Origin of the sequence: Hydrogenovibrio sp. SC-1 (assembly GCF_002848135.1) — a bacterium.
Taxonomy (GTDB): domain Bacteria; phylum Pseudomonadota; class Gammaproteobacteria; order Thiomicrospirales; family Thiomicrospiraceae; genus Hydrogenovibrio.
Window position 1 is genome coordinate 1 of record NZ_PKGB01000002.1, and the last position, 203,384, is coordinate 203,384.

At 42.8% G+C, this 203,384-nt stretch carries 176 protein-coding genes, 1 pseudogene and 1 riboswitch; of the genes and pseudogenes, 85 read left to right on the forward strand and 92 right to left on the reverse strand.

Annotated features, from left to right (window positions below; all coding sequences use genetic code 11):
• Positions 1-93: 93 nt before the first annotated feature.
• The 5 genes from CYQ88_RS01205 to CYQ88_RS01225 all read right to left on the reverse strand — a co-directional run bounded on the left by CYQ88_RS01205 (position 94) and on the right by CYQ88_RS01225 (position 4,900).
• Positions 94-324, reverse strand: a complete 231-nt coding sequence (locus CYQ88_RS01205; protein WP_101839518.1) for a DUF2188 domain-containing protein — start codon at positions 322-324, stop codon at positions 94-96.
• 147 nt (positions 325-471) lie between these two features.
• A complete protein-coding gene (locus CYQ88_RS01210; protein ID WP_101839519.1) occupies positions 472-1,557 on the reverse strand; it encodes a RelA/SpoT domain-containing protein in 1,086 nt (361 codons plus the stop codon).
• A 12-nt stretch (positions 1,558-1,569) separates the two neighbouring features.
• Positions 1,570-3,390, reverse strand: coding sequence for a hypothetical protein (locus tag CYQ88_RS01215; RefSeq protein WP_101839520.1), 1,821 nt, complete (start codon positions 3,388-3,390; stop codon positions 1,570-1,572).
• A complete protein-coding gene (locus CYQ88_RS01220; RefSeq protein WP_101839521.1) occupies positions 3,365-4,633 on the reverse strand; it encodes a YifB family Mg chelatase-like AAA ATPase in 1,269 nt (422 codons plus the stop codon). The genes CYQ88_RS01215 and CYQ88_RS01220 overlap by 26 nt, the downstream gene beginning before the upstream one ends.
• A gap of 12 nt (positions 4,634-4,645) precedes the next feature.
• Entirely contained in the window at positions 4,646-4,900 is a 255-nt protein-coding gene (locus CYQ88_RS01225) for an accessory factor UbiK family protein (RefSeq protein WP_101839522.1), read from the reverse strand.
• Positions 4,901-5,033: 133 nt separating this feature from the next.
• Between CYQ88_RS01225 and CYQ88_RS01230 the strand changes: the two genes are divergently transcribed.
• Positions 5,034-6,095 (forward strand): GGDEF domain-containing protein, encoded by a 1,062-nt coding sequence (locus tag CYQ88_RS01230; RefSeq protein WP_101839523.1) that lies wholly within the window; start codon positions 5,034-5,036, stop codon positions 6,093-6,095.
• 10 nt (positions 6,096-6,105) lie between these two features.
• Here the strand turns inward: CYQ88_RS01230 and CYQ88_RS01235 are convergent, their stop codons facing one another.
• From CYQ88_RS01235 to dprA, 4 genes are all read right to left on the reverse strand, one after another.
• Positions 6,106-6,765, reverse strand: a complete 660-nt coding sequence (locus CYQ88_RS01235) for an SPOR domain-containing protein (RefSeq protein ID WP_101839524.1) — start codon at positions 6,763-6,765, stop codon at positions 6,106-6,108.
• Positions 6,766-6,781: 16 nt separating this feature from the next.
• The gene (gene argS, locus CYQ88_RS01240) at positions 6,782-8,560 is read right to left on the reverse strand and encodes an arginine--tRNA ligase (protein ID WP_101839525.1); all 1,779 of its coding nucleotides are present in this window, start codon (positions 8,558-8,560) and stop codon (positions 6,782-6,784) included.
• A gap of 41 nt (positions 8,561-8,601) precedes the next feature.
• Positions 8,602-11,091, reverse strand: a complete 2,490-nt coding sequence (gene topA, locus CYQ88_RS01245; protein WP_101839526.1) for a type I DNA topoisomerase — start codon at positions 11,089-11,091, stop codon at positions 8,602-8,604.
• 186 nt (positions 11,092-11,277) lie between these two features.
• The gene (gene dprA / locus CYQ88_RS01250) at positions 11,278-12,405 is read right to left on the reverse strand and encodes a DNA-processing protein DprA (RefSeq protein WP_101839527.1); all 1,128 of its coding nucleotides are present in this window, start codon (positions 12,403-12,405) and stop codon (positions 11,278-11,280) included.
• 133 nt (positions 12,406-12,538) lie between these two features.
• On the opposite strand from dprA, the gene def reads away from it, so the two are divergent.
• The 12 genes from def to CYQ88_RS01310 all read left to right on the forward strand — a co-directional run bounded on the left by def (position 12,539) and on the right by CYQ88_RS01310 (position 27,558).
• Complete coding sequence (gene def, locus CYQ88_RS01255) at positions 12,539-13,045, forward strand: peptide deformylase (RefSeq protein ID WP_101839528.1); 507 nt, start codon at positions 12,539-12,541, stop codon at positions 13,043-13,045.
• Positions 13,035-14,012, forward strand: a complete 978-nt coding sequence (gene fmt / locus CYQ88_RS01260) for a methionyl-tRNA formyltransferase (RefSeq protein ID WP_101839529.1) — start codon at positions 13,035-13,037, stop codon at positions 14,010-14,012. The genes def and fmt overlap by 11 nt, the downstream gene beginning before the upstream one ends.
• Entirely contained in the window at positions 13,999-15,330 is a 1,332-nt protein-coding gene (gene rsmB / locus CYQ88_RS01265) for a 16S rRNA (cytosine(967)-C(5))-methyltransferase RsmB (protein ID WP_101839530.1), read from the forward strand. The genes fmt and rsmB overlap by 14 nt, the downstream gene beginning before the upstream one ends.
• Positions 15,331-15,333: 3 nt before the next feature.
• The gene (locus CYQ88_RS01270) at positions 15,334-15,918 is read left to right on the forward strand and encodes a DUF4390 domain-containing protein (protein ID WP_101839531.1); all 585 of its coding nucleotides are present in this window, start codon (positions 15,334-15,336) and stop codon (positions 15,916-15,918) included.
• Positions 15,919-15,921: 3 nt separating this feature from the next.
• Positions 15,922-18,096 carry an ATP-binding protein gene (locus CYQ88_RS01275; RefSeq protein ID WP_101839532.1) on the forward strand — a complete coding sequence of 725 codons (2,175 nt, stop codon included), beginning with the start codon at positions 15,922-15,924 and terminating at the stop codon, positions 18,094-18,096.
• A gap of 27 nt (positions 18,097-18,123) precedes the next feature.
• Positions 18,124-19,482, forward strand: coding sequence for a sigma-54 dependent transcriptional regulator (locus CYQ88_RS01280; RefSeq protein ID WP_233188778.1), 1,359 nt, complete (start codon positions 18,124-18,126; stop codon positions 19,480-19,482).
• Positions 19,483-19,546: 64 nt separating this feature from the next.
• The gene (gene trkA, locus CYQ88_RS01285; RefSeq protein WP_101839533.1) at positions 19,547-20,944 is read left to right on the forward strand and encodes a Trk system potassium transporter TrkA; all 1,398 of its coding nucleotides are present in this window, start codon (positions 19,547-19,549) and stop codon (positions 20,942-20,944) included.
• A gap of 20 nt (positions 20,945-20,964) precedes the next feature.
• Positions 20,965-22,416: a TrkH family potassium uptake protein gene (locus tag CYQ88_RS01290; RefSeq protein WP_101839534.1), complete on the forward strand. Its 1,452-nt coding sequence runs from the start codon at positions 20,965-20,967 to the stop codon at positions 22,414-22,416.
• A gap of 3 nt (positions 22,417-22,419) precedes the next feature.
• Positions 22,420-23,022, forward strand: coding sequence for a bifunctional 2-polyprenyl-6-hydroxyphenol methylase/3-demethylubiquinol 3-O-methyltransferase UbiG (locus CYQ88_RS01295; RefSeq protein ID WP_101839535.1), 603 nt, complete (start codon positions 22,420-22,422; stop codon positions 23,020-23,022).
• The gene (locus tag CYQ88_RS01300; protein ID WP_233188779.1) at positions 22,997-23,935 is read left to right on the forward strand and encodes a DMT family transporter; all 939 of its coding nucleotides are present in this window, start codon (positions 22,997-22,999) and stop codon (positions 23,933-23,935) included. The genes CYQ88_RS01295 and CYQ88_RS01300 overlap by 26 nt, the downstream gene beginning before the upstream one ends.
• A gap of 137 nt (positions 23,936-24,072) precedes the next feature.
• A complete protein-coding gene (locus CYQ88_RS01305) occupies positions 24,073-26,169 on the forward strand; it encodes a TonB-dependent receptor (protein ID WP_101839537.1) in 2,097 nt (698 codons plus the stop codon).
• A gap of 9 nt (positions 26,170-26,178) precedes the next feature.
• A complete protein-coding gene (locus tag CYQ88_RS01310) occupies positions 26,179-27,558 on the forward strand; it encodes a 4Fe-4S binding protein (protein WP_101839538.1) in 1,380 nt (459 codons plus the stop codon).
• A 114-nt stretch (positions 27,559-27,672) separates the two neighbouring features.
• Here CYQ88_RS01310 and CYQ88_RS01315 read toward each other — a convergent pair whose 3' ends face one another.
• Together CYQ88_RS01315 and CYQ88_RS01320 are read right to left on the reverse strand one after the other, a co-directional pair.
• Positions 27,673-29,220, reverse strand: coding sequence for a phosphomannomutase/phosphoglucomutase (locus tag CYQ88_RS01315; RefSeq protein WP_101839539.1), 1,548 nt, complete (start codon positions 29,218-29,220; stop codon positions 27,673-27,675).
• A 51-nt stretch (positions 29,221-29,271) separates the two neighbouring features.
• Entirely contained in the window at positions 29,272-29,745 is a 474-nt protein-coding gene (locus tag CYQ88_RS01320; protein WP_101839540.1) for a CopD family protein, read from the reverse strand.
• Between the two features lie 257 nt (positions 29,746-30,002).
• On the opposite strand from CYQ88_RS01320, the gene CYQ88_RS01325 reads away from it, so the two are divergent.
• The 4 genes from CYQ88_RS01325 (at position 30,003) to CYQ88_RS01340 (ending at position 32,838) form a co-directional block, all read left to right on the forward strand.
• Positions 30,003-30,965, forward strand: a complete 963-nt coding sequence (locus CYQ88_RS01325; RefSeq protein ID WP_101839541.1) for a permease — start codon at positions 30,003-30,005, stop codon at positions 30,963-30,965.
• A gap of 20 nt (positions 30,966-30,985) precedes the next feature.
• Positions 30,986-31,648 (forward strand): thioredoxin family protein, encoded by a 663-nt coding sequence (locus CYQ88_RS01330; RefSeq protein ID WP_101839542.1) that lies wholly within the window; start codon positions 30,986-30,988, stop codon positions 31,646-31,648.
• 72 nt (positions 31,649-31,720) lie between these two features.
• Positions 31,721-32,137 carry a co-chaperone YbbN gene (locus tag CYQ88_RS01335; protein WP_101839543.1) on the forward strand — a complete coding sequence of 139 codons (417 nt, stop codon included), beginning with the start codon at positions 31,721-31,723 and terminating at the stop codon, positions 32,135-32,137.
• A complete protein-coding gene (locus CYQ88_RS01340) occupies positions 32,134-32,838 on the forward strand; it encodes a cytochrome c biogenesis CcdA family protein (RefSeq protein WP_101839544.1) in 705 nt (234 codons plus the stop codon). Before CYQ88_RS01335 ends, CYQ88_RS01340 begins: the two co-directional genes overlap by 4 nt.
• 25 nt (positions 32,839-32,863) lie before the next feature.
• Here the strand turns inward: CYQ88_RS01340 and arsJ are convergent, their stop codons facing one another.
• Both arsJ and CYQ88_RS01350 read right to left on the reverse strand, forming a co-directional pair.
• Entirely contained in the window at positions 32,864-34,039 is a 1,176-nt protein-coding gene (gene arsJ / locus CYQ88_RS01345) for an organoarsenical effux MFS transporter ArsJ (RefSeq protein ID WP_101839545.1), read from the reverse strand.
• A 34-nt stretch (positions 34,040-34,073) separates the two neighbouring features.
• Positions 34,074-35,090: an ArsJ-associated glyceraldehyde-3-phosphate dehydrogenase gene (locus CYQ88_RS01350; protein WP_101839546.1), complete on the reverse strand. Its 1,017-nt coding sequence runs from the start codon at positions 35,088-35,090 to the stop codon at positions 34,074-34,076.
• A 111-nt stretch (positions 35,091-35,201) separates the two neighbouring features.
• On the opposite strand from CYQ88_RS01350, the gene CYQ88_RS01355 reads away from it, so the two are divergent.
• The 7 genes from CYQ88_RS01355 to thiD all read left to right on the forward strand — a co-directional run bounded on the left by CYQ88_RS01355 (position 35,202) and on the right by thiD (position 41,493).
• Positions 35,202-35,552: a helix-turn-helix transcriptional regulator gene (locus CYQ88_RS01355; protein ID WP_101839547.1), complete on the forward strand. Its 351-nt coding sequence runs from the start codon at positions 35,202-35,204 to the stop codon at positions 35,550-35,552.
• Positions 35,553-35,593: 41 nt separating this feature from the next.
• Positions 35,594-35,715: riboswitch (TPP riboswitch) on the forward strand.
• 211 nt (positions 35,716-35,926) lie between these two features.
• The gene (thiC, locus tag CYQ88_RS01360) at positions 35,927-37,819 is read left to right on the forward strand and encodes a phosphomethylpyrimidine synthase ThiC (protein WP_101839548.1); all 1,893 of its coding nucleotides are present in this window, start codon (positions 35,927-35,929) and stop codon (positions 37,817-37,819) included.
• 49 nt (positions 37,820-37,868) lie between these two features.
• The gene (gene thiO, locus CYQ88_RS01365) at positions 37,869-38,948 is read left to right on the forward strand and encodes a glycine oxidase ThiO (RefSeq protein ID WP_101839549.1); all 1,080 of its coding nucleotides are present in this window, start codon (positions 37,869-37,871) and stop codon (positions 38,946-38,948) included.
• On the forward strand, positions 38,945-39,154 hold the full coding sequence (gene thiS / locus CYQ88_RS01370; protein WP_101839550.1) for a sulfur carrier protein ThiS: 210 nt from the start codon (positions 38,945-38,947) through the stop codon (positions 39,152-39,154). Before thiO ends, thiS begins: the two co-directional genes overlap by 4 nt.
• Entirely contained in the window at positions 39,155-39,967 is an 813-nt protein-coding gene (locus tag CYQ88_RS01375) for a thiazole synthase (protein WP_199170142.1), read from the forward strand.
• 52 nt (positions 39,968-40,019) lie between these two features.
• Complete coding sequence (gene thiE, locus CYQ88_RS01380; RefSeq protein ID WP_101839551.1) at positions 40,020-40,676, forward strand: thiamine phosphate synthase; 657 nt, start codon at positions 40,020-40,022, stop codon at positions 40,674-40,676.
• Positions 40,669-41,493, forward strand: a complete 825-nt coding sequence (gene thiD / locus CYQ88_RS01385) for a bifunctional hydroxymethylpyrimidine kinase/phosphomethylpyrimidine kinase (protein WP_101839552.1) — start codon at positions 40,669-40,671, stop codon at positions 41,491-41,493. The genes thiE and thiD overlap by 8 nt, the downstream gene beginning before the upstream one ends.
• Positions 41,494-41,547: 54 nt before the next feature.
• On the opposite strand, the gene CYQ88_RS01390 is transcribed toward thiD, so the two are convergent.
• From CYQ88_RS01390 to CYQ88_RS01430, 9 genes are all read right to left on the reverse strand, one after another.
• Positions 41,548-41,901, reverse strand: a complete 354-nt coding sequence (locus tag CYQ88_RS01390; protein WP_101839553.1) for a VOC family protein — start codon at positions 41,899-41,901, stop codon at positions 41,548-41,550.
• A 15-nt stretch (positions 41,902-41,916) separates the two neighbouring features.
• A complete protein-coding gene (locus CYQ88_RS01395; RefSeq protein ID WP_101839554.1) occupies positions 41,917-42,936 on the reverse strand; it encodes a sodium:calcium antiporter in 1,020 nt (339 codons plus the stop codon).
• 61 nt (positions 42,937-42,997) lie between these two features.
• Positions 42,998-44,410, reverse strand: coding sequence for a PilZ domain-containing protein (locus CYQ88_RS01400; protein ID WP_101839555.1), 1,413 nt, complete (start codon positions 44,408-44,410; stop codon positions 42,998-43,000).
• A gap of 168 nt (positions 44,411-44,578) precedes the next feature.
• On the reverse strand, positions 44,579-45,949 hold the full coding sequence (gene gorA, locus CYQ88_RS01405; RefSeq protein ID WP_101839556.1) for a glutathione-disulfide reductase: 1,371 nt from the start codon (positions 45,947-45,949) through the stop codon (positions 44,579-44,581).
• 87 nt (positions 45,950-46,036) lie between these two features.
• Positions 46,037-46,765 carry a glutathione peroxidase gene (locus CYQ88_RS01410; protein ID WP_199170143.1) on the reverse strand — a complete coding sequence of 243 codons (729 nt, stop codon included), beginning with the start codon at positions 46,763-46,765 and terminating at the stop codon, positions 46,037-46,039.
• A 119-nt stretch (positions 46,766-46,884) separates the two neighbouring features.
• A complete protein-coding gene (locus CYQ88_RS01415) occupies positions 46,885-47,334 on the reverse strand; it encodes a hypothetical protein (RefSeq protein ID WP_101839558.1) in 450 nt (149 codons plus the stop codon).
• A 31-nt stretch (positions 47,335-47,365) separates the two neighbouring features.
• Complete coding sequence (locus CYQ88_RS01420; RefSeq protein ID WP_101839559.1) at positions 47,366-48,577, reverse strand: NAD(P)/FAD-dependent oxidoreductase; 1,212 nt, start codon at positions 48,575-48,577, stop codon at positions 47,366-47,368.
• A gap of 9 nt (positions 48,578-48,586) precedes the next feature.
• Positions 48,587-49,333 (reverse strand): molybdopterin-binding protein, encoded by a 747-nt coding sequence (locus tag CYQ88_RS01425; protein WP_101839560.1) that lies wholly within the window; start codon positions 49,331-49,333, stop codon positions 48,587-48,589.
• A gap of 13 nt (positions 49,334-49,346) precedes the next feature.
• Positions 49,347-50,159 (reverse strand): 3',5'-cyclic-nucleotide phosphodiesterase, encoded by an 813-nt coding sequence (locus CYQ88_RS01430; RefSeq protein ID WP_101839561.1) that lies wholly within the window; start codon positions 50,157-50,159, stop codon positions 49,347-49,349.
• Positions 50,160-50,256: 97 nt separating this feature from the next.
• Between CYQ88_RS01430 and CYQ88_RS01435 the strand changes: the two genes are divergently transcribed.
• Complete coding sequence (locus tag CYQ88_RS01435) at positions 50,257-51,828, forward strand: HD family phosphohydrolase (protein ID WP_101839562.1); 1,572 nt, start codon at positions 50,257-50,259, stop codon at positions 51,826-51,828.
• Positions 51,829-51,900: 72 nt separating this feature from the next.
• Here CYQ88_RS01435 and CYQ88_RS01440 read toward each other — a convergent pair whose 3' ends face one another.
• From CYQ88_RS01440 to uvrD, 5 genes are all read right to left on the reverse strand, one after another.
• Positions 51,901-52,506: a YfaZ family outer membrane protein gene (locus CYQ88_RS01440; protein WP_101839563.1), complete on the reverse strand. Its 606-nt coding sequence runs from the start codon at positions 52,504-52,506 to the stop codon at positions 51,901-51,903.
• Entirely contained in the window at positions 52,506-52,703 is a 198-nt protein-coding gene (locus tag CYQ88_RS01445) for a hypothetical protein (protein ID WP_101839564.1), read from the reverse strand. The genes CYQ88_RS01440 and CYQ88_RS01445 overlap by 1 nt, the downstream gene beginning before the upstream one ends.
• An 11-nt stretch (positions 52,704-52,714) precedes the next feature.
• Complete coding sequence (locus CYQ88_RS01450) at positions 52,715-53,719, reverse strand: hypothetical protein (RefSeq protein ID WP_101839565.1); 1,005 nt, start codon at positions 53,717-53,719, stop codon at positions 52,715-52,717.
• Positions 53,720-53,857: 138 nt separating this feature from the next.
• On the reverse strand, positions 53,858-55,189 hold the full coding sequence (gene mnmC / locus CYQ88_RS01455) for an FAD-dependent 5-carboxymethylaminomethyl-2-thiouridine(34) oxidoreductase MnmC (RefSeq protein ID WP_143483746.1): 1,332 nt from the start codon (positions 55,187-55,189) through the stop codon (positions 53,858-53,860).
• A 40-nt stretch (positions 55,190-55,229) separates the two neighbouring features.
• Positions 55,230-57,446, reverse strand: coding sequence for a DNA helicase II (gene uvrD, locus CYQ88_RS01460; protein ID WP_101839567.1), 2,217 nt, complete (start codon positions 57,444-57,446; stop codon positions 55,230-55,232).
• A gap of 315 nt (positions 57,447-57,761) precedes the next feature.
• Here uvrD and trxA point away from each other — a divergent pair, with 315 nt between their 5' ends.
• The 5 genes from trxA to hemE all read left to right on the forward strand — a co-directional run bounded on the left by trxA (position 57,762) and on the right by hemE (position 62,034).
• A complete protein-coding gene (gene trxA, locus CYQ88_RS01465; protein WP_101839568.1) occupies positions 57,762-58,088 on the forward strand; it encodes a thioredoxin TrxA in 327 nt (108 codons plus the stop codon).
• A gap of 131 nt (positions 58,089-58,219) precedes the next feature.
• Positions 58,220-59,479, forward strand: a complete 1,260-nt coding sequence (rho, locus tag CYQ88_RS01470; RefSeq protein ID WP_101839569.1) for a transcription termination factor Rho — start codon at positions 58,220-58,222, stop codon at positions 59,477-59,479.
• Between the two features lie 195 nt (positions 59,480-59,674).
• A complete protein-coding gene (locus CYQ88_RS01475) occupies positions 59,675-59,926 on the forward strand; it encodes a type B 50S ribosomal protein L31 (RefSeq protein WP_101839570.1) in 252 nt (83 codons plus the stop codon).
• 96 nt (positions 59,927-60,022) lie between these two features.
• On the forward strand, positions 60,023-60,847 hold the full coding sequence (locus CYQ88_RS01480; RefSeq protein WP_101839688.1) for a thermonuclease family protein: 825 nt from the start codon (positions 60,023-60,025) through the stop codon (positions 60,845-60,847).
• Between the two features lie 119 nt (positions 60,848-60,966).
• A complete protein-coding gene (hemE, locus tag CYQ88_RS01485) occupies positions 60,967-62,034 on the forward strand; it encodes a uroporphyrinogen decarboxylase (RefSeq protein ID WP_101839571.1) in 1,068 nt (355 codons plus the stop codon).
• A 40-nt stretch (positions 62,035-62,074) separates the two neighbouring features.
• Here the strand turns inward: hemE and CYQ88_RS01490 are convergent, their stop codons facing one another.
• From CYQ88_RS01490 to mutY, 3 genes are all read right to left on the reverse strand, one after another.
• Entirely contained in the window at positions 62,075-63,280 is a 1,206-nt protein-coding gene (locus tag CYQ88_RS01490) for an EAL and HDOD domain-containing protein (protein WP_101839572.1), read from the reverse strand.
• 108 nt (positions 63,281-63,388) lie between these two features.
• Complete coding sequence (locus tag CYQ88_RS01495; protein ID WP_101839573.1) at positions 63,389-63,661, reverse strand: oxidative damage protection protein; 273 nt, start codon at positions 63,659-63,661, stop codon at positions 63,389-63,391.
• Between the two features lie 2 nt (positions 63,662-63,663).
• A complete protein-coding gene (gene mutY / locus CYQ88_RS01500) occupies positions 63,664-64,722 on the reverse strand; it encodes an A/G-specific adenine glycosylase (RefSeq protein WP_101839574.1) in 1,059 nt (352 codons plus the stop codon).
• Between the two features lie 90 nt (positions 64,723-64,812).
• On the opposite strand from mutY, the gene trmB reads away from it, so the two are divergent.
• The gene (gene trmB / locus CYQ88_RS01505) at positions 64,813-65,514 is read left to right on the forward strand and encodes a tRNA (guanosine(46)-N7)-methyltransferase TrmB (RefSeq protein WP_101839575.1); all 702 of its coding nucleotides are present in this window, start codon (positions 64,813-64,815) and stop codon (positions 65,512-65,514) included.
• A 35-nt stretch (positions 65,515-65,549) separates the two neighbouring features.
• On the opposite strand, the gene CYQ88_RS01510 is transcribed toward trmB, so the two are convergent.
• Complete coding sequence (locus CYQ88_RS01510; protein WP_101839576.1) at positions 65,550-67,775, reverse strand: AsmA family protein; 2,226 nt, start codon at positions 67,773-67,775, stop codon at positions 65,550-65,552.
• 42 nt (positions 67,776-67,817) lie between these two features.
• Positions 67,818-69,014 carry a radical SAM family heme chaperone HemW gene (gene hemW, locus CYQ88_RS01515; RefSeq protein WP_199170145.1) on the reverse strand — a complete coding sequence of 399 codons (1,197 nt, stop codon included), beginning with the start codon at positions 69,012-69,014 and terminating at the stop codon, positions 67,818-67,820.
• Positions 69,015-69,198: 184 nt separating this feature from the next.
• Between hemW and pta the strand changes: the two genes are divergently transcribed.
• Both pta and CYQ88_RS01525 read left to right on the forward strand, forming a co-directional pair.
• Entirely contained in the window at positions 69,199-71,289 is a 2,091-nt protein-coding gene (gene pta / locus CYQ88_RS01520; protein WP_101839578.1) for a phosphate acetyltransferase, read from the forward strand.
• A complete protein-coding gene (locus CYQ88_RS01525; protein WP_101839579.1) occupies positions 71,286-72,452 on the forward strand; it encodes an acetate/propionate family kinase in 1,167 nt (388 codons plus the stop codon). Before pta ends, CYQ88_RS01525 begins: the two co-directional genes overlap by 4 nt.
• Positions 72,453-72,502: 50 nt before the next feature.
• Here the strand turns inward: CYQ88_RS01525 and CYQ88_RS01530 are convergent, their stop codons facing one another.
• The 4 genes from CYQ88_RS01530 to hemC are packed head-to-tail and all read right to left on the reverse strand — an operon-like array spanning position 72,503 to position 76,743.
• Positions 72,503-73,699: a heme biosynthesis HemY N-terminal domain-containing protein gene (locus tag CYQ88_RS01530; protein WP_101839580.1), complete on the reverse strand. Its 1,197-nt coding sequence runs from the start codon at positions 73,697-73,699 to the stop codon at positions 72,503-72,505.
• Positions 73,699-75,042 (reverse strand): hypothetical protein, encoded by a 1,344-nt coding sequence (locus tag CYQ88_RS01535; protein ID WP_101839581.1) that lies wholly within the window; start codon positions 75,040-75,042, stop codon positions 73,699-73,701. The genes CYQ88_RS01530 and CYQ88_RS01535 overlap by 1 nt, the downstream gene beginning before the upstream one ends.
• A complete protein-coding gene (locus tag CYQ88_RS01540) occupies positions 75,039-75,827 on the reverse strand; it encodes a uroporphyrinogen-III synthase (protein ID WP_101839582.1) in 789 nt (262 codons plus the stop codon). The genes CYQ88_RS01535 and CYQ88_RS01540 overlap by 4 nt, the downstream gene beginning before the upstream one ends.
• Positions 75,814-76,743 carry a hydroxymethylbilane synthase gene (gene hemC, locus CYQ88_RS01545; protein WP_101839689.1) on the reverse strand — a complete coding sequence of 310 codons (930 nt, stop codon included), beginning with the start codon at positions 76,741-76,743 and terminating at the stop codon, positions 75,814-75,816. The genes CYQ88_RS01540 and hemC overlap by 14 nt, the downstream gene beginning before the upstream one ends.
• A 215-nt stretch (positions 76,744-76,958) precedes the next feature.
• Between hemC and CYQ88_RS01550 the strand changes: the two genes are divergently transcribed.
• A complete protein-coding gene (locus CYQ88_RS01550; protein ID WP_101839583.1) occupies positions 76,959-77,501 on the forward strand; it encodes a thioredoxin fold domain-containing protein in 543 nt (180 codons plus the stop codon).
• A 101-nt stretch (positions 77,502-77,602) separates the two neighbouring features.
• Positions 77,603-78,991 carry an argininosuccinate lyase gene (gene argH, locus CYQ88_RS01555; RefSeq protein WP_101839584.1) on the forward strand — a complete coding sequence of 463 codons (1,389 nt, stop codon included), beginning with the start codon at positions 77,603-77,605 and terminating at the stop codon, positions 78,989-78,991.
• 51 nt (positions 78,992-79,042) lie between these two features.
• Here the strand turns inward: argH and CYQ88_RS01560 are convergent, their stop codons facing one another.
• On the reverse strand, positions 79,043-79,558 hold the full coding sequence (locus CYQ88_RS01560; protein ID WP_101839585.1) for an adenine phosphoribosyltransferase: 516 nt from the start codon (positions 79,556-79,558) through the stop codon (positions 79,043-79,045).
• 99 nt (positions 79,559-79,657) lie between these two features.
• Here CYQ88_RS01560 and CYQ88_RS01565 point away from each other — a divergent pair, with 99 nt between their 5' ends.
• Complete coding sequence (locus CYQ88_RS01565) at positions 79,658-80,077, forward strand: hypothetical protein (protein WP_101839586.1); 420 nt, start codon at positions 79,658-79,660, stop codon at positions 80,075-80,077.
• A gap of 22 nt (positions 80,078-80,099) precedes the next feature.
• Here CYQ88_RS01565 and CYQ88_RS01570 read toward each other — a convergent pair whose 3' ends face one another.
• Together CYQ88_RS01570 and CYQ88_RS01575 are read right to left on the reverse strand one after the other, a co-directional pair.
• Positions 80,100-81,482: a Sel1-like repeat-containing protein kinase family protein gene (locus CYQ88_RS01570; protein WP_101839587.1), complete on the reverse strand. Its 1,383-nt coding sequence runs from the start codon at positions 81,480-81,482 to the stop codon at positions 80,100-80,102.
• Between the two features lie 100 nt (positions 81,483-81,582).
• On the reverse strand, positions 81,583-84,345 hold the full coding sequence (locus tag CYQ88_RS01575) for a retention module-containing protein (RefSeq protein WP_101839588.1): 2,763 nt from the start codon (positions 84,343-84,345) through the stop codon (positions 81,583-81,585).
• A gap of 214 nt (positions 84,346-84,559) precedes the next feature.
• Between CYQ88_RS01575 and CYQ88_RS01580 the strand changes: the two genes are divergently transcribed.
• From CYQ88_RS01580 to CYQ88_RS01605, 6 genes are all read left to right on the forward strand, one after another.
• Positions 84,560-84,931, forward strand: coding sequence for a hypothetical protein (locus CYQ88_RS01580; RefSeq protein ID WP_101839589.1), 372 nt, complete (start codon positions 84,560-84,562; stop codon positions 84,929-84,931).
• A 335-nt stretch (positions 84,932-85,266) separates the two neighbouring features.
• Complete coding sequence (locus tag CYQ88_RS01585; RefSeq protein WP_101839590.1) at positions 85,267-85,716, forward strand: hypothetical protein; 450 nt, start codon at positions 85,267-85,269, stop codon at positions 85,714-85,716.
• Between the two features lie 69 nt (positions 85,717-85,785).
• Complete coding sequence (gene trxC, locus CYQ88_RS01590) at positions 85,786-86,208, forward strand: thioredoxin TrxC (protein ID WP_101839591.1); 423 nt, start codon at positions 85,786-85,788, stop codon at positions 86,206-86,208.
• Between the two features lie 122 nt (positions 86,209-86,330).
• Positions 86,331-88,418 (forward strand): EAL domain-containing protein, encoded by a 2,088-nt coding sequence (locus tag CYQ88_RS01595; protein WP_101839592.1) that lies wholly within the window; start codon positions 86,331-86,333, stop codon positions 88,416-88,418.
• Positions 88,419-88,546: 128 nt separating this feature from the next.
• Positions 88,547-89,131 carry a hypothetical protein gene (locus CYQ88_RS01600; RefSeq protein WP_101839593.1) on the forward strand — a complete coding sequence of 195 codons (585 nt, stop codon included), beginning with the start codon at positions 88,547-88,549 and terminating at the stop codon, positions 89,129-89,131.
• Positions 89,128-89,787, forward strand: coding sequence for a hypothetical protein (locus tag CYQ88_RS01605; RefSeq protein ID WP_101839594.1), 660 nt, complete (start codon positions 89,128-89,130; stop codon positions 89,785-89,787). Before CYQ88_RS01600 ends, CYQ88_RS01605 begins: the two co-directional genes overlap by 4 nt.
• Positions 89,788-89,800: 13 nt before the next feature.
• Here CYQ88_RS01605 and moaC read toward each other — a convergent pair whose 3' ends face one another.
• From moaC to CYQ88_RS01665, 12 genes are all read right to left on the reverse strand, one after another.
• The gene (gene moaC, locus CYQ88_RS01610; RefSeq protein ID WP_101839690.1) at positions 89,801-90,307 is read right to left on the reverse strand and encodes a cyclic pyranopterin monophosphate synthase MoaC; all 507 of its coding nucleotides are present in this window, start codon (positions 90,305-90,307) and stop codon (positions 89,801-89,803) included.
• An 11-nt stretch (positions 90,308-90,318) separates the two neighbouring features.
• Positions 90,319-91,524, reverse strand: a complete 1,206-nt coding sequence (gene glp / locus CYQ88_RS01615) for a gephyrin-like molybdotransferase Glp (RefSeq protein ID WP_101839595.1) — start codon at positions 91,522-91,524, stop codon at positions 90,319-90,321.
• 37 nt (positions 91,525-91,561) lie between these two features.
• On the reverse strand, positions 91,562-92,038 hold the full coding sequence (gene moaE / locus CYQ88_RS01620; protein ID WP_101839596.1) for a molybdopterin synthase catalytic subunit MoaE: 477 nt from the start codon (positions 92,036-92,038) through the stop codon (positions 91,562-91,564).
• A gap of 3 nt (positions 92,039-92,041) precedes the next feature.
• Positions 92,042-92,293 (reverse strand): molybdopterin converting factor subunit 1, encoded by a 252-nt coding sequence (gene moaD / locus CYQ88_RS01625; RefSeq protein ID WP_101839597.1) that lies wholly within the window; start codon positions 92,291-92,293, stop codon positions 92,042-92,044.
• 40 nt (positions 92,294-92,333) lie between these two features.
• Positions 92,334-93,329, reverse strand: coding sequence for a GTP 3',8-cyclase MoaA (gene moaA / locus CYQ88_RS01630; RefSeq protein WP_101839598.1), 996 nt, complete (start codon positions 93,327-93,329; stop codon positions 92,334-92,336).
• 138 nt (positions 93,330-93,467) lie between these two features.
• Positions 93,468-95,000, reverse strand: coding sequence for a BatD family protein (locus CYQ88_RS01635; protein ID WP_101839599.1), 1,533 nt, complete (start codon positions 94,998-95,000; stop codon positions 93,468-93,470).
• Entirely contained in the window at positions 94,994-96,943 is a 1,950-nt protein-coding gene (locus CYQ88_RS01640) for a VWA domain-containing protein (RefSeq protein WP_101839600.1), read from the reverse strand. Before CYQ88_RS01640 ends, CYQ88_RS01635 begins: the two co-directional genes overlap by 7 nt.
• Positions 96,907-98,001 (reverse strand): VWA domain-containing protein, encoded by a 1,095-nt coding sequence (locus CYQ88_RS01645; protein WP_101839601.1) that lies wholly within the window; start codon positions 97,999-98,001, stop codon positions 96,907-96,909. The genes CYQ88_RS01640 and CYQ88_RS01645 overlap by 37 nt, the downstream gene beginning before the upstream one ends.
• Complete coding sequence (locus CYQ88_RS01650) at positions 97,994-98,506, reverse strand: hypothetical protein (RefSeq protein ID WP_101839602.1); 513 nt, start codon at positions 98,504-98,506, stop codon at positions 97,994-97,996. The genes CYQ88_RS01645 and CYQ88_RS01650 overlap by 8 nt, the downstream gene beginning before the upstream one ends.
• A complete protein-coding gene (locus CYQ88_RS01655) occupies positions 98,496-99,476 on the reverse strand; it encodes a DUF58 domain-containing protein (protein ID WP_101839603.1) in 981 nt (326 codons plus the stop codon). Before CYQ88_RS01655 ends, CYQ88_RS01650 begins: the two co-directional genes overlap by 11 nt.
• Before the next feature lie 3 nt (positions 99,477-99,479).
• A complete protein-coding gene (locus tag CYQ88_RS01660; protein ID WP_101839604.1) occupies positions 99,480-100,481 on the reverse strand; it encodes a MoxR family ATPase in 1,002 nt (333 codons plus the stop codon).
• A gap of 118 nt (positions 100,482-100,599) precedes the next feature.
• On the reverse strand, positions 100,600-101,157 hold the full coding sequence (locus CYQ88_RS01665; RefSeq protein ID WP_101839605.1) for a mechanosensitive ion channel family protein: 558 nt from the start codon (positions 101,155-101,157) through the stop codon (positions 100,600-100,602).
• A 184-nt stretch (positions 101,158-101,341) separates the two neighbouring features.
• Between CYQ88_RS01665 and selD the strand changes: the two genes are divergently transcribed.
• Both selD and mnmH read left to right on the forward strand, forming a co-directional pair.
• Positions 101,342-102,403, forward strand: coding sequence for a selenide, water dikinase SelD (gene selD, locus CYQ88_RS01670; protein ID WP_101839606.1), 1,062 nt, complete (start codon positions 101,342-101,344; stop codon positions 102,401-102,403).
• Positions 102,403-103,533, forward strand: coding sequence for a tRNA 2-selenouridine(34) synthase MnmH (gene mnmH, locus CYQ88_RS01675; protein ID WP_101839607.1), 1,131 nt, complete (start codon positions 102,403-102,405; stop codon positions 103,531-103,533). The genes selD and mnmH overlap by 1 nt, the downstream gene beginning before the upstream one ends.
• Positions 103,534-103,537: 4 nt before the next feature.
• Here mnmH and CYQ88_RS01680 read toward each other — a convergent pair whose 3' ends face one another.
• Positions 103,538-104,773: a sensor domain-containing diguanylate cyclase gene (locus tag CYQ88_RS01680; protein WP_233188780.1), complete on the reverse strand. Its 1,236-nt coding sequence runs from the start codon at positions 104,771-104,773 to the stop codon at positions 103,538-103,540.
• 220 nt (positions 104,774-104,993) lie between these two features.
• Between CYQ88_RS01680 and CYQ88_RS01685 the strand changes: the two genes are divergently transcribed.
• The 11 genes from CYQ88_RS01685 to CYQ88_RS01735 all read left to right on the forward strand — a co-directional run bounded on the left by CYQ88_RS01685 (position 104,994) and on the right by CYQ88_RS01735 (position 118,977).
• A complete protein-coding gene (locus tag CYQ88_RS01685; RefSeq protein ID WP_233188781.1) occupies positions 104,994-105,929 on the forward strand; it encodes a DNA/RNA non-specific endonuclease in 936 nt (311 codons plus the stop codon).
• A 20-nt stretch (positions 105,930-105,949) separates the two neighbouring features.
• Positions 105,950-107,086, forward strand: a complete 1,137-nt coding sequence (locus CYQ88_RS01690) for a murein transglycosylase domain-containing protein (RefSeq protein WP_101839609.1) — start codon at positions 105,950-105,952, stop codon at positions 107,084-107,086.
• Positions 107,087-107,138: 52 nt separating this feature from the next.
• Positions 107,139-107,876, forward strand: coding sequence for a carboxy-S-adenosyl-L-methionine synthase CmoA (cmoA, locus tag CYQ88_RS01695; RefSeq protein WP_101839610.1), 738 nt, complete (start codon positions 107,139-107,141; stop codon positions 107,874-107,876).
• 9 nt (positions 107,877-107,885) lie between these two features.
• A complete protein-coding gene (cmoB, locus tag CYQ88_RS01700) occupies positions 107,886-108,884 on the forward strand; it encodes a tRNA 5-methoxyuridine(34)/uridine 5-oxyacetic acid(34) synthase CmoB (protein WP_101839611.1) in 999 nt (332 codons plus the stop codon).
• Positions 108,885-109,027: 143 nt separating this feature from the next.
• On the forward strand, positions 109,028-111,853 hold the full coding sequence (locus tag CYQ88_RS01705) for a methyl-accepting chemotaxis protein (protein ID WP_101839612.1): 2,826 nt from the start codon (positions 109,028-109,030) through the stop codon (positions 111,851-111,853).
• 161 nt (positions 111,854-112,014) lie between these two features.
• Positions 112,015-112,986, forward strand: a complete 972-nt coding sequence (locus CYQ88_RS01710; protein ID WP_101839613.1) for a MoxR family ATPase — start codon at positions 112,015-112,017, stop codon at positions 112,984-112,986.
• Positions 112,986-113,903: a DUF58 domain-containing protein gene (locus tag CYQ88_RS01715; protein ID WP_101839614.1), complete on the forward strand. Its 918-nt coding sequence runs from the start codon at positions 112,986-112,988 to the stop codon at positions 113,901-113,903. The genes CYQ88_RS01710 and CYQ88_RS01715 overlap by 1 nt, the downstream gene beginning before the upstream one ends.
• Positions 113,900-114,370: a DUF4381 domain-containing protein gene (locus CYQ88_RS01720; RefSeq protein ID WP_101839615.1), complete on the forward strand. Its 471-nt coding sequence runs from the start codon at positions 113,900-113,902 to the stop codon at positions 114,368-114,370. The genes CYQ88_RS01715 and CYQ88_RS01720 overlap by 4 nt, the downstream gene beginning before the upstream one ends.
• A complete protein-coding gene (locus tag CYQ88_RS01725; protein WP_233188782.1) occupies positions 114,367-115,392 on the forward strand; it encodes a VWA domain-containing protein in 1,026 nt (341 codons plus the stop codon). The genes CYQ88_RS01720 and CYQ88_RS01725 overlap by 4 nt, the downstream gene beginning before the upstream one ends.
• Complete coding sequence (locus tag CYQ88_RS01730; RefSeq protein WP_101839616.1) at positions 115,385-117,262, forward strand: VWA domain-containing protein; 1,878 nt, start codon at positions 115,385-115,387, stop codon at positions 117,260-117,262. Before CYQ88_RS01725 ends, CYQ88_RS01730 begins: the two co-directional genes overlap by 8 nt.
• Before the next feature lie 5 nt (positions 117,263-117,267).
• Positions 117,268-118,977: a BatD family protein gene (locus CYQ88_RS01735; RefSeq protein WP_158235988.1), complete on the forward strand. Its 1,710-nt coding sequence runs from the start codon at positions 117,268-117,270 to the stop codon at positions 118,975-118,977.
• On the opposite strand, the gene CYQ88_RS01740 is transcribed toward CYQ88_RS01735, so the two are convergent.
• From CYQ88_RS01740 to CYQ88_RS01755, 4 genes are all read right to left on the reverse strand, one after another.
• Positions 118,974-121,124, reverse strand: coding sequence for an AMP-binding protein (locus CYQ88_RS01740; RefSeq protein ID WP_101839618.1), 2,151 nt, complete (start codon positions 121,122-121,124; stop codon positions 118,974-118,976). The genes CYQ88_RS01735 and CYQ88_RS01740 overlap by 4 nt on opposite strands.
• Entirely contained in the window at positions 121,108-122,424 is a 1,317-nt protein-coding gene (locus tag CYQ88_RS01745) for an MFS transporter (RefSeq protein ID WP_101839619.1), read from the reverse strand. The genes CYQ88_RS01740 and CYQ88_RS01745 overlap by 17 nt, the downstream gene beginning before the upstream one ends.
• A gap of 17 nt (positions 122,425-122,441) precedes the next feature.
• The gene (locus tag CYQ88_RS01750; RefSeq protein WP_101839620.1) at positions 122,442-123,713 is read right to left on the reverse strand and encodes an OmpP1/FadL family transporter; all 1,272 of its coding nucleotides are present in this window, start codon (positions 123,711-123,713) and stop codon (positions 122,442-122,444) included.
• A gap of 251 nt (positions 123,714-123,964) precedes the next feature.
• On the reverse strand, positions 123,965-126,187 hold the full coding sequence (locus CYQ88_RS01755; RefSeq protein ID WP_101839621.1) for a methyl-accepting chemotaxis protein: 2,223 nt from the start codon (positions 126,185-126,187) through the stop codon (positions 123,965-123,967).
• A 179-nt stretch (positions 126,188-126,366) separates the two neighbouring features.
• On the opposite strand from CYQ88_RS01755, the gene CYQ88_RS01760 reads away from it, so the two are divergent.
• Positions 126,367-127,482, forward strand: a complete 1,116-nt coding sequence (locus CYQ88_RS01760; RefSeq protein WP_101839622.1) for a hypothetical protein — start codon at positions 126,367-126,369, stop codon at positions 127,480-127,482.
• 95 nt (positions 127,483-127,577) lie between these two features.
• Here the strand turns inward: CYQ88_RS01760 and CYQ88_RS01765 are convergent, their stop codons facing one another.
• Both CYQ88_RS01765 and CYQ88_RS01770 read right to left on the reverse strand, forming a co-directional pair.
• Positions 127,578-129,620, reverse strand: a complete 2,043-nt coding sequence (locus tag CYQ88_RS01765) for a M3 family metallopeptidase (protein WP_101839623.1) — start codon at positions 129,618-129,620, stop codon at positions 127,578-127,580.
• 91 nt (positions 129,621-129,711) lie between these two features.
• Positions 129,712-131,553, reverse strand: a complete 1,842-nt coding sequence (locus tag CYQ88_RS01770) for a diguanylate cyclase (RefSeq protein WP_101839624.1) — start codon at positions 131,551-131,553, stop codon at positions 129,712-129,714.
• Positions 131,554-131,681: 128 nt separating this feature from the next.
• Here CYQ88_RS01770 and CYQ88_RS01775 point away from each other — a divergent pair, with 128 nt between their 5' ends.
• Genes CYQ88_RS01775 through CYQ88_RS01785 form a run of 3 tightly spaced genes read left to right on the forward strand, consistent with a single transcriptional unit; the run spans position 131,682 to position 132,932 of the window.
• The gene (locus tag CYQ88_RS01775) at positions 131,682-132,266 is read left to right on the forward strand and encodes a DNA-3-methyladenine glycosylase I (RefSeq protein WP_101839625.1); all 585 of its coding nucleotides are present in this window, start codon (positions 131,682-131,684) and stop codon (positions 132,264-132,266) included.
• Positions 132,267-132,273: 7 nt separating this feature from the next.
• The gene (locus CYQ88_RS01780) at positions 132,274-132,693 is read left to right on the forward strand and encodes a secondary thiamine-phosphate synthase enzyme YjbQ (RefSeq protein ID WP_101839626.1); all 420 of its coding nucleotides are present in this window, start codon (positions 132,274-132,276) and stop codon (positions 132,691-132,693) included.
• Positions 132,694-132,695: 2 nt separating this feature from the next.
• Complete coding sequence (locus tag CYQ88_RS01785; protein ID WP_101839627.1) at positions 132,696-132,932, forward strand: hypothetical protein; 237 nt, start codon at positions 132,696-132,698, stop codon at positions 132,930-132,932.
• On the opposite strand, the gene CYQ88_RS01790 is transcribed toward CYQ88_RS01785, so the two are convergent.
• Genes CYQ88_RS01790 through CYQ88_RS01800 form a run of 3 tightly spaced genes read right to left on the reverse strand, consistent with a single transcriptional unit; the run spans position 132,929 to position 138,586 of the window.
• Positions 132,929-135,079, reverse strand: coding sequence for a response regulator (locus tag CYQ88_RS01790; RefSeq protein ID WP_101839628.1), 2,151 nt, complete (start codon positions 135,077-135,079; stop codon positions 132,929-132,931). The two genes, CYQ88_RS01785 and CYQ88_RS01790, sit on opposite strands and share 4 nt — an antisense overlap.
• Before the next feature lie 41 nt (positions 135,080-135,120).
• Positions 135,121-136,824 carry a diguanylate cyclase gene (locus CYQ88_RS01795; protein ID WP_101839629.1) on the reverse strand — a complete coding sequence of 568 codons (1,704 nt, stop codon included), beginning with the start codon at positions 136,822-136,824 and terminating at the stop codon, positions 135,121-135,123.
• A 7-nt stretch (positions 136,825-136,831) separates the two neighbouring features.
• On the reverse strand, positions 136,832-138,586 hold the full coding sequence (locus tag CYQ88_RS01800; RefSeq protein ID WP_101839630.1) for a Na/Pi cotransporter family protein: 1,755 nt from the start codon (positions 138,584-138,586) through the stop codon (positions 136,832-136,834).
• 161 nt (positions 138,587-138,747) lie between these two features.
• Here CYQ88_RS01800 and CYQ88_RS01805 point away from each other — a divergent pair, with 161 nt between their 5' ends.
• Genes CYQ88_RS01805 through CYQ88_RS01830 form a run of 6 tightly spaced genes read left to right on the forward strand, consistent with a single transcriptional unit; the run spans position 138,748 to position 144,580 of the window.
• A complete protein-coding gene (locus CYQ88_RS01805) occupies positions 138,748-141,567 on the forward strand; it encodes a monovalent cation/H+ antiporter subunit A (protein WP_101839631.1) in 2,820 nt (939 codons plus the stop codon).
• Positions 141,567-141,965 carry a Na+/H+ antiporter subunit C gene (locus tag CYQ88_RS01810; RefSeq protein ID WP_101839632.1) on the forward strand — a complete coding sequence of 133 codons (399 nt, stop codon included), beginning with the start codon at positions 141,567-141,569 and terminating at the stop codon, positions 141,963-141,965. The genes CYQ88_RS01805 and CYQ88_RS01810 overlap by 1 nt, the downstream gene beginning before the upstream one ends.
• The gene (locus CYQ88_RS01815; RefSeq protein WP_101839633.1) at positions 141,962-143,488 is read left to right on the forward strand and encodes a monovalent cation/H+ antiporter subunit D; all 1,527 of its coding nucleotides are present in this window, start codon (positions 141,962-141,964) and stop codon (positions 143,486-143,488) included. Before CYQ88_RS01810 ends, CYQ88_RS01815 begins: the two co-directional genes overlap by 4 nt.
• On the forward strand, positions 143,485-144,000 hold the full coding sequence (locus tag CYQ88_RS01820; RefSeq protein ID WP_101839634.1) for a Na+/H+ antiporter subunit E: 516 nt from the start codon (positions 143,485-143,487) through the stop codon (positions 143,998-144,000). The genes CYQ88_RS01815 and CYQ88_RS01820 overlap by 4 nt, the downstream gene beginning before the upstream one ends.
• Positions 143,994-144,263 (forward strand): K+/H+ antiporter subunit F, encoded by a 270-nt coding sequence (locus tag CYQ88_RS01825; RefSeq protein WP_101839635.1) that lies wholly within the window; start codon positions 143,994-143,996, stop codon positions 144,261-144,263. Before CYQ88_RS01820 ends, CYQ88_RS01825 begins: the two co-directional genes overlap by 7 nt.
• A 5-nt stretch (positions 144,264-144,268) precedes the next feature.
• Positions 144,269-144,580, forward strand: coding sequence for a Na+/H+ antiporter subunit G (locus CYQ88_RS01830; protein WP_101839636.1), 312 nt, complete (start codon positions 144,269-144,271; stop codon positions 144,578-144,580).
• A gap of 16 nt (positions 144,581-144,596) precedes the next feature.
• Here CYQ88_RS01830 and CYQ88_RS01835 read toward each other — a convergent pair whose 3' ends face one another.
• From CYQ88_RS01835 to CYQ88_RS01865, 7 genes are all read right to left on the reverse strand, one after another.
• On the reverse strand, positions 144,597-145,322 hold the full coding sequence (locus CYQ88_RS01835) for a VacJ family lipoprotein (protein ID WP_101839637.1): 726 nt from the start codon (positions 145,320-145,322) through the stop codon (positions 144,597-144,599).
• 22 nt (positions 145,323-145,344) lie between these two features.
• Positions 145,345-146,259 (reverse strand): hydrogen peroxide-inducible genes activator, encoded by a 915-nt coding sequence (locus CYQ88_RS01840; protein ID WP_101839638.1) that lies wholly within the window; start codon positions 146,257-146,259, stop codon positions 145,345-145,347.
• 297 nt (positions 146,260-146,556) lie between these two features.
• A complete protein-coding gene (locus CYQ88_RS01845; protein ID WP_101839639.1) occupies positions 146,557-146,895 on the reverse strand; it encodes a hypothetical protein in 339 nt (112 codons plus the stop codon).
• A 12-nt stretch (positions 146,896-146,907) separates the two neighbouring features.
• Positions 146,908-148,551: an acetolactate synthase large subunit gene (locus CYQ88_RS01850; RefSeq protein WP_101839640.1), complete on the reverse strand. Its 1,644-nt coding sequence runs from the start codon at positions 148,549-148,551 to the stop codon at positions 146,908-146,910.
• A gap of 167 nt (positions 148,552-148,718) precedes the next feature.
• Positions 148,719-149,342, reverse strand: a complete 624-nt coding sequence (locus CYQ88_RS01855; RefSeq protein WP_101839641.1) for a thiol:disulfide interchange protein DsbA/DsbL — start codon at positions 149,340-149,342, stop codon at positions 148,719-148,721.
• Between the two features lie 14 nt (positions 149,343-149,356).
• On the reverse strand, positions 149,357-150,532 hold the full coding sequence (ccsB, locus tag CYQ88_RS01860) for a c-type cytochrome biogenesis protein CcsB (RefSeq protein ID WP_101839642.1): 1,176 nt from the start codon (positions 150,530-150,532) through the stop codon (positions 149,357-149,359).
• Positions 150,533-150,540: 8 nt separating this feature from the next.
• Entirely contained in the window at positions 150,541-152,526 is a 1,986-nt protein-coding gene (locus CYQ88_RS01865) for a cytochrome c biogenesis protein ResB (protein WP_101839643.1), read from the reverse strand.
• A gap of 137 nt (positions 152,527-152,663) precedes the next feature.
• On the opposite strand from CYQ88_RS01865, the gene yihA reads away from it, so the two are divergent.
• The 4 genes from yihA to CYQ88_RS01885 are packed head-to-tail and all read left to right on the forward strand — an operon-like array spanning position 152,664 to position 157,682.
• Positions 152,664-153,287, forward strand: coding sequence for a ribosome biogenesis GTP-binding protein YihA/YsxC (gene yihA, locus CYQ88_RS01870; RefSeq protein WP_101839644.1), 624 nt, complete (start codon positions 152,664-152,666; stop codon positions 153,285-153,287).
• 48 nt (positions 153,288-153,335) lie between these two features.
• Complete coding sequence (locus tag CYQ88_RS01875) at positions 153,336-154,253, forward strand: phosphate/phosphite/phosphonate ABC transporter substrate-binding protein (protein WP_101839645.1); 918 nt, start codon at positions 153,336-153,338, stop codon at positions 154,251-154,253.
• Entirely contained in the window at positions 154,250-156,583 is a 2,334-nt protein-coding gene (locus CYQ88_RS01880; RefSeq protein WP_101839646.1) for an ATP-binding protein, read from the forward strand. The genes CYQ88_RS01875 and CYQ88_RS01880 overlap by 4 nt, the downstream gene beginning before the upstream one ends.
• A gap of 43 nt (positions 156,584-156,626) precedes the next feature.
• Entirely contained in the window at positions 156,627-157,682 is a 1,056-nt protein-coding gene (locus CYQ88_RS01885) for a response regulator (RefSeq protein ID WP_101839647.1), read from the forward strand.
• Positions 157,683-157,694: 12 nt separating this feature from the next.
• Here the strand turns inward: CYQ88_RS01885 and CYQ88_RS01890 are convergent, their stop codons facing one another.
• The 10 genes from CYQ88_RS01890 to polA all read right to left on the reverse strand — a co-directional run bounded on the left by CYQ88_RS01890 (position 157,695) and on the right by polA (position 171,785).
• Positions 157,695-158,423 carry a hypothetical protein gene (locus CYQ88_RS01890; RefSeq protein ID WP_101839648.1) on the reverse strand — a complete coding sequence of 243 codons (729 nt, stop codon included), beginning with the start codon at positions 158,421-158,423 and terminating at the stop codon, positions 157,695-157,697.
• Between the two features lie 211 nt (positions 158,424-158,634).
• Positions 158,635-160,209: a hypothetical protein gene (locus tag CYQ88_RS01895; protein ID WP_101839649.1), complete on the reverse strand. Its 1,575-nt coding sequence runs from the start codon at positions 160,207-160,209 to the stop codon at positions 158,635-158,637.
• 431 nt (positions 160,210-160,640) lie between these two features.
• Positions 160,641-163,832: a TonB-dependent receptor domain-containing protein gene (locus CYQ88_RS01900; protein WP_158235989.1), complete on the reverse strand. Its 3,192-nt coding sequence runs from the start codon at positions 163,830-163,832 to the stop codon at positions 160,641-160,643.
• The gene (locus CYQ88_RS01905) at positions 163,829-164,977 is read right to left on the reverse strand and encodes a lipopolysaccharide assembly protein LapB (RefSeq protein WP_101839651.1); all 1,149 of its coding nucleotides are present in this window, start codon (positions 164,975-164,977) and stop codon (positions 163,829-163,831) included. Before CYQ88_RS01905 ends, CYQ88_RS01900 begins: the two co-directional genes overlap by 4 nt.
• A 16-nt stretch (positions 164,978-164,993) precedes the next feature.
• The gene (locus tag CYQ88_RS01910; protein WP_101839652.1) at positions 164,994-165,659 is read right to left on the reverse strand and encodes an energy transducer TonB; all 666 of its coding nucleotides are present in this window, start codon (positions 165,657-165,659) and stop codon (positions 164,994-164,996) included.
• Positions 165,659-166,066, reverse strand: a complete 408-nt coding sequence (locus tag CYQ88_RS01915; RefSeq protein WP_199170144.1) for a biopolymer transporter ExbD — start codon at positions 166,064-166,066, stop codon at positions 165,659-165,661. The genes CYQ88_RS01910 and CYQ88_RS01915 overlap by 1 nt, the downstream gene beginning before the upstream one ends.
• A complete protein-coding gene (locus CYQ88_RS01920) occupies positions 166,066-166,692 on the reverse strand; it encodes a MotA/TolQ/ExbB proton channel family protein (protein WP_101839653.1) in 627 nt (208 codons plus the stop codon). Before CYQ88_RS01920 ends, CYQ88_RS01915 begins: the two co-directional genes overlap by 1 nt.
• Positions 166,689-168,008 (reverse strand): MotA/TolQ/ExbB proton channel family protein, encoded by a 1,320-nt coding sequence (locus CYQ88_RS01925; RefSeq protein ID WP_101839654.1) that lies wholly within the window; start codon positions 168,006-168,008, stop codon positions 166,689-166,691. Before CYQ88_RS01925 ends, CYQ88_RS01920 begins: the two co-directional genes overlap by 4 nt.
• A 3-nt stretch (positions 168,009-168,011) precedes the next feature.
• A complete protein-coding gene (locus CYQ88_RS01930; RefSeq protein ID WP_101839655.1) occupies positions 168,012-168,779 on the reverse strand; it encodes a DUF3450 family protein in 768 nt (255 codons plus the stop codon).
• 183 nt (positions 168,780-168,962) lie between these two features.
• Positions 168,963-171,785, reverse strand: coding sequence for a DNA polymerase I (polA, locus tag CYQ88_RS01935; protein WP_101839656.1), 2,823 nt, complete (start codon positions 171,783-171,785; stop codon positions 168,963-168,965).
• A gap of 119 nt (positions 171,786-171,904) precedes the next feature.
• On the opposite strand from polA, the gene CYQ88_RS01940 reads away from it, so the two are divergent.
• Positions 171,905-172,831: a homoserine kinase gene (locus CYQ88_RS01940; RefSeq protein ID WP_101839657.1), complete on the forward strand. Its 927-nt coding sequence runs from the start codon at positions 171,905-171,907 to the stop codon at positions 172,829-172,831.
• A 152-nt stretch (positions 172,832-172,983) separates the two neighbouring features.
• Positions 172,984-173,733, forward strand: a complete 750-nt coding sequence (locus tag CYQ88_RS01945) for a DUF4395 domain-containing protein (RefSeq protein WP_101839658.1) — start codon at positions 172,984-172,986, stop codon at positions 173,731-173,733.
• A gap of 121 nt (positions 173,734-173,854) precedes the next feature.
• Here the strand turns inward: CYQ88_RS01945 and CYQ88_RS01950 are convergent, their stop codons facing one another.
• The 3 genes from CYQ88_RS01950 to CYQ88_RS01960 all read right to left on the reverse strand — a co-directional run bounded on the left by CYQ88_RS01950 (position 173,855) and on the right by CYQ88_RS01960 (position 175,567).
• On the reverse strand, positions 173,855-174,181 hold the full coding sequence (locus tag CYQ88_RS01950) for a twin-arginine translocation signal domain-containing protein (protein WP_101839659.1): 327 nt from the start codon (positions 174,179-174,181) through the stop codon (positions 173,855-173,857).
• 44 nt (positions 174,182-174,225) lie between these two features.
• Positions 174,226-174,822 (reverse strand): DoxX family protein, encoded by a 597-nt coding sequence (locus CYQ88_RS01955; protein WP_101839660.1) that lies wholly within the window; start codon positions 174,820-174,822, stop codon positions 174,226-174,228.
• Between the two features lie 100 nt (positions 174,823-174,922).
• On the reverse strand, positions 174,923-175,567 hold the full coding sequence (locus CYQ88_RS01960) for a 2OG-Fe(II) oxygenase (RefSeq protein WP_101839661.1): 645 nt from the start codon (positions 175,565-175,567) through the stop codon (positions 174,923-174,925).
• Between the two features lie 151 nt (positions 175,568-175,718).
• Between CYQ88_RS01960 and CYQ88_RS01965 the strand changes: the two genes are divergently transcribed.
• A complete protein-coding gene (locus tag CYQ88_RS01965; RefSeq protein WP_101839662.1) occupies positions 175,719-177,425 on the forward strand; it encodes an HD-GYP domain-containing protein in 1,707 nt (568 codons plus the stop codon).
• A gap of 66 nt (positions 177,426-177,491) precedes the next feature.
• On the opposite strand, the gene cynS is transcribed toward CYQ88_RS01965, so the two are convergent.
• Entirely contained in the window at positions 177,492-177,935 is a 444-nt protein-coding gene (gene cynS, locus CYQ88_RS01970) for a cyanase (protein WP_101839663.1), read from the reverse strand.
• A gap of 332 nt (positions 177,936-178,267) precedes the next feature.
• Here cynS and CYQ88_RS01975 point away from each other — a divergent pair, with 332 nt between their 5' ends.
• The 4 genes from CYQ88_RS01975 to rsgA all read left to right on the forward strand — a co-directional run bounded on the left by CYQ88_RS01975 (position 178,268) and on the right by rsgA (position 182,664).
• Positions 178,268-178,807, forward strand: coding sequence for an OsmC family protein (locus CYQ88_RS01975; protein ID WP_101839664.1), 540 nt, complete (start codon positions 178,268-178,270; stop codon positions 178,805-178,807).
• Positions 178,808-178,864: 57 nt separating this feature from the next.
• On the forward strand, positions 178,865-179,947 hold the full coding sequence (locus CYQ88_RS01980; protein ID WP_101839665.1) for an acyl-CoA dehydrogenase family protein: 1,083 nt from the start codon (positions 178,865-178,867) through the stop codon (positions 179,945-179,947).
• A 9-nt stretch (positions 179,948-179,956) separates the two neighbouring features.
• Positions 179,957-181,324: an FAD-dependent oxidoreductase gene (locus CYQ88_RS01985; protein ID WP_101839666.1), complete on the forward strand. Its 1,368-nt coding sequence runs from the start codon at positions 179,957-179,959 to the stop codon at positions 181,322-181,324.
• A gap of 305 nt (positions 181,325-181,629) precedes the next feature.
• A complete protein-coding gene (gene rsgA / locus CYQ88_RS01990; RefSeq protein ID WP_101839667.1) occupies positions 181,630-182,664 on the forward strand; it encodes a ribosome small subunit-dependent GTPase A in 1,035 nt (344 codons plus the stop codon).
• 64 nt (positions 182,665-182,728) lie between these two features.
• Here rsgA and CYQ88_RS01995 read toward each other — a convergent pair whose 3' ends face one another.
• Positions 182,729-184,411, reverse strand: a complete 1,683-nt coding sequence (locus tag CYQ88_RS01995; protein WP_101839668.1) for a sigma-54-dependent Fis family transcriptional regulator — start codon at positions 184,409-184,411, stop codon at positions 182,729-182,731.
• 92 nt (positions 184,412-184,503) lie between these two features.
• Here CYQ88_RS01995 and CYQ88_RS02000 point away from each other — a divergent pair, with 92 nt between their 5' ends.
• Positions 184,504-184,722, forward strand: coding sequence for a hypothetical protein (locus CYQ88_RS02000; protein WP_158235990.1), 219 nt, complete (start codon positions 184,504-184,506; stop codon positions 184,720-184,722).
• Between the two features lie 40 nt (positions 184,723-184,762).
• On the opposite strand, the gene CYQ88_RS02005 is transcribed toward CYQ88_RS02000, so the two are convergent.
• The 4 genes from CYQ88_RS02005 to CYQ88_RS02020 all read right to left on the reverse strand — a co-directional run bounded on the left by CYQ88_RS02005 (position 184,763) and on the right by CYQ88_RS02020 (position 189,135).
• Complete coding sequence (locus tag CYQ88_RS02005; RefSeq protein ID WP_101839670.1) at positions 184,763-185,593, reverse strand: ABC transporter permease; 831 nt, start codon at positions 185,591-185,593, stop codon at positions 184,763-184,765.
• Positions 185,590-186,846, reverse strand: coding sequence for an ABC transporter substrate-binding protein (locus tag CYQ88_RS02010; RefSeq protein WP_101839671.1), 1,257 nt, complete (start codon positions 186,844-186,846; stop codon positions 185,590-185,592). Before CYQ88_RS02010 ends, CYQ88_RS02005 begins: the two co-directional genes overlap by 4 nt.
• Positions 186,847-186,887: 41 nt before the next feature.
• A complete protein-coding gene (locus CYQ88_RS02015) occupies positions 186,888-187,676 on the reverse strand; it encodes an ABC transporter ATP-binding protein (protein ID WP_101839672.1) in 789 nt (262 codons plus the stop codon).
• 232 nt (positions 187,677-187,908) lie between these two features.
• Positions 187,909-189,135 (reverse strand): hypothetical protein, encoded by a 1,227-nt coding sequence (locus tag CYQ88_RS02020; protein ID WP_101839673.1) that lies wholly within the window; start codon positions 189,133-189,135, stop codon positions 187,909-187,911.
• A gap of 239 nt (positions 189,136-189,374) precedes the next feature.
• Here CYQ88_RS02020 and CYQ88_RS02025 point away from each other — a divergent pair, with 239 nt between their 5' ends.
• Positions 189,375-190,589, forward strand: coding sequence for a cation:proton antiporter (locus CYQ88_RS02025; protein WP_101839674.1), 1,215 nt, complete (start codon positions 189,375-189,377; stop codon positions 190,587-190,589).
• Between the two features lie 3 nt (positions 190,590-190,592).
• Here the strand turns inward: CYQ88_RS02025 and CYQ88_RS02030 are convergent, their stop codons facing one another.
• Positions 190,593-191,945, reverse strand: coding sequence for a DASS family sodium-coupled anion symporter (locus CYQ88_RS02030; protein WP_101839675.1), 1,353 nt, complete (start codon positions 191,943-191,945; stop codon positions 190,593-190,595).
• A gap of 139 nt (positions 191,946-192,084) precedes the next feature.
• Between CYQ88_RS02030 and CYQ88_RS02035 the strand changes: the two genes are divergently transcribed.
• A complete protein-coding gene (locus CYQ88_RS02035) occupies positions 192,085-192,843 on the forward strand; it encodes an EAL domain-containing protein (protein ID WP_101839676.1) in 759 nt (252 codons plus the stop codon).
• Positions 192,844-192,906: 63 nt separating this feature from the next.
• Here CYQ88_RS02035 and CYQ88_RS02040 read toward each other — a convergent pair whose 3' ends face one another.
• Positions 192,907-193,626: a VIT family protein gene (locus tag CYQ88_RS02040; RefSeq protein ID WP_101839677.1), complete on the reverse strand. Its 720-nt coding sequence runs from the start codon at positions 193,624-193,626 to the stop codon at positions 192,907-192,909.
• 96 nt (positions 193,627-193,722) lie between these two features.
• Positions 193,723-194,826, reverse strand: coding sequence for a polysaccharide deacetylase family protein (locus CYQ88_RS02045; protein ID WP_101839678.1), 1,104 nt, complete (start codon positions 194,824-194,826; stop codon positions 193,723-193,725).
• A 148-nt stretch (positions 194,827-194,974) separates the two neighbouring features.
• Here CYQ88_RS02045 and CYQ88_RS02050 point away from each other — a divergent pair, with 148 nt between their 5' ends.
• Positions 194,975-195,538 carry an L-threonylcarbamoyladenylate synthase gene (locus CYQ88_RS02050; protein ID WP_101839679.1) on the forward strand — a complete coding sequence of 188 codons (564 nt, stop codon included), beginning with the start codon at positions 194,975-194,977 and terminating at the stop codon, positions 195,536-195,538.
• Positions 195,539-195,566: 28 nt separating this feature from the next.
• Here CYQ88_RS02050 and CYQ88_RS02055 read toward each other — a convergent pair whose 3' ends face one another.
• Both CYQ88_RS02055 and CYQ88_RS02060 read right to left on the reverse strand, forming a co-directional pair.
• A complete protein-coding gene (locus CYQ88_RS02055; protein WP_101839680.1) occupies positions 195,567-196,118 on the reverse strand; it encodes an outer membrane beta-barrel protein in 552 nt (183 codons plus the stop codon).
• Positions 196,119-196,185: 67 nt separating this feature from the next.
• Positions 196,186-197,022, reverse strand: coding sequence for a M48 family metallopeptidase (locus CYQ88_RS02060; protein WP_101839681.1), 837 nt, complete (start codon positions 197,020-197,022; stop codon positions 196,186-196,188).
• Between the two features lie 104 nt (positions 197,023-197,126).
• Between CYQ88_RS02060 and hemF the strand changes: the two genes are divergently transcribed.
• From hemF to CYQ88_RS02085, 5 genes and pseudogenes are all read left to right on the forward strand, one after another.
• Entirely contained in the window at positions 197,127-198,086 is a 960-nt protein-coding gene (gene hemF, locus CYQ88_RS02065; protein WP_101839682.1) for an oxygen-dependent coproporphyrinogen oxidase, read from the forward strand.
• Positions 198,087-198,104: 18 nt separating this feature from the next.
• The gene (locus CYQ88_RS02070) at positions 198,105-198,497 is read left to right on the forward strand and encodes an RNA-binding S4 domain-containing protein (RefSeq protein WP_101839683.1); all 393 of its coding nucleotides are present in this window, start codon (positions 198,105-198,107) and stop codon (positions 198,495-198,497) included.
• Positions 198,498-198,590: 93 nt separating this feature from the next.
• Positions 198,591-201,374: a hypothetical protein gene (locus tag CYQ88_RS02075; protein WP_101839684.1), complete on the forward strand. Its 2,784-nt coding sequence runs from the start codon at positions 198,591-198,593 to the stop codon at positions 201,372-201,374.
• A gap of 50 nt (positions 201,375-201,424) precedes the next feature.
• On the forward strand, positions 201,425-202,300 hold the full coding sequence (locus CYQ88_RS02080) for a hypothetical protein (RefSeq protein ID WP_101839685.1): 876 nt from the start codon (positions 201,425-201,427) through the stop codon (positions 202,298-202,300).
• A 67-nt stretch (positions 202,301-202,367) separates the two neighbouring features.
• Positions 202,368-203,384, forward strand: a pseudogene (locus tag CYQ88_RS02085) (DUF389 domain-containing protein); the annotation flags it as partial.

The following is a 203,384-nucleotide window of genomic DNA, read 5'->3' on the forward strand; positions in this document are numbered from 1 at the left end:
CACCTGTTAATTGGAGTTCGATGCAATAGAAATTCGACTTTCTAAAACTTGAAGGCAGCATTTTTCCGATGTCTGTAATATTTAACAAAACATTTAGCCTTTTGGTGGATGAGGATCATTCCCATGACTATCCTTTCGGGCAATCTTCCCATCTTTGTTATGAATAACTAGCTCTGTTTCTTGCTTCTTGCTGAGTTGCCGTCCACGACTCTCAGCTTCTTTCTTCGTATCAAAATGACCCGATGACCTTTCTGAACCAGATTGACGAATATCCCAGCCACCACGTTCACTATTTGGTACCACATGAGTGCTTTTCTTTGACATAAACTACAACTCCTTACAAGTTAATGATTTTAATCAGCTTAATTAACGTTCTCATCAGATCAGTGTACTCATGATTAGCACCCTTTGTCTCATAATAATCATCTATTGTCATTTTCAAAATCTGGCTATTTCAATAATTGGCGAATTCTACCCTTTGGAACTTCCACTCGCGAGGTCGTTCGGCCAAATAGCCAGTCTACTCGCCCTTAAAGCTTCCTCTTCTCGACAATAATCAGCGGCACTTTTACTAAAAACACTATCCAAAGCCTCTCTCGCTGAAGTAATTTTATCCAAATATGCTGTATCTATCGTAGGATCATTAATAGATCCCAAAATTGACATAGGATCACGATTACTTTTTTTCAACTTATTAAGTTCATCCCTAACTTCTGATAGTTTTTCTTTAGTGGCCTGAGATTGCGATTGCTCACTTTCCAGTTTACTCATCAGATCTTCGATTTTTTCAAGGTGTTCCTGTCTCTCCTTGTCCACGCTTTCTCGTAATTGTTCATGAATCTGAATTTGAGTTGTTAAAGTTTTCACAAATGAACCCATTTCATCAGCGCTCCCTGCCATGCGATTAAAAACTCTCAAAAAGTAAGCCAGCACCTCATTGTCTGAAAAGTTTGGATACCTTACCTGGTGGTCAATCTCACTCCAAGCTTCTTCAAATAGCGTTCTTACCTGTATTTCGCACACAAACCTGTTTTTTGTGGGTGATGATTCAACTATATAGTGAATCGAGCGATATCCAGCATCGTGTTTTTTTATTTCACAGCCCTTCCTCTCATAGACAGTTTCATCATCTCCATCTCTTACAAACGCAACGGTAGGTTCGTCGGTTGACCAGTTACTATTAACGAACAAATCAATTGTTTCCCAATCGTCTTTAAATAGGTGGAGCACTCTTACACCGATCAAATCCGTCACTTTTTCATGGTAATTTTCAACCGAAACATCCTGATACTTAACTGAACCATCAAGCTTTTTACGAACAAGCTTTGCCATCAAGTGATCTGTATCTTTTACTCGCCACCTCACTGAGTGTACTTTGCTACAGGCTCTCAGGGATTTAGCAATAAACTCAGCGGAATCATTCAATGCCGAAAGACGAGAGTCATGGTGGGTGCCAATCTCTTTTAAATCATCCCAATCCAGCTCAGAAGCCTCCCACTTATCACGTGAAAGATGACTCTTATCTAGAAATTTATCCAAATTCGTTTCAAATCCCATATATGACCTCACTCAATCCCTTAACTCATTAATATCTTCAAAAATCCCACAAATAGCCCTATGCAATCGCTCCTCAAAGCTATCATTGTCACTTCCAGTATGCTTCATACTGGTCACCACAAAATCTTCAAGGATCTCATCTTTAATCTTGGAGCCGGAAGAATTAGCTATCTCAAACATCAATGATCGAGCACCATCAGAATGATCTAAGTAACCATGCTGACCACCTCTGAAAAGAAACAACGAGTAACTGACCTCACCTTTGCCTTCGATTTCCAGCAAATAAATCGTTTGTCCGCTTTGGTTCGAGATAGCTAAAAACAAGGCTCTTCGACTTCTATCACCGACCATATCCCATTCATAGCGTCCACTTTTTTCAGTAGGCCGTTCAAAGCTATACAAGCCAAATGGAAGAGTGGAATCCACCCGATTAACCGGTAACGCCTCAACAAACCATCCGCTCTCTTTTTCAAGCGCCGCAACCACAGCATTTGACACAGTAACCAACCTTTCCGAAATCGGTATTGGTTCGGAATCCATAATGCGATTATTCCAAGCCTGTAAGTCATTGTCCTTTTTGTGATCACCCGGTAAAGTGCTTCCCTCATCAGAATCAGAGTCTTTTTCTTGCTGGTAGTGACGTTGCTTCTCTTTTTCAGATACTTTCTCAACTTTTTCAACCTCAACATCTTTTAAATGGCTAAACCGTTGCATCATAAACTTCAGCTCTTCTGGTGCTATGTTATTTGTCGGTCTTTCACCTTCTTTTAAATTTGGAGCATTAGACTTACCGTCATCACCTTCATCTTTTCTTTTTGGCTTGGAAGGCTTCGGGTCAGAATCTTCATCGACTGTACCACTGGACTTGAAGGAATCAACAGATTCAATTTTGATTTTTTTGAAAGGTAAAGGGTGATCGCAATCCTCGATTGTTCTGACCATATAGGTTGTAAATTCTTCTTCGCCATCTCTTGGTGGCAACCACTGTCCGAAAACTTCCAAACTGGTATCACCAGAAAACGGCAAATAGGTTCTTGGGCAAAATTCAGAAATCATACGGCCATCTTTGGTTTTAAACTTTTTCTTTGCATTCACTAGTGAAGCATAGATATAACTCATGGCACCCATTGCAGCTTTATCAGTCAAGGCACGGGCAATCATAAAAGCATCTGAGTCGTAACAGTTCCTTTTTAGCCAAATATAGGCACTCTTATCCGTTTCATCAAACTCATATTTAAAGAACAGTCTGTTGGCTTGTTGGGAGTTCTTAAAGTCACTAAGCGCTCCATTGAAAAGCTCTTTTGTAAAGTAAGTAGAACCAGAAAAATAATAACGAATCACCTCGGTTGTAGGAATCAATACGGTGATAATTTTGCCATTGACTTTTGAGTTCGGGAACTTCAGAAACTGCACACCATAACCTTGGTAAATGAATGGTATTTTGGTACCAAGCTTTTCTTCATTGTAAAAAGAGATTACATCCGCTTCTGCTTGATTGATAGAAACATTGGTTAATTCAGAGGATTCCCATACTGGAGAACTATTTCTCCAAACGGTACCGGGCTTTAAGAAGATAAGATTAGTTACATCGACTTTTATGGATAGGTTGGCTGTTTTGTCGATTTGTTTTGACTTGAAAATATCTTTTGCGGGAATGGACTTTATTTTTTCGAGAGATTGATACTCATCTGAGTAGCGTGAGAAGTTAACGATTAAGGTTTTAAAGGGCATTGATGAGTCATGTGCATTTTCGAATGAAACACTTCTGACTATATCGAGGCGGTAAAAAGTATCGGGCTGAGCTTTTTCAATGAGGGCGTTTAGCGTGAACATTGGTATTCAGCCTCCTTTGATTAAGTTGACTGAATCTCAGCAAAAGTAAAAAGAAACTAAACCAGAACCCTATTCTCAAATAATTCTGTAGATTCTCATTTAATTTTGGAATTATCAAATAATTTTGGAGTTGACAACAGCGACCTTGCGGGTCATCCGCAAAAAAACCACTGGGTGTGGGGTTCATTGCACAAATTAATTGAACTCTAGCGGGATATCGAACCTTTTGATTTACCCGGGTAATATCAACGTGACCCGTTTCTAAAGGTTCACGTAAAGCCTCTAACACAGATCGACTAAATTCAGGGAGTTCATCTAAAAAAAGGATGGAGTGATGCGCCATTGAAATCGCACCCGGCTTGGGTTGAGAGCCACTGCCACCCCCAACCATTGCAGCCGCAGTTGCGGTGTGATGAGGCTGCACTAACTCACGGTGGAAAAACGCATCAGCAGCAACTTGCTCGCCGGCAACGGATCGAATGGAAGCAACTTCGATGGCTTGCTTCAACGACAAATCCGGTAAGATGGTTAATAGTCGAGAGGCTAACATGCTCTTTCCCGCACCCGGCGGTCCAACCATCAACAAAGAATGTCCACCGGAAGCGCAGATTTCCAATACACGTTTCGCTTGCTGTTGTCCACGAATATCCGCTAGGTCTTCTTCATAACGCGGTGGCGAAGGCGGGGTAGCGCTTGGCGGGACCAATGATTTCCCTGCCATAAAGAATTGACACACGTCTAATAAATGCTCAGCCGCCAATACTGGGGCAGTATCAATTAAACTGGCCTCTGCCAAGTTTGCTTTTGGGATAATCAAAATACGCTTTTGTGACTTAGCTTGTATCACAGCAGGCAAAATTCCCGGAACCGCTCTTAAACTGCCATCTAAAGACAATTCACCCAAAAATTCATACCCGTTAAATGAGACCTCTGCTTCGGGAAGTTGCCCCGTGGCTTGTAATATCCCTAACGCAATCGGCAAATCGTAACGCCCACCTTGTTTGGGTGTGTCCGCAGGTGCTAAATTAATGGTGATACGTTTGGGCGGCAACGTAAAGCCACTATTCAATAGCGCACTGCGTACGCGGTCACGACTTTCTTTTACCGACGCTTCTGGCAAGCCCACCAAAGACAAGCTAGGAAGTCCATTCGTACTATGAACCTCAACTTGTACCTCTGGTGCTTGTATCCCCAGTACGGCTCTTGAATAAAGCGTTGCATAGTGACCCGTGTTTTGATTCATAACAAGGAGACGTTACTCCGAATCGCTTTGACGGGCTTCAAGCTCAGCAACTTGCCTTTCAAGCGCCTCTAATTTAGAACGCGTTTTTGCTAAAACTGCTTTCTGAATATCAAATTCCTGTCGTGAAACCAAATCCAGTTTCTCAAACTGCACACTCATGGTTTGTTTTAAATTCTGTTGAACATTCTCAGGGATTTTACCGAGGCCAGGCGGAAAGACCTGAGTGATTGCTTCAACAAAAGATTCAAGCTGCTGCGCGTTAACCATCACTCGCTCCTAATTAATGAAATGGGCATTCAATATACCCGATTAGAGCCATTTTTTCTATTGTAACTCTAGGGTTTAGCTTTAAAGACGTGTAGAATAATTGTAAATTTTAGAAACCTGAACAGGAAACCCTATGCTTATTGATGTAAAAGATGCACCGGATAAAGCGCAACGCATTTTTGTTCAGCTGGTCGATGTATTTGAAGATCAGGAAATTAACCCCACACCGCTTAACTATTATATTTGGTATCAATACTACAAAGGCAGTAACCCTAAATTTCGACAAGAAATGGACGCCGCCCTTCAAGACCCATTTGGCTACAATGATCGCCTTGGCCGTCGACTATACGATGAATATTTTGCCGAGGATGAAGGCACCAATGACTTTGACCGCGCCTTGAAACGACTCGTTGGTTCAGTCGTTAAGCGAATGAACGTTTGGAGTGCAAAACTCGAAAAACACACACAAGAACTGGATCAAAACTTACATACGCTATCCGAAGAATCACTCGATGCTGAAAAGTTAAAACAATTAACGAGTCACATGTTGAACACGGCGACTTCCATGAAGCAATCCAGCGAAGAATTTCAACATGAAATGAACGAAAGTAACGCTGAAATCAACCGATTGCGGCAGGAATTAATCGAGGCTAAGGCTGAAACCCTGACAGATGAATTAACCGAACTAGGCAATCGAAAAGCCTTTAATAATACCCTTCAAGACTTAGTTGAACAAACGCCCGACAACCCTGAAAGCTTAATTCTGATACTGACCGACATCGATCACTTTAAGCGGTTTAACGATACTTTTGGTCACTTGGTTGGCGACAGTGTTTTACGCTACTTTTCGAATATTATGAAAAAATCCAAACAGGAAAATGATTCTATTTGTCGCTATGGGGGAGAGGAATTTGCCATTATTCTCTCTCATAGCAGCCTTGAAAAAGGGCTTCAACGAGCTGAAAAAATTCGGCATTCACTGGAACACGCCGTACTGAAACGGAAAGATTCAGATAAAACCTTGGGAACCATCACTGCTTCATTTGGGGTTGCTAGCTATAAAGGTATTGACACTGAAAGTATTGATGACTGGATTAAGCGAGCTGACGATGCCCTCTACAAAGCCAAGAGCAACGGCAGAAATCAAGTTGTGAGTGAAACTGAACTCAGTCGTGTAACGGATGCCCCAAAATAACCAGGCCTGGTTATTTTTGGACGCGCATCAATAGCGTATCGGCTCCAAGAGACCTTAATACATTACGTTTTTTGTTAAGCTCTAACCGATCTTCAAAAGGCCCTGCTCTTAACCGATAATAGCGTTCTGTTTTGAAAAGTCTTAAGCTGACATCTTCCTGAGCTGAACTCAAACGCTCAAGCTCTTGACGTGCCATGGCTTCTGAACCAAAGGTTCCTGCAACAATATAATAAGGGTCGGCCAATTTCACCGGAATCGGTTCAGCATCGACCACCACTTCGGTCTCTGCCAATCCTTCATAAAAGGTATACTGAATCGATTTTGGCTGCTCAACAGTCGGCATAGGTAAGCTCTCAACCACGATTGGCGCTACTTGTGCCGCCAGTTGTGGGGATTGAGACATGGTCACTTTAGGAGCTTTCGCCACCTCTGATGTCAAAATCTTTGAAGCTGGTTTTTCAGAATCTGATTTCAAACCCTGAGTAGCAAAATGCTGCGCGATCCAATACCCCAACAACAGCAATACCGTTAATAGCACCACTAAGCTCATTAACCGTTTAAAACCCAATTTTGACTCGACCGCTACCGGCTGAGGAGCAACCTGAGAACGACGCTGATATGGCTTACGCTTAGAAGGGCCATGCCGATAATCTCGTGTTGCATGTTTCATTCAATCGTTCCTAATTTCACATTTTTTCTGGCGCAGACACGCCCAACACTTGTAACCCATTTTGTAAAACTTGACGAACGGCTAACACCAAGGTTAATCGAGCATGGCGTAATCCAGCCTCTTCGACAATAAACTGGCTGGCATTATAGTAGCTGTGAAGCCCTTGTGCTAAAGCCTTTAAATAATAGGCAATCTGATGAGGTTCATACGCCAAAGCGGCACGCGAGACAATATCAGGGTACTGGGCCAATAATGTTGCCAAATCAGTCTCCACCTCATCCGTCAAGAGGGACAAATTGGCCAACCCTTGTTGAATATCAACCGCCGCGCCTTTTTCCTCTGCCATAGACAACACCTGACAAATCCTCGCATGCGCATATTGAATGTAATAAACGGGGTTTTCATTGGATTTTGATTTCGCCAAATCCAGATCAAAGTCCATATGTTGCTCAGATTTACGTTGCACGTAGAAAAAGCGTGCCGCATCTTTACCCACTTCATCCCGTAACTCTCGCAAGGTGACAAATTGGCCAGAACGCGTTGACATCGCCAGCTTTTCACCGCCTCGATACAAAATCGCAAACTGAACCAATAACACTTCTAACGCATCGGCATTGGTATCCAGTGCTTGCATCGCGGCTTTTACTCGCGGCACATAGCCATGATGATCCGAACCCCAAATATCGATGAGCAGATCAAACCCTCTTTCGAGTTTATTAAAATGGTAAGCAATATCCGAGGCGAAATAAGTCTTGATACCATTATCACGCACCACGACTCGGTCTTTTTCATCACCATAGTCGGTGGACCTAAACCACAGAGCGCCGTTTTTTTCATAAATTTTGCCAGATGCCTGCAGTTTTTCAATCGCAGCGTCAATAACTCCGCTGTCCATGAGTGATCTTTCAGAAAACCAGTTTTCAAACTCGACGCCAAAGCCGGCTAAATCTTCTCGAATGTCAGCCAAAATGGTCTCTAAGGCCAAATCAAAAATATAACGATAAGCCGCTTCCCCTAACAAGGATTTTGCGCGTGCAATCAAGGCATCAATATGGGCTTCTTTATCCCCCGTCTTTTCGCCAGAAGGTAGTTGTTTTTCATCTTCACAGATGCCGGTAAAAATCACATCGCTGGCATGCCGTAAGGCCTCACCTTTATCTTCGTAAATCGTTTTGGCAATATCGAAGATGTAATCGCCTTTATAACCATTGCTCGGAAACACCAAGTCTTCACCACAATGTTGGCAATAACGTAACCAAGTCGAAGTGGCCAGTATATCCATTTGCCGACCTGCATCATTAACATAGTATTCCCGTGCGACCTCGAACCCAGCAGTTTCCAGTAGGTTGGCAACACTGGCACCATAAGCGGCTCCGCGGCCATGTCCAACATGCAAAGGACCGGTTGGGTTAGCCGATACATATTCAACCAATACCGACTTACCTTGACCCACATTACACCGACCAAACTCTGTTGTTTCAGCGAGCACTGTCTCCACTATGTCCAGTTTGGCAGCTTCGTTCATAAAGAAATTAATAAAACCTGGCCCAGCAATTTCCACTTTCACCACAGCACGATTTTGAGGCAAACGTGTCACGATCATTTCAGCAATTTCACGCGGTGGTTTTCCGACCAGTTTTGTTAACATCATGGCCAGATTGGTTGCAAAATCTCCATGCGCCTTATCTCGAGTATTTTCTACATTCACCCTCGGACTGGCCTCTTCAGGCAAAATGCTTTCTTGCTTCAAAATGGCGATAACGTCTACTAATAACTCTGCAACCTGCTGCTTCATGCTAATGGTGTCTCTTTAATATATTTTGGAATGGAACTATTTTACTCTTTAACAGCCTTTTTGGCGGGCGCTTTTTTAGAGGGTGTTTTTTTTGCGGGTGCCTTTTTCTTGGCTGGCTTTTTCGCTGCTGCCTTCGTTTTTGTCGTCTTTTTGGCTGGCGCTTTTTTGGCTCCTGCACGACCGCGTTTTTTCGGTTCGGGCGCCTCTTCTAAACGCTTGACACATTCATCAAAACTCAGGGTTAGCGCATCTTCATCTTTTTTGATTTTGGCATTCTTTTTGGTTTCAATATCGGTAATATAAGGTCCCCAACGGCCTTTTAAAATTTTAACATTGGTGCCTTCAAACACTTTAATGATTTTTTCAGCTTCCGTCACAATCTTCGCCTCAATTAACGCGACTGCTTCCTCTAAGGTAATACTTAAAGGATCTGTACCTTTGATCGGCGCATATTTTTTGGTGCCATATTCCAAATAAGGGCCAAAAGGGCCCTGTTTGGCAATAATCACTTGACCCTTCTCAACAGAAAACACCGTGCCATCAACCGCTTCAGCAGAAAAGGATTCCGGCATTTCACCCACTTCACGCGGTAGCTTAAACAACTCCACCGCATCTTCAAGCTTTAAGGTATCCATTTTTTGGCCGGGCATTAAACTGGCAAAGGTCGGCTTTTCTTCATTTTCACCATCCCCCAATTGGACATAAGGACCAAATCGCCCAATCTTGACAAACATCGGCTTTCCGGTTTTGGGGTCTGTTCCCAATAGTCTGGCTTGTCCAGCTTCTTCTCGAGAAACATCTTCTGCGGCGACCACCTTTGGATGAAATTGACTGTAAAACTTCGTCAACATTTGCTGCCAAGACTCTTTACCTTGCGCAATCACATCAAATTCAGACTCAACCATTGCCGTAAACTGATAATCTAAAACATCGCCAAAATGCTTGACCAAAAAGCTGGTCACAATGCCGGCAATGTCCGTTGGAAACAGTTTGTTTTTCTCGGTTCCAGTCATTTCCGTCAAGGTTTCTTCAGCGATGTCGGTTGCCGACAAAGTCAATTGACGATAATCACGCGGCGTACCTTCACGATCCTCCTTAACGACATAGCCTCTTTGTTGAATGGTATCAATGGTCGGTGCGTAAGTTGACGGTCTACCAATTCCCATTTCTTCAAGTGTTCTGACTAAGCTGGCCTCATTATAGCGAGCTGGTGGACGAGAGAAGCTTTGACGCGAAGTGAGTTCACCTAACTTTAGGCTTTGTCCAACCGTCATCGGTGGCAGTTGGCTAGATTTAGCGTCATCGTCTAAGTCATACACTTTCAAAAACCCTTCAAAAGTGATGACCTCACCTTTTGCCGACAGCTTTTCTTTCGGTAAGCCGCTAATTGCAATATCCGCCGAAGTGCGTAAAAGTTTCGCATCGGCCATTTGCGAAGCGATAGCGCGACGCCAAATTAATTGATACAGACGCTGCTCATTCCGTTCACCTTCAACGGAATTGACCGAAAATTCCGTAGGACGAATGGCTTCATGCGCTTCTTGGGCATCGGCATTCTTGGTTTTATAACGACGCGACTGCGCAAAAGATTCACCATAGTTACTGACAATCGTTTGATTGGCTTTTTGAATAGCTTCATCAGACAGATTCAATGAATCGGTACGCATATAGGTGATTTTCCCAGATTCATAAAGTCGTTGAGCAATCATCATGGTTTGTTTAACGGAAAACCCTAATTTCGCAGCGGCTTCCTGTTGCAAGGTTGAAGTGGTGAAAGGCGGTTTCGGTGACTTTTTAGCGGGTTTTTCTTGCAGATCCGCGACAGATAAGTCGCTAGACTGGACCGCTTGCAAATATTGCATGGCCTCTGCTTCTGTCTGAAAAGTCGCATTGCGTTTAACATCAACCGTGCCGACCTGCTTTTGCTGAGAATCCAATATCGCCAACTGGCCCTGTAACCGATAAACAGTTTCAGGCGTAAACGCATCAATCTCTCTTTCCCGCTCCACAATCAGACGCACGGCAACGGACTGAACGCGCCCTGCTGACAGGCCTGTGCGGATTTTTTTCCAAAGAATGGGGGACAATTCAAAGCCGACAATTCGGTCTAAAATACGGCGCGCTTGCTGTGCTTCCACTAAATCCATATCAACCAAGCGTGGTTCTGCAATGGCCTTTTGAATAGCCGATTTGGTAATTTCATGAAACACTATGCGCTTGGTATCATTCACATTCAATTTTAAGGCTTCTGCAAGATGCCAAGCAATGGCTTCTCCTTCGCGGTCCTCATCCGTTGCCAGCCAGACAGTCTCGGCGGTTTTGGTTAATTTTCGCAATTCGGCAACGGTTTTTTTCTTATCTGCAGAGATTTCATAGTTTGGCAAAAATCCATTTTCGATTTCTATGCCCATCCCTTTTTTTTGAATATCGCGAATATGTCCATAGCTCGAGCGTACGGTAAATCCCTTGCCCAAATATTTTTCAATGGTTTTTGCTTTTGCAGGCGACTCTACTATTACCAAATTCGTCATAATCGTTGTCTCTTAAATGTGCATTGCTAAGGAGAATGCCCGTCCTTAATATTCGTGTCGATGACCCCAAATCATTTTTAGGGTGCAAAAAAAATGGATCAATTGCAACTCTTTTTGTAAAGCTGCCTAAATGCGGCGCATTCTACCGCTAAATTTGAATAATTACCAAACAAACCTATGATTTCCTTAACGCAAGCGCCGCCAACGACCTGCCGAAAGTGCTTCCAGTTCACCCCGCAATTCCAACATTAACAGCTCTGATTGCAGTTGCGCGACGCTCCAGCCCGTCAAACTCACCAGTTCATCTAAACCGATTGGTTCAAAATCCAAATAGGCCATTAATGCGTTATCTGACAGTGCCGGTTCTTGATTCACACTTGGTTTTTTTGCAGATACCTTCAACTGCGATTGCAGTATCGCCGATAACTCTTCTAATATGTCTTCACCGGATTCAACCAGCTTTGCGCCCTGACGAATCAATTGATGACACCCTTTAACTTGAGGGTTATGAATCGAACCAGGAACCGCAAACACTTCTCTATCCTGCTCTAATGCTGTTCTGGCCGTGATTAAAGAGCCGCTCTTCAATGCAGCCTCAACCACCAGTGTCCCTAAACTCAACCCGGAAATAATTCGATTCCGTTGTGGAAAGTGATACGCCATCGGTTTAACCCCTAATGGATATTCCGAAACCATGGCGCCTGTCTCGGCGATCTGTCGCGCCAAATCTCGATTCGTTGCCGGATAAACCCGATCCAGTCCCGTCGCCACCACCGCAATAGTGGTGCCGCTAGACTGATTCGCATCGGCTTTCAAGGCATTTAAAGCCCCTTCATGCGCCGCCTTATCTATGCCAGATGCCAACCCGCTAGTTACGACTAAGCCCACACTGGCTAAATATTGTGCAAAATCGCTAGCAATCAACCGGCCTGTTTTCGAGGCATTACGACTGCCGACCATTGCCAGTTGCGGCTGAGACAATAGCTGAATATCGCCTCTGACATAGAGTAAAAGCGGTGGATCAGCAATTTGTTTCAACAGCGGCGGATAGGCGCTATCCTGCCAAGTGACAATTCCCTGCCCTGATTGTTGAGCCCACTCAATAGCCTCATCGATTCTTTTCGGTTTATCGGCATCCAGCCACTTTTCAAATTGCTTAGGGGTTAGAATTTGTGCCTGTTGCCAAGCCGAACCTGACGCAACCATGGCTTGTTCAAGACTACCAAAATAACCTTCAATTTGGGCTATTTGCTTAAACCTGACCTGAGCAAAATGCAGATTCAATCCCTGTTTTAAGGTGTCTATATCAGACATAAGCCACTCAATCCGTTATAATTCTTTTAAGCAAAATCAGATGCAATCCCTTTGCTGTCAAGATGATGGGCTTAGTTTACCGTTACATTGCAGACAAAGGTCTTTTAAACCATCAAAAAGTATACTCGTTATTATGGACAAACTCGACATCGTTCTCTACCCAGATAGTGGTCTAAGAGAAACTTGCCAACCGATTCCCGAAATGACCGATGCGCTTGATAAGCTCATTGATGATATGTTTTACACCATGTACGATGCGCCAGGCATTGGCTTAGCCGCCCCACAGGTCGCAGTACAACAACGCCTTATCGTCGTGGATATTTCCGAATCAAAAGACCAACCCATTGCGCTATTAAATCCAGAAATTGTCAACAGCGCAGGTAAAATTACCTGGGAAGAAGGTTGTCTCTCCATTCCAGGCGTCTATGCCAAAGTCAATCGACCTTCAGAAATTCTGGTTCGAGGTATGGACCGAGATGGCAAATCCATTGAATTTGAAGCCAGCGATCTACTTGCTGTCTGCATTCAGCATGAAATTGATCACCTTAATGGCAAATTATTCATTGACCATTTATCGGGATTAAAACGCACACGTGCCATTCAAAAATTTAAAAAGGAAATGGCTCAAGATGCCCATTAATGCACCATCGCCATCTCAACCGCTCAAGATTATTTTTGCCGGCACACCCGAATTTTCGGTGGCGCCATTACAGGCTTTATTAGATTCACCCCATCAAGTGATTGGCGTCTATACCCAGCCAGATCGTCCAGCCGGACGCGGCCGAAAATTGACAGCTAGCCCCGTCAAACAACTTGCTCAACAGCACGACCTGCCGGTTTACCAACCAGAATCACTCAAGGATTCAGACGCACAAGCAGAGCTCAAGGCCTTAAATGCTGATGTCATGGTGGTCGTGGCCTATGGCTTAATTCTGCCAAAAGCGGTATTGGAGATGCCAACCTACGGTTGCTACAATATCCATGCCTCACTACTGCCACGCTGGCGGGGTGCAGCACCGATTCAAAGGGCCATTCAAATGGGAGATGCCGAAACCGGCGTCACCATTATGCAAATGGACGAAGGACTGGATACTGGCGATATGCTAACGACCTTAACCACCGCCATTCAAGCGGATGATACGGCTCAAACCTTACACGATCGGCTCAGCCAGATGGGTTCAACCGCGCTCATGAAAACCTTAGCAGATTTACAAGCTGATAATCTTTCGCCTATTGCGCAAAATGCTGATTCGGCGACCTATGCCCAAAAACTGACTAAAGCAGAAGCCCAGGTTCATTGGCAAAGCCCAGCGTCCACGTTAGTTCGGCAAATTCAGGCCTTTAACCCTTGGCCAGTTGCGTTTACGCAACTACAAGGTCAACCGCTCAGACTTTGGCAAGCCACCCAAGGACAAAAGAGCACCCAAGAACCACCAGGCCTGGTTGTTTCTGTAGACAAACAAGGCATGGAAGTGGCAACTGGCGAAGGGACTCTATGGATTACGCAACTCCAACCTGCCGGTAAAAAACCCATGTCAGCCTATGATTTTGCCCAAGCGCGCCAGTTAGTCGGACAAACGTTGGGGCTCGACAATGACAACCACTGATACTCGGTTTATTGCATTAAAAATCTGTCTAACCGTCATTGAACAGGGCCGGTCATTGAGCCAATCGTTAAACGAAGGATTAGCGCAGTTTGATGATCGACGCGAGCGTGCCTTTGCCCAGAATTTGGTGCTTGGCACCTTACGCTGGCAACTGCGACTCGAAGCCATCCGAGAACAGCTTTTAAAAAAACCGCTCAAAGCCAAAGATGCCGACCTGAACCAACTGATTTGTTTAGGACTCTACCAAATTCTGTATATGGACACCCCCGAACATGCCGCGGTGTCGGAAACGGTGCAACTCACCAAGCGTCTTAAAAAACCTTGGGCTAAAGCGCTGGTCAATGGCGTGTTAAGAAATTTTTTACGCGACAAAGATCGCATTTGTGGGGAAGTTGATAAAAAACCTGCCTATTGCTACTCACACCCTCAGTGGTTTACCAAGACCATGCGCCAAGCTTACCCAGATGACTGGCAAGCGATTTTAACGGCCAATAACCAACCCGCCCCCTTAACCCTCAGAGTAAATGGCCTGCAACAAACCCGAGACCAACTGATAACACGGCTGTCTGAAGCCGGTGTGAGGGCCAGCCCTCATTCGTTTGCACCGCAAGGCATCTTGTTGGAACACAGCACCGATGTCAGCCAATTACCGACTTATGAATCTGGCGGCTTCAGTGTTCAAGATGGGGCAGCGCAAATGGCAGCATGTCTGCTCGACCCAAAACCCCATGAAAGTATCCTTGATGCTTGCGCCGCGCCAGGCGGCAAAACGGGACACTTGTTAGAATTGAGTCAAAATCAAGCTCAAGTGTTTGCGCTGGAAAAAGACCCTAGCCGCATTGACCGTTTATCAGAAAACCTACACCGTTTATCCTTAACACCGAGTGCGATCAACCAAGGCGATGCTGCTGATTTAGCAGAGCTTTGGCCAGAGATTCAATTTGATAAAATCTTACTGGATGCGCCCTGCTCGGCTACCGGAATCATTCGACGTCACCCAGACATCAAGTGGCATCGAACCCCTGAAGACATCACTGCGCTAACCGAATTGCAATCGCAAATTTTGAAATCGGTTTGGTCACGTCTAAAGCCAGGCGGCTTACTGTTATATGCGACCTGTTCCGTTTTGCCCCAGGAGAACCGTTTGCAAATGACACAGTTCTTAGAAGACACTCAGGATGCTGCCGAGATGCCTTATCTGATTAACCAACAACCCGTTGAGTGGGGGCGTTCATTTGACGGGCCTGGATTACAAATCCTACCAGGCCTGGCCAATATGGACGGTTTCTACTATTGTTTACTCCGTAAAAAGGACTGATGCATGCGACTGACTCTGCTCAAATGGTTACAGCTCAGTCTGATCATGACTTTTGTTGGGACACCTATTGCGCAGGCCGATATTCACATTCGTTATTTAAATGACTACCAAATAGATCAACAGCTGGTACTAGATGCCCAAGTTGACTTTAAACTGGACCCCATCATTACCAAAGCTGTCAACCATGAAATCCCCTTGAACTTTATCACTGAAATTGAGTTGAATGAAAGTTACTCATTAATGGGATTTAGCCTCTCCCGCAATCGGGTAAAAATCGTTTACGAATCACAACTGAACTATTTTGGTTTTAATCAAATTTACGTCATCACCAATAAGCGCAACCAAAAAGTACAATCCTTTTCCAGCCTATCGGAAGCCTTGCGAACCATGGGCACCTTATCCAATTTTAATCTAGCAAATCTGTCTGACTTACACCCAAATACGCTTTACACCATTAAAATACGGGTCTCACTCAATCAATGGAAACTACCGACACCGCTCATTTTAGATGCGTTGTGGAATTCAGCTTGGCAACTGGACAGTGGCTGGCATCAAATCCAAATCCAATCCCCTAAAAGTTGGCTATAAACCATGAAAAAACGCATCAAACTTTTTCTATCAAGTCAGTACGGTTGGTTAAGCGTTATTTCGAGCATCTTGCTGGTCATACTCATGGTGATGAGTCAAATTTTGCAGAATGCTTCTCAGTTTGCAGAGAGCTATTCAACGTTACTGTTTATTGCTTTTTTTGGGATTATTCTACTGGTTATTATTTTAGTCAAAACCCTGCTCAAACTCCGCCAACAGTATCGTCAAAAAGTGGCCGGGATCAAACTCACAACCCGCCTTACCCTCATTATCAGTGCCTTGCTGGGCATTCCGCTCACCATCGTCTTTTACTTCTCGATGAGTTTTGTCCATCAAGGTATCGACCAATGGTTTGATGTCAAAACCGAAACGGCACTCAGCAATGCGGTTAAGTTGGTACAAACCTCTTTAGACGACCAAACACGGCGCAAACTCAACAGTACCCAACAAGCGCTAAAACGCTACCAGCAAGACCTCATCAACTCCCCTATCCTCACCCTCAATAAAATTGGCGAACAACTGAATGCGCGTGAACTGTCACTCTATAACTCGGATGGACAACTGATTGCTTATAACAGCCAAGAAAACATTGGTATCTTGCCGACGGCCCCAGCTCCTAGACTCTTTCAACAAATTCGAAAACGGCTAAGCTACGCCGCTATTGAAACCCAACCCGGTGCCAATTCTCAACATCAATTCATTCACGTCATTCTGCCGGTCAACGACCTGTTGAACAATAAACTCTATGCTCTTCAAGTCATTTTTCCGATTCCGGACCAACTCAGTAATCTGGCCAACACAGTTCAAGTCGCTTCAGGTCAGTATCAAGAACTCTCCTATTTACGAGCCCCCCTCAAAACCAGCTTCACCGTAATATTAACCATGGTATTACTGCTGACCTTAATCAGTGCCTTGCTATTTACCATTCGCACCATTGAAAACATTACTCGTCCGATTAGAACCTTAGCAGAAGGGACAGAGGAAGTTTCCAAGGGGAATTACTCACTGACAATGCCGATTGATCGACAAGATGAGATGGGGCAGTTGATTCAGTCTTTTAATGACATGATTCAGCAAATCGCAAAGGCTCGAAATGAAATCAAATTTGGTCAGCAGCAGGCCGAAATGCAAAAACTTTATCTGCAAGCCATTATCAAAAACCTCAATAGTGGCGTGCTGACTTTTGATAATCACATGCGCCTAAAAACACTCAATGACGCCACCAACCTGATTCTAAATACCGACTTGTTTTCTCAGGTTGGCAATGAAATCGGCGACATTCTAAACCAACCCGATTACCAAGCCTTAAACGGCTTCTTTGAACAGGTTTTTCCATTGTTTCGAGAGGATGCCAAGCCTTGGAGTCAACAATTGAGTTATGATGATTTTCATGGTCGAAAAATGCTGTTGGTTCATGGATCAACCTTACCCAGTCTTGACCAAAAATTTAATGGTTACGTTATCGTGATTGAGGACATTACCAAACTCATCAAAGCTCAATTGCATGCGGCTTGGAGTGACGTCGCCCAGCGGCTTGCCCATGAAATTAAAAACCCTTTGACGCCCATTCAGCTTTCTGCTGAGCGACTTAATTTCAAGCTATCGAGTAAGTTGGAAGATTCCGATCAAAAACTCCTTGCGCGTATGACCGATACCATTATTGAGCAGGTATTGGCCATGCAAAACCTAGTGGATGCCTTTACCGAATATGCGGATACCCCTGAGTTGGAATTAACTCAACTTGATTTGAATGGTCTTGTTAAAGATGTCGTAAACATGTATAAAGACCCTAAAGCCAATTGGCGTGTCAGCTATGAGATTGACCCTCAGTGCCCAACACTTTCGGCCGATCCCGCTAAGCTCAGACAACTGCTTCACAATCTCATTAAAAACGGTCTTGAAGCTTGTGAAACCATTCCTCAAGGGCGGGTAAGAGTCATGACGCAAAGCCTGGACGAACACCATATTCAATTGCGTGTCTGTGACAATGGCAATGGCATACCAGAAACCATTAAAAACTGGATTTTTGAACCCTATGCTACCGGTAAACCCAAGGGGACAGGACTGGGGCTTTCAATCGTGAAAAAAATTGTCGATGAACATCATGGGCAAATTCAGGTAGAATCTTCACCTGATACAGGAACCTGTTTTATCATCAAACTTCCACAAACCCAATAAATGACAATCGCAAGGATATAGGCTTTAATGATAAAACCCAGCAAAATTCTCATTGTTGATGATGAAAAAGACATCCGAAACCTCATGCAGGAAATCTTTACTGAGGAAGGTTACCAAGTCATGCTGGCGGCTAATGGGCAACAAGCACAAGCAATCTGGCGGGATAAATCGCCTGACATCATCTTTTTAGATATCTGGATGCCAGATATTGATGGCATTAGCTTGCTAAAGAAAATGAAAACCGAAAAAATTCTTGATCACAGCTGTGTCATTATGATGTCTGGGCATGGCACGATTGAAACTGCGATTGAAGCAACCAAGCTCGGTGCTTACGACTTTTTAGAGAAACCCTTATCTCTGGCCAAACTGTTAATTACTGCAGAAAGGGCCATGACGCATTTCCAGCTACACCACGAAAACCGTCATTTAAAACAAAAGCTACCAGAACAAATTTTGCCGATTGGCAAAAGCAAACTGATTGGCGACCTGAGCGACACCATTAAACGATTATCGCAGTACACCATGCCTATTTTAATTGAAGGGGAACCAGGGACTGGCAAAAAACGAATTGCCAATGCCATTCACAAACTGAGCGCACGCAAAGATCACCCGCTCTTTACCATTAATGGCGCAGATTTTGCCGATCAGGAAAAGCGAATTCTTGGCGAGAAGTCACCGGAAACCACCATTACCGGCGAACTCATTCATGCCACTGGCGGAACCTTGGTGATCGAAAATGCCGAACAGCTCGACACCAAAGGGCAAGCCTTTTTAAGTCAACTGATTTTTGAAAACGGTTTTATTCGCCCTGGCAGCCACCAAAAAACCACGGTGGATTTGCGCATTATTGTGCTATCACAAGGTGGATTGGCACAACTGGTGGAACAAAATAAATTTCGTGAAGACCTATTACACCGTTTACAAGTAATGCCGATTCAAGTGCCGTCCCTGCGTCAACATACTGAGGATATTCCTGAATTAGTGGACCACTTCTTGGATTATTTCTTAACACATGAAGGGTTAGAATACCGCGAATTTACCGTTGCCGCTCAAAATGTACTACGCCAATATAGCTGGCCTGGAAACTATCGAGAGCTGCAAAACCTCATTCAACGGCTACTCATTTTAGGAGATGGAGATGTCGGCGCAGATGAAGTCCGTTATGCGCTGGAAAGGCGACGCAGTGAGGCAGGTGCCTTCAATGCAGTGGATACCTCTACCAATTTAAAACAAGCCAAAGAACAATTTGAGGCCGCTTATCTCAGTCAATTACTCAGAGAAACGGGGGGCAATGTCACAGAAACAGCACGATTGTCAGGGGTTGAGCGTACCAATTTATACCGCAAACTCAAGGCCTTGAACATTGACCCGAAAAACCCAAAATAGCGCCATATAGTCAGCTTATGCAAGTTAAAATATTGCTTATTACACGAATGCAAAGTGATTCATTATGAACATTCTTATCCTCGGAGCAGGTCAAGTCGGCAGCTCGCTGGCAGAGCTTTTAGCCCATTCAAATAACGATGTAACGGTCGTGGATTTAGATCAAACCAGTTTACAGCGACTCCAGGATCGGTTGGATATTCGCACCGTAAATGGCCATGCGTCTGACCCTGACATTCTGAATCAAGCCGGCATAGAAGATGCCGACATGTTAATTGCGGCAACCCATGAAGATGACACCAATATCGTAGCCTGCCAATTAGCGCACATTATGCATAAGACCCAAACTAAAATTGCACGTGTTCGGAGTCCCAGCTATCTGAATCATCCAGAATTATTTGACCGAAATCAAAACTCAGATGCCATTCCCATTAATGTTTTAATCAGTCCTGAAACCTTAGTAAAAGACTACATCCTACAATTAATTGACTACCCTGGCTCCTTGCAAGTGGTTGACTTCGCCGATGGTAAAGTTCGGCTGGTTGCCATTCGAGCCTATGAAGGGGGCTTACTGGTCGGTAAAAAGATTCGTGAAATCAAGCATCACTTGCCAGATGGCGTCATGCACCGTATTGTGGCCATTTACCGTCAAAATGAGATCGTGATTCCAACCGGGGAAGTCACCATTCAAGTTGGGGATGAGGTCTTTTTCTTGGCAGAGCCCTCTCATATTCCCAAAATCGTGCAAGAACTACGACGGGATAAACTGCGACCTTCCCGTAATATTATGATTGCAGGGGGCGGTAATATTGGCTTTAACCTAGCCAAAGAACTTGAAAAACAACACAACGTTAAAATCATTGACCGTAGCATTACCCAAGCCCGTAAAATTTCCGAAACGCTTGAAGAAGCCATTGTTATTCATGGCGACGTGGCAGATCGTTCCCTACTAATTGAAGAAAATATTGATGAAATTGATTTGTTTGTCGGCCTAACCAATTCCGACGAAGCCAATATTATCTCGGGCATGTTGGCTAAAAAGCTGGGCGTACGCCGTGTTATTGCATTGGTCAACAATCAATCTTATGTCGACTTAATTCAATTAAACAGTATTGATATTGCCTTGTCGGCAGACCAAATTACCACCAGTCGCCTATTACATTACATGCGACAAGGGGATACGGTGAAAGCCTTTACACTCAGACGCGGAACCGCAGAAGCAATGGAAGTCATCGTTCATGGCAGTGAAAACTCTTCCCGTATTATCGGTAAGCGCATAGGTGAAATCGCTTGGCCCAGCAGCATTACCATCGGCTGCATCATCCGAGAAGAAGAGGTCCTTTTCTCGCACCGTGATCTCACCATTGAAGCCGAAGATCATGTCATTCTATTTTTGAATGACCCTTCACAAGCAACCGAAATAACCGAGTTGTTCACCCCACAAGAAGTTAAGAGTTGGTTTTAGAACTACAATAGGCTGATGCAATGCATACCAATATCATTTTAAAAGTTCTGGGATTGCTGCTGATGGTCTTCAGCGTATCATTGATCCCGCCCGTGCTAATCTCTTTCTACTATCAAGATGGTGGCACCCAAGATTTTCTGCTGTCTGCACTCGCCTTATTGAGCTTAGGATCATTACTATGGTTTCCATCCCGCCATGTGCAGCGCGACCTTAAAATCCGAGATGGCTTTATTATCGTGGTCATGTTCTGGGTGGTGCTGGGATTCGCTGGGTCTGTGCCCATGTATTTCACCTCTAATCTCTCCATTTCACTAACCGATGCCATCTTTGAATCCTTTTCTGGCTTAACCACCACCGGTGCAACCGTGATGAGCGGTATTGAAAACCTGCCCCATTCTATGCTGTGGTATCGTCAGCAACTGCAATGGCTAGGCGGTATGGGAATCATTGTCTTGGCGGTCGCCATCCTGCCGATGCTGGGCATTGGGGGCATGCAGCTTTACCGCGCCGAAAGCCCTGGCCCGGTCAAAGATAACAAACTGGCACCTCGAATTTCTGAAACCGCCAAAGCGCTTTGGTATATTTATCTCGGTATCACTTTAGCCTGTGCATTCAGTTTTAAAATAGCGGGCATGAACTGGTTTGATGCCTTTGCCCATAGTTTTTCTACCGTTGCGATTGGCGGTTTTTCTACTTATGATGCCAGTATTGGTCACTTTGACAGTGTTGAGATCGAAATCATTGCCATGCTGTTTATGTATATTGCCGGCATCAATTTTGCGCTCCATTTTACCGCTTTTCGTCACCTCACCTTTAAACGCTATTTGTCTGATCCGGAATACAAAGGCTACACGATGATTCTGTTTACCAGCATTGTGATTGTCTCCAGCTACCTCTATTTCAATGAGATTACCACCAGCTGGCAAGAAGCATTACGTTACGGCAGCTTTCAAGTCATCTCAATTGGCAGCACGGCAGGATTTGCCAGCACCGACTTTACTGTTTGGCCAGCCTTCCTACCCATTTTCTTAATCCTGATGAGTTATATAGGTGGTTCCGCCTACTCCACAGGGGGCGGCATGAAAGTAATTCGAGTCATGCTACTGTTTAAGCAGGGCATGCGTGAGATCCATCAACTGCTCCACCCCAATGCATTGATGCCGGTTAAGCTTAATGGTAAACCCATTTCAGAAAAGATTATGACGGCTGTGTGGGGCTTCTTCTCGCTATATGTGTTTATCGTCGTGATCCTCACCTTAGTGTTGTTGGCGATGGGGCTGGATGGGTTAACTGCCTTTTCGGCTGTGACCGCCACCATTACCAACCTTGGCCCTGGCCTAGGAGATGTCTCTTCCAATTTTTCAGCATTAAGTGACCCGGTCAAATGGGTACTGACCTTTACCATGCTGCTTGGACGGCTAGAACTGTTTACCCTCTTAGTCCTCTTTACCGCAGCTTTCTGGCGTAAATAAATCATGAATCAGCCATCACTGTCTGAAAAATGGGATCAACATTATGCTGAACAACCGGCGAATAAACCGGTAGCAGCCGCTTGGGTCTTAAAACAACATTTATCCGAACTGCCCTTACGTGGCAAGGCTCTTGACCTTGCTTGTGGCCTGGGCGGCAATGCTCGTTTATTGGCCCAATGTGGCTTTAAAGTCGACGCTTGGGATATATCCGATACCGCGCTCACCCAACTGAATAACTGGGCTGCGGTCAATCGACTGCCCATCAACCCTATGCTCTGTGACTTTGAACAAATGCTATTTCCCTATCAACAATACGATGTCATTGTCATTAGCCGTTACCTCAATCGTGATCTTTGGCCGCAAATCTGCCAAGCACTCAAACCAAACGGTAAACTTTTTTTCCAAACTTTCTTGGCACCTGTTCAAATCCATGCACCTAAGAATCCAGCCTATTATTTACAAGCAGGTGAGCTGCAAAAATGGGTTGATTCTGACCAGGCCTGGTCAGAATTTCGCCTGAACATCTATGGTGAGGGTTGGTTAACAGAGTCAAAATCCACCCATCGTTATGCGTGGATGATTGCGCAAAAACGACCTTCTCAGTAACGCCATGCTTGCCCAACGACTAAAACTTTCGCCGATTCATCTCGGCATGTTATTGGCTACCTTTGGTACAGCACTCTTCTCGCTCAAGTCCATTTTCATTAAACTGGCCTACCTAGAAGGGCTCAATACCGACAGTGTGCTGGTATTGCGCATGGCGATTTCATTACCGATTTATCTGGGCATTTTGATTTGGCTTATTCGCCGACAAGCCCATACTGACGTCCGATTAAACCAATTTCCAATGATTTTATTGCTCGGTTTTTTAGGCTATTTTTTATCCTCCTGGCTGGATTTGAAAGGCCTGGAAACCATTACTGCGCAACTAGAGCGTCTCACCCTATTCACCTACCCCATTTTGGTGGCCTTACTCGGCACGTTATTTTTTAAAACGCCAATTACTGCTAAAATTGGCTGGTCGCTGCTCATTACCTATGGTGGTCTCTGGGTGGTGTTTTATCAAGAATTGCAATTGATTGGCGATGGCACCGTTTTTGGTACCTTAATGGTCTTTTTGGCTGCGCTTAGCTTTTCGGTCTATGTGCTGTTAGGTAAACGTGTTATTCATCAAGTCGGCAGCTTAATGTTCACCTCGCTGGCCATGTCCTCATCCAGCATTATTACACTCATTTACTTCAATACCTGGGTAGGGTTTGGTGGGTTAGAAGTCACCCAGATGGCTTGGCTATGGCTGTTTCTACTGGCCATTTTCAGTACCGTTATTCCCAGCTTTATGATTGCCGAAGCCATTGCCCTAATCGGCCCGACTCAAACAGGCATCGTCGGCACTTTAGGCCCTATATTCACCATTCTGTTAGCCGTTTGGTGGCTGAATGAACCTTTTGGTTTAGCCCATCTAATTGGTCTGGCACTTGTCGTCAGCGGGGTGCTCTTACTGACATTCAAGCGAGCATAATCATTTAAATCTATTTTTAATCTCTCAACATCTTCCTTAAAAAACAAAACCTTAGTTTTTGTGCGACAATTTGTCGCATTGTCATGCACTGTTCCCTCTCCTAAAATCTATTTATTTTTTAAATTGAGAGTACAAACATGAAGAAACAACCACTCTATCTAGCGATAGCCGCTGTCCTGTTGAATCCGACCTACACCCAAGCCGAATCGGTGCACCAGCTGGATAGCATTAGTGTTACAGCAACCAAAATTGAACGTGAATCGAAAACTGTTCCGCAAAGTGTGTATGTGGTAGATGAAAAGCAAATCGAAAGCGAAAACGCCACCAGTGTCAATGAACTTATTAGTAAAATCCCAGGCGTCACGGCAGTCAGCAAAAACAATGGCTATGATTCACGCTTGATTATTCGTGGTGCCGGCTTAAAAGCGCCGTATGGCGTTCGTGAAATCATGGTGATTCGTGACGGCGTACCGATGACCGACCCAGACAGTTTTACCCGTTTTGATGTGATTGATATTGATGATATTGAATCAGTCGAAGTTTATAAAGGACCGGGTTCAATTTTCGCTAGCAACGCCAGCGGCGGCGTGGTGTTTATTCAATCAAAATCCGTGTTTGACGACCAACAGGACCGAGTTAAAGTCGGTTACGGCAGTTTTGGCACTGCAAAGTTAAATGTAAAAAAATCGATTCAAGCGTCCGAGACTGACAACTTAGCGATTAACTTTTCCCGTCGTCAATCAGACAATAGCTGGCGCGACTGGAACCAGTTTGATACCACACAGTTAAGTCTCAAACACGGTCATTTTTTCAACGATGACTCGGTGCTTGAAACCGAAATTGCCTATACCCAAGCCAATTTGCAACTGCCGCAATCTTTAAGTGCTGCCGAGTTCGATGCCTATAAAGATACCGGCGAAACCACAAATACCAGCAGTGCTTGGCAAAAAAGTGGCCGTTACTCCAACACCCTGTTTATTAACAGCCGTTATGAAACCTCCATGGGTGAATTTGACTTTAAACCGCAAGTTTATATGACACGCTGGGACCATTTTCACCCAGTAACCGGCATGATTAACGACTCTCAAGATAATGCCGTCATTGGTACCGACCTAGCTTGGAGTCGTAGTCACGAGTTCTTGAATATGCCGTCGGAACAAATTTTTGGTATTGGCTTACGTGCAGATATTCAAAACAGTGCAAAAAAGTACCAGTATGCCGATGTGACGACCATCCCGAGTGGACGAATTGTTCAAGTGAATTCGGATGAAAAAGGTGCTTTAGCCAATACCGAAGACAGCGACAGTCAAATCTATAGCGCTTATTTCCAAGAGTCCTTTTCGCCCAATTCAAAATGGGTAATCGACTTGGGGGCTCGCGCCGACCTGCTTAATATGCGCATTAAAGGCACCGAATACTCAAGTTATGACTTTGCAACTGGCGTATACCAATCCGGAACTGGTGATTTTAAATACCAAGAAACCTACCAGCTTTTCTCTCCGAAAATTGGCGCCAGTTATGCCCTGACAGATACACTCAATATTTTTGCAATGGCAGTTTCCGCCAATCAAGCACCAACTGTCAGTGAGATGCAAGCCAACCAAACCTACAACAAAGCGGACTTAAAAGGCTCAACCTCAAGTAATATTGAATTTGGTTTAAAACAGCGCGGCTCAAAACTGAGTGCGGATATTAATATCTATTACACTCAGCTCACTGACGAAATTGTTTCAGTAAAAGGAGGCAGCTATCCAAACCTTTATACCTATTATGAAAATGCTGGGCGGTCCGAACGCAAAGGCATTGAGCTCAGTGCGCAGTATAAACTAACATCTGCTTTAAGCGTTGGCGCCAATGCCAGTGCCACCGACTATCAATATCTTGACTATGTCAGCTCTGGCAGTGATTACTCCGGCAATCGTCCGCGCTTTATTCCCGACTATCAATATGCGTTATTTGCAAATTTGCAAAAACAAGCCTATTCCGCTCGTTTAGAAGCAATTGGTTTCGGTTCTTACTATATTGATGACGCCAATACCGAACGCAATGGCGGCTATGACGGCGTATTTAACCTAATGCTTGGCTATAGTAAGCAAGCACACCTATTTAACCTAAGTATTCGCAATCTATTGGACAAACGTTATGCGCAAGAAGTCTCTGCTTCCTATGGCGGAAACCTGTATACACCGGGCACACCAAGAAGCGTAATGTTGACCTATCAATATAAATACTAGGAGCCAGATATGAAAATTGTTGAACGCCAATCTAGTCGTTTAAATCTGTTACGTTGGCCAGTTATTGGTTGGTTTTTCAACCATACTCCAACCATGCAAGTGATGCGAGTGATTGTATTAGCAATGTTGGTTAGCGCCATTTATTTCGGCTTAGTGTATCCCACCGAAGAAACCAACCCATACACTGGTGCAATTTTTTGGTCGCTATTTTGGCCGTTTTTCTTAATTGTGAGTATGGCGACATTAGGCCCTATTTTTTGCGGTATTTGCCCCCATAGTTTTATTGGTAAATATCTCAATAGAATGGGGCCAAAAAAACCAATCCCTAGTTGGCTAAAGAACCGTTGGATTGGTTTTGGCTTATTATTGACCGCTTACTGGGTGCCGATTTACGCCTTTCCGGATTTATTAAAAACCCCGTGGATTACCGCGCTGTTTTTTTTGGTGTTAACGATTTTTGCCTGGACAAGTTTTTATTTATTTAGAAACATGGCCTACTGCTCAAACCTGTGCCCAATTGGTTCGGTCACCAGCGCGTTTGGTAAAGTCGGATTTGCCAAACTCACCACAGATCAAGACCACTGCCGCTCGTGCCGTAGTTTTGATTGTATGAAAGCCTGCCAATGGAACCTAAAGCCCTATTTGTTTGAACCCAAAAACTCGATTGGTGACTGCACCCTTTGCATGGACTGTTCAAAGGCCTGCAATGCGGTGGAATTCAAGTTAACCAAGCCATCAATACAACTATGGCAACCCTCAAAAGCCAAAGAGCCGATGAACGTGTGGGTGTATGTATGGCTGTTGGCCGTGATTTCGATTACCATGCGCTTTCATCATTCACTGGGTCATTCTTCGATTAAGGAACAATTGCCATGGGTGCAGGCGGGAACTTGGATGGATCAGCTTTGGCCGGTGCCACTTTTTGATTGGGTTGGCGCGATTGCCCTCGGCATGGCGGTTGCGATCACATTTGCCATCTTCTACGCCAGCTTTGCAATCAGCGCCAAACTGACCAATAAACCTTTTAAAGAATACGCCCAATCAGTCGGTCAAATGTTAGCGCCATTGATGTTGATTGGCGGTTTAAGCCATGTCGGCAGTTTCTTTTTCCTGCATTATGCATCAGATCTCGCCAACGCGTGGTATTGGCTCACTGGCTCTGTTAACCAAATGCAACCTCTAGCGAGCTTCCGCGATGGCTGGGTTCATCTGTTCAATTTATTTAATTATGTAGCCGTGATCTGGGCCATGTTTATTTTGCACAAACGCTTAGGATTATTGGCATTAAATGGGCCAAAACGTTTCGCGATGTTTATGATCAGTGGCTCCATGATTTGGTTCTATTTATATCTGATTATATTGCGCGCTATGATTCCAAGTGGCCATTAAACTCAAGCTAGACCACTGAGCCTAATTACCCAAGCTGATTTGCAGCCAGCGGTAATTAGGCATCATGCCGCTCCAAACATTGGAGACAGTTATCCTGCCTAAAAACATTTAGGGCTATGTCGTCGCAGAGGTTTCGATTGAACGGCTATATTTTGGGGATTTGAGTTGTTCGAATTGGTTCAGAAAGCTTTTGGCTTGGGTGGCGATTTGGGCGACACCACCCGTTTGTTCGCTTTCGATATTGATGGGTAACACTGGGTCGTGTAACGATTTTCGAATCAGAAACCAGCCATGGCCATGTGCCGCATCCACGGTCACATGAACGCCTTCAACATTATTGGGGGTGAGCGACCAGCCAGGTTGCTTTGCCGCAAACAGCTCGAACTGTTTGAGCACCTTATCGGCCTCTGCGCCAAAACCCTCCGTAGTGATTTTTACACGATATTCTTTGGCTTCAACTGGCTCAGGTAATCCGGCAATCAGTTCGTCCACACTGCCTTTGCCCTCGGCATGCAGCTGTGCGGCCTTAATAAGGATTTTGGCAATTTGATAAGCGCCGTCATCAAGAAAGTAGTTTTCTTTTAGAGCGCCATGTCCCGAGGTTTCCATCGCCAGCCAACTGGCTTGGCCTTCTCGATTTAAGCGAATGGATTCGTTAATCACATTTTTATAGCCGCGTTTAAATCGATAATGAACGCCACCCAAGGTGTTTTCAATCCATTGCTTTAGCCCCGTAGAGGTCACCGAGTCGGTGACGATGACCGTGCCGGGATGCTGTTCGAGCACGATGGCAGCCATCAGCGCAATAAAACGATTACGGTTTATAGGGTGGCCGTTTTTATCCACTGCGCCAGCACGGTCGACATCGGTATCGAAAATAATCCCTAGGTCGGCCTGATGATGATTGACTGCAGCCATAATCGCATCCATTGCTGCCGAATCTTCAGGATTGGGAATGTGATTTGGAAAAGCCCCATCGGGTTGCAGAAACTGGCTACCGTGGGTGTCGGCGCCCAACGGTTTCAATACCTTTTCCACAAAAAAACCGCCTGCACCATTGCCCGCATCTACCACAATTTTCAACCCTGACAAGGGCTTGTTACCCTGCCCCGCACCTTGGCGAATGGTCGCTACCAGCGAAGCGGCGTAATCGTCCATTAACGGAATTTTTTGAATTTTTGAAGTTGGGGGAGCTTCAAATGTCCCGATTTCAGTGGCAAGCGTGAGTAGCGCGGTGATCTCATCTTTCTCTAACCCGCCGTTGCGGGTAAAAAACTTGAGCCCGTTTCGATTAAATGGCAGATGGCTTGCAGTGAGCATAATGGTGCCATCGTAGGCATGGTTTTCAAACACCGTTGCCATAAACATCGCTGGGGTGGAGGAAAGTCCGCTGTCGGCAATGAACCGACAACCCGCTTTTGCCAACCCTTGAAAAACAGCGGTCTTCAGCGTGTCTGATGATAAACGAGAATCATGGCCTACGGCCACTTTCAATTCAGTAATGGGCTTACCGATTTGCTGTGAAAGCCATTGCGCAAACGCCAAACCAATGGAGCGCACAATCTCTGGCGTTAGATTGACTGTTTCGCCAACAACGCCATCTAACGCGACACCCCGTATATCGCTGCCATTCTGTAATTTCAGCCAAGCCTGGTTCATCATTTTCTCGTTCCATTAAAGGTTTAAAATGCCCAGGCCTGGTCAATATTTGGGCTAAATTGGCCAATAAGCGCCGGTAGCGCCGATAATAAATTCAATCGTGCCGAGCATGAGGTTCAGTGCGATTAAGGGGCGCATCTGACCATTCATGATTTGCCCCGCTTCTGCCAGTTCGTATTGCTCAATGCGAATGTTAAATTTTGCATAAGGACCAAAAAACAGCCAAGCAAAAACAATAACCATTAACCAGCCAATTCCACTCATTACTTTAAGGTATAAGGGGGTTTGTTCCAATCCGCCAAAGTCTTTCATGATCAGCCAATAACCGCTAATCACAATTAAGCCGATAAACAGCCAAACCCAAACGAAAAAGCGGCGAAAGACTTTTTGCCAAAGCTGAACCCTATCAGTGGGCTCAAGCATCATTGCAGAGGGTCGAAGTACGCGATAAGCAAAGAAGATTCCGCCCACCCATAACATGGCGGCAACAGCGTGAAGGGAGATTGCGATTTGGCTTTCAACAGACATGGGATTCCTTTTATTTAAGTCTTTGGATAATTCATTAAACTGATTAAACCTTAACCGCTGCTTAAAATCAAACTAATCCAACCCCTTTGATTTTCACAACGAAAGTTAACCTGATCATCCGTGACGGTGATTGCGTGTTTGAGTTCTCAATTTTGAGTGGATAACACCCTTTTTTGATAAGACTCGTTTTTTCATTGAATATATCCGCCTACACGGATATACTATTTTTTTAGCGAAATTTCTCCGTGGGGTAAAGGATGTTTGAGCAACTGGCAAATTGGATCGCTTACGATTTGTTACAACTGAGTGCCGAGTCACAAACCGGAAGTGCCGTGCAATTCTTTGTCATGGATAGCGTCAAGATTTTCGTGATGCTGGTAGTGATTATTTATGTGATGGGATTGTTGCGAGCCTATGTTTCGACCGAACGTATTCGCGAGATCGTTACGGGCAAACCTAAGTGGATGGGACGCTCATTAGCGATCAGCTTAGGCTCAGTGACGCCTTTTTGCTCTTGTTCTTCTGTGCCACTATTTATTGGATTTGTTGAAGCGCGTATTCCGCTAGGCATTACCTTCGCATTTTTAATTGCCAGCCCCATGATTAACGAAGTCGCCGTGGTCTTGCTAATTAGCATTCTAGGCTGGGAAATTGCGGCGTTGTATGTCCTTGCGGGCGTAGTGGTTGCCTATATTGGCTCCATCGTCATGGAATGGTTCAAACCAGAACGGTGGGTAGAGTCTTATGTTTGGGATATTAAAATGCGCCATCAGCAGGAACTAGAAGCCCAAACCGGAGGGCTGAGCGCTCGCCACGAATTTGCTTGGAACGAAGTCAAGGTCATTGTAAAACGTATTTGGCATTGGGTGTTTATCGGTATTGGATTGGGAGCCTTATTTCATGGTTATGTACCTGAAGCTTGGGTGAGCACCTATTTAGCAGATGCCTCCAATTGGTGGAGTGTACCAGCAGCCGTCGCTTTAGGGGTGCCTTTATATTCAAATGCCACCGGCGTAATTCCAGTGATTGAAGCCATGCTGGGCAAAGGGGTTCCGATTGGAACCAGTTTGGCTTTAATGATGAGTATTGCAGCGCTGTCCTTACCGGAACTACTCATCCTGCGCAAAGTCATTCGCTGGCCTGCGTTAATGGTGTTTGCGTCGGTATTAGTAGTTGCATTTATTTTCGTGGGTTATCTGTTTAATTTTTTGTATGCATAAAATAGTAAAGGAAGTTCAGAATGAAAAATAATTTAATGGTGCGTTTAATGACGCTGTTTATTTTAGTGGGCATCGCTTTAGCGCATTTCTCCGGACAAACGGATTTGTGGTCGGCTAACTGGCTTTGGTTGGCAATTATGCCCGCATTTATGGGCTTTCAAGCGACCTTTACTGGATTTTGTCCAGCAGGATTTATTGGTAAGTTATCCAAATCCGGCGAATGTTGTCCGGGCGGAAGTTGTGGAACTGACAAGGCTTCTACACCAGAAAAAGCCACAACTAAAAAATCCGACAACGCCTGTTGTATCGGTTCTTCGGAAAGCCAAGCAGACCAAAACACGGGCTGCTGTGGTTCAAATGCTAGCGAAAAGACACCGACTACATCCAGTTGTTGCGGCTCAGATGATCAGTCTAAATCAACTGACTGTTGTAGCGGTTCAACTGAGGGATTGGAAATCAAAGTATTGGGCACTGGCTGCGCAAACTGTAATAACACCGTTAAAGTGATTCAGGCAACAGCAGATGAGCTTGGCGTGAGCGTCAAGGTCATTAAAATTGAAGACATTGCCGAAATCGCCGCCTATGGCGTGATGACAACCCCGGCCGTCGTGATTAACGAACAAGTAGTTCATTCAGGGGGTATTCCATCGAAAAAAGTCATTACCGAGTGGTTATCGGCTTAAGCTAGGGCAAACTGTAAACCCCCAGCTATTTGACCTGAAGGTACCAAAACATGGATTCTATAGGAGGGCGATATGACAATCAGGACGATAGGCACCGCTAAACTTTTCCATGTTTTTATGATGTTTGTGCTTGCAGGACTATTATCGGTTGCATCGGCAGAAGACTGGATGGATTATGGCGATGCCATGGTGCCAGAGGGCACTCAAAAAGTCACCTTTATTGAATTGGGTGCCAATCGCTGTCTTCCTTGTCGGATGATGCAGCCCATTTTAAAAACCCTTGAAGAACGCTATCCTCAAGACCTTAAAGTGGTGTTTATTGATGTTTGGAAAGAGAACGGCGAAATAGCTGGCAAGAAATACCAACTTAGATCAATTCCCACTCAAATATTCTACAATGCCCAAGGCGAAGAAATATTTCGTCATGAGGGCTTTTTCGCGCAAAAACAAATTGAAGACCTGCTGAAAAAACAGGGGGTCACTCAATGATTTTAGACATCTTAACAACCCTCTCCAATGCACTGACAGAGGCTCCTCATTGGGCGTTAATCGCTGCATTTTTCTGGGGCGTGATCAGCGTATTGTTTTCCCCTTGTCACTTAGCCAGCATTCCTTTGGTCATGAGTTTTGTGGGCGCACAAAGTGATTGCAACGCCCGCCGCGCTTTTTGGCTTTCCTCACTATTTGCTTTGGGCATTTTAATCATTATTGCAATACTGGGTGTGATTACCAGTAGTTTGGGTCGCATGTTAGGCGATGTGGGACCATGGATTGATTGGGGAGCAGCCCTCATTTTTATCTTGGCAGGACTACTGTTTTTGGACTGGATTCGACTACCCAACTTTTCTAATGCTGTCTTAAAGGGCGTAACATCCAAAGGCTATTCTGCTGCGTTGGGTCTAGGTATGTTATTTGGAACCATCTTAGGCCCTTGTGCGTTCGGCTTTATGATGCCAGTGCTCGCCCTGTCACTCAGTGTTGCTTCCCAAGACTTTGGCTTTGCCATTTCACTGATGCTACTTTATGGTCTCGGGCACTCCGCCCCCATTATGGCACTGGGAACCTCAACTGCAAAAATACAGAAAGTGCTGAATGCCTTACCCAATGATCAACTATTACAACGTCTTAAAAAAGGGTTTGGTTGGCTGATGATTGCCATCGGCATTTGGTGGTTATTTAAAGTCTTCTGACCAGTTCAAATAACTTCAATCGTCGCTAGGCGTGATTAATTTTTAGTGTCAGTCCTCCGGCCATTAGAATCATCGCAGCAGATGCGATTAAGCACCCCTCCAGCCCAACCGTTTGATATAGATACCCTGATAAGACCGTTCCAGCCAAGCGCCCACCGGCATTGGCCATATAATAGAAGCCGACTTGTTTGGAGGTGCCATCCTGATCGGCATAAGCAACGATTAAGTAAGAATGAACAGCAGAATTCAGTGCAAATAAAACACCAAATAAACCTAAGCCAATCATGATGATCCATTGTGGGTTCAGCTCAAGCGAATAGGCAATTGCTAGGGGCACACCCGCCAAAACAATCGCCAACCCAAAGGCGGTACGATGGGTTGGATTACGATTTTTACCAATGAATTTAGGCGAAACTGCCTGCACAATGCCATAACCGATAATCCAAAGCGCCATAAAGGTTCCAATTTGTAGATGCGTCCAGTCCAGCACGCTGGCTGCGAAAACGGGGAGTGCGACCACAAACCAAACATCACGAGCGCCAAACAGAAAGAATCGAGCGAAAGATAGCCAATTGATCGCTTGAGAATGCGAAAACATCTGGGAAAATTTGGGGGCATTTTTAGATTTGCCCAAAGCTCCCTCCAACTTTATCCAAGAAATCATTAACGCAACAGACAGCAGCGCCGCCATAATCCACATGGCATTAACAAACCCAAACACTTCAAGCAGCAGCGCCCCCAAAAAGAAACCCACCCCTTTAAGGGCATTTTTAGAGCCGGTTAACCCCGAAACCCAGCGATACAACTTACCATCGCCATCACTGGCTAAGGATTTGACGGCGCTTTTGGCACTCATTTTATTCAGGTCTTTGGCAATCCCCGAAAGGGCTTGAGCCACCATCACATAAAGCACACTGAGCCATTCGGCAGGAACCGTCAGCATCACCAATGCCAATATTTGTATCGACAAACCAATATTCATGGTGACATTGAGACCCGCTCGAGCACCCAGCCAACCACCCAATAGATTCGTGACAATACCAAAAAATTCATAAAACAAGAACAACATGGCGAGTTCTAACGGACTGTAACCCAGTTGGTAGAAATACAATAAAACCAACATTCTTAAAGCGCCATCTGTTAGGGTAAACGCCCAGTAATTTCCGGTCACGATTGCATATTGTTTTTGGCTGTTCGTCATAGATTTCTCATTCCGTTCTTTTAAGGCGACAGTTTTACGACAAATCTCGATTGGCTGAACCCACCTTTAATGCCAGTTCCATCATCCGTTGCACATAACCAATTTCATTGTCATACCAAGCCAAAACTTTTACATGAGTGCCATTAATAACACGGGTTGAAAGAGCATCTATCACCGAAGAACAGGTCTCCCCTTCAAAATCAACTGAGACTAAAGGCAAGTCCTCATAGCCTAAGATATTTTTTAAATCACCTTCAGAGGCTTCTTTAAAAAAGTGATTCACTTCATCAACCGAGGTAGGGCGCTTCATTTCCATCACTAAGTCGGTCAAAGAGGCATTCATAAAAGGAACCCGAACCGCAATGCCATCCAATCGTCCATTTAATTCAGGAAAGATGGTGCCAATGGCGGTGGCGGAACCAGTGGAAGTTGGAATAAGCGATTCAAAACTGGAGCGTGCACGTCGCCAATCTTTATGGCCATGATCGACCACTTTTTGGGTATTGGTACGATCATGCATCGTCGTGATAGACCCATGAGAAATGCCTATTTTTTCATGCAAAACCTTTATCACAGGAGCGATACAGTTGGTGGTACAAGAAGCTGCGGTGATCAGCTTGTCTTCACCCGCAACAAAAATATCATCGTTTATCCCCATGACAATATTTTTAACATCTTCCTTTAAAGGCGCGGCCACAATTACCTGTTTGACCCCTTGATCAAAATACGGTTGTAACTGCGCTCGCGTACGAAAAGCACCCGTGCACTCCAATACCACATCAACCTTTAGCGCACCCCAGTCAAAGTCTTCAATCGCTTGCTGAGAACTGTATCCAATGGGATGGTGATTAATCAAAATCTGGCCTTTCTCTTCTGTGGCTTTGTGTTGCCAACGACCATGTGCCGAATCATAATTCAACAAATGGGCTGAGCCTGCCGCATCGGTGGCAATCTCATTAATATGTACAAATTCAACATCTTTCCAACCAAAAGCTTGACGCAAGCCCAGCCGACCCATACGACCAAAACCATTTATTGCTATACGAATCACGGAAAGCTCCTTATAATTAAAATCTGTTTAAACGGCTTTTGATAACTTTCATATTCGCCTATACGGATATAGAATTATAGCAATAACCCCAAAAGATCAACTGAAACTTTTATGACAACCCCTTTATTAGAAGACTATGCACTCTTTCACAAAGCGCTAGCTGAACCGATTCGCTTACGCATATTGGCTTTATTGAATTCAAGAGATTTTTTGTGTGTTTGCGACCTTGTCTCTGTTTTGGATATATCACAAAGCACCGTTTCAAGACACCTTGCCTACCTAAAGAACAAACAGCTATTAAACTCTTGGAGGGAAGGCACCTGGATTCATTACGCCATCAATGAAAATCATACTGCTTACGCCATCTTACAAACCATCCTGATCGAGCTAGCGACGCTAGATGAGATTATCAATGACGAGCAAAAACTCAACACCTACGAACAAACGCCCAGACAGTGCTAACCAAAAATAGCTAATCTTAAAATCAGCTATGCTAGAATAGCTTCCATCTCTCGGGGTGCACACCTAAGTGCTGAGACGACAAAGTGAAATCTATTTTCCGGCAGTCGGGCCCGTTGAACTTGATCTGGTTAAAGCCAGCGTAGGGAAGAGAAGATTCTTTGGGTACCCATTTCTTTGGGTGCCTTCTGATTGCTTTTAAATACCTTTGAACTTGTATCAAGTCGAGACAGGAACTTTAAAAGCCATCGCCTTCCTGTTTTGTCTTTTTTTTACATTTCAGCGGATAACTAGTGCACGGTCTTTTAATTTTGACCTTTGCCCATCTTTTTACGCGGTTTTTTTCATCCTTTTAACACCTAAAAAGTGAGAAAAACATGACTTCATTTAAACATGCCCTCCCCGCATCCAATGACATTCTAACCCGTGATCCCTTGCCGGCTTCATACAAGACGTATGTTGCTGGTGAAATTCATCCTGACATCCGAGTGCCAATGCGCGCCATTTCTTTAACCAATGGAGAAACCGTCACGGTTTACGATACGTCGGGACCTTATACCGATCCCAACATTGATATTGATGTGGCACAAGGCATTCCCGCGCTGCGTAAAGATTGGATTCTGAGTCGCAACGATGTCGAACCTTATACAGGCCGAACCATCGACCCGCAAGATAATGGTTACCATTCACGCACTCAAATGGAAACCGCCATTGCGGGTGCTTCCAGCTTAATGCGCCAGCCTCTGCGCGCCAGGCCTGGTCAAAATGTAACCCAATTACACTATGCGCGCCGAGGCATTATCACCCCTGAAATGGAATTTATCGCCATTCGTGAAAATCAACGCCGTGAAATGACCCGACGCTACTTGCAGGATGCTGAACGAGAGGCCCGTTTAAAAGGCGAGACCTTTGGCGCCAACCTACCGGAAGACATTACTGCCGAATTTGTTCGCAAAGAAGTGGCAGAAGGCCGTGCGGTGATTCCGGCCAATATTAACCATCCTGAATCCGAACCCATGATCATCGGCCGCAATTTTTTGGTGAAAGTGAATGCGAATATTGGTAACTCGGCCACTACCTCTTCTATTGCAGAAGAAGTCGAAAAAATGGTTTGGGCAACCCGTTGGGGGGCAGACACGGTCATGGATTTATCAACAGGGCGAAATATCCACACCACCCGTGATTGGATCTTGCGCAATGCACCGGTTCCGATTGGCACAGTGCCAATTTATCAAGCACTCGAAAAGGTCAACGGCGTGGCAGAAGACCTGACTTGGGAAATTTTCCGCGATACGTTGATAGAGCAAGCGGAACAAGGCGTGGACTATTTCACCATTCACGCGGGCGTGTTATTGCGCTATGTGCCGATGACGGCTAAACGGGTCACAGGGATTGTTTCTCGGGGCGGATCGATTATGGCGAAGTGGTGTATTGCTCACCACCAGGAAAACTTCCTATACACCCACTTTGAAGACATGTGCGAACTCCTCAAACAATATGATGTTGCCTTTTCATTAGGCGATGGACTGCGCCCAGGATCAGTGGCGGATGCCAATGATGAAGCGCAGATTTCTGAACTCAAAACGCTGGGAGAGCTGACTCAAATCGCATGGAAACATGATGTTCAGGTGATTATTGAAGGCCCTGGTCATGTGCCGATGCATATGATTAAAGAAAACATGGACAAGCAACTGGAATACTGTCATGAAGCGCCTTTTTACACCCTTGGCCCGCTCACAACGGATATTGCTCCTGGCTATGATCACATTACTTCAGGGATTGGGGCGGCGATGATTGGTTGGTTTGGCACAGCGATGTTGTGCTATGTCACCCCCAAGGAACATCTGGGCTTGCCCAATCGACATGATGTGAAGGAAGGCTTGATTACTTACAAACTGGCCGCGCATGCAGCTGATATTGCCAAGGGTCATCCCGGAGCTCGCTCACGAGATGATGCGTTGAGCCAAGCGCGATTTGAATTCCGCTGGGAAGATCAATTTAACCTCGGTCTCGACCCTGAAAAAGCACGTGCCTTCCATGATGAAACGCTCCCTCGCGATTCGGCTAAAGTCGCACACTTTTGTTCGATGTGTGGTCCCAAGTTCTGCTCGATGAAAATCTCTCAGGAAGTGCGTGACTATGCTGATCAGCAAGGCTTGACCACCGATGATGCGGTGGAAAAAGGCATGGCTGAAATGTCTGAAACCTTTCGCAATCAAGGTAGCGAAGTTTATGTCAATGTTGAAGACATCACCCAAACCGGCTCTTAAACGACTTTGCGATCAGCTTGCGGCCATGCCGCAACACTAGGAGAAAATAATGACTCAATTAACCATTGGCATTGCCGGGGCGGGGTTGGTGGGGCGCGTGCTCGCACTGAAGCTGCTCGAACTTGGACATTCCGTGACCCTGTTTGAAAAAGACTCCCCTGAAGCCGAAAATGCCGCAGGGCAAGTGGCGGCTGGGATGTTAGCGCCCTTTGCAGAATTGGAAACCGCTGAATCGGCGATTTTCGATACCGGATTGCGCTCAATTCAACTTTGGCCGAAGCTACTGGCACAATTGTCCATTCCACAGGCATTTCAAAATCAAGGCAGTTTGGTTACCGCCCACACCGCCGATATGCCTGAACTCAACCATTTTATGCAGCAACTGAAATGCAAGATGACTGCCGCCTCAGAGATTCAATCGCTCAATCAGGCGCAAATTCAAGTCTTGGAGCCGGATTTGACCCACCTAACCCACGGCTACTTTTTACCCTTAGAAGCCCAAGTCAATGCACAGCAGTTTATGGACGTGAGCACACGCTTTCTACAAAACCACCCTGACGTAGAATGGAAACCCCATCAAACGGTCACGGAAATTGCGAAAGGTCACATTAAAACCGCCAAAGAAACCGTCGGTTTTGATTGGGTGTTTGACACCAGAGGACTGGGAGCAAAAGCCGATATGAGTGACTTACGCGGTGTGCGTGGTGAAGTCTTTTGGTTGGATGCACCGGATGTGTCTCTTTCTCGTCCTATCCGTTTAATGCATCCACGCTACCGGATTTATATTGTGCCACGCCCCAATCATCGTTATGTAGTGGGCGCAACCGAAATCGAGAGTGAAGATTTAAGCCCAATGTCGGTTCGCTCCAGTTTGGAACTGCTTTCGGCCGTTTACAGCGTCCATTCCGGGTTTGGTGAAGCGCGCATTGTTAAAATGCTCACCCAGTGCCGCCCCGCATTAAAAGACAACTTGCCACGCATTGAACATGCCACTCAGACCACGCGGATTAACGGACTCTATCGACACGGATATTTATTAGCCCCCGCCGTAGTCGAGCAGGCGTTAAACGAATTATCCATATTTACCCCTTCTGCAACCGAATCTGATTTAAAAAGGAAAGCGATATGACAACGATTTCTGTGCGAATCAACGATGAAATAATGACCCTTCCCTGCGGTTTATCCATATCTGAGTTATTAACCCAGTTGGATTATCAGCAACAAAATTTTGCGGTTGCACTAAACGAAACCTTTGTACCCCGCAGTCAACATGCAACCACACCCATTCAGGCCGACGATTCCATTGAAATTGTCGCCCCCATGCAAGGAGGCTAAATGAACCCTTTATCAGAATTATCGAATCCAATGCAATGGGATATTGGCGGGAAACGTCTTAACAGTCGTTTACTGATCGGCTCTGCGCTTTATCCATCTCCGCAAGCAATGCAAGGTGCTATTGAAGCTTCTGGTGCTGAAATTGTAACCGTCTCCTTGCGCCGGCAATCTGCTGGTGATCAAGCTGGCAAAACTTTTTGGAACATGATTAAGACTTTAGAGTGCCATATCTTGCCAAATACGGCAGGCTGTCATTCCGCCAAAGAGGCCATTACCACTGCGCACATGGCACGAGAGGTTTTTGAAACCAATTGGATTAAGCTCGAGGTGATTGGCGACCAATATAATTTACAGCCTGATCCGTTTGAATTGGTAAAAGCCACTGAAGTGTTGGTCAATGATGGGTTTGAGGTTTTTCCATACACCACGGATGATTTGGTGCTCGCCCAACGATTAGTGGATGCTGGTTGTCGTATTTTAATGCCGTGGGGGTCTCCGATTGGTTCGGGCAAAGGGCTCATGAATCCCTATAATTTAAAGACCATCCGCAAACGCTTTCCCGAGTTGACACTGATTGTCGATGCTGGCATTGGCAAACCCTCTCATGCTGTTCAAGCCCTAGAAATGGGCTATGATGGCGTATTGCTCAATTCGGCCGTTGCTCTATCACCCAACCCGATTGCCATGGCAAAGGCCTTTCAATCCGCTGTAAAAGCAGGCGTTTATGGCTATCAAGCCGGCACCATGCCCGAAAGAGACTTAGCGACCCCCTCAACACCGGTCATTGGCACCCCATTTTGGCACCAAAAATGACCAGGACTGGTTATTTTTGCGCGCCAAAGATCAACTTAAACAGGAATAATGAATGCAATTTTTAGCTTGCCAAACGCCGGAAAAACCCTTGGGAATTTACCCTTTAGTAGACCGTGCAGACAAACTCCGCCCGCTGTTTGAAGCGGGCATTACCACCGCGCAAATTCGCATTAAAGATTTGACAGGCGCGACACTAGAGCAGGAGCTCGCGGATGCGGATGCACTCGCTAAAGCCCATCAAGCTCGATTGTTTATCAATGATTATTGGCAAATTGCATTAAAACTCGACAGCTATGGGGTTCACTTGGGACAAGAAGATTTGGCCATCGCCGATTTACACGCTTTATCTCATGCCGGCATACGACTCGGCATTAGCAGCCATAACCCATCAGAATTACGTCGCGCTTTAGCCATACAACCGTCATATATCGCCATCGGCCCCATTTTTGAGACCAGTAGCAAGCACTTGACCTACCATCCTGTTGGCCTAGCGAATTTTCGCCAATGGACACAAGGTCTTGATCTACCTGTGGTGGCAATTGGCGGCATTCCACAACAACACCTTGCCGAAACGGTGCAAGCAGGAGCCGATGGCATCGCCATGATTAATGGCCTTCATCTGAATCAAACCAACCAACAGAAGTCGCTTAAAACAGTGATTGAAACCTTCAACCAAGCCTATCAAAACTGGAGCTTTGGAAATGCCTAAACCAACCGTATTATGCATCGCTGGATCAGATCCTTATGGCGGCGCGGGCATTCAAGCCGACTTAAAGAGTGTTCACGCACTTGGCGGCTATGCGCTGACCTGTGTTACCGCTTTAACCGCTCAAAATAGCCAAGGAGTTTTCTGTAGTCAAGCGACATCTGCGACCTTGTTACGCTCGCAGGTGACCACCTTATTAGACGATATGGTAGTGGATGCGGTCAAAATTGGCATGCTTGCCAATGCTGAATTAATTGAAGTGGTTGCAGAGATTATTTGCAATTATCAACTCTCCAATGTGGCTTTGGATACACCCATTATCAGTTCCAGTGGCCATCCACTTTTAGAAAAGGATGCCATTGAAACACTTAAACAGCGCCTTTTACCCTTAGCTACGGTCATCACCCCCAACCTGCCGGAGGTCAATTCTCTGCTTGGTAAAGACGTTAATGATGGCTATCAAGGCACCGACGATGAAATGCCGACGATTGGCAAAGAATTTTTTGAATTAGGTGTTCAAGCGGTAGTCGTGAAAGGTGGTCATATCCAAAGCCAAGATCTCGTAACGGATACATTGCTTCAAGCGGATGCTGACGCCATCCGCTTTTCCAGTCCACGCATCCTGACTCAACATACGCATGGCACGGGATGCAGCTTTTCATCCGCCATGGCTTGCTTGTTAGCAAAAGGCATCCCGCTGGATTTAGCAGTAAAACAGACCAAACAACAAATGCAGCAATGGCTTTCTCAAAGTGACCAGCTTCATCTGCGCTACCTCGACAATCAAAAACCCCGCAAAGAGCCCCTTCTTCATCTCTAGTCGTTAGTCAATTTCGTCAAGATCGATTCTGCGAGACTAACAGTCCACTGATGGTTATAGCTCTGACCAAACGGCATATTCATTGCCATTTGGATCGGTAAAATGAAAGCGACGTCCCCCTGGAAAAGTAAAAATGGCTTGAACAATGGTTCCGCCTGCCGCTTCAACCTGGTCAACGGAGGCCTCTAAATCCGCACTGTACAGAACCACCAGTACACTTCCATTGTTGGGTGTTGCAACTTTGTCTGACTGATAGAAGCCGCCATCTAGTCCGGCATTTTCAATGGCGATATAATCTGGGCCATAATCAACAAAAGACCAGTCAAAAGCAGTTTTAAAAAACTTTTTCGTGACTTCAAGGTTCCGTGAAGGCATTTCAATATAGTTAATTTTTCCAGTTTCTTTCATTCCTTCCTCCAATTGTTACCCCATCATAACAACAATACTGATTGCTGTTGCGTAGACGCCTAAAATGAGAGTGCTCTCGAAACCAATCCGACCAAGACCATAGGTTTCGCGTCGTACTAAGCCAAGTAGCAGAATCGCCGTCATTAAAATACTGACCAATCCCCAGGTCATTTGTATTGACGCCATATCCTGATAGATGGAGCCATTCGGATAGCCCACATCAGCGGCGGCCACCACCAGCATATTAAAACAGTTGGTCCCAAAAATATTACTGACACTCAAGGTTAGGGCACCATAGCGGATGGCAGCAATTGTCGTCACCAATTCTGGCGTGGAGGTTGCCAAGGCGGTAAAAATCCCTCCAACTAACGTATCGGACAAGTCTGCTTGGTCAGCAATGACCTTAGCGGCTTCCATTAACACCCAACCGGCAATACAGGTAACGATGGCTAGAACACTAAAGCGCCCCCATGCTTCAGGCAAACTCCCATGATATTTTTGTGAGGGTGTATCAGCAACCGTTTGACGTGTTAAGCGGGGAAACCACATGGGCTTGGCTTGTGTTTTGAGAACCAGGTGCAGCCCAAATAAATAAGCAACCACGATCACTGGGGTAATGGGGTGAATTCGCCAGCCAGAGACGTTTGGCGTGACGATCGCCAGTAAGGGCAGAGTTAATAATACGATTAATAGTCCTGCTAACATCAAATTGACCGACGATGCAGCAGCATGTTCTAAATTGGCTTTTCGATAAAAAATGTCTGCAATGCCGAGAAACAATAAATTAACGGCCATGCTTCCCATCACATTACTCATTGCCAAATCAGGACGCAAGTCGATTGCCGCACTCAGAGTGGCCGCAAAGTCGGGTAAGGAAGTGACGCCTGCGAGCAATAAGACACCAAACAGTGCTTCACCCATGCCAGTCCGATCTGCCAATTCATCTGCCAAATGCGCTAACCGGCTACCCGCCACAACAATGACCAGTGCAGCCATTGTAAAACTGATAATACCGAGGGTCAGCGATGACAACATTTAAGGCCCCACTATTTGCACATTGTGTTTGGAAACGTCAAATGCCTAGGCAAAAAACCTTTTAAAACTCACCCGCTTCGTCCAGTAAGTCTGCAGAATTGAACGCATCAATAATCTCTTGCCCTTGCAGCGCATTATTGATGACCATGCGAGTTTCTTCATCCGCCATTAAGAAGTGGCAAGCAATTAAATAACACTCCATTTCCGGTTTTTCTTCAATACGAACCACTTTCACCCGTTGTTGAATAATCTCCAACTTTTCCACTTTAGGATCGGGAGACACATTCACTTGCATAAAGATTTCCAAAATATCATTCACGTCAACCAAGAACTCGGTGTAAAAGGCAAAGCCTCCAGGCGATAAGTCCTTGTATGGTTCCAGCCAATATTCTGGGAAAATGATGATGTAGTTACTACTCGAAATGCTGTTATAAATTTTTTCGATTAATAAAATGTAATGATACAAGTTAATGAAAGCCGATAGCAGTTCTGAGGGAGACGCCTTATTCTTGTCGACATAACCGCGGATATCCTGATCGATTTTGAGTTTTTTTAGGACAGGGCCTTCGTATAGGGTATGCGGTGTGGATTTTTCAACCAATTCTAATGTGTGTCTATTAATTTGATTTAGCTTTTCTTCAAAATCGCGTAATATCGATTCAGTTCGCGCATTCCTTGCCAGTGAAGCATAATCTAAATGATGGTCCAAATTCTCTGCTAAAAAACGTTTTGCATTAGCGATGTCCAATTGCCCTACTGAAACCCCATTAATCACTTCTCTGAGATATTCCAGCTTATCCAATACATCCATAAATAGATCATAGGCTTCGGGAAAGCGTTCTTGTAACGCCGTTTTAATATTTCCCAAGTATTCCATCACCAAGCCATCAAGCTTGTTATTGACGATTTTCGAAAAATGCTGGATACCGGTCGTAAATATATTGCCCTGGATAACCTTATTGCTATCATGACTGCCTATACGAATAAAATGATATCGAATTTTCACTTTATAACGAAAGTAGCGTCGCGTGTTTTCTCGTCGACTACGTATCGCTAATGAGTGCTTCCCGTTATCATGTTTGTCTTTCGTCAACCAATGATGGGTCTTGGGCGCTTCCTGAGACAAGATATCAAATACGGCTTTTCTAGGTAACCCATCAATGTCTAGTAAATTATGAAGCGCTTTGAATAAAGCTTCTTCAACAAAGCGAAACTCTACCGGAGAAACATAGCTTTCTTTTGAAAAAGACGTAATCTTAGCTACGATGCAAGCGCTAATCGTGCGCGTTACCAATTTGGAATTGATGGATTGCGGATCAGGAAAAATATTAAAGTGTTCAGAGTAACCCGCGTCCAAGTCTCTCAACAATATCTGAAAAGGATCCTGCCTCAGAATACGAAAGGCCACCCTTTTATATTGAAAGGGTAATAACTCAATAAAAAAATGATCGCTATCGTAATGAGTACCGGGCATGAAGTCACCTTATTTCTATGCGGTTTTTTAGCTAAACAACCTTGCTTCGCGTTTTGTTGACACTAATAATGTGGTTATCATAACACCGAACACCTTATCCGTACCTTAACGAAGCAGAGGTCATAAATAAAAATTGCAAGGGATGTGCCGACTGCCCATCGCCAAGGATTATTTCAAAATCATCGGTCGCATCGTCACTAATTCTTCTGAAGAGGTCGGATGAATTGCGATAGTCGCATCAAAATCGGCTTTAGTGGCTCCCATTTGAATGGCAACGGCAAACCCTTGCAACATTTCATCGGCACCCTCTCCAATAATATGAATCCCGACAATTTTTTGGTCATCACCCACACAAACCAACTTCATTGCCGTTTTGATTTGGTGCTTGGTAAAGGCATAACGCATAGGTGTAAAGTCTGTTTGATATATGCGAACAGCGTCACGACCATACTGCTGATAGGCTTCATGCTCAGCCAAGCCCATCACCCCAATAGGTGGATGAGAAAATACCACTGTGGGCACTTTCGACAAGTCCATCTTTAGGTCGGGTTGATGATTGTATAGCCTTTCTGCCAGATAACGCCCCGCACGAATGGCGACAGGGGTTAGTTGAGCTTGCCCAGTAACATCGCCCAGTGCGTATACATTAGGAACTTGCGTTTGGTGAGAGTCATCTACTTCAATAAACCCCTTTCCATTGGTTTGAATACCAATATTTTCCAGCGCAAGCGGCTCCGCCACCGTTTCTCGACCAACGGCCCAAATGACTTGGTCAAACCCATCCAATTGCTGACCATCTTCAGATTCAATAGAAAGTGTTCCAGATTCAGTACGCATCAACTTTTTAACTTTAAAGTGATATTCCTTGGTAATACCACTTTCAATCATTGCATCGGTTAATGTTTGTCGAATTAAATCATCAAAGCCTCGTAACACCAAATCTTTACGACTGATTAAAGTAGTTTGAGTCCCTAAAGCTTGTAGAACACCGGCAATTTCCACAGCAATATAGCCACTGCCAATTACCGCCACGTTTTTGGGTTGCTCAGTGAGTGCAAAAAAACCATCTGAAGATATGCCCAAATCGGCGTTTTCTGTTTCACTTGGGATGAGTGGGCGCCCGCCAGGTGCAATTACGATTGTTTCTGCCGTGAACAATTTCCCGTCAACGGAAACCGTATGCTCGTCTACAAAACTGCCCCATCCTTGCAGCAGATCAATGCCGAGATCCTTTATGTAACCTCTGTACCAGGTATTGATATTGCTAATGAACGTTTCACGTCGTTTGACCAATTCTGACCAATCAAAGCCCTTGCGTTCCACGTGAAACCCAAAATCGGGTGCATCACGCAACGCTTCGGCGATATGTGCGCCAAACCACATCACCTTCTTGGGAACACAGCCGATATTGACACAAGTTCCACCGAGTTTTTGAGCTTCGACCACCGCACATTTCTTGCCATATTCTACAGCACGCTCAACGACGGATAAGCCGCCACTTCCGGCTCCAATTGCAATCAAGTCATAATCGTATTGCATCTGTTTTCTCCCATCCATTTTTGGTTATTGTGATAACAAAAAACCACCAGGCCTGGTGGTTTTTTAATGTCGATTGTGAACGATTTATTAACCCAAGAAAGCGGCTAAATCATCTGACCCACCAACCAACTTGCCTTCAATAAACACCTGTGGAACGGTATCAGCATTGGCAACGGCTCTTAAAGTCCGCGAAGTGACATCTGAATGTGAAATCGTAATTTCTTCATACTCAATCCCCGCATCTTCCAGCGCCGCTTTGGCTTTTGCACAGAATGGACATCCTGGCTTAGTGAAAATGGTCGCAACTTTCTTCGGTTTTGCATTCGGGTTGATATAGTTCAACATAGTATCGGCATCGGACACTTCAAATGGATCACCAGGCACATTCGGCTCGATAAACATTTTTTCAACCACGCCGTCCTTAACCAGCATCGAATAGCGCCATGAGCGCTTTCCAAACCCTAAGTCGGCTTTATCAACCAGCATCCCCATGCCTTCGGTAAATTCCCCATTGCCATCCGGAATTAAAGTGACATTCTTAGATTCTTGATCTTGTGCCCACTCATTCATAACAAAGGTATCATTCACTGATAAGCAAACAATTTCATCTACGCCATTTTCAAAGAAAACGGGCGCAAGCTCGTTATATCTCGGTAAGTGACTGGAAGAGCAGGTAGGTGTGAACGCGCCTGGCAATGAAAAGACCACAACCGTGCGGCCCTTAAAAATATCATCACTATTCACGTTAACCCATTCATTGTTTTGACGGGTTGGCCAGATAACACTGGGAACTTTTTGACCTTCTTTATTATCCATTTTCAACTCCTATTGGTGTGCGTTTACGTTTAATTCAGAGTCTATTCTACAAGGCTTTATTGATAAGTAAATTTAATTGTTACTAACGACATGATAGCCTAAAACTATCAGGGTCCTCGCTATTGAATCGGTGCCGACTGTAGTTCTCGCATAAAGGTTTCAAGCCCACCAACTTCCTGAGCATACTTCATCATGACCCCCAACAAACCTTGGTCTTCTTGTTTGGAGGCAATGCGCGCGGCCAACTGAAATTCTCGATCACACACATCTCCTTGGAAAGCATGTGACTCTAGCAGAGCGGCCAGCGCTCCCACGTTTCCCAACAAGCATGCTGCTTGCATGGGTTTCACAGTTTCGCCAGCTGCATCCTTTGCCACTTCCTGTTGAGGCGAAACAAAATGCTCTTGAATTAAGACTTTCATCATCCAATAATTCATTTCAGGGGCTTCTTGGCTTTCCAACACATTCATAAAGATTTCTTGTGGATCCAAGCCATGCTTTTGAATTAAGGTTTGCACAGTCTTTGAAAAGGGTGACCGTGTCTCTGGCTCTAATGCTAATAAATTCATTATGCTATTTTCCTTTAACAATAACAGTTAGTTAAACCACTTGCCCTGCGGCCACTGCTGAGGCCCAAGCCCATTGAAAATTGTAACCGCCAAGCTGCCCAGTCACATCGAGAACCTCGCCAATAAAATACAAATGCGGTTGTTGGAGGCATTCCATGGTTTTTGAAGAGATGGCGTCCGTATCAACGCCACCCAAGGTAACCTCAGCCTTATCATAACCCGCCGTTTTGGCAGGATAGAGCTGCCAATTTTGAATTTGCTTTGCCATTGCAATCAGCTGTTCATTGGGCACTTCTGCCAGTTTATCAGGCTGGGGATAAGAATTCAGCCAGGCCTGGGTAAATTTCTTAGGCCATCGTTGATTAAGCCAGGTTTTCAAACGTCCATTTTCGGCTTTTAACGTCTCTAGTTCAGCCAATACCGGACAGTTGGGCATCAAGTTAATGGCTATGGGCGCCCCTGTTTGCCAATAATTAGAAATTTTTAACACCGCTGGACCGCTAATGCCGAAATGCGTAAAGAGCATAGCCTCGTTGACACTTTGAACACCGTTAGGGGTTTCAATGGAAAGCGAGACATCTAAAGACAAACCACTTAAACTTTGACAAAGAACCAAGGCCTTATCCGCCATCACTAACGGAACCAAGCCAGGTCGTTGCGGAATGACCGAAATCCCAAATTGTTGGGCAATGTCATAGCCGAAACGGCTGGCTTTTAATTTTGGGAATGATAAACCGCCAGTGGCAATCACCAAAGAGTGGCATTGGATGACATCCGTGTCGGTTTGAACCTGATAGCGATAGGGAGATGCTTGTTGCGAACCGAGAAGAGCTTCCACTCGCTGAATGGTTTGCTTAAGCTTGATTTCGACACCAGCCCAATCGCACTCGGTTAATAGCAAGTGAATTAAGTCACCGGCACGATTGGTACAAAAATATTTTCCTGCATCACGAACTTCATAGTCTATGCCATGACGTTCAACCAGCTCAATAAAATCTTGAGGCTGATATCGGGCTAGTGCACTTTTAACAAAGTGGGGATTCTGACAAAGATAATCTTCAGGCGTTACATTTTGGTTCGTGAAATTACAGTTACCGCCGCCAGAAATACGAATTTTAGCAGCCGCTTTCGGCGCATGATCCAAAACCCAAACCGAGCGTCCTCGATAACCAGCAGTCGCCGCACACATCAGTCCGGCTGCGCCCGCGCCGATGATCAATACATCCAGCTGTTTTAAAGCCACAGAACGCCTTTATAACAGTTCATACGGGTGCTGACGGCGTTCGGCTTCTTCAATAAGCGCTTTCAACCCTCTTTCAGCCACTTCTGACAAACCTTCAACGCCCATTTCGATGGTTCTATCCCCATTTTTGGCAATGCTAGGCAAGCTAAATAATCTCAGTTGAGGGAACTGCTGCTCAAAGTGTTCCATAAAGGCCACCCACTCCGATTCCTGACCATTGATTAAGCGAAGCGTCTTCTCGACAGTCGGGGTTGAGGTCATGTCAGCATAATAGTGACTCAGCACCCATTCCATCATTGGTTTTGCCATCATCGGAAACCCAGGCATAAAGTGATGACCACAAATACTAAAGCCGGGAACACGGTTATAAGCATTCGGAATAATGTCAGCACCTTGCGGGTACTCAGCCATGTGAATACGTTGCGGATAGGCATCTTCGCCAAACTGAGCTTCGATTTCTTTGACTGCATCAGGATGACGTTCAATCGGCACACCCAATGCCTTGGCAGCTGCTTGCCGAGTGCGGTCATCCGGCGTGGCGCCAATCCCGCCAAAACAAAAAACGATATCGCCGCTGCGAAAACTATTTGACAACACCTCCGTTAGAAAAGACGGTTCATCCCCAACGATTTGTACCCAGCTCAACGCCAAGCCTCTTGGCTTTAAAAGGGCATTGGCTTGCTGTAAGTGTTTGTCTTGACGCTTACCCGAGAGGACTTCATCTCCAATAATAATCAATCCAATTTTGGGAATCATCCGTCAAAACACCTCAGAGTGGTTGTGCAACTGTTTCAGAGTCAGGCTGATCAACTTTTGCAGCAAGTTGGTAACGGTGCCCCGTCATCAATACCTTCGGAGACCAGCTAGCCAGATCACAGTTTATTTCCGTAATCACAGCATCGGTATTGACTGTCGGTAAGTGAGAGATATAGACAGGGGGGTAATAGGTCAGTTTTCGTAAATCTTCAGCCAAAGAAGCTGGATAATAATGTTTCGCCAAGGCACTAATGCCCTTTTCTTCATCTGTGTATTGATTATCGACAATCAACATATCCACTGGCGGTAAATTATTGAGCGCCTCCCAAAACACATCATTTTGAGAACAATCCCCGCTGAAGGCAAAGGCCGCTTGCTCATTCCCCACCCAATAGCCGACAGCCGGTACCGAATGAAAGGCGGGTAAAACCACTACCTGCTTGTCCCCAACCGTTATGGTCTGACCGATTTCAATCGTGTTGAGCCTGACTGATGGAGCGGCCTTTGAAGGCAGTTGAGTAAAGTCAGGCCAGATAATGTTATTAAAGATATGATCTTGTAACGCTTCAAGCGTTTCTCTCAAGGCATAAACTTCAATTGTTGGGTGACCAAGTCCAATTAAGGTATTGAGTAAAAAGGGCAAATGGGAAATATGATCCAAGTGGCTATGAGTCAATAGAATGGAATCAATTTTCGACATTTCATGAGGCTGTAAAGAGCCAACACCCGTTCCAGCATCGACTAGAAGCGTATGATCGACTAAAAATGCCGTCGTGGCTTGCCCTGATGCAATGCCACCGCTACACCCCAAAACCCTTAGTTCCATATTCTCAAAACCCTTTCAGCCGCGCAAAAATTCATAATAATTTACAGTATAAACAAAATATGTCAAACTAGAGTTTACTTTTTAAGGTTAAATCGCTATGAGTGCATCCCTTTTTAATAAAATTGAACAACTAAATCAAGTCGGTATTGCACTTTCCGCACAAAGCGATACCGCAAAGTTATTAGAGCAAATTTTAACGAGTGCACAACAATTAACCAATGCCGATGGCGGAACCTTATATCGACTGGTAAACAATAGTCAGCTTCACTTTGATGTGATTCAAAATGACAGCCTAAAAATTCAACTGGGGGGCACCCACCCAGATCCCGTTACTCTCCCACCGATATCTCTTCGGAATCCAGATGACTCCGACAATTTGTCAACCGTTGCCAGCTATGCGGCCATTCGAAAACAAACGGTCAATATTTCAGACATTTATGCGGATGAAAAATTTGATTTTACTGGCGCTCTAAACTTTGATCAGGCCATGCATTACCGCACCCAATCCATGCTAGCAATTCCTCTCAAGAACTTTGAAAACGATACCATCGGCGTGTTACAGCTTATTAATGCGAAGGATGAAGAAAACCAAACCATTCCTTTTTCAGAAGAATCAGAAAGTTTAGCGCGTTCACTTGCCTCTCAGGCTTCTGTAGCCTTAACCAATCGTCAGCTCATCAATGAGCATAAACAATTGTTTGCAGCCTTCAGCCACTTGGTTGCTGATGCCATCGATAAAAAATCGCCTTATACGGGGTTACATTGTAAGCGAGTACCGATTTTAACCATGCTTTTGGCACAAGCGGCTAGTCGTTCACAGCACCCAGACTTTCAAGACTTTTCGCTCAATGAAGCACAGCTATTTGAAATCAAAACCGCAGCGTTACTTCACGACTGCGGCAAGCTGGCCACCCCTGAATACATCATGGATAAGTCCACGAAACTGGAAACCATTTTTGACCGCATTGATGAAATTGAAACCCGCTTCAACCTAAAAGCCTTCCAAGACTTGGCTGCCAAATATGACATCCCCGAAGCAGAAATCAATTCGGTTCAACAGTACTACGTTGAACAGTATCAACATATGAACCAAATTAATTTAGGCGGCGAGTTCTTAGATCAAAAAGACCATGCGTTCATTGAGCACTGGCAACAGCAGCGCATTCGAAACCTAAAAGGCGAAGAGGTTGCTTTCTTAAGTGATGAAGAAGCCACCAACCTTAAAATTGAACGCGGCACCTTGAATGATGAGGAGCGCGAAATCATGCAAGACCATGCCGCCATGTCAATTCACATGCTGAGCATTCTACCCTTTCCAAAAGAGTTGGCTCGTGTTGCTGAAATCGCAGGGGGGCACCATGAACGTATGGATGGTCAGGGTTATCCAAACCACCTAACCGAAGCCCAGCTTTCGATTCCTGCTAGAATGATGGGCATTGCCGATATTTTTGAAGCACTTTCGGCAGGGGATCGCCCCTATAAAAAAGCCAAAACTTTATCGGAAAGTTTACGAATTTTAGGGTTTATGAAAAAGGAAGGTCACATCAACGGCAAACTCTTTAACCTCTTTGTTCGAGATAAAATCTACCTTGACTATGCCAAAGCCCACTTAAAACCGGAACAAATCGATGACGTCGACCACGACAAGATTCCAGGGTTTGACGGTTAAAAGCGCCGTAACCGGCTAGAACCCCCGCCCAGGCCTGGTCGCTTTGTCGACCAGAAAGCCCTATATTAGCCATTAATAGCCATCAAAAGAAATGGTCACCCCTACGTGCGGATTGCCATCGACTTTGTAACTGCCTGGCAAACCAAAATCCGCAAGAATTTTGCGATAGCCAACATAGGCGATCGCACTCGGTAAAATTCTCAACTCAGCTCGAAACCCGTATTCCATTGTCGATTGGCCATCACCCGCAGTGACGATATTGGGCGAATAAAGGTAGTCTGCAGCAATCGATGTGGGCACACTGGTTGGCAACCAATAACGCGCAATCCCACCAATCATCAATCCATAAGAGTTACGCCCAGTCGAGTTTTGGTCTAAGTAATATAGTTTTGCTTTTAAACCCAACTCTAAATTATTGTTAGACAGCATCCCCTTTCGAGTCAAAGTGCCCATCACGTCGATCATGCGATCATCATTACTGGTAAACAATAAGTTGGAGCTCAAATTGGTAATTTCGGTTGGTGTTTCTCTTAATGAATAGAGACCGACCTTGCCGACATTATTTGCTAAGGACAAGTCCAATCCAGCATGCCCCTCAATCGCATGGGCAGGAAGTAGACTCGCCCCCAACCCGATTGCCAAAATCTGCGAAAACAACTTTGTTCCCTTGTTTATCATTATTCATTCCCTTCTTTAAGATTCTTGAGTGTTTGTAAAGAGTCTTTGAGGTCATCCCCTGTTTGTTGAACCTGATCAACAACCGACTGCGCTTCATTCATCTTTTCGTCTAGCCAGCCTCGACTGCCAAACCAGTCAAACATAATGGCTAAGGCACCAAACCCCATTAACAGTATTAACAGTAATAATTTATTCATTTTCAGAACTCTCAGACCTTTTCAAAATAAGAATCTTTTAACAACTCTGTGTGACGTACTTTAATGATTCGGTTCATCGATTTGATCATGGAGATCACCAGTTGCTTCAAAGATTCTTCTGCCAAAGCTTCCATCGCATGTTCTTGGTATTGACCTGAAACGGTCGCATAGGTTTCACTCGAAGCATTTAGCATTTCAATATCGCCGATAACCTCTGTACCTTCAAGCTCAATAAAATACTTAAAGGTCAAATCGGGCTTTCTGGCCGACATGTTAAACCCCTTTTCCGCCAGAGCTTTTTTGAACCCTGACTCAAAAGCCGCTGATTCAGGTGTCATCGCATCTAAGCTAACCACCAACTGCCCCATCAATCGTTCAATCTGGTTTTCCATCATAGATGCCAAACGCTCATTGGGTAAAGACACCTTCTCTCCACTAATGCTTTCCATATCCGCTATCAGTAAACGTCTTTCCATCAGCACGGGGGCGGTCGGCAACAAGGCGATTAACTGCTTCAACTTAAAGCCTTTTCCGGTCGCATGTAAATGTTGCCTTAGCTTGCCATCCAGTGCATACAAACGACTCATTTGTGACTTCATCACATCCGCTCGTGTCACTTTCACCACCGCTGAGACATCGCCCGTTTCAACGTCTTGTACCGGCTCTTCAATGAGCACTTTCGGTAGACGGGGTTTGGGAATTTCCGCAAAAATCGCTTTGGTTAAGGCTCGCTCAAATTCGGTTGCACCTTCACTGTTCATCACAACATCAGGATTTTGATAGTGTCGAAATATCTTTGCGTTGAGTTTCTGCTTAGCAAGCTCAATCGCTTTTTCCTTTGATTCTGGTGTTTTTGGTTGTGCCTTTAAGTTGACTTCGCCATAAATCATCGCTGGCAAATCAACCTTTTCAATTTTGACAACTTTTTTTTCTTTTTCTCCAAACGAAAATAAAGAGGACATGGAAGCACATCCAGCCAGGGCCACACTCAACCCTAAAATCAATATTGTCTTCATTTGACCTCCTTACTGAGAACGTTAAATCTAGGAAAATAAAACACTTTCGTCCGTTTTCCCTGAATTGATTGGTATTTTATTATAAATAGCTTTAATAAATAAAAAGAATCCGCACTAGGTTATCAATCTATTGGCAAGTCATCGGTTTTCAAGATTCTCGACAGACTCACCCTTGCGCCACTGGCGAATTAAAAATCTAGCTGGGTGCACTGCATGGCGTAACTTTGCAGACAAGATCGGAGGGGCCCCTGCCACACTGTTAGCAATCGTATCTGCTGCTAAAAATGCCGACATTAAGCCCCTTGCCCCATGACCATTTGAAACGTATAAACCCGCTTGATACCGTTGATTCGGGTAAAAGCGTACCGCATGGGTATGTTTCCTTTGTAAATAGGCTTCTGTCACCCAGCTCCAATCTGGCACCGCACCAAAAATTGGCAAATGATCTGGCGTGGTGGGGCGAAACCCGACCTTACCCAGTAAGATCTCTGTGCTGTCGAAATCTGTAAGCCAATTTGGCATCGCTTTGGCTGCCAAGGCTTCATTATGATGCTGTGAAGCCAGTGACAAACTGGCAGTCATATCCGGTGCTTCAAAAGTCGCGCCACTGATCGCGACCACCTCGTCCCCCAAACCAAAGTCTCCTGAGACACTGTATCCTTCATGGGTTACTGTGGTTTTTAACGGCGTCTTAACCTTATCTTTAGCAAGGTGTGTTACTTGGCCTTTGACTGGCCGAATGGGTAACTGCAGCTGGCTGTTGAATGGTTCATCCAGTGCGCCAGTCGCCACCACCACGACGGATGCATCATAATGATGGTTTGCTGTCGAAACCCGCCAGGCCTGGTCATTTTTTTTGCTGGAATTCACTTGAAAAGCCGCGATATCCTCAACCTTTTGTTGCCGCATCACTTCGATATTGTCATGACTTATACACGTTTCAACCACCGATTTGGGTTGTACCCAGCCGCCTTGCGGAAAAAAAAGGCCACCATAGTCGGTCTGCACGCCAATACGCTCACTGGCTTGTTTTGGTGTTTGCCAAATAGCAAAGTTTTCCGGCATCACCCTAAGGCTCGATTGTAAACGCTTTTCCATGGACGGCGACATGGCCAATTGCATTAAGCCATTGTGTTCACCCTTTATTAAACCGGCGTGCCACCAAGGTTTCAGCCAACGCAATGTGGCTTGCAACCCTTCAAGATAAAATTGACTTCGTAAATTCCAGTCAGCAGTGACCAATGGATGAATTGCACCCGCCAAATTACCTGAGGCTTGTTGAGACACCTCGTCTTCAGCTTCGAGCAAAGTCACCTTAAATCCCAATTGTGCCAACCGATAAGCCGCCGTGGCACCCGCTAAGCCGCCACCAACCACCACCGCCGTTTTAGACTGGGAGCTTGCCATAGGCAAGGCGCCTTCCAATGAGAACCAAGGGGGCGCGGATGAAGGTTGGGCCGAGTCTGTCACTCACGCCATCCAGTTAAGGTGCAATAAAACATATTTAAAATCAACACTTTTCCAGTTTAGCAAAAGCCGTTACTAACCATTTAGTACCCGCATGTTTAAAATTCACCTGTACTCGAGCATGCTCACCTGCGCCTTCAGTTGCCATAATGGTGCCTTGACCAAACTTTTGATGAAGAACATTTTCACCCACCGCAAAACCGGTTTCATTGAACTTGACCGATTGACCGATTGACTGATGATGATTGGCTTGGCCATAGGTCTGAACTGACCCTGTCAGCCTGACTGCTTGCACACAATGAGTCGGTAACTCTTTAATAAACCGCGATGGCATTGGATAAAACTCAGAGCCATGCAATCGGCGCCGGTTGGCATAACAAATCACCAATTTTTGCTCTGCCCGGGTAATACCAACATAGGCCAAACGCCGCTCTTCTTCCAAACGATAGGCATCTTCCTGCGATTGTTGCGAAGGGAACAAACCTTCTTCCAAGCCAATCATAAACACCAGTGGAAACTCCAAGCCTTTTGCAGCATGCAGCGTCATCAATTGCACACACTCGTCCCACTTATCAGCTTGCTGTTCACCGGCTTCTAACGCAGCCTGCGCTAAAAACTCCGCCAAAGGCGAGTCGTACTGATTCACCTCAAATGCAGCCATTGTTTCAGCTTGTTCCTCTGAGACATCAGAAGGTGTGGCCGGCTTAAAGCCAGTCACAGCATTAATTAATTCATCAATATTTTCTAAACGACTCTGCCCTTGTTCAGAGGTATCCTTTTCAAAATGCAACTGTAAACCGGAACGCCCAATGACTTGAATCATCAGGTCTTGCAAAGTGGCACCGGTCGTTTGTTCGTCTAGAGCCTCTATCAACGAGACGAACCCTTTCACTGCCGTTTTTGCCCTTGCAGTTAACCCATTGTCTGCTAAATGGTTAGCCGCCTGCCACAGAGACACCTGCTCCGCTCTGGCATAAACACGAACCTGTTCTATGGTTTTATTACCAATACCGCGTGGCGGATGGTTGTAAACTCGCTCGAAAGCCGCATCATCAGTTCGATTCACCAAGAGTCGACAATAGGCTAATACATCTTTTATTTCTGCACGATCATAAAACCGCAAGCCACCATAGACTCGATAGGGAATTTGCGCTTGAATCAGTGCTTGTTCCATATTTCGAGATTGTGCATTAGAGCGGTACAACACTGCCACATCAGAACGCTTACCACCCTGCTCGCACCAGGTTTCAATTCGATTACAGACATACCGTACCTCATCAATCTCATTAAAGGCTTCATACAGTTGAATCGGCTCACCGGTTTCTCCTGCACTCCACAAGTGCTTGCCCATACGATCCTGGTTATGCGCAATTAAATGGTTCGCAGCTTCCAAAATGATGCCCGTTGAGCGATAGTTTTGCTCTAATCGAACCGTTTTAACATCCATAAAGTCTTCAGAAAAACGGCGGATATTTTCAATTTTAGCACCACGCCAACCGTAGATAGATTGGTCATCATCGCCCACAATAAACAGCTTGCCGGTTCCACCTGCCAACACTCTTAACCAAGCGTATTGCAAGCTATTGGTATCTTGAAACTCATCCACTAAAATATGCTTAAACCGTGCTTGATAATGCGCTAAAACCTGGGGATTCTTTAACCACAGTTCATGCGCCCGTAATAATAGCTCAGCAAAATCGACCAGGCCTGATCGCTGACATTGAGTTTCATAAGCCTCATACAAAGCTACCATTTGCCTGACATAGGGATTGTGGCCGGGGTCAATGTGGTGCGGACGCCGCCCTTCTTCTTTTTCGCCATTGATAAAGGCCTGAACCTGACGATGCGGCCATTGCGCCTCATCCAATTCATGCGACTTTAATAGCCTTTTGATGACACGTTTTTGGTCATCTGCATCCAGAATTTGAAACGACTGGGGAAGCCCGACATCTTGATAGTGAGCACGCAATAAACGATATGCAATGCCATGAAAGGTGCCCAAGGTGATACCTTGTGACTCCGTGCCTACCAAAGCCTCAACCCGACCTCGCATCTCACTCGCCGCTTTATTGGTGAAGGTCACGGCTAAAATATGATAAGCGGACACCTTGAGCACCTCAGTTAACCATGCAATGCGATGCACCAATACTCGCGTTTTACCGCTGCCTGCACCCGCCAAGATCAGACCATGCTGATCGTCCAGGGTAACTGCCTCACGCTGCGCATCATTCAAATCATCTAATATATGAGAAATGTCCATTACTGTCGCCGTTCCTTTTTGCTATGCTGCATATCCTAAGGGATTTAACCCCAACTCGCTGATGAAATTAAAAACCTCTAAAAAATATTTCAAATATTTCTTGCAATCTTTCTCGGGAGAATGTAATAATTATCAAAATTAAAAAATTTAACCTTCACCCTACTATTTGAATACAGTCATTTTCGACTCAGTTAGGTTTCTGTTGGTGAATTCTTACCTTCAATTCTGGCACCCCCTCTTAATTAAGGCATAACTTATCCAGTTTATGGGTTCGTATCGGTTCCAGAAATTATTTTATTTTAAGGAGAAAATTCTATGAGTGACAACATGATCGCAACCTCTGATGCAAGTTTTGACAGCGAAGTACTACAATCTGATACACCCGTATTAGTGGATTTTTGGGCAGAATGGTGTGGTCCATGTAAAATGATTTCACCAATCTTAGATGAAGTTGCTGGCGAGTATGCTGGTAAAGTGAAAGTCGCAAAACTGAACATCGATGAAAACCCTGCAACCCCACCAAAATATGGTGTGAGAGGCATTCCAACACTGGTTCTCTTCAAGAATGGTGAAGTCGATGCTACCCAAGTCGGTGCACTTTCAAAATCGCAGTTAACTGCCTTTTTGGATGACAATCTTTAAGCCACACTCTGTCAAGATCAGCGCCCAATGTATTGGGCGTTGCACAAACCGAATCAACAGCCATACACATTCCCTTTTAGCCACCAATTCCAACCCTTTTCCAAGCCATAAAATTCAAAGAAGTTAATCCTATGAACTTAAATGATCTAAAAAAAATGTCAGCCGCCGCACTGTTAGAGACAGCTGCTGAAAAAGGACTAGATAACCTAGCTCGATTAAAAAAACAAGACATTATCTTTGCCATTTTGAAAGCGCATGCTAAAAGTGGTGAGGACATCTATGGCGAAGGCGTTTTGGAAATTCTACCAGATGGTTTTGGTTTCTTACGCGCTGGAGATGGTTCTTATCTAGCAGGACCAGATGACCTTTATGTGTCTCCAAGCCAAATTAGACGCTTTGGACTACGCAAAGGGGATACCATCCAAGGCAAAATCCGCCCACCTAAAGAAGGCGAACGTTATTTCGCTTTATTAAAGGTTGAAAAAATCAACTTTGAAGATCCGGATGTTGCTCGTAAGAAAATCGCTTTTGAAAACCTAACGCCGCTCCATGCACAAGATCGTTTAAAAATGGAATTGGGAAATGGTAGCACAGAAGACATTACCACCCGTATCATTGATATCGCTGCCCCCTTTGGTAAAGGACAGCGTGGTTTGATTGTCGCTCCGCCAAAATCGGGTAAAACCGTTATTTTGCAGCAAATCGCACAATCCATCGCTGAGAATTACCCAAACGCCTATTTAATCGTTTTGTTAATCGATGAACGCCCAGAAGAAGTGACTGAAATGCAACGTACCGTCAAAGGTGAAGTCATTTCCTCAACCTTTGATGAGCCAGCGACACGTCATGTACAAGTTGCAGAAATGGTCATTGAAAAAGCAAAACGCTTGGTAGAACACAAAACAGACGTGGTCATTTTGCTAGACTCTATTACTCGTCTTGCTCGAGCTTACAATACCGTGGTTCCTTCTTCAGGTAAGATCTTAACGGGTGGTGTTGATGCTAATGCTCTACACCGACCAAAGCGCTTTTTCGGTGCGGCTCGCAATATTGAAGAAGGTGGTTCCTTGACGATCATTGCTACCGCATTAGTGGATACTGGTTCAAAAATGGATGAAGTCATTTTTGAAGAATTTAAGGGTACTGGAAATATGGAACTGCATTTATCTCGCTCTATTGCTGAGAGACGCATTTTCCCTGCCATTAATATTGAAAAATCCGGCACGCGTAAAGAAGAATTGTTGACAACACAAGATGAGTTGCAAAATATTTGGATTTTGCGCCGCTTCCTTCAAGGCCTCAATAATGAAGTCGAAGCCATTGAAACTTTAATTGACCAACTGAAAGTCACTAAAACCAATGAAGAACTCTTTACAGCGATGAAACGCTAATTTTCAAGCAAAATCGTTAATTTAGATCGGATTTTCCTTGCAATTTTATTTTTTAGCTCTATAATTTCGCTTTCTTTTTTAAACAACTGTAGTTAACTTTTGTTTGGCAGGCTCAAAATTAGCCGATAGCTCCCTTTCAAATTCGTTTGAAAGTAGAGTCAACCGAAGAAACTACTAAAACAATGGACCGTCATCATGCAAGCAGGCATTCATCCAGAATATAAAGACGTCGTTTTCCAGGACATTTCAACTGGTGAAACTTTTCTAACGCGTTCTACGATTGAAAAAACATCTGGCGAGACCATTACTTTAGACGGCAATGAATATCCTGTCGTTCGTATCGAAGTCTCCAGTGCATCTCACCCATTCTTTACTGGGAAGCAATCATTGGTTGATACCGAAGGACGCGTTGAAAAATTCCGTCAGAAATACGGGTTACGCAAATAAACGATTTCACAAATTTCTTTGTGCAATTATTTCAAAAGGCCTATTTAGGCCTTTTTTCGTTTTCCAATCGACTCAAAAGTCGTTACAATGTTTTTTATGAAACACGTACCGACGACCTACCTCAAAGCTGTATTGTTACTTTTTCTCAGCACCACAACTTTTTTAGTAAAAGCAGATGATTGTGCGCCCAAGAAAATTGATGTTTGGGTTAATGCGTCTTTTGCTCTCAGTGGCGACTCAATCAACATTCAGAACCAGAAATACCGTTTAATTGGTGTTGAAGCCCCACAAATAGAAATTAAAACCAAATTTAATACCAATGGCCAACCGTTGGCCAAAGCCGCTCAGAAGAACTTAAACCGATTACTGGCTAATCACAACACCTACGTCGGCGTTGAATACGATTTATCACGTGTCGACAATTTTAATCGCCCTTATGCCCACCTATTTGTCAAACAAGGTGAGAAGATTGTCAATTTGCAAAAACTGGTGCTCGAAAGTGGTTATGCGCTCGCTAAATCAACTCCTCCAAATAATCTACACCAAAAATGCTATTACCAAGCCGAAGCGAAAGCGCGCCGTAACCAATTGGGTATTTGGTCTTTGCAAGAAAACAACCCACTGCTCAATTATCCCATTGCCGAATCTTCAAAATTGAATACGGAAACAGTGGGGTATCATATTTACCGTGGCAAAATTTTAAAGGTCATGAAAACAGGCAGTAATTACATTCTCAATATGGATACCACAGGCGTGCGTATTCGAAAAGAAGATTGGGATAAATTTGACTATGATGCCATTAAGGCATTAGAGGGACAAGTCATTGAAGCACGGGGGTTTGGTTTTATCTATCAACGTGCCATGTATGTCAAAGTACACTCTCCATTTGCCATTGACCGGTTAAACCCAATCAATCAATAAGCTTTTCATTTTACAATTCCGCATTAAGTTCCTGTCTTAACACGATTTACTAACACATCTTCTGTCGCAACCGTTAAAATACTCGTTATTTTTAAAATTGGAACTGAAAGGACTTCCCTATGGCGGAACTACAAAATGATCGTTTTTTGCGTGCCCTACTAAGAGAACCAGTAGATCGCACGCCAGTATGGATGATGCGTCAAGCAGGGCGATATCTGCCAGAGTATCGTGCAACCCGTCAGCAAGCGGGCTCATTTATGGATCTCTGCCGCAATAAAGAGTTAGCCTGTGAAGTAACACTGCAACCCTTAGAGCGCTTTCCTTTAGATGCCGCTATCTTATTTTCCGACATTCTTACTATTCCAGATGCCATGGGCTTAGGGCTTCGATTTGAAACGGGTGAAGGCCCTGTTTTCGACAAGCCTGTCAGAACCCTAGCGGATGCAAAAAAACTGTTTGTACCCGATATGGCTTCAGAACTTGGCTATGTCATGGATGCGGTTAGCACCATCCGTAAAGAACTGAATGGTCGCGTGCCGTTAATCGGTTTTTCGGGTAGCCCATGGACCTTGGCGACCTATATGGTTGAGGGAGGGTCAAGTAAGACCTATTCTAAGATTAAAGCGATGATGTACGATGAACCCGCAACACTTCACCATATTTTGGATGTGCTCGCCGATTCAGTCATTGCTTATTTAAACGCTCAAATCGAAGCTGGCGCCCAAGCGGTACAAATCTTCGACACATGGGGTGGCGTTTTAACCCCTCGAGACTACAAAGCTTTCTCTTTGCACTATATGGCAAAAATCGTTAATGGCTTAAAGCGTGAATATGATGGCCGAAAAGTCCCCGTTATTCTCTTTACCAAGGGCGGTGGTCAATGGCTGGAAAGTTTAGCGCAAACCGGTTGTGATGCATTAGGCTTAGACTGGACCACCGATATTGATGATGCAAGAGTGCGCGTGGGCCATCAAGTTGCTTTGCAAGGTAATATGGATCCGTGTATTTTGTATGCATCACCTGAGCGCATTCGTGAAGAAGTGGCAGTGATTTTAGAAAAATATGGTCAAGGTTCTGGTCATGTTTTCAATTTAGGACACGGTATTCATCCTGAAGTTGATCCTGAACACGCGGGCGCCTTTATTAAAGCGGTTACCGAGTTAAGCCCAGCTTACCACACCAAATAAAGACCTACCTGAAGCTAAAAATGACCAGGCCTGGTCATTTTTAGCCGTCTAAATCAATACTCTGACTAAATTCCATCGCCATTAAATACAACCTAGACAATTCAGATGGCGTCAGGTTCTTAGGTAATTCAAAATCCGTTTGCCCCTGCTCTATCGCCTTAACTGCATTCAAGGCTACCCCTAAAGAACCATGATCTTCCAGTAACGCTCGTTTAATAGACTCTTCAAAGTTCAACTCTTTTAACAAATCATCCAACGATGAATCCATGACTGCATCTAAGCAAGAAAACAGCCCAACCGTAAAGTAACTATCTTTAGAAAAATCATTGACTCGACCACCAACCAACTCACAGAATTTTGCTCGGGCCAATGCCGTTCGAAATAACTCAGACGGCTTATCCTTGGCACCGGATAACATCAACAAACTTGTCCAGCTTTGCAAACGATTCAAACCAAATCGAAGCACAACATCATGAATAGAACTTATCTGATGAGCGGATCCTTGAGCAGATGCAAACTTTAACAATTTTTGGCTTAAACTCACATCCCGACTAATGGTTTCAGCGAGGGACTTCATATCAATATTGGGATCATAAACCTGCCCCATCAGTTGCATCATCGCTAACTTACTTGGTGGCAATGAGTGACCTTTGATAATCACTGGCTTGGCAAAGAAATAGCCCTGAAAAAAGTCAAAACCAAGCTGATGGCAGAAATCATATTGTTGTTGCGTTTCGACCTTCTCAGCTAACAAGCGGATTCCTTGTGATTTTAGACGAGGAATATGCCTAGCAAGTTGGGAAGGCGGGACATCCAGTATTTCAACTTTAATCAAATCGGCATACTGTTCTAATACAGCTAAATCTGGATTAAAAATGTAATCATCTAATGCAATCCGATACCCCTGTTTACGTAAGGCCTTTAAAGACTCAATCAGACTGGGGGAAACCTTAACATCTTCTAATACTTCAATCACAACCTGATTGCGAGGAAAAAACGGCTCGTTTTCACTCAACAACATGGCCTCGGTAAAGTTAATAAAAGCTTTGTGATCCCCGACCACATTTTTAAGGCCGAGGTCGCCGAATAGATTCATCATTACCTGAGCGGTAGCTGCATCCGGCTCAAGAATAATGGCTTCATTATGATCAGTATTGGCACGGAACAAAAGTTCGTAGGCATAAACCTGTTTTTTGCGATCAAAAATCGGTTGACGCCCAATAAAGATGTCTACAAGCTCAGCCATTTAACACTCTCATTTTAAGTCCGCACCAGATAAAAGGTATTTTTATATAAGAATTATAACGGTTTTCAACAACTTATGAGCCTAATGTCTGAATTATTTCAAACCGGGCTACTCAACAGATTGATAGGCTTCAGGCAGATCAATCTCTTCGCCACCGAATAAGAATTTTTGCATTTCTTCTTTTAAGAAATTTTGAGCTTTTTGGTCTAAACTGGATAAACGGTATTCATTAATCAGAATCGTTTGTTGAGCCAACCACTGCTTCCAAGCCTCCTTAGATATGGTCTCAAACACTTTTTTTCCTAAAGGCCCAGGAAAAGGTTGGAAATCCAATCCTTCTAGTTCTTGCCCCAATTTTGCGCAATTAACAGTTCTAGACATAATTATTCTCCAAGTTTTTCAATTAGTTTGCGTATCGGTGCCGGCAACCCTCGTTTAAGTGCCGACGGCAAAGAAACCCACTCCCCTTCAAGCGAAACGCTTAGTGCATTTGTTACTACCAGTGGCTGAATCAATAAATGATAGTGGGTAAATGTATGTTTGAATTCAGGCCATTTTATCAGATTGTTAGGATTCAAAACTGGGCTTTCCACCGCCGATAGGATTTGATCCAGGTCACGATCGCCGGTAAATTCTGGAAGACTCCACAACCCGCCCCAAATCCCGCTTTGTGGGCGTTGCTGCAACCAGACATCTCCCTGCTCATTACAACACAGCAACACCATCGCCGAGCGAACAGGCTTGATGGTTTTGGGTTTACTGACAGGGTATTTCGAGACAACGCCTTTTTGCCAAGCTTGGCAGTTTTCCGCTACCGGACACTGTTCACACAAGGGATTGGCTCGACGGCAAAGGGTTGCGCCTAAGTCCATAATGGCCTGTGTATAATCCGCAACGCGGTCATAAGGCGTTAACTGATCTGCTCTTCGCCACAATTGTTCTTGAGTGGCTTTTTCACCCGACCACCGATCAATTGCATCATAACGGCATAATACCCGCTTCACATTACCATCCAAGATAGGGTGACGCTGTTGGTTAGCAATTGCCAAAATCGCTCCCGCAGTTGAGCGCCCAATGCCTGGCAAAGCCATCACTTCTTCCAAAGTTTTGGGGAAGTGCCCTTGATAATCTTTAACAACAATTCCAGCCGTTTTCCATAAATTTCGCCCCCTTGCGTAATAACCTAATCCAGACCAATGGGCTAAAACGCTTTCCTGTGAAGCTTCTGCTAAATCTTCAACTGACGGAAAGCGCGCCATAAAGCGTTGATAATAAGGAATCACTGTCTGTACTTGGGTTTGTTGCAACATGACTTCCGACACCCAAACACGATAAGCAGACGTTTGCTGCTGCCAAGGTAAGTCATGACGACCAAACTGGTCATACCAATTCAGTAAAGCCTGAGTAAAATCGAGCTGAGATTCAGTGGTGGATATGGACATAAAGTGAGGTTAACGATATTTTGATGATGCAAATGGTTATCATACACGTTTAAGCTATAATAACCACCATTTGGCAAAAGGTCATCTATTATGACAGAAGAAAACACCCCAACACCCCCAGAAAAACGACGCATCAAGAGTTTTGTTCTCAGGCAAGGCCGACTATCGGCTTCCCAGCAAAATGCCATTGATAGTCTCTGGCCCAGTGTCGGCTTGGAGCTTGATGAACAGCAATTAAACTTTGAAACGCTCTTTGATCGCACAGCACCGACCATTCTTGAGATTGGTTTTGGTATGGGCGCGAGCTTGGCTGAAATGGCCGAACGCCACCCAGAAAACAACTATATTGGCATCGAGGTACACCGCCCAGGGGTGGGTGCTTTATTAAAATTGATTGAAGCAAAACAGTTAACCAATATTCGCGTATTCAATGCTGATGCCATCGATGTGTTGAATCAGAAAATTCCAAAAAACAGTCTTGACGCCGTTTATTTATTCTTCCCCGACCCTTGGCACAAGAGTAAACATAAGAAACGCCGCATTGTTCAGGCCGAATTTGCAAGCAAGATTGCCGAACACCTGAAACCTGGTGGACAATTTCATATGGCAACTGACTGGGAAGATTACGCCGAACACATGATGAGCGTAATGACAGCCTGTACAGACTTCAAGAACCTGAGTGGTGAAGGGCAATTTACCCCTCGCCCTAACCATCGCCCCCTAACCAAGTTTGAACAACGCGGTCAGCGACTAGGGCATGGGGTATGGGATTTAGTTTTTATTAAGACCTAATCGATTTAAGATGGGCTAGGCACCAATACAGGCGCCTAGCCTCCCATAAAGTTTTTTAAACTCTCAAATAACTTTTTCTGATTTCTGGGACTGTTCATTAACTTATCAAGCTCGACTGACCATCGGAGCCGATCAATTGGCCCTTTTACCTGAATGGGGATTTCCAGTCCAGAAAAGGTTTCTAGTGATTCTGGTGGATTGTGATAAGTGGTAAATAACTTACCCTTATAAAACCCTTTTAACATCGACAATTGCCCGGTGCCAATCGCAGAAAATCGTTCACTTTCAACATTCAGACGATCCACAATCAGCTTACCCTGCTGCAAATGACTCTTGAGCTTTAATTCTGAAAAGGCTGTTTTATCGGTCGATTTTGTTGTCTGCCCCGCAAGAACCTTATTGAGATCTAAGCCTTTTAAGGAGCCTTGGCTCACATTTGCTGTTAAGTTTCCCTGTAAATTCTGCGTCAACAACTTTCCATTCACACCGCGAGACATAAAGTCAAAGTGCCCGTTCAGCTGGCCCTCCAGCTGATTCATTTGCCATGCTGTTGATAAAAAGGGTAGAAGGTCTAAATCCATTAATTTCACTGAACCTTTATAGGCAGGTGTTTTTCCCGATACATCAATTTGTAGCTTCGAACGCAATTCTCCACCATATAACTGAACATCAAAAGGTGCTAGCGTCAAATGTCCTTTGCTCGCGGTTAAAGAAATTTCCATAGCATCCAGTTCAATTTGCCACAGCTTTAATTGTTTTACATGGAGTTGCCCTTGTGAATTCAAGGCTTGCAAAGTGGCAATGGGCAGACCAATCGGCAAATAGGTTTTATCATCCGATGCCATCGCTTCTAATGGTTTCTTATCTGTAGAGCCTGTTTTGGGTTTGGCTGGTGATGATAACTTTGCCTGAACGCGTGCCCGATATGTCTCTAAATCTAGGTTATCCAACGTTAAATCAAATTGAAGTTGCGGAGACTGTCCTTCTTTTTCAGCCGATTTGCGCCAAAAATGCCCTTGCAAAAGGGTATCGTCCAACGTCAACTTTAAAGACTCAATACTGAGTTGGTCTGCAGACTGAGACCAATCTAACGATACCGAAAAATCAGTTAATGCTTTTTCATTTAGAAAATCTGGCAAAGTAACGCCTGCATGCCGAAACCAATGTCGTAAATTAATTTTGGATGCCATCAAACTTCCTTGGTGGCTCACACCCCTTGCCTCAAAAGCACCTGTAAAATCTGCTAAGACTGTAGATTCCAAAGAGCTGAATTGAGCTTGTTTCACGTGAAACTGACCCTTTTCCCAAAATAGGTTTGCCGAGTCGCCAGACAACTCAACTCGGGTTTCAGGAATACCCGCAGCCACTGGCAATATCAACCGAACATTACCCACCCAATCCGATAATTGCCATTCAGACAGGTTGTTATTCAGCATCAGTTTTGAGGTTAAATGCGCTGAAGCATCAGCTGCCATTAATGACGTTGCTAAATCAAAATTGGTTAATAATTTAAACGGTTGATTGGGTGCAAGATCAAACGCCATCAAATCGAACTTTTCTAACGTCAGGTGCGTTAGGTTTTGTTGATTGACCCACTCCACACGACTATTTTGCCAAATCAAACTATCCAACTGCCATGAAAAAGAAATCGGTTCGGCCGCTGAGTCAGTTGAGCCAATTTCATTCGCAACCGTTTGAAACCCAGATTGACTGGTCTGAAATTGAGTCGAGTGTAATAATCTTTTTTTAAGCGCTTGCCAATTTTTCTCTCCGTTTGGAGAGACTTCTAGATAGAGCGAAGGAGAATCAAATTCAACGCCAAGAAAATCGAGTCGTCGCTGTAGAAATAAACTCACCAACGATAGACTGGCTCGCATCGATTTAATTTGAGCAATATTTTCTCGACTATAGCCGGGAGGGTTCTTCAAGATGATCTGATGAACTTGCAATGAGAAAGGTAACGGCGAAACCTCAATGGCACCTTCAATTTTTAAATCATACCCAACACGTTGTTGAAATTCGGCTTCAATTTGCGGCTTATATTGATTAAAGTCGATTAAAGAAATCGCTCCTACAAAGCCCAATAACACGATAATGGGAACCCCAATAAACACCAAAATCAAACGATTTAACCACTTTCTAAAACGCGATTGAGGGCGCCCTTTTAACTTGGCAACTCTGGCTTCTTTTATCGGACATTTATGATCATTGTCGTATACTTTTTTCTGGGGGGTTGCGGCTGACCCAGCTTGTTCAGTCATAATATTCTCATTTTGGTTAAATTTGGCGGTTTAAACATTCAATCACGAGCTGGCGGGGAGCAATTGTTCGAGTAAATGGTTTAAATAGGCTTTACCCGAATCCGTTAACCTTAGATAATCTGGGTTCTGAGTCAATTTCACCCATCCTGATGCGACCCAATGGGTCAAGATAGGTTCAAGCGGTTGCATCGACAGTCCCGTTCTTTCTTCAAATAATGACAATTCAAACCCCTGCTGTAAACGTAATGCATTGAGCATAAATTCAAAACGCGCATCCTCAGCGGTTAAACCTGTTTGGCGCCCCATTTTACCACGCTCTATCATTTCCATATAGCCTCCAGGAGAGGCTGGCATTTGCGTTCGCCAAATCTGGCCATTCGGTGCATCAGTTATTTTGCCATGCGCCCCCGCACCCAACCCAATGTAATCGCCAAACTGCCAATAATTCAGGTTATGACGGCAGGCCTGATTATTTTTTGCATAGGCTGAAACTTCATAATGTTCAAATCCCGCTTCAGCCAATTGCGACTGGCAAGCCAGCTGCATATCCCAAGCCAGATCATCATCCGGTAGCGGCGGTGGCTGCTTGTAAAAAGGCGTATTAGGCTCCAAGGTCAGTTGGTAATGTGAAATATGCGTGGGCGCCAATTCCAGTGCTTGCACGATATCTTGCTGTGCCTGAACCAAGGTTTGTTGAGGAAGTGCAAACATCAAATCAACGTTAACGTTATCAAATCCGGCCGACTTGGCCGCCTCGATTGCTCGAATAGCTTCTGCTGCTGAGTGAATCCGCCCTAAAGCAACTAATTTTTGATCATCAAAACTTTGCACGCCAATCGATAATCGGTTGATACCCGCTTGCCGAAACCCGGCAAATTTTTCTAAATCCACAGTGCCAGGGTTAGCTTCTAGCGTAATTTCCACATCAGCCCCGAACCCTAGCAAAGCTCTAAGCTGCGACAAAAACTGGTTCAACCCTTCTTCACTGATTAAGCTGGGAGTACCACCACCGAAAAAAATGGAGTGTATTGGCCGACCCCAAATTTGCGGCAAGGTCTGCTCCAATTGGCGAATCATCGCCGCCAAATAACGCTGCTCTTCAGCTCGCTGAGTCGAGACAGACACTGGCTTGTCTGAGGATTTTAAGCTATGTGAATTGAAGTCACAGTATGGGCATTTGCGCTCACACCAAGGATAGTGCACATACAATGATAATGGAAGCGGGGAATGAAACTGCAACACGAAACTCCTAGACTCGAATAAACGGCTATTTTAGTTGAATTATCCATTTAATGGGTTAATCAACTATTAATCAGCTATGCTTTTTTTAAAATGGATTCCTTGAAAGCTCAATATTAAAATCAGCCTATTTTACGCTGGGGTTTTCCCTTAAAATGAGTCCATCATATTAGGGTAATGACAAATGGAATCAAACAGTTTATTTATTGCACCACGTGAACGTCATGCTGGCAGCTTACTGATTTCTTTAGGGATGATGTCACTGCTAAGACAGCGGTTTGAAAAAATTGCATTTTTTAAACCCTTGGTCGCGACGGATGACGACCTCGATACCCAATTTATTCAAAATGTTTTTCAACTTTCCATGCCAATCGAACAAACGCATGGGATGCTACTTTCAGACGCGACTGAACTGATTAGTGAAAATAAAAAACATGCCTTATTTGAAACGCTGGTTGCCCAATTTAAACAGTTACAACAGTCTTATGACTTTGTATTGGTCCAAGGCATGGAACTTTCTCGCCATGCCAGTGGCATCGATTTTGACATTAATCTCGCTTTATCAAAGCATTTTAATAGTGCCTATTTACCCGTATTGAATGGTCAAGCAAAATCCAAACATGAGATTGACAAAGAAATTGAGCTAGAAAGTCACTCTAGCAGCCATACAGAGCCATTTGCCATTTTTGTCAACCGAATCGACCCTATGGTCTTTAAACAACTCAATGAGCACCCTGCACCAACCGAATTACCGATATTTTTTCTACCGGAAGTCGCGGATTTAAATACCCCATCAATCCAAGAAGTCTGTGATGCTTTAGATGGCAAGGTCATTTGGGGCCAAGAAACAACGGCTAATCGCTTGGTTAAAGCCCCTATTGTTGCGGCCATGACCGTTGAGCATTTTTTACCGCGTGTCCGTGAGGGCGATTTAATTATCGTACCGGGTGATCGTAGTGATATCTTAATGGCCTCGATTATGAGTCTGTCTGCTCGCAACTTACCCAATATTGCCGGTATTTTATTAACAGGGGGACTGCTGCCCTGTGACATTATTCAAAATATTATTACTGGAATTGAATTCAGCAACTGCCCGATTTTAAGCGTGGCAACTGACACCTACCCGAGTGCAATGCATGTTGGACAGGTTAAAGCAAAACTCAATGCCAATAACCCTAGAAAAACCAACCTCGCACTCGGTGTATTTGATCAATATGTTGCACGACAAACCCTCTCGGACAAAATTGTTGAACGCTGCCAGGATCATAGCAAAGATATTATGACACCGATTATGTTTGAATACGGTTTGTTTGAAAAAGCACGCAAATCCCTTAAAACGATCGTATTGCCTGAAGCAGATGATGATCGCATTTTGCAAGCCTGTGACATTCTCTGTCAGCGAAAAGTGGTTAAACCAATCTTATTGGGAAATCGTGAGGAAATCCTTTATCGTGCCAGCTTGCTAGGCTTATCCCTAACCCAGGTAGAGATTATTGACCCCAATACCAGTGCTTGGAAAGCGGAATTTACCGATGCCCTCTATCAACTACGTCGTCACAAAGGATTACCCTACGATGTCGCCAAGGATGCGATGTCACACGTCAGCTATTTTGCTACCATGATGGTGCATCTCGGCTATGCAGACGGTATGGTTTCAGGTGCCACTCACACGACCGCTGACACCATTCGGCCTGCCTTACAGGTTATCAAAACACAGCCTGGATTAACGCGGGTTTCCAGTGTATTTTTTATGTGTTTTGAAACACGCGTTTTGGTGTTTGGTGATTGCGCAGTCAATCAATCTCCTAATGCCCAACAGTTGGCAGAGATTGCTATCAGTTCGGCACAAACGGCCTCACAGTTTGGTATAGAGCCACGTATCGCTATGCTCTCCTATGCCAGCGGTGAATCGGGGAACGGCTCAGAAGTTGACAAAGTACGTCAAGCCACTCTTCTGGTCAAACAATCGCACCCTCATTTGAAAATCGAAGGTCCCATTCAGTATGATGCGGCAATTGATCCGGGGGTGGCAAAACAAAAACTGCCGTTTTCTGAAGTGGCTGGACAGGCCACGGTCTTTATTTTTCCAGATTTAAATACCGGCAATAATACCTATAAGGCCGTGCAAAGGGCTTCCAATGGCGTAGCAATTGGCCCCGTATTACAAGGACTGCGCAAACCCATTAATGACCTGAGTCGAGGCTGCACGGTTGCCGATATTATTAACACGGTTGCCATTACCGCTATTCAAGCACAGCACTTGGAGTCACAATGAAAATCCTGGTTCTCAATGCCGGCAGCTCCTCATTAAAATACAGTTTGTTTTGTGGCAAAGACTCGGAGCTGGCTTCACATGGCATTATTGAAAATCTAACGACTGACCCTAGCGACAACCGCCAACCCTGCAGAGATTATTCTTGGGCTCTGCAACAGGTTGAAATACAGTTAAAACAGCAAGGACTAGCGACTCATTTGGCAGATTGTGATGTGGTCACCCACCGGGTCGTCCATGGTGGCGAACAGTTCCATCAAGCAGTGATGATTGATGACCAAGTCATTACCCAAATTAAGGCTTTGGCCAAGCTCGCACCCTTGCATAACCCTATCAACTTAATACCCATTCAAACACTTCGCCAAACTCACCCAGAACTCTGCCAGGTTGCAATATTCGATACCGCTTTTCATCAAACCCTGCCTGAAAAAGCCTATCGATACGCACTGCCCAAATCGCTTTATCAACAACATCAAATACGCCGTTATGGCTTTCATGGCAGCTCTCACCAAGTCATTTGCAGACGCTATGCAGACCTTAACCAAATTGCATCCAACGAAACCCATGTCATTTCAATCCATCTGGGCAATGGCGCCAGTATTTGTGCCATTGAAGCGGGAAAAAGTATTGATACCAGTATGGGATTTACCCCTTTAGCCGGACTGATTATGGGCACCCGCAGTGGCGATTTGGATCCTGCCATTCCAATGTATTTGATCAATCATCTTGACTATTCGGCAGAAGCCGTTGATCAATTACTGAATAAACAAAGTGGGCTATTAGGACTTTCCGGGCATCAAGATATGCGGGAATTACTGGCGTTAGCCGAAACTGGGAATAACGATGCCAGCCTAGCTATCGATTGTTTTGTCTATCGCATACAACAACAATTGGGGAGTTATCTTGCCATTATGGATAAGGTACAAGCTGTGGTATTTACCGGCGGCATTGGCGAACATTCCGCGCAAATACGAGCCAAGGTATTGCAAGGCCTATCCACGCGAATGGGCATAAAACTCGATGTGCAAGCCAATGAGGCCGTGAGGCCCAATAAAGAAGTTAAAATCAGTCAAGCTAACAGCCCTATCGCCTGCTGGGTCATTCCGACCCAGGAAGAATGGGAAATGGCTCAACAAACTCTCGCCCTGCTACACAAGGCTCAATAAATGTCATAAAGCATCCAGGCCTGGGCATTTTTATATGGATTTAGAGTCCTTTAGGGCGTTTTTAAACTAGAAGGTGCTTTATCTTCTAATTGCAGAATGGCTTCTTTATAAGTTAATGCGGCTTCAGATTCCAAACCTTCCGCCTCATAACATTTTGCCATTGCATGAAAGGTTTCCAACTCAGGTCGCAATTTTAAACTTTCGGTAAAATAGTGCCGAGCTTGCCCCCACAGCTGACCTCGACAAGCCAGTCGCCCCAAAGTCAAAAACAATACCGGGTTATGAGGCTGCGACTTTAACCACTTCTCAGCGCGCTTTAAATGGGTAAAGGCTGGGCCAAACTCTATTCGGCCATATTGATAGGCTAAACGATCATCCCACTGTTTTGACAAGCTTTTTTCAATTATTTCTGACAAGCCCTGCCAATCTGTAAAATGAATTTTCTGTTCAATATATTCAGCCAAAATCACCGAGTTGAGTTTCTGCGCCTGGGTTAAAGGCTGCCATAATGCTTCTAAGCTCTCCAACTCCGTGGCATGTGCAAGCTTGCCAGCAATTAAACGGGACTCAAGCGCCAACAGCGCGGGCTTATCCAGCGCTTTGGTTTTTCTCAACTCAGGTAAGAGTTGTGCCAGCGTTTCCCAGTGTGCTTGAGCTTCTAGCAATTGAGCATATTCATTCAGAATCACAGTATTTTTGGGTGCCTGCTGATGAATTTCAGCCAGAACCACCAATGCCATTTCTGGATCTGACGCTTTGATCAAACGCGATTCGACTAAACCAATGGTCACACTTTCTTCTGGAAAAGCTTGCCGTGCTTGATCTAAATACTTGGCTTGCCGATCACTTGCACCCTGATTATGTGCCATTTTTGCCGCATTTAAATAATGAACCAGTCCCGCATGAGACGTCTTCGCCATTTTAACTAACTGCTTCTCCGCTTGATGCCAATCACCGTATTCTAGTGCGATTAACCCTTTTGAAAGCGAGGCTTCGGTCTGGTTAAAACGTTTTAATTCTCGTCGATTTCGCCAATAAGCAGGCAGATGCCAAATGCCAATAATGAGTCGAATCATGACATAAACTGCAAAGAAACCACCCAAGATCAAGGCTATGCCAAACGTCAGACTGGTTTCTATCACCCAATCATGCCACACCATCGAAACTTGGCCGGTATCCATTAAGGCTAACGAGGTTAACCCCGTTGCCAAAATTAACCCTAATGACCATTTAATGAGCCCAGACATTACGGCGCTCCTGTAATTTGCAGAGGTTGACGCGTTGAAAGGCTATCGGATTCAATCTGTGCCAATAAATCGGTAATGGATTTATTTTGAGGAAAATACTGAGTCATAAATGCGGATAACGCCTGTTTGGCCGTCATTAATTGGGTTTTGGATCCCATCTCAAGCGCCCAATCAATCCGATCCAAATGCAATAACGCTCTTTGAATTAATACATCTCGTTGAATCAGCTGTTGAACTTCACTCAATTGCTGCTGTGAATCCCGTTTTTGAATGCTAAATAAGGCCTGAATCTTCTGAAGTAACTGCTGCCATGCTGTTATCTGTTGAGCGGGTGTCTCTGTGGATTCAGAAGCTTTGATAGCAGGTTGAGATGTCTCCGATCTTGCCAAGGCTTGTATCTGGCGAGACAGTTGGTCAATGATCTGTTTTGCTTGCACAACTTTGGCATCTTGCGTTTGTATTCGCTTCAGCTGCGCCATATCCTCACCTATTAGGCGCAAAAGGGTATTTTTTTGTGACCAATCACTCAGTGCCGCCGCTTGCTCAAGCGCATTGAGTTGTTGCGCAATTGAGGCTGCATCTGCACCCAAAATCCATTGAGTGTTAATTTGAACAATCCACTGTTGACGCTGAAGCTCACTCAAGGCTGGACTCGTTTGTGATTTTGGCTCGGCTTTAGTTGCATCCACTGTCTGTTCTGTAGATTGCGCCGCTTTAAAATCTAGCAATTCACCAAGCTGCTGCTTTAGGCCAGATACTTCCTGATTGAATTTTGAGGCCAAAGCATCAACAGTTTGTTGGACATCTTGCTGTTGCTGCTCACTGGGAAGCACGGCTTTAACAGTGTCTTCAGAAGACTTCAAAAAACGCTCTGACAAGCTGGAAAGCGATTCAGACATTTGAGAGACCCGTTCTTTAAGCTGGGTTTCAACAAGCACAATGTCACTTTTTATCTGATCTAAATCGGCTTGGCTAAATGCGGGGGTTTGTTCAGAAGAACTTAACTGGGCAAGCTGTTGAGCTTGTTTATCAAGTTGTTCTTGAAGCGCTTTCGTAGTATTTTTCAGGTTTTGTTGTTGAATTTGAAGCTGATTGATATGCTCAATCTGCCAATCTTGTTGACTGGTTTGCCACACCCAATAGCTGCCTAACCCCAATAATGCCAACAGTGAAACTGCAACCAGTTTTTGCATAAACGTCTTGGGAAGCCATTGCGAAGATGTTTTAAGTTTTGACGCCTTGGTTGATGCAGACGCCTTGGTATCAGGCTGACCATCATCAACAACTTCACCATCAATCACTCGTTGAGAGGCTTTGGGGGTAATTGGCTCATCTGATTTCATGCGCTTAGTTCCTGTTGAATCTGCTTCATTGCACTTAAAATTCCCTGATTACTTTGCTCAGCCACCACATAAATAGAGCCTCTCCAACCCTTGTATTGTAGCTGGGTTTTGATACGATCACTAAACACAATCAGAGTTTGTAAAACCAACCAGGCCTGTCCATTTTTGAGCCTTGACAAGGCTTGTTGAAGTGCTTCGATACTGCTTAAGCTAGTCGCCAATATCACAGGATGTTTTGCCTTTTCAAACGCCTGCCACGGTTCAACACAAAGTGGCATGGGCTGACGCTTGTATAACACCCATTCAGTGACATTAGCACCCGCTTGGCGTAGTCCTGAAGCTAAGTCTTCTCGCCCGGCTTCGCCTTTAATAATTAAGCAGTTTTGCGCACTTAAATCTTGTAGTTCCGGTCTTTCTAATAATGATTCGGTAATAAAGGCTTTACCTGGCATCATCGGCTGCACAGGCCAGTGTTGCAATCGCATGGCTTTAAACGTCGCTTGACCAATCGCATAGGCGGCTTGATGGACGTCAAAAAAAGTTTTACGCCCCTTTAACGACTGCCACTGCTCAATCAAATGGTTAACTGCATTTTGACTGATAAAAAAGACCTTATCAAATTGTGTCCACTCATCCAAAGCCGATGGTGGTAACGGCACGGACACAATGCTCAATGCCGGACAATTCAAAACCTGAAACCCATGCTGCTGTAATAAGTCGTTTAAGGCGAGCGCTTGATGACTGGGTCGGGTATTGAGTAATGTCAGTGCATTAGGGGGTGTCATACACTTCTTTTAAGATATCCCAAGCACCTTTTTCTAGTAAGGCTTCTGCAACCTGAATACCCAGTGACTCAGGATCGTCAATAGCGCCCGTCGCTTCTGAACGCAAAATCGTTGAACCATCCAAAGAACCCACTAAACCTCTTAAGAAGATGCCGTTCTCTTTAAGCTCTGCATAAACCCCAATCGGAACCTGACAGCCACCTTCCAAGCGGTGGTTCATAGCCCTTTCTGCACGTGTCCGGATTTCAGTTTCGGAATGATTGAGCACTTTGATTAAATCGAGCACTTCCTGGTCTTTTGAAAAATATTCAATCCCTAAAGTTCCCTGAGACACGGCAGGCAAGCATACTTCAGGAGACAATTCATGGCGAATACGCTCTTCCAACTCCAATCTTTTTAAACCAGAAGTTGCCAACACGATGGCATCATATTCTCCGGCATCCAATTTGCCCAAACGCGTGCCAACATTACCACGTAAGTCCTTTACCACTAAATCTGGACGTTCTGCCATAAGTTGCGCTTTACGTCGCAAACTGGAGGTTCCTAAAACCGCTCCTTTTGGTAAATCCGAGAACTGGCTATATTGATTGGAAACAAACGCATCCGTGGGGGCATGACGTTCTAAAATGGCGCCAAGCGCAAACCCTTCTGGCAATTCCATCGGCACATCTTTCATCGAATGTACCGCTATATCCGCTTCGCCTGCCATCATACGATCTTCAAGCTCTTTGGTGAAAAGTCCCTTGCCACCAATTTTGGCTAAAGGTACATCTAAAATTTTATCGCCTTTCGTGGACATCGGCAGTAATTCAACACTTAGGCCAGGATGAAGTCTTTCCAATTCTGCTTTTACAAATTCAGCCTGCCACATTGCTAATGGACTTTTACGGGTTGCGATTCTAAGTGTTTTTCTCATATTGCCTTCCATTATTGGGAACCCCATTCGGTTCAATTAGGTCTCAATGCTGCCTAATCATTTTTTAGTGGGTTCCACTTATTTTTCATTAGTTTGATCTGTGGCACCATTTTACTGAAAACCCCTGCCTTTTTCGATAAAATAAGCAATTCGTTTCTGAAAACGCTGAATGTTTGCTTTTTTTAGATTAATTTCATCTCGAGTTTGGAGGTCACATGCGATTTTATTTGAGCATTTTTTTGCTTGCATTATTTGCGCTCACTGCATGCGATCAACCTGCAAAAGCCAATTCGAATGCGTATCCGACCTCCAATTTAAAAGAATTAACGAACCTTGAACAATTAGCAAAACAGGCACGTCAACACAACCTGCCAATTTTATTATCTGTTGGGGCGCAATGGTGCGAGTTCTGCCATCAACTCCGAGATGAAGTGTTGTCGCCAATGGCGTTAGGGGGCGATTATGAAGGCCATTATATGTTTATGCGGTATTTGAGTATTGATGATCACCAGCCCATTGCCGGCGTTAACGGAAAACCGATCATTAAGCACCGGTTGGCAGAATCTTATGGCGCAGACTTGACGCCCACCGTCATATTTATTGATGGTCATGGCAAAGAAGTCGCAGATAAAATCGTCGGTATTGCCAATATTGAGTTATTCAGTGCGTTAATTCACAACCGACTGAACCAGGCTTATAAAAACATGGGAAACGCCTTGCGTATTAATGTAATGCCAGGTCAGGATTTATCCCATTAATCGACAAAAACCCAACAAGAGTTTTTCCAAAATTCGGTAATGAACCCAGTGAAAATCACTTTTAAAAATTTGCCAATCAACCCAAGAGAGCTAATGATTGTATGAGTAACCAACATAACCAAGAAAAACTGTCTAGCGCGCGCTTTAGTGAAGCCACTGATGCATTCGTTGAGGCTTTTACCGCCTCAATCCAATTTGATCAACGTCTATACCGTCAAGATATCCAGGGTTCTTTAGCACATGCCAAGATGTTACAGGCGGTTGGCATTTTAAATGAAACTGAACTGGAACTGATTCAAACCGGGTTGGCGCAAGTTCAATCTGAAATTGAGTCTGGCAAAATGCAGTGGTCAATTAAGCAAGAAGATATTCATATGAATATTGAAGCACGTTTGACAGACTTGATTGGGATCACTGGTAAAAAATTGCATACCGGCCGATCACGTAATGATCAGGTCGCAACCGATATTCGTCTATATTTACGCGATGAGATAGATGGAATTCTGCCGGAAATGAAACGTTTGCAACAAGGCATTTTGCTTTTGGCTGAAAAAGAAGCTGAAACCATTATGCCGGGCTTTACGCACCTGCAAACGGCCCAACCCGTTACCTTTGGCCACCATATGATGGCCTGGTTTGAAATGATTAAACGCGATGTTGAACGCCTAAAAGATTGCCGTAAAAGAGTGAATACCTCTCCACTGGGTTCGGCTGCTTTGGCAGGAACAACCTATCCCATTGAACGGGAAATGACCGCTGAATTACTGAGGTTTGAACGCATCTCTGAAAACTCGTTAGATGGTGTCTCTGATCGTGACTTCGCAATCGAGTTCACCAGCTTTGCTGCAACCTTCTTAATGCACCTTTCTCGATTCTCTGAAGAATTGGTGTTATGGTCTTCTGCCCAGTTTCAATTTATTGATTTACCGGATCGGTTTTGCACTGGCTCTTCGATTATGCCGCAAAAGAAAAACCCAGATGTGCCGGAGTTGGTCAGAGGTAAAACCGGACGGGTTTATGGACATTTAATGAGCTTACTGACGCTGATGAAATCTCAGCCACTGGCCTACAACAAGGACAACCAGGAAGATAAAGAGCCGTTATTTGACACCATCGATACCGTTAAAGGCTGTTTAAGAGCTTTCGCCGATATGGTGCCCGCCATTATTGTCAATCAGGATGCGACTTATGAAGCTGCTAAACGAGGCTATGCAACCGCGACTGACTTGGCCGATTACTTGGTTAAAAAAGGTCTGGCTTTCCGAGATGCCCATGAAGTGGTTGGCTTGGCGGTCGCTTATGGCTTAAAAAACGGGTTAGATTTATCGGAAATGTCCTTAACCACTTTGCAAGGCTTTCATGACACTATCACCGAAGATGTATTTGACGTTTTAACACTGGAAGGCTCGGTTGCTGCCAGAAACCATTTAGGTGGCACGGCACCGAACCAAGTGAAACAAGCCATTGAAAGAGCCAAAAAATCACTCTAAATAGATAAAGATTTTAGATAAAATGCCCAGGCCTGGGCATTTTTAATACCTTTAATCGTCAAATTGAATCACTGATCGAACGGTCATCTCATTATATTGAAAGCTGTTGAGCGCTTTCAGATCGACTAAACAAGCCATCCCTACAACATCGTAACCCACTTTTTCGCATAAAGCCGCGGCAGCGCCCATTGAACCACCCGTTGCAATTAAATCATCTAAAACCAGAACTCGATTGCCATTGCCTTTTTGCATTTCCAGTTTATCCGATCCATATTCAAGACCATATTCCATTGAAGAATGAATGTTCGGAAGTTTTCCCGGCTTGCGAACTTTTATAAACCCTTTGTTATGCTTGAAGGCAAGCGCCGAGGCGAAAATAAAGCCTCTGGATTCAATGCCCACGCAATCATCGATAGATTCCCATTCCGACTCACTAAAAAGCGCTGACAGTGCGTCTATGGTTTCTACAAAGTGTGTTTTTAGCAGAGGGGAGATGTCCTGAAACAAAATACCCGGTTTTGGGAAATCAGGAACGGCTTCTAAATATTGTGCAAGAGGATGACTCATTAATTTTTCCTTTTTAAATTCGTTGTAAAGATTATGACTGATAATCACAAATAGGTAAAATGAAATTTGACATTATAATGTGTGATGGAGATGACGAAAATGCAGTTGATGGAAAATAATTATGAACAAAAATTAATGCAAGCCCTGCCGCCTCATGCACGGGATGTCGCTGATGATTTATTAAATGCTACGTCACTTAAATCATTGCTATCAATGCTTGCAACAAACGCACCGGATAAAACCTTACTTTCTCCTAAGAATGTTCCTGGCAGTTTGTGGCTTCCGATCTTAAAAGCGACACTTTTGGCCAAATGTACTTACTTTTTACCAAATGAGCGTTTTACATCTGAAGAGATATTGTTTTTAATGAAGACCGCTTGCATGAGTGCAGGCTATCCACTTGGTGAATATCAGTTGCGCGAGATCATGGCGCTGACCAAAAATGATATGCCCGTTTTTAATCACTGGCTGATTCAATTTACCCAAAGATTACAAGCCAATAAAACAACGAAAGCTTAATTTTGCTGTCAGCGTGTCTAAACTAAGCACTGACTCCTTTTTGAATTGATGCACTCAGTAACCGTTTAATATTGAGTTGCGCAACTTCGTAGCCCACATTAGCTGCAAGTCCAAACCAAGCACGTGCCTTTGCATAATTCTTAACCGTGCCAATTCCTGCCAAGTAAAGCTCACCTAATTTATTCTGTGCCGGTAAATGCCCTCGCATCGCGGCAAAACGATAAAGTTTAAAGGCTTGTGATAAATTTTGGCTAACCCCTAGCCCTTTCTCAAACAACCGAGCCAAGTTAAAGGCGGCATAAGGATTACCTTTTTCAAAGGCATGATGGTAGAGATTCATTGCTTTTATATAGGATTGACGCACCACGATTCCTTTCTCGTACATTAACCCTAGGTTATTTTCTGATCGAGTATAGCCTTGAAAAGCGCCACTTTCATATAAATTAAATGCCGTTTCTAAGTCCCCAGAAGCTTCATATAAACTGGCTTTCTTAAAAATAGCATACAGATAATGTGCATCTGCTAGCGCAGTTAAACTGTCTTGAGGAAACCCTTTATCAATCTCTAACTTTTGTTTCCGGATTTTTTTAGGAACCGTTTCATCCTTTAACCACTGTTGTAATTCAGCCAGGTCTGGTCGTTTTTCAGGTACTTTTTGGGTCATCCAGATAATGAGCTGTCGCCAGAAGATGGATAATCGATTTATTTTGCTCGGTGAGTGATTAGCATGGGCGTAAAGTTGGTCAAATAGATGGGTCGTTTTTTTAAGTCGATAGATGTGTTTTCCGGTCAGCATAAAATATAAACAACAACCGAGCTGATAAATATCACTAGCATCAATAACTTGGCCATTTAATCTTTCTGGCGCCGTATAAGCTTGATCGCCGACTAAAAGCTCCGTCTCAAACGAAACTAAAGATGGCATTGCTGACTTCCAGTTAGTTAAATAATAATGATCCTTGCCAACAATAATATTCTCAGGACGAATATTACTATGAACAAAGCCAACAGAGTGCACCTGTGCTAGGATAGAAATCATATTCGCTAAAAAAGTTTTGGCTTCTTCAGTTGATAGACCTTTAGATTTTTTAACTTTTTTTGCTAATGTTTGCTTGCCAACATAATCAAAAAACTTTAAATAACATCCCTTTTGCTTACGTATTTCATTAAATCTCGGAAAATCTTCATGAAATTGATTCAAGTAATGCATTAAATCTTTTTCACGTTGCAACTCAAAATGATTATGAATATCCGTCACAACTCTGACCGATTGTTTTCGATACTGACCCTCATGTAACTGGATCACTTTATAAACGAAAACAGATCCTTCTTCGTTTATCAACTGAACATCAGACAAATCGGGCTGCTGGTTCAACAATTCAGTTATTGCTTCTGTTTGTGACATATCTGATCACCAATGCATTTTGTATTAAACACTACAACTTTAGGAGTTCTCGCCAAAAACGTCAACCAAAATGAACATTAATAACAAGAACCCTCCCTGATTATTGATCTTGGAAGTCAATATTTAAATCATCAATATTGTTATCCGTAAAATCATTATCTTGAATGAATACTTCAGTAATTGTGCCACCGTCAACATCATTACCGTTTGAATCAATCGTTAATAATGTATCATCCGATTCGCCATCCCCATCAGCATCCACTAACGATAGGTTGAGATAATTAGACAATGTATCTTCTGTTGCTTCGGAACTAATTACATCACTAATATCTAACACATCTTCATCAGCATCAAAGCCTGATATATAGGTTTGATTACTAATCGATTCATCTTCCGCATAATCATTATCAATGGCAAATATATCTGCATCATCTGTTCCCTGTAAGAAATTATCATCCACTATCGTGGTTTCAACTTCTCCGGTTTCACTGTTAGTGACACTGACTTCTGCATGAATATTACCCAACTCTTCTTCAGAGAGCTCTCGCCCTGAAGCTGTCGTGATTTTTACATCATCCGTAATTTCACCATCAGTTATTGTAAGTTGATAATTGCCATTATCATCAGCTGTTTGGGCTTCATCATTCACCATTAGCTGTGAATCTTCTGGTAAACCAGTTACTGTCACTGTATCAGATAAGTCTCCAGAAATATTGAATCCATATCCCTCCAAGATTTCAGAAGAAACCATGGCAGCTGAAACATCTCCAATGGCATCGTGGCTTCCTAGGAAATAAATACCATCAGCATTTTTGATGTCATAATCTCCTTGGTCGTAATCTTCTTTACTAATTGGAAGAACCACAACATTATTGCCATGTTTGTCGAATTTAATCTCACAATTTGTTGGAGTGTGACTTGTGAAGATCAAGACATTGTTTCCACCTTCACCCATATCAATTTCAGCTTTATTGGTATTTCCGGTTACAACAACCACTTTGTCTGATGCGTCATCACCAAAATCAATATCTGCATTATTGATATTTTTAAAGATCAAATTATCTGCTTGATGATTCTCACCATTTTGAGCAGCAAGTGCTTCTTCATAAGTTGATGTCTCATGACGATTTGCATTGCGACCCCCATCTGACTCATAATCGATTAATACTTCTTCATTGCTCATGACAGGAAGAATATCCATTGCCAGAACCGATGCAGGATCAATAAATTCTGCAGTCGCTGTCGACGTTCCTAATACCGCATCTGAACTTGGACTAGAAATACTGCCACTAAAGGCTTCAACCCCCTCAACCAAATTATCTGCTGCTGGGGTAATTTCAATTGTTGCCGTATCCGATCCAGATAACGATATTGATCTACCAGAACTCACAAAGTCATTAATATCAGATTGGCTATGTAAAGTAACCGAACCAGATGAATCTGTAATCACAATAGAAGCGATATCAACTGCCTCAATGGCTGAACCTGCTGTAGACCCAAGGGTAAACTGTACGCTACTCGTGCTTCCATTATCGGCACTACGGCTGATTTCAAACATGACACTATCTGATTGACCTGAATGGTTACCATTGCCATTATGTCCGTCACGGTCATCACGGTCATCACGGTCATCACGGTCATCGTCAATTGATGGTTCAACTGCAGATGGATCGGTTGCTGAAATATTAATTTCAATTAACGGAGCACTAATTGTTGTACTAACGCTAGATGCATCTGGATTAACAATTAAGTTTTCAAATCCACCACCCACTGGGTTACTGATGCTCACAGCATACACTTCATCGCCTTCTACAATCGCGTCATCAACTGCTGCTACTGTGAATGAATTGGTAGTTTCACCCGGAGCGAAACTAACTTGTGTTGTATTAGTAGTGATATCACCAGTTTCGGCTGAGGTGAAACTGTAGGTCACATCAACCGTCATGTCAGATACCGGTGCGTTATCAAGTGTAACTGTGTAAGAGGCAATTTCACCTTCTGTTACAGAAGTATCACCTGTTAGGCTCACTGTGGTGGTGTTCAAGGTGTCTGCTACATTGGCTGTCGCATTCGCTGTACTGTAGTCGACCGCTTCGAAGTTGCCGCCCACGAGTCCTGTTACTGTCGCACTCACTTGGCTGGCGTCTGTGTAGACGTCTTCTCCATTGGTGTTGGCTACCGTTAAGGTTCCTGTGGTTTGTCCTGCAGGAATCAAGATGTCGCCTTGGTCGGTGCTTACCGTTACATCTGTTTGACCAGCATTGCTCAAGGTCGCTGTAAAGGTGACGCTTGCATCGCCTTCGTTGATGTCATTGGTGCTCAACGTGACTGTGGTGGTAGATAAAGCTGTTTGAGAGCCGCTAGACGCAGCAGAGTTTCTCTGCTGATCAACGCCAGTATCACGGTTATTATTTATTTCACCCGCAAATGTTGTTGTATCAAAACCACTTGTGACTTCCCCTTCAGCACCAGAACCACCAAGAGCACTAGCAGCCTGCAAGCTTGAGCTTGTAGGTTCCTGCTCACCTGCTGCAGTTTCATCTAACTCATCAAGGTTACCAGCCAAAACAGCTTTAATAGCTTCCTGTACTGACTCACTAGTCGACTGTCCTTCTTCTTCACTTCCATCATCAACCAATTCTTGACTCAACGCGGCCTGAGAGCTTCGTCCAAGGGTAAATATTTGACCATTTGAAAGTTCGATTAACAAAGAACCATCTGAACCCGTTTGAACAATTTGGCCAGGAGCAACACTCATTCCTTCAACCAGCGCTACAATTTCTCCAGATGACTCCTTAATAAAGACCTCGCCTTCTACAGTAATGACTTTACCAATTGATACTTCATTTTTTTGCTCGGCCATGGCTTCCACCTCAATTAAGAATTTTTGTATATAATAATTAGATATCCTCTAATTTTAAGGAAAGCAACAATAGAATGATATTGACCTTAGGGTCATAATTTGCTGTTTTTTTGTGTTAAAGAATGGCGCCCGATGTAACAAATTGAGATTACTAGACTTTTAAAATACAATTCTATATACTTTAATTAAGAATTAATAAAAGGGGGAACAAATTATGAATACAATTGGTCCTGCACTTGCATCCGCTTCTCAAGCGCTATTTACTCAAGCAAATGGTTTAAGTGATACGCTTTCAAAAGCGCCAAAACTGACAGAAAGCACAACAGCGGTTTCCTCTTCAGCTCAAAATACGACTGTAACATTATCTGATCAGTCAAAAATTGATGCCTCAAGCTATAATGGCTTAAAAGCTTATCAAACGGTTAATGAAAGAAACTCAGTTGAAAACCCAAGCGTTGAACGTAATGAGTCGAGCCAAACGCAGCAAGCGGAAAGAACCCAAGGTGAAACGCACCAGACAGCTCAATACGCTAACCAATTACAAATGCAAGCTAATTACCTTAGTGCTCAAAAGGCTGAAATTTAATCCTTCTAACGCTCACTAGCCTGTTAATTAATTAACAGGCTTTCATAGTTTCTTCATACTTAATTAACATCCTCAACACTCTTTCAAGTCTAATCCATTGAAGATTAACAGACGGACTTTTATACTAAACTCAAGTTAAGTGAGATCACTTTCCTTTTTGATTTTAAGTTGTTATTCCTTCATTTTCACTTAATTCAAATTAATCAGAAAAGAATTCAAATTGGCCTCCTCAGCTCTTTGAATTCACTCCTCAAAAGATAAGCGTAATGAATTCATTTACATTACGCTTTTTTTTTATCTAAAATGAATGGAAATTGAATTTAGAGTTGCAATGAATGGAAAATAAACGGATATATAGACATGGTCATGGCTTTGACGAGCAACACAAAAAAAACCAAGCTTTGTTCTCAAAATTAATGGAACACCATCATGAAATTTTCCGAGAGACTGAGTTACTTGAAATGGGTATCCGCCCTAAAACGACTAGTCCAAACCCCCATATAGCTTCCATTCTACAAGAACATGTTTCTGGCATGGAAAAACGCTTTGCCATGGGACGTGCTATTCGATCATGGGACCCTCTTTTTGCAGCTTTATTTGAATATCGTGACAATATTTTATTAGAGTACTACTCAATTCAGAACGGTGTAGAAGCAAAATTAACCACAAATGACCCCAAAATTTTAGAGATTCTTCATTGCCACAATGAAACGATTCACGGTTTCATTCAAGAAGGTGCTAATGCGGGAAAACGACAGAGTCCAAAACCAGAGTGGCTTGAATAAGCTAAAACTGCCTATAAAATTAAATTGAAATGGCGTTTGAAACTTAAACATTAACAAAGGAATAAAACCATGATTACAATGTGCCCTCATTGCGGTGGACTTAATCGTGTTGGCGATGAAAACCTAACAAAATCTCCTACTTGTGGAAAATGTAAAGCTGGTTTATTTACAGGAACTCCTGTCGAAATGACAGGTGAACAGTTTATGCGCGCCCTACAAAAAACCGACCAGCCTCTAGTTGTCGATTTTTGGGCAAGTTGGTGTGGACCCTGCAAAATGTTTGCGCCAACTTTTGCACAAGCCGCACCACAAATAGAGCCCAAAGCTCGACTCATCAAAATTAATACCGAAACGGAACAGCAGTTGGCCGCGCAATTTAATATCCGCTCAATTCCTACATTAGCCATTTTTAAACAAGGCCACGAAATTGACAGAATTTCAGGCGCCCTGAACTTGTCAGACTTCATAACTTGGGTAAATGGTAAAATTTAGGTCATAAATTTGTAAATCTCTACTTATGGCTTTGATAGGTTTCAGAAACTGGGTCAAATATTTTTTTACTCTATAAAATGAATTAAACTTTCATATATTGATACTAACTGCGTAGGATTATAATGCCACTTTCTGAACCCCTTCAATATCGCCAAAAAATTCTCATTGCAGATAGCGATGAAGACTCTCGATCAACGCTTAAAAATATTTTACAAAAGCAACACTTTCAGGTTCTAGAAGCCAACAATGGAAAAGAGGCTTTAAAACAATTTTCACAACAATCACCGAACTTGATCATTCTAGACGCCTTTTTACCCGAAATGGATGGGTATTCAACAACCAAAGCCATTCGACGACTTGAACGAATCACCACAGCGCCCATCTTCATCATTACTGACAAAGACAGTCATCATAGTGCAGAGAATGCTTACCAATGCGGCGCAACAGATGTGATTTCCAAACCCATTAATTGGCTATGGCTAATGAGACGAATTCAACAAGCTTTAAAAGTCAGCCATATTGAAGACCAATTACGAATCAGCCAATCCCAGCTGGAATATGCACAACGTCTTGCACGATTAGGCTATTGGGAATGGAATGCTAAGTCCAATAGGATTATCGCTTCAGACTCTGCATTTGAGTTGTTTGATGTGCCCAGGCAAGAAACGCTAACTCTAAATCAGTTTTTTCGGAACATCATACCCAAAGATCTACCTATGGTTCTTGGCGCAATTGAAGATGCTAAACCCGAACTGAAAACCCTTCAAATTAGTTTTCGCGTTTTTAATCATAATAATCAGTTGACTTACATTGATTGTCTTGGCGAAGCCAGTTTTGATTCAAAAGGCCAAATAACTAAAATTACCGGATCTGTTCAGGATATTTCTAGGCTACATCGAGCAGAAAACTTAATTGATTATCAAGCAAGCCATGACAAACTGACTGACTTAGCAAATCGATCTCATTTTAATCTACACCTCACCGACTTTTTTGAACAAACCAATGCCGATAAAAATACAATCAGTGCCATTATCATTCTCGACATTGATCGTTTTAAGAAGATTAACGACCATTTAGGTCAGGAAGATGGTGATGCGTTGCTTAGAACAGTTGCCAACCGGCTAAAAACGGTTACTAGAGAAGATGACTTTGTCGCTCGATTGGGAAGTGATGAGTTTGCCATTCTAATCAAAAGTGCAAAATCAACCCAAGAGCTTAACTTATCACTAAACCGGATCTTTAAAGAAATATCGAGTGTCATATCCATCCAAGATCAAGAAATCTATATTACCTTTTCGATGGGTGTCAGCCTCCTTAGACAGGATGGGAACAGTGCCAGTGAACTGATTGCCCATGCCAATATTGCCCGCAACGAGGCCAAGAAAGCTGGCGGAAATCAGTTTATGTTTTATCAATCTGACATGAATGCCGAATCAAAAGCGCAAGTCTTATTGGAAAATGATTTACAGAAAGCGCTTTCAAACCATGAAATCGAAGTCTTTTTTCAACCCAAAATTGATGCTCAAACACTTCAACCCAGTGGAGCAGAAGCGCTTGTTAGATGGCGACATCCTGTACATGGCATGATCATGCCCTATAAATTCATTCCCATTGCAGAAAGTAATGGACTGATTATTCAAATTGGGCAATTTGTACTTGAGCAAGCCATCGAACAAACAGAAAAATGGCACAAAATGGGTTTTTCAGACTTACAAATGAGTGTTAACTTATCGAGTCGACAATTTTCAAACCCAACCTTGACAGAGGACATAACTAACTTATTACTCAATTCTTCATTAGAAGCAAAAGACTTGGATCTAGAAATTACAGAAAGTCTAGCCATGAAACGAGCAGATGAAAATATTCGCATCCTTAAAAACCTAAAAAAAATTGGGGTTTCACTTTCTATTGATGACTTCGGTACGGGCTACTCTTCGCTTGCCTATTTACAAAGTTTTCCTATTGACACCATTAAAATTGATCGCTCCTTTATTAAAAATATGGAAACCACTGAAGGACAGGCCATTGTAAACACGATTCTGGCAATGGCAGAAAGCCTTAACTTAAATGTAGTTGCGGAAGGTATTGAGAAAAAGTTTCATGTCGACTTCTTTCAAAAAAGACGATGCCAGACCTTTCAAGGTTTTAAATTTGGAAAGCCCATGCCAGCGGATGAATTCACTGAGTTTTTAATGCCTTTTATGCGTTAGAGGAACAAGCCAATACTCAAATTTTAAGAAATAGGAAATTAAGGTATAATCCTTAGCGCTGATAATAATTTAGTCATTAAGATGCAAAATAACCCCTAAACCTCCACTAACTAACGTAGAGAGTATTTATGCACTATCAAGTAACCGACCAAGAAAAACACCTCGCAAAAAACCCTCATCATATTTTCAATATCAATGTCATTGTCACACACTTAGCCATTTCACAAGCGGCTTTAGAAATGGGACACGGAAATCCTTATTACTTTATTTTGGTACCCCTCATCTCTTCAATGGTCATCGCCTATCTTTATTTTCATCGAAAAGCGGTCGCTGAAAGGGACAGTTGGTTTGTAAGCGCGCACTGGACACTGGCTTGGCGAAGAGGTCGTAACCTGTTAATTTCTTATCTGATTGCAATTGTTGTTATTGGTGTTTCAGGAATCTTAGGCGATATCGTCGGTGGTGGCATGATGATGAATGACTTTTCAGAAAGCGACTCCTCAACCTCCATTATCGAGAAAATTGGCACCTTCTTTGGCGCACTTGTGGTTTTTTTCACCGTCCTTTATAACTTCCTACAAACTGGAATCTCCGTTTATGACGCTGGTAAAGGGATTATCGATAACAAAATCGAACAGTTCTGCCCTAGAGATACAAATAGCAATGCAGAATTAGACGAACCCCCTGCCAAACAGGAACATACATCTTCATGACACCTTCAGCCCCAAACTCGACTAAAAAAGGCACTTCCCCTTTTTTTATTGCACTGTTTATTGCTGTGGGACTTACAGCGATTCTGATGTTTATGCCGCCCAGTCCAATAGACCTTCCTGAAACGGCATTGCCCTGGAAAAGTCAGTACAATGCTCAAAATCAACTGGAAGCACTAGGCTTGACTATCAATAAAAGTACCGCCTTGGATGCCAAAGCATATTTTGGAAATGATATTGAAGTCAAAATTTTTTCACAAAAGGATGAATCCCAAAAAAGCGCCGAAATTTATTTTGGCAATGTGACCTTTAGCAATATTCGAGGCACTGTTGCCTTGGGTATTGCGGTTGATCCTGAAAAACTTGAGCAGATTTATGACAGGGGAATCAAAACAACGGTGACAGCCTTAGGAAACCGAGAAGTGACGCCTCAAACAGCGGATGCTAATGAACTGATGAACCAACCCATACGCTTGATCACCTTGATTCCCAAGAAACAGTTAACCGAAAGAGCCATCAAAATGCGTTTTGGCGACCCTCAACGCATTGAAACCCAATCAGATGGCCTTGATCACTGGTTTTATCCAGAAAAAGGGCTTGAAATCTTACTTGATCACGAAGGACCAGAGGCTCTACAGTACAGCCCAAAGATTCAATAAATCTCTCTAAGAATTATTGTTTAAGGGTATTGGCTCTTTGCCAGTGCCCACTTTTACCACCCTTCTTTTCTAATAGCTGTAAATCATGAATGACCATCGCTTTATCAACCGCTTTACACATATCATACAGTGTCAACGCAGCCGTTGAAGCCGCCGTCAAAGCTTCCATTTCCACGCCAGTTTGGCCGACCAGCTTACAAATCGCAGTAATTTCAATCGTGTTATTGTCAACATTGGGCAACAATTCAACCTTAACGGAAGTGAGCATCAGCGGGTGACACATTGGAATTAAATCTGGCGTGCGTTTTGCAGCCATAATGCCGGCAATGCGCGCTGTCGCCAGAACGTCGCCCTTTTTATGCTTGCCATCCAGAATCATTTGCAAGGTGGCTGGTTGCATTGAAATGACGGCCATGGCTCTCGCTTCACGATGAGTATGAGATTTATCACTGACATCAACCATCCGCGCCTGACCCTTCTCATCTAGATGGGTCAATGTTTGTTGTTTGTTATTTTCCATAGTATCACCCATTAGATCATGTCATTAAACGGATAAAATGCGAGCAGATCGCCTTTTCTAACCACTGAGTCTTCCGGAATCACCGCCAACCCTTCCGCCCAAACCGTTGACGTTAAAACGCCCGATCCTTGATGCGAAAATAACGCTAATCGAGTTTGTTTGGCATCTGAGTCATTCACCCGTTTAACACGAACAAATTCCCTTCTAAAGTTTGGCTTTGTCCAATCAAAGTCTGTCGGCAACCAATAGGGCTGCAAGCAGTAGTTCTCCATCCCCTGCATTTTAAGCAGAAAAGGTCGCGCAAATAAATAAAACACTGAGAAGGCAGAGACGGGGTTGCCTGGCAACCCAATAAATGGCTTTTCATTAATTTTGCCAAAGGCAAGCGGCTTACCTGGCTTCATTTTCACTTGCCACATGGTTAGGGACCCTAATGCCTCAACCGCGGCTTTAACATGATCTTCTTCACCCACAGAAACGCCACCCGTGGTCATCACCACATCTGCCTGTTTTTCTGCCTCTTTAAGGGCGGCCAAGGTCGCTTCATAATCATCTTCTACACGCCCCATATCCATTAACTCAAAGCCGAGCTGCGGAATTGCACCCGAGAGCACATAACGATTCGAATTAAATATCTTTCCTGGCTCAGGCGTTTCCCCCGGTTCTAGTAACTCATCTCCCGTTGAAAAAATCGCAATTTTCAACGGACGATAGACTTCAACTGCTTTAACACCTATGGAACTGATATAGCCTAAGTCTTGCGCTCTTAATCGGTGACCCTTTGCCAAGATCTCATCTCCTTTGGCAATGTCTTCTCCCATACGGCGAATATTTTGCCCAGGCCTGGCCATTTCAGCGTCAATTTTGACCTTATCCCCTAAGGTTTCTGTTTGTTCCTGCATAATAACGGCATTGGCCGACTCAGGAATAGGCGCTCCGGTAAATATGCGTGCCACGGTGCCAATTTTTAATGGCGAAGGCATACTTCCCGCGGGGATGCGTTGACTGACTTCAAACACCTCTTCATGCGTTAAATCCATTACATCAATAGCATAGCCATCCATTTGACTATTATCATAAGGCGGCACATTAACCGATGACACAACGGGCGCAGCCAATATTCGGCCTTGAGCTTGCGCACAGCTAACCTTTTCAGTATGCGGGGTAATCGTGGCTTGTTCTAATAAAAAGGATAAGGCTTCATCAAATGACTTCATAATAACTCTCTAAACACGGTTAATGGGTTAATATTGTTCAAGGGTTTTTCGGCAACCACTTGGCTTCGGCTTCCTTGTCCGATATGCGCGCATCAACCCATTTTTCTTCACCATCTGGTAAAGTTTCTTTCTTCCAAAAGGGCGCATTGGTCTTTAAATAATCCATAATAAAATGTGCCGCTTCAAAAGCCGCTTCACGATGACGTGACGCCACCGCAACCAATACAATTTGGTCACAGGGTTGCATTTGTCCGATACGGTGAATGATCAAACTACTCTGTAGAGGCCAGCGCTCATGCGCTTGCAAACGAATTGATTCTAACGCCTTTTCGGTCATTCCCGGATAATGTTCTAATTCCAAAGCACAAATGTCTTCGCCTTCATTAATATCACGCACCGTGCCGACAAAAGCCACTACCGCGCCAATATCTTTATGGCCTTCACGCAACCCTTTAACTTCCGTTGTCAGATCGAAATCGTCTGCTTGTACCTTGATAAACGGAAAATCCGCCATTAACTAGCCCCCTGTCACCGGTGGGAAAAACGCTACTTCGTCTCCCGCATTTAATTGGGTTGAACGATCGGCAATAGTTTGATTCACGGCTATCTGTAAATTAGGGTTGGCACTCAATGCATGCTGCCAAGCATCGCCGCGCGTTGCTAAATCATCCAACAAACAAGAAACCGTCTTATAAGAAGCCAAAGGCAATTGTTCTTGGCTTTGTCCTAATGCTTCCCGAAAACTTGCAAAATACAAAATATCTAACATTTTCTTCTCTCCAAAACTAACAGACTTGATACATCCAAGCTTATCCGCCCAATGACACCATTTGACGAAATTCAATATTATGAACATTCTCTTTAAAAAAATGTCTTTCCGGTTTTTTTAACATGGCATCAATAATCAGCTGTTGCAAGCCATCATCCGAGATACCTTGTCGTAAGGGTTGACGTAAATCCACTGAATCCTCTTGACCCAAACATAAAGCTAATACCCCTCTCGCCGTTAATCTCACCCGATTACAGCTCTCACAAAAATGTTGTGAAACCGCCGATATCACACCAATTTTGGCGTCTGTACCGGCAATTTGAAAGTTTTTCGATGGGCCATCATGAGACTTGCCTGTTGCAGGAATTAGATTCGTTCCACAGTGCGCTCGAACACGCGCTAAAATTTTTTCCATCGGATAATGCTGATCCATCATGCTCATCCCTGCTGGCCCAATGGGCATGGTTTCAATAAACCGAACTTCAACCCCTTTTTCAATGCCATAATCCACCATGGCTTCGATTTCATCGTCATTGGTACCTTGCATCACCACCATATTAAATTTGATTGGATTAAGGCCCGTTTCCAGCGCAGCGTCCACACCCTGCAACACTTTTTTTAAATCGCCACCACGGGTGATTTGATTAAACTTATGTGGTTGTAAAGAATCAATCGAAATATTGGCTCGATGAAGACCCGCCTGCTTTAACGGTTGAGCATGTTTAGCCAAATGATGCGCATTGGTTGACAGAGCGATTTCTTGCAAGCCATCCAAAGGACTAATGGACCCAACAAAGTCGGTTAATCCTTTTCTAACTAAAGGCTCACCCCCCGTAATCCGAACCTTTGTTACCCCGAGAGCGACAAACGCTTCAACAATTCGCGCCAACTCATCGAAGTCTAAATACTCCGTATGACGCCCTTCGGGATGCACGCCTTGTTCAGGCATACAGTAACCGCACCGATAATTACAGCGGTCTGTCACAGAAACTCTTAAATAGTTAATGGTTCGATTAAAGGGATCGATCAAAGGCATAAAGCGTTATCTCTTTTTGAATATAACGCTATTTTACAAACTTTTTGATCTGTCTCAATGCTATTTGAAACAGACATTTTAATGGGGTCATTAAAATAAATATTAGAGAACCCTAATACTTGTAATTCCAATCAGAATTTAGCGGTGCGAATTTAGTAAAGCTTGCTTCAATCGATGACTTAAACCGCAGAGATGACGCTTGCTGAGACGGGTCATATCCAAATTCGGCAATTGTTGTGCCCAATCCAAAGCCGGTTGCTGAATCTGGTCATCCCCGTGACCATAAAAACTGGCATTAAGCCTGGTTACTAGCAGACGCGCTGCTTCGCTCTTGCCATACCGTTGTTCATACCAAGCTAACCAAGCCCCCAAACTGAAATCACTGAAATCACTGAAAGCGAATTCAACTCTATTCTGACGGGAACTTTCGTTTAAAAACCCCCAGGCCTGGTTCGTTTGGGTCCACTGTTGAATCGCCCCCCAGGTTGCCTGCGCATCAGGCGCCAATTGCAATTGGCGGATTAAATGCCATTTTAAATAGACCGCGCGAGCTAACTGCCAGACCAACATCAGCCCAACCAAAACCAACCCAGCCCAAAGACCCTTGAGCAACCAAATAATCCAATTGGGTACTGATATCACCCAAGGTGGGTCCATAAGCTGATTCATCAATTTACCGGTTTTAACGTCGAAGTAAGTCACCCTTAATGGTGGCAAACTCACCCACCCATATTGATTCACCCGAAAAGGCTGTTCTACAGTCATTTTTGAACGCAACCCATCCAGCGTCATTTCAGTACTGTCCTGTTTCGAAGGAGTTATCCACTCCACGTCGGTATCTGAGGTGAGCATTTCAGATACGTCGGGAAAGTCGTCTAGCTGCAAATCCTGTCCGAGCCACTGCCAGCGCCAGTTTTGTAAAGCACCCTTTTCAATCAGATGCATCGGCATTTTTGCTGTTAAATGAAACTCGCCAACGGGAATATTTCTAGGAATAAAGCTTGGCAGGGGTTGCACCTTGATTTGACTGGGAGGGGCGATAAAAAGCCATCGTTGCTGTGTTGAATTTTGAACCCATAATCTCGGCGAACCAATGGAGTAGCTACCTGAACGGGTTAATTGTAAGCCACTGGTGAAACGCCACTGATGACCAAAAGCCCCTTGGCGACCATCTTCTTTAGCAGTCCCAAGCCACTGATAGGTCTCACCTGAATCGGTTACCAACTCGGTAGTCACCGAAAAATCAGCGTTCTCCGCAAATAACTTTGCCCGCCAATAAATGACCTGATTTTGATAAGCCATTGGATAAACAGGTGGCTGCCAGACCACTTCGACATCTGGATTTTCAGATACATCAATTGTGGGGGGATTGAACTGTATTTGACCTAACGGAATGGGCTGTAATGTGATCTTCCCCGCTTGATAAGGATAAAGCTTGACCCGCAACCGATCCTCATCACCAGTCACCCGCTCAATATAAAAGGATTGCTTTAATTCCGTCAAATCTGACTTTACAAAGTGCTGGGCAATATTTTTACCCTCTAGCACCCAAGTCACAGCCTGACCCAACATCACCTGCTGTGGCGACATTCGACCTGAATTGGCATTGACGGATACACTCAGCAACAGTCCCGTTAACAACAGTGCTTTGCTTAACCATCTCACTACCATGGTTCCACTCCAGGTAAAGGGTGCGCTTGCGTTTGCGTCGCTTGAAAGCCTTCCTCACGTTCAAACAAATGTTTTAACAGTTGCCGCTGATTGTCCTGTATAGCACTTAATTGTTTTTCAAATTGTTCAATGCGATGTCTTCGTTGTTGCTGATCCAATATCGCATTGGCTGTGCTATTTAATCGCAGTGATTCTGCTGTGTTTAAGGTAAAATCCATTTGCTCTGGCGCTTCCGGCAACACAAACTCCTTACCATCCTTATCCCCCTCGGGAGCATCTCCAGAAGCCCCCTCGCCAGCTTCTGGATCCGGTCTTTGCCCACCATAAAAAGCGCCTTCATTATCACGGCTACTTTCACCCCGCCCTTGGCCTTCACCCGTTTCTTCATTCTGTTGTTGGCCTGACTCACGCTGACGCGCCTTTTCAGCCAAGGCTAAATTATGCTTGGCTTTAAGATAATTGGGGTCATACAATAATGCTTGTTGATAAGACTCAATCGCCTGCGCGAATAATCCCGCTTGGTAAAAGCTGTTGCCTAAATTCAATAGGGCATAAGCGCGCTGCTGTTCGCTTAGCGCCTCGACGGCCGCCTGTTGAAAGTACACCACTGAGGATTCGTAATCTTTTTTGCGATAAGCTGCAGCCCCCGCACCCATGGTACCATTGAAGTGAGGCAATTTTTGATACCCTTGCTCCGCCTCGTCATAATGATGTGCTTGCAAGGCCTGATAGGCCTGCTGCTCCTTTTCAACCACTGTCTCGGCGACCCACTGTGCAAAAGCGGGTTCACTCGTCCCGAGTCCCAAACTGAAAACCCCCACCAACAGTAATAGTGTCAATTGCGAGTGGTTCTTTCTTTGCCAAATAACGATTGGATAAAAAGCCCATAATAAGGCGAAAAATGCCAAGGCAATAAAGGGCTTGCTATGGTCTTTCCACACAGGCTGCGTTGACAGCTCGGTTCTGGGTTGCGCTTGCGCACTTACATCGGCTAACAGCGTTTCTAGAAAACTTAATGAGTCACTGGCTTTAAAATATTGGCCTTGCCAACGGTTTGCTAACTGCTCAAGTGTCGCTTGTTGCAATTGCGTCATGATTTTCTTGCCATTCCGATGCAAGGCGCCAGTTGGATGTTCTTGACTGGGAATCACCGCTGGCGTTGTTTTTCCGACCCCAATCAACCGCACCTTACCGATCAAGGGTTCACTCAATACTGTTGTCAGCGACTGTCCATCAATTGAATCAGGTAAAGACCCCCCATCACTAAACAGCAGTAAAATTTGCGTTTGACCCGCCGTTTGCTGTAGATGAGTGAACCCAAATTGAATGGCCGCCTCGGTCTGAGACCCCAGTGTCGGCAACATTCCCGGACGAACGAGATTCAAATAATATTGAAATAAATCCCGATCATAGCTCAATGGAGAAACTAAATGCGGCTTACCAGCATAGATCATTAAACCAACCCGGTCATTTTGCTCTAAACGATTAACAAGCGATTCAATCAACGCCTTCGCATGTAAAAACCGGCTGGGTGCAACGTCCTGTGCCATCATTGAACGGGAAGCATCAATCGCCACCAAAATATCTACCCCCGACCGACTGGTTTGCTCTGGGGATGGCACCAAAGTTCTCGGTCCAGCTAATGCAATGACCAAGCCTATCCAAGCCAGTGCCAGGAACAAGCGTGGCTGCCATAAACTGGCCCAAAAACGCCCAGGCCTGGTTATTTTTAGCGCATTTTGACTGGCCAATTTTGAAATCTGAACCCAGGGTAACAAATGGCTTTGCGCATATTGATGGGTGCGACGCCGACGCCATAGCATGACCAATGCCCCCCAAAATAGTGGAGCAAGTAACAGCCACAATAACTCAGGTTGACGCCACTGCCAGGCTAAAACCGAATCCATCACGTCGTCTCCCGCTGCACATTGCTCGCCAACCATTGCATCCCAATAAAATACAACACAAACAAACCCATGCCCAGCATTAATAATTCTTTTACAAACGACCGTAATTGAAATTTTGGCGTGGTCACCTCGATCTCAACCCCTTCGGTCTGATCAATCTGCTGCAATACCGTCTGTAAATCATCTTTGCCACCGACACGATAATAACGTCCATCCGTTTGATCGGCGATGGACTGTAATGGACTGGCGTCAAGCGTTTGATAAATCAGTCCGCTATAGGTTCTTTGGTCTGCCGATGCATCTTCTGCACCGACGCCTATGGTATAAATCGGCACATTGAGTCCTTGAGCATAATTCACTGCTTCACTGAGTGGTAAGCGACTATTAGCATTGAGTCCATCTGAAATTAAAACCACCACTCTATTGCGAGTCGTTTCAGTAGCCTGTTCGGTTTGTTGAAGTGCCAAACCAAGCGCTTCGCCCGTCGCTTCATCAGTTCGACCAGCTAAATAAGGCATCAATCGTTTTAACATTAATCGTGCGGTGGTGCCGTCGGCCGTTAAAGGCATTAGGGTATATGCCGATTCCGCATACAAAATCAGACTAAATCGATTCCCTTTCATTCCGGCTATAAAGCTATCTAATACCGACTTGATGGCATCCAACCTAGAAGCCGGTTCAGCTGACACCTGATAATCTTCCAAACCCATACTGACTGAGGTTTCAACCACAAACACAATATCTCTCACCGTTTTCGTTTGCGGTTCTGGCGGCAACTCAATTTTGTATACCGGCTCGGCTAACGCCAAAATGATCACCGTCAATAACAACCAACGTAATGCGTGTAACAACCATCGACTCCAAGCGCGTTTGGTCGCCGGAGGTGTCTGAAAAGACAAGTGGTTAATTAGGGAGTGGCGAAATACCAACGCACGAGCTTGAGACGTTTGCTGCCAATCGGTCTGAGCGGGTCGAAATCGATGCCATAACGACAATCCCACTAACAGCATCCAGCCCCAAAACCAGTCAGGGGAGACGAAAATCACCTGATCCCAATGCTTAACCAGTTCCATTAATGCGGATAGGTCATTCATTTGAAAGACCTTTATTCAAACCGATAAAACTGACAAACTGATTGAATCCTTGTCTTAAAACACTTGTCAATCTGGGACGATTGGCTGACAAAGCGAAACGAAATGCTTGCATAAAATCTATGAGCGTTTCACGTGAAACCTGTGGTTTTGAAAAGCAAGCCTGGTTAATTTTGACGGCCAATGCATCTGTCTCTGCAGCTGAAATCAACTGATGACGTTGCGCCATCGCAAATACCGAATAAATTCGATAACTGATTCGTCGAATCTCAACCGTTTCATCCAAAGCCTTTAACCGTCGACCATAATGGCGAAGCTGTAGTTGCAACCGAATTCTGAACCAATAATGAGTGAGTGCCCAAAAAACGATGATCAGACCCAATATGATTAATATTGCTATTCCAGCCCACTGCAACAATCCAATCCAGTCAATTCCCGGTGCCATGGGCAGCTCAATATCCATTAATTGATTCTCATCCATACTGGCCAGCTCTGAATTATCCGCCATAAGAAGCCTCTGCCATTAAACGCAAATTAAATTGCGATAAACTTTCTGTGGTGGAAAGCGTCACCACCCAAACCCCGGTATTGGCTAAATTCTGTTGTTTTTCAGCATAATACTTTTCTGCCCAGACTTGATACGCCTGTTGCTGTTGGGCTGTCAGACTATCAAATTTAACGCCACCATTGAGTGATTGCAGAGCAATCCCGGATAAGGCAGGCAATTTCTTTTCCACCGGATCGTAGATAATAACGGCCTTGACCATCACTTTTGACTGCAAAGCCGCTAATAGCTGTAATGCCCGCTGCGTTAAATCCTGGAAATCACTGATGATTAACAACCGGTCACCCGCTTTAAGTCGATGTTGGCAATCCAATAGCTCATCTTCTAATTGCGGTAAGTCCTTATCCTCAATAGGTGGACAAGGCACAGAGGCAAACGCCATAAACTGAGCATAGGTTGACTGCCCCTCAAATATGGCTGAGGTTCGAACCGTGTCACCCAGCGCAATGGCCGCCAAGGGTAAATGAGCTTGAGCAGCCTGCCATGCAAAAAAACCTGCGACACGCATTGCTTGTGTCACCTTTAATTGGGATTGGGTGCCAAATCGCATTGAGGCACGTTGATCCAAAATTACCGTCCAGCTCTCTTGGCGTTCTTCTTGAAACAACTTGGTATAGGCTTGACCGGTACGCGCCATTAAACGCCAATTCAAGCGACGAACTTCATCTCCAGGTTGGTAACGGCGGCTTTCTTCATATTCCATGCCGGACCCCAAATAACGACTGGCTTGCTCACCTTGCTTTTGTGCTTCACTGGCTTTGGGGTTTGTAATAGGTCGAGATGCGACAGCGGCAATTTCATCGGCCAATTGATGAATCGCCTGCTCTGATAAAATTGGCAAATTCACTGGATCTGCGAAAGCGGCATCGGCGGTGTTTGCAACCCTTTTTTTCAGCCATTGGGTCAACTTCATAAACTAATCAGCCGCTTTTAACTTGACCACTTCATCGCCAGAAAAAGGCACTGGCACCAACTCCATAATCTTGTTAATCACCTTGGTTTCAGTCCATTGTTTTGCGCGACCTGAAAAACTGACCCGAATTCGATGCCGTAATACATCGGGTAACAAGGCAAGCACATCATCCGGCGTCACATAATCCCGCCCCATTAACCACGCTTTGGCACTAGCAGCATGTAATAGCGACAGTGAAGCTCTTGGCGAAGCGCCAATTTCCAACACATTGGCCAAACGTTCATCTAATTCTGCTAAGCGACGTGTGGCACCCGTTAAGGCCACAATATACTGCTCAACCGCTTCTGATACATATTGTTCCGAAATTTGATGTCGTGCTTCCAACACGGCTTTTGGCGTAATCAACGCCTCCCAACTGGTCACATCCTCGCCAAAATGACGTGCTCGATCTCGACGTAGAATGGTCAATTCTTCTGCTTCAGATGGGTAATCCAACTCCACATGTAACATAAATCGATCCAATTGAGCTTCTGGCAAGGGATAGGTGCCACTTTGCTCTAACGGGTTTTGGGTTGCCATGACGATAAATAAATCAGGCAATCCTCGGGTCACCCCCCCTGCAGTCACTTGCTTTTCAGCCATGGCTTCTAGCAAAGCCGATTGCACTTTCGGTGGTGCACGATTAATTTCATCCGCTAAAACGATCTCATGAAAGATGGGACCTTTAACAAAGGTCAGTCGCCCTGTCTGCGTTTCGAGTATATCCGAACCCGTGACATCGCCTGGCATCAAATCTGGGGTAAACTGAATCCGTTGAAAACTGGCCTTTACCCCTTCAGAAAGAGTTTTTACGGCGGTTGTTTTAGCCAGGCCTGGTGGTCCTTCCAGCAATAAATGCCCCCCAGTAAGCAGCGCAATAATCATTCGATCTAATAAGGCTTCCTGACCAACAATCACCTGTTGCAAGTGCGACTTGAGCTGTTGAAATTTTTCGTGCGCAACCATGACGTCTCCATTTTCTATGGGTCAAAATAGGGTATCTGAACCTATTTAAAATGATGCTAATATAACACTTAACCTTTTTCTTATATAATTAATAAATTATTTAATGTCATATAAAGGGTTAATCCTGTCGATGTAATTTGACACGTGTTTGCCAACTGCTTCGACCATTTGGCTGTCTTGATTCAGATGACACTTTGACTACTGGTCTTTGCAAAATTAAATTGTTTGGATAGGCTACAGATTGACCCTTTTCATCTTGTAAGATGACTTGAAACAAATTAATTTCGGTAATGGTACCTTTCATTTTCGTGGCTCCATCGACAATTTCAATGGTATCGCCAATGCGCGCTGGAAAAGAAAAAAATACAATCACCCCTGCGGTAATATTACTCAAGATGGACCACTGAGCAACAAGAGCGACACCAATCACGGCCAACGCAGATGAGGCAAAAACCAGCAAGCCTTTATAATCAATACCCCACACCATCATCATCAACACGATCAGTGTTAGAAATAACACCAGGTGAAAATAGCGTGTGATATTCTTAACCCGAATCTCTGGCACCTTCTTGGTAATGCCAAGGCGTCTGAGCAGCTTAGTGAGACTCCATTTCGTCAAAAGATACCCAACCAGCAATATTGCGGTTAATACAAATTGAAAATAATAGCTTTCCATAAATTGAACCTCGATTGAAAATCCTTAAAGACGCTTGGTTAATTAAACACCTAAAACCGCTTCTTTAAAAGAACCGCGTACAAAATATCAGCGCCATCTTCCAAACAGAGTTATGGCATTGACTTTAACCCGATTATGTTAATATTACTCACCTTATATATTTTCAAATACAATGGGATTTTTCATGTCGGCAACCCCGTCTTCTACACCACAAATCAAATTAACCGAATATAGCCACGGTGCAGGATGCGGTTGCAAAATTTCACCAGAATTACTCGACAATATCCTCAAAACGCAATTAGCGCTTTCCTCCTTTCCCAATCTATTGGTTGGGAATAATACCAAGGATGATGCAGCAGCCTACGACCTAGGAAATGGGACTTCCGTATTAAGTACCACTGATTTTTTTATGCCCATTGTGGATGACCCTTTTACCTTTGGTCAAATTGCTGCCACCAATGCTATCAGTGATATTTACGCCATGGGCGGCAAACCACTCATGGCCATTGCCATCTTGGGCTGGCCGATTGATACCTTATCTGCCGACATTGCCCAACAGGTCATTGACGGCGGCCGAGCCACCTGCGAAGCGGCCGGCATTCCATTGGCGGGTGGGCACTCTATTGATGCGCCAGAACCGATATTTGGGCTGGCCGTCACTGGTTTAGTGGAAAATCAACATCTTAAGCGCAATGCATCTGCCGAAGCTGACTGTACGTTATTTCTCACAAAACCCCTTGGAATAGGCATTTTAACCACCGCCCAAAAACAAAAAAAACTCCAACTCGATCATCTGAATACCGCCATAGAAGCCATGACCATCCTCAATACGGTTGGGCATGAGTTTGCCAAACTCGAAGGGGTCACCGCTTTAACCGATATCACTGGCTTTGGTTTGCTCGGGCATTTAATAGAACTCTGTGAAGGCAGTGACATTACGGCTGAAATTGATTATGACAAATTGCCGATTCTACCCCATGTCCCTCATTATTTAGCACAAGGGTGTACGCCTGGTGGAAGCGAGCGAAACTTTGCGAGTTATGGTCATAAGGTCGCGCCACTGAATAACGACACCCAAAAAATGATTTTATGTGACCCTCAAACGTCTGGCGGCTTACTGGCAGCGGTTCGTAATGATGCGTTAGAACCCTTTTTAAACTGCGCCTCAGCGAATGGCTTCCATTTAGAACCGATCGGCCGCACCCGTTCTAAATCAACACATGCATACTGCGTTGAGGTTATTTAATGCAGATCACCGCTTTTGACGACAATTTACCGCAAGATAATAATTTCAAATCAATCATATTGAATCAAACCCCATTAATCGATGTGCGTGCACCCATTGAATTTCAACAAGGTGCCTTCGAAACCGCCACCAACCTTCCGTTAATGAATGATGCAGAACGTCAGCAAGTGGGACTGTGTTATAAACAACAAGGGCACAATCAAGCCGTTCATCTCGGCCACCAATTACTCACGCCCACGCTCAGAGACGAAAGGATTTCATCTTGGCAACTTTTTATGGAAGCCAATCCCCGTGCACTTTTGTATTGTTTCCGGGGCGGGATGCGCTCAAAGATAGCGCAACAATGGTTAAAAGATCGAGGCTATGACATTACTCGCCTTAAAGGTGGCTATAAGGCTTTTCGACGTTATCTCATTGACCAATTAGAGCATGTGGCTCTACAACTCAACACCAATGCTCATACCAATCAATCCCTATCTTCTACCATTATTTCTGGACGAACAGGAGCTGGAAAAACCCTGGTCATTGCACAACTCAATAATGCGATTGATTTAGAAGGCCTAGCCCATCATCGGGGCTCAGCATTTGGTGGCTACCCAACCCCGCAACCAACACAAATTAACTTTGAAAATCAACTGGCCATGGCTTTGATCCGTCAACTTGAACAGGGTGTCCACAACTTGGTCTTTGAGGATGAATCCGCTCATATCGGCTCGGTTAATATCCCGATGCCACTCCACAACGCGATAAAGAAAGGCAACTATGTAGAACTAGAAACGCCGCTTGAACAACGGTTACAGATTACTCTCCAAGAATATGTGATATCTGCTCAACCGCAATATACAACTCTGTCATCATGGCAACAGTTTATGCAAGCGGCCATTAATCGAATACGTAAACGCTTAGGTGGCGAACGCCATCATCGAGTCGCAACCCAATTTCAACAAGCTTGTGATCATCAACAAAAGACGGGCAAAACCGACCAACACCTCGCTTGGATTAGCACCTTATTGGTTGAATACTATGACCCCATGTACGACTATCAAAAACAAAAAACACCCAAGACTCAGTGTTTTAAAGGGAATTTAGCCGAAGTGACTCAATATCTAAAAGCGCTGGGAACCGCTTAGGGTATTACATCAATTCAACTCGATCTCGACCATTATTTTTGGCGAGATATAACGCTTCATCAGCTCGTTTTAACAAGGCATTTACCGGCTCATGTTGCACGTAGGCCGTGATACCAATACTCATTGATACCTGACCGACCTTTGAAAACTCATAACCGCGAACTTTGGTTCGGAGTTTCTCAGCTAACCGTGCCATTCCTATCGCATCAACCCCCCTGACCAGCAAAAGAAATTCTTCCCCACCCCAGCGCCCAATGATATCTGTCGATCGTATGGTCTTGCTTAGCAATTTAGCAACGCAAATTAAACAGTCATCGCCAACATCGTGACCAAATTGATCATTAATCGCTTTAAAACGATCGACATCAAGCATCATCACGCCGAATTCGCTTGGTTCACGATCTAGTATTTTAATTTCTGTTTCAATCGCCTCCGTCATATAACGGCGATTCCATAAATTAGTCAGAGGATCCTTCATGGCCAAATCATTTAAGGTCTGTTGCAATTTTACCTGGTCAGTGACATCTTTCCCCGTTGATACATAATATTCGATCTCTCCATCTCGGTTAAAAATTGGGCTAATGGTCATCTCTTCACAATAGGTTGTGCCATCTTTACATCGATTCACCAATCGATGCCGATAAATCTTACCCGCTGAAATGGTTTGCCACATTTCAGCAATAATATTAGAATCTCGTTGCTCTGATTTTAAAATCGCCGGATTTTTTCCCAATAATTCTGCTTCGGTATAACCTGTTTTGTCCAGCAATGCCTGATTAACAAAGATTAATTTTCCTGCCTTATCGGTAATTTTGATTAAATCGGCGGTTTGATGGATCACCTGTGCAAAGAGTTGTAATTTTTCCTCGGCTTCAACCGTCCGAGTGACATCAACAATTTTACCCAATAAATGGGAGACTTGACCTGAGGTATCACGTTCAAAGGTAATGCGAATATCTACCCAAACATAGGTTTCATCGGCTTTTTTTAATCGCACCCATTTCGATAGGAAAGCCATATCTGACATTGCAGCATCAGTCACCTGCGCTTCTAATTCACTAAAGTCTTGAGGGTGGATAATATCTGGGTAAGAAATTTGTTGCGCTAAAAGCAATGACGGTGAATAACCGAAATAATTAAAGTTTTCGGTTAAAAATAACACAGGCCAATTTGGTGCATATTTACAATAAAAAACGATGGTCTCACTATCATTAATCAAATTAAGGATTTTTTGATTCATTGACCATCCCATTCATCATGCGCTTAGTTATTAAAAATATATCATAAGCATTTAATCGCAAGATATGTAATTAATTTTCATAGAATTTATTTATCAGAATCAAATTTAATTAACTAAAATCGTTAAGGTTTTTCTGAATCCCGTATAAAACAGCCAGGCCTGGGCATTCTTTGAAAAGAAGTGGATGTTTGGCATGAACCGCTCAAATTAAGCTAAAATAATGCCCATCATTATCGACTCAAAAGAAACTATGCGGCGAATCCCCAACTCATCAAAATCGGCTATATTTATTTTGTTTAAGGCACTGAGTCAGCAGCCTAAGCTGCTTCAACTCAGCTTCTTTTGGTTGCCGATGATTTCCGGTTTTTTGCTGCTCATTGCCGGTGCCGTTTATGGCTATGAAACGCAAATAGCTCGTCCGGCTATGAGCTATATGGGCGTTCCCAAGACCAGCCATAATCTTGAGAACTTAACCCACATTCTCCGTAATGACGGATTTATGTTGGCCTATTCTGAAAAACTCGCCAACCCACTTTGGGTGACCTACCAAGTGACACAAGCCAAACAATCGTTTGGGAAACGACCGCGTTTTCAAACCGACTGGCGTTCTATTCGACGTGTTCAGCACCAAGACTATACAGGTAGTGGCTATAGCCGAGGCCATCATGCTCCCAACTACGTCATTGCCAGTCGTTATGGCCGCAAAGCACAACAGCAAACCTTTTTAATGACCAATATTTCTCCCCAGTTAGTCAAATTCAATGGCAAGATTTGGCAGCGCCTTGAAGAAGTCAGCGCCGACTATTTTTCGAAATGGTATCCTAAGTTTTGGGTAATTACCGGCCCCATTTTTGATGCCAATCCACAATGGATGAAAACCGCCAAAATAGCCATTCCAAAGGCATTTTATAAAATCTTCATTCGGCCAACAGATTCTGGCATAGCGCCTGAAGCTCTTGCCTTTGTTATGCCGCAAAGTGCCCCCGAAGATGGTAATTTGCTAAACTATGTCACCAGTATTGATGAGATCGAATCCTTGACCGGAATTGATTTTTTTTGGCAGCTAGATGATCAGATTGAAAATACGGTAGAGGCCTCACAAAACCACCAGGCCTGGCGACTTTCTGAAGTGGCACAGTTGACTAGCCGCTATTAATTAACGCACTTTGGAGACTTATGCATCGCCGAACCTTTATAAGCTTATTCACGGTGAGTCTGACTGGACTAGCAGGCTGCCAACCCAGTCAGATTCGTCAAAGTATCCATTCAGCCAAACAACTTTCAAAAGGCAATCTACCTGGCGCGGTCGCCGCCCACATCCCGGTCACCGGTATTGCTCAAATTGATCAATTAGTCAAACGTCAAATTGAATCTCTGGTTGCTGAATTAGCCAAAACCTGGGGCGATAAAAAAGTCGCATCGCCCAAAGAATATGTCAAATATACAGAACAGTATCAGAGTCGCGCTTTAGTCAACTTTAATAGCGGTCAAATCCGCGTTGAAACCCTGATCGACCAATTCCCTAAAGCCGCATTAAAGGCAGCGATAGTCAGCACCCTACTAACGCCGGATAACCCTGCCCAAGTTGATTTATTGTCAGACAAGACCATTGTCACTGGGCAACAACCCTTTTTGCATGGCCTCGTACTTGATCAAGATAATAAAGCGATTGCCACCGAATGGCGAGCCAAACGTTATGCAGACTTCTTAATTAAAGCCGCCTACCAATCGGATCGCTATAACCAAAAGCCTCGCCACTTCGTTACCTTTTCAATGGTCAAAAACCATACTCAATCACAACAGCGCCATTATGCCGCTCAGGTTAAACGTCAAAGCCAGCGCTTCAAACTGGAACCCGCGTTGATTTATGCCATTATCGAAACTGAAAGTGCTTTTAATCCTTATGCAATGAGTCATATTCCAGCCTATGGTTTAATGCAAATCGTACCCCAATCCGCAGGCAGAGATGCCTATCGATTTTTGTACAAAAAAGACGGCACCCCCAGCAAAAACTATTTATTCCAAGCTGACAATAATATCGAAATGGGGGCCGTCTACCTACACCTACTCTTTAGTCGTTATTTAGCGGCCATTCAAAACCCACAATCGCAAGAATATTGTTGTATCGCCGCCTATAACACCGGCAGCGGCAATGTTTTAAGGGCCTTCCATTCTGACCGCCAACAGGCTGTGACCAAAATCAATGCACTGAGTGCCGATCAAGTGTATCGACATTTGCGCAACCATTTAAAGTATCAAGAAGCACGTCACTATTTAGAAAAAGTAACCCATAAAAAACAAGCTTATCTTTAAGCAGTGGGTTGCTTATAATAGACGCCTTAATGATGGCTGAAAAGAACAAACCATGAAAGATACTCTTTACGCACAGCAATATGAAGCCGTAGGCGCATTTCAATTTGATGACTCAGTGGTAGCCGTTTTTCCGGATATGATTCAACGCTCTGTCCCGGGTTATCAAACCATCCTCACTGGAATCGGTGAGCTGACGGCGCAATATGCCCGACCCAATAGTCACCTGTACGATCTAGGCTGTTCCCTTGGGGCAGCGACCCTAACCATGCGCCGTAAAGCCCCTTTTGCAAATTGTAAAGTGATCGGCATCGATACGTCTCAACCCATGATTGAGCGCGCGCAAGAACACCTTGATGGTTTTCATTCCGATGTGGCTGTTGAACTCATTTGTGGCGATATGACGACCTTACCGATTGAAAATGCATCAGTGATCGTATTGAATTTTACGTTACAGTTTATCGAACCCAGTCTTCGTCAAACACTCCTTACTCGCCTCTATGAAGGCCTTAATCCCGGTGGTATCCTCATTTTGTCGGAAAAAGTGCATTTTGAATCGCCCGATCTACAAAATGCGATTGAACACCTTCACCTTCAATTTAAACGTGCCAATGGCTATTCCGAGCTGGAAATCGCTCAAAAACGGGCTGCCTTAGAAAACGTCCTCCAAAGCGATACCGCAGAAACCCATCTACAACGATTTGCAAAAGCGGGCTTTCAGACCGCCGGTTGTTGGTTTCAGGCCTATAACTTTATGTCATTTTTAGCGATAAAAGCGCCGCTTTCAAAATAAAGGTTCCATGTGAAACATTACCATCAACACCTACAAGACTTCCTTCAAACGCTCCCCAGCTTAGGCCTTAGCCACTGGCAATCTGAATTGGAAGCCACTGGGAAAATTGCACTTGATCCAAGGGGCAATGGAAATCTCAGTCGTTGGCTGCCTGCTTTAAATGCATTAACCCAATACCCGAATGCCAGCGACATCCAACTCAATCAATCAGCCATTAGCGCGAAAACGCCCAACCTGTCTGAAAAAGATCAAACCGATCTCAAATCCCATTTCAAAAAATTAATGCCTTGGCGAAAAGGACCTTACAACATCAACCATGTTTATATCGATACCGAATGGCGTTCAGACTGGAAATGGGATCGTGTTGTACCGCATCTAAGCTCTCTCGACGGAAGAAAAGTTTTGGATATTGGTTGTGGAAGCGGCTATCACCTATGGCGAATGCTTGGCGAGGGGGCCGTAATGGCAGTCGGTGTTGATCCCAGTCTATTATTTATGACACAGTTCTTAGCCGTAAAACATTTTATCGGTACTGAAGCGCCCGCCTACTTCTTACCGCTAACACTGGAACAACTTCCCAAAACGGAGCCCACCGGTGTTTTTGACACCGTTTTTTCGATGGGCGTTTTATATCATCGCCGTTCACCGATGGATCATTTGATTGATTTAAAACGCACGCTAAAACCGGGTGGTGAATTGGTATTGGAAACCCTTGTTATTCCCGAAGACCAAGGGCAATTACTGGTGCCTAAAAACCGTTATGCGCAAATGAACAATGTCTGGTTTATTCCGTCAGTTGACGAATTAAGCCACTGGCTTGAAAAATGTGGCTATAGAAACGTGCGCTGCGTTGATATTGATCAAACCTCAACATCAGAACAACGTTCAACCGAATGGATGGAATGGAATTCGCTTTCAGATTTCCTAGACCCTCAAGACCCCAATAAAACCATTGAAGGATACCCCGCCCCGATCCGTGCTGTACTACTGGCAAACAAACCCACCTAAACGACTCGGCCTGTTAAAGATAATTTCTATTTATTTTATACCGACATCAAAAACTTAAGCTATTAAAAAGCTTGGTATTTTTACCCCTTTGCAATACACTGAATTGTTAATAGACTCTTAAACTCATTAAAGGGAACCATTTTATGTTTAAGCGACTGGGGTTACAGCCAAAAATCATTTTTTTATCGCTATTGATCACCTTGCTCGTTGTTGTTGCTTTAGCTGTAATTGGTTTGATCACCTACCAAACACAGTTTGAACACATCGCGCGAAACACTGCAGATAAATTGATTCAAGATGTAGAACGCAGTCTCGATAAAAAACTGGATATCGGCGTAACCAATGCCGTCAGTTTTGCTTCAAACCGTGAATTAATTCAAGCCATTTCCGATAATGACAAACCACTGGTTAACCACATTTTGGGCGATATTAGCCAAACATACAAAGAACACACCCAATATAAAAACGTCAAAATACATATCCATACCCCTGACAATCACTCTTTTCTGAGAAGCTGGCGTGATAAAAACGGCGATGACTTATCTAGCTTCCGTTTTGGGGTACAAAAAGTGATTAATGAAAGAGCACCCATTCGAGTTTTAGAACTTGGACGCGCTGGATTGGCCGTCAGAGGGATTGCGCCTTTGTTCAAAAATGGCCAGTACATCGGTTCCCTTGAATTTATCCAGGGACTTCGGTCGATGGCAAAAGCCTACCAAGAACGAAACATGAACTATCTCATGCTACTCAACCAAGAAGCATTAAAAATTAGTGTGAAGGCCAGTAAAAATACAGTTGTCGGGGATTATGTCGTCGCCAGCAATGACTGGTTTTCTAGTGACAGTATTGATATGGCCAAAAAAATTGACTGGTCGCTACTGAATAAGCAAGGCTGGACAATTCAAAACGAACACCTGATCACTCAAATTCCAGTTAATGACATGCGTGGTAAATTGGTCGGTATCCAGATTATTGCAGAACCCACAACTCACTTTAATGCAGAAATGGCTAGTATTCTGAATGAAACCATTAAACAGATACTTTTAATCGTATTGATCGTTGTCTTAATGGTGATTACCATTATCGTCAGCTTAAACAAATTGGTTATTCGGCCAGTTAAAGCGCTTCAAAACACCATCTCAAACGTGCTCACTCAAGGTGATTTTTCAGTCAGAGTCAAAACGGATAACAACGGCAATGAAGTTAACTTAATGGCAAAGGACTTCAATGAACTCTTACAGATGCTGCAAAATGTCATTACCTCTATCACCCACAGTATGCAATCAATTGAACAGGGTGATTTGTCGACTCGTGTCACAGCAGAGGCCGTTGGTGAATTGGATGACCTTAAACAGGCGGTGAACCAAACCGCACAAATTCTGGACAGTACCATGTCAGAAATTGAGCGCGTCTTAGGTGAAATGCAATTGGCAAACTTCTCGGTCGAAGTAAAAGACGTTCCAGCAGAAGGGGCTTTTAAGAAGTCAATTGACAGTATTCATGAAACCGTCACCAGCTTAAAATCGGCAATCACCGAAATCAACCAAACCATGCAAGCGATGTCTCAGGCCAACTTTACCCACCCTATCACCACCCCATTAAGTGGTGATTTGGATCATCTAAAAACCAATATCAATACCACTTTGACAGATTTAGAAAATGGGTTTAATGGCTTCACCCACAGCTTAACCCAATTAACTTCCGGAGACCTGACAACCCGAGTCAATGGTCAATTTTCTGGACAACTCGCGAAGTTGCAGGACATTATCAATAACTCTTTAAACAATATTGGTAGTATGTTTACTGAAATAAAATTCATGTCTGACGGCTCCAGCCAAAATGTCACTCAAGTCAGCCGTGGCAATATGGATTTAAATGAAAGAACACAAAATCAAGCGGCTTCCATAGAAGAAACAGCCGCTTCCATGGAAGAAATCACCTCAACGGTACAGAATTCACTTTCAAATGCAAAAGAGGCCAACCATTTGTCGCATCAAGCGAAAGAGGATGCCGACAAGGGTGCTGAAATCATGGATCAAACCCGTTCTGCCATGCATGGAATAGAAGAAGCCAGCAGTAAGATTTCTGAAATCACCAGCTTGATTGACAGCATCGCCTTTCAGACCAATTTGCTGGCATTAAATGCCGCTGTGGAAGCCGCTCGCGCAGGTGATCATGGCCGAGGATTTGCTGTTGTGGCAGGAGAAGTTCGTAGCCTAGCCCAAAAATCAGCCGATGCAGCAAAAGACATTGCCCGATTGGTACAAGATACAACGGAACAAATTGCAAATGGCACAGAACTTACCGAACAATCTTCTACGATGCTGTCTCAAATCAACCAGCGAATTACCTCCGTTTCGGAAATGGTGGATGCCATTACCCAATCAGCCGAGGAGCAATCGCTTGGTATTGGCCAGATCAACCAAGCCGTATCCTCAATGGATGAAATCACCCAACAAAATGCGGCCTTAGTGGAATCCGTTGCTGAAGACACTCAAAGCATGGATCAAAAAATTTCACGCTTAGTGGAGCTCACTGACGCTTTTAAAATTGATATTCCACAGCTGTCTTTAACCACAACCCTCTCAACAGGCAACTTTGATTTTGCTCAGGCACGCCGAGCAGTCAAAGCCAGTCGTGCTCACATTAGTGGTCTACTACATACCGGATCCAAAGATTTTGACGACGAGATGGTCATCAATCCGGAAAACAGCGAAATTGGAAAATGGCTAACGACAACGGGTCAACAATATCAGCAACACGAGGATTACCAACGATTGGTCACCCTAAGTAACGACTACCATCAATACTTGAAAGAGGCTGTCGCGTTACTGAATACCGAGACACGGCTCACACCGGATAAGGTTACACAAATTAAACAAGCTTCTGACGCATTGATTGAAGCTATTAATCAACTTGAAAATGTGGTTGCGGGTGTGTCTAATCATCAAGTACTACCGCACCAATAAACCTCGCTTCTCGCATCAAAAATGGCCAGGCCTGGCCATTTTGATCTCTTTTCTAGCCACCATTCTCAAGCTTCTTTTACGGGTTTATCCATTGAGAATTGTGTCAAACCTCTTATAATGTTCGGTTCATCATGCCCACGTTTATCGAAACAGGAACACCGATGTCATCACTTTCAGCATTACACAATAAAGTTCAAACCTTATTAGCCCACTTAGACCAGCAGATTATTGGTCAATCACATTTAACCCAACGGATGCTGATTGCACTCCTCGCAGAAGGCCATATTTTGGTGGAAGGCCCACCAGGCCTGGCCAAAACTAAAGCGATTAAAACCTTGGCGGGATTGATTGAAGGAGACTATCATCGCATTCAATTTACCCCGGACTTGTTACCTTCTGACATTACCGGTACCGAGATTTATCGCCAACAAACAGGCGAGTTTAGTCTGCAAAAAGGGCCCATTTTTCACAACCTGATTCTCGCAGATGAAATCAATCGTGCCCCTGCTAAAGTACAATCGGCGCTGCTTGAGGCCATGGCCGAACATCAAGTTACGGTGGGTCAAAAAACCTTAGCAATGGCCAAACTCTTTATGGTGATGGCCACCCAAAACCCCATAGAACAGGAAGGCACCTATCCTTTACCAGAAGCGCAATTGGATCGATTTATGATGCATATTCAAATTGATTATCCCGATAGTGCCGCTGAAAAACGTATTCTCGATCTGGTAGAGTCTGAAGCCAAAACGACCCACCCCGTCACAGCAGAAATGCTTTCACAACAAGAGCTATTCCAAATTCGTCAGGAGGTTTTAAGCCTTTATCTCTCTGAAGAAACCAAAACCTATTTGGTGGAATTGGTTATGGCAACCCGTCAGGCAGAAAAATATAATCCAGAATTAGGCAAAGCCATTGAATATGGCGTTAGCCCCAGAGCCACTGCTGCCTTATCTCGTGCCGCGAGAGCCTTAGCTTGGCTCAAAGGGCAAAGTTTTGTCACGCCCGCTGAAGTTCAAGCAGTGGTTCATGATGTGTTCCGGCACCGGTTATTGTTGAGTTTTGAAGCCGAAGCCACTGGCAAAACGGTTGACCATATTATTGATGAACTGATTGAAGTGGTACCCGTTATCTAATGTCTGACTCAGTGCAGCTTTATAGTCAGCTTGAAGCCTTACTGGCTTGGCGATTCCAGCTCAAGCGCTTCCGGCTGACCGCACAACAGAAGTTGGTTGCCAGTAAAGGTGGTTATCAACAAGCTTTGCGTAAAGGACGCGGCATGGCGTTTTTGGAAGTACGCGAATATGCACCTGGCGATGAAATCCGTCATATTGATTGGAAAGTCAGTGCACGGACTCAAAAAGCCCATACCAAAGTGTTTACTGAAGAATTGGAAACACCAGTGGTCTGTTTCTTGGAACAAACACCGCCATTATTTTTTGGTTCTCGTCAGCGGTTTAAAGCCGACCAAGCGCTTCATATCATGTCAATCCTCGGTTGGATTAGCCTACACCAGGGAGACCGTTTTGGAGGCGCTGTTTTTAACCACCAAAACCACCAGTGGCTTGACCCCAAACACCAGTTAAAAACTCTAATGCATTTTTTACAACAAGCCCTAGAGCTCCAGTCTCAGCTGCAAAGCCCCTCACAACCGCAAACGCTGGAATGGACAGATCAAATTGCCCATTATCAAAAACGGCTACGCCCTGGAACACGCATTATTTTAATTGGCGATTTTATTCACCAGCCTGCAAATTTCTTACAACAGCTCAGTCAACTGAAAAGGCATAATGACATCACCTTGATTCATATCAGTGACCCGATTGAAAAACAGTTGCCCGATCAAGGTGTTTTAACCTTAACCAATGGACAAACACAAACCCATTTAAATAGCAGTGATCCCAAGCAACGCCAAGCTTATGCGCAGTCTTATCAAAATGCTTGGCATGCATTGCAACAACAACTCAGACCATTCCATATCCCGCTAATCGATATTTCTACCGATCAAGACCCGTTAGAAGCGTTACTCGCGCAAGGAGTGATTGGCCGATGAATCCAGATTTACTTAGCCAACTCAATGATATTTATATTCCTGATGCCGTCGGCTGGTGGCCGCCATCACAAACACTCATCGGGCTATTCGTCGGTCTCAGTGGCATTATCATTGGCCTCAGCTGGTACTGGTGGAAACAGCGTCGTCTCAATCGATATCGTAGCCAGGCGATGGACATCTTTCATGAAGCTTTGGCAGAGGCAACCAACCCGCATCAACAAGTACAAGCCACCAACGCCCTGTTAAAACAAGTCGCCATTACCCACTATGGACGCCATCTAGTTGCGGCTTTAAATGGCCAAGCCTGGTTAAGTTTTTTGCAAAAAACGGCCAGCTATATTGAACAGCCAGACGCAATGGAACGCTTTATATCAGCACACTATCACCCTCAAATCGATTTGGACGATGCGGAAATTCAAGCCTGTCTCGATTATGCAGCTAAATGGATTAAGGGACATCACAAATGATGATGGACGCGTTACACTATTTTTGGCAGCAACTCACTTTCTTGACACCATGGATGTTAGCCTTTTTGCCGTTGCCTTGGCTTATTCGACGATTTTGGCAACCCGCTCCTCAGCAGCAAGTTCCTCTAATGGCGCCTCACCTGCAACAAAGGTTAGAAAATGCAACTCAATATCCACTTACCACTTCATCCAAACCGCCAATGGCATTGCCATTGCTCGGATTGCTGATTTGGCTGCTCGTTTTGCTGGCTGCCATGCGCCCCGTTTGGTATTGGCAAACCGAGCCTTTTCAAGTCACTGGCAAAAACTTAATGTTGGCTGTTGATTTGTCAGGCAGTATGGAACAAACCGATATGCGAATCGGTGGTCAAGAGGTCGATCGCTTAACGGCTGTCAAAAAAGTGGTTAAAGACTTTATCCAAAAACGCCAAGGGGATCGTATGGGGCTGGTAGTATTTGGCTCTCAAGCTTTTTTACAAAGCCCGCTCAGTTTCGATTTAAACACGGTGCAAACACTATTGAACGAAACTGAAATTGGCATGGCGGGTAATAATACAGCAATTGGGGATGCGATTGGCGTAACCCTCCAACATCTTACCCAAGCAAACCAATCCAATACCATACTGATCCTACTGACCGATGGCTCTAATACAGCAGGTGCCGTCCAGCCTTTAGAGGCAGCACGCCATGCACAAAGCATGGGCGTTAAAATTTACACCATAGGCGTCGGTGTTGCGGAAAGTCGTGGACTGGATCAGTTTTTATTCGGCCAAAGCCGTTCGGTTGATACTGCCACTTTAAAAACCATTGCGGAACTGTCTGGCGGACAATTTTATACAGCCGCCAATCTACAACAACTCAATGATATTTATAATGAAATTAACCAATTAGAATCAACACAACAAGATCGAACACCTTATCGACCCAGAACGGAACTCTATCCTTGGCCTTTGGCTATCGCACTGGGTTTAAGTTTTTTATTGGCAATTTATCGACTCATAACGCAAAGACAATATGACTGAAGAAACGCTCCATTTTTTACGTCCCCTCTGGTTATGGACCCTGATTCCGATTGCATTGATCGGTTGGCTGCTGTGGCGCCAACACCAACAACAAGGTGGTTGGCAGAGACTGATTGCCGAGCCATTTAAACCGGTATTATTATCCAAACAATCCCAACAGAAAAACGCTTTACCCTTAATTGGACTCCTACTGATTTGGTTGATAACGGTTATTGCACTCAGCGGCCCTACTTGGCAAAAAGTCGAGGTGCCTGCCGAAAAAAACCGCCAGGCCTGTGTCATTCTGCTGGATCTTTCGCTCTCTATGTTGTCAGATGACCTGAAACCCAACCGCTTAAATCGTGCCCGTTTCCAACTAATGGATTTATTAAAATCCCATCCGGAACAACAATTTGGTATGGTGGTTTATGCTGGCTCAGCTCATACCATCACCCCCATCTCAGAAGACCCCCAAACCCTGATTAATCTCACACCCAGTCTTAGCCCTTTGATAATGCCCAGTATGGGAGCGAATGCGATAACGGGCTTGCAGCAAGCACAGCAGCTTTTAAAAGGATCTCATATTAATCAAGGCCATCTAATTTGGATTACCGATTCGGTCGAAGCGGATGAGGTCAATTCCATCAAAACCTTTTTAGACACACATAACTTAACACTCAGTATCATCACGGTCGGTACTGAAGCCGGTGCGCCGATTCCAGTCCCCAATTTTGGCCTACTAAAACAAGATAATGGCCAATTGATTTTAGCGAAACTACCTGTGACCCAATTCCAACGCCTTGCCGAACATCCCAGTGTTGAGTGGCACCCACTGACACAGCAACCGATTGACACCGATCGGCTGTTACCGGCACCGTTTTTGCAAAACCCGGCCAGTGCCAATAAAAACGCTGATGAGCCCAAAACCCTTACCAGTTGGCTTGATCAAGGCATTTATTTGCTTTGGATACTGATCCCTATGATCGCATTAAGCTTTCGTCGAGGCTGGATTTTTAGTCAAATCGGCGTTAGCCTAATCCCGTTATGTTTATTGGCAAGCTTTTACCCAGTCAACAGTTATAGTAATGACAAAACGACCAATTCAGTTTCTTTGCTCGATGTCCTTAAATCCAATGACCAACAAGGCTATGAAAACTGGCAGCGCCAAAACTATGAGGCCGCACTCAATCAATTTGAATCGCCTTTGTGGAAAGGAGCCAGTTATTATCGTATGCAACAATATGCTGAGGCTGCCGAGCAATTTAAGCGCAGTGAGTCGGCAGAATCACAATATAGCCTAGGCAATGCACTTGCCCAACTAGGCCAATTACAACCGGCAAAAGAAGCCTATCAAAAGGCACTCGAAGCTCGACCCAACTGGCAGGCAGCCAAACAAAACCTACAACTCATTGAAAAACTGTTGCAACAACAAGACAAACAAGCCTCTAATTCAAATTCAAACAACACGCGTGATGCACAATCCAACCAGACTCAAAATCATCCGAATGAGAAAAACGAGCAGTCAAATCAAAGCAGCGATCCACAGGATTCAAATAATCAGGACCAAAAATCCGGTCAAGAAAGCCAACCCGCCGATAAAGAAGGACAACCCCAAGCAGAGGGTGAAAGCCAAGCCGATTCCAAAACAGATCAACAAAAAGCCACCGAAATGGATTCTTCAACTGAAGAAAAAAACGGCACAAAGGCGGTCACTTCAGAACCACTAGAAAAGGATTCGTCTCAGTCAGAACCCCAAACAGAAGCAGAACGTGCCCAACAAAATTGGTTAAACCAAATCCCCCATGAACCAGGGTTGTTTTTAAAACGCAAATTTGAATATCAATTTCAACAAAAGCGCGATCCTTCAACAGACAACACAAAAATTTGGTAATGCTTATGACCCAATCCGTATCGCATCATCGTCATCGTAAGTGGCTCAAAAAAGTGATTTTTATTTGCCTCGCACTGATTTTATTGTCATTGCTCAGCAGTCCGTTATTGGCCAAACAAGTTCGGGTTCACACCGATCACCAACAGGTTCAAATGGGCGATATTATTACACTGATCGTGGAAACCGATTTTACTGCCCAAGGAGAACCCGACTTTAATCAAATGCAGGATCAATTTGACTTACTGGGCACCCAACGCAGTAACCAGATCCAGATTATCAACGGTAACTATCAATCATTTTCCCGATGGATATTGCATATCAGTCCCAAGCAAGTTGGCGAACTGGTGGTTCCGCCTTTAGAGGTGGATGGCATTCTCAGTCAACCTCTTATTATTCAGGTTACCGAAGCACAACACCTCGGCAACGGTTATCGTGGCAGCAGTTTCTTAGAGTCCACGCTCAGTCTCGATCAAGCGTATGTCCAACAACAAGTGCTGTTTACACTGCGGTTTTACCATCAAGGGCGTTTTATTGATGGCAATATCCGCCCGCCAGTTTTTGAGGATGCCCTCAGTGAACCCTTGCAAAGTCAATTTCATTATCAAACCCAAATTAATGGGCAACGCTATGATGTTTATCAATGGACATGGGCCTTCTTCCCACAGAAAAGTGGGGAACTGACAATCCCGCCTCAAGCTTTCTACGGCCGCATTCAATATCAAGGGCGTTTAAAACAAGTTAAAGAACATACACAACCTTTACAATTAACCGTTAACCCCAAACCGAACACCTACCCAGCGCAATCAAGCTGGCTACCGGCGCAATCGCTCACATTATCGGAGGATTGGCAAATCAACCAGCCCATCCGCGTTGGTGATGCCATTACCCGAACCATCAAACTGGATGCGCAAGGGCTATTGCACTCACAACTCCCTGAGTGGCAATGGTCGAATCATGCTGACTATCACCTATATCCCGAGCCTTCTCAGCAAAAAAACCAGGTGATGTCACAAGGCATTCACAGCCAAAAATCGGTGGAAGTTGCCATAGTGCCAACCGAAGCCGGCAGCATGACGCTACCGGAAATCACGTTCAATTGGTGGAACACCGAAACCAATCAATTGCAAACAGCCCGGTTACCTGCCAAAACCCTCACCATCTTACCCGCGACTTCAACCCCGCCAGTTGAAAAACCAGCATCAAAAGAAAAAGTTCCACATGAAACATCGACTTCGAAAACCACACCTCAAACCGAAACCATTGGCTGGCAAATAGCGGTTGCGACACTGATGGGGTTGTGGTTTTTAACAGTAATGGGCTTTAGTATTTGGATTGTCAAATTACAAAACCGCCTCAAACAACAAGCGCATGAAACCAGCGGAACGAACCCACAAAACGACCAGGCCTGGTCGAATTTAACGCCCGATATGATGTCATTGTGCGAAAAACCCTTACAACCGTCAGATGCAAAAGCCTTATTTTCAGCCCTATTACACTGGCAGAACCGTCACCCTAATAAAACCAGTGAATTCTTAGAAACACAATTGACAGCACTCAAAGCCCATCTTTATGGGCAAACACCACTTGCGCCAGCGATATTGTCAGACATTTGTAAAGAAGTGAAACGGCTCAGCCAAACACAAGACGAAAATACGGTTGAGCAGAACCGTTTAGCGCCGATTTACCCGACGCATCAAAGTGAAATGAAATCTTAAGACTTAAAATGCCCGTCTGCAATGGTTTGGACGGCCGGATAGTTCGTTTTGCCCGTACCCAGTACCGGAATTTCTTCCACCAGAATGACAGTTTTTGGCACCATAATTTCCGAAACTTGCGCTAATTTCGCCGCTTCTTTTACCGTTTGACGACTTAATCCATCGTCATTGGTGACCAAAATCAACTGTTCACCTTTTCGTTCATCTGCGACAGACACCACCACATGATGCCCCTCTGGGCTATATTGATTAATATAACTTTCCACCGCGGTTAATGAAATCATTTCCCCGCCAATTTTAGCGAATCGTTTTGCACGGCCTTTAATGATAATAAAACCTTCGGCATCCACATCAACCACATCTCCAGTATCATACCATCCGTCTTCTGGTGGCTGTAATACACCCGGCTGATTCGGCATTAGATAGCCCAGCATCACATTTGGCCCCTTCACCATTAAGCTACCGCCCTCGGCAATCCCATCAATAGGCCGAATTTGATAATCGACACCCGGCACCAACTGACCCACCGTGCCATTTTTAAAACTCAATGGCATATTAACGGCCAAAACAGGAGACGTTTCAGTGACACCATAGCCTTCCAAAATCGGCGTATGAAACCGATCGGCATAAAGCCGGCGCGTTTCAGGGCGTAATTTTTCAGCGCCGGCCACCATATAGCGCACACTGTAAAAGTCATACGGATCGGCTTTTTTGGCATAGCCAGAAAAAAAGGTATCAGTACCAAATAAGAGTTTGACATTGAGGTTGTAAATCATCTCGGGGATAACGGCATAATGCAACGGTGAAGGATACAGAAACACCTTTCCGCCTTTTAAGATCGGCCATAGCAATCCGGCGGTTAAGCCAAAGCTGTGAAAAGTCGGCAACGCATTAAACAGTTGCTCTCCTGGCAACAGGGTCAACATCGCTGATATTTGATTGACATTACTGGTGAGGTTTTTATGAGACAACACCACGCCTTTAGGCGTGCCTTCTGATCCGGATGTAAATAACACCACTGCCGGTGAATTCTCATCCACACCATAGCCCTTGAGCGCAGAATGCGGTGTGAAGATAGCACGAATTTTATCAAATGCACTCACTTGACTCCGAACGTCCTCCAAATAAATAAATCGAACTTGATCTGATAACGCTTCAACCACGGCATCCAGTTGATAGACCTCAACAAATTTTCTTGAGGTAAGAATACTTTTCAATTCAGCCGTTTCACAAGCTGACCGCATGGGTCCTAAACCTGCGGTAAAATTCAGCATGGCAGGCACGATACCAAAGGCTTGCAAGCCAAAAAAGGCGATCGGTAAGCCGCTCACATTGGGCAGTAACACACCAACTCGCTGTTCTCCGTGACAAAGGGCTGCCAGCTTTCGGCCTAAAATCATCGCCCCTAATCGCAACTTCTTACGAGAAACACTCACGCCATTAATATCTTCAACACAGACCTGCTTATCGTTATAAGCCTTACCCGAATCACATAGGGCTTTAAACAAGCTTTTGGGGGTCTGTTGACTCTCAAAAATGGCATCCCGCAATATCGTAAAAATCCGGTTTTTAAAAAACTGATGTTTTTGACGGCCTTTTAAATCGCCTAGCATACCCAAAGATTGCGCTGGTAAAACCTGTAAGGTTATGCTCGGGAACCAACGACGTTTGGTAAAGGCAAAACGTTCACCATCCAAGTAAGAAAACGAACTTTGCTGAGCACCCTGAATACAAATCGGTAGAATCTTCGCGTTGGCCTGATGGGCTACCATACCCGTGCCCTCATACACCTTCATCAAGCTACCGGTCGTGGTAATACGGCCCTCTGGAAAAATCATACAATGCTGACCCGATTTGAGTGCTTTAATCACTTGCTTAGTCGCATAAGGGTTATGGAATTCAACTTTAAAGTGTTTTACAAAACTCAATAGAAATTTTTCGTACCATCGGTGAGTATGACTTTCGTCAATCATAAACGCGGTATCACCCGGCAAGAACGCACGAATCAATACGCCATCAAGTAAGGAGGTATGATTGGCAATAATCAGCATTGGCTCACCCGACTGATCCAGATCGTGATAATGCTCTAATCCTCGAATCCTGACTTTAAAAAAGACTTTTAATAATGCTTTAATCACCCACTTCATTCACTGTTTTCCTATTCTTTATCAAACCGTTTCCATGCCGAAAGTACCAAAATGCTGCCAATAGATTCAATAAGGTGATCACATAAAACAGATCAACCACATCCGCGCCCAACCCATACAGCACTAAGACCAATAATGCAGACAAGACCATTAATAATGCATTGGTGATATTATTGACCGCCACCATTCTAGAACGAAAGTGCTCCGCTGTTTGAACTTGGAGCAAGGTATACAAAGGCACACAAAAAGCTCCACCGACTGCAGCTATTGCCACCAAAAGAAGCCAAATTAACCAGGCCTGCCATTGTTGAAGAAATGCCATCATTGCCAAAGGCTCGTCAGCGGTGGGTGTCCAAACAGTCATTATCACATTCGTCGCTAATATCATCACCGACATCCCAATTAATAACCAGCCTAACCAAAGCACGTCCGGTAATGCTTTAACACGCGGTTGAAACCGATGTGCCAACCAAGCACCGATCGCAATACCAATCGAAAATCCCGTTAAAAACAGTAAAACAACTTGATCATCACCGCCCAAAACATTGGAAACCATGATGGGCATTTGACTTAAATAGGTCGCCCCTAAAAACCAAAACCATGAAATCGCAAGCACCGCAAAAAAGGCATCAGGAAAGCGTTTTCTCAATCGCATTTCTTGAATCGTATTGGCAATAAAATTCCATTGCAGGGTGATTGTCGGATCTGTTGACTGTGATGAAGGAACAAACCGACTGGCGATCACACCCAGTACCGCAACCGCGAGCAAAGCCCAAGCCATCAACTGCTGCCCTGATTCGGTTAAAATGCCCCAACCTCCCAATATTGTTCCTAATAAAATGGCCACAAAAGTTGAAGCACTAAACCAACCATTTCCTTCCAATAACTGTTTTTCTGGCAAATGTTCCGGCAAAATAGCATACTTTATTGGGCCGAAAAATGCCGACTGCACCCCCATCAAAAACAACACCCCTAACAAAGCAGCGACCGATTGGGTAGAAAGCGCCATCGCACCCAACAACATAATCAAAACCTCAGCCAATTTGATTTTACGAATCAATAGGGTCTTTTCATATTTATCCGCTAACTGACCGGCAAAAGCCGAGAACAAAAAAAACGGCAGGATAAAAAAACCTGCCGCCATTGTAATCAAAATGCCCGCTTGTTCAGGTGAGTCTGCCAGCCGAAACGTGATTAACATCACTAAGGCATTTTTAAACAGATTATCGTTAAAAGCCCCTAAAAACTGTACCCAAAAAAGCGGAAAGAAATGACGTTTAAACCAAAAAGGATGCCTCATAAATGCCTAATGACCGATTAATATTTCCAAACCAATTGCGCACTGACAATATCCACACTGGCATTATAGTTCCCAACCAAAAACTGCTTATCATCAATCGTATAGTCTACGGGTGACTTATCAGCAAATAAGTGGCTGTAAGCTAAATCCATATTCATATACGCATTTATTTGATAACCAACACCCACCGATACCCAACTGCGATCAGAGTCGGGTGTTCTCGGACTACGATTGGTGTCATTTTGTACGGGTGTTCGATCCATCGCAATCCCTGTTCTCAATTTTAGATTTGGATTGAATTGATAAATTGCACCGAGAGAATAGCGCCATTCATCAGTAAAATCTTGTCGAGTATTGGTATCCGCCAGGCCAGAATCATACTGAATCACCAACTCCTTATAATCCGACCATTTGGTCCAGGTTGCCCCGCCCAATAATGTCAGCTTCCGACCAAATTTCTGTGACAGACTGATAATGGCCGAGGCCGGCATGACAACATTAGATGAAACTTTACCATCTTGTAAGGTACCACTTAACGCAGCATGAACATCATATTCAACCGTGCCACTGGCAGCATGTTTAATATTAGAACGGTAAGATATCCCCATTTTAAAATCGGTATTGGGCGAATATAACACCCCCAAATTATAACCATAGCCCCAACTGTCAGCTTGAATTTTGGCATTCCCATCCGCCGTAACCGCACCACTGGTTAATGCGGCTTGATTGACCTTTTGCTGCATTTGCAAATTCACCGATTGTGCATTTAAACCCAAGCCCAATGCTAATGTTTTACTGAGTTTACGCGACAAGGTTGGATTAACCTGATAGGTTTTTAAATTGGTTTCGGTAGCATGATAACGCCCGACCCAATCTTCTTTATAAGAAATATGCTGACCGAAGGGCACATTCAAGCCAAAGCCAACATGATAAGGACCATAAGCGCGCTTCCAGTATAGATTGGGAACCACGCCCACTGTTGCGCCATCATCGCCATTACCACTAATGGCGTTGCCGGGTACCGCTAAATAAGAACCGTTATTAGAGAACTTAGCAGAAGGGTCAATACGATGCGCCGCCAAAACCGCTTGGGAGCCGGGCAAAACCGCAATTCCCGCTGGGTTAAACCACATGACACTGGCATCTTCCGTTGAGGCCGCAGCACCTGCATAAGACAGCCCTTGACCACTTGCTGACTGTTCAATTAAAGCAAACCCAGATGCCTGAGCGGTCGCTACCAAACTTAATGACAAACTAACCCCAATTAACGCAGATGACAAACGACGCATTTCCGTCCCCTTCTCTAACCATCAAAAAAAATTGAATAGGGTAACCTACTCTGAATGAAATTAATTTTAACAGCTGAGACGCTTCAAAGGCGTCAAAAAAACTTATGACATTGATTGAACGGTTTGATTCAAATTAAGTGATGAGATAAATCAAACAAACAGCATCAATAAAGGATGGAAAAAAAACATAAAAATTTGCCGCATTAACATACGGCAAACTGAGTTGCTTTCAAACTAAGACTAGGTGAGCATTAAAACTCGCCCCACTCATCATCAGATTGGGCTTTGTTTGCCTTTGGCTGAATGGCTTTTGGCGCGGGTTGTTGTGGTTTTGGCTCTTTAGGTGCAGCCAACTGAGCTGGGGATGCGCCTATATGCTGCTCACCTGTATTGAAAAATGCCATTTCTTGCTGCAATCGTGTTGCCTGCTCGCTTAAACTTTCTGATGCTGCGCTAGTCTCTTCAACCAAAGCCGCATTTTGTTGGGTAACGCCATCAATTTCGGTAATGGCTTGGTGAACCTGTTCAACCCCTTCTGCCTGCTCGGTGGCGGCCGTCGCAATTTGGCCAATCATTTTTGAGACCGAATCAATCGAATCATTAATGCTCTGCAGCATTTCACCTGATTGGGTTGCCAAGTTAGAACCATATTCAACTCGGTTAACGGTTTCATCAATCAAGTTTTTAATGTCTTTTGCTGCATCAGCCGCCTTTTGAGCCAAGGCTCTAACTTCACCAGCCACTACAGCAAATCCTCTACCATGATCGCCAGCTCTAGCCGCCTCAACCGCCGCATTCAAAGCTAATAAGTTGGTCTGGAAAGCAATACCATCAATCAACGTCACTATATCCGAAATTTTATGGCTTGACTCTTCTATAGCCGTCATTGCTTCCATGGTTTGCTGCATGACTTCGGTACCTTCATTGGCCTTACCTTGTACATCTTTAGCAATTTGGTTGGCATGTTGTGCATTTTCACTGCTATTCTGGACTTGTGAATTCATTTCATGCATGGTTGAAGAAGTTTGCTCTAAAGCAGCAGCTTGCTGCTGAACGCGCTTACTCAAATCATTCGATCCCTGTGAGACTTCTGCGGCAGCGCCATTAACCACTTCAGACGCATTGGTCGCCATAATGACCACTTCTTTTAACTTGTTAATGGATGCATTAATCGCGGTTTGCAACCCATGTAACTGACCTTTGAAGTTGCCAGTGAGTTCTTTGGTTAAGTCACCGGCGGCTTGCGCATTGACTTCCTCACTAATCGCATCTACAACCTTCGCAATCTGTTTTAAAGAGTCATTCACATTATTTTTCATCAATGCTAGATCACCCTGCGCTTCCGCCGTCACCCGAGCATTAAAGTCTCCGTCATTCATATGCTGCATGGCGACATTAATATCGGCAATCACCGAATTCAAGCTACTGAGTGCTTGGTCGGCATTGATTAGCATGTCACCGTATTGGCCTTTTGCATTGGTACTGACATGGTGAGAAAAATCACCCTTAACTAAGGCATTCATCACATTTTTTAACTGATCCATTACATCTGAGATGTGATCTGCCGAATTATTAATGCCCGCTTTCAAGGTGGCCAAATCACCAGAAATTTCATACTGGATACGTTGATCAAACTGACCATCTGCCAAACTGGAAACCACTTTATTGGCATCCGTCAATGCTCTCTGTACATTATCTAATAACTGATTAAAGGCAATTGACATACTGCCAATTTCATCCTTTCCTAAGACTTCCACTCGGTGTTTAAACTCACCCGTTTGTGAAACTTTGGTAATCACTTTTTCAAGGGAATGTATTGAGCGAAGAATACTTCGAGTAATTACCGTTCCAAAGGCAATGAACACTAAAATAATGATGACAAACACTGTAATCAGAGTTGACTTTAATACTTGCGTTTCTTCAGCTGCATGCGACAGCATCATTTCTGCTTCTTGCACCTGATCATTGACAAAAGGTGTTAATAAAGTATCTAACTGCTCAGCAGCAGTATCAAACTGCCCCATAAACTGGTTACCTGCTGAGGTTCCATCCTTGATATAGGTTTCCGCAAGATGTTTACCAGTTTTATACCATTCTTCAAAAGCGGCTTCTAGTTTAGCAAGCTTTTGGAGGTTGTCTGAATCATTTTCTGCCTCATACATCGCTCTAAATTCAGCTACATCTTCTAAAAAGTGCTGTCGTGATTTCTCCGCTTCGGTAAAGCCATCATCCAAACCATCTTGGCCTCGCGTGACTGAAATATCCGTGAGCCATTGTTGCACTTCAACAACGGTTTTTTTCATTTCGGCTGCCGATAATGCAAAAGGCACACTCTCGGTTTTGACCACATCAACTTCTCCCACTAAGGTGGAAACTTCTGATTCAACCAAAACAGCTGAAATCAACAATGAGAAAGAAATGACCGAAATAAACGCCATCATTTTGTGCGTTAGTTTTATATCCGATAAGTGCATTACCTTTTACCTCTTTTTATTGAGTGAACCACTCTTTAAAACTATATATTCATTTAAAAAACCCGATCTACGAAATTCTGTCAAAAATTCAGCAATATTAGCTTGACCAAATATATACAATATTAACCAGTTTTTATGCAAAATACATATAAATTCTATGGATAAGGGAGGATAAAATTTTGAAACGGTATTTCTCACAAACGCTTTACGGATCACTCCTTGTTTTCATCGCCTTAGCACCCGTTCATGCAAACTTTCAATACGAAGCGGGTGTCAATGCCATTCATCAAAGCACCGATGCAAATATTCCCGCTAGCAATACCTTGACTGCAGATTTTGCTTTTCGATATTTACAACCAAATTATGAACTGAATTTAAGCTTGGTCACTGCCTCAAAAATTGCCCCCGACAGCTTTGCCAATGCCATTCAGTATGCAAGTCCTCATCCAGGGATTGATGGCAATCTTCATGTCTCACAGCTATTCACCAATATTAAATTATCTGAAAGTAGCAATGTATTTATGGGCATTATGGATGGCAGTGGCTGGTTAGACACGTCTTTAATCAGCAATGATGATACGCAAAATTTTATTACGCCTGATTTCATCAATAATCTCACCATCGATTTTCCCGACTATACACCTGGCATTGGTTTAATTACTCAGCTCAATGACAGTGTCATGAGCACCTTTTACCTTTCTACCGCCCGCGAATTAGACATATCTCAGGCAAAGGTCCATGAATACAATGAACAGGAAGGAGTCGAAGAGGAAGACACGGATGACCGAGGCGTATTTGCCGCTACGGAAACCGCATGGGTTATCGATAACGGCTTTATTTCTCTCGGAGCTTGGTTGCGAAGTGGTGACTATGTCAATCTCAGGAATGAACAAGACAATCGGCTCAATAACTATGGTATTTATTCGGTACTGAGTCGTACCTATGGCAATACCTCTTTAGAATCAAGACTGGGATGGGCCAATCCCAAAGTCTCTGAAGTGGCGCAATTCTATGCCCTTAACGTCGAACACAAAACCCATAATTTGCTGGCAAAAAGTCGGATTGGGGCTGGCATAAGCCGAAGAATCTCTGGCGAACTCCCCAATAACAGCCCCCTAAAAAACACCTCAAGTTTAGAGGTCTACTTTGCGATTCCGATTACTAAAAATTTTACCGTCACCCCATTTATTCAAAGTTTTCAGCCCGCGATCCAGGTTGAAGGCACTCCTTTTGACCAATCCAATCTTTGGGCCGTTGGCCTCCGAATGCGATTATTTACCATTAATGAAATCTAATGGCGACAATCAGAAACAGCTTTAGACACTTCTAATTTGCGGATAACCCTTTTCAAGGAGGCCTAGGTTGACAACTTTAACCAGGCCTGGTCAATTTAAGCTGAACGAATGCCTGAGTGCCGAAGCAAAGCATCTATTTGAGGCTCACGACCCCGGAAAGCTTTGAATAAAGTCATTGGGTGAATCGACCCGCCCGCCGCCAAAATGGTATTTTTAAATTTCCTGCCCACTTCCGTATTTAAGATGCCTTGTTCTTCAAAGGCACCAAATGCATCGGCTGACAACACTTCTGCCCATTTATAACTAAAGTAGCCTGCAGCATAACCGCCAGCAAAAATATGGCTAAAGCTGTGCGGAAAACGGTGGTAGTCAGGGGGAAAGACCACCGCCACCTTTTGCCTCACGTCATTGGCCAATGCCAAAATATCTGTCGGTGCGTCTGGCTGGTAATGTGTATGAAGTAAAAAATCAAAGAGTGAGAACTCCAACTGGCGTACCATCATCATGGCCGATTGAAAGCCTCGACTCTGTTTCAACGCCTTAAACAAATCCTCTGGCAAAGGTTGTTGAGTTTCAATATGAGCCGTCATCAATTCAATGCCTTCCGGCTCCCAACAGAAGTTTTCCATAAATTGCGACGGCAGCTCGACCGCGTCCCAAGGCACGCCATTAATCCCAGAGACATCAAAATCATCCATTTCGGTGAGCATATGATGCAAGCCATGACCAAATTCATGGAATAAAGTGGTCACTTCATTATGGGTTAAACAGGCTGGTTGGTCATCCACCGGTGGCGTGAAATTACAGACCAAATATGCAACCGGGGTTTGTAACTCGCCATGACTTGACTGCCAACGGCTAATAGCAGAATCCATCCAGGCTCCGCCGCGTTTATTTTCACGTGCATACAAATCCAAATAGAAAGCCGCGATCACCTGGCCGGATTCATTGCTGATTTCAAAAAACCGAACAGCTTCATGCCAAGCGGATACGCCTTGTTTTTCAGTAACCGTCACGCCAAATAATGTTTCAGTAATTTTAAATAAGCCTGCTAAAACTTTCGTTACTGGAAAATAAGGACGTAGCGCTTCTTGCGATAATGACAAACTTTGATTTTTGAGCTTTTCTGAAACAAAGGTCACATCCCAGGGTTGCAGTGACGATAAGCCCAATTCTGTTTTGGCAAATTGTGATAACGTCTCAAACTCCTGTTGTGCCTGTGGTTTGGATTTTTGCGCCAAGTCGGTTAAGAACTGGATCACTTGATCGGTTGAGTCTGCCATTTTAGTGGCCAAAGACAGTTCGGCATAATTTTGACAACCAAGTAACTCAGCTTTCTGATGGCGCAACTTGAGTATGTCGGCCATTAACGCACTATTATCATACTGGGTATCCTGTGCCATTTCAGAAGCCCGAGTGGCAAAAGCCCGATAGACTTCTTCTCTCAGCTCTCTGTTTTCTGCATAGGTCATTACCGCTAAATAGGATGGAAAATCTAATGTAACCAACCAGCCCTGCTGATAAGATTTTTGTTCTGCCAATTGTGCCAATAGTCCCATTGCACTATCTGGCAACCCGGATAAAAGCGCCCTATCTTCAATGTATTTTGACCAGGCCTGGCTACTTTTTAGCACATTATTGCCAAATTGACTGCTTAACTGTGATAGTTGCTGAGTAATATCTTTATAGGTTTGTTGTTGCGCTTCGTCTAAATCAATCCCCGATAGGCGGAAATCCCTCAATGCATTTTCAATCACCTTTTTCTGAGCCAATGAATAGTGCGTAAACGCGTCTGACTGATGGAGTTGAGAAAATTTCGCAAACAACCCTTTGTTTTGACCCATTTGGCTATGAAAATCGGTAATCTGCTGTAAACAATCGGTGTAAACTTGATGCCATTCATCAGAGTTTTTGACTGCATCGAGGTGACCTACCGGCCCCCAAACTCGCTCCAAGCGATTTTGAATATGCTCTAAAGGTTCCACAAAGTTTTCCCAGCTTGGCATGGCCGTATCGGCCACCAATTTCTCAACCACATCACGGCTTTCCGATAAAACGGCGGTCACGGCCGGCTTGATGTGTTCCACGTGAAACGCACTAAAATCGGGTAACTGGTCGGTCTTTAATAATGGGTTCATTGCTTGGCTCCGAAAGGTCATATTGAAAATCAGCGGTTGATTATACGCAATGCTAAGCCGATTTGAAAACCTTGCTAAAGGTTACAAGCCATTAATTGAATGACTTTGAATTTTTATGCTGATACATGGCGTCATCCGCCTTAGAGAGTAAGGTATCAAGAGAGTCCGCATCATCAGGGTAAATGGCAAACCCCACACTCACAGTGATAGTCAGTCGTGTTCCATCTTTTAAGGTGATAGGTTGACTCACCACCGTTTGCAACTCCGCGCAGATGTCTTGTAAATGGGGTTTTTGATCAAAATGTGGGAGGATTAAAATGAATTCATCCCCACCAACACGCGCAACCCAGTCGGCGTCTTCAACAAATATTTTTAACCGTTCGGCCAAGGTTAATAACACTTGATCGCCCGCAGCATGGCCATATTGATCGTTAATGGGCTTAAATTTATCTAAATCTGCAACAATGACCGCAAACCCTTCCCCCTGAGCCTGTAAATACTGGATTTTTTGTTGAAGTAAATTACGATTCGCCAGTTGCGTTAAAGGATCATGGTTTGCTTGGAAAATAAGTTGCTGTTCACTTTTCAATAACTGTTGATTAACCAATGCCAGCTCCTGAGTTCGGCTTTCCACTCTGGATTCCAACAGTCGTTCATTCTCTTTCGCCGCATTAATCATCTCTTGCTTGATATGCAATGCTTGAGCTTGCGCTGTCTGATGTTGATTTTGCAACTCATTTATCCGATCCGCCAACGCCATCGCCAATAGCAACATTTCAATTGCAGAGCCAATCCAAAGTGAATTGATGGTATAAAAGTTTGTCGGCAATACCCCAATATTATGCAAAGTGATGACAATTATGCCCGTTAATAAAGAGATCCAAGCCAACACAAAAAACCGACTGCCTGGCTGTTTTAAGTAGAGACTAATCGACCCCAAGATCAAGGCACTCAATGCAAACAATAAACCCCAAAGATTGACGGCCATAGCCGCTAAATGATAATGCCCTAAAATGGAAACGATACAAATAACAATAAATCCCAAACTATAAACCAGCATTAATTTGTTGAGATGTAACCGTTGCAAAGTATTGCCTAAAAAACGATGGGCAAATATTGATCCAAAAATCCCAGCGGCAGCCGTGGCGGTTGTTGGAATCAGGTTTGCCAACCAGACGGAATCTGGTAATAAGAACTGATAAGATAATCCAGATAATCCAGCCTGTCCTAACCCTAAAAACCCAATAAATGCCACATAGATTAAATAAATTGGATCACGTAATGAAAAGAAAATAAATAGGTTATAAACCAATAGCCCAAATAGAATCCCATAATAAAGGCTTAAAAAGGCATAGGACCTTTGATCTGCCTGCCAAAGTGCATCCGGCTGCCAAAGCTTTAATGGCACAGTGACGGTTCCTTGAGACTTCACTTTTACATAAAGCACATACTGTTGTTTAGATTGGAGTTGGAGTTCAAAAATTGGAGTGAAATGCGCGTATGGCTTTTGGTTAAAGGCGACTAAATCGCCATTCAATTGCGATGTAAATATCCCATCTTTTTGATTGGCAATATGACACTCAATTACATCCAAAGAAGGGTGTTTAATTTCTAAAAACCATCGATCAGGGGTTGAATCTGTCGTATGCAATTCGAGTCGTAACCAAATTTCATCTTGGGTTAGACCGAAATTAGTGGTGTTATTTTTGTTAGTCGGGGTAAATAAATTTGCATTTTGTTGTGCCAGCAAGGCTTGAAGGGTAAGAGGATCACCGGAGTTTCGAAAAACCGAAACCGCTTGAGATAACGGAATCATCGGCTGATTCGTTACCAAAACATTTTCAGAAGCAGTGGCTTGTGCTGGCCATATCAATAGACTTAAAAAACCATATAATAACAAAACAGGCCAAAATGATTTTGTAACTACGCGCATTGAAAAAATGATCCTGCTTTAATGACTCTATAATGGATACACAAAATTTAACACAGATGAACATAACTGAATGATAATAATCGATTCTATGTCCAATTAGTAGCTTATTAATGAATACCTAATATATTATGGAAAAGACCTCTAAAAACCGATGCTTTGGCAATCAATCCGGTCATGAAGCCTATGCAAATTACCATGATCACGAATGGGGCATTCCGGTTTATGATGATCAAAAATTATTTGAAATGCTCATCTTAGAAGGTGCACAAGCTGGATTGAACTGGGAAACTGTCTTAAATAAACGCGAAGGCTATCGCCAAGCTTTTTATCAATTCGACCCAAATTTGGTTGCCAAAATGACCGATGATGAATTAGAGAGCTTGCGCCAAAATCCAAAAATTATTCGCAATCGCTTAAAAATCGTTTCTGCCCGTAGTAATGCACGGGTATTCTTACAAATTCAAAAATCATTTGGCAGTTTTTCAGACTATTTATGGCAGTTTGTCAACCACCAGCCGATTATCAACCACTGGAAAAGTGCTAAAGAAGTGCCCATAACAACACCCATTAGTGATGCCATTGCGAAAGATTTAAAAAAACGCGGCATGTCCTTTGTGGGTTCAACAATTATTTATGCCTATATGCAAGCAGTGGGTTTAGTGAATGATCATTTGACCAGCTGTTGGCGCTATCATCAACACACTAAAACTTGAGGTTCAAATGAAGACTTTTCAAAGCACCCTAACCTTTCACAGCCCAAATCGCGGAACGTTTAATATCACCGATGAAGTCAACCGCGTTATTGCTGAATCTGAAATCACGACTGGGCTTTGTCACGTCTTCTGTCAACACACCTCGGCGTCTTTGATCATTACCGAAAATGCCGACCCAACCGTGAGAGTGGACATTGAAAATTGGCTAAAGAAACATATTCCAGATGGCGATGCAGACTTTCAGCATCGAGATGAAGGACCAGATGATATGTCTGGACACCTACGCACTTTGTTGACTGAAACCAGTCATACCCTTCCAGTCAGTCATGGCCGTTTAAATATGGGCACCTGGCAAGGGTTGTTTTTATATGAACATCGCACAGGACGATTTCATCGAGAAATCGTCATTACCATACAAGGGTCTTAATCATGAAAAACCTGGGGTTTGAACCATCTCACTATGTATTGAAAGTATCCGGAAAACATAACTTAGTTTTCAAAACCAAGCATAATGATTCAGACTATTTAACAAAAGTAGCGAAAGACTTAATCGATCAACCGGATGGCCATTTCACACAATTTGAAATCCATCCAAGCGATCATGCAAATGGCGAAATGACTCAAGCAGAACATTTTGTTCGCCCCCATTTGTCGACAGAGCTTTAACGGTTACTTTTTAACCAATATTGGCATTTTTTGATTAGTAAGGATCGGTCAATCGGTTTGGCTAAATAATCATCCATTCCAGCATCTAAACAAGCCTGTTGATCGCCTTTCATCGCATTTGCAGTCAAGGCTATCACAGGCGTTTTTGCATTTATTGAATCGCTTGATCGCAATTCTCGAGTGGCTTGATAGCCATCCATAACCGGCATTTGACAATCCATAAACACCAAATCATAAGGTTTTTCTTCGAGTTGCTGCAGCGCTTCAACGCCATTGTTAGCAAGGTCACAACGTATCGCCATTTTGTTAAGTAAGGCCGTTGCCAATTTTTGATTAATAATATTATCTTCAACGACCAATACCCTAGCAGCTGGTATTTGCGGGTAATCCGGCGAATTGGGCCTCTCATTCATATCCTGTTTGACGATATTTCTAGATTGTAACCAGTGTGATAGATCACCAAATTTAATGGGTAATAAACGGGTTTTGATCTCGAGTTTTTCAATTGTCGCCTGCCATTTCATCGCTTGTGGGTAGGTTAATAGTAAGCTAAAGCTTGGCAGTTGGTTTTTCAAATCATTCAGCAAACTGAAGACATCGATATCTTGCTGCTCAATTACCGACAGCTCAATCCAAATAGTCGTTTTGGCTGTTAGGTGCTCGGATTCTTCGCTCAAAGTCATCATGTCAACAAAACGTACTTCTATGCCTAGCTGACTAAACCATTGCTGCCAGTCAGTATTAAAATCACCATATTGATTAACCCATATTAGGCTTTGCTTAGGTGTAAAGGATGTTAAACACGGCATTGTATCAACCCATTCACAGGGTAGATTAAAATAAAAAATAGAACCCGAATCCTTAACTTGGTAACGCGTATTCAGGCTAATTTCGGAATTAAACAGTCGCAATATACTTTGACTAATGGCTAATCCGAGCCCTGTCCCACCATGTACTCTTGTGTGAGAACCATCAACCTGAGAAAAGGCGTCAAATAACTTCTTTATCCCTTGTTCTGAAATACCCGGACCAGTATCTTCAATTTCAAATAAAAGCCTCTTAGAACCAGGTTTTGACAGGGAAACACGGAGGATGACCGAACCTTTATCGGTGAACTTAATGGCATTTCCCAGCAAGTTTAATAAAACTTGGCGCAAGCGCACAGCATCAATATTGATAGCGCTAGGTACTTCAGGTGTAATAAAGTACTGTAAATATAATGACTTAGATTGTGCAGCGGCAGCCACCATATCAATGGTTTTGTCTAAAAAAGGTAAGAGCTGGAAGGCTTCATAATGCAATTCCAATTTACCAGCTTCAATTTTTGAAAAATCTAAAATATCATTAATTATTTCCAATAACGACTCAGCACTTTGTTTGACGGAATCTGCTAACTCTTGCTGCTGTGGATGCAATTCTGAGTCCATTAGCAGTTGAGTCATCCCTAGAACACCATTCATTGGCGTTCGAATTTCATGACTCATATTGGCTAAAAACTCCCCTTTTAAACGGCTTGAATCTTCAGCTATTTGCTTGGCACTTTCCAACTCCGCAATCAGCGCTTGATTAGAAATATGTAATTCAAATGCCTCTTGAATTGCATGGCGGTATTTCTGGGCAGCCTGTTGGATAAGTAGCATATAAAAACCAATCACTATGGCAAATAACAATCCATGCTGATCAAACAATAAAATGAAGCTGACCACTAATGGCAAGACGGAAAGCGTTAAAAAGGTTAAAAAATAAGATCTAATTGGCGAAAGCGTTGCAACACTTCCAGACGAAATTCCAGCAATCATAATGGCTAAAATTGCTTGAATTTCAGTATCATTGGTATCAAAAAACAGTAGGGTGACTAGTAGCCAACCCAGACCAGATAACGCAATCCAATATAAATATTGGCGCTGAATCTTAAAGGTATTTGATTCGAGCAGCTGATGCTTAAAGTTTTGCCCTTGATGGATTCTTAACCCATTTATTCCCATCATAAAGCCAAGCCAAATGAATAAATTGACCGTATCAACTTTTCCAAACAGCATCAAGAAAAGTAGCAATGCAACTGCAATATTACCTAAGCCACTGACAAGCGTATTGTCTAATACCAGTTGCAACTGCTGTTTTTGCAGCCAAAGATTACCTTGATTCATATTAGTCAGCTACTGGTGATTAATTTTGGGAAAAAAACATTCTAAAATAACTCAACCTCAGATTCTTTAACGCACTCTATACGATTCCGTCCATTACTTTTAGCTTGATAAAGGGCTGAATCGGCATATTTGTAGACTTCTTCTTCTATATAGTTTTGGTGTGGATCCATCAATAATACCCCTATCGAAATTGTCATTTTCAACCAGGGAGGGTTTCCTGAATGTTCGATATCAAGATCAACTACTGCTTGACGGACTCTATCTGCCATCTGTTTTCCATCTTCTGGATTTTCTACTTCAAATAGTACTGCAAATTCTTCTCCCCCCAACCTAAAACAAATATCTCCAGCACGATTAAAACTATTATCTAGAGCCGATGCGACCTTCTTAAGTGCATAGTCTCCTACTTGATGACCATAGGTATCGTTATATTTTTTAAAATTATCAATATCTAACATTAAAAAACATAACCAACGTTGATCTCGTTTAGCTCGATTTATTTCTAAATGCAATCGTTGATTGTAATATCGACGATTATAAAGTCCGGTTAGTTCATCTTTGATGGCAATCTCTTCTAAACGCTTTTGAGCAGTAATATCTTGTCTTAATGAGATGTAACCAATTAAATTGCCAAAAGGATCATAATCAGGGGATATTCTGCTTTTGACCCAATAATACCCCCCATCCTTCCTTAGATTTTTAATTTCTCCAACCCAAGTTTTTCCAGATTGAATCGTTTGCCATAATTCTTTGTAAAAAGAACTCGGCATATCCGGGTGTCGGACAATATTTTGATTTTGGCCAATTAATTCTTCACGATGATAACCTGAAATGTCGCAGAAAAAGTCACTGACGTCCAAGATATTTCCATGGGTATCAGTCCGTGACATAATCAATTGACTGTTGACCAAGTTCACTAGGGTTTCAACTTGAAAGGCTTTTAAGTGTTGTTCCGTTATGTCTAAAACCGTTCCAATGGTTCTTAGGACATTGCCCTGTTCATCAAAATCGTGAAACCCTTTCTCTTGGACATATTTTTGCGTTCCATCCCCACAAATGATTCGATGCTTCACTTCATAACTTGATTTATCTTGTAATGATTGCTGATAAGCATCATTTACCAGATCAACATCATCTGGATGAATAAAACCAATAAATAATTCAAAATCTGGGATAACGGATTGAGGTTCTAACCCAAAAATTCGAAACACTTCATCTGACCAAACTAGACGGTCATTAGTAGACTCTAGCATCCAATGACCCATTTTTGAAAGTTTTTGGGCTTGATTAAAACTTCTTGTTAAAACATTCAGAGTTTCTACTTTTTCAAGTAACTGCTCATTTAAAACTTCTACTTCATGTCTGACAGAGATCAGTTCGGAAATGTCATTAAATGTAATAATAATTTGCGTTAAATTATGGGTTTCTAGGTCTTTTAAAAAAACCGCATTAAGTTGAAGCCATTTTATTTTTTGATTGACCAGTTGTACTTGAAGCTTTCTACCTTTAATCGGCTTTTTAGCGTTAAGTATTTGAAAAATTGGGTTTTGGCTTTCGTTATAAACAATTCCTTCTTCATCGAAATACTTAAATGAAACCTCTGAAAGTTTTTTTCCTAAAAGTTGATCTCTTGAAAAGTCAAAAACTGCTTCAGCAGAGCCATTTAAATCAAGAATAATACCTTCTTTATTAAAAATTAGAGCAGCTTCAAACATGCCTTCAATCAAATTTTTACTGTTTATCAAGCCCTTCTTATCCTTTGTTTTCTTGTGTTAGCTGATAACGGGCAATCCGTTTCGATAAGGTATGCAAGCGTTTAAAGGCATCCACCATTTGCATTTCCAATCTAAAAATCATCATACGTTGTGCATCAGCCTTAAAATTACGCGTTTGATGTTCCAAAGCCGTTTGAATAAGATGATCGATTTTTGATTTGACCGATAAAACCACCAACGCCTTTTCCGAATCTTTTTCAATCAAAGATAATAAGGCGTGATCCATACCGTGACCGACTTCTTTCGATAAATCACCCAGTAAATTAATCATGGTAGGACTGGGCTGAATTTTATTTTCAAAAGCCTGATGTTTTGCCTGAATAATACCTGCTTCTATCGACTCTATCATCGATTCAATAATATTCACGACACTGATCAATTTGGTATAACGAACTTGAAGCTTCTCATCCAAATCTGCTCGGCTAATTTTGCCCAAATAAAACAAAATCTCTCGCTGATATCGCTTTAATCTGCCTAAATAGGTATCTTCAATCGAAATACGATTTAAATTAATGAAATCTTTACTGTCCGTACTTCTTTTAAAGAATCGAATATATTTATCCCGAAAGTTATTCAATTCCATCAGCACCGCTTCCATTGCCAACTCAGGGGCTTTCAATAAAGAGTCATCTAAAAATTGCGGTTTAATGTCTGCTTGATTGTTTTCTGTTTCATTCACTGGCACAAATTTATAAACAACCCATACAAAAAGTGAAATCATCGGCAAAAATAAAATTAAAGCACTGAGCTTAAATAACGTATTTGCATTTGCAATTTCACGCGGCGTATTTTCAGCCAACGTTTGCATAGTCGTTATATCAACAGGTGTTGAATGAGAAACCCAAACAGAAAGGGCAGCTAAGGCTCCAATAAACGGCAACCAGATTAAGACCCCTAAGATATTAAATCCGACGTGAATTAAAGCAGAACGTACCGCATCCCGTGATTTGCCAATGGCTGCTAACATGGCAGTTACACAAGTACCAATATCCGCACCCATTGATAGCGCAATCCCTGCTGGTAGCGTTAAAAAGCCATTACTAGCCATAACAATCACTATCCCAATGGTGGCGGATGAGGATTGTACCAAAGCGGTAAAAACCAGTCCAACTAATATGCCATAAAAAGGATTTTGCATTTGAGTCATTAAATTCAGAAAGGGTTCATAGGATCTAAGAGGAGCCATGCCTTCGCTCATTAAATTCATACCAAAGAAAATTAGCCCTAATCCTAATATGAGTTCACCAATATGACGCATTTTGCTACGTTTAGCAAAAAACTGAATTGAAAAACCAACTGCAATCATTAATAACGCCAATTTGGTAATTTTAAACGCCACTATTTGCGCTGTTATGGTTGTCCCCAAATTCGCCCCCATAATGACACTAGCAGCTTGGGTCACCGTCATTAATCCAGCAGAAACAAATCCCACCACCAAAACTGTGGTTACGGATGAGGATTGAATGACAGCCGTTACTAATGTTCCAGATAGTGCCCCTGAAATTCGATTTACAGTCAGTTTACTCAGTAAATTTTTCATTTGTTCGCCAGCAACTGTTAGCAAACCTTTAATAAGTAAATCTAATCCAAATAGAAATAAGGCTAAGCCGCCCAATAACGTCATAATCATCGTTGTCCAATCTAATTGAACGGTATAGTCATCCGCTGCAAAACTTTGGCTAACAAAGATGAGTAACAACGCAAATATCGATACTGATTTAATGTGTTGCATAGGCTTATCGTAATCCTTTTAAGTTAACTTTTAATCGTAACCGAATCTACTTAAAAGAGGAATTTAATTATCCATCAAAATCCTCTAAAACATTGACTAAATGGGAGTTTATCGGTATCTTTACGCCTTATAAAAACCTTTTATAGAGATTACCAAAAATTATGAATTTATTGGCTTTCAATTTGCCATTCGTTGTTTTGCTCCCCTTTATCGGTGCAATCTTTGCTGCTTGGTCTGCCCGATTCAATCGCTTGGCCGCTGCTTGGGTCAGTGGTTTTATTGCTCTCAGCGCTTTAGTCACATTAATTCCCTCTGCTTACCAAGTCTTTTCTGGTCAAACCATTTTGCAAAGCTGGGATTGGATTCCCGCTATTGGGCTATATTTTTCTTTTCGACTAGATGGCTTAGCACTGCTATTTGCTTTACTGATTTTAGTAATTGGAATTTTGGTCATTTTTTACGCTCGATATTATTTGGCTGCCAAAGATTCAATGGGGCGTTTCTTTGCTTATTTATTAATGTTTATGGGATCGATGCTTGGCATAGTTCTATCCGAAAACTTGATTCAATTGGTAGTTTTTTGGGAACTTACTTCCATTACTTCATTTTTATTAATTAGTTATTGGCAGCATCGAAAAGAGGCACGACAAGGTGCCAGAATGGCATTGGCCATAACCGGCGCAGGTGGCTTAGCGCTATTAGCGGGGGTATTGCTGTTAGGCAATGTTGTTGGTAGTTATCAATTAACCGATGTTCTGGCATCTGGCAATTTAGTACGAAATAGTCCTCTTTATTTGCCTATTTTAGGATTAATTTTATTAGGCGTTTTTACTAAATCTGCACAATTTCCTTTTCATTTTTGGTTGCCCCATGCAATGGCAGCACCAACTCCCGTCTCTGCCTATCTGCACTCGGCAACCATGGTTAAAGCTGGGATTTTCTTATTAGCGCGTTTTTTCCCAATTTTATCTGGGACCCCTGAATGGTCTTGGTTAGTTGGGGGTGCTGGCATGATTACCCTTATTATTGGCGCTTATACCGCCTTTTTTAAACATGATTTAAAAGGACTATTGGCCTATTCCACCATCAGTCATCTTGGGTTAATTACACTATTATTTGGATTTGGCACACAAATGGCCGCGGTTGCAGCGATTTTTCATATTATTAACCACGCAACTTTTAAAGCCTCATTATTTATGGTCGCTGGCATTATCGATCATGAAACCGGATCGCGAGACATGCGAAAATTAAATGGTTTAATTAAATATATGCCACATACCGCCTTTTTAGCGATTATTGCATCTGCCGCAATGGCCGGCGTCCCATTATTGAATGGATTTTTAAGTAAAGAAATGTTTTTTGAGCAGGCTGTTACTGCCAGTCAAGCATCCCATTCTGCCTGGATGATTCCCATTTTAGTAACGATTGGGGGTGTGCTATCGGTTGCCTATTCAATTCGGTTTATCCACGATGTATTTTTTAATGGTGAACCCATTAATTTGCCAAAGATACCGCATGAACCGCCGCGTTTTATGAAAATTCCCGTCGATTTACTGGTGATTATTTGTTTAGCCGTTGGTATTTTTCCAAACTTAACGGTCGCCCCTTTATTAGAAATAGCAGTCGCTGGAACGTTACAATCTGCGCCTCCTCATTATAGTTTGGCAATTTGGCATGGCCTTACACCCGCACTCATTATGAGTTTAATTGCATTAACTGGCGGCATCCTGTTTTACTTTTTACGTCACCGATTATTTAAATTTTATGATCAACACTTTAGACAAATTGATGCCCGACACTTTTTTAACATAGTTATGAATAATCTCTTTTCAATCGCTAATGCAGTAACGCACCGGTTTGATAAAGGCTCTTTACAAAACGCTTCTGCTTGGATTGTATTTTCGGCACTCTTTTTTACCGCTTATGGTTTTGCAATCCAAGACACGCCATTATTTGGTGAAAGACCCATGTTGCCGGTTGATGCCATTTCACTGATGCTTGCGATTGGCTTAATGTTAACGAGTATTGTTTTGGTCTTTATTCACCGTCAACGATTATTAACGCTCATTGTGATTGGCATGATTGGATTGGTTTTATCTTTAACGTTTGTCAAATTTTCAGCGCCTGACTTAGCTTTAACCCAATTATCTATTGAAGTTGTGACCATTATTTTATTGCTATTAGCCTTGTATTTTTTGCCACAAGCGACGCCTAAAGAAATCGGAAAAATGCGTTTATGGCGAGATGGCATCTTAGCAGTATTGTCAGGGGTCGGTATTACCTTATATACGCTTGCCGTATTAACGAGAGATTATCAAACCATTGCTGATTATTTCTTAGCCAATAGTGTTACTGGCGGTGGTGGTAGTAATGTGGTCAACGTGATTTTAGTCGACTTCCGTGGATTTGATACCTTAGGAGAAATTACGGTGCTGGCTTTGGCAGGCCTGGGTGTTTTTGCTATGTTACAGAATATGAAATTACCTGCCCCTAAAAATGATATTGAAGGTCGGTTATGGAGTAATGATTCTCACCCATTAATTATGCAAACTTTTACCCGTTTGCTTTTACCGTTAATGATAATGGTGGCCATCTTTATTTTCTTAAGAGGTCATAATTTACCTGGCGGTGGATTTATTGCTGGGTTAATCGCTTCTGTCGCGTTGATTGTTCAATACTTATCAAATGGCATTCATTTAACCAGTGAACACTTTAAAGTCAATATGAATTGGGCAATAGGGTTAGGGTTATTAATTGCTGTTACGACCGGACTAGTTGCAATGGGAATTGGTTTCCCTTTCTTAACCTCTGCCTTTACCCATTTAAATTGGCCAATTGTTGGCGAATTTGAAGTTGCCAGTGCTATTGCATTTGATTTGGGTGTATTTTTAGTTGTGGTCGGAGCAACCGTAATGAGTTTGGTTCAATTAGGTCGATTGAGTTTCGCATCTCATCACCCAAAAGCTAAGGAACAAAAGTAATGGAATTATTAGTTGCGCTTTCCATAGGGGCACTAACTGCCAGTGGGGTGTTTTTAACTCTCCGTGCTAGAACCTTTCCCGTGGTATTAGGGCTAACATTATTAGCTTACGCGGTTAATTTATTTTTATTTGCAATGGGTCGATTAACCATTGGGCTACCTCCGATTATTGATCCTGCACAAGGTCAATATGCTGATCCACTTCCTCAAGCATTAGTTCTTACTGCCATTGTCATTGCGTTTGGGATGACAGCATTTTTGATTGTATTGGCTTTAAAAGCCCGTGCGGAATTAGGAAATGATCATGTTGATGGGTTGAATTTAGCAAAAGATGAAGCTTCTTTAGATCATACATTACCCCCTAGAAAACCTCAAAAACAAGCAGGAAAAACAATATGACAAGCCTGCCTTTTTTGCCCTTGGTTGTCCCTTTACTTATAGGAATTAGTCTTTTACTCATTCAATCACTGGGTTTAAAACACCAACGATTTGTTAGTTTGATGGGTGCTGTTGCTTTAGTTTGGATCAGTATTGAAAGCCTATTCGTTTCGTTAACCGGCGAACCACAAGTCTTTATTTTAGGAAACTGGGCAGCGCCTTTTGGCATTGTATTAGTATTAGATCAATTATCAGCTATGATGGTGCTTATTACATCTCTATTGGCTATGAGTGCTATCTGGTATGCCATCTCGCAGAAAATTGATAATAAAGGCGCACATTTTCATACCTTATTTCATATTCAATTATTTGGATTAAATGGCGCTTTTTTAACGGGCGATGTCTTTAATTTATTTGTATTCTTTGAAGTATTATTGCTTGCATCCTATGGATTGATATTACATGGTGGCGGACGTTTAAGAACCAAAGCGGGATTGCATTATGTAGTAATAAACTTAATTGGGTCGACATTATTCTTATTTGCCGTAGGCGCTTTATACGGTATTTTGGGTACGTTAAATATTGCTGATATGGCTGTTAAAATTGCTGAATTGCCAGTTGAGGATTATGGTATTGTCAGTGCAGCTGGATTGTTATTATTACTGGTTTTTGGTCTTAAAGCAGCCATGTTCCCACTCTATTTATGGTTACCTCAAGCCTATGCCAATGCACCTGCTCCAGTTGCTGCGTTATTTGCCATTATGACCAAAGTTGGGCTTTACGCCATTATTCGAGTTCATGGCACCTTATTTGGCAGCACAGCAGGAGATCTGGCGTATTTCTATATGCCTTGGTTATTGATATTGGGGTTAATCACTTTATTATTAGCCGCTTTGGGCGTTTTAGCTGCAAGAGGCTTAAGAGAACAGATTGCTTATTTAGTTTTAACATCCGTTGCGACTTTATTAATTGGCATTGGTTTAAATAGCCCTGCCGCTCTATCGGCCAGTTTATATTACTTAATTCATTCCACTTTAATTGCCGGTGGTTTCTTTTTATTAGCCGATATGATTGCTCAGGGACGTGGCATTTATGATGATCGATTTGAATCTAGTAAACCCATTTTTAAAGGGATTCTATTAGGCAGCTTCTTTATCTTTGCCGCCATTGCCATGACGGGCTTACCGCCCTTATCAGGATTTTTTGGAAAGTTTTTAATTTTAGCTGCTGCTTTAGAACATGATTGGTTTGCCATTATTATGGCAACCATGTTAATTTCCAGCCTGTTTATGATTATCGCGGTAGCAAAATCAGGCTCTCAATTATTTTACCAAACCCAAATTCATCAAAAACCTGAAGGGAATCTCTTTAGTAAAAAAGCGTTTCTCGCGGTGGTTTTATTACTAGGAATCAGTCCCGTTCTAGTCATTTTAGCTAATCCAATTAGTGCTTTCACTGACAGTACCACTTTGCAATTACTCGATAAAATTCAATATATTGACACGGTACTGAATACCTTACCAATTGAGAGGGTACAGCCATGAAATCATCGGAACCGCGTAAATTCATTCAATTATTACCGCATCCCGTTTTAACAATGGTGTTATGGATTATTTGGCTTTTACTCAATAATACCTTAGCACCAGGACATATTGTCTTAGGATTCATTTTGGCCGTTATTATTCCATTGTTAACTACATCATTCTGGCCTGAAAAAATAATACTATCCAACCCTTGGGTTATTTTTAAATTTTTCTGGGTGGTAATTTGGGACATCTTAATTGCGAATATGGTCGTGGCTAAATTAATTTTAGGGCCTAGTCGCCGCTTAAAGCCTGGGTTTGTATTAATAGACTTAGAAATACAACATCCTTTAGGTATCAGTATTCTAGCCAATACGATTTCTCTGACGCCAGGGACAGTTTCTTGCGATGTTTCACCGGATCGAAAACAATTAAAGGTTCACGCTTTGCATTTAGAGAATGAAATGGATACGATTCACGAAATTAAACAGCGTTATGAAACGCCCTTAATTAAGGTCTTTCAATCATGTTAACTATGGCACTTGAAATTGCATTTTTAATGGTCGGATTGGCTTTATTGTTTAATTTTTACCGACTCATTAAAGGGCCTTCCCTACCTGATCGAATCCTTGCACTAGATACCATTTATATCAATAGCATTGCTATTTTAATTTTATTTGGGATTTATCAGCAAAGTGCATTGTATTTTGAAGCCGCGCTACTCATAGCAGTGATGGGATTTGTTGGAACCGTTGCGTTAAGCAAGTATTTGCTGCGTGGCGATATTATGGAATAACTAATATGCTTGAAAATATCTTAGCTATATTAATTTTAGTTGGTGCTTTTTTTACGTTGGTGGGATCAATTGGATTAATTAAATTACCCGATTTTTATATGCGATTACATGGGCCAACAAAAGCGACCACCATGGGCGTCGGCTCAATTTTAATCGCCTCAGCAATTTACTTCAGTCAAAAAGAGAGTGGTGTCAGTGCCCATGAAGTTTTGATTACATTATTTCTATTTATAACCGCACCCATTAGTGCACACTTGATGGCTAAAGCAGCACTACACATTCAAACCCATCAAAGCGAACAAACCCAAAAAAAATGACCAGGCCTGGTCATTTTTATTCAAAATTGAAATCGTCTAAATCAGGAGCAGGTGGATTTCCGTTATAAATAAGGTTGGTTCGATACTGTAAATAACTTTCACGCATAAAAATATACGGATCAGGTTGTTGTTTCACTTCAGTTAGCAACATTTCTACCTTGGTATAATCATCAAAGCTTTCTCCAAGAAATAGATAAATCTGACCATAAGCATCGGTTTGAATTATATTTTTATAAGATGGGTTATAACTGCTATCGACCACTCTGCCGAATAAATCTCGAGTGGTGTAAGGGCCAACCAAAGGCAGCATTAAATAGTTCGATTCTGACCATAATCCCCAAACAGCCAATGTTTGCCCCAAATCTTCTTTTTGATAGGGTAAACCTGCCGGCGTTGCAATATCAATTAAACCTAATAAGCCAAAAGTGCTGTTTAACGTAAACCGCATAAAGCTATTTAAACCGCTTTCAATATTACCTTGTAATAGGGCATTAATCACATTCAAGGGTTCATTTAAATTATTAAAAAAATTACTCACACCAGTTCGAGCCGGTGAAGGCACAACCGCTTTATAAGCTTTCACGACCGGTTCACCAATGACATTATGAAAATGCAAATTAAACTGGAACATAGCGCGGTTAAAACTTTCATAAGGATCGGGGTTATTTGCAGGTGTAGATGCCCCTTGTACAAAAACTGGCACACATAAATACAAAAATAAGATATAAGCTTTTAGTTTCATTGAATGAGTGTATTGATCCAATTTAATTGAGTGGTTGTGTGCACGGAATTTTAACCGCTAACAAAGTTTCTTTAAAAATTTCTAATGTTTCTATTAACGAAAAACTTTGTCGCCAAGCCATCACCACCGTTCTTTTTGCGGCTGAATCAGCTAATGGAATGGTATCCAGTAATTTATCTTGATTTTGACAGGCGCTACACGGCAATATTGTAATACCTGACCCAGACCCTACCATATAACGAATCGTTTCCAAGGAACTCCCTTCAAGGCTCTTTTGTAATGGACTTTGTAAAGCTTTATGCATGAGTAATTTAGGATAGGCCGTTAAAATTTGATCTCTAAAGCAATGACCAGATCCTAATAACAAAATCGATTCGTTTTCGATATCTGCCAAATCAACAGCGTTGCATCTGCTCAAAGGATGTCCTTTAGGAACCGCTAGTTCAAAATTTTCTTCATATATCGCTAAAGTCTCAATATTATCCGCTTCAAGGGGTAGAGAAGCAATAATTATATCCAGTTCACCGGTTTGGAGTTTTTCTAATAAAACATGGGTGTAATTTTCTTCAATCAATAATCGTATATTATCGGCTTTTTGATGAAATTCAGAAATAAAATGCGGTAGTAAATAGGGGCCTATCGTATAAATAACGCCAATTTTCAATTCCGTAACAGTCGAGTTTTGTTTTTGACCAATTTGTTTAATCGATTCCATCTTAGCCAAAATGTCTTTTGCCATTTCAACGATAACTTTGCCATAAGGGGTAATAAGAACATTATTCTTTTGACGTTCAAAAAGGGTAATGCCCAGTTCAGATTCTAATTTTTTAATGGCAACACTTAGAGTGGGCTGACTGACAAAACATTTTTCAGCTGCTTTTCGAAAATGCTTTTCCTTGGCTAAAGCAACACAATATTTCAATTCATTTAATGTCATAGTTTCTATACACAAGAAAGAATATAAAGGATATATATTTTATTTCTTTTTTGTTTTTATTCTTATTAGGAGCTGCTTTATTAAAGGATAAGTCTATTATTTATTTAAAAATCAAATCCTTAAGCTGTTGATAACTGGTAGCGTAAGTTTAAATGAAAGCACACAATCAATTGTGGATGAATTGTGCATAAAAATGGGTTGGTTCAATCTATGAAAATCTATTCACAATGACTAACAGCCTAACCGATCAAAAAAGGTCATTATAAAGTGGTTTTCCCAAGAGTTATCCACATAAAATTAGAAATTTAGCACTTCATCATCATCAATCATGCTGCTTTCAGGAGCAAGGTTTTCACGAATGGATCGTTTAAAGAGTAATTTATTTTGAACGGGTTCAGGTAAATCTGTAAATAGAATTAATCGACGATCAACTAAAATATCCACTAAATCTTCAATCACCCGAACCATCTCAATATCCATGGTTTTGAGGATTTTTTTGATTAACTCTTCATTTTGAGATTCTTCAATAAAGGATTTGATATCTGGATCATATAAACTGCAATATTCATAACCAGATTTAGGTGAAAATTGCATATCAATAATTTCATTTTGAGCGTTTCTCTTGATATAAACCATATCAGCTCCTTTTTATGATTCGCTGTCTGAAATAACATTGCCCAATAATTCGGTTAAACGATTATTTTCTGAATAATCGACTGGACAATCAATAATGGTGACAGTATTGTTTTTTAATGCTTTTTTAAGTGCAGGATAAAGTTCAGACGCCTGTTTAATTCGGACACCAGTTGCACCAAAAGACTGAGCATATTGAACAAAATCTGGATTATTAAAATCAATATAAGCTGAACGTCCAAAACGTCGTTTTTGCTTCCAGTTAATTAAGCCATATTGGCTGTCATTCCAAATTAAAACCACGATAGGCGTTTCACACCGTAAGGCGGTTTCAATTTCTTGTGAATTCATCATAAATCCAGCGTCACCGGTAACGGCAACAACTGCTTTATTAGGAAAGGCTAATTTAGCGCCTATGGCACCTGGAACGGCGATACCCATGCTAGCAAAGCCATTCGAAATAATACAGGTATTCGGTAATTCCGAGCGGAAGAATCGAGCCATCCACATCTTATGTGCGCCGACATCGCAAATGGCAATGTCTTCGTGATGCATTGCAGTTCTTAAATCCCAAATAATTTTTTGGGGCTTCATTGGAAAAGCATCAGAATGAGAGCATCTTTGCATTTCTTCAATCATCGCCTCCCGCAACGGAAAGGGTTTAGGTTGATGTGTATTTTGGGGTAATTGGTCAGTTAGTGCATTGAGATTTCGGCCAATATTTCCAATGAGTTCAACATCTGCAATATAACTGTAATCGACTTCAGCAGGGCTGGTATCAATATGAATAATAGTATGTTCTCGATTTGGATTCCATAAATGGGGATGATATTCGACCATATCAAACCCAACACAGATAACAAGGTCGGATTCAGCAAAACCACCATTTTCATAATCGCCCTTTTGTAGGCCTGCTGTGCCGACAGATAATGGATTATGATAATGAGGCACAGATCCCTTAGCCATAAAAGTGTTGACCAATGGGATCTGGCAATGATTAGCGAATTGTTCCAATTGTCGACTGGCATGGGATCTGACTACACCATTGCCGACTAAAATAAGAGGCGATTTAGCTTTTTGGATCAATTGCGCCGCCTTTTCAATTAATTTGGTATCCGCTAAAGTCAATCGAGGTTGAACAACAGGCAAAGGCTGTTCGGGTGTCGTCATTTCACTGATATTTTCAGGAAAATCTATAAAGACTGCGCCCGGTTTTTCGGCTTGGGCTAATTTAAACGCTTTTCGAACCACTTCTGGAACCGTTTCTGGTTCTAATAATTGTGTTGCATATTTGGTAATAGGTTTAAATAGACTGACTAAATCGACGACTTGATGAGATTCTTTATGCAATCGTGTGGTTGCTGCTTGACCTGCAATCGCGACTACCGGAGAGTTATCCATATTGGCATCTGCAACCCCAGTGACTAAATTGGTTGCTCCAGGTCCTAAAGTTGATAAACAAACCCCAGCCTTGCCAGTTAAACGACCATAGACATCGGCCATAAAAGCGGCACCTTGTTCATGGCGACACGTAATAAATTGAATATTTGAATCCAATAGTGCATCCATCATATCCATATTCTCTTCGCCAGGAATACCAAAAACAAAGTCTACTTTTTCATTTTCTAAACACTGTATAAAGAGGTTTGCCGCTTTCATCAAGAAGTCCAATTAGTTCAAAAGTGAATTAAAAATCACCAGGCCTGGGCAATTTTTAATGAATAATAGCCTGATTATAAGCCTTAGCTATAAAGAAACGATAAAAAAAATCCCCAATAATGGGGATTTTTTATAAGAATGATTAAATAGTTATGAATAAAAAGTGATTATTTTTCAACCAAAATATCAACTAAACGCCATAAATCTTCGCGGGAAGTAGCCATTGGGACATCCGTTAAGTATTTTCCATTAATAATGACGGCTGGAACCCCATCAATACCGTAATTTTGCGTGGCCTGTTTGGCTCTAGAAACAGCAGAAGAAACCTGAAAACTCTTAAACATTTTTTTATAGGCGTCAGCCTTAATGCCTAACGGTTGGACGAACCTAGCCAATTCATCTAGAGAATAGATACGTCTTTTATCGCGATGCAAGGCATCAAAATAACGCGAATGGAACGCTTTTTCGATTCCTAGAAATTTTGCTGTATAGAAGACTCTGGCCATAAATACCCAGTTCGGATTATCCAATACTGCAGGAACCCGTTCAAAATTGACATCATTCGGTTTGGTTTTTAGCCACTGATGTAAACTGGGTTCTAAATTGTAACAATGTGGGCAACCATAAAAAAAGACTTCAACCACCTTTTTTTGATGTGGCGCAATAGATTGTGGCTTAGGTACCTGACGATATTCAACCCCTTCCATAATTTCATCTTGTGCACAAATGACGGAAGTTTGCGTCAATGAAATCATGCTAATCAAAAAAGGGAGTAGCCATTTTCTTACCATAGTTTTTAACCTATTTAGAGTTCGCCATAAGAATGTAAACCAGACAAGAACATATTAACGCCTAGGAATGCAAAGGTGGTAACCACTAGACCAATAAGAGCCCATAAGGCCATTGGTCGGCCGCGCCAACCTTTTGACATGCGGATATGTAACCAAGCGGCATAGTTTAACCAAACGATTAATGCCCAAGTTTCTTTTGGATCCCAAGACCAATATCCACCCCAAGCTTCAGCTGCCCACATGGCACCAAGAACTGTCGCGATGGTAAAAAAGGCAAACCCTAATGCAATGGTTTTATACATTAGATCATCCATACTTTCCAAGCTTGGCATAGCACGCAAGAAACTGGAATTTGGGTTTTTCAATTGAATCTTTTCAGTTAAAACATAAGCTAAACCAACCATAGCGGCAATTGAAAAACCACCATAACCAATAAAGTTAGCCGGAACATGTATCTTCATCCAATAACTTTTTAAAGCAGGGACTAATGGTTGAATTTCGTGAGCCCCTCTATCAAAGGTATACCACAATAAGAAAGCGACAGATGCACTGACAATCAGCATGACAAATCCACCCATCGAACGGGTACGAATCTTTTGCTCATAATAGAGATACATCAAAGTCGTTAATACCGCAAATAAAATAAAGACCTCGTAAAGACTGCTAACTGGGATATGGCCGTACTCTGGGTTAATCAAATAAGATTCACGCCATCTAACCATCATGCCCACCAAACCGAAAGCGGCACCTGACCAAGCTAATATAGAAGCAATCTTTGTCGTAAAATCAGATTTAGCAATCAAGCCGGCAAAATAGCCAATAGTCGATAACACAAATAATGCGCTCATCCACATAAATGCAGATTGGCTTGAAATTAGAAATTTCAAAAAGAAAGCTTGTTCATTCGCACTAATTTGATTGTTGTGTTGGGTATAAGTCCATAAGGCCAATAAACTTAAGGTAGCAACGGCATAACTTAAGGTCTTAATGCTTGGCCAAAAACGACCCAATAGTATTAAACCAATAGCTGATCCAACCAAAATGCCGTCTTCATAAGCATCCATAATATGGCCAAAACTTTGCCAAGCGTAAAAAGCTCCTGCTATGACCAGCAAGGCCCAAATACTGTCTTTTATTGAAAACAGCTTTTTAGAGGCTGTCATCTCAACCGTGCTATTCATCGTATTCATTTTTTCACCTACAGTTTAGATTGTACAGCTTGTACAACTTGTTGAAATTCTTGTGCGACTTCGGGGAGTTCTTTAGTGTCTTTTCCAGCAATGGTTAAAGTTTGATCTTCAGCGGAATAAGCCAACCAAATACGTTTTTGGCGCACGTAAAATAAAAAGAATACGCCTATTATAAGTAAAGCACTGCCAAAATAAACGACATCTTTTCCAGGGGATTTAGTGATTTGTAAGCCAGTCGCTTCAATTTGTTTAAAGGAATCTAACTGAATAAATAAAGGCGGACCATAATCAGGAAGATTGCTTAGGGCTGTAATAGCATCGTCAAACCATTGTTTATTAAAATTAGAAATTTCTTGAATATTTTGGTCTTTTTCTTGTTCCAAAATACTTAAATACAATGTTTGTAATGCCACACTGGTTTGCGAAGTATAGTACTCCATGACTTTCTGTTGATCTTGTTGCGGTACATTTTGCGTCACAAATTCATTAATACCGTTAAAGCCTTTTTGACGTACCAGAGCCAGTAATTGGGTTAATAATCTAACTTGCATGCGGTAAGCATTTTGTTCAAAGCCAATGCCAGAAGGAATTGCATTTTCAATGATTTTCTTAGTTTCGATTCGATTATTAATTAATGCTAGGAAGTTAAAAAATCGATCCAATTGACGGTTACTATCGGCTGGAATAAATAAATAGCGGTAAGGCTCAGCTTGAGAGGCACGCATTCCTGCAATAAAGAATTGTCGACCTTCTTGTTCAATTGGCATCATATAATTTTCATATTCTAATGCTTGTCCTTGTTCATTACGGACTTTGAAAATTATGGTTGGACCATTGTTATGCATTTTCTTGCCAGTCAGTGCGCGTTCTTCTTCGGAAGCAGGCACAATATTGTGCATTTTAAAATCGCTTAATTCGAGTTTAAAAGTACCAATCGGTGTCTTTAATGATTCTGTTTTATCAACCGCCGTGTCTAGAATTAATGGTTTATTTTCAGGTGCTTTAAGAGAATGAATTTTGAGCTTTAATAAGCTACCACCATCACTAAACGAAGACTGATAGATTGCATAATTTTTATAAAATAATGGGTGATTAACAGCAATAGTCTTCTCAATGGGTTTATCCAAATCAGGAGCAGATAAAATAATGTCAGATTCAAATGATTTTGGCATGCCTGTATCATAGTATTGAATTCGGAAATCTTTAACGTCAATCGTAAAGGGAAGTTTTTGAACTAAGAATCCCTGTTCATAAGGTAAAAACAGCACATCGGATTGTTGATTTTCCGCAATATTGACGGTACCACGAAATGAAAAGTTTTCAGGACCCAACCAAGATTTTTGTTCAATTTTATCTAAGGGAACGGATCGAGTTTCAGCTTCTAAATCCCCTGTTAATTCGCGATATTTCAGTAATAAATTACTGTCCATCAACGCCCCAATACAAATAATAATGATGGATACATGAGTAAAAATATAACCTAATCGATTCCAGGATCCTTTTAGGCCAGCAATAGTAATACCGTCGTCACGATGATGAACTTTGGTTTTATACCCTTGATCTTTTAAAACCGATTGGGCAATTTCAATATCGAATTGTTGAGGGGTATAAGTGGTTACGTGGGGTTGACGTTGATAAGCATGTAAAGACAATTTTTCACTAAACTGTTTCATGTCTTTCATAAATCCAGGGCCATTACGATAGACACAGACACTGGTTGAAATGAGTAGAAACAGCAATACCAAAATAAACCAGGCCGCTCCATAGACATTAAATAAGCCTAATTCATTAAAGACTTGAGTCCAAAAAGGACCAAATTTTATAATATAGCCTTGAAAGAGTTCATTTTGCTTTAAAACGGTACCGATAACTGAAGCAATGGCTAACATGACCAACAGGCTAACAGCAAGGTTCATAGACCCTAGAAAGGGCATAAAAACGGCATGTTTCTTAGGCGTTTGACTTGGACTCTGCGGATGGGGTAAATGGCTCATAATGGGAAAGTTTTTCATTTAATTTTTAAAAAGATTGTAAAGTATACCTGCATTCACACTATTGATAAAGAATGAAATCTGTTAATCCTTAAAACCAACTTGGTTATAGGGTTTTTTATACAAAACGAGACGATAAAATGCAGCATCCGTTATATCAACAAGCCCATTATTTAAAATCCGCTCCGAATCTGAATCATTGCCCGGTTGATGAAGGTATAGAGGTGGCTTTTGCTGGCCGTTCCAATGCAGGAAAATCCAGTGCTTTAAATGTCATTACCTCACAGAAATCTTTAGCAAAAACCAGTAAAACGCCTGGGCGTACTCAATTAATCAATTTTTTTGAGTGTGATGAGCAACGTAAATTGGTTGATTTACCTGGCTACGGTTATGCAAAAGTGAATATCGCTACCAAACGTAATTGGGAACAAAGTTTATCGGAATATATTGAAAAACGTGCCGCTTTAAGAGGGTTAGTGATGATGGTCGATTGTCGTATGCCACCAACCGATATTGATTTAACTTTATTAGATTGGACATTAAGTTTAGATTTGCCAGTTCATGTTTTACTAACGAAATCTGATAAACTTAAAAAAGGCCCGGCTCAAAATAGCCTATTGAAATTTCGACAGCTTTTAGATGAGCTGTATCCACATGCTTCTGCGCAGTTATTTTCTTCTTTAAAGCGTCAGGGATTGGAAGAGGTTTGGGCAAAATTGGACGAATGGATGGATTATCAACGGCCTGAAAAAGTAAAAAAATAACCAGGCCTGGGTATTTTGGCGCTCTATATTGTATTAAAAAGGGTGGATATGGGTATTATCAGAAAGCTATTTTTAACAAGTTTTGTGTTGATATTCACCTTATTAATGGGTTGCAATGACCCAACGCCAGCGTCTAAACTCGAATACAGTGACCAACCTCCGTTCCAAGAAAATATCTATCTTTTTGGGGTTCATCCTTTGCACAATCCCAAACGACTCTTTGAAGTTTATCAGCCCATGATTGACTTTATTAACGCTCGTTTACAAGGTGGAAAGCTGCGCTTAGAAGCCTCTAGAAACTATGCTGCTTTTGATAAAAAACTCTTTGATGGATATTTTGACTTTGCGTTACCCAATCCTTATCAAACCGTCACCTCGTTACAGCATGGTTATCGGGTTTTTGGCAAAATGGCGGATGATGAAAATTTTCGCGGCATTATCCTAATTCGTAAAGACAGTGAAATAGAAACCGTCTCAGACTTGAAAGGGAAGTCGGTTAGCTATCCAGCGCCAACTGCTTTAGCAGCGACCATCATGCCTCAATGGTTTTTGGTTCAAAATGGATTAAATATTGATGATGACATTACCAATCATTACGTTGGCTCACAAGAATCATCCATTATGAATGTCTATCTGGGGAACACGGATGCTGCTTCAACTTGGCCTCCACCATGGCTAGCCTTCATTAAAGAAAGACCAGAAGTCGCTGAACAGGTCATAGTAAAATGGCAGACACCCCCTTTACTGAATAATGGACTGGTGGTGAAAGAATCGGTGCCGAAAGCTATTCTGGATCAGGTCAGTCAGTCCATTTTTAATCTTCACCACAGTGCTGAAGGTCAACAAATTTTAGCTGCGATGGAATTGAGTCAATATGAACCCGCAACGAATGAAACTTATTCGCGCGTAGAAAAATTCTTGATTGAATTTGAAAAACGAGTGCGTTCTATTAGGTTACAACCATGATTAAGACTGTTCAAAATATATTAAATCAAAGTATTCGAAATCAACTGATTTGGGGAGCAGCGAGTGTTTTAACCATTATTATTACCGTTTTCGCCTATTTAACTATTCATAATCATAGCCAATTTCTGCATCAGAAAGCCGTGGAAGAAAGTCAAAACCGTAGCTTAATGTTAGCGGCAAATAGTCAAGTTTGGGTCATGGCAAATGATTATGTTGGCCTAGAAGAAGTGATTACCAATTTTAAAGTTTATCAAGACCTTATTTACGCAGCGGTGATGAATTTAGATGGAAAAGTGATCGCTCATACCGATCAAAGCCGTATTGGCCAATATATTTCTGATGAATCCCGTCTGAATTATTTGAAGCAGCTTTTAGCACAAACACCCCCTTTGCAAAATCAAGCGGTGATAATTAGCCAAACCCGTGATTATATTGATTTAGTGAGACCCATTCTTCATAACAATCAGTTTCTGGGTTGGGTTGAATTAAGAACGGATCAAAGCGAACGTCAACAAAATATTGCCCAAACGATTCGCAACAGTTTAATTTTTACGGCTTTGGCATTGCTTATCAGTATTCTGATAGCGTTTTTTCTTGCAGAAAACCTCACGAAGCAACTTTATCAATTGATAGGCACTATGAGACGTGTCCGAAATGGTGATAAAAATGCTATTGCTGATGAAGATGGTGTCGTTGAAGTGAGTCAGTTGTCACAAGAATTCAATCTTATGCTGAATAGTCTGAAACGAAATGAACAAGCATTACAACAGAGCCAACAAGAGTTGAGAGAGGATATTCAACAACGGGTCAAAGTTGAAAAAGAAATCCGAGAGTTGAATGAAAATTTAGAAAATATTGTCAAAGACCGAACTGAAGCGCTTCAGATTCAAAAAGAAAAAGCCGAGGCGTCCAATCATGCAAAGAGTATTTTCTTAGCCAATATGAGTCATGAATTGCGTACCCCATTGAATGCTATTTTAGGCTTTTCCACATTATTGACTCAAAGTGCAGATATTCCGGAATCGGAAAAGGACAATTTAAAGATTATTAATCATTCTGGAGAGCACTTATTACAGTTGATTAATGATGTTCTAGACATGTCAAAAATCGAAGCCGGTCGTGCGCAGCTAGATAATGAAGATTTTGATTTGGGTGAACTGGTTCGCAATACGGTTGAAATGATGAAGGTGCGAGCAGATGAAAAAGGCATACAACTATTGGTGGATCAAAACTCTAAATTTCCACGCCTTATTCATGGAGATGTCGCTAAGTTAAGACAAATACTGATTAATCTTTTAAGCAATGCCATTAAATTTACGGCCCAAGGTGGAGTCACCTTGCGATTAGAAACGGTTAAAGATGACGCGACGCATTTAACGCTTTATTTTGAAATAGAAGACAGTGGCTCAGGAATCGATAAAGTTGATATTGAACGGATTTTTAAGCCTTTTGAACAATTAGAAAATGCCGCTTCACAAAAAGGAACTGGGTTAGGGTTAGCGATTACACGTCAATTTGTGCAGATGATGGGAGGAGATATTCAAGTGAAGTCTACACCCAAAAAAGGATCGATTTTCTGTTTTTCAATCCAAGTTAAACATGCAACAACAAACATTAGTTTGACCCAAAATACTGATCAAGATGGTCAACTAGTGATTAGCTTGGCGGACAATGAACCAGAATGGCGTATTTTAGTGGTTGAAGATCAACTTGAGAACCAGTTACTGATTCAAAAGGTATTAAAGCAAGTTGGGTTTCAAGTCAAAATAGCTGAAAATGGTCAAAGAGGAGTTGAATTATTTCAAAGTTGGCACCCTCACTTTATTTGGATGGATCGTCGTATGCCAATAATGGACGGGTTAACCGCGACAAAGGCGATCCGAAAACTTCCGGGCGGTGACAAGGTTAAAATTGTGGCTCTAACGGCCTCTGTCTTTAAAGATCAACGTCAAGAAGTCATGGATGCGGGTTCAGATGATTTTGTGCGTAAGCCTTACCGCCCTGATGAACTTTATGATTGTATGGCTCGTCACCTTAATCTACACTATCGATATGCTAAGGATTTTATTTCTGAACAGAATGAATCGGATTCGTTTAATCTTACCTTAGAAGCGCTTGAAAAGTTGTCTGATAAATCAGTCAATCAAATCTATCGTGCTGCGTTAATTGGCGATATTCAAACATTGAACGATATCATTCAATCGTTACCAGAATCACAAGCTTCATTGATTAGTGGCTTAAGAAAATTAGTAGATGGTTATCGATTTGATTTAATTATGGCATTGATTAAACCTTTGGGTAAAGATGAGACAGAGTTAAATATTTTATGACTGGTCGCTCATTCTGACATGAGAAGAATAGAAAGGAACCTGTGTGAATCAGCCGTTATTAAAAGAGCATGAAATTCTCATTGTTGACGATATTGCAGCTAATTTAAAGCTATTAACCAATATTCTAGTTGATGAGCATTATCGGGTGCGAGTGGCCATTAACGGTGATATGGCATTAGCCTCCATTCGAAGCAAAAAACCAGATCTAATTTTATTAGATATTAAAATGCCTAATATGGATGGGTTTGAAGTCTGTAAACGTTTAAAGGCCAACCCAGAAACCTGTGCAATTCCCATTATTTTTATTAGTGCCCTCAATGAAACAGAAGGTAAGGTTAATGCTTTCCATGCTGGTGGGGTAGACTATATCACTAAGCCTTTTGCCAATGAAGAAGTGTTGGCACGTGTACGAACACACCTTGAATTAAACGATTATAAAAACCATCTTGAAGAAAAAGTCGATCAAGCTGTTTCGGTGATTAAAGAGTTAAATGAAGAACTCGAAGCCACCCAAAAAGAAGTGATTTATATGATGGGGGCAGCGATTGATGAGCGATCTCATGAGACAGGGCTGCATGTTGTTCGTGTAGCGGAATCGGCAAAATTATTGGCGACATTACATGGCGTTGAACCAGAGATGGTTGACTTAATATTTCGTGCAGCGCCTTTACATGATGTTGGTAAGGTTGCGATTCCTGATGCAATTCTCAATAAACCCGGAAAGTTAACGGATGATGAAATGCGGATGATGAAAACCCATAGTCAAGTTGGCTATGATATCCTCAAATACTCTAAACGCTCCGTATTACAAATGGCTGCCATCATTGCTCAACAACATCATGAACGATTTGATGGGTTAGGATATCCTAGCGGGTTAAAAGGAAATGAGATTCATATTGCGGGTCGGATTTGTGCTATCGCGGATGTGTTCGATGCGTTAAGTCATGAACGTGTTTACAAAGCAGCTTGGTCGATTGAAGAAATCGTAGAGTATTTTAAAGAACAGAAAGCCCATGCTTTCCAACCGGATTTAATTGATTTGTTTTTACAAAACATCGACGGCTTTTTGGAAATTAACCGTCGATTCAAAGAGAATTAACTTGTCTGTATTTTAGAAGCGGAAGCCTGCTTTTAATGAATAGGAAGGGACATCGCCAATTTGGTTGTAACCCACTAAAATATCCATAGCCAATAAATTAATATTGACACCAACTGCATACTTCATCATTGAAACAGATTCAGTATCGAGCTTAACACCTGCCAAACCGTTATTATCAACTAATGATTTTAATTGACCACTGGTTAACCCAACCGCTGCATAGGGTGTTAAGTTAGCAAATCCTTTTGAAATGCCGATTTCGGCTCCCATGCTTTTAAAGTCAACTGCATTTAGACCACTGGTTTGGGTGTAGTTACCATTAATGGAAACAGAAGGGTATAAAGTCCCTCCCTCAACAAATGCGTAACTTAATTTACCGCCCCAGGTTTCAATATTACTGTTCATGACGGAACTGTAATCCAGCCCAAAATCAATTCCCCAAGGTAAGCCTTTGACAGCATGGATTGAAACGGCATCAAATGATCCTTTACCTTCAGTTGTGACCTTGTCCATGAGTTTGTAATTCAGACCAGAATTAGAATAGGAAGCGCCAATATCAAACCCACTAACCCCAAGTGGTTCAGCTGGAATTAACGTTTTATACCCTAAGGTACCGGTGAAGTCTTTTGCAAAGTTTTTAAACTCATTTTGGCTATCAAAGTTGAGTATAGAAACATTATTATCCGCAGCAAAACTACTAAGCGGTAATAAGCATAAAATGGGAAGGAGTTTTTTAAACATAATTCGTACTCTGAAAGATTTTTTAATTAAATGTAATCTTAGCAAATTTAGAGACATTACAAGAGATTAAATATTGATTTTTAGAAAAAAATAATGGGTAAATCCTTTTTGAAATGGCTTTTTATAAAGCAAAAAGACCCGCCATTTAGGCGGGTTAAATAAAATCACTTGTTCTTTTTACTACGAAATGGAAATATTTCGATTGGTGTTTTTAGTTAATGTTGCTAGTGCTCTGTGCATTTTTCCAAGTTGTTAATGCAGTATCAGCAGCTGTTGTATTGGCAAATGCATTTGCTGTGTGCTTTGTATCGTCTTTCTGTGCAAAACCTACTGCTTTATTATTGCTGTAGAAATCAGAGTTTTTGATGCTAATACGGTTATAAGTCCCTGCAAAGTTAGTTGCACCAGTCTTTGTATCAGTCACGGTACCATCTTCTAAAGTCCCACGATCACGGATCTCAATCCCTTTATCTTGGAAACCAGTGACATTAAAGTCGGTTAAAGTCCCGGCAACTCCACGACGGAATACGATTCCGGAATCAGAAGTAGAAGTACCAACAACGGTAAATTTCTTCAAGGTGACTAAAGAAACATTATCACCGGTTACTGCAGGATCAATGTACTTGTTACCTGAAGAATCTTTAGGATCATAACCATCCATTTCAAGACCACGGCTATCCCCAGCGACTTTAGTGAACTGTGAAGACATATGGACGAAAACATTTTCTGCTGTACCGTTCCAGCCGTTATCAACGTCGAAGCCATCATCACCAACATTTGTTAAAGCAATGTGGTCAACATTAACCGCACCACCAAAAAATTCCATGGCATCATCCAATGATTCATCTACTTGAACATAAGAAATAGTGGTAGCAGAACCAACGCCTTGTAATGTCAAACCGTTTAATTCATTTCCGTTACCATCCAAGTCATAACCGGCACCGGTAATCACAACATACTTTAATGAACCTGAGTTATCAGCATCGTTTGTTCCAGCATAGTATTTAACGCCACCTTCACCTTGAACGTTGGTACCGGCAAAGTCTTTTGCATTACCTTGAAGGACTAAACCACCCCAGCCACCACGGCTTTCTTTACCAGTTTGAGCCCAAGCAGTAGAGCGCATAACAACTGGACTGGTAGCAGTTCCTTGTGCATCAATTTTATTATCACGAGTGACAAGTAGGTATGAACCTTCTTTACCTAAAATCAGCGTGCCAGCATTAATGGTTAAAGTTTTACCTGTAATGATTCGTGCAGCAGCGGTTTCCTCGTTACCGTTACCAACACGTGTACCAGCATTATTAACAATATAAACATTATCATTGGTGAGAGTCATATCTTCACTCACTGTGGTTGGTAGTTCACATGCATCTAGTCCATGAACTTCACCAACGAGGGTGGTGTTTGCAGGGCAGTCATTGTTGGCAGAAGCACTTGCAGGCTTCGACCAAACAGTAGAGTTACCATGAATATTAACCGTCCAGCCATTCGTCCAAGCAGAGGATTTTAATTGATTGTTTGACGTATCGATATCGGCAGCTAAAAAAGCCCCCGTTGATTTTGTTGTAGTACCACCCACTGTTAGAGTGGTTCCTGTTTCAAAACTGGCTGGTTTTGAAATAACAACCGAGTCAGTTGATGTAGATGTTGTTTCTTTGGTGTCGGTTGTTTCAGTTGTTTCAGCTGTATCATTTGAAGATGAGCTAGAACCACCACCACAAGCCGTTACAGATAAAGCACTGGCAAAAAGCAGGGCTGGTAATAATTTTCTTTCAAAAGTCATAATAAACTCCAAGTTTTAGATTTTTTAAACAAAGCAGCGATAGTCTAGAGGTGACTCAATTGAAGTGGATTAATGATTTTTTAAAGATATTTGACAGATGACCGTTTTTTTAAAAATTAAAAAATCGATAAAGTTCTAAATGTAACTAATTGTTTTTTCATAACATTAATAAATTTTTCAGTATTAAGAAAGGACTTATTTATGGATATTAGAGTTCATTGCTTTCAAGATGACAGCATTCTTGCCGTGAAATGGTCTTTTGTTAAATATTTCAAACAAGTAATGGTCAGTTTTTTGACAGAAAAATGACAAAAATGGAGTTAAATACTGAAATTATTTGAATAAATTGATGAAGTGGTGGTTAGAGATGAAATTTATAACACCTGAGACAGAAAAACATCTCAGATGTCATTGATAATCAGGTTAGTGCGTTATAACCATTTATAACTAAAGCTGATATTAAAACCAATGCCTTTATAATAGCGTTTCTTGATTTCATCATTAATGACTTCTTTATATTCGCCATCCAATAAGTTTTTTAATTTGATTTTCATATACAGCTTATCTTCTGCACCAAAATAAATAAGTTGTTTGTAGACAAAATTTAAGGAAGCCGGCGACTTTAAATAGGTATCCTCTACACCAAAATCCGCGTCGGCAGAGGCTTTTGCACCCGCTTTGGTGATAATATCACCTTGTACATTCAATAGTAAATTTGCTTGAATATCAGCGACCAGGTTTTCATAACCCAGGTTTAAGTTTGTGACCCAAGGAGCCTGGCCTTGCAAGGGGCGCTTAGTATTAGTCGAAATACTGTTTTCAACGCCTGCCATATTGATTTCGGAATCAATTATTGACCCATTAAACCCTAAGTAGAAAGATGAGACAGAACGACCAAACAGTCTCTTTAACCAAATGGTTCCCTGCACTTCTGCTCCTTGGTTAACTGCTTCCTTGACATTAGCATAGGTATAACTCGGGTTTCTTGTTAAGGTGGGCTTTTCAATGACTTCGATTGGGTTGGTGAATTGTTTACGAAAAATAGCTAAGGAAATATTTTCAAAAGATGAGAAATATTTTTCCCATCGCAAATCTAGGTTTTGGATAGATGCCACTTGTAAATCAGGGTTTCCTGTATAGTAATCCCTTGTTTCTGGGTCAATATAGACACTCTCTGATAACTCTTTGAGTAAAGGGCGATTTAAGGTTTCGGAATAGGCAAAGCGCAGTTGTTCACCTTCACGGTAAGGGGTAGTAATACTCAATGCTGGTAAGAAAGACGTATCTTCGAGCGTATTACCGGTTTTTTCCGTTCTCTGGTAATCTTTGAAAGTGTTAATGGTTTGAGATGACATTTCATAACGGCCGCCAGTCATGATTTTTAACCAAGGTGCTAATTTTAAATCAGCCATGGCATAACCCGCCATAAAAGATTGTTCGGCAGTATAAGAATCAGTAGGTTGAGTTTGGTTAATCAATCTTAAGTCGGTAAACCCAGTACCTTGATTATCAGCCGTTAAGATGTCTTCAGGATTATCTGTTTTCATGATATCTGAGTTGGAAATGGTAAAAGGAAGATTCCATTCAGTTTTAAAGGTGTCAGATACTCGGCTTTTTGTTTCATAAAGTAATCCCGATTTCAAATTACCTGTGGCGCCAAAAAAATCATAAAGTGGCTGGGTGGCATCCAATGTAATAGAAGTGGCGGTATCTTCTAAGCTTTCCCAGGTGCGAGTGGCATTACGGTCATGAAATTGGAAAGGGCTAGGAGGCAATTGACTATCATGCTCGGCTGGTTGCCGAAATAGATAAGTTCGGGTATCAGGGCTGTCTCGACTGGCTAGAGATGCAGAAGTCTGCCATTCTAGTTTTAAGTCATCCAAAGTCGGGAAGGTATGTTCACCATGAAATTGCTGGCTTAAGAGTTGACGCTCTTCCCACTGTAACCCGTATTCTTCAAAGTTATTATTACTATCGCTACTAAAAAAACTATCTTTATACACTGAGTCAGAGGTGGAACGTGAAACAATGGTCGTTGCTTCTAACTTATCGTAATTCCCAAGTTCATAGACTAGATTACCCATTAAACTTAAATCTTTGTCATAACCATACTTATCTTTTTCTTCATTAACAGGAGAAAAGGTATCGGTTGTTTGCTGAGACGTTAAGCGGTTCTCTTTTACGTATCGGGCTTTATTACTATATTTAGTAGAAAAGTTGTAACCCCAAGCGGAGTCTCCCATATACTCTTCAAAACGATCCCCTGTTGAATACTTAATGGAGACATCGGGCATCATCATTTCTTTATGAGTTTTGTAATTATTTTCTAGATTTACTCCCAGATCATATAGGCTATTTTTATCGATTTCACTCCCTTTCGATTCAGGGTGCTTTAGATAATCGATATCGCCATTTTGCAATTGACGCGTTCCGTCATCGTAGCCTAATAAATCTAGGTCTCCACCTTGATAGGTTAGGCCATCACTGCCTGTTGATCGACTATTGCCACCAACACTGATGCTGAATTTGTTGGATTTTTCTAAAGGAATGGGTTTGGTTCGCATTAAAACCGTACCGCCACCAAAGTCCCCAGGCAAGTTTGGGGAAAAGGTCTTCTGAACGAGAATACTGCCTATCATCCCAGATGGAAACATGTCGAGTGGTACGGTTTTTCTAGCCGGTTCGGGAGATGATAAGCCGGCGCTGTTTAGGCGAATTGATGAATAGCGATCTCCCATACCGCGGACATAAATATATTTGCCATCTACCAGTGTTAAACCAGTGACGCGTGATAGGGCACCTGCTGCGGAAGAATCGCCTGATTTTGAAATTTCTTCTGCACTGATAACCTCGGCAACAGCAGAAGTCTTTTTCTTTTCTTCAATCACAGCTAAAACGCCACCAGCAAGACGTGGTGCAGTTACAACAAATGCTTTTAATTGAGTAGCGGCAGGTGTCATTTCAAGATTTTGAGTCAGTTGTTTTTTGCTGGCCAAGGCCAACTTTCGAACCGTTTGCGAACTGTAATCTGAATGGACTGCAGAAAGCGTGTAGGTGCCTTCTGGAACCGATATACGGTAATGACCTTGAAAATCCGTTTGAATCTTTTGATCTATCCCAGATAGATACAGACTGACATCCGGTATACCAGCCTTAGTTTCAATTGAAGTAACCTGCCCTGACAATATCGCTTTAGGTTTTTGTTGCTTTTGTATTGAAATCGGTTGCGGGCCTTCAATATTTGATTGATCTGTCTTTAAAACGGCTTGAGCTGACGTTTCAGTCATAATATCAAAAACTTTGGCACCTTCCGTAATTGGAATAATGAGCTCTGCTATCTCACCAGCACTAATCAGCAAGGTGAGTTCTGTTAATGGATGCCCTGATTTTACTAATTGAATTTTATGTTCTCCAATTGGTAATTCGAATGAGAAAGATCCAAATTCATCAGTAATACCGAGACGTTTTTTCTTGAAGTAGATTTCGACTTTTGGCAAAGGCATACCTTTTTGGAAGGTTAATAGATCGACTTCACCTGTTTGGGATCTATCAGCTTGAACAGGGCTCAAGCTGGTAAAAAAAAGGGTAATAAGTGAGAGAATTAAGACTTTAAATTTCATCATTGACGGCATTTCCAATTATCAGCTTGGCATTCTGCGATTGCGTTACGAATTTGATTTGCTTTATTTAAGAGTTGGGCGGTTTTTATTTTATTGAGCTGTTTTTCAGCACTTTCAAATCGTCCTGTTTGAAAATGACTATAGGCCAGCGCATACCGAACAGCATCATCTTCAAGTAAGTGGTTTCGATTTAAATCTCGTTCCATCAATGCAGCCTTTTCATATTCTTCAAACATTAAGAATAGCCCGAGTCGTTGTTTTAACTTTTTTTGTTGATCAGTTGCCCGGCTGTTTAGAAAAAGGGCTCGATAGAATTGTCCCGATAATTTGTTTAATTCAGCGGCTTCAGTTAGCAGCTCAGGTTCTTTAGTTGCGAGGGATTCCATAATAATGGCGGCTGTGTAGTACTGTTTTTGATGGCTATAGTAGTTTGCTAATGCTTTTTTAGCTTGGCTACTGTCTGGATATTTTAGGATTGCTGACTCTAAAAAGGGTCCAGCTGTCATAGAGCTTTTTGTTTGACTTAATGCTTGACCAATGGCGATGTAGTCTTGTGCATCGAGTTGATATTTTTGAGTATAGGTCAGCCCCAATTCGGCAGCGGACTGATAGAACCCTAATTGAATTAGACTAAAAATTTGCTGCTTGATGAATTTAGGATTTTCTGGGTGCAGGCGACGTCCTTCCTTTAACGTATCCCAGGCGTTGAGTGGTTGGTGCATTTGTTGATAGGCATCATATTTCATAAACAGTAAATTTGGATATTCAGCTTTCATGTCAGGCACTTGATCAACAAATGTGATGACTTGTGGGAATGCCTGTAACTGGTATGAAGCTTGCGCCATATAGACATATAAAATGGAATCTTTAACCCCTAAAGACTGGGCTTTTTGCAAATGATCCAGTGACTTTTGGTATTGATCGATTTTTAAAGCGGAAATACCACTCAACGTATGGAATCGCTTAAAATCAAAATCCTTTTTTGAAGTATCTGCTCCTTCTAGTATGGCTTGTGCCCTTAAGTAGTGTCGGTCTTTAATCATGAGGGCTGCCAATGCGAGTGGATCGCCATCATCTGGTTTTTTTTCAGCAAAAGTTGGCAATGAAATGACCGCTAGTAACGTGATTACTATTAATTTTCTAAGCATAATTATTGATTCCGGGTTAACCTAAACGGAATTGAATCGGTTGATTGACCCAAATTTTGACCGGCTCACTGTTATAAAGCGCTGGCTCAAACTTCCATTTCTTAATATTTCGAATAGCCACTTCTTCAAATGTGTCTCGCGGTTCAGACTCTAAAACACGTACCTGCTCAACATCACCTTGTTCATTGACTAAAATACTTAATAATACAAAGCCTTCAATTTCTTTAGCCTTAGCCCTTGGTGGGTAGTTCAAAGGCGCCCTTGATACGGCTCTGGGTTCCTGATCAACCGTATCGCTTGTCATAATGGCATTGGTTGTATCCCCTAATATTTGATCTTTTGCCTCTGGCATTTCAGAATTTGGGTCAAAGGCATTCATATTGATATCAATACCCGATAAGCTCATTCCCAGTCCTGAAAAAGCCGGTGGTGCAGCAACGGGATTCGATTGCTTTTTTGGCTGCGGTTTTTTGGGTGTTGGCTTGGGTTTTTTGGGTGTTTTAACCGGCTTAATCACCTCAAATGACAAGGTTCTTTGCTTATTTTTTTTAGGCGGTTCTGAACTGAGGTTGTTTAAGTACAACATTGTAAACACGATCACTATGGTGCCGATCAACATACCTGATCCAGCATAAAGCTGGTGTTTTAACCGTTTGTTCAACCATTGAGAGGAGTGGTTCATTAGCCCCCCTCATATTCTGTTACAACACCGACATCTTCAGCACCCGCCAAACGACATTGATCAACCACTTCAATCAACTTTCTAGCAGGAACCCCTTCATCAGTCACAACCAAAACAGCCGACTCTGTCGAAGTTCTGAGCATATCTCTGAGTTTGCTTTGAATGACCCAAGTGCGAACGGGTTGGTTATCGAGATAAGTATCGCCATTGGTATCGATATAGACTCTGACCGCCTTAGTTGATGAAGGAGAGCTTGAGGTTGCTTTAGGCCTATTAATTTCTAAATCCATATCTTTTACGAAGGTGGCACTGACCATAAAAAAGATCAGCAGAATAAAAACCATATCGATTAAAGGTGACATATCGATGGACTGATCTTGAGATTGCCTTTTCTTATATCGAATCATTATTTTGCATCCTCTGTCTGCTCCGCTGTCTGACTACTGAAGATATCGATAAGTTGCTCCAGTTCTTGTTCGACCACGGTTTGTTTTCGGTTGATGTAACTGTGAAATACCAGTCCAGGCACAGAAATACTCAGGCCAAATTGGGTGGTAATTAGGGCTTGAGAAATGCCTTTGGCGATACCACCATCCTGACTCATAAAGGTCATATCTTGTAAAGAATCAAAGGTCTCAATCATGCCGGAAACCGTGCCTAATAGCCCTAAAAGAGGGGCAATAACGAGCAGAACGGTTATTAAGCTTCGGTATTTCTTTAATTCAATGTAGTAATCACTGAATAGCACATCTAAATTTTTTCGAATTGAATGAGTATGTGCCCTTGATGTTTCTAGGCCAATCACAACCGCTTCTTCCATAATGGTTTTGGATTTCATTTCTGGTTGCTCTAACCGTTTTTGAATTAAGCGTCTTGGGTTATTGGTGTTGATACGAATCATAGAAGCGCGGTAAGCAAGTGCATACCATAGTACGATCGTAATGAATAGCAGGGGCGGCATAACGTAACCCCCTGTATTCATAAAATCGATAAACTGCTTCCACAAGTTCGCTGTTTCAATAAATTCAATCATTCGTTCACCGAGCGATGGTTTTGGTATTGATTAACAACATGAAGTGCAGATCGTTCTAATTCATCTTTAATCCGATTTGACCAGCTAGACAAGATAGTTCCGACCACTAAAACAGGGATGGCAACGATTAACCCCAGTTCTGTCGTTACCAGCGCAATCGATATCCCGCCAGATAACAGTTTTGGATCGCCTGTACCAAACTCAGTGATAATGTCAAAAGTTTCAATCATCCCTGTAACGGTACCGAGCAAACCGAGTAATGGCGATATGGCTGCGACAACCATAATCAATGCGTGAAATCGATCTAAATGGGTATGTTCGTGGATAATAGCTTCTGAAATGATGTCTTCCACATGTTCTCTATCACGATGGAGGTTAGAAAGCGTACTGCTTAATACACGCTTAATTGAGCCTCCAATACGGTTTGCCTGCTGTTTTGCCTGATCTAGGTTACCCTGCGCTACACTTTCTGAAATGTTGACAACTTCCTTTCTGCTACTTCGGCCAAGACCAAATAGGAAGAAAGCGCGCAGTAATGCCAGTAGTGTAGCGATTCCACCCAGACCAACAATGATCCATGCAATGATGCCTCCGCTATTGATAACGGCCATGACTTCTTTGTCTTCGACAAACGCAACTTCTTGGGTGGGTGAATCGAACAGAAATAAGGGGATTGTTTCAGGTAGATTGCCTGCTGCGAGTGCTTCAATTGAACCCGAGTCGTCTTGTTCCCAGAGTTTAAAAGCACCACCACCTGCTGGTGCTAGTGGACCTTGGCCTTGATTAGATAATCCAAATCGAGCAACACCACCGTAGTAAACAATATCACCTGTTATTTCAGATCCATCCTGTAAGAAGTAGGCTTGATTCGGTTTAGTATGGATACTGGTATTTTGCTTGAGTATCATCACCCCTTCAGAAATCGTTTCTTCAATTCCAGTCAGCTTGGGATCACCTGGTTGTTTGAGAGTTGCAGAAGCTTGTTCTAATGTTGCTTCAAAGACGCCTTGGTTGGATGCCTTTGCCAGTGTTTCTCGTTCAACCACTGCAATTTGGTCATTGATTCGATCGGCTTCCAGTCTGAGTGCATCGCTTTCCGACTGAAGCATTTCCAATTCCTGTTGAGCTGTTTTTTGTTCTGCTTGTTGTTTTGATTTCAGTTGTTGAATACGAGACTGCATGGCTTTCTTTTCTTTTAGCAAGAAACTGTACTCTTTATAAAAGGCACGTTCTAAGTCATGTTTCGGTTCTTGAGCATGCAAGACGGGAGAAATCAAAAGGGTTAGCAATAAAACTTTGATACTGAATTGACGCATTCTTTATTCCTCAATCGCTTGCTTGGTGGGCAGTTTAAACAGACCTGTTCGGATCTGCGTTTGCATAGAATCAAATAAATAGACCACTTGTTCAGTTTGTAATGGCTTTCTCAACAGTTGATATTTCCACTGACCAGACGCCGTTTTAACCAGTTGACCGACTTGATTGTCTTGTGTTTGAAAGTACAGCGTCATCATGCCGATTCTGGCAAGATCGACCAGTTGCTTACGGTCTTCTCCCGCAATGAGCACGGAATCTTGATATAGGCCAGACTCTTTGGTTAAGCGAATCTCATCTTCAACAAATGCCCATAATTTATTAAAGCCTCGTTGAACTGAAATCAGTTCTTTCTTAACCTGGGTGTCGATTTCTTGCAGTGAAGCTAGGCGTTCCGCTTTTTTGAAAGGTAAGGCGTCATTTAAATATTCTTCAATTTGGGATATGGCCTGTTCAAATTGTGGTCGTAAGAACTCTGAAGACTGACCTTTTTGCGCATTTTCTGCTTTGACGTCTTCCAGGTCTTGACGTAGACGTGCCAATAAATTTTTATTGCGTTCAATCTCAGATTTGATTTGATTTCTTTGAGACCACAGAAAATTCATTTCTTGACTGTGTTCTTCCTTTAGAAATCGAATTTCACTGTTCAGCGATTCGACTTCGCCTCGTAATTGAATTAATTTTTCAGACATGTTTTCTAGGTTCTGATCGGCATAAGCGACAGAACACCAACTGAAGCATAACCACAAAACCATGGTGATTGAGAAACGCATTGTTAACGGCACCCCGATAATTGAATAAAAAACAACATTATCGGGATATGATGTGAAAGGGGTGTGAAGCCTAGATGACAATAAATTAAAGCTAATGTTACAAGCTCAATATTCTTCTCTAGGACTTAGATAGGGTGAAGTGAATCGTTTAGTAAAATAATCTCTAATGGAAAGTATTCAACATTAATGGGCTTCATCCCAATTGGATCCTTGGCCAATGTCTACAATCAGCGGAACCTTTAAGGTTAATGCAGACTCCATGATCGATTTTATGTGCTTTTTCGTTTCGGTAATATCCTTTTCCGCAACCTCAAATACTAATTCATCATGGACTTGCATCAACATTTTAATGTCACACGGGGTTTGATCAAGCCAGTGTTGCACTTTGACCATAGCGGTTTTAATAATATCGGCGGCAGTACCCTGCATCGGTGCATTAATGGCGGTTCTTTCGGCATATTGTCTAAGCTGGCCATTTTTAGCATTAATGTCGGGTAAATAAAGTCGGCGTCCCATTAAGGTTTCTACATAGCCGGTCTGTTTGGCATTTTCCTTGGTGGATTCCATGTAGTGTGCGACACCTGGATAACGTGCAAAATAGAGGTTAATATATTCTTGAGCCAGTCCACGGCTAATATTCAGTTGCTTCGCTAATCCAAACGCAGACATGCCATAAATTAAGCCAAAGTTGACTGCCTTGGCACTGCGACGCTGTTCCTTGGTGACGTCATCCAGTGGTGTATTAAAAATTTCAGCGGCGGTGGCTTGGTGAATGTCCTTTCCTTCTGAAAAAGCCTTTAACAAACTGGCATCCCCAGAGAGGTGTGCCATGATGCGTAATTCAATTTGCGAATAGTCAGCGGCCAATAATTGATAGCCGGGTGCAGCGATAAACGCCTGACGAATACGGCGACCTTCAGCACTGCGGATCGGAATATTTTGTAAATTGGGTTCGGTTGAAGAGAGGCGTCCGGTTGAGGCAATCGCTTGCTGATAAGAGGTATGTACCCGACCCGTTTCTGTATTAATCTGTTTTGGCAAAGAATCCGTATAGGTGGATTTGAGTTTTGCTAGGCTTCGGTATTCTAAAATCAAAGAGGGTATTTCATAGCCTTGTTCCGCTAATTTTACCAATACCGGTTCTGCGGTTGAAGGTTGTCCTTTAGGGGTTTTTTTCACAACGGGGATGTCTAATTTTATAAATAATATTTCTTGTAGTTGTTTTGAGGAATTGAGATTAAATTCTGTACCAGCAACCAAGTGAGCTTGTTGTTCCAGCTGGGCCAATTTTTGACTGAGTTCATAAGATTGATCTGCTAACATCTGACGGTCAATGAAAACGCCATTGCGCTCCATTTTTGCCAAGACAGGGAGTAATGGCATTTCAATCTCTTCAAAGACTTTGTTTAAGGCTGGTTCAGCTTGCAATTTCGGTAGCAGTGCTTGATGGAGTTGCAGGGTAATGTCAGCATCTTCAGCCGCATAAGGGGCAGCAGTTTCCAATTCAATTTGATTGAAAGTTTTTTGTTTTTTTCCCGTGCCAGCGATGTCTTTAAAGTGAATGGTGTTACGGTTCAGGTAGGTCAGCGCCAAATCATCCATGTTATGGCGGGTTGCAACACTATTAAAACAGTAGGATTCAAGCATGGTGTCATAAGCGATGCCCTGAACCTCAATCCCCATATTTTTAAAGATGTGCCAGTCATACTTAAAGTTTTGACCAACTTTTTTAATGGTTGGGTCTTCCAATAAGGGCTTCAGTTTGTCTAATACTGACTGAACGGGTAATTGTTCAGGTGCATCGTCGTAGTCATGGGTTAAGGGCACATAAGCGGCAAAAATCTGCCAGGCCTGGTCGTTTTTTTCTGCATAGGCAAAGCTGACGCCAACCAGTTTGGCAGCCATGGCATTTAACGACGTGGTTTCAGTATCAATCGCAAAAACATCCGATGCTTCCAGTTTTTTGTGCCAAACATCAAAGCTCTGCCAGTCCATTATCGTTTCATAAGGCTGGGCTATCATTTCGGGTGCATCAGTGACGGATGTGTTGGCTGTGGTTTTTTTAGACTGGCCATTGGTCACGGTTTCAGAATGGGCTTTACGGCCACTACTTTTGCTAAAAGGCAGTTCGCCTTTTAACACACGAGTTAACCAATTGCGCAAATCATATTCTGAAAAGAGGGTTTCTAGGGCGTCCATATCCGCTTCATGGCGCTTGATGTCATTGAGGGCAATCGGTAAATCGCAATCCAAGCGGATAGTGGTTAGCTTTTGAGACAACTTGAGTTGTTCAATATTTGCCCGCAAATTTTCACCAATTTTGCCTTTAATGTCATCCGAATGGTCAATTAAATTGTCAATAGAATCGTATTCTGCAAGCCACTTCGCAGCGGTTTTAGGGCCACATTTAGGAATGCCAGGGATGTTATCGCTACTATCACCCATCAATGCCAGATAGTCGATAATTTGTTCAGGTTTCACGTGAAACTTTTCAACCACCTTGTCCGGTGTCATCAAGGTGTCATTCATGGTATTGACCAGGGTAATGTGTTCATTTACCAGTTGGGCCATATCTTTATCGCCCGTAGAGAGTAGGGCATCCATTTTGGCTTGGGTCGCTTGATAAGCCAGTGTGCCCATCACATCATCGGCTTCCACACCATCAACAACGAGTAAGGGGATGCCTAACGCTTTGATGATTTGGTGAATGGGGTCAATTTGAATGCGTAATTCGTCGGGCATTGGTGGGCGATGAGCTTTGTAGTCTTCATACATTTCATGACGAAAATTCTTCCCTTTCGCATCAAATACCACCGCAATCCGTTCGGGTTGGTATTGTTCCAACAGTTTGCCAATCATATTAATGACCCCAAAAATCGCACCGGTGGCATGGCCTTTTGAATTGGTTAAAGGCGGCATGGCATGGAATGCGCGAAATAGGTAGGATGAGCCATCCACTAAGATAAACGGGCTGTCGGGGTTGAATTGCGGAAGGATTTGAGTCATTGAATACTTTGCCTTTAAAGGATTATGCTAAAATATCGCCATTTTATTGATGCACCTATTATTGATATAAGCGATGGGTGCTTGAGGTGTCATTTTAACCTTTTCTAGGGCGGTTTTGGATGTCTGTTTATACGGTTGTAGATCAAGCAGAGTTGGAAGTTTTTTTGGCTGATTATGAGCAAGGCTCTCTGGTCTCATTTGAAGGCATCAGTGCCGGTATAGAAAATACCAATTATTTTGTTGATACCACTGAAGGTCGCTTTGTCTTAACGATTTTTGAACATCATAGCTTTGAAGAATTACCCTATTTTTTGAATATAATGGCATTTATGGCCGAGCATCAAATTCCTACGGCTCATCCCAAACCAACCCTAAATGGCCAATACCTAAAAGAATTGAAAGGCAAGCCGGCTGCACTGGTAGAACGTTTAACGGGATCGGGTGTTGAGCAACCTAGCCAATTGCAATGTCAAATTATGGCAGAAAATTTAGCCAAATTTCATTTGGCAGGCCAGCAATATGAACAAACTCGAGCTAATGATCGAGATATTGATTGGATGCATCAGACCTTTGCATCCATAAAGCGCTACTTATCAGAAGATGAAATTGATTTAATTGCAAAAGAGTTAGCCTATCAAGCAGGGCAACCTTGGGATCAGTTACCACAAAGTGTGATTCATGCCGATTTATTCTGTGATAATGCTTTGTTTGATGGCGATGCGCTTTCTGGCATTATTGATCTTTACTATGCCTGTAATGCGTCTATGTTATATGATTTGGCGGTGATGGTGAATGATTGGTGCCGTTCGCAAGATGGAACCTTAGTCAATGAAAAGGTTACGGCGGTATTAAGCGCTTATCAAGCAGTTCGACCCCTTACAGAAGTAGAACTAACTCTATGGAAAGCCGCTTTACGCTTAGGCGCTTTACGGTTTTTGCTATCAAGACTGCAAGACCAACATCAACCGCGAGAAGGGGAGATGACCCAAATTAAAGACCCGAATGTCTTTAAAACGCTATTAATTGCACATCAAGATTCTGAGTAATATCCTTAATCCCAGTATTCAAAAATTCTATTAGAAATCAGTGACTTTTTAAACTATTTTCCTCAATAAGTTGTTATAGTTCGTTAACGAAAAACATAAGAATATCGTTATATAGCAAAATCATTAACTAAATAGCTTAGAAAGGATTCATTATGAAGCAGTGGCTAACAACCCTTTGGTTTCGAGACCCAAAAGAAGAACCCGTTTTTATTAATGACAATGCGGTGAAGATTCGCGCAGGCATCTTGCTGGTCATCCCTGTTTATATGCTTTATACCTTGATTGATGTGGTCTTTGGTCCAGACTGGAAGGTATTAGAAAATACCACCATGGTGGATACACTAGAAACCACTTGGGAGTGGCACACCATTTACCAAGTACAAGCGACCCAACGTGTTTATGACTACACGATACAAACCTGGATTTTGTTCTTTGGGTTATTTGAAATGTTAGCTGGCATGTTTGTACTGACATCGCGTTTTTCTCCAACGATTTATTTGGCCACGCTACTGGCTAAAAACACGCAACCAAATTGGAAACCTCTAGTACCCAAGCGGGTTGCCTGGTCAATTGGTGCCAGTTTTATTTCGGTTTGTTTGGTGTTTTTTAATCCAGAGGTGTTTGCCGGTTGGGTGAATTCCCTCTTCAATAGCGATGTGCTGCCGACCACCGAAAACTATATGCCTAAATGGATTCCTCTGGTATTGGTGTGGGTTTGTTTAGGGTTTATGTGGTTAGAAGCAATTTTAGGCTATTGTGTCGGCTGTAAATTGCATGCGCTTTTGGTGAAGTTAGGCATTTTTAAAGAAGAGTGTGAAAGCTGTAATAATATTGATTGGGAAGAAATTGCGCGTAAACATGCTGAGCGAAAAGCGGCTGAAGTGAATGCCGAAGCAAAATAGGCTGAGTTTTTGGTCTAAACTGTGCCTGTAAAGCATTTTGATTTAAGGCTCAAAATACATTACAGGCGTACAGTGTTGTGGGTTAGTAGGGTTTTTGATTTAATCTGAAATGAGAGTTAGGTTAAGAGCGCCCGCCACATTTTCCTTCCGAAGATTTTTTACCACCACACTTGCCTTCAGATTTTTTCATCTTCATGCCTTCGCCACACTTGCCCTCAGAAGATTTTTTACCACCACATTTGCCTTCAGACTTTTTCATCTTCATGCCTTCGCCGCATTTACCTTCACCACACTTTCCTTCATGGCTGGATGCGAGGCTGTTTTCATAACCTCTTTCAAGGTTTTTGAATCCAAAATCCGCTTCATTCGCTAAAGCCGATCCTGAAATAACCGAAGCGGTTGTTGCGCCGGCCAATTTTAAAAACTGTCTACGAGATGTATTTTTCATTTGATTTCCTCTTTGATTCCATTGAAACTATAAAAAATGAACGGCTAATTTTTTTGAAAATGTTTGGCAATCCAATAATCAATGCTAAAGATGCGCCCACCGCCTAAAATAACCAAAGCTAACAGCATGACCAAATAGGTTACCGCCCACTCTATTCCACTGTTACTTATTACAAATTGGCCTTGTTCCGTAAGCCAATCATAGTGTCCATATTGCTGTAATAGCGATTTTGCAGCTTCTAGACGTTCCATTGCGCCGTCAATATTCGCACTGGGCCAAGGTGACATAGGGTCGTGAATCGCTTGCCAACCATTTTTCAAGTGGACAGAAAAAGTCGCCACTAACATAGTGATAATGAGCGGTATACTCGCCCAGCGAGTCGCCAATCCAAGCAACAATAACACCGATCCACCAACTTCTGCGGCAATGGCTAAGCTGGCCATGAGCTCTGGAAAGGGTAAGCCCAATCCCCACTCAGTATTGCCAAACCATTCGACCACACCTTTAAAGCCCACGATTTTGTTGGTGCCCGCTACCCAAAAAACGGCGGCTAAATAAAGCCGAATCGGCAGAGTCGCTAAAAAATCGAATTGCTTTGTTGTTTGATTCATAAAACGTTGAATTTGGATAAGCCATTGCATAAGCAATCCTATTAGTTTATGAATATTCAGATAAAAACATTAACAGTAAATAACGTAGAAAACAACTTAAATGAGAATCATTTTTAACCAGGCCTGGTGGTTATTTTGCCGGATCAATCACGCCTGCAATACTGGTATTACATCGAAACCAACCTGCAATACTGACCCTGGGCTGTTGTGTCGGCAGGACTTCATGGGGGATTTGTTCGCTCATAAAAATCATCATCGTGCCAATTTTGGGTATGACGCTCGTTAGTTGAGCTGAACTGTCTTCATTATAAATCACCAGTTCACCACCCCAATCGGGTTGCCAATGAGGATTAAGATATAAAACCGTTGTGACCATGCGATTAGCCCGCCCTCTAAAGCTATCTAAATGTTTTTTATAAAAGTCACCTGGCTTATAAATTGCAAAATGACTTTCATATTCAAATAGTCCAAGGAATAGCGCTCGGTTGAGCTGATATTGCAAATCAGCCATTTGTTTGAGGTAGGTCTGTTGCGCGTTTGATGAACCATCTAGCCATCTAATCTTGTCACGTCTAATGTCGTGGTTTAATTGATGGATATCACCCCGTCCAACGCCTGCAGTTTGTAATTGCCCCTGTTGGTCATGGAATTCTGCTTCGGCCAATAGCTGTTGGCATAGGGCTTCACTCACCGCTTTCGGCCATTCAAACCAGCCTTTTTCGACTAAGGCATCCAGAAGTTGATCCATCACTGAATCAGTCAGATTAAGAGACATTGGTTTTTCCGATTAAAGAGAAGAATTATCCTCCTAAACATATTTTTAGCAACAAAATTATTCAGTTATATTATGCTATGACTGTGTCATTGCATTGACTTAGCGTCATGCTCAGTCACGAAGGCCGGTTTTGGGTAGATTTGGAGACGAAATGAAACGTCACATTCATAGAATTATAGACAAACCATTGCTTTCGGCATTGGTGGTGGGCAGCATAATTCATGGCTTCATTTTGCTTGCCATGTTTATTTTTTTAGGGATAGTTGAGACGCAGTCAACTTTGTTTGAAAAATGGCATCTTTCCCCCAGTTTATCCTTGATTCAATTCATTACGCCATATTTTGTCCCCTTTTTTGTAACCGTGTTTGCTCAAGAACTGAGTCATCAGAAAATCCAACGTATTTTGCAGCAATTCCCAGAATCTAACCCTAATATTGTTATGCGATTGAATCATGATTTAGTCCCTGACTATATCAATCCGGTTGGTCAGGCCTGGTTAGAAAAGCATGCATTGGACACCCTTTCTTTGAATAGCTTATTGCCCAGCGCCATGGTTAAAAAACTATCCAACATGCCTAGAAAAGGGGGAGTGATTTATGAGGATGAAAAGCATTTTGGAACAGAAACTTATCATTTTAAGGCAAAAGTAGACGAGTTCGGCGCCGTTTTCGTTACAGCAGAAGATATTACTGAAAATAAAAAATTACAGGATTCTTTAAAACATACCCTTTTTCAACTCAATCAACTGACGTTGCTATTGAATGAAAACTTAAATCACTATGATCCGACGCAATTTGACCTATTTCAAACATTTCAAACAATGTTGAAACAAGTAGCATTGGCCTCCAATCAGAGTATTGATGTGCCAAATTATGTTTTTTGTACCTTCTCTGAGGAAAATAAAGCGGTTATTGGCCAAATCTACCAGCTAAATAAAGACCAAGTGGTTGGTTTGACTGAGCCTTTTAAGCTGGAGTCGACAGGGTATGCCTATGCCATTTCTAAAGGGAAAACCGATATCTTCTACGAAAAATGGCAGCCGCAGCAGCAATCGCTAGAGGACTTTCAGCAGCAATTTAACCCAGTTGTTCGTCAACATGTCGGTCTGATTAAGGGCTATGCGACTTATCAAAGTGGTTCGGTATCGGTTATAGGCTTTTTTAAAACAGAACAATTTGACAAGCAATTCAATGACATTTTGAAACAAATAGCGCTTTTCGGTCATTTTTTTCATCGTATCAGTCAAGAAAGCATCGCCATTTATGAACAGTTTGCCTATTCATTAAAGGCCCTGGCAAGGGCTTCTGAAGCGAATGATGAGGACACTGGACAGCATATTATTCGCATCAACGAATATGCATATGCATTAGCCATTGCATTGGGTCAACCAAAAGCTTTTTGTGATGAGATCCGATTGACTGCGATGATGCATGATGTCGGTAAAATTCATTTAGATCCGGCCATTTTGAAGAAACCAGGTGCTTTAACGGATGCTGAAAGAACCGAGATGATGCAACACCCGATCCATGGCGCCAAAATACTGGGGGAATCCGATAAGATGAAAATGGCGCGAGAAATTGCGCTGTATCATCATGAAAAATTTGATGGTAGTGGTTACCCGAATGGGCTTGCCGGTTATGACATTCCATTAGCTGCACGCATAGTGAATTTGGTGGATGTATATGATGCATTACGGCAGAAGCGGGTTTATAAGCCAGCGTTTGACCACGAAACGGCGTATCAGATAATAACGGAAGGCGATGGGCGTACGAAAGTCGAAGAATTTGATCCAGATATTATGGCAGCCTTTAAGAAAATCCATCATCAGTTTGATGATATTTTCACTCGTATGACTTAATGCTAAAGACTTGTTGTTTGGTGTGTAACTCTGCGTCACCAAACAACAAGTTAAGTTTATTGACTATTACCAAGCTTTATAAGGTAAGAATTTACCATTCATGGTCACAACAACTCTGTCGCCAGCAGGGTTTTCTTCTTTATCAATATCCATTGAAAAATCAATCGCACTCATAATGCCGTCACCGAACTTTTCATGAATCAATTCCTTCATTGTTGGACCATAAACTCCGACAATTTCATACAATCGATAAATCAAAGGATCGGTTGGAACCGCTTTTTCCCAGGTTTTATGAGGAAAGGTTTGCAAAGCGGTTTCGACGTCGGTGCCGAGCCCTAATAGGGTTGCGACTTTTGCAGCAGGTTCGGCGTCAAGGTGATTCATGCCTAAGCAGGCAGAGGTGGTATACACTTCACTAAGTCCTGCTGCCGTGGCAATGTCACACCAGCCGATTGATTTTTCAGCTTTAGCTAGGATAATCGCTTCAGTCATTTCTACTTTAGACATCATAGTCTTGGTCTCCATTTATGGTTAGTTAAAAGCACCCTCCTTAATGCAATCCTTATGCCAAAATTGTAACCTATTGATAATTAAGTATAAAATGGATTTTTTGATAGTTGTGAGTTATTTTTTGTATATAAATGTATACAAACACTAACAATTGTTTAACTTTGTACACAATAAGGTGTGTTATTGCGATACTATTTTAATCTTATTTATAGAAAAATATAATAACTATTTGTTTTATATAGTTTATAAAAATTGTGGCACCCTTTCCGCTATAGCTAACTCAGTTTCGAAATGTCGAAATATTATTTATTTTAATTGATGAGGAATCACAAATGAGCGAAGTCTATATCCCTTCATGTTTACGTCCGATTGATAGTGATGGATTAAATAAATTATCAGAAGCTGGTAAAGCGGCACCTGATACTATCAAAACCTTGAAATCGAAAACGGTATTAGAGGGCCAGTTTAAAAACTTAAACTACATCCGAGATTTAGATCCGGTTGTTGTCGATGAGCCTCCTGTGTTATTGGGTGAAGATACAGCCCCAAACCCTTCTGAAATGGCATTGTTATCGCTAGGATCATGTTTATCAGTTGGTGTACAAGCCAATGCCAGCGCTCGCGGTATTAAGTTATCTAAACTTGAAATTGAGTTGGAAGGGGACATTAACATCACTGCCGTATGGGGAACAGGTGATATTGATCCGAACAAAAAACTGGGTGTAACTGAAGTTAGAGCGATGTTTACTATTGTAGCGCCAGATACGTCAAAAGAAGACCTAGAGGAATTAGTTCAGCATGCCATTAAGTGGTCTCCTGTCGCTAATACATATATTAACTCTGTCGCCTTGTCAGGCAAATTAGTGGGTTAATTTTAGCCAGGCCTGGCGATTGTTGTCAGGCCAATCTCACTCTGAAGGAGAATGACCATGATCAGTCAAATAGTAGAAAAAGATTTGAAACCCTTAACGGTCTCAATCGATCACGGACAATATACCACTGAAGTTCTCACAAAAATTGGGCAGGCTGGCGGATTCCGTCACCATATTCCATCGCTAAACAATGGTGATTTAAATTTGTTTGGCACCATTCAAGATATGGCAACCATTTCAGAAGAATGTATGTCAACCGGGTTTATGATGTGGGCACAGACGGTTTGTGCTTGGTATATCGAAAATTCGGAAAATGAGTGGTTGAAGTCAGAAATTATGCCTAAGATGGTGGATGGAGAGTATTTTGGTGCCACCGCCTTGTCTAATCCCATGAAATATTTTGCAGGTATAGAAGACTTAAAACTATCAGCCGAAGAAACTGAGGATGGCTATATCATTAATGGAACCTTGCCATGGGTTTCTAATCTTTTAGAAGGATCCAGTAATCACTTCTTTGGTTCAATTTTTAGTGTACATGATCATGATAAAAACTATGAAAAGGACGTGATGGCATTGATTCCATGTGACTTGGAAGGCTTAACCATGAAACAAATGGTCGAGTTTATTGGCATGGAAGGAACCGGTACCTATTCATTATTGTTTGATAATGTATTTTTACCGAAAAAATATTTACTGGCCGACCCATTAAAACCGTATTTAGAAAAAATCAAAGCGGGATTCATTTTATTACAAACTGGCATGGCTGCAGGCGTTATCAAAGGATCCATTAATGAAATGGAGAAAGCCAATTTAACTTTGTCGGAAATTAATGAATTCTTGGATGATTCACCCGAAGAATTAAAAGAAGATTTAGAAGATGCCATTGAGTTGATTCAAACACTGTGTGAAGACCCCTTTATTGCCGGGCAAGAGTATATTCAAAGCGTTTTAGAAGCCCGTTTATTGGGAGCTGAAATGTGTAAACGTGCCGCCGATTCGGTTATGCAACATACGGGTGCCAAAGGATACTTAGTCGATGCCGCTGCACAACGCAAAATGCGTGAAGCTTACTTTGTAATTATTGTAACGCCTTCCATTAAGCATCTTCGTAAAGAAATCTCTCGTCTTGAAGCGGCTTAGGAGATAAAGATGACTGAAGCCTTTAAAAAGTATATCTGTAAGACCTGCGGCTTAATTTATGATGAAGAACTGGGCGATCCGGATTCCGGGTTGGCGCCAGGAACCCGATTTGAAGATATTCCGGATGATTGGTATTGCCCGCTGTGTTTAGTCGGTAAATCAGACTTTATGTTGCTAGATTCGACTAAAGAAAAATCACCTTCTGATTCAGCGCCAAAGCGCAAAGCAAAGAGTCGTGCAGATGTGTTGATTATTGGTGCTGGTTATGCTGGTTGGCAAGCAACTGAAAATGTGCGTCAGGCGTTACCAGATGCGGAAATAAGTTTGCTGACAGCCTGTGATGGAACCGTCTACCCCAAACCCACTTTATCAATGGCACTGAGCCAGGGCCGAACGCCAGATGATTTGAAGGAAACCACCGCTGACCAAAAAGCAGCTGAATTGAATATTGGTGTGAAAACCTTAACCAAAGTGATTTCAATCAATGCCCAACGCAAGAAGGTTATGACCACTTCGGGAAGCTATCAGTATGATAAATTGATTTTGGCCACCGGTGCCAAAGCCCTAACACCCAAAGTTGAAGGTAATGCTGCCAAAGACATGCTGACGATTAATGACTTACCAGCTTATCGACGCTTTATAGAAGCTTTGAAAGGCAAAAAATCGGTGACTTTGATTGGGGGAGGGTTAATTGCGACAGAACTTGCGGAAGATCTGATTTCGCAATCGATTCAAGTCACGATGGTGATCAGAGGCGCTCATTTAATGAGTCAGATATTGCCAGAAGCGATCTCTCAAACACTGGAAGCTAAGTTGCAAGCTAAAGGCGTCCAATTTTATAAGAATTCAGAACTGAAAGAAATGCACCAGTCAGAAACTGGCTATCAATTGCACACAGATCAAGGCGAGCAGTTTGAAACCGATGTGGTAGTGGCTGCGATTGGTTTGGCGCCGATTTTGGATTTGGCTAAAAAAGCCAAATTGAAAACCAATATCGGCATTTGCATAGATCAACATTGCTTGACGTCAAATCCTGATATTTTTGCGATTGGCGATGGTGTTGAATCGGAAGGCGTATTACAAGCCTATTTGGAACCGATTCGACGTCAGGCCAAAGCGATTGCTGCCTATTTAAAAGGTGAAGAAACACACGCATTTAAAGTCTTACCCAGTTTAATTAAAACTAAAACACCGAGTCTATCCATTATGATTAGCCCGCCGCTGCATGCGACGCATGGACAATGGGAGTCGACGCTTATGGTTGGCGATAACCAGCGATTGTTGTACAAAGATGGCGACAAGGTTTCCGGTTTTGCGTTAAGTGGTGAGCTTGTCACCAGTGCTAATGCCCTTTATAAAGAACTGTTTAGTGCTTAAAAATTTGTTTAAAACTCGCGTTTAGGGCCGCATTAGCGGCCTTTTTTTTAATCTTTTTCTTTCCATTTCAATCAAAATGACCAGGCCTGGTCAAATTTGATTAGGTACTTACATTTGTACATCTACTTAAAACATTTGCTAAAATAAAATTCTATTTAAAAATTCCAGAACGGAGAATCAGGATGCGTGTCGTCAATCTTCTCCGGGTAGCTTTTCGCTAGATTTGATTCTGCACTGCCCGGTCATTGTACCGGGGCCTAATCGCCCCATCGATTTATTGTTACCTAAGGTTTATGGGGTCTAAGATGACATCACATTATTCTCTGCATCAATTAGGGTGGAAACCCTTTTTTCAACACCAACTTTCTTTGGAAGAGTTAGACGATTACACGCCGGCTCGAGTATTTGGCATTGAGCGATCATTTATTCAAATATTCACGCCGGATGCCATTGAGTGGCTTGCTATTACACAATCAATGCCCGCTTTAGCGGTCGGTGATTGGATTTTGATAGACCATCAAGCCCAGTTTGTAAGATTATTAGATAGAGCGTCGCTGTTTGTTCGAAAAGCAGCAGGAACACGAGCTTACCAGCAATTGATTTCTGCCAATATCGATACGGTTTTTATTGTTAGCTCATTAAATAATGATTTTAATTTAAATCGAATTGAGCGCTATTTGGTGTTAGCACACGAGGCTGGCGTTGAGCCAGTGGTTCTGTTGACAAAAGCCGACCTTTGCGATGATTCCAGCCAGTTTGTTGACAAAGTTCAATCGTTGGATCCTATGTTGGCTGTTTTTGCGGTAAATGCTCACAAAATTGAGTCATTACAGCCATTGGCGCTATGGCTCACGTCAGGCAGTACGCTCGCATTTTTAGGGTCATCTGGGGTCGGGAAGTCGACGTTGGTCAATTCGCTGCTTGGTGAGGCAGTGCAAGAAACCAAAGGCATTCGAGAGGATGACAGCAAAGGCAAACATACGACGACAGCTCGGTCATTGCACATGACGGCATCCGGTGTTTTATTGCTGGATACCCCTGGTATGCGAGAATTACAATTGGTTGAGTGTGAAGCCGGTTTGGAGCAAACTTTTGCCGATATTTATGAGCTGTCGAAGCAGTGTCGGTTTTCCAATTGTCGACATCAAACTGAGCCGGGTTGTGCCGTCTTGGCGGCCATTGATTCGGGTCAATTGGATGCGCGCAGATTGAGTCATTTTCAAAAACTAGAGAAAGAACAAGCTTTGAATGCAGCGACTTTAGCTGAAAAACGAGCGCAAGATAAACGCTTTGGCAAATTGGTGAAGTCGGTTAAAAAAACTAAGCAGCGCTCACATTAACAGGCTTGGCTGTTTAAGCCAGGCCTGGTTATTTTTGACATAACCTGAATGCACAAAAGGAGCGTTATAAGTCCAGTTTTTTCATTCGGTAGCTAAATTGACGCGGGGTCATGTTAAGCAGAAGCGCGGCACGCGTTTTGTTGCCGCGTGCCATTTCAAGTGCTTGTTTGAGTTGTGCGGATTCGTCTTCGGAAACAGGCCAGTAGGCACGTTTTCCATCCGGTGTTTGCTGGGAATTTGGCCAGACCTGGGGATTATTTTGTGGCGGTGGATAGCCACTGGCTGCTGATGCTCTATTAGGGTCTGGTTGCGTTGGCCAGGATTCAACAGTGGGTGGAGGATTGAGTTCGTTTTCAAGGGGTTTGACGTGCCCGCCGTGGATAATGGCGCTTTCTTCTTGAATGATTTTTTCAATTAATTTGGCGGTAATAAGACGACCTTTGTCTGCCATTAACACAGCCCGTTTGACCACGTTTTCCAATTGGCGGATGTTTCCAGGCCATTCGTAAGCTTCGAGAAACGTCATGGTACCTTTATCGAAGATGGTGCTGGTATGGTATTCCTGGTTGGCTTGGTTTAAAAAGTGTCGGGCCAGCAGCCGAATATCGCCATCTCTTTCACGTAGTGGGGGTAATTCGATTGGGAAGACATTTAAACGGTAGAATAGATCCAGACGAAAACGCCCGCCATTGACGGCTTCGTGTAGATCCTTGTGGGAGGCGACGATAATGCGTGTGTCCACATGAATTTGTTTGGTGCCGCCCACCCGGGTGACGCAGCGCTCTTCTAGGACACGTAATAGCTTGGCTTGCAGGCCGAAATCCAAATCACCGATTTCATCTAAAAATAAGGTGCCGTTGTTTGCCAGTTCAATCTTGCCTTGTTTGGTCTGTGTTGCACCGGTAAAAGCCCCTTTTTCGTGTCCAAACAGTTCCGACTCCAATAAGTCAGGTGGAATGGCAGCGCAGTTGATGGCGATAAAGGGGCCATCTTGCCGATGAGAGGCGAGATGTAACATTCTTGAAAAGCGTTCTTTCCCTGTTCCAGATTCGCCTTTTAACATCACGGTGACAGCGGTATTGGTTGCGCGGCTGACTTTATTGAGTGCAGAACGCAGTGCAGCACTTTCTCCAATAATGCCATATTGACTGCCTTGCCCCAGCGCCATAGCGCGCAGTTGTTCGTTTTCTTCCTTTAAGTATTGAGTTTGTTGTTCAATCATGGCATTGACAGCCAGAATTTCACTGATAAATAGTGACATCAATTTGAGAACACTCAGATCTCGATCCAGTGAACGGGGGCGTTTGCTAAGACGGTTAACGGCTAAAACGCCAACGGTAACGCCATTACGGATAATAGGTAAGGCGATAAAAGCGACCGTTTCTTGAGGCAGGGTTGATCGTTCAACTGTTCGAAATAGGTAGTCGTCTTCTTTATCGATATCGGAGACGATAATGGGGCTGCCAGAGTGCATGACTTTTCCAGAAATCCCTTCGCTGATGGCAAAACGTCCTTGGGCGATTTCTTGTTTAGTAAGACCGTAAGCATAGGCGGTGTATAAGAAGCCTGAGGTGTTTTCTTGTAACAAAACCCGACCGCGATTTAATCCCATTTGTCGAGAAATCAGGCTTAAAATAGTGTGTACGGCCTTGTCAGGTTCATAGGCTTTTTCGATTTGCTCAGCCGCTTCTTTAATGACAATGTATTCTGACTGGTTCGCAATATCAATTTGTTCGATGTGATTCACAGAACGTTCCCTCTTCAAGCCGAATGTTTGTTATATTTTGATGGATTCATATTACCATGTTGTGTGCAAAATCTTAAATGGAGCTCTTTATTATGCTGATTTCTTGCCATCTTTACGATCAGCTAGAGCGAGCCGCAATCCAAAAACAAGTCGTGCGCTTGCAATTTGACTCCTCCGCTTCTCAGAGTGAATTTGAAGGTGTTATCCTTGACCTCTTTAGTCGAAAAGGTCGTGAATTTTTAAAAGCAAAAAACGGCCAAGAATGGCCGCTGTCTGGACTGGTTTCCATTGAAACGATTCAAAAAGAATAAATGGGTTAGGTGGTTTTGGCACCTAACCCAGGTGATCCAGTTATTCCACATGCCAAGAGTAGCGTTTGATTAGGGTGACGGCAATAAAGTCCAGCAAATATCCGATGACCCCAATAACCACTACGACGGCGGCTAAAGTATCATATTCAAGGGTATCTCGGGCATCGTTGATGGCGTACCCGAGTCCTGACGTGACACCGAGATATTCAGCAGGAACTAAGACAACCCAGGCGACCCCAATGGCTAGACGAATACCCGCAAATACATCTTGTGCGATGGCAGGCATAATCACTCGACGGAGCATTTGATAGCCATCGGCACCTAAGTTTCTTGCTACTTGGAACCAGTTAGGATCAATACGTTGCACCCCATGCGCCGTTCCAAATACGATTGGCCAAATGGTTGCCATCGCTAACAAAAACACGATTGCTGAGTCCCAAGTTTCAAAGGCTAAGACGGCAATCGGCATCCAAGCCAAAGGGCTAATCATACGCAAGAACTGAAATGGCATATTGGCAATTTGTCGGAACATTAAGAAGTAGCCAACCAACACTCCGGTAGGCACCCCAATTACAACCCCCCAGAAAAGGCCGCTGATAATTCGCGACAAACTGGAATAAATCGTTTCCCAAATAGAGCCGGTTTCAATTAGGTACCATAGTGCCGAAAAAGTGGCTTCTGGTGCAAATGCCGCAAAGGCTTCTGTATCTGGGTTTGCAGAGATTAAAATCCCGCCTATCCACCAGACTAGGAGCAGAATGAGCATGCCACTGGTGGCATTAATCATACTCTGTAGCCAGTTTGGCAGGTTTTTAAAGCCTGCCAGGGCTTGTCCGAATGAAAGTTGGGGTTTGATTTGACTATCGCTCATAGTTTAAACACCTCTTCTCGGTGCGTTGGGTTGTCTAAATCAACCCCTCTCACTTTGCCCCAAACATCGTATTTATCCATGGCATTTTTAACGTAATCATAGTTCACCAAGTCTTTGACGATGAAGTCAGTATCTAGGTTATCCATAAAGCTCTTATCGCCGGTGACCAAGGTTTCTTTTAGCTGATCCACAATAAACTTGGTCGCGGAAGGATAAGGGTAAGGGTTAAAGTCGATTCGGCTTACATCCCAATCAGGGTGCTTGATGGCTTTTGGATCTTCATAATGGGTTGGTGCATAATCCGTCATTGCTTTAAGAACCACTTTAGCCTTCATCGGAAGGTATCGTTTACCTTCACGCGATAGCATTTTAGCAACTTCTTCTTTGTTTTCTTGAGCATATAGAGCTCCTCTAACAACGGCATTCATCACTTTTTGTGACCATTCTGGACGCTTATCAACATCGTTATCATGCATACAGACCACACAACAAGGGTGATTTTTCCAAATATCACCAGTAAATCGAAGCATTTTCGCACCAGCAAGGACTTCTCCAGCTGCATTAAATGGTTCTGCAACAATATAAGCATCAATTTTTTTCGCGGCCAAGGCCGGGGGCATGTCTGGTGGTGGCATGATTTGTAAGTTAACTTGGTTCGGCTTAAGTGGCTTGGTTTGATCTTGAATCACTGGCTCAAGACCAGCATTTTTTAGGGCCATTTGTAAAACGATATTGTGCATGGAATACCAGTAAGGTACCGCAATTTGCATGCCACCTAATTCTTCAAACGCATCCACCCCCGTATGTCTTCCGACCACTAATCCTGATCCATTCGTGTGTGCCCAACTGGTAATTTTAACTGGGAAATTATTGTTGTAGCGCATCCAAATTGGAATGGGCTTTAAGAAATGCACTAAGTTGAATTTATGTGCTGCGAAGCCTTCAATTAGTGGTGACCAGCCGCGGATTAACGTTGGCTTTTCAGCCTTTAATCCTTCATCTTCAAAAAAACCCATGGCATGAGCCACTAATAATGCACTGGCATCGGTAATGGGTAAATATCCGATACGAACCACTTCATCATCTGGTGGGGTCATATTGGCAAATGCTTGAGTCGATGGCAAGCTCATAGCTGCAGCTAGCCCTCCTGCTGTTGCTAAACTGTCGAGAATGAATTCACGACGACCTTTCTCGGGGTTATAGATATAGTCGTGTTCTGATGACTCGTGATTACCATTGCAATATTGACACATGTTGTTACTCCTTTAAAAGCGTTGGGTACTTGTATTGGGTGTTATAAATTGTCTTCGTTAATGCTGTTTTGTTTCGCTATGTCAATTTTTTCGAATTCATTGAATAACTTTTCTTTCAAACTGATGAACTCATCGACAGAGCGATCACGTGGGTAGGTAAGGTTGACCTCCATCTCGCCGACAATTTCTCCAGGGTTTTGGCTCATAATGACAACCTTGTCTGCCATCGCAACCGCCTCATCAATGTCATGGGTTACCATAACCATGGTGATACCTTGGTTGTGGCAAATCTCGGCCACTTCATTTTGTAGCTGCGTCCGAGTGAATGCATCTAACGCAGAGAAGGGTTCATCTAGTAATAGAATTTCTGGCTCAGTGGCTAGTGAGCGTGCAAGCGCAACACGTTGTTGTTGTCCGCCCGATAATTGTTGGACATTCTTGTCTTTGTGTTCTGCCAGACCGACCATCTCCAATAATGTTTCAACCCGATCTTGTTTAGCTTTGTAGGTGCCAGAAAATACCAATCCTAGTGCCGCATTTTCACGGACAGTCATCCAAGGGTATAACGAAGGTTTTTGAAACATCATGTTCCATTTCGCACTGGGCTTAGTCACAGTGTGAGCATTGATACGAACCGCACCATCTGAAGGAATCAGTAATCCGGCAAGCATCTGCAATAGCGTTGATTTACCACAGCCGCTGCGGCCGATCAGAGCCGTTAATTGACCCTTTGGAATGGTGAGATTAATGTTTTTAAGAGTGGGTTTGGTTTGTTTCTTAAACGTATGGGATAAGTCTGAAATCCAAACACTAGAGGCTTTTGTTGTCATATTCAAATAGTCTTCAATTAGTTAAGTTTTGTTATGGTTATTAAAGCTTGTGAAGTGCCAATATTAAAAAAACTATTAATACAATGGGTTACGGTTTTTTTAGACAAAATTGAACCTAGAATAGTGACAAAAAATAACAATGTGTAACAAAATGTTGTATTTTGTAATGCTTTTGGTGCACCCAATAAAAAACCCGAAAAATTCGGGTTTTTGACGGTGAAGAGGATTGTGCTTAAAATTTAAGCTGTCCCCATATCCAAAGTTTTGAAGTATCTTTTAAGTGGGTATCTGCAGTATAGGAAGCATACTTAATACCGGCCATATAGGTTTTCGAAAACTTCTTGGCGACGAGCAGGTCATACTCACTTCCATATTGATCACCGCCTTTTTGGGCGCTAAATTGATGGTAGGTTCCAGCTAGTTTGAGGCCCATGGCTTTGCCCGAAACGGTTAGGTAGTTATCAACTAGGCCATTGGCGGGAGTGCCGCCAACCGGGCCAATAAACATATCTGCCCAACCGTTAAAGAGATGGACTGTGCCCAGAGGGGTTTGGAAAGAACTTGATCCATCACCTCCCAAGGCTTCTTGACCCAGCAAGAATTTAGCAAAGCTGGTCTGCAGTGCCACTTCGGCTCTGGTATAGTTTCCGCCAATATTCTTGCTGTCTGCATAGTCACTTTGAGAAGCGTACTCAACATGGTAATGTAGTTTTAGGCTATCAGATATCGCGCTCTTGCCCTGCAGTCGAGCTCCGATAGTTTGGCTATCTGTCTTGGCAGCTAAATCATAATCTAGAAAATAGCCGTATCCGGTGATGGTGCCGAAACTCATTGGATCTGATTTGAGCTGGATTGCATGAGAATTCATCTTGAGCTCAACCCCAACAGGGTTATTTACCTTAGAAATATAGGCATAATCCAAGTTTACACTTGAGATCATTTTTGATTTAGCTGACAGGCCTGTGTAGATTTGCTCTGTTTGACGCCAGCCGACATTTCCTAAAAAACGATTGTCGAAGATAACTCGTTGCTTACCGACTGTCACACTTGAACTATCAGTACTATAACGAAGAAGCGCTTGGTTGAGTTGCGTTAAAGATGGGTCGAGTATCACGGCCTTTGCGGAATCGCCGCCAGCATCTGGGCCAAGCGGAACGAGAAAGTCCTTTCTAGAGCCAATGGTTGCAGCATCCGACATTTCAACAAAGGCACTTAGGCCGTTGTAGCTGCCAGTTTTATAGCCGACTAATAGCCGTTCGGTTATTGCAGTCGCATCCTGTTTGCCTTCTTGTGTCACGCCTTCATAGCGAGCGCGAAGGTTGATAGAGGGTGTGCCGCTTGTAATTGCTTCAGCAAGGCCACTTGCATGGGCGATAGAAGCCTGGCCAAAACTGGTTAATGCCATGGTTGATGTGACTAAAATGGTTTGAATGTTGGTTAATAAAAGCTTTTTGTTCATCGTGTTGGTCTCCTTACCTGAGCTTTCACTATTGCATCGCTTATGCCACAACCAATATCATTAATAAAATCAATGAACTTATGGCTTTTTCGCGGGTTTCTATCAAAAATCGTTATGACAATAATCTGCAATTAGTGACAGAATGTTTTACTTTGTTTACAAAGTGAATGGCTGTGCGGTGATTGTGCGTTTACGGTACACTTTGCTTTAACACGATTAAACAGCAGAAGTTTTCAACAATGACGGAATCGATTCATCTTGCACCCATTTTATTAACGTTTGGCGGTCTGTTTTTAATTGGACTCGTGGCTGATTTGTTGGGGCGTCATACGCCTTTACCTAGGGTGACCTTATTGATCTTTACAGGGTTTTTGATTGGGCCGAGTACGTTAGATTTGTTGCCCGAATTTATCTATAACTGGTTTCCCCTGTTGACGGATATTGCACTGGCGATGATTGGCTTTTTGTTGGGGCAAAATTTAACCCGTGAAAAATTGACGACAATGGGACGGCCAATTATTGGGATTTCGATCAGTGTGATGATTGCAACCGCTATTTTGATGTTCGTTGGGTTGTGGATATTGGGCGTGCCTGTGGAAATGGCATTGGTATTGGCGGGGATTGCCCCCGCTACGGCGCCGGCTCCTGTAATTGATGTCACTCGGGAGATAGATGCGAAGGGGCCTTTTACGGATACCTTATTGGGTGTCGTGGCGATTGATGATGCTTGGGGTATGCTGTTGTTTAGTTGTTTGTTGGTAGCGGCGACAATTGTTGGCGGTAATGGCCATAGTTTAGATGCCTTGAATGATGGACTCTGGGAGGTGTTTGGCGCCTTATTGTTAGGCGGCGTGATAGGGTTTCCAATGGCCTATTTAAACAGTCATTTATATCCCGGAAAATCTTCTCAAGCTGAGGTATTGGGCTTGGTGTTATTGTGCGCAGGTCTGGCAGAAATCTTGGGTGTTTCTTATATTCTATCGGCGATGATGATGGGGACGGTGGTGGCAAATTTTTCGAGCCATCATCAACATCGACCCTTTGAGGAATTGGAAATGTTTGAGTGGCCATTGTTGATACTATTTTTTTTATTGGCCGGTGCTTCTTTGAATCTATCTGCTTTATCTACGATAGGCTTTATGGGAGTAGGTTATGTGGTTTTTCGAGTCTTGGGACGGATCGTTGGTTCTTATCTCGGAGCCAAGTGGGCCAAATGTGATCAAAAGCAATACGGGTGGATGGGCTTTGCGATGCTTCCCCATGCTGGGGTACCTATTGGAATGGCGTTGTTAGCTATTCAGCAGTTTCCGCATTTAAAAGAACCCATTTTAGCGGTGATTTTAAGCGCTACGGTTGTGTTTGAATTGGTGGGCCCAATTGCCACGCGTTGGTTGTTAGTCAAGTCGGGAGAATCTACAAGACAAGCCGAATTTGATTTTGATTCAAGGCCCTAAAATTTATAAAAAATATTGCCAGTAGAGTGTCGCGAAAAGGGTAATTAATGCGATGCCCAAGAAGTTAAAAACAATTCCATAACGCGCCATGAGTTTCACTGTAACTACACCACTACTCATCGCAATGGCATTGGGTGGGGTAGCGATGGGAAGCATAAAAGCATAGCTAGCACAAATGGTGGCGACCATCATAAATATTCGGCTGTCGAGACCACTTTGTTCGGTGACGGCATAGACCACCGGTAATACCATTGAGATCAGTGCAGTATTGCTGGTAATTTCGGTGGAAAAAGTCACCATTGAAGCGATTAAGATCATTAGTAATAAGGGTGGCAGGTGAGTGATGGCTTGGAGCCATTCGGCAAGCTGGGTCGCTAATCCTGTATCGGTAAAGGCATTGGCAATGGCAAACCCCGCACCAAAAAGAAAAATGATTTCATAAGGAATTTTCCGCGCATCTTCCCAGGTTAAGATATTGAAGGGGGGCAAAAACATCAAGAGTCCAAACCCTAATAAAATCCCTTTTTCATTGAGTCCTAAACCAGAATAGTAGGGTTGAATCGGTGAGTTCAGCAGCAGTAGCGTCACCATGGATAGGAGTGCAAGGGTGACTTTTTTCTGTGATGGGCTAAGGCCTGGCGGATGCTGTTTCGATTCAATTTCTCCTTTATCTACACCCAAAGAAAGCACCCAGCCGACGACGACAAACATCATTATCGCTAAGGGCAATACCAATCCTATCCATTGGACAAAAGGAATGGCTGGCAGTTGGTGCTCTTCAAACAGTCCAAATAAAATTAAGTTAGGTGGGGTGCCAATGGGGGTAATAATGCCGCCAATGCTGGCACCATAAGCAATCGCTAACGCAAAGCGTATTTTAAGTTGAAGGTTATCGGATAGAAATATTGCTAATGGAATCAGTAATAAGGTAGTGGTGGTATTTGATAAAAAAGCGCTAAGGGTGCCTGAAGTAATCGCCAAAGCGTAAATCATGCCGCGGGGTGTGCTGGGAAAGATGGTGAGCATCTTATTGGAAATTACTTGATGTAAGTGCGTTTTTTCAACTGCGATGGCCAGCATAAACCCTCCTAAGAATAGGAAGATAATGGATTTGGCATAATTCGGTGCAACGCTATTGGTATCGGCGACCCCGAACATGGGAAACAAGACAATGGGTAGTAAAGCCACCCAACCTAAAGGCAAGGTTTCATTGCTCCACAAAATCACCATAAAGATGACTAATCCTAAGAGCGCAGCCTGTTGGACAGTAATAATGAGGGTCAATGAGCTGAAGATAATTGCCCCCACCAATAGGGCTATTAGAAGCTCTTTGGTGGTTTGTTTGGTATCTGACATGATCACTCCTCAACAGCATGATAATAACAAGATTATAAATGGGTAATGGCTGATTGTGATTGTTTTTATATTCTTGATAACTTCCCAACTGCATCGTGGTATGGCTCTATAATATAAGTCAGTTATCTTGGAGATTTCTATGTCAACACACTTTCCGATCGATTCGATTTTATCTGGTTGTCAGCAATGTCAGTCCCCTTTAGGCTTTGAATTTTCGTTTGCCTATCAGCCAATTGTCGATATTGCCGATAAGACCATTTGGGGATATGAAGCCTTGGTTTGGGGGTCGAACAATGAAAGCGCTGGGTCGATTTTAGAAAAAGTGAATGATGATAACCGATATGCATTTGATCAGGCTTGCCGAACTACAGCGATTATTCTTGCCAGTCATTTAGGATTGGATAAAATGCTCAGTATTAATTTTTTACCCAATGCGGTTTATGAGCCGAAACACTGTATTCAGAGTACGCTAAGAGCGGCCAAACAGAGCGGTTTTCCTATTGAAAACATCATGTTTGAAATTACTGAGTCAGAAGCTGTTGTGGATAGACAACATTTAGCCAATATTATTGAACATTATCAATCTCAAGGATTTACAACTGGGTTAGATGACTTTGGTGCAGGGCATGCAGGCCTCAATATGTTGGCCAGCTTTGTACCCAATATTTTAAAAATAGATATTGAATTGGTTCGGGATATTGATCAAATTTCGGTAAAGCAAATTATTGTCCGAAATTTGGTGACGATGTGTCAGCAATTAGGTATACGCGTATTGGCTGAAGGGGTTGAAAGAAAAGAGGAAGTAGACTTTTTTGAAGGCCTGCAAGTGACCTTAATGCAAGGGTATTATTTTGCTAAGCCCGGCTTTGAGAGTTTACCCAAAGTCGATTTTGACTGATTCCAGTCAAAACCAATTGAAACTCGGTTAAAAACAACCAGGCTTGGTCGTTTTACCCCTTTTTTAACCCATGCCACCAAACACTAAACCAACGTAGGTGGTTAATATCATCGCTAAAAATCCCCAAGTGGCCATTCTCAATGCGCCTTTCATCATATTGGCACCCCCGGTTTTAGCGGCAATGGCACCTAAGACGGCCAGTAACAGTAAAGAACTGGAGGCAATAATGATGCCTAAGTTTTCCATCGGTAAGATAACAACCAATAATACAGGCACTGCGGCACCAGAAACGAAAGCGGCTGCCGACGCCATTGCCGCCTGAAGCGGGCGGGCACTGTGAATTTCAGATAGACCTAATTCATCTTTGGCATGGGCACCAAGCGCATCATGTTCCATTAATTCCGTTGCAACTTGATTGGCCGTCGCTTCGCTAACCCCTCTTTGCTGATAAATCAGTGCCAGCTCAGCGTGTTCGACATCCCAATTTTCTTCAAGTGCAATCCTTTCTTTTTCAAGATCCGCTTTTTCAGTATCAGATTGCGAACTCACAGAGACATATTCTCCTGCCGCCATTGACAGAGCGCCAGCCACCAAAGCCGCAACCGCTACCACTAAAATAGCTTCTTTGTCTGCGCCAGAAGCGATAACCCCAACCAGTAAACTGACGACGGAGATAATGCCGTCATTTGCTCCCAATACCGCTGCGCGTAACCAGCCAATACGGTGGCTATAGTGTTCTTCTGCCATGTGATTATCAAGCATTTCATCTGTGTAGTGTGACATGACTCGTTTTGGTTCCCTATTGATATGAGGATCTATTTTAACGACTTTTAAGCATGCTTTACATTGTAAAAAGTGAGGTTTTGCTTTTTTACTGGATTATTTCACTGGCTTAGCTGGAATCACCCAACTATGGCTCATCCATCGCCAATGACCTCTTGGCATCTGCTGGGTACAAGCATAGCGATTTCGCGGTGGAGCAAGCGGTTGGTTGCTTTGCATTTGTAGTTGAGTGTCACTGATCCAATTAAGGTCTAGCGGAGTGCCAGCTTGGTCAAAGCACTGAATAGGAATAGAGGGGGCTTGTTTAAAAGTGACTGTGAGAGTGGGTGGGTTGTGCTTAATCACCGGATCAAATGGGATGATTTTCTCAACAGGAAGCGGGTGTGTATTCACTTTTAATTTAAAACTTTCAAGGTCACCATGTCGTTCATTGATTGGGAAACGCATGAGCGCTCTGAGATCGGAATCATAGCCAACCGCACCTGAATTTTGCGCAATGCCAATATAACCCATTTCTTTAATCAAATTGGCGAGTGGTTCGGAATAGTCGCCAAAAGGGTAGGAGAAGAGTTTGATGCCAGCTGAGGCTTCACCCAATTCAGATTCCAGTCGTTTTTGTGCGTGGTTTAGATCTTTGATAACGCGCTGACGCCAGTCGGAAACCGATTCGTTTTCAGCTTGTATCATCGAATTGTGATGGCGTGAATGGTTGGCAAATTCGGCACCAAACTGTTGCATTTCCCGCATTTGATCCCATGTCATATTGGATTGATAGTGTCGATCAATTTGATCAGTACTCACAAATACGGTGAAGGGCCATCTGCGTGCTTTAAAACGAGGAAAGGCTTCTGTATAGACGCTCTTCCAAGCATCGTCTATGGTAATGACCACGGTGTTTTCTGGAATGGGGGTTTTCTCAAATATGGCTTTGACTAGCTTAGACAATGGCCAGACGGTAAAGCTTTCGTCTTCAAGGTATTGTAGTTGGGCATCCAGCTGTGCCAAACGTACGCTGGTGCTGGGTAAATGGTCTTCACCAAAGTGGTGATACATTAAAATCACGGCGTGAGACTCGGTTGGCTTCGCTTGTGAAGAGCTGCTGTCTGAAAAAGATAGCAGGAGCAGGACAAGGATTAGCACTATTGAGAAAAGGCCAAGCCAGTGGTAGCGGTTTGATAACTGATGGCGTATTACGGGCATATTTGCGTTACCTTGTTGAATGCAAAAGCTTGATGGTGAAGCAAAAACGTGAAGATAGGGTAACCGAGATTGCGAGAAAAAAATAGCCAGGCCTGGGGATTTTTGGTGTAATGAGCGCACTCTAAACAACAGGTGTGACCTAACTCGAATGGAACAACCCTTTTTAATATCGGTGTCAGAAGCCGAAGAGCAGATTTTGGCAGGTCATGTTATTGCTTACCCGACTGAAGCTGTGTATGGCTTGGGCTGTGATCCGTTTAATAAAGTGGCTTTTGACCGATTGTTGCAGCTGAAAAATCGGTCCCTAGAAAAGGGGGTGATTTTAATTGCAGCTTCTGTTGCGCAATTAGAAGAGTTAGTTGAAATTCAGAATCAGCCTTGGACTCAGGCGGTGCTTGAGAGTTGGCAAGACGCGAATCAGCCGATGACTTGGGTTTTACCATCACGGCCAAGGGTTCCAACTTGGTTAACCGGTGGACGATCCACATTGGCTGTGAGAGTCACCCATCACCGTGTTGCAAAAGCGCTATGTGAACAGTTTAAAAAGCCGCTGGTGTCCACCAGTGCCAATATCAGTGGTGAAATGCCCATTCGTAGTGCCGCTGATTGTGAAAAAGCTTTTCCTGGCTTAGCTATTGTTAAAGGCGACTTAATGGGTCAAGCGCAACCTTCACAAATTTGGGATGCTGAAACCATGACTCGGCTAAGATAAATTTCTAGGCGCTAAGCATTTTGTTTTATCAAAAATGGTAGTTTAAGCCGATAGCAGTGTGAATAAATGGGGTTTGTAGTGAGTTGTCAGCCATTTGCGCAACTTCACCATATACTGACAAGCCTGGTTCAAACACGACTGTCTCAATACCAATAGCTCCAACAGCGATAGTCGAGCCTTCTCGAATGGTTGGAGAGCCAAGTATATCCCCTTGTTCATAGATATTCGTGAGGATGGTATTGAGAGAAACAGTCATATAGGGTTGTGCAAGCAGATTCCAATCACTAAAAGGTTTGAGCTGTACACCAAAGCCATACCCTGCTACGGTAAAAGTATCATTTGTGTTGGTAGAGTTGGTATAACTATGCTGGCCTAAAGATTGGGCTGCCAGTTCTACACTCAGATATGGGTTAAATTTGAGTCCGAGTTTAATTTGTTCACCAATTTGGCTACTAGGGGTTTTCGTTTTTAACGACTTAACGGCACCCACACCAATATAAGGTTGCGCCTCAGCAAAAGTATTCACTGAAATGCCAATTAAAATCATGGCATGAAGAAATCTGTGGTAAATCGTACTCATGTTTATTCCCAATATCTAAGCATTCTAAATAAAATCTAGCGCAGAATTATATAGAAATACAGCATTATTAGCTGGCTTTTTTGGATTTTTGATAAAGCGGCATTACCTTTTTTGCGTAGCGTGTTAAGTCCTTAATGCGTGAATCGTGTGCAGGGTGGGTGCTTAAAAATTCTGGGGGTGCATCTTTTGATATTTTCGCCATTTTTTTCCAAACAGAAACGGCATCATAAGGGTTATAACCTCCCCTTGCTGCCAGTTCGACGCCCATTCGATCCGCTTCAATTTCATGAGTTCGACTATTCGGTAAAATAAAGGTCGCTTGCATGACCATACTGGTGGCATCCATTGCCAAGCCTTCCATACCGGTTAAGATGCTTAAAGCTGTTAATCCTGCTTGACCTAACATGGCTTGAGAAGCACGCTCTCGGCCATGTTCACGTAAAGCGTGGGCAATTTCATGTCCCATAATGGCAGCCATTTCGCCATCAGTTAAATTGAGCTTCTGAATGATGCCTGTATAGAAGGCAATTTTACCGCCTGGCATACACCAGGCATTGAGTTGGTCGGAGGTAATTAAATTAACTTCCCATTGCCAGTTTAAAGCGTCTTTTCTATAAATTTGAGTCTGTGGTATTAATCGATCAGCAATGGTTTTAAGCCGCTTAACCGTTTTGGGGTCGGTATTAAGCGCATTTTTCTGCTTGGCTTCGGTTAAGACTTGCTGGTACGCTTTAACTGCTCCTTGTGTCATCTGCTTTTCGGAGACCAGTAACATTTGTTGGCGATCAACGCCGACGGTCCCTTTTTTGGTCGTCGCACTGCTACAACCAATCAATGTGACGACTGACAGCGAAACAATAACAGTAAGACCCCATCTAGGGATCCACTTTTTGAGATAAGACATCTTAATGGGTTCCTAACCAATAAATGAATGGCTATTTTAAAGAATATCGTGCAAGTTTTCTATTAAAATGGCGGCTCTTGAATGAGAACTCTTAAGGAAATGTTATGACAACCGATGCGACCTCTCCAATTGATATTGAAGCCGTTAAAAACTATTTGTTAAGCTTGCAAGATGATATTTGTGCTCAACTTGCCGAGGAAGATGGCTCAACAGACTTTATTGTGGATGAATGGCAAAGAGAGCCTGATACAGGCGCAATGGGATTAAGTGGTGGGGGGCGTAGTCGCGTATTGGAAGGCGGTGATGTGATCGAAAAAGGCGGGGTCAACTTTTCACATGTCTTTGGTAAAACTTTACCTGCTTCTGCAACGGCTCATCGCCCTGAACTGGCTGGCAGATCCTTTCAAGCACTTGGTGTTTCGTTAGTGATTCATCCACGAAATCCTTATGTGCCAACATCCCATGCCAATGTGCGTTTATTTGTGGCGGAAAAACCTGGAGAAGATCCCGTCTGGTGGTTTGGTGGTGGTTTTGATTTAACGCCCTTTTATCCTTTTGAACAAGATGTGGTGCATTGGCATTTACAATCTAAAGAAGCCTGCGATCCATTTGGTGAAGAGATTTATCCAAAATATAAAGAATGGTGCGATGAATACTTTTATTTAAAACATCGTGATGAAACTCGAGGCGTGGGTGGGTTGTTTTATGATGACTTGAATGAAAGTACCTTTGGTTGGGATTTTGACACCTGTTTTGCTTTCATGCAATCAGTTGGAAATCACTATATCACGGCCTACAGGCCGATTGTTGCCCGTCGAAAAGTCCTGCAATATGGTGAGCGTCAGAGAGATTTTCAACTTTATCGTCGTGGCCGTTATGCTGAATTCAATTTGGCCTTTGATCGCGGCACCATTTTTGGATTGCAAACAGGGGGGCGAACCGAATCTATTTTAATGTCGATGCCCCCGATAGCCACATGGAAATATGACTATCACCCAGAGCCTGGTTCAGAAGAGGCACAGTTGTATGAGTATCTATCCCCTAAAAACTGGTTGAATCAATAAGTATCCTTAAGGTTGACTGTGGACACGATTCGGGTCGATAAATGGCTATGGGCCGCGCGGTTTTTTAAAACCCGTGGCATAGCTTTAGCTGCGATTAAAGGCGGAAAAATTGAACTCAATGGTTCCAAGCCAAAACCTAGTAAAACGGTCTCCGTCGGAGATCATCTCAAAATTACTCAGCCCCATCGAAAGGTTGAAGTTACCGTTTTGCAAATTACAGACAAACGTGGCTCAGCCGAAATGGCTGCGCTTCTCTATCAGCTAGATGACGAGTGTTTGAATCAAAAAACTTTATCAGCGGGTCTTGCTCTATCTGGATTTCGAGAAAAAGGTAAAGGCCGTCCAACCAAACGCGATCGCCGAAAAATCGAGCAACTCTACGATACCGTATCAGATCAATCCCATTCATAAATCTAATCAAGCGTTAAAAATAAATTAATTATCCCAATAGTAACAGTGGGTATAGAATTGTAGATAACAAAACTGTGTAAGAGGTGTGTTGTAATGAAATTTTATAAATTTTTTGGGGTGTTATTTACTGTTCTGGCTTTAACAGCATGTAGTGGTGGTGGAGAGGATGATTCATCGAATGACTATAATGATTCAAACAACGACTACAATGACTCAAATAATGATTCAAACAACGACTCCAATATTCCGACGGCTTCTTCTACGCCGAAGTTTAACTTAACTGGGGCCGTTGCACTGGTTGCTAATGATGAGGTGGTGAAGAAAACCACATCTTCTGCCAGAAGTAGTCGAGATGGTTCGCCTTTATTTACCTATGAAATTTATCGCGATGCGGATAAGAAGACTCGAGGGACTCGTGCAACGACCGAGACCGAAGGCGCTACTAACCTTTGGGCAATTGATGCAAATGGGAATGCTAAGCCAGCTTTGGATACCAATTACCCAGTAAAAGTCATGTATTCGGCAGTCAATCCAGCTGGTGATAAAGTGTACTTGGCTCTGGATAACGGTTGGTTTGGTTCAGATGGTAACGATTACCAAACATTTATTGCCAGAAATAATTGTGCACTTTATGAAGTTACGCCTGCAGATAATGAATTTAAATGCGCCGTTGAAGGCGTCTTCTTACAAAATTATGATGATAACTACTATAAGCGTGTTAGCAGCAACCAAAAGCCGATTCAATTTGATAAAGATGGGAATGTTTATTTCTTAGGTACCAGCTTTAATGTGCAAAAAAATGGCGGTTATTGTTTTGGGGAGGACTTTAATGCTTTAACCGGAGATGCTCAAGTATATGATGCACAGGGACAAGCGACAGGTTGTACCGCTGAAGCCACCGCAGCTGGATTTGAATTTTATGAAGATGTTTGGATTGACAGTACATCTTGGAATCCTACTTTGTATAAATATAATCCGACCACGGCGAAGTCTGAAGCCATGACTCAAGATAATGAAGGCGTTCAGTATTTTTCAACGCTCACTAGTGGTGACATCGTTATTCAAGGTTGGAATGACAGTACTCAAAAGCAAACTTTTGCAGTACTGAATACGTTAGGATCTCGAATTAATTTATTAGAGAGTGATTGGGGATTAGAATTTTTTACGACGGATTCAGAATCGACCGTGGTTTTTTCAGATTGGACTAGTACGGCTGGATTAAGAATGGTGAAACCAGTCAGTCCAGGGGTGCATAAGACCATTCTGGGCCTTGATAAATTTGCAGTGAATAATTCGGGTTCTTATCAAAACCCAACACCAAGACGGGTGATCTTAGCTGATGATGGTAAGTTATATGGCGTTTTTGAATCTTGGTCGAGTTATCAAGACAAAAGTGATAATTGGGTTAGTCAAACGACCTTAACCGTTTATCAGGTATTACCTTACGACCCTGTACCAAAAGCGCAGCTTAATTTGGGAACCAGTGATTGGTGGAGTTTTATGGAAGGTACACCATTCCAAATATCAAAAGGCTTCTTATTTTACCGTCAGAAAGAAAGCAATATTGCAATAGGAGGGGTGTCACTAGGGTCAGCAGATACGATTGTGATGGTCAATCTACAAACGCGTAAAAAGAAAGTGATGTTAATGCCACAGACGGCAACTGATGGTCGCTATGAAATATTTAGCTGGCGCTTGTCTGGAACAGAACTCTATTTTTCCGCATTAAATAATACCGTCAATAAAGTGGTAACCGGTAAAATCGATACACTAAAAGTACGGGTTGATGCTACTGAATCCACTTACTTAACTGTTAATGAAACGGCTTCTGCCATTGGCGCAACGGCAAAAATTCAAGATATTGCTGTTCTCAAAGCAACCCGACCTGAAAATGATCCAGGTGGTTCTCCTAAAGCGGAATTTTTTGCGAGTAGTGAAAATCCAAATTCCGTTACGATTGAATTTACCAAATATATGAATAACCAATCGGTATTGGATAATTTAACTTTTAAAAATACTACGGATAGCAAAGATATTGCTTATTTACCGTTATGGATTAATAAAACGTTACATTTGATACCTGATAGTGATGGTCTAGCTAATTCAACGGGTGCAGGTATGGAAAATAGTAAAACCTATCAGGTGAGTCTAGGAACCGGTATTAATGACTATTATTCAGTACCAATTGATCAGACCACTTTGTCAAAAACTCTTACCACGGCACCCAATAAAGGGTGGTATCTTGGTGATACAGATGCAACTGTAGTAGCGCTTTCCGATAAAAAAGTGGCTAAGTTTGTTGGAAGAGATAATCCCAATACGTGGGGTTATCAGTATTATAAAATTGCGGATAATCTGCCAGCGCATTTTGAACTTAAATTCAGTGCTAAAAACTTGAATTACAGTTTAGGAACCATAGCCGTGCACGAGTCTACTGCCAGTGATCGTTGGAATGGGCTGGTTTTGGAGAACTTCATTGACAGTTGGAGTAGCTGGCTGGATTATAAAGATGTAAGCAACAATGGTCAGTGGGATAGTTATGATTCTAATGGTCAAGTAGTGCCTTATGCCAGTGGGAACTGGGCAAATTATCGGTTTAGAATTATTGGAAATACGTATCAGTTTTCAGTTTCTACCGATGGTAGCAACTATACTGAGATTCATAAATTAACGAATGTTAAAGCACCCACCAATGCAGAATTGTATATAGCAGTCAATGAGAAACTCTATCTTGATAACCTTCAATTAACCACTTTAAATTCAGATGGTAGTGTAGGCACATCAGCGGGCGATTTAATTAATGAAAAATTTGAATCAACCTTACCAACGGCTTCACCAAAACTCGATGCTAAATCGGCAGATAAGGTCGCAAATTAATAAAAGTTAGGGAAGGGGGCGTTAGCCTCCTTTTGATGGGGAGTAATTAAATGAATCTGTTGAAGGTTACCGCCTGTGTGAGCGTATTTTCACTATCACTTTTCTCGTCAGGAGTCTTTGCTAATACCGCCTTAGCTGAGAATGGTTTTAGTTTTCTTACGGCTGGGTTTGAAACCTTTCAATATGAAGAAAAGGTCTCGCTCGCAGACGTCAACACTAAAGTAACGGTGACTAACCCAGTATTAATGACAGGAGGATTGTTTGAAGTCACCCCTCAGTGGGATTTTTCAATTCGAGCAGAATCGTCATTATTTCCGGGTAATAGTCAGGAAAGTTGGCAGGTCAATAGTGGTGCTTCGGTGGGATCTTTAACCAGTGCTAATAACCCGATTCAGACCAATCAATTTACCATGACCAATTCCAGTACTCAGTTACTGAGCCAGTATAAATTAACGCCACAAATTCGACTGTTACTGGGCGGACAGTATGCCCTTTTCACTTTTAAACGCTATCAGTTTGCAACCGATTATCCAAATACCATTTCGATTACAAATGGTGTGGTTGAGGAATCAACGGGGAGTTTAGATTTGAACATCGGTGCTGCGTTTGAGTCTGATACCAGTGTTCAGTCCAATTATCGGCTTTTTGGTAGCATAACGATTGATAAGCCTATTTATAGAAAGTTGGTTAACTCCAATGCACCTGATGTAACCTTTAATTCAACGGATGGTTATGGTTTAACAGCGCTTGGTGGCGCTTCTTATCAATTAACCAAACAAGTACATATTGGTGTTACTATGATGGTTGGGTACCGACAAACGGGTAAAGAAATCAAAGTGAATCCAGCGACGGACTTACAAATCGAAATTCCTGAAAACACCATATTTCAAACTAAATATGGCTTGTCTTTTATTTATAAGTTTTGATACTTCCATCCCATATATTTGTGCGTCGGTTCTGATTTAATTCTATCGTCACCACAAGGAATTTTGAGTGAAAACGTACCTTGTTTTATATGACGCTCAAAAAAAAGCGCTTTTTGACAGCGATATTAAGCCGCTTTTAGCAGAGTCAGACTGTCACTTTTGGGCTTATGAAGGTCAGTCGTTAGATGGCTTATCAGGAAATCAAAAAGTTCTGCTATGGCTAGGGGATGCCAGTATCAAAGTACTCTTGCCGATAGCTGTTGAGCAGGCTTGGCAAATTGGTGTCATTCCACATCCAGAGATGAATCGTTCATTCAAGTTGTTTAGAGGGCTTGGAACAGCCGAAGATACAATTTCTGCTATTCTTGACAACCCTGAGCCCATCGGTATGGACTTAATGGTTTGTAATCAGCAGTGTGTATTAGGTTCGGTGATGATTGGTAATCCTGAGGTGATGATGCCCGCTGCTTTAATGGATGAAAATTGGTGGTGCAAAATAAAGAACTTTTTTGTGCTATTGATGAGTTTTCGGAAAACAACACTGGTTTCTTACCAGATGACAACCGAAAAAGAGGCGCAAGTGAACACGGCAGCTTTAAGTATGTCATTGGTGTATCGGCCTAGTAACAGTGAATTTACCAAAAGGACGATTGGTGAAACCGAAAAGGATGAAGCGACACTGAATGCAGTCATTTTTTCGCCAAGAAGTATCGTCGAGAGTTTGCACTTCCTATGGACAAAATTCTTGCCTAAACAGGTCAAAACACAGGAGCGTTTACCGCATTATCTAGGCCATATCAAAACAACGAGTCTAACGGTTAAAAGCGATTCAGGCCTACTCAATATTAGTATTGATGGTGAAGCATCGAAGGAGGCGGTTTTAACGGTTAATATTAAGGCTGATGCGTTACAAACCCTGGGTCTGACGTTACCTGAAAAATTGCCCGTGTCTGAACAGAAGGAAACGGTGCGGGTTGCTAATTTACCGAAAGGTCAAGTGGTTAAGGAATTGGTTAATCGTCCACTCAGTTGGATTCATCATTCGGATCCAGAAGAGGTTAAAGAAACCTTTATTGCCATACAT

Bases quoted from the DNA above. Each gene is read 5' to 3' on its own strand.
- CYQ88_RS01800 (WP_101839630.1), bottom strand. From the start codon at position 138,586: ATGCAACACATTAAATCAGTATCGATATTTGCGTTGTTACTCATCTTT.
- CYQ88_RS02005 (WP_101839670.1), bottom strand. From the start codon at position 185,593: ATGAGCGATAGTCAAATCAAACCCCAACTTTCATTCGGACAAGCCCTG.
- CYQ88_RS01595 (WP_101839592.1), top strand. From the start codon at position 86,331: ATGCCACTTTCTGAACCCCTTCAATATCGCCAAAAAATTCTCATTGCA.
- trmB (WP_101839575.1), top strand. From the start codon at position 64,813: ATGACAGAAGAAAACACCCCAACACCCCCAGAAAAACGACGCATCAAG.
- glp (WP_101839595.1), bottom strand. From the start codon at position 91,524: ATGAAGTCATTTGATGAAGCCTTATCCTTTTTATTAGAACAAGCCACG.
- mutY (WP_101839574.1), bottom strand. From the start codon at position 64,722: ATGTCCATATCCACCACTGAATCTCAGCTCGATTTTACTCAGGCTTTA.
- argH (WP_101839584.1), top strand. From the start codon at position 77,603: ATGAGTAACCAACATAACCAAGAAAAACTGTCTAGCGCGCGCTTTAGT.
- CYQ88_RS01310 (WP_101839538.1), top strand. From the start codon at position 26,179: ATGAAAATTGTTGAACGCCAATCTAGTCGTTTAAATCTGTTACGTTGG.
- CYQ88_RS01725 (WP_233188782.1), top strand. From the start codon at position 114,367: ATGATGATGGACGCGTTACACTATTTTTGGCAGCAACTCACTTTCTTG.
- CYQ88_RS01640 (WP_101839600.1), bottom strand. From the start codon at position 96,943: ATGGTTGGCGAGCAATGTGCAGCGGGAGACGACGTGATGGATTCGGTT.
- gorA (WP_101839556.1), bottom strand. From the start codon at position 45,949: ATGCAATACGATTATGACTTGATTGCAATTGGAGCCGGAAGTGGCGGC.
- CYQ88_RS01915 (WP_199170144.1), bottom strand. From the start codon at position 166,066: ATGATTCGATATAAGAAAAGGCAATCTCAAGATCAGTCCATCGATATG.
- CYQ88_RS01980 (WP_101839665.1), top strand. From the start codon at position 178,865: ATGATCAGTCAAATAGTAGAAAAAGATTTGAAACCCTTAACGGTCTCA.
- CYQ88_RS01780 (WP_101839626.1), top strand. From the start codon at position 132,274: ATGAAGACTTTTCAAAGCACCCTAACCTTTCACAGCCCAAATCGCGGA.
- CYQ88_RS01510 (WP_101839576.1), bottom strand. From the start codon at position 67,775: ATGACTGAACAAGCTGGGTCAGCCGCAACCCCCCAGAAAAAAGTATAC.
- hemC (WP_101839689.1), bottom strand. From the start codon at position 76,743: ATGAGAAAAACACTTAGAATCGCAACCCGTAAAAGTCCATTAGCAATG.
- CYQ88_RS01600 (WP_101839593.1), top strand. From the start codon at position 88,547: ATGCACTATCAAGTAACCGACCAAGAAAAACACCTCGCAAAAAACCCT.
- CYQ88_RS01605 (WP_101839594.1), top strand. From the start codon at position 89,128: ATGACACCTTCAGCCCCAAACTCGACTAAAAAAGGCACTTCCCCTTTT.
- CYQ88_RS01655 (WP_101839603.1), bottom strand. From the start codon at position 99,476: ATGAAGTTGACCCAATGGCTGAAAAAAAGGGTTGCAAACACCGCCGAT.
- CYQ88_RS01830 (WP_101839636.1), top strand. From the start codon at position 144,269: ATGCTTGAAAATATCTTAGCTATATTAATTTTAGTTGGTGCTTTTTTT.
- hemE (WP_101839571.1), top strand. From the start codon at position 60,967: ATGGCGGAACTACAAAATGATCGTTTTTTGCGTGCCCTACTAAGAGAA.
- CYQ88_RS01635 (WP_101839599.1), bottom strand. From the start codon at position 95,000: ATGGTAGTGAGATGGTTAAGCAAAGCACTGTTGTTAACGGGACTGTTG.
- CYQ88_RS01575 (WP_101839588.1), bottom strand. From the start codon at position 84,345: ATGGCCGAGCAAAAAAATGAAGTATCAATTGGTAAAGTCATTACTGTA.
- CYQ88_RS01865 (WP_101839643.1), bottom strand. From the start codon at position 152,526: ATGAGCCATTTACCCCATCCGCAGAGTCCAAGTCAAACGCCTAAGAAA.
- CYQ88_RS01680 (WP_233188780.1), bottom strand. From the start codon at position 104,773: ATGAATCAAAAAATCCTTAATTTGATTAATGATAGTGAGACCATCGTT.
- moaD (WP_101839597.1), bottom strand. From the start codon at position 92,293: ATGTTAGATATTTTGTATTTTGCAAGTTTTCGGGAAGCATTAGGACAA.
- CYQ88_RS01850 (WP_101839640.1), bottom strand. From the start codon at position 148,551: ATGAAAGCGGCAAACCTCTTTATACAGTGTTTAGAAAATGAAAAAGTA.
- CYQ88_RS01530 (WP_101839580.1), bottom strand. From the start codon at position 73,699: ATGTCTGGGCTCATTAAATGGTCATTAGGGTTAATTTTGGCAACGGGG.
- fmt (WP_101839529.1), top strand. From the start codon at position 13,035: ATGCCCATTAATGCACCATCGCCATCTCAACCGCTCAAGATTATTTTT.
- ccsB (WP_101839642.1), bottom strand. From the start codon at position 150,532: ATGAATACGATGAATAGCACGGTTGAGATGACAGCCTCTAAAAAGCTG.
- CYQ88_RS01950 (WP_101839659.1), bottom strand. From the start codon at position 174,181: ATGAAAAATACATCTCGTAGACAGTTTTTAAAATTGGCCGGCGCAACA.
- CYQ88_RS01580 (WP_101839589.1), top strand. From the start codon at position 84,560: ATGAATACAATTGGTCCTGCACTTGCATCCGCTTCTCAAGCGCTATTT.
- CYQ88_RS02020 (WP_101839673.1), bottom strand. From the start codon at position 189,135: ATGAACAAAAAGCTTTTATTAACCAACATTCAAACCATTTTAGTCACA.
- CYQ88_RS02050 (WP_101839679.1), top strand. From the start codon at position 194,975: ATGGAACAACCCTTTTTAATATCGGTGTCAGAAGCCGAAGAGCAGATT.
- CYQ88_RS02025 (WP_101839674.1), top strand. From the start codon at position 189,375: ATGACGGAATCGATTCATCTTGCACCCATTTTATTAACGTTTGGCGGT.
- CYQ88_RS01480 (WP_101839688.1), top strand. From the start codon at position 60,023: ATGAAACACGTACCGACGACCTACCTCAAAGCTGTATTGTTACTTTTT.
- rsgA (WP_101839667.1), top strand. From the start codon at position 181,630: ATGACATCACATTATTCTCTGCATCAATTAGGGTGGAAACCCTTTTTT.
- CYQ88_RS01900 (WP_158235989.1), bottom strand. From the start codon at position 163,832: ATGATGAAATTTAAAGTCTTAATTCTCTCACTTATTACCCTTTTTTTT.
- CYQ88_RS01925 (WP_101839654.1), bottom strand. From the start codon at position 168,008: ATGCGTCAATTCAGTATCAAAGTTTTATTGCTAACCCTTTTGATTTCT.
- CYQ88_RS01355 (WP_101839547.1), top strand. From the start codon at position 35,202: ATGACAACCCCTTTATTAGAAGACTATGCACTCTTTCACAAAGCGCTA.
- CYQ88_RS01730 (WP_101839616.1), top strand. From the start codon at position 115,385: ATGACTGAAGAAACGCTCCATTTTTTACGTCCCCTCTGGTTATGGACC.
- CYQ88_RS01895 (WP_101839649.1), bottom strand. From the start codon at position 160,209: ATGACTTTTGAAAGAAAATTATTACCAGCCCTGCTTTTTGCCAGTGCT.
- CYQ88_RS01690 (WP_101839609.1), top strand. From the start codon at position 105,950: ATGCATCGCCGAACCTTTATAAGCTTATTCACGGTGAGTCTGACTGGA.
- CYQ88_RS01475 (WP_101839570.1), top strand. From the start codon at position 59,675: ATGCAAGCAGGCATTCATCCAGAATATAAAGACGTCGTTTTCCAGGAC.
- CYQ88_RS02080 (WP_101839685.1), top strand. From the start codon at position 201,425: ATGAATCTGTTGAAGGTTACCGCCTGTGTGAGCGTATTTTCACTATCA.
- CYQ88_RS01430 (WP_101839561.1), bottom strand. From the start codon at position 50,159: ATGGAACTAAGGGTTTTGGGGTGTAGCGGTGGCATTGCATCAGGGCAA.
- CYQ88_RS01765 (WP_101839623.1), bottom strand. From the start codon at position 129,620: ATGAACCCATTATTAAAGACCGACCAGTTACCCGATTTTAGTGCGTTT.
- CYQ88_RS01450 (WP_101839565.1), bottom strand. From the start codon at position 53,719: ATGAAGACAATATTGATTTTAGGGTTGAGTGTGGCCCTGGCTGGATGT.
- polA (WP_101839656.1), bottom strand. From the start codon at position 171,785: ATGACTCAAATCCTTCCGCAATTCAACCCCGACAGCCCGTTTATCTTA.
- CYQ88_RS01525 (WP_101839579.1), top strand. From the start codon at position 71,286: ATGAAAATCCTGGTTCTCAATGCCGGCAGCTCCTCATTAAAATACAGT.
- CYQ88_RS01540 (WP_101839582.1), bottom strand. From the start codon at position 75,827: ATGACACCCCCTAATGCACTGACATTACTCAATACCCGACCCAGTCAT.
- CYQ88_RS01645 (WP_101839601.1), bottom strand. From the start codon at position 98,001: ATGAATGACCTATCCGCATTAATGGAACTGGTTAAGCATTGGGATCAG.
- CYQ88_RS01955 (WP_101839660.1), bottom strand. From the start codon at position 174,822: ATGCAATGGCTTATCCAAATTCAACGTTTTATGAATCAAACAACAAAG.
- CYQ88_RS01770 (WP_101839624.1), bottom strand. From the start codon at position 131,553: ATGCGCGTAGTTACAAAATCATTTTGGCCTGTTTTGTTATTATATGGT.
- CYQ88_RS01875 (WP_101839645.1), top strand. From the start codon at position 153,336: ATGGGTATTATCAGAAAGCTATTTTTAACAAGTTTTGTGTTGATATTC.
- CYQ88_RS01425 (WP_101839560.1), bottom strand. From the start codon at position 49,333: ATGATTCCCAAAATTGGATTGATTATTATTGGAGATGAAGTCCTCTCG.
- CYQ88_RS01235 (WP_101839524.1), bottom strand. From the start codon at position 6,765: ATGAAACATGCAACACGAGATTATCGGCATGGCCCTTCTAAGCGTAAG.
- CYQ88_RS01395 (WP_101839554.1), bottom strand. From the start codon at position 42,936: ATGTTGTCATCGCTGACCCTCGGTATTATCAGTTTTACAATGGCTGCA.
- CYQ88_RS01890 (WP_101839648.1), bottom strand. From the start codon at position 158,423: ATGTTTAAAAAACTCCTTCCCATTTTATGCTTATTACCGCTTAGTAGT.
- CYQ88_RS02015 (WP_101839672.1), bottom strand. From the start codon at position 187,676: ATGACAACAAAAGCCTCTAGTGTTTGGATTTCAGACTTATCCCATACG.
- CYQ88_RS01325 (WP_101839541.1), top strand. From the start codon at position 30,003: ATGTTTGAGCAACTGGCAAATTGGATCGCTTACGATTTGTTACAACTG.
- CYQ88_RS01740 (WP_101839618.1), bottom strand. From the start codon at position 121,124: ATGAAGTGGGTGATTAAAGCATTATTAAAAGTCTTTTTTAAAGTCAGG.
- moaC (WP_101839690.1), bottom strand. From the start codon at position 90,307: ATGGAAAATAACAAACAACAAACATTGACCCATCTAGATGAGAAGGGT.
- def (WP_101839528.1), top strand. From the start codon at position 12,539: ATGGACAAACTCGACATCGTTCTCTACCCAGATAGTGGTCTAAGAGAA.
- pta (WP_101839578.1), top strand. From the start codon at position 69,199: ATGGAATCAAACAGTTTATTTATTGCACCACGTGAACGTCATGCTGGC.
- CYQ88_RS01585 (WP_101839590.1), top strand. From the start codon at position 85,267: ATGGAAAATAAACGGATATATAGACATGGTCATGGCTTTGACGAGCAA.
- CYQ88_RS01745 (WP_101839619.1), bottom strand. From the start codon at position 122,424: ATGAGGCATCCTTTTTGGTTTAAACGTCATTTCTTTCCGCTTTTTTGG.
- moaE (WP_101839596.1), bottom strand. From the start codon at position 92,038: ATGGCGGATTTTCCGTTTATCAAGGTACAAGCAGACGATTTCGATCTG.
- CYQ88_RS01815 (WP_101839633.1), top strand. From the start codon at position 141,962: ATGACAAGCCTGCCTTTTTTGCCCTTGGTTGTCCCTTTACTTATAGGA.
- CYQ88_RS01275 (WP_101839532.1), top strand. From the start codon at position 15,922: ATGAAAAAACGCATCAAACTTTTTCTATCAAGTCAGTACGGTTGGTTA.
- trxC (WP_101839591.1), top strand. From the start codon at position 85,786: ATGATTACAATGTGCCCTCATTGCGGTGGACTTAATCGTGTTGGCGAT.
- CYQ88_RS01220 (WP_101839521.1), bottom strand. From the start codon at position 4,633: ATGAATCAAAACACGGGTCACTATGCAACGCTTTATTCAAGAGCCGTA.
- cynS (WP_101839663.1), bottom strand. From the start codon at position 177,935: ATGATGTCTAAAGTAGAAATGACTGAAGCGATTATCCTAGCTAAAGCT.
- CYQ88_RS01930 (WP_101839655.1), bottom strand. From the start codon at position 168,779: ATGCGTTTCTCAATCACCATGGTTTTGTGGTTATGCTTCAGTTGGTGT.
- CYQ88_RS01965 (WP_101839662.1), top strand. From the start codon at position 175,719: ATGAAACGTCACATTCATAGAATTATAGACAAACCATTGCTTTCGGCA.
- CYQ88_RS01215 (WP_101839520.1), bottom strand. From the start codon at position 3,390: ATGTTCACGCTAAACGCCCTCATTGAAAAAGCTCAGCCCGATACTTTT.
- CYQ88_RS01975 (WP_101839664.1), top strand. From the start codon at position 178,268: ATGAGCGAAGTCTATATCCCTTCATGTTTACGTCCGATTGATAGTGAT.
- moaA (WP_101839598.1), bottom strand. From the start codon at position 93,329: ATGCCTTTGATCGATCCCTTTAATCGAACCATTAACTATTTAAGAGTT.
- CYQ88_RS01560 (WP_101839585.1), bottom strand. From the start codon at position 79,558: ATGAGTCATCCTCTTGCACAATATTTAGAAGCCGTTCCTGATTTCCCA.
- CYQ88_RS01440 (WP_101839563.1), bottom strand. From the start codon at position 52,506: ATGATAAACAAGGGAACAAAGTTGTTTTCGCAGATTTTGGCAATCGGG.
- CYQ88_RS01985 (WP_101839666.1), top strand. From the start codon at position 179,957: ATGACTGAAGCCTTTAAAAAGTATATCTGTAAGACCTGCGGCTTAATT.
- CYQ88_RS01825 (WP_101839635.1), top strand. From the start codon at position 143,994: ATGTTAACTATGGCACTTGAAATTGCATTTTTAATGGTCGGATTGGCT.
- CYQ88_RS01320 (WP_101839540.1), bottom strand. From the start codon at position 29,745: ATGTCTGTTGAAAGCCAAATCGCAATCTCCCTTCACGCTGTTGCCGCC.
- CYQ88_RS02055 (WP_101839680.1), bottom strand. From the start codon at position 196,118: ATGAGTACGATTTACCACAGATTTCTTCATGCCATGATTTTAATTGGC.
- CYQ88_RS01650 (WP_101839602.1), bottom strand. From the start codon at position 98,506: ATGGCGGATAATTCAGAGCTGGCCAGTATGGATGAGAATCAATTAATG.
- CYQ88_RS01720 (WP_101839615.1), top strand. From the start codon at position 113,900: ATGAATCCAGATTTACTTAGCCAACTCAATGATATTTATATTCCTGAT.
- dprA (WP_101839527.1), bottom strand. From the start codon at position 12,405: ATGTCTGATATAGACACCTTAAAACAGGGATTGAATCTGCATTTTGCT.
- CYQ88_RS01315 (WP_101839539.1), bottom strand. From the start codon at position 29,220: ATGATGAACCAGGCTTGGCTGAAATTACAGAATGGCAGCGATATACGG.
- CYQ88_RS01755 (WP_101839621.1), bottom strand. From the start codon at position 126,187: ATGCACTTATCGGATATAAAACTAACGCACAAAATGATGGCGTTTATT.
- CYQ88_RS01940 (WP_101839657.1), top strand. From the start codon at position 171,905: ATGTCTGTTTATACGGTTGTAGATCAAGCAGAGTTGGAAGTTTTTTTG.
- thiD (WP_101839552.1), top strand. From the start codon at position 40,669: ATGCCTAAACCAACCGTATTATGCATCGCTGGATCAGATCCTTATGGC.
- rho (WP_101839569.1), top strand. From the start codon at position 58,220: ATGAACTTAAATGATCTAAAAAAAATGTCAGCCGCCGCACTGTTAGAG.
- CYQ88_RS01280 (WP_233188778.1), top strand. From the start codon at position 18,124: ATGATAAAACCCAGCAAAATTCTCATTGTTGATGATGAAAAAGACATC.
- CYQ88_RS01570 (WP_101839587.1), bottom strand. From the start codon at position 81,482: ATGTCACAAACAGAAGCAATAACTGAATTGTTGAACCAGCAGCCCGAT.
- mnmH (WP_101839607.1), top strand. From the start codon at position 102,403: ATGCAGATCACCGCTTTTGACGACAATTTACCGCAAGATAATAATTTC.
- arsJ (WP_101839545.1), bottom strand. From the start codon at position 34,039: ATGACGAACAGCCAAAAACAATATGCAATCGTGACCGGAAATTACTGG.
- CYQ88_RS02060 (WP_101839681.1), bottom strand. From the start codon at position 197,022: ATGTCTTATCTCAAAAAGTGGATCCCTAGATGGGGTCTTACTGTTATT.
- CYQ88_RS01855 (WP_101839641.1), bottom strand. From the start codon at position 149,342: ATGGTAAGAAAATGGCTACTCCCTTTTTTGATTAGCATGATTTCATTG.
- CYQ88_RS01880 (WP_101839646.1), top strand. From the start codon at position 154,250: ATGATTAAGACTGTTCAAAATATATTAAATCAAAGTATTCGAAATCAA.
- CYQ88_RS01290 (WP_101839534.1), top strand. From the start codon at position 20,965: ATGCATACCAATATCATTTTAAAAGTTCTGGGATTGCTGCTGATGGTC.
- yihA (WP_101839644.1), top strand. From the start codon at position 152,664: ATGCAGCATCCGTTATATCAACAAGCCCATTATTTAAAATCCGCTCCG.
- CYQ88_RS01305 (WP_101839537.1), top strand. From the start codon at position 24,073: ATGAAGAAACAACCACTCTATCTAGCGATAGCCGCTGTCCTGTTGAAT.
- thiS (WP_101839550.1), top strand. From the start codon at position 38,945: ATGACAACGATTTCTGTGCGAATCAACGATGAAATAATGACCCTTCCC.
- CYQ88_RS01685 (WP_233188781.1), top strand. From the start codon at position 104,994: ATGCCCATCATTATCGACTCAAAAGAAACTATGCGGCGAATCCCCAAC.
- CYQ88_RS01435 (WP_101839562.1), top strand. From the start codon at position 50,257: ATGAGTGCATCCCTTTTTAATAAAATTGAACAACTAAATCAAGTCGGT.
- CYQ88_RS01340 (WP_101839544.1), top strand. From the start codon at position 32,134: ATGATTTTAGACATCTTAACAACCCTCTCCAATGCACTGACAGAGGCT.
- CYQ88_RS01910 (WP_101839652.1), bottom strand. From the start codon at position 165,659: ATGAACCACTCCTCTCAATGGTTGAACAAACGGTTAAAACACCAGCTT.
- CYQ88_RS01205 (WP_101839518.1), bottom strand. From the start codon at position 324: ATGTCAAAGAAAAGCACTCATGTGGTACCAAATAGTGAACGTGGTGGC.
- trxA (WP_101839568.1), top strand. From the start codon at position 57,762: ATGAGTGACAACATGATCGCAACCTCTGATGCAAGTTTTGACAGCGAA.
- CYQ88_RS01270 (WP_101839531.1), top strand. From the start codon at position 15,334: ATGCGACTGACTCTGCTCAAATGGTTACAGCTCAGTCTGATCATGACT.
- CYQ88_RS02045 (WP_101839678.1), bottom strand. From the start codon at position 194,826: ATGCCCGTAATACGCCATCAGTTATCAAACCGCTACCACTGGCTTGGC.
- CYQ88_RS01660 (WP_101839604.1), bottom strand. From the start codon at position 100,481: ATGGTTGCGCACGAAAAATTTCAACAGCTCAAGTCGCACTTGCAACAG.
- CYQ88_RS01565 (WP_101839586.1), top strand. From the start codon at position 79,658: ATGCAGTTGATGGAAAATAATTATGAACAAAAATTAATGCAAGCCCTG.
- CYQ88_RS02010 (WP_101839671.1), bottom strand. From the start codon at position 186,846: ATGTGTCAATATTGCAATGGTAATCACGAGTCATCAGAACACGACTAT.
- CYQ88_RS01805 (WP_101839631.1), top strand. From the start codon at position 138,748: ATGAATTTATTGGCTTTCAATTTGCCATTCGTTGTTTTGCTCCCCTTT.
- CYQ88_RS01445 (WP_101839564.1), bottom strand. From the start codon at position 52,703: ATGAATAAATTATTACTGTTAATACTGTTAATGGGGTTTGGTGCCTTA.
- CYQ88_RS01905 (WP_101839651.1), bottom strand. From the start codon at position 164,977: ATGCTTAGAAAATTAATAGTAATCACGTTACTAGCGGTCATTTCATTG.
- CYQ88_RS01295 (WP_101839535.1), top strand. From the start codon at position 22,420: ATGAATCAGCCATCACTGTCTGAAAAATGGGATCAACATTATGCTGAA.
- CYQ88_RS01490 (WP_101839572.1), bottom strand. From the start codon at position 63,280: ATGGCTGAGCTTGTAGACATCTTTATTGGGCGTCAACCGATTTTTGAT.
- CYQ88_RS02040 (WP_101839677.1), bottom strand. From the start codon at position 193,626: ATGTCACACTACACAGATGAAATGCTTGATAATCACATGGCAGAAGAA.
- cmoA (WP_101839610.1), top strand. From the start codon at position 107,139: ATGAAAGATACTCTTTACGCACAGCAATATGAAGCCGTAGGCGCATTT.
- CYQ88_RS01750 (WP_101839620.1), bottom strand. From the start codon at position 123,713: ATGCGTCGTTTGTCATCTGCGTTAATTGGGGTTAGTTTGTCATTAAGT.
- CYQ88_RS01330 (WP_101839542.1), top strand. From the start codon at position 30,986: ATGAAAAATAATTTAATGGTGCGTTTAATGACGCTGTTTATTTTAGTG.
- CYQ88_RS01410 (WP_199170143.1), bottom strand. From the start codon at position 46,765: ATGGATAATAAAGAAGGTCAAAAAGTTCCCAGTGTTATCTGGCCAACC.
- CYQ88_RS01775 (WP_101839625.1), top strand. From the start codon at position 131,682: ATGGAAAAGACCTCTAAAAACCGATGCTTTGGCAATCAATCCGGTCAT.
- CYQ88_RS01400 (WP_101839555.1), bottom strand. From the start codon at position 44,410: ATGCCCGGTACTCATTACGATAGCGATCATTTTTTTATTGAGTTATTA.
- CYQ88_RS01820 (WP_101839634.1), top strand. From the start codon at position 143,485: ATGAAATCATCGGAACCGCGTAAATTCATTCAATTATTACCGCATCCC.
- CYQ88_RS01225 (WP_101839522.1), bottom strand. From the start codon at position 4,900: ATGGTTAACGCGCAGCAGCTTGAATCTTTTGTTGAAGCAATCACTCAG.
- CYQ88_RS01785 (WP_101839627.1), top strand. From the start codon at position 132,696: ATGAAAAACCTGGGGTTTGAACCATCTCACTATGTATTGAAAGTATCC.
- trkA (WP_101839533.1), top strand. From the start codon at position 19,547: ATGAACATTCTTATCCTCGGAGCAGGTCAAGTCGGCAGCTCGCTGGCA.
- CYQ88_RS01710 (WP_101839613.1), top strand. From the start codon at position 112,015: ATGTCATCACTTTCAGCATTACACAATAAAGTTCAAACCTTATTAGCC.
- CYQ88_RS01715 (WP_101839614.1), top strand. From the start codon at position 112,986: ATGTCTGACTCAGTGCAGCTTTATAGTCAGCTTGAAGCCTTACTGGCT.
- CYQ88_RS02000 (WP_158235990.1), top strand. From the start codon at position 184,504: ATGCTGATTTCTTGCCATCTTTACGATCAGCTAGAGCGAGCCGCAATC.
- CYQ88_RS01945 (WP_101839658.1), top strand. From the start codon at position 172,984: ATGAAGCAGTGGCTAACAACCCTTTGGTTTCGAGACCCAAAAGAAGAA.
- CYQ88_RS01840 (WP_101839638.1), bottom strand. From the start codon at position 146,259: ATGACATTAAATGAATTGAAATATTGTGTTGCTTTAGCCAAGGAAAAG.
- CYQ88_RS01960 (WP_101839661.1), bottom strand. From the start codon at position 175,567: ATGTCTCTTAATCTGACTGATTCAGTGATGGATCAACTTCTGGATGCC.
- uvrD (WP_101839567.1), bottom strand. From the start codon at position 57,446: ATGGACATTTCTCATATATTAGATGATTTGAATGATGCGCAGCGTGAG.
- CYQ88_RS02075 (WP_101839684.1), top strand. From the start codon at position 198,591: ATGAAATTTTATAAATTTTTTGGGGTGTTATTTACTGTTCTGGCTTTA.
- CYQ88_RS01735 (WP_158235988.1), top strand. From the start codon at position 117,268: ATGACCCAATCCGTATCGCATCATCGTCATCGTAAGTGGCTCAAAAAA.
- CYQ88_RS01335 (WP_101839543.1), top strand. From the start codon at position 31,721: ATGACAATCAGGACGATAGGCACCGCTAAACTTTTCCATGTTTTTATG.
- CYQ88_RS01920 (WP_101839653.1), bottom strand. From the start codon at position 166,692: ATGATTGAATTTATTGAAACAGCGAACTTGTGGAAGCAGTTTATCGAT.
- hemF (WP_101839682.1), top strand. From the start codon at position 197,127: ATGACAACCGATGCGACCTCTCCAATTGATATTGAAGCCGTTAAAAAC.
- CYQ88_RS01390 (WP_101839553.1), bottom strand. From the start codon at position 41,901: ATGAAAGAAACTGGAAAAATTAACTATATTGAAATGCCTTCACGGAAC.
- thiC (WP_101839548.1), top strand. From the start codon at position 35,927: ATGACTTCATTTAAACATGCCCTCCCCGCATCCAATGACATTCTAACC.
- CYQ88_RS02035 (WP_101839676.1), top strand. From the start codon at position 192,085: ATGTCAACACACTTTCCGATCGATTCGATTTTATCTGGTTGTCAGCAA.
- topA (WP_101839526.1), bottom strand. From the start codon at position 11,091: ATGACGAATTTGGTAATAGTAGAGTCGCCTGCAAAAGCAAAAACCATT.
- CYQ88_RS01230 (WP_101839523.1), top strand. From the start codon at position 5,034: ATGCTTATTGATGTAAAAGATGCACCGGATAAAGCGCAACGCATTTTT.
- CYQ88_RS01665 (WP_101839605.1), bottom strand. From the start codon at position 101,157: ATGGAAAGCTATTATTTTCAATTTGTATTAACCGCAATATTGCTGGTT.
- CYQ88_RS01845 (WP_101839639.1), bottom strand. From the start codon at position 146,895: ATGGTTTATATCAAGAGAAACGCTCAAAATGAAATTATTGATATGCAA.
- CYQ88_RS01790 (WP_101839628.1), bottom strand. From the start codon at position 135,079: ATGAATCAAGGTAATCTTTGGCTGCAAAAACAGCAGTTGCAACTGGTA.
- rsmB (WP_101839530.1), top strand. From the start codon at position 13,999: ATGACAACCACTGATACTCGGTTTATTGCATTAAAAATCTGTCTAACC.
- CYQ88_RS01705 (WP_101839612.1), top strand. From the start codon at position 109,028: ATGTTTAAGCGACTGGGGTTACAGCCAAAAATCATTTTTTTATCGCTA.
- CYQ88_RS01210 (WP_101839519.1), bottom strand. From the start codon at position 1,557: ATGGGATTTGAAACGAATTTGGATAAATTTCTAGATAAGAGTCATCTT.
- CYQ88_RS02030 (WP_101839675.1), bottom strand. From the start codon at position 191,945: ATGTCAGATACCAAACAAACCACCAAAGAGCTTCTAATAGCCCTATTG.
- thiE (WP_101839551.1), top strand. From the start codon at position 40,020: ATGCAATTTTTAGCTTGCCAAACGCCGGAAAAACCCTTGGGAATTTAC.
- CYQ88_RS01495 (WP_101839573.1), bottom strand. From the start codon at position 63,661: ATGTCTAGAACTGTTAATTGCGCAAAATTGGGGCAAGAACTAGAAGGA.
- CYQ88_RS01550 (WP_101839583.1), top strand. From the start codon at position 76,959: ATGCGATTTTATTTGAGCATTTTTTTGCTTGCATTATTTGCGCTCACT.
- argS (WP_101839525.1), bottom strand. From the start codon at position 8,560: ATGAAGCAGCAGGTTGCAGAGTTATTAGTAGACGTTATCGCCATTTTG.
- thiO (WP_101839549.1), top strand. From the start codon at position 37,869: ATGACTCAATTAACCATTGGCATTGCCGGGGCGGGGTTGGTGGGGCGC.
- CYQ88_RS01535 (WP_101839581.1), bottom strand. From the start codon at position 75,042: ATGAAATCAGATGAGCCAATTACCCCCAAAGCCTCTCAACGAGTGATT.
- CYQ88_RS01415 (WP_101839558.1), bottom strand. From the start codon at position 47,334: ATGAATTTATTAGCATTAGAGCCAGAGACACGGTCACCCTTTTCAAAG.
- selD (WP_101839606.1), top strand. From the start codon at position 101,342: ATGTCGGCAACCCCGTCTTCTACACCACAAATCAAATTAACCGAATAT.
- CYQ88_RS01835 (WP_101839637.1), bottom strand. From the start codon at position 145,322: ATGAAACTAAAAGCTTATATCTTATTTTTGTATTTATGTGTGCCAGTT.
- CYQ88_RS01375 (WP_199170142.1), top strand. From the start codon at position 39,155: ATGAACCCTTTATCAGAATTATCGAATCCAATGCAATGGGATATTGGC.
- CYQ88_RS01810 (WP_101839632.1), top strand. From the start codon at position 141,567: ATGGAATTATTAGTTGCGCTTTCCATAGGGGCACTAACTGCCAGTGGG.